This is a genomic window from Tenacibaculum sp. TB-56 (genome assembly GCF_059716275.2).
Genome location: NZ_CM201367.1, coordinates 372672 through 603357 on the forward strand (window position 1 = coordinate 372672; position 230686 = coordinate 603357).

Genomic DNA, 230686 nt, shown 5'->3' on the forward strand with positions numbered 1-230686 from the left:
TGTTGATAGGGATCAACTTTTCGCCATCTGCCATATATTTTCTTTTAAAATATTAGTATTTATTTTCGTTAAAAAAGTGAATTTTACACTCGATAAAACTCACTTTTAAAATGCAATTTTATTTGTCGCATTTTCTAAAACATTGCAAGATACTACAACCCTCAGTTTTACACAAAAAATATCCCTATTCTTTTAAGATACTTATTAACAATTTCACGAGGTTTTAAACATTAAAAACGCTTATTTTACTCGTCATAATGTCAGTTAAAAACTATTGGCACCTTTTTTGTAATTTTTAAGAAAAAAACTTACTAACTTTACAAAGACAGAAAATAAATTTATGGACGATAATTTTTCACCACAAGTAAGAGATGTAATCACTTTCAGTAAAGAAGAGGCCTTACGACTAGGTCATGACTTTATCGGAACAGAGCATCTATTGTTAGGTTTGATAAGGAAAGGTGACGGGAAAGCCATCGAAATATTAACTACTTTCGATGTAGACTTAGATTTAGTTCGCAATAAATTAGAGAAGTTAAACCCTACAACCCCATCTATAGCAAACTCACAAAGAAAGAGTTTACACCTTACAAGACAAGCAGAGAAAGCTATAAAAACAACGTTTTTAGAAGCTAAATTATATCAAAGCAATGCTATTGACACTGCTCATTTATTGTTATGTATTTTACGTAACGAAAATGACCCTACAACAAAACTACTTCAAAAGTATGATGTAGATTACGAGCAAGCAAAAAGCTTATACAAAGAGTTACATGTTGATGACGACACGTACATCTCTCCTATAAGTGAAACGCCTTCTGAAGATGATTTTGCTGATGACAAAACAAATCCTTATGGGCAACAACCTCAAAAAGGCAAGCAAGTAAAGAAATCTAAAACACCTGTTTTAGACAATTTCGGGCGTGATTTAACAGCTTTAGCCATTGCAGGTAAGCTAGACCCTGTAGTAGGTCGTTTAAAAGAAATAGAACGCGTTTCTCAAATTTTAAGTAGACGAAAAAAGAACAACCCAATGCTAATTGGTGAACCAGGAGTTGGTAAATCTGCCATTGCAGAAGGATTAGCGTTGCGTATTGTTGACAGAAAAGTATCTCGAATTTTATTCGACAAGCGTATCGTTTCTTTAGATTTAGCTAGCTTAGTTGCAGGAACGAAGTACCGTGGTCAGTTCGAAGAGCGTATGAAGGCGTTGATGAATGAGCTTGAAAAGAACGATGATATTATTCTTTTTATTGATGAAATCCACACCATTGTTGGTGCTGGTGGAGCTACAGGTTCATTAGATGCATCTAACATGTTAAAGCCCGCTTTAGCTAGAGGAGAAATTCAATGTATTGGTGCCACTACTCTAGATGAATACAGAACCAATATTGAAAAAGACGGAGCTTTAGAACGTCGTTTTCAAAAGGTAATTGTTGATCCTACTACAGTAGAAGAAACCATTCAAATTTTACACAACATCAAAGGAAAATATGAATCACATCATCATGTTACCTTTACTGATGAAGCTATTGAAGCTTGTGTGAAATTAACGAACCGTTATATGACCGATCGTTTTTTACCAGACAAGGCAATTGATGCGTTGGATGAAGCTGGATCGAGAATTCATATCACCAACATTGTAGTACCTCAGCAAATTTTAGAACTAGAATCTAAACTTGAAGAAATTCGTGATCGTAAAACCAAAGCGGTAAGCGGACAAAAATATGAGGAAGCTGCTAAGCTTCGTGATGATGAAAAAAATATTGAAACTGCTTTAGAGTCAGCACAACATCAATGGGAAGAAGATTCTAAAATGCACCGTGAAACGGTTACTGAAGATAATGTTGCAGAAGTAGTATCGATGATGACAGGTATTCCTGTAAATCGTGTTGCCGAAGCTGAAAGTAGTCGATTGGCAGAGTTACCTCAATTAATTAAAGGTAAGGTAATTGGTCAAGAAGAAGCGGTTACTAAGGTGATAAAAGCAATTCAAAGAAACCGTGTAGGATTAAAAGACCCGAACAAACCAATTGGTTCGTTTATTTTCTTAGGTTCTACGGGTGTTGGTAAAACGCAATTAGCAAAAGTATTAGCTCGTGAGTTATTTGACTCTGAAGATTCTCTTATTAGAATTGACATGAGTGAATACATGGAAAAATTTGCGATTTCTCGTTTAATTGGTGCGCCTCCAGGATATGTTGGTTACGAAGAAGGTGGACAATTAACCGAAAAAGTGCGTCGTAAGCCATACTCAGTAATCTTATTAGATGAGATTGAAAAAGCACATCCAGATGTATTTAACATGTTATTACAAGTGTTAGACGACGGACATATCACGGATAGTTTAGGTCGTAAAATCGATTTTAGAAACACGGTGATTATCATGACTTCTAACATCGGTGTTCGTAAGTTGAAAGACTTTGGTGGTGGTGTTGGTTTTGGTACTACCTCTAAAAAAGAACAAGAGGATGCCAATGCACGCAGCGTGATTGAAAACGCTTTAAAAAAGTCGTTTGCACCTGAATTCTTAAACCGTATTGATGATGTTATCATCTTCAACTCATTAGAGCGTGAAGACATTCATAAGATTATTGATATTGAATTAGATAAGTTATTAAAACGTATTGACGATTTAGGCTACAAGCTTACCTTAAGTGAAAAAGCTAAAGACTATATTGCCGATAAAGGTTTTGACAAACAATATGGAGCGCGTCCTTTAAAAAGAGCCATTCAAAAATATATTGAAGATGCTTTAGCTGAAGAGATTGTAAACTCCAAACTAAACGAAGGCGATACCATCTTCATGGATTTAGATGAGAAAGATCAAAAACTACTCATCAAAATAGAAAAAGGTGAAAAACCTAAAGAGTCTAGAACAGAAATAGACGAAGACAATTAAAAAATAAAAATCCCGAGCACTAAAGTACTTGGGATTTTTTTATTCCCTTGATTTTCCCTCATTCATAAAATAGTTTGATTAATCCCTAATAATTGAGCTTAACTTAATCCAAAGATTAATTATTAACCACAATAACCAAACTATGAACTCTACTACTGAAAATCAAATTACACCCTCAAGAATTATGGAAGTAGGTATGGGATTTTGGGCTTCCAAAACGTTACTTACTGCTGTTAAAATGGGGTTGTTTACACATTTAGCCAATGGTGAACTATCAGGAAAAGAAATTCAAGAGAAACTCAATCTTCATGACAGATCTCTTTTCGATTTTCTTGACACCTTGGTTGCCTTGGGTTTTTTAAATCGTTCTGGGTTAAAAGAAAATGCAACCTATAGTAACTCTGAAGACTCTAACTTATTTTTAGACAAAAACAAACCCAGTTACATCGGTGGTATTTTAGAAATGTCTAACAACCGATTGTATCCTTTTTGGAACAATTTAGAAGAAGCTTTACTAACCGGAAAACCACAAAATGAAACAAAAAATGGTGGTAAACCGCTCTTTGAAGCGATTTATGCCGATGAAAACAGGCTCCGAGAATTTATACATGGAATGTCTGGTGTTCAGATAGGAAATTTTATGAAGTTAGCTCGCGATATAGATTTTTCTAAATACAACACCAGAATGATGCATTTAACAGGACCTGCAAGCGCCATTATTGCCGTTAAATAATTTTAAAACTAAAAAATCTCATACTAGAACAAACCAAAACAGCATAAAAACACTGAGAATAAAAAACCTAAGTAACCGCTTAGTTTTTTTTTAGTATATTGAACTCTCAAAATTGAAAAAAGAATAAATTGCTAAAAATTCCGCATATACTTCTAGATAAGCCGTATAATAGTAATTTTATTACGTATATAAACTAGTTACCTAAAATAGCTCGGAATCGAAAGCGGAACGGAGAAATGATAAATCCGAGTGTTTGAAAATTTAACTGACTTAAAAAGAGAACAGCGGAATTGAAAAGCACAACGCGGAATGAAATAGCGCTACGCTGAAAAAAATGAATAAAACTATATCGTGCAAAAAAATAAAAAGCGAATTTAAAAATTAAGCGGAATTAAGGTCGAATCAAAAATTTGAAGTAAACGAAAAAAAGATTTTGAGATTTCCATATCCGAAACAAATTAAAAGGTAACTGAATAAAAAACACTAAGCGGAATAAAATCAGAGCGGAAAAAAAATCTGGACGGCAAAGCAGAACCTTCCAAGCAGAGCGTGTCGCTACTTTAGGTAACAACGGCTATAATTCATTGCGGCGGAATTTTCTACCGAAAATTCCACGCTTTGTTCTATCTTTGAGCTACAACGGAATAAATCCTGCGTATTTTTCCGCAACGAAATCATAGCCAAAACCGTTGCCCACAATTAAAAAAAACTCGAATGGTAATAAAGATTTTAGAAATATTGAGTATTATAATCTTACTTTTTGTAGTACTTGGTGTTCACGAATTAGGTCATTTAATTGCCGGTTTATTTCAAGGTTTTAGGTTTGAACTTTTTGTGGTAGTGACCTTTAGGAATTAAAAGGGAGGATAATAAAATTAAATTGTTCCTAAATAAAAATATAGCACATTACGGAGGTATTGCCTCGACATTACCAAAAGAAGATAACCCTGAAAATAGTAAAAAACTTGCAATAATATGCCTTGCAGGACCAATTGCATCCGTTATTCTTGCTATAATTTTAGGAATAATATATTACGCATTTGAATTTCAATCCTCACATATTATTTTAATTGGTGCACTTGCGTCAATAGGAATATTTTTGGCAACAACGATACCAAATAAATCAGGAACATTTTTTACTGATAGAAAGCGTTATCAAAGATTAACTTCTAATGGTAAAGAACGAGATGTAGAATTAGCAGTTTTACGGATTATAGGTAATTATGGAAAAGACAATTCTTATATCAACGTTAATCCAAACGATATTGAAACAATGATTTCAGATGAACATTATAAATATTTTGGACTTTTTACTAAATTGACATATCAATATGAGACCAATGGACGTTTTGAATTAGAAACTGAAAATGAATTTGAAAAAGCATCGAAGATAATGCCAAAATCTTTAGTAAAGGCAACGAAAATGCAATTGGACAAAATAACGAAATAACTGTGGGCAACAACGTGTCCTATGAAAAGCACTAGTCTAGTTTTTCAAAGTTACTATATTTATTTTTAATTCTTACATAATAATAATTTTAGGGTGTTGAATTGTTGATAATTCCGAAGGATTATCAATACTTCAATACCTTATAACTTGCTCCGCATCCTATATGTGATCAACTCTATTGGTCGTCACCAGCATCTGTATGATTATAAGTTATAATAAGTCCAGCCACTTGCTATAAAAATGTGATCTTCGGGTTAATTTTGAAGTCACCCACGTTGTTTTGTGATATGGACTCTAAATACTTCTTTTCTGAGCTTTGTTATTGATTTATATACTATTCTATAACTCCTATCTCATAAGGAGTCTCTGTTTTGATAACGGCCAAAGTTCTACTAAGTAACTTACGAGCTATCTTTATGATTATCTTCTTAGTATCCTTACCATAATGCTTTCGGTAATAATGCTGCATCACTGGGTCTGTTCGAATCGCCTGCCATGAGGCTTCTATAAAATATGATCGCATTAATCGATGTGCTCGTGGCGTTATACCTATCGTTTTATAATTATCACCACTCTGATAAATACCTGGAGCTAACCCTACATAACCTGCCAAGTGTTTTATGCTATTAAACCTGCGTAAATCTCCTAATTCACTAATAATTCCACAAGCTACAATTCCACCAATACCCGGTATGCTTCTAAGCAAATAATAATCTTTCTTAAAATGCTTACGACAATAAGCTCTTAACTGATTACTAACTAAACGTAAATCTTCATCTACAAATCGAAAATAACGCATCCTACTCTCTAAGCTTGCTTTTGCTATTGCATATTCAAATATTATATCATCTAACCACCCCCGAAAACCATGACTCCAATGGTCATTATCGTACTGTTCTGGAACTTTTATTCCAAAGTAGAGCAACTGCATTTTTATGTAACTCTTGATACGTCTAAAATCCTTTACCAAATCATTACGCCTACGAAATAAACTACGCAAAGCTTCACGATGCTCATCGGGCACATAAATACTACTTAATCGACCATCTTTCAATTCTCTACTAATCAACTGTGCATCTATACGATCGGTCTTTGTAAAACGCTCTTTCCCCTTACGATGGATATCGGCAGGATTAACTACTAAAGAGCGCCAGCCATAACTCTCAAAACAACGATGGGCATAATAGCCACAACATCCTGCCTCATAAGCTGTACTTACATCATATCCCGAAAAATGTCTATCAACATAAGCTTTCAATTGCAAAGGGTCTGGTGGCATACTAAAACTTTTGCCAGAAAATAGATCTGTTGAACAATGAACTTTCCAGCTGCGCTTGTGTATGTCAATTCCTATATATAATTTAGTGTCGGCAGTAATTTGAGTATTCATATCTTTATGTTTTTGTGAACTTTAAAGATACTCGTCTTACTGCTTTTTCATGGATGCTATAATTCATTGCTTCGGAATTTCATAACTGAAATTCCTCGCACTTTTGCTATCTTTGGTTCTATAGCGGAAAATCCTCGCGGATTTTCACGCAACAAACCATAGCCAAACCGTTGTGCAACATATGAAAATGAAATTTACGATTAACATATTATTCCTTTTCATCTTTACATTTTCGTTTTCACAGAATGAAATTACGTATGAAAAAACTCTTTCAGATATTAAAAGGTCTTCAAAGATTTTATGCACGAATTTGATAATTCCTAATAAGGACTTTTCAATCGGAATCTACACAGAGGAATGGGAAGTTGAAGATTTGACAATGGAACAGTGTGGAGATATAAAAACTGATTCAATAAAAAACACGAAAATTATTGAACTTCTGACTTCAAAAAAGCTGTTGAAAAAGCTATATCTGAATATGGAAAATAACGAATATGAAAGTATAAATTCATCTGACAAGTTTGAATGGAATAAAGCAAACCTGATTGTCGAACTGAATTTCACTCATAACTGGAATGGTGTCAATCAAGTTTATATTCCGATAAATGACAAAAAACAAGCGAAAGAATTAATTAAATCAATCTGTAATATATTTGACTCTGACTTTTGCTTTAAAAAACTAAAAAGGAATTTATGAAAATACGTTGCACAACAAAGAACTGAGGTAAAAAACAAGTAAATTTTATACTTTTTTAAACCAAAGTACTTTTATAATTTGCATCATAAGGCAAACCACTTTTTATTATTGCAAAAGCTTGTTTTAGTAGCTTATTACACACCGCTATTAAAGCAAGTTTTTTACTCTTACCCCTAGCTACAATTCGGTCATAAAGTTCTCTACATGCTTTGTTGTATTTACAAGCATTAAAACTACACATAAACAATAAATTTCTAAGCTTTGGATTACCCATTTTACTTATTCGAGGTCTTCCTTTTATACTACTGCCTGACTCTCTAATAACAGGAGTTATACCTGCGTAACTGCACAGCTCCTTTGCCGAAGTAAAGCGCTTAAATCCATCGGTAAAAACTAATAACATTAATGCTGTTTTACCTCCTATTCCTGGAATAGACTTTAATAAAGTCACTTCTTCTTGATAGCTCTTTTTTACATTCTCTAGCAACAAATCTTCTAATTTAACCATCTCTTTTTGTATATTTTTTAGTTGCCTTTTTAAGGAACTAACTACCAATTTCGATGGAGTTCCTAATACTGATTCGCCATGAAGCTTATTCTTTAATTGAGTAGATTGTTTCGTGTAAACACTCAACAAACGTACTATTTGTAAACATTCTTGTTGATCCTTGCTTTCTCCTTTCCATATAGAAGGAGCTTGACTTACGCCATAATTATATAACTGCTTTGCATCACTCTTATCCGTCTTTACTTTTGATAAACTCATTTGAATAAAACGTTTTATCTTCAACGGATTTTCTACTGATACCAAAACTCCTTTTTCTGTTAAAAAATAAGCTAATCGTACATGATAATACCCTGTGGCTTCCATTATACAATGAGTTAAATCACTTGTGATTAACAACAGCTCTTTAAAGCCTGATGCATCATTTTTAAACTGATACCAATTACCTTGATAATCATACACATCTAAAACATCTTTACTTACATCGATTCCTAAAAATTGTTTATTTTTACTCATAAGAAAAAAGGATTGGAAAGAAAAATAACTACTATCAATTCAACAACTTGAAATCGAGATCTTGGTCTCACAGAACTGAACGAATTTAAAGTAGTAAAGCGTAGGGATTATCAATGTTGACGAAATCTAGGTTTCAACGTATATCATAACCTTACTCTACGCTTTTTTCTTTCTGGTTTTTATTACTAAAGTTAAACAATTGCTAACTTAAGACGTATATAAAAAATAGCGGTTTAATCGCTTAATCGAAAGAAAATGAATAAATTTAAGGTCAGCACAAATACATAAAGTTAGTGACTAAAATCCGCTACTTTTCATATACAAAACCGTTAAAAACAAAAAACTCCAACTGGAAATTACAGCTGGAGTTTTTTTTATATGATTTTATTATTCCTTAAAACAACTCTTCTACTTCAATAGTTAAGTTATTAATAAAGCTTTCTGCATTTTTAATATCGTTATGCAATACTCTATCGTCATTTACCACAGGTACATCTTCTCTAAACATCTCTACAAAAGAAGCTAAAAACTCAGAAGTATTATGCTCTCTAAAAGATAATCCTTGTGAAGCATTCATCAACTCAATAGCCAATACCGAGCATACATTGTCAATTACTTTTTTAGCTTTTACAGCTGCATTTGCCCCCATACTCACATGATCTTCTTGTCCGTTACTCGACACAATAGAATCAATACTCGATGGTGTACAGAACTGCTTATTGGCACTTACAATACTTGCTGCTGTATACTGAGGAATCATAAATCCACTATTCAATCCTGGGTTAGAAACCAAGAACGCTGGCAATCCGCGTAAACCAGAAATTAACTGATAGGTTCTTCTTTCAGAAATATTTCCTAATTCAGCAATCGCAATTGCTAAATAATCTAAGGCTAACGCTAACGGTTGTCCGTGGAAATTTCCTCCAGAAACCACGATATCTTCATCCACAAACACATTTGGATTATCCGTTACCGAATTAATTTCTGTTACAAATGTTTTCTTTACAAACTCTAAAGTATCTTTCGTTGCTCCGTGAACTTGTGGCATACATCTAAACGAATACGGATCTTGTACGTGTTCTTTAGGTTGCGCGATCAACTCACTTCCTGCTAATAATTCAGAAATACGTTTTGCTGTAGCTAACTGTCCGTTGTGCGGACGCACTAAATGAATCAACTCATTAAAAGGCTCTATTCTTCCATCAAAAGCTTCTAACGAAGCAGCTCCAATAACATCTGATAAGTACGATAATTTATACGCTTTTAATAAATTATGCACTCCGTAAGCACTCATAAACTGAGTTCCGTTTAACAAGGCTAATCCTTCTTTAGATTGTAGGTTGATTTTCTCCCATCCAAACTTTACTAACAACGCTTCTCCTGAAATTCGCTCTCCATCAACATATACTTCTCCTAAACCAATTAACGGTAACGATAAGTGTGCTAACGGAGCTAAATCTCCTGATGCTCCTAATGATCCTTGCGCATAAATTACTGGAAGAATATCGTTGTTGTAAAAATCTATCAAACGATCAACTGTTGCTAATTGCACACCTGAATGTCCGTAGCTTAACGATTGAATTTTTAACAACAACATTAATTTTACAATCTCTTGTGGCACTTCATCACCTGTTCCGCAAGCATGACTCATTACTAAGTTTTCTTGTAATTGTTGTAAATTCTCTCCGCTAATCTTCACATTACATAACGAACCAAATCCTGTATTAATTCCATAAATAGGATCGCTATGTGTTTTCATTTTCTCATCAAGATACGTACGACACTTTTGTATCTTTTGTCTTGATTCTTCTGATAATGAAAGTTTTATATTTAGTAATACAATACTATGAATATCTTCTAAACCTATTGGTTGTGAACTTATTATATGTGTAGTATCCATTTTAATATTTTTTGAGGTGTACAAAGAACCTAAAAAAAGATAAATTTTCAAGATCTTTTCGTACAAAAAAGTAGGGGTATTTAAATAATATGTTAATTTCTTTGATAAAAACGTTAAAAAAACTAACTTCGACGCCTTGAACACCATATTTATTAAACGAGAAATAATGAAAAAACTAGTACTTTTAGCCCTCATAGGAGTTACCATAATTTCATGTAAAAAAGAGGAACAAGCACCTGTAAAAGACTATCTGATTTTATCTGGTAAAGTTGAAAACTTTAAACGAAGAGATATTACTTTATCTGGCTTTAAATTTGAGAAAAAAATAAAGTTTGATAGAGAAACTGGTTCTTTTGTTGATACCCTTAAAATTGATAGAGATGGTTACTATACTTTGTTTTTCAACAAAACACCTCTTAACCTATACCTAACTAAAACAGACGACGCAGGTCTTGTATTTGATTATAAAAATGCTGACGTTGTTAATTTTGAAGGTGCACACGCAAACATTAACAACTATTTTGTTGAGAAGCAAAAGACTTGGAGTGATATTATTGTTAGTGCTAACCAATTTTTTGCGTTGGAAGAAGAGGAATTTTTAGCTAAAACCGATGAATATAAAGAAGCCTTAACTGAACTTTCAATTTCTAAACAGTTACCTGCTGATTTCTTAAAACACGAAGTTAAAAATATTGATTACGAGTGCTTAAGAAACTTATATAATTACCAAGATTTTCATGCTACTTTAACAAGAAACAAGGATTTTAAAGTTTCTGAAAACTTTCCTGACCCTCTAGAGAATTTCAACTTTAGTAATGATAACGATTATGTACATTCTTACTTCTACAGAACTATGTTAGAAGATGAGCTTAACAAAATAGCTAAAGAAAAGAATAAAGAAGGTGAAGATTTATACTTAACTTATTTAGAGACTGTTCATACAGAAGTAACTGACACAATCGCAAAAAATGATTTACTATATAAAAGTGCCCAAAACAGTATTACGTACACCAGTGACTTGAAAGAGTTTTATAGAAAGTTTATGGCGTACTCTACTAATGAAGCACATAAAGAAGAAATTACTGAAGATTATGAATTATTAAAAACCACTGCAAAAGGGCAACCTGCTCCTAAATTTAAGGATTACGTTAATTATAATGGCGGTACAACCTCTATGGATGATTTATTAGGTAAAGGTAAGTACTTATACATTGATGTTTGGGCTACATGGTGTGGTTTTTGTAAAAGAGAAATTCCTTTATTAAAAAGATTAGAGCAAGAATACCACGGTAAAAACATTGAGTTTGTAAGTATTAATGTTGATGAAAAAGACAATGAGAAAAAATGGAGAGAGACTATTCAAGATAGAGAAATGACAGGAATACAATTAATGGCAGGTGATAGCCACTTACGCTTAGAATGGGCTCAAAACTTCTTAATAAAGGGATTACCTAGATTTATCATCGTTGATCCTGATGGGAATATTATAAGCCCTAATGCTCCTGCACCTTCTGAAGGAGAAAAATTAATCAACATGTTTGATGAATTAGGTATATAAATTTATCTACAACATAAAATAACAAAGACCGCTAATTTTTATTAGCGGTCTTTGTTTTAGTTTATATATTAATTTCAAAAACTCTAATACCTATTATCTCCATCTAAAAGATCTCCTAAACCACCTAACACACTTCCTTCTCCTTTATCTCCTTTTCCTGTTTGAGGTGCCATTGCCAATACTCTTCCAGCTAATCGACTAAACGGTAACGATTGAATATATACGGTACCTGGGCCTTTAAGAGTAGCAAAAAACAATCCTTCACCTCCAAATATGGTGTTTTTTATTCCGCCTACAAACTCAATATCATAATCAACATCTTGCGTAAAACCTACAATACAACCTGTATCTACTTTCAAAACTTCACCTGGTTGTAATACTTTCTTTGCCATCGTACCTCCAGCATGTACAAATCCGATACCATCACCTTCCATCTTTTGCATAATAAAACCTTCTCCACCAAACAACCCTCTACCTAAACGTTTTGAAAACTCAATTCCTATTGATACCCCTTTAGCTGCACATAAAAAAGCATCTTTTTGGCAGATAAACTTTCCACCAAACTCGGTTAAATCGATTGGAATAATCTTTCCTGGATATGGAGAAGCAAAAGAAACTTGTTTTTTTCCTTGACCTTCGTTCGTAAACACCGTCATAAACAAACTTTCTCCTGTTAAAATTCGTTTTCCTGCAGAAAAAATCTTTCCCAACAATCCTTTCTCTTGATTTGAGCCATCACCAAAAATGGTATTCATTCCTACACCAGAATCCATCATCATAAAGCTACCACTCTCGGCAACTACCCCTTCTTGCGGATCTAATTCTATTTCAACATACTGCATTTCTTCTCCAAAAATGCGATAATCTATTTCGTGTGCATTCATATTTTTTAGTTTTATCTATTAGACATCAAAAACTGTAATTTGTTACGATTTCACTTTCAAACTCCATTCGTACTCAAATTTCGATACCGAAATTCCTTCCTTATTAAAACCTTCTGCAGTAACAATTACTGTTTGTCCTTCACCTGTTTCAATCGCTTTTTGAATCGTTTCTCTTATTAATTGTCCTTGGTTGCATTCAAAACGAATTTTTCCTGTTGCTTTTTTTGTAAAAGTCCCATTCATGTTGGTTACTAACATCGAAATTTTTCTATTTGACGCTGCAATCTCTTTCATTACCAAAACTCCTGTGGCTAATTCAGACGCCATACCTTGCACTGCCCAAAACATCGATTTAAACGGATTTTGATTTACCCATTTGTAGGTAACTTTTACCTCAGCAGTGTCATCAGTAAGTGATTTTAAACGTACTCCAGTAAAAAAAGCTGCCGGTAATTTAAAAAATAAAAAAGCATTAACTTTTCTAGGTGTAAACTTCATTTTTTCAGTATTTACAGGCAATGTACGGCTTTTTATTCAATTAAATCACGAAACTCAAATGTTAAATTTTATTAATTTTTAGTACTATGTATTGCATAATACCTTTTAAAAGATATATATTTGCATTGTAAAGTATTATATATTTCATTTTATTATGCAACACAATAACCAAAATACCAATGCCTTTTTAATACATATATCTGCATTTGCAGGATATTTATTCCCACTAGGAAGTATCATTACTCCTTTAATCTTATGGCAAACTTTAAAAGAGAGAAGTGCATTTTTAGATGAACACGGTAAAGAAGCCGTAAACTTTAATATTAGTTTCGGATTGTACATTTTTATAGTTAGTGCTTCTTTTATACCGTTCTTATTTAGAAATATATTCCACGGATTTAATGGAATTGACATCGACTTTGGAGGACATCATGGTTATGGAGGGTTATTTGGCTTTTTAGGTTTTGCTTCGTTAGCAGGACTTATAGCACTGATAAAAATAGCATTGATAATTATCGCTGCTATGAATGCTAATAAAGGCGAACAATATCACTACCCTTTTACAATAAAATTTATAAAATAACCATAAACCGCATTACATGAAGATAGAAAACACAAAAGCACAAATGCGTAAGGGTGTTTTAGAATATTGCATCTTATCAATCTTACAAAAAGGAGATGCTTATACCTCTGAGATACTCTCTAACCTTAAAAGTGCAGAAATGATTGTGGTTGAAGGAACCATATATCCGTTACTTACCCGCTTAAAAAACGCAGGATTATTAAGTTACAGATGGGAAGAATCAACCTCTGGACCTCCAAGAAAATATTACGTACTCACAGAAAATGGCGGAATGTTTTTAAAAGAATTAGACAAAACATGGCATAATTTAGTAAACGCAGTAAACCAAGTAACAAGTACAAAATCAACTAAAGATGAATAAGACAATAAATATAAACCTGGGCGGATTTTTCTTCCACATAGATGAAACTGCCTATCAGAAATTAAAACGATACTTAGACGCTATCGCTCGTTCGTTAAGTGATGATCCGCAAGGAAAAAACGAAATCATTGCCGATATCGAAGCACGTATTAGTGAATTATTATCAGAAAGAATTACAGATGCTCGCCAAGTAGTAAATGAAAGCGATATTGAAGAAATCATCGCAATTATGGGACAACCTGAAGATTATGCTGAAGCTGAAGAAGCGTATAGCGAAAACACTTCTTACAACTATAAAAAAAACACTGCTAGCAAAAAAATGTTTAGAGATGGTGACGATAAGTTTTTAGGAGGAGTTTGTTCTGGACTTGGACACTATTTTAATATAGATGTTGTTTGGATTCGTTTAGCTTTCCTTATTTTAACCTTAGCTGGTTTCGGTTTTGGAATCATCGGATATATCATTTTATGGGTTATTCTACCTGAAGCTAAAACGACCTCTGAGAAATTACAAATGGAAGGTGAAGCCGTAAACATTGATAATATTGAAAAAAAAATTCGTAATGAGTTTGAAAACTTATCATCAAAGGTAAAGGAAGGCGCCCATGATTTATCGGATAAAATTTCGAATGCTGATTACCAAAAGCTACGTAACCAAACTAAATCAGGATTACAAGATTTTTTAGACACAATGGGTAAAATTTTACTAACGCTATTCAAAGTGTTCGGTAAATTCATGGGCGTTTTATTAATTTTCATTGCAGGTATTACTATCATTTCATTATTGTTAGGTTTATTCTCTGTAGGAAGCTTAGAAATTTTAAATTTCGATGGAGACATGGTTCAATACCCACCATTTTTCTACGACTCAGTAATGCCTAAATGGTTATTAATGACCTTCTTGTTTTTCTTAATCGGTATTCCTTTTGTAGTCTTATTTATTTTAGGGTTACGAATTTTATCTCCGAATATTAAAAAATTAAGCACTGCTACTATTTTAACCTTGTTCGGTTTATGGTTAATCTCATTATTAGCAATAGGCTTTACAGGAATAGAGTTTGCTACATCTCATGCGTATGATGGTACACATGTTACTAAACATAGTATTACCTACAATCAGCAAGAACCATTAAAGATTCGAGTTGTTAACGATGATAACATTCATTATCTACATAATTTACGAAATCGTGATAACGCTATGTTGGTAAATGTTGACGATAAAGAATTAAAGTATTCTAACAATATTAATATTGATGTTCGTAAAAGTGAAACTGATAGCGCATATATTGAAATTAAAAAAACATCTGAAGGAAAAAAACGTAATGATGCAAACAATAATGCAGAAGCTATTCAGTACAACTTTAAAACAGCAAACAACACGATTGTTTTTGACGCCTTCTTTTTAAGCTCTTTTAAAAACATTTGGAAAGATGAGGAGATAAACGCAGTAATATACATTCCTGAAGGAACAACTATTTATTTTGAAGGATCATCTCGTAATTTCTTAGATGATGTAAAAAACACACAAAATATATATGATCGAGATATGGCTAATCATCATTTTAAAATGACATCAAAAGGTTTCGAATGTATGGATTGTGATGAAGAGGACATCAACAATAATGAAGAGTCTGAAGATTGGAATTCTGACAATAATGATGAAGTAAGTTTCCTTTTTAACAGTACTATAAATGATATAAAAGCTGAATTTATCATTTCTAAAAAAACTACTGAAGATGAACTTAACAAATTAATTAATTGGTTCGAAGATCGTAAAAACATAAATATAAACGTTGTCAGCTCTAAATTCAATAAGAACAAAACAATTGATAAACTTGTTTTAGAAGTAGACTGTAACGATGGTCATGTAGGTACTATCACAATCGCTAATAATACACTAGATAATATCTCTAAAGGTTTCCGTAGATTGTATGATGAAGAGGGAGAATTAGCTTTTAAAACTTGGTAATCTCATAAACTGAAAAACTATGAATGATTTATTCGACTTCTTTTTTAAAGGTAACTTCTTCATGAAAATAGTTACCCTGTTATACACACTCTTACTATCATGGGTAATGAACGGATAAAAATTTATGATTACACCATATATTAACATATAGTTGACACTAACAACATTAGTTCATTGGTTAGCTAACTCCGATGACACTAATACTTGGTTTTATTAGTTAAGCCAAAGCTATATAGCTTTGGCTTTTTCTTTATATAAAACTTAATAATAAAAATACGAAAACCTATATATTTGTTTAAAACATTCCTTGCATGAATTTAACCATTGAAAATATTTTATTAATAGGGTCGGTTTTACTTTTAATAAGTATTATAGTTGGAAAAACATCGTATAAATTTGGAGTTCCTACTCTGCTACTATTTTTAACTATTGGAATGCTCGCTGGGTCTGATGGTATTGGTGGCATTATTTTTGACGACCCGAAAGCTGCACAATTTATAGGAATTGTTTCTTTAAATTTTATTCTATTTTCTGGAGGGTTAGATACAAACTGGAAGGCTGTTAAACCCATACTGAAAGAAGGATTGGTACTTTCTACTTTAGGCGTATTGCTTACCGCTGTTTCTTTGGGTCTCTTCGTATGGAATATTACCGATTTTACAATTTATGAAAGCTTACTACTAGGAGCTATTGTTTCTTCTACCGATGCTGCTGCAGTATTCTCTATTTTACGCTCTAAAAACTTAGCGTTAAGAGAAAATTTACGTCCTACTTTAGAGTTAGAAAGTGGTAGTAACGACCCCATGGCGTACGTACTAACTATTGCTTTTTTAACGTTGGTTACCCATCAAGATCAAAGTTTAGCCTCTATAATACCTTTATTTTTACAGCAAATGGGAGTTGGTGCTATTGCTGGTTTTTTATTTGGAATGCTTAGTAAAAAAATAATAAACTCAATAAAACTTGACTTTGAAGGGTTGTATCCTGTCTTGGTTATTGCTCTTATGTTTATTACTTTTTCTTTTACCGATTTTATAGGCGGTAATGGCTTTTTAGCTATTTACATTTGTGCTGTTTACTTAGGAAATCAAAACTTAATTCATAAAAAAACGATCTTAAAAATGTTTGATGGATTAGCTTGGTTAATGCAAATTGTACTATTCTTAACATTAGGATTACTTGTTTTTCCTTCACAAATTGTTCCCTACATTGGTATTGGACTTATCATTTCTCTCTTCTTAATTTTTATTGCTCGCCCTGTGGGAGTTTTTATTAGTTTACTCTTTTTTAAAATGAAGTTAAGAAGACGTTTTTATATTTCGTGGGTTGGTTTACGTGGCGCGGTTCCTATAGTATTTGCAACCTATCCTCTTTTAGCGGGTATAGATAAAGCTAATATTATTTTTAACATTGTATTTTTTATATCGGTTACTTCTATTTTAATACAAGGTACAACGCTTAGTATTGTTGCAAAATGGTTAAATGTTGCTTTACCTGAAGAAACAAAAAAACTCAGTGCTACAGATATGCTCTTAGAAGAAAATCCGAAAGCTTTAATGCAAGAAATTACAATTACAGAATCCTGCAAATCGGCAAACAAAAAAATTGTAGAATTAGATTTTCCTAAAAACGCCATTATAGCTTTGATAAAAAGAGATGGTAACTATATAACTCCTAACGGTTCAACGACAATAAATGCTGCTGACATTTTAATTGTTCTTGCTGATAAACCTACTATTTTTAAAGAAATTAATGAAAGCCTTAAAAATTAACTAATAATCGGTTTTAATTTTAATTATTAAAGTAATTTTGTAGTATGAATAAGATATTACGATTTTTAAGCGTCCTTTTTATTACAATGGTATATTTTTCTACCATTGGTTTTACGCAAAAAGATCAATCTTTTTCTAGTGAGTTTAGCAACACATACTCTTCACATAAAGAATACAAACCTGAAATTAGTGTATTAGCTAGTGGTGCTGCTCAATTTGATGTATTTAAAAATCTTATTATGAATGTAGACGATATCATCAAATTTGTTAAAAACTCACATGGCTTAGTTATGGCAAATCACATGGAATCAATAAATCACTGTCCTTTAACCCGAAAAAAGCTTAAAGAAATATTGATTCAAAACAATCTAGAAGAAAAAGTTGCTATTCCAGAAGATGGGGAGTCTGTATACTTTTAAATCTCTTCAAAATAAAGAACTCTACATTGAATAATGTGAGGTTTTAAATTACTCTTGGTTTGCTAAAAACTCTAAGACGTTTTACTAAAGCTTATACCCTAAAACAAAGTCAAATTGACTTTTAAAAAACACTTTTTTTATGAAAATTGTCTTTTTGATTTAAACAAACCTCCTTTAAAGAATTAAATTAACTCAAAAAAAACATCCATAAAACAAAATTCACTTTCAAAAACATTAAAAAAGATTAAATTCATTTAATTTGCAACAAATTTTAACAAACTATGTCCTCAAAAAATAAACTAGAATATACAGCTGAAGAATTTGTCTCTCCAGAATACATTCGTAACCGCTTTTCTAAAATTATGTCTGATACGTATAAAAAAGAGGTACCTCTTTATGGTGAACTTCTTGATTTGGTTCATGGCATAAATGAAAATGTTCTTTCAGAATCTAAAGAAATTGAAGAACAGTTAGCACATACTGGCGAATTAACTCGATTAAATATGGAACGCCACGGAGCAATTCGTTTGGGTAAGCCTTATGAGTTATTTACGATGAGACGTTTGTTTAAAGTAATGGGAATGTATCCTGTTGGTTATTATGATTTAGCTCCAGCCGGTGTTCCTGTTCATTCTACAGCGTTTAGAGCTATTGAAAGCACCGCTCTTAATCAAGCTCCATTCAGAGTTTTTACCTCTTTATTACGTATAGATTTAATTGATGATCCTCAGCTTCGTAACAATGTTGAAACTATTTTAGAAAAACGTCAAATTTTTACAGAAAAAGTTTTACAACTTATTGATAAATCTGAAAAAGAAGGAGGGTTAAATAAAGAAGATGCCGAAATCTTTGTACTAGAAGCATTGGAAACTTTTCGTTGGCACGATACTGCTACCGTAGATTATGAAATGTACGAAGCCTTACTAAATCAACACAGATTAATTGCTGATGTTGTTGCTTTCAAAGGACCTCACATCAACCACCTAACTCCTAGAACCTTAGACATAGACAAGGTGCAAGTAAGCATGGAGGCTCGTAATATTCCACCAAAAGACAATATCGAAGGACCTCCAGCAAGAAAATGCCCTATTTTATTACGTCAAACAAGTTTTAAAGCATTGACTGAAAAAGTAACTTTTAAAAATAATGTTGAGAAAGAAGAAATAGGCGAACACAAAGCTCGTTTTGGTGAGATTGAACAACGTGGTGTAGCGTTAACTCAAAAAGGACTTGATTTGTATCATGAACTGTTAGGTAAAACACGTAAAGCTATTGGTGGATCACCAACTGCCGAAAATGCCTCAGAATACAACGAATTATTAGCAGAAAATTTTAAAGTTTTCCCTGATAACTATGAAGAATTATATTCTGAAGATTTAGCTTATTTCCATTACTTTACTACTAATAAAGCAGCTACTTTATCTAAAGAAAAAGTATATACAAAAATAGATGTAAACCAGTTATTAGAAGATGGTTATTTAAGTATAGAACCTATGGTTTACGAAGATTTCTTACCTGTAAGTGCAGCAGGAATTTTTGCTTCAAACTTAGGTACAGATGATGCTAAACGTGAATACCAAGGTACTTCTAATCAAGATTTATTTGAAAAAGATTTAGGGGAACCTGTTTATACGTTAACAAAATGGTATGAAGATAAGCAAGATGAAAGCATACAAAACTGCTTGGCAGAAATAAATGCTTAATCATAAAATCAAATAGTAAAAAAAGTGTGTAGCCGTAAATGTAAATTTGTGGCTACGCTTTTTTCATTAAAGAGATTCTTTATCTTGTAGCTTACATTGGGTTTATTCTAACTAAACAATATTATTCTTTTGGAAAATCAATTTGATTATATAGACAAACAAATACTATCAAAACTTCGTTTAGATGCTCGTAAAGCCTATTCGCAAATTGCTGATGAGTTAAAAGTTTCTAACTCCTTAATTCATCAACGCATAAAAAAATTAACTGCGGAAGGTGTAATTAAAAATGCAGAGTTTGTTTTAGAAGAAAAAAGCTTAGGCTACAAAACTAAATCATACACAGGTATTCGTTTACGTGAAGCTCGTTTTGCGAAAGATGTAATGCGCGAATTAGAAAAAATTCCTGAGATAACAGAATGTAATTTCGTATCCGGAAACTACGCTATTTTCATCTTGATTTACGCAAAAGACAATCAACATTTACAAAAAATACTCTACGACAAAGTACATTTGATAAACGGAGTAGCGGGTACCGATACTTTTATATGTTTTGACACCTGTTTTAAAAGAAACATCCCCATAGAGTAAACATCAATTAAACTCTTTTACAAATTTTAATTATAGATATTTGTAACGATAAAGTAATACTTTACCCAATCAATACAATAGCCTTTTAGGTAATTTAGATAATGACACAAACAACACAACTACAAGCCTTAGAAAAATCGTTAACAGGAGAATTGTTTTTTGACGATTTACATAAAAACATTTACGCTACCGATGCATCGGTATATCGTAAAATACCTTTAGCTGTGGCATATCCTAAGGATATAAAAGATATTCAGCAATTAATCGATTTTGCTACTAAAAATAATACCACCTTAATTCCTCGTACAGCAGGAACTTCCTTAGCGGGACAATGTGTAGGAGACGGAATTGTAGTTGACGTATCTAAACACTTCACGAATATTTTAGCTTTTGATGAAATTAACAAAACGATTACAGTAGAGCCTGGAATTATTCGTGATGATTTAAATCGATTTTTAAAACCTTTCGGCTTGTTCTTTGGTCCGAATACCTCAACTTCTAACCGCTGTATGATTGGAGGAATGGTTGGTAACAATTCCTCTGGAAGTACTTCGATTCGTTATGGTGTTACCAGAGATAAAGTAATTGCTATTAAAGGATTGTTGAGTGATGGTAGTGAAGTAATGTTTTCTGAAGTTACTTCGGCAGAATTCAATCAGAAGAAAATAGAAAACACCTTAGAAGGAAATATCTATCGAGCAATTTACACTGAACTTATTTCAGAAGCTGCTCAACAAGAAATTAAAAAGGAGTTTCCAAAGGAAAGCATTCATAGAAGAAATACAGGGTATGCTGTTGATGAGTTTTTAACCTCTGATTTATTTGGAGGAACAGAACCTACAATCAATCCTGCAAAGTTCTTATCCGGTAGTGAAGGTACTTTAGTATTTTCTACTGCAATTACTATACAGTTAGACGACTTACCTCCTACACAAAGCATTATGGTTTGTCCGCATTTTAATAGTATTAATGAGAGTTTAAAAGCTACGGTAACTGCCATGAATCACAAATTATATGCTTGTGAATTGATGGATAAAGTAATTTTAGACTGTACCAAAAACAATAGAGAACAAACTAAAAACCGTTTCTTTTTACAAGGAGATCCAGAAGCAGTGTTGATGTTAGAAGTTTCTGCTGATACTATTGAAGAAGCTGAAGTATTGGCTAATAATTTAATTGAAGATTTAAAAGCAAATAACTTCGGATATCATTATCCGAAAGTATTAGGAAACGATATTGCCAAAGTACACGAGTTGCGTAAAGCAGGTTTAGGTTTGTTAGGTAATATTGTAGGTGATATGAAAGCGGTGGCGTGTATTGAAGATACAGCAGTAGCGCTTGAAGATTTACCAGAATATATTGAAGAGTTTACGCAAATTATGGATAAATATCAGCAAGATGCGGTGTATTATGCACATGCAGGAGCTGGTGAATTGCACTTACGTCCTATTTTAAACTTAAAGAAATCTGCAGATGTTACGTTGTTTAGAAAGATAACTACTGAAACTGCTGAATTGGTTAAGAAATACCAAGGTTCATTTAGTGGTGAACACGGTGATGGAATTGTACGTGCAGAATTTATCCCTTTAATGATTGGTGATAAAAACTATCAGTTATTACGAAGAATTAAAAAAGCCTTTGATCCGAATAACGTGTTCAACAAAGGAAAAATTACCGATGCTTTTCCTATGGATCAAAGCTTACGTTATGAAATTGATAGAAAAGAGCCTAATATTGAAACCATACAAGATTTTTCAGATAGTGAAGGTATTTTAAAATTGGCTGAAAAATGTAACGGTTCTGGTGATTGCCGTAAATCTCCTGAAGCTGGTGGAACCTTATGCCCTAGTTATCGAGCAACTCGAAACGAAAAAGAAACTACTCGTGCTAGAGCCAATACACTTCGTGAAGTTTTGACCAACAATACTGCTCAAAACAAATTCGATTCGAAAGAATTAAAAGAAATTCTTGACCTATGTTTGAGTTGTAAGGCTTGTGCTAGTGAATGTCCAAGTAACGTAGACATTGCTTCTATGAAAGCAGAATTCTTGTACCAATATCAAGAAACAAACGGATACTCTTTCCGCAGTAAACTATTTGCTAACAATGCAAAATACAACAAGCTAGGGAGCAAATTTCCTGCATCAACAAACTTCTTTACCAATACTACGTTAGCTAAAAAAGTAATGGGAGTTGCTACACAACGTTCGGTTCCTAAATTGGCTAAACAGCCTTTAAGTGCTTGGTTGAAAATTCATAATGTCACTTCGAGCGCAGTCGAGAAGTCTCAAAAAACAATCTACTTATTTAACGATGAGTTTACGAACTACTACGATGCTGAAATAGGTAAAGATGCAGTAGTTGTATTAGAAAAACTAGGATACGAAGTAAAAACCGTAAACCACGAAGAAAGCGGACGCAGCTATATTTCTAAAGGATTTTTAAAAGAAGCGAAAGACATAGCAAACAAAAATGTGGCTACTTTTAAAAACTTAATTACTGAAGAAACACCTCTTATCGGAATTGAGCCTTCAGCTATTTTAACCTTTAGAGATGAATACTTGCGAATCGCAAGTGATAAGGTAGCAGCGAAAAAACTTTCTGAAAACTGTTTTACTCTTGAAGAGTTTTTAGCTTCAGAACATTCAAAAGGAAACATTGACACGAATGCTTTTACCAATGAAACTAAAACATTGAAAATTCACGGACACTGTCATCAAAAAGCCTTATCGAGTACCCATGCATCCTTTTCAATTTTAAACATTCCTGAAAATTATAAGGTTACTATTATGAATACAGGTTGCTGTGGAATGGCGGGTTCTTTTGGATACGAAAAAGAGCATTATAAAGTAAGTATGCAAGTGGGTGAAGACACACTATTTCCTAAAGTTAGAAACTGCTCAAACGATACAGAGATAGTGGCTGCAGGTACTAGTTGTCGTCATCAAATTTATGATGGAACCAAACGCATTGCAAAACATCCTGTAACAATTTTAAGAGAAGCTTTGCTTTAATTAATTGATTTTCACTTGATTATTTTGTACTTTTAAGACTACTAAATCTTAAAAAGTATATTATGGCGAGCAATAGAATTATATTCAGCAATGCTTTGCTAATTTTTGCAGGCATTGCTGGTTACTTTTTAGTTATGAAAATTTTGGGGTTAGAACATGTTGCTGAACTACGTTTTTTAAACTTTGCTTTTGTTCTGTACGGTATTAACAGAGCTATTAAAACCAACATTATTAGAAATCATGAATCAGTATACTTCAGCAATTTTTTATTGGGAATAGGAACTTCTATTGTTGCTGTAGCATTAACTATTGTAAGTTTAATTATTTATGTAGACTTTATTGACCCAAGCTTTATGAATGTTCTTGAAAAATCTTCTTTTTGGGGACAAAAGTTAAGTTTACCTCTAGTTGTATTTGCACTGGCTATTGAAGGAATTGCCTCTTCGGTAATTTGTTCTTTTATCTTAATGCAATACTATAAAAACTATAAAGTTTCAAACTCAATGGCTACTTAGTTTTTTGGTAAAAACACCTCAGCCATCATACAGCGTGCGCTTCCGCCTCCACAGGTTTCAATAGTTTGTAACGAGCTATGGACTATTTTTGTGTGCTTTTCTAAGTTTTTCAACTGCTGATTTGTCAACGATTCGTATGCAGAGGTACTCATTACTAAATAACGTTCGTCATTATTCCCTCTAACTTGTAACATATTCCCCGCAAACTGAGTTACCTGTTCCTCAGAAATAGCAATCACCTCTTTTTTATCTGACTTCAAATGTTTTAAAAGGTTTTTCTTTTCTTTTTTATTATCTATTGAATCTAAACACACTACAGCAAAAGTTTCTGCAACACACATCATAACATTGGTATGATAAATTGCTTCTCTTTGTCCATCAACTGTTTGGTTCGCTTCAAAAATTACAGGAGTAAATTCAAAATCTTCGCAGAATTCAATAAATAATTCTTCATCCGCTCGGGGAGACAACGCACAATAAGCTTTTCTGTTTTGTCTATCTAAAATCATGCTTCCTGTACCTTCTAAAAAGATTCCTTCTTCTTCCGCTTCGGAATAATCAATTACATTTTCTATTGAGAAACCTTTTTCTTCCAAAACCTCTAATACATCTTCTCTTCGCTCTAAACGACGATTTTCTGCAAACATCGGATAAATAGCAATATCTCCATTTTCATGGAAAGAAATCCAATTATTAGGAAACAACGCGTCAGGGGTGTCAGGTTCTTTGGTATCTTCTATCACTACGACTTCTACTCCAACAGCTCTTAATTTTTCTACAAAAGCATCAAATTCTTCTTGTGCTTTCGCATTGATAGAAGCAGGTAGCATACCCGACAACTCTTGCTGATAATAATTATTTACTGCTGTTTGTTCATTCATCCTAAAGCTTACAGGACGAACCATTAAAATTGTATTCGTTGTTTGTTGCATACTGCGAAGGTAACAGATTTTAATATTATTTTATGTTATTTTCTTATATTCAAAAGTAATTTATGGCATAATAACTGCTAGTAAAAACTTCGATAAAACTGTTTAAAAATGACTAGAAAAACAATTAAAAAATCGGCTGCTATTTTAGCCATGACTTCGTTAGTATTTTTCTCTTGTAAAAACCAAGGCAATAGTACTACTGAAAACAAAGTTGAACAACAACCTAAACAAGAATTTGTTGATGAGCACAATGCTAAAAACTCTTTAGATTGGCCGGAATCTATGAAGGTACACTACCTTGTGCTAGCTGTCCTGGAATTAACACTACACTTAAATTAAACGCTGATTTAACGTTTGAATTGACTGAAGTATACTTAGATGAAGAACAAAACAATTTTGTTGAAAAAGGAAGTTTTACATGGGACAAAAAAGGAACAAACATTACTTTAAATATTCCTGATAGAAATCCTCAATATAAATGTATCGAAGGTTCTTTAATTTCATTAGATACTGAAGGAAAAGTAATTGAAGGAGAACTTTCTAAATTTTATATTCTTTCAAAAAAAGAGTAAGAATATTACTTTTTATACTACAACATCAGCCTTATAAATCATTAGGCTGATGTTGTGTTTATCCTAGCCCTCCATTTAGATTGATAAAAGTAACGGTGTCAAATTGTTGCTCTAAAAAATCAATTGCTCGTTGGCTACGTACTCCTGATTTACAATAAACTACCACAGGTTTTTCGATGTCTATTTCATCATATCGTTGAGTAAGTTCTCCTAACGGAATGTGTTGCCCTCCTATATGATGTTGTTCCCGTTCCCAATTTTCACGAACATCCAATAAATTATAAGCTGACGGATTATTTTGTAATTCCTCTAAAGTTATCTCATTAGCAGCAGTTTTAATTCCGCAGAAAAATTCATAGTCACTATCTAATTCAATAACCTCTGATTTGTCTGTCTTTTCAAACTTCAATATCATTTGACGCATGCTTAAGGTATCATACATCAACAATTTATTGGCTAGCACCTCTCCTATTCCACAAATAATCTTAATAGCTTCATTAGCTTGTAAACTTCCAATAATTCCTGGTAATACCCCTATTACCCCTATTTCTGAACAATTAGGTGACTCCTCTGGTTTTGGAGGAGTTGGATATAAACATCGATACGTAGCACTTCCTTGATAATTAAACACACTTACCTGTCCTTCAAACTTAAAAATAGCACCATACACCAACGGTTTTTGAGTGAGTACCGCTGCATCGTTGGTTAAATAACGAGTGGCAAAATTATCGCTACCATCTACAACTACATCATATTTCTCAAATAAAGAAACAGCATTCTGGTTAGTCAATTTTTCTTTATATACATGAAATTGAACAAAAGGGTTCAATTTAGATAAACGATTTGCTGCTGTTTCTGCTTTAGACTTTCCTATATCATCTATCGTATATAAAACTTGGCGCTGTAAATTACTTTGATCTACCACATCATCATCAATAATTCCAATCGTACCTACACCTGCTGCCGTTAAATATTGTAGTATAGGACAACCCAATCCGCCTGCCCCTATTACCAAAACCTTTGATTGTTTTAGTTTTAGTTGCCCTTCTTCTCCTATTTTATCGAGAATTAAATGACGGTCGTATTGTTTTTGTTCTTCTTGACTTAAGTTCATAATTGAATAAAATTCTGAATCAAGTTCAGAATGACGTTCATTTGGTTTGTAAAAGATAAGTTACCTTCAATCTTTATTCTTGATTCCAACAGCGAAGCGGTCTAACTTCTAAAATGCTCCCAATCTTTCCAAACTACTTCCAATCCCTGACCTTTTAGCATCTGTACAATTTCTTCCGTACTTCGTTCGTCTGAAATTTCAAATTGCTCTAACGATTGTGGTTCAACACTATATCCTCCAGGGTTTGTCTTAGATTCTGCACTGATTGAGGTAGCTCCTAAATTAACAATATTATTTCTAAAAACTTCACTTTCTCGGGTAGACATTGATAGCTCTACGTCTTCATCTAACATCCTAAATGCACAGATTAACTGTACCAAATCTGCATCCGTCATTTCTACTTTGGGTTCTAATCCTCCTGAATGAGGTCTTAAACGTGGGAATGAAATGGAATACTTTGTTTTCCAGTAGGTCTTCTGTAAATATTTTAAATGCAATGCAGTAAAAAAGCTATCAGCACGCCAATCTTCCAATCCAAATAAAGCTCCTAAACCTATTTTATGAATTCCTGCTTTTCCCAATCTATCAGGCGTTTCCAAACGATATTCAAAATTTGATTTTTTCCCTTTAGGATGATGCTTTTTATACTCTTGTTGATGATACGTTTCTTGATATACCAACACCGCGTATAATCCGCTTTCAATTAACAATTCATATTCATCTTGATCTAAAGGTTGCACTTCAATCGTAATATTTGAAAATTGAGAACGTATGAGTTGAATTGCATTTTTAATATAATCAACTCCAACTGTTTTATTAGCTTCTCCTGTTACTAACAAAATATGGTCGTAACCTTTTGCTTTTAAAAAAGCAACTTCTTTCAATATTTCATCATCGGTTAAGGTTCTTCTCGGAATTTTGTTTGTAAAACTAAATCCGCAATACGTACATATATTCTGACACTCGTTACTCAAATACATTGGAGCGTACATTTGAATCGTATTCCCGAATCGCTTTTTAGTCAGCATACGACTTCTTTGTGCCATTTGCTCTAAAAAAGGTTTTGCAGCAGGAGAAATAAGCGCTTTAAAATCTTCCAAATCGAGTTTATCCTTTGATAAAGCACTTTCAACATCAACGGATGTTTTATTAAATATGCTTTGTAAAGCTTCATCCCAATTGTATTGGTTGAATGTGTTTTTGAAACTACTCATAATATATTGTTCGTTTTATCTTTTTTTTCATTGATGAAAAAAGAAACAAAAAAATCTAGTCTTATTAACTCTTAGCTGATAAAAATCACATCCTCGAAACTAAATGAAAAGAACTCGCTTCGCTCAAACAGCTTTTCATTTTTAACGTTTCTTTCGGTGGATTTTATCACTAGATTTAATTATGACACTGCTTAATCTAACTTAAAAAACTCGTTAACGGACTACTTGCCTCTGCTTGTTTTTTTACAGGAGCTAGTTTTGCTTCATATGCCATTCTTCCTGCTTCAACTGCCATTTTAAAAGCTTGCGCCATGGCTACTGGGTTTTGTGATACTGCAATAGCTGTGTTTACCAAAACAGCATCAGCACCTAATTCCATAGCATATGCCGCATGAGAAGGTGCTCCAATACCAGCATCAACAACTACTGGAACATTAGACTGTTCGATAATAATTTCTAAAAACTCTAATGTTTTTAATCCTTTATTACTTCCAATAGGAGCTCCTAAAGGCATTACACATTGCGTTCCTACTTCTTCTAATCGCTTACATAAAACCGGATCTGCATGAATATAAGGCATCACTACAAATCCTTTTTTTACTAGCCCTTCAGCAGCTTTTAAGGTTTCAATTGGATCTGGTAATAAATATCTTGGATCTGGGTGTATTTCTAATTTTACCCAATTCGTTTCTAATGCTTCTCTGGACAATTCTGCTGCAAAAACAGCTTCTTTTGCTGTACGAACTCCTGAAGTATTCGGTAATAAATTGATTCTTGAATGACTTAAATGTGATAAAATATCATCTTCTTCGTTTTGAACATCTACTCTTTTTAAAGCTACTGTTATCAATTCACTTTCTGAAGCTAACAAAGCTTCTTTCATTAATTGTGAGGAACTGAATTTCCCAGTTCCTGTAAATAATCGTGAGGTAAATGTTTTATCGGCTATTGTTAAATTGGTATTCATTATTGCTAATTTATTGCGTTCCTATTTTGTACACTTGTTCATTGGTACTTGGAGCTTTTAAAATTTTATGAAATGTAGGAATCGAGTTGAAATTTTGTGTAATTGCTCCTGAAACAGCGACTCCATATACTCCTGTGTCAATAATTTCAGGTATATTTTCTGTGGTAATTCCACCGATAGCTATTATTGGAGTGGTTGTTTTCAACTCTTCTAAAAGCATCTGGTAACCAGTAGTTCCTAAAACTGGACTCAAATTCTTTTTAGTTTCAGTAAACTGATAAGGACCTAAACCAATATAATCTACTTTTTTCTCTAGTAGCATTTTACAATCTTCTAAAGTATTTGCTGTTCCTCCTACAATATATAAATCACCTAAATACTCTTTTGCTTTTAACGGACACGTATCTGTTTTTCCTAAATGAACTCCATCTGCTTTGATTTCTTTCGCTACTTTGTAATAATCGTTTATGATTAAACGAGTTTGAAAATGACTCGTAATTTCTCTCGCTTTTTGTGCTGTTTCTAAAATAGTTTTCGGATCTATATTCTTTAATCGAAGTTGCACCCATTCTGCCCCAGAAGCACAAGCTCTTTGAACATTTTCTAGATGCTCTTCTGGAGTTTTCCCTTGAGTTATATAGTGTAATTTACTTATCATGTATAGTTGTGCTCTCCTAAGAGCGTTTTATTAGAGTTTAAAAATTGTTCTGTATACCATTTGGCATTTGTACATGCATCTTCTAAAGGAAGTTGTTTGGCTATATTTGAAGCTAAAGCTGAAGACAATACACAACCGCTTCCATGCTTTTCAAAAACGGATGTAGCTTTAGGTGGAATATTCAACTGTACTATCTTACTGTGATATACTTCATCCCATCCTTTTTTAGCTTCTCTATGTCCACCTTTTAAATAGATATTAGTCTTCTCTGAAATAAATTCAATGGTTTCTTCTATCGATTTATTAGAAAACAAAGCTTTTATTTCATCATAATTTGGAGTGATAAAATCACAGTGTTGTAATACTTCTTCAAACACTTTTATATTCTCTTCGGAATGAAAATCAAATCCAGCGCTGGCTTTTAAAATAGGATCCAATACTATTTTTATGAATGGATTGCATTTTTTTAGTGTTTGAATAACCTCCAGTAATACATTCCAAGATTGGATGATTCCTATTTTTGCTACTGATATTTCAAAGCGTTCAAATAAGGTTTCAATTTGATTGATGATGGTTTCTTTATCAACCCAAACACAGTCTTTAAAATCAATATCATTTTGAACTGTAACTGCTGTACATACCGATAGTCCGTATAAACCATGTGCTTCAAATGTTTTAATATCAGAAGTTAATCCTGCTCCACTTGACGGATCAAATCCTGCAATCGTTAGTATGTAAGCTTGTTGTTTCATTTTTTATTAATATGCTTTCTTTTGATAAAAAGATTACTTCTTCATATACTTCTCGTAATGACGCTTGATATTTTTAAAGCTTTCAACTGAGCTTTCTGTATTCCAAACTCCTCCTAACACACCTATTCCTTGAAAACCTAACTCTAAGGTTTTTTGAATGGTATCAGTATTAATTCCTCCCATACCTATAATGGTTTTATCAATATTATTTACATCAAAACCTCTTCCTTCGTACCCTTTTTTTGAAATAGAAGAAAACACTGGACTCAATAAATGATAATCAAATTCGATGTCGCAATTCGCTAAGGCTGAAGGTTCATGAAAAGAACTACTCATTGTTTTTCCTATCATATCTAATCCAATAAAATATTCACTTCCATTCTCTAAAGCATCAATTCTTTTTTGCTCTTGAAAATGAATTCCTTTTAGGTTGAATTTATTAATGAGTTCATGAAAATAATGAGTAACTATTCTATCATGATACTTTTTATCTATTTGATTCAAATAAGCTACATGCTCTTCATAGTTTTTGTCAGGTTTTCTGAAATGATAATATTCCAATCCTTCTTCAAATAATTGTTGAAGGATTTCAATCTCATTTGGAATATCTTTTTCTGGAGCTATTAAAACAATCATGTATTAGGAATTAGGTTAAAAAGAGTTAGGAATTAGAAATAGTACTATTTTCTAATTCCTTCTCTTTTATTTTGTTATAGATATACTTCTGAACCTTTGTCTTTGAATTCTTTAGATTTTTCTTCCATTCCTTTAGCAAAGACTTCATCTCCTTCTACTTTATTTTCAGCTGCAAAGTCACGCACTTCCTGCGATATTTTCATAGAGCAGAATTTTGGACCACACATAGAGCAAAAATGTGCAATTTTAGCTCCTTCTGCAGGTAAGGTCTCATCATGATACTCTCTAGCCAGCTCTGGATCCAATCCTAAGTTAAACTGATCTTCCCAACGAAACTCAAAACGTGCTTTACTTAAAGCGTCATCTCTGTGCTGTGCTCCTGGGTGTCCTTTTGCTAAATCAGCTGCATGGGCTGCTAATTTATAGGTAACCACCCCTGTACGAACATCTTCTTTATTTGGTAAGCCTAAATGTTCTTTTGGAGTTACATAACACAACATAGCACAACCATACCAACCAATCATCGCTGCTCCTATTCCTGAAGTAATATGATCGTATCCTGGAGCAATATCCGTAGTTAAAGGCCCTAAAGTGTAGAACGGGGCTTCATCACAAGCTTCTAACTGCTTATCCATGTTCGCTTTAATCATGTGCATTGGTACATGACCCGGTCCTTCAATGAAACATTGTACTTCATGTTTACGTGCTATTTTAGTCAACTCTCCTAAAGTTTCTAATTCTGCAAACTGTGCTTCGTCATTCGCATCGGCAATACAACCAGGACGTAAACCATCTCCTAAGGAAAAGGCAACATCATAAGCTTTCATGATTTCACAAATCTCTTCAAAATGAGTATATAAAAAGCTTTCTTTATGATGTGCTAAACACCATTTTGCCATGATAGAACCTCCTCTAGATACAATCCCTGTAATACGTTTTGCCGTCATAGGTACATAACGTAAACGAACACCAGCGTGAATCGTAAAGTAATCTACTCCTTGCTCAGCTTGTTCAATTAAAGTATCTCTAAAAATTTCCCAAGTTAAATCTTCAGCAATTCCATTTACTTTTTCTAAAGCTTGATAAATAGGTACGGTTCCTACAGGTACAGGTGAATTACGAATAATCCACTCACGAGTTTCATGGATGTTTTTACCTGTAGATAAATCCATAATATTATCTGCTCCCCAACGACATGCCCAAACTGCTTTTTCTACTTCTTCTTCGATTGATGAGGTGGTAGCTGAGTTTCCAATATTTGCATTGATTTTAACCAAGAAATTACGTCCTAAAATCATCGGTTCTGCTTCTGGGTGATTGATATTTGAAGGAATAACTGCTCGACCTCTAGCAACTTCTTCTCGAACAAATTCAGGAGTAATTTTTGTAGGAATACTTGCTCCGAAATCTTGCCCTGGATGTTGCTTTGACAAACGTGTCATTTCATCTATTCGCTGGTTTTCACGAATGGCAATATATTCCATCTCGGGGGTAATAATTCCTTTTTTTGCGTAATGTAACTGTGTTACATTTTGTCCCTTTTTAGCCCGTTTAGGTTTATGTTTTAAGTTAAATCGAAGATCATCTAAGCTTTTATCATTCAATCGCTCATTACAATAATCAGAAGTAAATTCATTTAATTCATCCACATCTCCTCTATCTAAAATCCATTGCTCACGAATACGTTCTAATCCGCTATGGATATTAATCTCTTTGTTTGGGTCTGTATAAGGACCTGAAGTATCGTATACCGTAACTGGTTCGTTAGGAGTTCTTTTTTTAGTCATCGAATCCACAGTATCACTCAATTCAATTTCACGCATGGCTACTTTTATCTGTGGATGGATGTTTCCTTGAACATATATTTTTTTTGAATTCGGAAATGGTTGTCTTGTTACACCATCTTGTTTTGGAGCTGTATCTTTTTTCTTCATTTTAAGGTTGCTTGTTTATTGCTTTATACGTTTTGTTTTCTGAAAATATTATCCTCCTTGGGTAGATTTAATGATTAAAATAGCATCATTATTTTGGAGCAATTTTGAAGACCAATCTGATTTTTTTACCACACTGCTATTTACAGCAATGGCAATTCCATTGGTTTGAATTTGTAGCTTTTCTACTAATTCTTGCAATGTCACCTCGGTTAAAAATTCTTGTTGGTTATCGTTTACTTTTATTGTTATCATATTGATCTATTTAAAGTAAACTGTAGAAGAAATTCAGAATTGTTTTACAAAAAACAATGCCTAAATAAGATTTTATAACTTTTCCCTACGCTGGTGTTAACCATATCAGGTTCAAAGGATCTTTCTCAAACTAGTTTCCTAGCTACTCCTAAAGTTTACTCGATAATCGAGAGTAAGTATTAAAACTTTTCCTCGAAATAAATTAAATGTATAAATTCTTTATTTGTGTATACTAACAAGTAGAATCTATACTCGCAAATGTACTTGTTTATTTTCTTCTTAAAAAAAAAGCGAACTTAAATAAGTTCGCTTTTTAAAAAAATCTTTTAAAACTACAGACTTTTAACCTTCTTAGTTACTTCTTCAAGAACTTCAAAAGCAGTTTCTGCCATTTTGTTTCCTTTGAAATCTAGTAACGGATTTACTTCAACAAACTCTACACAAGCTACTTTTTCACTTGCTAATAATCCGTTAATTATATCAATAATTTCATGTTGATCAAATCCTTTTGGAACAGGTGTACCTGTTCCGTAAGAAATCATATCGCAATCCATTGCATCTACATCAAACGATACATAAATTACATCACAATTTGACAACTTTTCTAAAGCTTCATTTACACAAACATCCAATCCACGATAACGAACTTCAGCAACCATATAGTTTTTAATACCATATTTCTCCATTTGTTTATCTTCTGGTTCTTCAGTATCTCTAACACCAAAGAAAATGATATCTTCTGGTAATACTTTCTGCCCTGGAACTCCGATGTTTTTCATACGTTCCCACAACTCAGAGGTTTCTCTACTTACATCGTTAATTTGACAATCTAAATTATCGTCTGATATTGCTGCTGACAAAGGCATACCGTGAATGTTTCCTGAAGGAGAAGTATAAGGTGAATGTAAATCTCCGTGGGCATCAATCCAAACTACACCTACCCTTTGTGTTGGATAAGCTGCCTTCACTCCACTAATGGTTCCTAATGCTGAAGAATGATCTCCTGACAATACAATTGGAAATTTCCCTTCCTGTAAATTAACTTTTACATGGTTACTTAAACGCTTACACTGATTAAAAACACTGTCTATTCGCTTAGCAAATGAATTGTTTACTTTATTATAAATTGATTCATTTTCGGTAATAACGTCTTCAAAATCATGCGAATCAAAGTAATTACTTTTTTTATTTATCGCTGCTATTTCAATAGCATCAACTCCCATGTCAGAACCACGAGTTCCTGCTCCAATATCTGATCTATTTTTGATAATTTTAATTTCTTTCATCATCAATTATATTAAATAAAAAAATGTCATTTAAATTACTAAATGACACTTTCTTTCATGTTTTATCTTTTATCTATCTCTACGAATTCCCTTAAATTCTCTCCAACGTATACTTGACGTGGACGACCGATTGGTTCTTTACGTAAACGCATTTCTCTCCATTGAGCAATCCATCCTGGTAAACGTCCTAAAGCAAACATTACAGTAAACATTTCTACTGGAATACCCATTGCGCGGTAAATAATACCTGAGTAGAAATCTACGTTAGGATATAATTTTCTATCTACAAAGTATTGATCTTCTAAAGCTTCTCTTTCTAAACCTTTAGCTACATCTAAAATTGGATCTTCAACTCCTAAATCTCCTAATACTTCATCAGCTGCTTTCTTAATAATCTTTGCTCTTGGATCAAAGTTTTTATATACACGGTGTCCGAATCCCATTAAACGGAATGGATCTTCTTTATCTTTTGCTTTACCCATGTACTTTTTAGTGTCTCCACCATCTTCTTTAATAGCTTCTAACATTTCAAGTACAGCTTGGTTTGCTCCACCATGTAAAGGCCCCCATAATGCAGAGATACCTGCTGATAATGAAGCGAATAAACCTGCATGAGAAGAACCTACGATACGTACTGTTGATGTAGAACAGTTTTGCTCGTGATCTGCATGTAAGATTAATAATTTATCTAAAGCATTAATCATGATTGGATTTAACTCATACTCATCATTTGGCTTTTGGAACATCATTGTTAAGATATTTTCAACATATCCTAACTTACGAGAACCGTAGTGTAATGGTAATCCTTGCTTTTTACGTAACGTCCAAGCTACTAAAACTGGGAATTTACCCATAATTTTAACGATCGCCTTATACATATCTTCTTCTGAATCAACATTTACAGAAGACGGATTAAAAGCTGTTAAAGCTGATGTTAACGATGATAACACTCCCATTGGGTGTGCGTTCTTAGGAAAAGCATCGATAATTTTCTTAATATCATCATCTACAATAGCTTCATCTAATATATCTGCATAAAACTTATCTAACTGCTCTTTTGTTGGTAACTCACCAAAAATTAATAAATAAGCTACTTCTAAGAAATCTGCTTTTTCAGCTAATTCTTCAATAGAATATCCTCTATATCTTAAAATTCCTTTCTCACCATCTAAAAATGTTATAGCACTTTGGCATGAACCTGTATTTTTATACCCTGGATCAATGGTAATTACACCGTCCGTGGCCCTCTTAAGGCTTTAATATCAATTGCAGTTTCATTCTCTGTCCCCTTTACTAAAGGAAACTCATACGTTTTTTCGCCAATTTGTAATTTTGCTATATCTGACATTTTAAATTTCTTAAATTTTAATGATTGAAGTGAGTTGCGAATATACCATTTTTTGAATTATTTTGAAAGTGTCGATAGATAGATTTTTAATATAAAATCATAACTTTTTCTTATAAAAAAATACAAAAAAATAACCCTTATTAGAATTTCTAATAAGGGTTAAATAATATTCAAAAAAATCGTTTACTTTACTTTAAACGCTTTTTCTTGCGGATAATAAGCTACATCTGCTAATTGTTCTTCAATACGTAATAATTGATTGTATTTTGCCATACGATCTGAACGTGAAGCTGAACCCGTTTTAATTTGTCCACAATTTAACGCTACCGCTAAATCTGCAATAGTATTGTCTTCAGTTTCACCAGAACGGTGACTCATTACAGAAGTATACCCTGCATTATGCGCCATATTTACTGCTGCAATCGTTTCAGTAAGCGTACCAATTTGGTTTACTTTAATTAAGATTGAATTCGCAATACCGTTTTCAATTCCTCTTGATAAACGCTCAACATTCGTTACAAACAAATCGTCTCCAACTAATTGAACTTTATCACCTACTTTATCTGTAAGCATTTTCCATCCATCCCAGTCGTTTTCATCCATTCCATCTTCAATAGAAATAATAGGATATTTTTCACATAATTCTGCTAAATAAGCAGCTTGCTCTTCTGATGTTCTTACAGCTCCTTTATCTCCTTCAAACTTGGTGTAGTCATATTTTCCATCTACATAAAACTCAGCTGAAGCACAATCTAATGCAATCATTACTTCTTCTCCGAATTTATATCCAGCATTTTTTGTCGCTAAAGCGATAGTTTCAATAGCATCTTCAGTCCCATCTAAAGTAGGTGCAAATCCACCTTCATCACCTACTGCTGTAGATAAATTACGATCGTGTAATACCTTTTTTAAATGATGAAAAATTTCTGAACCAACCTGCATTGCTTCTGTAAAATTTTGAGCTTTTACAGGCATAACCATAAACTCTTGGAATGCAATTGGTGCATCTGAATGCGAACCTCCATTGATGATATTCATCATAGGAACTGGTAATGTATTTGCTGAAACACCACCTATATAACGGTATAATGGTAAACCTAATTCATTTGCTGCAGCTTTTGCTACCGCTAATGAAACACCTAAAATAGCATTCGCTCCTAATACTGATTTATTTGGAGTTCCATCTAAATCAATCATCATTTGATCGATCATATTTTGTTCAAAAACTGATACTCCTAATAACTCTTGAGCAATAACAGTGTTTACGTTTTCAACAGCTTTTAACACACCTTTACCCATGTAATCATTTCCTCCATCACGTAATTCAACAGCTTCGTGTTCTCCTGTAGAAGCTCCTGATGGTACTGCTGCTCTACCTACAACTCCATTTTCAGTAGTTACATCTACTTCTACGGTAGGGTTACCTCTTGAATCAAAAATTTGTCGTGCGTGAATGTTGATTATCATACTCATAGTTGTTTATTTTTAAGATACATTCCCGTAAGTTTATAACTCACGGGAATGTTGTATATTTTTATTTAAATTTTTATTATGCTTTTACTTTTTTGATATTTTCGATAAACTGATCAAATAAGTATTCTGCATCGTGTGGCCCTGGACTTGCTTCTGGGTGGTATTGTACAGAAAATACGTTTTTAGATTTCATTCTGATACCTGCAACCGTATTGTCATTTAAATGTACATGGGTGATTTCTACATCTGGATGCGCTTCTGTTTCTTCTCTATTGATAGCAAATCCGTGGTTTTGAGAAGTGATTTCACCTTTACCAGTCAATAAATTCTTTACTGGATGGTTAATTCCTCTGTGACCATTGTGCATCTTATAAGTAGAAATTCCATTTGCTAAAGCAATTACTTGGTGTCCTAAACAAATTCCAAATAATGGTAAATCTTTTTCGATGATTTGTTTTGCTGTATTTTGAGCTTCTTCTAAAGGCTCTGGATCTCCAGGTCCGTTTGAAATAAAATACCCATCTGGGTTAAAATCGCTCATTTGCTCAAAACTTGCATTGTAAGGATACACTTTAATATAAGCGCCTCTCTTTGCTAAGTTTCTTAAAATGTTTTTCTTGATTCCAATGTCTAAAGCTGAAATTTTAATCGGTGCGTTTTCATCTCCTACAAAATAAGGCTCTTTTGTAGATACTTTAGAAGCTAACTCTAGTCCTTCCATATTTGGAGTATCAGCTAATTGCTTCTTTAATTCTTCAATATTATCTACTTCTGTAGAAATAATAGCATTCATTGCTCCATTATCTCTAATATAAGATACTAACGCACGAGTATCAACATCAGAAATAGCTACTAGATTGTGTTCTTTAAACCAATCTAATAAATTCCCATCAGAATCTACACGAGAATGTGTAAAACTGAAATTACGACAAATTAATCCTGAAATTTTAATTCCTTCTGATTCTACTTCTTCGTTGTTAACTCCATAGTTACCAATATGCGCATTGGTAGCTACCATAAGTTGTCCATAGTAAGATGGATCAGTAAAAATTTCTTGGTACCCTGTCATACCTGTGTTAAAACAAATCTCTCCTGTAGCGGTTCCTTCTATTCCAATTGATTTTCCGTAGAAAATGGTTCCGTCTGCTAATAAGACTAATGCTTTTTTACGTGTTTGATATTTCATTTAGTGGTGTTGTGTAATTTGTTTGCAAAAATATATAAAAAAAGGGATAAACATTAAAATGTTTATCCCTTTGATTTAATTTATAAAAACTTTCATTTTTATTCTTCTTCTTGTGAAGTTTGAGTTTCAACAGCAGCTGCTTCAGTTTTCTTCGCTCCACCACGACGGCTACGACGAGTACTCTTTTTAGCTTTGTCTCCTTTTGGATTGTATAACTCGTTGTAATCAACTAATTCAACCATAGCCATAGGAGCATTATCTCCTTGACGATTTCCTAATTTGATGATACGTACATATCCTCCTGGTCTGTCTGCTACTTTTACAGAAATTTCTTTGAATAATTCTGTAACAGCCTCTTTGTTACGTAAGTAACTAAATACTACACGACGGTTGTGAGTTGTATCGTCTTTAGATTTTGTAATTAAAGGTTCAACAAACTTACGTAAAGCTTTCGCTTTTGCTTCTGTAGTATTGATTCGCTTGTGCTCGATTAAAGAACAAGCCATGTTAGATAACATCGCTTTTCTATGCGCTGTTTTTCTACCTAAATGATTAAATTTCTTTCCGTGTCTCATGACATTTGGTTTTAGCTCTCATCTTGCTACTACTCTAATTTAGAGGAGCAAAATATGAAAGGTTAATCTTTATCTAATTTGTATTTACTTAAATCCATTCCGAAATTTAAACCTTTGTTAGCCACTAACTCATCTAATTCAGTTAATGATTTTTTACCAAAGTTTCTGAACTTCATTAAATCGCTTTTGTTAAATGATACTAAGTCTCCTAAAGTATCAACTTCTGCAGCTTTTAAACAGTTTAAAGCACGAACTGATAAATCCATATCAACTAATTTCGTCTTTAATAACTGGCGCATGTGTAATGATTCCTCATCATATGTTTCAGTTTGTGCGATTTCATCAGCCTCTAAAGTGATACGCTCGTCAGAGAATAACATAAAGTGGTGGATTAAAATCTTAGCTGCTTCGGTTAAGGCGTCTTTAGGATTGATAGAACCGTCAGTATCGATATCGAAAACTAATTTTTCGTAATCGGTCTTTTGCTCTACACGGAAATTTTCAATTGAATATTTTACATTCTTAATTGGAGTGTAAATAGAATCTGTAAAAATTGTTCCTAAAGGTGCACCAGCTCTTTTGTTTTCTTCTGCTGGTACGAAACCTCTACCTTTTTCAATGGTAATTTCAGCATTTAACGTTACTGATTTATCCATGTTACAAAGTACTAACTCTGGGTTTAATACTTGGAAACCTGAGATAAATTTTTGTAAATCTCCAGCGGTTAATTGCTCTTGTCCTGATATTGCGATAGAAACTGTTTCTCTGTCAGATTCTTCAATCTGCTTCTTAAAACGAACTTGTTTTAAGTTTAAGATAATTTCAGTTACGTCTTCTACAACACCTTGAATAGTTGAGAACTCGTGATCTACTCCATCAATACGTAATGATGTAATAGCGAATCCTTCTAATGAAGATAATAACACTCTTCTTAAAGCATTCCCAACTGTTAATCCAAAACCTGGTTCAAGAGGTCTAAATTCGAATCTTCCTGAAAAATCAGTAGATTCAATCATGATTACTTTATCAGGTTTTTGAAAATTTAAAATTGCCATATTAATTTGTTTTCTTCGTTTTAATTGTTAGTCAGTTGCGCGGTTTATAAGTTTGAAGAAGTTCGAATAAACCCTTTGGCTGAATACCAATATAATTAATTTATTACTTAGAGTACAATTCTACGATTAATTGCTCTTTAATGTTCTCTGGAATTTGTAATCTTTCTGGAGCTTTTACAAAAGTTCCTGATTTCAAATCAGCATTCCAAGTTAACCACTCGTAAACTGCGCTGTTAGCTGCTAATGCATTTTCGATAGCTTCTAATGATTTAGATTTTTCTCTTACTGCAACAACATCTCCTGCTTGTAATCTGTAAGAAGGAATGTTTACGATTTCACCGTTTACTGTAATGTGACGGTGAGATACTAATTGACGAGCTGCTCTACGTGAAGTTGCGATACCTAAACGGTAAACAACGTTATCTAAACGAGACTCACATAATTGTAATAACACCTCACCAGTAATTCCTCCTGATGCTTGTGCTTTCTTAAATATGTTACGGAATTGACGCTCTAAAATACCATAGGTATATTTAGCTTTTTGCTTTTCCATTAACTGGATAGCATATTCCGATTTTTTACCTCTACGTTTAGAAATTCCGTGTTGCCCTGGAGGGTAATTTCTTTTTTCGAAGTTTTTGTCATCTCCGAAAATTGCCTCGCCAAACTTACGAGCAATCTTAGTTTTTGGTCCTGTATATCTTGCCATTTCTAATTAATTTAGTAGGGATTATGAATTAAGGCGTACTCCTTCGATAATCTTTTAATCCTACTGTTGTTAAAATACTTAATTTTTGTGTACAAAGGTACACTAAATAAAGTATAAGTTGAATTACTTCAACTTATACTCTTCTTCTTTTAGGTGGACGACATCCGTTGTGTGGAATTGGAGTAACATCGATGATTTCAGTTACTTCGATACCAGCATTGTGGATAGATCTGATTGCAGATTCTCTACCGTTACCTGGTCCTTTAACATACACTTTTACTTTGCGTAAACCAGCTTCTTTTGCAACTTCTGCACAATCTTCTGCTGCTAATTGAGCTGCGTAAGGAGTGTTCTTTTTAGAACCTCTGAAGCCCATTTTACCTGCAGATGACCAAGAAATTACATCACCTTTTTTGTTTGTTAAAGAAATAATAATATTGTTAAATGATGCAGTTACGTGAGCTTCACCAACTGATTCAATTATAACTTTACGTTTTTTTGTTACTTTAGACTTTGCCATAATTCTTTACTATTAGTAAAAAATAATCAATGATTATTTTTTCTTGTTAGCTACAGTTTTTCTCTTACCTTTTCTTGTACGAGAGTTATTCTTCGTTCTTTGTCCTCTTAATGGTAAACCAAGTCTGTGACGAATACCTCTTTGACATCCGATGTCCATTAAACGTTTAATGTTTAATTGAACTTCAGAACGTAACTCACCTTCAATAGTGTAAGTTCCTACTTGCTCACGAATTGCTGCAATTTGATCATCAGTCCAATCTTGAACTTTGATGCTTTCGTCTATGTTAGCAGCTGTTAAAATCTCTTTAGCTCTGCTTCTTCCTACACCAAAGATATATGTTAAAGCGATAACACCTCTTTTATTCTTTGGAATATCTATACCTGCGATTCTTGCCATATAATTTAGTTTTTAGCTGTTAGCTTTTAGTTGTTAGAATCCTAAACATTTCTATTTCAAGCAGATTCATCTAACTACTAATTACTAATGACTAGTGTCTTATTTATTATCCTTGTCTTTGTTTAAATCTAGGATTCTTTTTGTTAATTACGTATAAACGGCCTTTTCTGCGTACAATTTTGCAGTCAGCACTTCTTTTCTTTAATGATGCTCTTACTTTCATCAGTGTGTGTTTTTAATATCTGTAAGTAATTCTTGCCTTTGATAAATCATACGGGCTCATTTCTAATTTTACCTTGTCTCCTGGTAATAACTTTATATAATGCATACGCATTTTTCCTGAAATGTGCGCCGTAACAATATGTCCGTTTTCTAATTCTACACGGAACATAGCGTTTGATAAAGCTTCTGTAATAGTTCCGTCTTGTTGAATTGCTGATTGCTTAGCCATATTATTTTAATGATTTTCTGTTACTGTTTCCTGTTTTCATTAAACCGTCGTAACGACTATTTAATAAATACGAGTTTATTTGCTGAATGGTGTCTATTGCAACTCCTACCATAATGATTAATGAAGTTCCACCGTAAAACATTGCCCAGTTTTGAGTAACTCCAAACTTTACAATGATTGCTGGTAAAATAGATAAAGCTGCTAAGAAGATTGATCCTGGTAATGTAATTTTTGACAATACTGAATCTAAAAAGTTAGCTGTTTCTTCACCTGGTTTATACCCTGGAACAAAACCATTACTTCTCTTTAAGTCTTCTGCCATTTTATTCGTTGGAATAGTAATAGCTGTATAAAAGTAACTAAAGACAATAATTAATAAAGCAAATATAACGTTATACCATAAACCGTTAATATCAGTTAAACTGTTTAATGCTGGGTATTTTTGCCCTAATGCAATTGGTAAAAACATAATTGCTTGAGCAAAGATAATTGGCATTACACCAGCTGCATTCAATTTTAATGGAATGTACTGTCTTGCGCCATCAACATCTTTAATGTTTGTAACTGCTGTACGACGTGCATATTGAACTGCAACTTTGCGTACTGCGGTAACTAATAATACGGTTAACAAGATTACCACAAACCAAACTATTAATTCGATTAAAATCATCATAATTCCTCCTGCTCCAGCAGTTTGCTTAGAAACTAATTCTTGAATAAATGCTGCTGGGAAGTTTGCGATAATACCTACTGTAATTAATAATGATATACCATTACCAACTCCTTTATCAGTAATACGCTCTCCTAACCACATTGCAAAAATTGTTCCTGCACTTAAAAGAATAATAGATGATACCCAAAATGTTGCTCCTGTTACTAAAAATGCTTCAGCTGGTAATCCCATTTGATTTTGGATAACTCCAATATAAGTAGGTGCTTGAAACAAGGTTATAGCAATTGTAAGCCATCTTGTAATTTGCGTAATCTTCTTACGTCCACTTTCTCCATCTTTTTGTAGCTTTTGTAAATAAGGTACCGCGATACCCATTAACTGTACTACAATAGAAGCAGAAATATAAGGCATTATACCAAGTGCCATTACTGACGCTCTAGCAAATGCCCCACCTGTAAATGCGTTTAATAAACCTAAAAGTCCATCAGAAGTACTGTCTTTTAATGCTGTTAATTGAGTTGGATCAATTCCTGGTAATGGAACTGCTGCCATAAAACGGTAAACAGCAATTAAACCTAAGGTTAAAAGTAATTTTTCCTTTAACTCTTCTATCTTCCAAATGTCTTTTAAAGTATTTATAAAATTCATCATTTACAATTATTATAAAGTTACTGCTTCACCTCCTGCTGCTTCGATAGCTGCTTTTGCTGATGCTGTATACTTATGTACAGTTATATTTAATTTAGCTTTTAACTCTCCACCACCTAATATTTTTACTAAGTCGTTTTTACGAGCTAATCTGTTTTCAACTAAAACATCTAAATTAACTGTATCTGTTATCTTTCCGTTATCTACTAATGATTGTAACTTGTCTAAATTCACACCAACATACTCTTTACGGTTAATGTTAGTGAATCCAAATTTAGGCACACGTCTTTGAAGTGGCATTTGTCCTCCTTCAAATCCTACTTTACGAGAATAACCAGAACGAGATTTAGCTCCTTTGTGTCCTCTTCCTGCAGTAGTAGCTTTACCAGAACCTTCTCCACGTCCTACACGCTTCCCTTTGTTCTTAGTTGCTCCAGCTGCTGGTTTTAAGTTGTGTAAACTCATCTTTTATTATCTTATTTAATTTCTTCTACAGAAACTAAGTGTTGAACTTTATTTACCATACCCAAAATTGTAGCTGTTGCATCATGCTCTACAGTTTGGTTCATTTTACGTAAACCTAACGCCTCTAACGTTCTTTTTTGATTTTTAAGGCGACCGATTTGACTTTTTACTTGTGTAACTCTAATTTTACTCATCGTCTTAAATTTTAACCGTTAAAAACTTTCTCTAAAGAAATACCTCTTTGCTTAGCAATAGTTGCTGCGCTACGTAATTGTAATAAAGCGTCAAAAGTAGCTTTTACTACGTTATGAGGGTTTGATGATCCTTGAGACTTTGATAATACGTCTTTAATTCCAACAGATTCTAATACCAAACGTACAGCACCCCCGGCAATAACCCCGGTACCGTGTGAAGCTGGCTTGATGAATACTTTAGCTCCACCAAATTTACCTTTTTGCTCGTGTGGTAATGTTCCGTCTAAAATAGGAATACGCACTAAGTTTTTCTTTGCATCTTCTACTGCTTTTGCAATAGCAGAAGAAACATCTTTAGACTTCCCTAATCCGTGACCTACAACACCGTTACCATCACCAACTACTACGATAGCAGAGAAACCAAATGCTCTACCTCCTTTAGTTACTTTAGTAACACGTTGTACTCCTACTAATTTATCTACAAGCTCTAATCCGCTTGGTTTTACTCTTTCTACGTTTTTATATCCTAACATAATATAATTTCTTAAAATTTTAAACCAGCTTCTCTAGCAGCGTCTGCTAATACTTTAACTCTACCGTGGTATAAATACCCGTTACGATCGAAAGCAACAGTATCAACACCAGCTTTTACAGCTTTTTCAGCGATAGCTTTTCCTACTGCTGTAGCTGCTTCTGCTTTAGAACTAGATGTAATTTCTTTATCTCTTGAAGATGCAGATGCTAATGTTACACCAGCAACGTCATCAATTAACTGAGCATAGATTTCTTTGTTACTTCTAAAAACTGATAATCTTGGTTTTTCAGCGGTACCAGTAACTATTTTTCTAATTCTATGCTTAATTCGTTGTCTTCTTTCAAGCTTTGATAATGCCATAATAATTTCTCTTAATTTATTATGCAGATTTACCTGCTTTTCTTCTTAATACTTCTCCTACAAACTTAATTCCTTTTCCTTTGTAAGGCTCTGGCTTACGGAAAGAACGAATTTTTGCTGCAACTTGACCAACTAATTGCTTGTCATGTGAAGTTAATTTTACGATTGGATTCTTACCTTTTTCAGATACTGTTTCAACCTTAACTTCTGGAGCTAAATCTAAAATAATGTTATGTGAGAAACCTAAGGCTAAATCTAATTTTTGTCCTTGGTTAGATGCTCTATATCCAACACCTACTAACTCTAACTCTTTAGTAAATCCTTTGCTTACACCTTCAACCATATTATTGATTAAAGCACGGTATAAACCATGTGCAGCTCTATGATCTTTACTATCTGATGGTCTTTCTAAAGTGATTGTACCATCTTCTACTTTCACAGTAATATCAGAAGATAACTCTTGAGTTAACTCTCCTAATTTACCTTTTACTGTTACCACGTTTCCGTCTACTTTTACTTCAACACCTTGTGGCAATGCGATTGGATTTTTTCCTATTCTACTCATCTTACAAAATGTTTTTTAGTAAACGTAACATAATACCTCTCCACCAACGTTTTCTTGTCTTGCTTTTTTGTTTGTCATTACACCTTTAGATGTAGAAACAATAGCAATACCTAAACCGTTTAGTACTCTTGGCATTTCTTTAGCGCCAACGTACTTACGTAAACCTGGTGTTGAAATTCTTTGAATCTTTCTGATTACTGATTCTTTCGTATCACGATCGTATTTTAAAGCTATCTTGATAGTTCCTTGTACTTTATCGTCATTGAACTGATAACTTAAAATGTAACCTTGATCGAACAAAATTTTCGTCATTTCCTTCTTCAATTTAGAAGCAGGAACTTCAACTACTCTGTGGTTAGCTGCAATAGCATTTCTCACACGAGTAAGAAAATCCGCGATTGGATCTGTATACATAGTTAATTAAATTGCGGTTTTGGTTTTTAGTAACCTTACTCTACCGAGGTAAACTACTGATACTAAACCTGAAACCAGTTAATATTTATTTAGTTCGTTTTTGGGTAAAATCTCATAGGTATTATACTTGCTACAAGTATTTACTTACAAGGCACAATTTACCCTATAAAAACAGTGTGCAAATATACATAAACTTTTTAAAAATCAAACCATTTTAATAATTATCATTTTGAGTACTAATTTATTGCGGATTTTTCAGCCTTTAAAAACTAAATTTTATCCTTTAAAATAGAGTGATAATTCTCTAAAAAGCTACCTTTTTAAACACAAAAAGGTGCATAACGTTTTATCGTTATACACCTTTTACTTGTATAGTAAAGAGCTGTTACCAGCTTGCTTTTTTTACTCCTGGAATTAATCCTTGGTTAGCCATTTCACGGAAAGTAACACGTGAAATTCCGAACTGACGCATATATCCTTTAGGACGTCCAGTTAGCTTACAACGGTTGTGCATTCTAATTGGTGATGCGTTTTTTGGTAACTTTTGTAATGCTTCGTAGTCTCCAGCTTCTTTTAAAGCTTTTCTCTTTTCAGCATACTTAGCAACCATTTTAGCTCTTTTGCGCTCACGCGCTTTCATTGATTCTTTAGCCATCTTATTAATTCTTTTTAAATGGTAATCCTAATTCTCCTAATAATGATTTAGCTTCTTTATCAGTGTTAGCAGATGTTACAAAAGTAATATCCATACCACTAATTTTTTTCACTTGATCAATATTAATCTCTGGATAGATGATTTGTTCAGTAATACCTAAGTTGTAGTTACCTCTACCATCAAAACCGTTTGCTTTGATTCCGTTAAAGTCTCTTACACGTGGTAAAGAAGCTGTAACTAATCTATCTAAAAACTCGTACATTTTATCACCTCTTAACGTAACTTTTGCACCAATTGGCATTCCTTTACGTAATTTGAAGTTTGCAACGTCTTTCTTAGAAATTGTAGATACTGCTTTTTGACCTGTAATTGTAGTTAACTCATCAATAGCATATTCTATTAATTTCTTATCTGCTATAGCTGCACCAACACCTTTACTTACAACGATTTTTTGTAATTTAGGTACTTGCATTACATTGCTATAACCAAATTCATCAGTAAGAGTTTTGATAACTCTGCTCTTGTACTCTTCTTTTAATCTTGGTACGTAACTCATGGTTATATTGCTTTATCTGATTTTTTTGATACTCTTACTTTCTTATCTCCTTCTACTTTGTAACCAACTCTTACTGCTTCACCGTTTTCAACTAAAGCAACGTTTGATATATGTAATGGAGCTTCCTTTTTTACAATTCCTCCTTGTGGATTAGCTGCTGAAGGTTTAGTGTGTTTAGACACCATGTTTACACCTTCTACTACAACTCTATCCTTATCTTTGATGATTTGTAAAACTTTACCTTCAGATCCTTTGTGATCTCCTGCTATAACTTTAACAGTATCTCCTGATTTAATTTTAAATTTTTTCATTTTAAAATCTGATTTTATAACACCTCAGGTGCTAATGATACTATTTTCATAAATTGTTTCTCACGTAATTCACGAGCCACAGGACCGAATACACGTGTTCCTCTCATTTCCTCTGAAGGATTTAAAAGTACACAAGCATTATCGTCAAATCTGATGTATGATCCGTCTTTACGTCTAACTTCCTTCTTAGTACGAACAACAACTGCACGAGATACTTGACCTTTCTTTACAGTTCCGTTTGGAGTTGCAGATTTTACCGTAACAACGATTTTGTCTCCAACGCTAGCGTAACGCTTTTTTGTTCCTCCTAAAACTCTAATCACTAAAACTTCTTTTGCTCCAGTGTTATCTGCGACTTTTAATCTTGATTCTGTCTGTAACATATTATTTAGCTCTTTCTAGGATTTCTACTAATCTCCAACGCTTAGATTTACTCATAGGACGTGTTTCCATGATCCTTACAGTATCACCTTCGTTGCAATCGTTATTCTCGTCATGTGCAACGTACTTCTTAGTCTTTAATACGAACTTTCCGTACATTGGGTGCTTTACTCTTTTTACCTCGCTAACTACGATAGATTTCTCCATTTTGTTGCTAGATACTACACCGATTCTCTCTTTTCTAAGATTTCTTTTTTCCATCTTTAAAACTGACTAGAATTATTGTAATTCTCTTTTAGTTAACTCTGTAGCAATTCTTGCCACAGTTTTTCTTAAGCTACGTAACTCTAATGGGTTTTCCAATGGAGTTATGGCGTGAGCCATCTTAAGATCAGTATAATTTTTCTTCAACGCTCCAAGCTTTTCTTGTAAGTCAGCTGTTGATAATTCTTTAATTTCTGATTGTTTCATGATCTAAATAGAATTAAGCGTTATAATCAAAATCTCTTGCTATTACAAACTTCGTTTTTACAGGAAGTTTTTGAGCTGCTAAACGTAAAGCTTCTTTTGCTACTTCCATTGGTACTCCACCAACTTCAAACAAAATTCTACCTGGTTTAATAACAGCAACAAAATGATCAGGTGCACCTTTACCTTTACCCATACGTACCTCTAATGGTTTCTTAGTGATAGGTTTGTCTGGGAAAATTTTAATCCAAAGTTGCCCCTCTCTTTTCATATAACGAGTTGCCGCAATACGAGCTGCCTCAATTTGACGAGAGGTAAGTAAGTTCTGGTCTAATGATTTGATACCAAACATTCCGTTAGAAAGTTGAGTACCTCTACCAGAGTTACCTTTCATATTTCCTTTCGCCTTCTGTACCTTACGGTATTTTACTCTTTTTGGCTGTAACATTTTTAATTTCTTTTAAAAATTATTTTCTTCTGCGAGGTTGACGTTTTGCATTACCACCACCTTTGTTAGAGTTACCTTTTTGTTTAGATAATCCTACTAATGGAGATAATTCACGTTTTCCATAAACCTCACCTTTCATAATCCATACTTTCACACCGATTCTTCCGTATGTAGTATGTGCTTCAACAAGTGCATAATCGATGTCTGCTCTGAAGGTAGAAAGAGGAATTCTTCCTTCTTTGTAATGCTCAGAACGTGCCATTTCAGCTCCGTTTAAACGACCTGATAATTGCACTTTAATTCCTTCTGCATTCATTCTCATTGCAGCAGCAATCGCCATCTTTGTAGCTCGCTTGTAAGAAATTCTGTTTTCGATTTGACGTGCGATACTAGCTGCAACTAAGTTTGCATCTAATTCTGGACGCTTAATTTCGAAAATGTTAATTTGAACTTCTTTTCCTGTAATCTTCTTAAGTTCTTCTTTTAACTTGTCTACCTCTTGACCTCCTTTACCAATGATGATACCTGGACGTGCAGTAGTGATAGTAACGGTTACAAGTTTTAAAGTACGCTCAATAATAATACGAGAAACACTTGCTTTTGATAAACGAGCGTTGATATACTTTCTGATTTTATCATCTTCAGCAATCTTATCTCCGTAGTCATTTCCACCATACCAGTTAGATTCCCATCCTCTGATAATTCCTAAACGATTTCCTATTGGATTTGTCTTTTGTCCCATTTCTACTTTGATTAATTACTGTTATTTTTAGTTCCTAACTCTAAAGTTACGTGATTAGAACGCTTACGAATTCTGTGTGCACGCCCTTGTGGAGCTGGTCTTAACCTTTTTAACATACCTGCGCTATCAACACAAATTGATTTTACATATAATCCTGCATCTTCGATGCTAGCATCTTCGTTTTTAGCTTGCCAGTTAGCGATAGCTGATAACAATAACTTTTCTAAGTTACGTGATGCTTCTTTTGGACTGAATTTTAAGATTTGTAAAGCTTTTTCAACTTCTACTCCTCTTACTAAATCTGCTACCAAGCGCATTTTTCTTGGTGATGTAGGACAATTAGTTAATTTAGCAAAAGCTCTAGACTTTCTAGCTTCTTTTAACTGTGTTGCCATGTTATGTTTACGACTTCCCATAATTTCCTACTATTTTTTACCTTTATTTTTTGCACCAGCGTGCCCTCTAAAAGAACGTGTTGGTGAAAATTCGCCTAATTTATGACCTACCATGTTTTCAGTAACGTAAACTGGTACAAACTGACGTCCGTTGTGAACTGCAATTGTTTGCCCTACGAAATCTGGAGTAATCATACTTGCTCTAGACCAAGTTTTGATAACTGATTTACTTCCTGCTTCTACGTTAGCTAACACTTTTTTCTCTAACTTATAGTGAACGTAAGGTCCTTTTTTTAATGATCTTGCCATGGTTTATTATTTCTTTCTACGTTCTATAATATACTTGTTACTAGCTTTGGTCTTAGATCTTGTCTTGAATCCTTTAGCTGGGATACCGTTTCTAGATCTTGGATGTCCTCCAGAAGAACGTCCTTCACCACCACCCATTGGGTGATCAACTGGGTTCATACGAACAGCATTCGTTCTTGGTCTTCTACCTAACCATCTACTTCTACCTGCTTTACCAGATACTAATAATTGGTGGTCTGAGTTAGACACAACTCCGATAGTTGCCATACAAGTTAATAAGATTAATCTTGTTTCACCTGAAGGTAACTTTACTGTTGCATACTTACCATCTCTTGCCATTAATTGAGCAAATGAACCAGCTGAACGAGCCATAACAGCTCCTTGTCCTGGGTGTAACTCAATACAAGAAATTGTAGTACCTAATGGAATATCGCTTAAGAACATAGCGTTACCAACTTCTGGCGTAGCTTCTTTTCCTGATACGATTGTTTGACCTACTTTTAAACCGTTTTGTGCAATTACATAACGTTTTTCACCATCAGCATAACTAACTAATGCAATAAATGCAGTACGGTTTGGATCGTACTCGATAGTTTTTACTGTTGCAGGAACACCTTGCTTATCTCTTTTAAAATCGATAATACGGTATTTTTGTTTATGACCTCCACCGATGTTACGTGTAGTCATTCTACCCTGATTGTTTCGACCTCCAGATCGTTTTTTCGGAGCTAATAAAGATTTCTCCGGCTTATCAGTAGTAATGGTGTCGAACCCATTTACAACTCTAAAACGCTGACCTGGTGTTATTGGTTTTAATTTTCTAACTGACATTCTGTCTTTTCTTAAAGATTGTTATAAAAATCAATAGTTTCTCCTTCAGCTAACTGAACGATTGCTTTCTTGTATCCACTTGTTAATCCAGAAACTAAACCTTTCTTAGTGTATTTAGTTTTTCTTAATGCTGGATAGTTCATAGTTTTTACAGACTCTATCGCTACACCATAAGCAGCCTCAACAGCTCCTTTGATTTCTAATTTGTTAGCTTTTTTGTTTACAACAAATGTATAACGGTTGTTTAACTCGCTATCATTTGTAGCTTTTTCTGTAATAATAGGTTTAATTAAAATACTCATTTTCTTCCCTATTTACTTAAATTAGACTCAATTCCTTCTAGAGAGCTCTCAGCGATAACAACTTTGTTAGCATTTAAAACGCTATACGTGTTAATTCCTGAAGCATCTACTACTTTAGAACCTTTTAAGTTACGAGATGATAAGTAAACGTTTTTACTTTCTTCACCTAATACAAATAAAGACTTTTTAGCGTCTAATTCTAAAGCTTTTAATACATTGATAAACTCTTTAGTTTTTGGAGCTTCAAAATTGAAGTCTTCAATTACAACTAAATTGTTTTCTTTTGCTTGAATACTTAAAGCTGACTTACGTGCTAAACGCTTTAAGTTTTTATTCAATTTAAAAGAGTAGTTTCTTGGTCTTCAGCCAAAATACGCCCACCACCTCTAAAAACTGGAGACTTGATACTACCCGCACGAGCTGTACCTGTTCCTTTTTGTTTTTTAATCTTTCTTGTACTACCAGCAATCTCAGCTCTTTCTTTCGATTTATGAGTACCTTGTCTTTGATTAGCCAAATACTGCTTTACATCTAAATAAATTGCGTGATCATTTGGCTCAATTCCGAATACCTCGTTAGAAAGTTCAACTTTTCTACCAGTATCTTTTCCTGTAATATCTAATACTGCTACTTTCATTATTTCTCGATAGTTACATAAGAGTTTTTGTGACCAGGAATAGCTCCTTTTACTACGATAAGATTCTTATCTGCAACCACTTTTAAAACTCTTAAATTTTGAACTTTTACTTTGTCTCCACCCATACGACCTGCCATACGCATTCCTTTGAATACTCTTGCAGGGTATGATGCTGCACCAATTGAACCAGGAGCTCTTAAACGGTTATGTTGACCGTGAGTTGCTTGTCCAACTCCGCCAAAACCATGACGTTTAACAACACCTTGAAAACCTTTACCTTTAGAAATTCCTGATACATCAACGAATTCTCCTTCAGCAAATAATTCAACAGTAATTGAGTCACCTAATTTGTACTCACCTTCGAACTCTTGGAATTCAACAACTTTTTTCTTAGCAGATGTACCAGCTTTTTTAAAGTGACCATCTAAAGCTTTATTAGAGCTTTTTGCTTTTTTGTCATCGAAACCAAGTTGTAAAGCGTTATAGCCGTCAACCTCTTCGGTTCTGACTTGGGTAACAACGCAAGGACCTGCTTCGATTACAGTACAAGGAATATTCTTCCCGTTCTCGTCGAATAAGCTGGTCATTCCAATTTTTCTTCCTATTAACCCAGACATATTTGTTAATTTTCAGACGAATAGACATATTTTATCCAGCGCGTCTATTAATAAATGATTATTTGAAACTAATGTTTCTATTTTTTCCTTTGAATTTTTCAAAAAAAAAGAGCGAAAAACACCTTCACTCTGAATTTGTTTTTACCATTTTTCCTTCGCGAAACCCTCAGGACATGTCATTTCTGTATACTTTACAGAAATATTTACACGCCGAAACCTAAATTTCGGTGTGCAAAAGTATAAAAAACTTTCGGCTTAACAAAATTAAACCGAAAGTTATTGATTTACTTATACTTTAATCTCAACTTCAACTCCACTTGGTAACTCAAGTTTCATTAAAGCATCAATAGTTTTTGAAGAAGAACTATAGATGTCTAATAATCTTTTGTAAGCAGATAATTGAAATTGCTCTCTAGATTTTTTGTTTACGTGTGGTGAACGTAATACTGTAAAAATCTTTTTATTTGTTGGTAAAGGAATTGGTCCGTTTACTACAGCTCCAGTACTCTTTACTGTTTTTACGATTTTTTCAGCAGACTTGTCTACTAAATTATAATCGTAAGATTTTAACTTTATTCTAATTTTTTGACTCATCTTAATTAACCTTTAGCGTTAGCGATTACTTCTTCTGCAATGTTACTAGGAGTTTCTGCATAGTGAGAGAATTCCATAGTAGAAGTTGCTCTACCTGAAGATAATGTTCTTAATGAAGTAACATATCCAAACATTTCTGATAATGGAACGATAGCTTTTACTACTTTAGATCCAGCACGGTCGCTCATATCATTAACTTGTCCACGTCTTCTATTTAAATCTCCAACGATGTCACCCATGTTTTCTTCTGGAGTTAACACTTCTAACTTCATCATTGGCTCCATGATTACAGCTCTTGCAGCTTTTGCAGCAGCTTTGTAACCCATTTTAGCAGCTAATTCGAATGATAATTGATCAGAATCTACAGGGTGGAATGAACCGTCTATTAATGTAACTTTCAGTGCATCCATTTCGTATCCTGCCAACTGAACCATTCTTCATTGCTTCTTTGAATCCTTTTTCTACTGAAGGAACAAATTCTTTAGGAACGTTACCACCTTTAATGATAGATTCGAACTCTAAACCTTGCTTACCTTCTTCAGCTGGCTCCATTTTGAATACTATATCAGCAAACTTACCACGTCCACCAGATTGTTTCTTATAAACCTCTCTGTGTTCTGCAGATGCAGTAATAGCTTCTTTGTACTCTACTTGTGGTTGTCCTTGATTTACTTCAACCTTAAACTCACGTTTTAAACGGTCTACAATAATATCTAAGTGTAACTCACCCATTCCTGAAATTACAGTTTGCCCTGAAGCTTCATCTGTTTTTACAGTAAATGTTGGATCCTCTTCAGCTAATTTAGCTAAAGACATACCTAATTTATCTACATCAGCCTTAGTTTTAGGCTCAACAGCGATACCGATTACTGGATCTGGGAAATCCATAGATTCTAAAACGATTGGGTGTTTTTCGTCAGATAACGTATCCCCTGTTTTAATATCTTTAAACCCTACAGCAGCTCCAATATCTCCAGCTTCGATAAATTCGATTGCATTTTGCTTGTTAGAGTGCATTTGGTAAATACGAGAAATACGTTCTTTTTTACCTGAACGGTTATTTAACACATATGAACCTGCATCTAAATGACCAGAATATGCACGGAAGAATGCTAAACGACCTACGAAAGGATCGGTAGCAATTTTAAATGCTAAAGCTGAAAATGGTGCTTTTGCATCTGGCTTACGTGTTTCTTCTTCTCCTGTATCAGGGTTAGTACCGATGATATTTTCTCTATCTACTGGAGAAGGTAAATAACGACATACAGCATCTAATAAGAACTGAACACCTTTATTCTTGAATGAAGATCCACATACCATAGGAATGATAGACATATCCATTACAGCAGCTCTTAATGCAGCATGCACTTCTTCTTCTGTAATAGAATCTTCATCTTCCATGTATTTCTCTAATAAGTTTTCGTCATAAGCAGCAACCTCTTCGATTAACTTACCACGTAACTCACGAGCTTCTTCTTTTAAATCTTCTGGAATATCAACAACATCAAAAGTTGATCCGTGATTTTCATCATGCCATACAATAGCACGGTTCTTAACTAAATCAACAATTCCTTTAAAATCTGCTTCATCACCAATGTTTAATACGATTGGCACTGCGTTAGATTTTAACATGTCTTTTACTTGCTGACAAACTGCTAAAAAGTTTGCTCCTTGACGGTCCATTTTGTTAACGAAACCGATACGAGGTACTTTATAGTTATCAGCTAATCTCCAGTTAGTTTCAGATTGTGGCTCTACTCCGTCTACTGCAGAGAATAAGAACACTAAACCGTCTAATACACGTAATGAACGGTTTACCTCTACGGTAAAGTCAACGTGACCTGGAGTATCAATAATATTAAAATGGTATCCTTTAGCATCAGCGGTAGGCTTTCCATTTTCTGTTGGGAATTGCCATGTACAAGTTGTAGCTGCAGAAGTAATAGTAATACCTCTTTCAGCTTCTTGTTCCATCCAGTCCATTGTAGAAGCACCATCGTGAACTTCTCCAATTTTGTGAGACACCCCTGTATAGAAAAGGATACGCTCAGTTGTTGTTGTTTTACCAGCATCAATATGAGCAGCAATACCGATATTTCTTGTATATTTTAAATCTCTTGCCATTTCTTATTAAAATCTAAAGTGTGAGAATGCTTTATTAGCTTCAGCCATCTTATGAGTATCTACTCTTTTCTTAACAGCAGCACCTTCTTCTTTAGCTGCAGCTAAAATCTCAGCAGCTAAACGTTGTGCCATTGTTTTTTCATTACGCTTACGCGCATAAGAAATCATCCATTTAATCGCCATAGACACCTTACGGTCTGGACGAATTTGCATTGGAATTTGGAATGTAGCTCCACCTACACGGCGAGAACGCACTTCTACGTGAGGCATCACGTTAGATAAACCATCTTTCCACACTTCTAAAGCCGACTTTTCTTCGTCAGTTTTCTTTTCGTTTACGATATCCATTGCATCGTAAAACACTTTGAACGCTACAGATTTTTTACCGTCCCACATTAAGTTATTCACAAAACGTGTAACTAATTGATCGTTAAATCTTGGATCCGGTAACAAAACTCTTTTTTTAGCTCTTCTTTTCCTCATGTCTTTACATTAAAAAAGTTACTAATTATTTTTACTTTTTGTCTTTAGGGCGTTTTGCACCGTACTTAGATCTACGTTGGGTTCTACCCTCAACTCCTGCAGTATCTAATGCTCCACGTACCACGTGATATTTAACACCTGGTAAATCTTTTACCCTTCCACCTCTAACTAATACTATCGAGTGCTCTTGCAAGTTGTGCCCCTCACCTGGAATATACGCGTTGATTTCGTTACCATTTGTTAAACGAACCCTTGCTACCTTACGCATTGCTGAGTTAGGTTTCTTAGGTGTTGTGGTATACACACGCGTACAAACTCCACGTCTTTGTGGACATGCTTGTAAAGCAGCCGATTTACTCTTCTTAGTTATTTTGGCTCTTCCTTTACGAACTAATTGTTGAATAGTTGGCATACTAAATTATTACTTATTTTTAATTTGTACTTAAATTACTCTAATTTTAAGAGTGCGCAAATGTACGACTATTTTCTAATTAATCAAATATCAAGAAGTTATTTTTACCAAAACACACTCCTACACATTAAAACACCTACCCCATCCATCAAAACAATAACCAAAACCAACCAACACACTTAAAACATTACTAACAAAAAACATCATAAAAAAAGAAAATAGACCTTAGTTTTTAACATAAAAAAAAGTATTAACAATATTTTTTTTAGATTTCTTTAACAAATCCTTTGTTTTTTAAGTTTTATTTATGATTTTTGGCTCAATTAATTCAAATAATTACACAATGAAAACAAAGTTTAATGGAATTTTGACGCTACTACTAGCGTTGATTGTGCAAATATCCTTTGCACAAGAAAAAACAATTTCAGGAACGGTGTCTGACGAAGCAGGTCCACTTCCTGGGGTTACAATATTAAAAAAAGGTACAACACAAGGTACTGAGACTGATTTCGATGGAAATTACTCTATCGTAGCTAACACTGGAGATGTTCTTGTTTTTAGTTTTGTAGGTATGAAAACCGTTGAAAGAACAGTTGGTGAATCAAATCAAATTAACGTTACTATGGGTAGTGACAACGTTTTAGATGAAGTTGTTATTACTGGTGTAGCTGGTGCTACAAGCAGAAAGAAACTTTCTGTAACAGTAAACAAAGTTAGCGCTAAAGAACTTGAAGATATGCCTCAAACATCTGCTGCAAGTGCTTTACAAGGTAAAGTAGCTGGGGTAACTGTGACTAATTTTGGTCAGCCAGGTTCTGGAGCAACTATTCAACTTCGTGGTGCTACTAACTTATTTGGTGGTCAAGAACCTTTAGTTCTTGTTGATGGTGTTATAGTAGAAGGAGGTATTAATGATATCAACACAGATGATATTGCTTCTTTTGAAATTGTAAAAGGAGCTTCTGCTTCTGCACTTTATGGTTCTCGTGCTGGTAACGGGGTTATCGTTATTACAAGTAAAAGAGGTAGCTTTAGCCAAAGCCCTAAAATCACTCTTCGTAGTGACATAGGTTTTTCTTCATTACCTAATAAAATAGACTTAAACAAATCTCACTTTTACGAGTTAGCTAGTGATTGGCAATCTGCTCAAGGAACTTACACCAAGTATGATGGAGTTACTTATCCTGCTAACTATAGTGGAGTTGGTAAGGTTACTGGAGGAGCTCGTATCTTATCTGCAGACCATTACGCTGATAACCCTTATGGAGTTTATTATGATAACCAAGATAAGTTCTTCGGTACAGGTATGGATCAAACTTTATATGCTTCTGTTTCTCATGGTACTGAAAAAGCTAACTTATTCTTCTCTGCAGACAGAACAACCAACGAAGGTATTTTTGCCGAAACTGGAGGTTATAAGAGATATGGTGCTAGATTAAATGCTGATTTTAAAATTAATGATTGGTTAAAGTTTAGCGCAAGTAACAACTACATCAGAACTAATAACGAAACACCAGGTGGTACTACTGAAGGAGTTTTATTTGATTTATCTGTTACAGATCCTGACGTAAACCTAAGTGCTCCTAACCCTGATGGGCAACCTTACTACTACATCCCTAATCCATGGGCTGCTACTTCTACCAACCCTCTATATGACTTAGCTACAAATAGAGAAAAAGCTGTTAGAAATAGATTTTTAGGTTCTTATAACCTTAACCTAAAATTTTCTGATGCTCTTAACTTAGATTTAGAGTACGCAGTAGAAAGTACTAGTTGGAATAATGACGACTACACTCCTTATACTTCTTTCCAAACTGGAGGGCTTTTAAACGGAGAAGATGTTGGGTTTAGCTACTCTAAAGGAGGTTACTCTAAAGAAAATAGTACTACATTATCTCAAAAAGCACAAGCTACTTTAAACTATACTCAAACTTTTGGTGAATTAAAATTAGCTGGTAAATTAAGTTATTTATTAGAAGACAATAGCTATGAGTATTTTTACGGTCAAGGTATTGACTTTATATACCCTGGTCTTAAATCTTTAGATAATTTTGAAAGCGGTGACGTATTTATTGGATCTTCATTTCAAGATGAAAGAGCTCAAAACGTATTTGCTATTTTAGGCTTAGATTTTAAAGACCGTTACATTGTTGACGCTATGTACCGTAGAGACTGGTCTTCTTTATTTGGTGCTAATAATAGACAAAATGATTATTACAGAATTTCAGGAGCATACAGAATTTCAAAAGATTTAGAAATTCCTGGAATCCAAGAATTTAAAGTTCATGCTGCATTAGGAACAGCTGGTCAACGCCCTGGATTTAACTGGCAATATGATGTAATTGGACTTGCAAACGGTACGTTAGATAACGATAGAATAAAAGCTAACCCAGATTTAAAACCTTCAGAAACGACTGAATTTGAAATAGGTACAAACATCAGCTTCTTAGATAGATTTAATTTTGAAGGAGTATATGCTAAAGCAAAAACTGAAAACCAGTTTATGTTAGTTGATATTTTTGCTCCTGCAAATGGTGGTGCCAACAGACAATGGCAAAATGTAGGTACTGTTGATTTTAACACTTTAGAATTAAACTTAACAGCTGATGTTATAAAAACTGAAGATTTAAAATGGAATCTAGGTGTAAGATACAGTAGTACAGACAACGAAATCTCAAGCTTAAATGTTGACCCTATAGTTGTTGGTCCTGGAGGAACTAACACTCCTGGTGAAATATTTTATGTTAAAGAAGGAGAAGAGTTTGGTGCTATGTATGGTTACCAATTTGTAAGATCATTAGATCAAATGGCTAATCAACTACCAGCTGGTTCTACAATAGCTGATTATGAAATAAACTCAGAAGGTTATGTTATTCCTGCTGGAACTGAAGGAACTTCAGGAGAATTACCTCAAGTTTTACTTGGTCAAGACGGTAACAGACTGTATAGTAAAATTGGTTCTCAGAATGCTGATTTCCAAATGGGCTTTACTTCTAACTTAAACTATAAAGGATTCAACTTTTATATGTTATGGGATTGGAAAAAAGGAGGAGACATCTACAACCGTCAAGGTCAGTGGTTAACCAGAGACTATAGAAATGCAATTATTGATCAAGCTGGTAAAGCTGACGCAGATAAAAAGACTTTCGATTATTACCAAGGTCTTTATGACACTAACCAAGAAAACAAGTATTGGGTAGAAGATGGTTCTTATGTTAAGCTAAGAGAAGTTTCTTTATTCTATACTCTTGGTTCAAAACAACTATCTAACATTGCTGGAGGTTTCTTCGAATCTTTAAAAATCGGTGTAACTGGTAGAAACTTATTAACCTTTACTGACTATTCAGGATGGGACCCAGAAGTTCAGTTATATGATTCTAACACTCAGAATTATTATTCTGTAGACTATGGTGTGTACCCAGTTTCTAGATCTTACACCTTATCAGTTCAACTTAAATTTTAACAATTAGTGTATTATGAAAATATTTAAATTAATTTCTTTAGCATTTTTGGCTATTGGGTTAAACTCATGTGATGATTTTGACACAGACTTAGATGTTATAAACAGAGAAGAGCCTACCAGTCAACAGATTGGTATCGAATCAACTGCAGACAAGTTGTTTCAAGGTTGGTACAACGCTACCAACAATTATTATGGCCCTGGGTTAATGTTAGCTACTATGGCTGACCAAATGTCTTGTTCTTGGGGTAACGCTGCCATGAGAGACATGTCTAGCGAACCTAGAGTAGCTTGGAACAATAATGCTACTTATGGAAACAACAGAGCTACTGCTGATTTTTTCAACTCAATGCATTCAATATTATCAGATTCTAATTCGATTGTAGCTAATGTAATGTCAGGTGGTGCTTTCGACAATGCTCAAAAAGCTGAAACCCTAGCTAGATTTGGTCAAGCCGCTACTTTAGGTTACTTGGCTTTAGTTTTTGACAGAGTATATCCTTCAGATGAAACAGGAATTTTAAACGGAGGTGAACCTCTTACTTATAAGGAAGCTATTGAACTTGCTTTAGAAAAATTAGACCTTGCTATAGCAGCTGCTGAAGCTGGTACTTTTGAAATTGACACTCAAGTTTATGGTGTTACTTTATCTAAAGATCAATGGATTGAGTTTTTAAACTCATTTGGAGCTAGGTTATTAGTTAATTCTCCTAGAAACGCTACAGAAAAGGATGCTTTAGATTGGGATAGAGTATTAAATTATGCTCAAAATGGTTTATCGTATGATTTTGGTGTAGTAAGTGATGGTTGGACTAACTGGTATTCAGATTGGGTATTCTACGGAATCTACCCAGGATGGCTTCGTGTTGATATGAGAATAATCAATTTAATGGATAACAGTTACCCTGATTACTGGCCTGCTAACGAAACTGTACTACCTGAAGCTACAAGTGAAGACGCAAGATTAGCTACTGATTTTGGCTACTTATCTTCTCAAGATTTCCCTGCTGATCGTGGAACATACCACTGGACTACATACAGATACTCTCGTTATGATGAAATCACTGGATCTGGATGGACAACAATGGTTAACGAAATGCTTAAAGCTGAAAACGATTTATATTTAGCTGAGGCTTACTTAAGAACAGGTGATTTAACTAGTGCTGCTGCTACCATAAATAATGGATCTCGTAGCTTAAGAGGTGGTTTAGACGATATCGGAGAAACAGAACAAGAAATTAAAGACGCTATCTTTTACGAAAGAAACGTAGAATTAATCTGTACTGGTATGGGATTAGCTTTCTTTGAAATGAGAGGTAATGACTTATTACAAGAAGGTACACCTTTACACTTACCTATTCCTGGTGCTGCACTAAATGCTGCTAAGATTCCAATATATACTTTTGGAGGTTCTCAAGGAACACCTGGTACTGATGTTTCTAACGGAGGTTGGAGATAATACTTTTAAATTATATAAGAACAAAAGCCACCTTTAATAGGGTGGCTTTTTTTTACTAAAAAAAACAATCATTTACTTAATTTAACTCTTTTTATGTTAAAAAATTGCTTCTTTAATATATATTTATGATTTTAGCGGTTGATTAATTCAAATAATTACATAATGAGAACAAAGTTTAATGGAATTTTAACGCTATTCCTAGCGTTGATTGTGCAAATATCCTTTGCACAAGACAGAATAATTTCAGGTACTGTTTCTGACGAAACAGGTCCACTACCTGGGGTTACAATCTTTAAAAAAGGTACTACTCAGGGTACTGAAACTGATTTCGATGGAAACTACTCTATCAATGCTAAAACTGGTGATGTTTTAGTTTTCAGTTTTGTTGGTATGAAAACAGCTGAAAGAACTGTTGGAGGTTCTAATCAAATCTCAGTCGTTTTAGAAAGTGACAGTTTGCTTGAAGAAGTAGTTGTTACAGGTTACGCAGTTACTACTAAGCAAAAATCTAGTATAGCATCTACATCTTTGAGTGCTAAAACTATTGAAGACAGGCCTAATGCTAGTTTGGTTCAAACGCTTTCTGGTCAGGTTCCAGGTTTAGACATTTCAACAAACTCTGGTCAACCAGGTAGTAACTCTTTAGTTCAACTTCGTGGGGTTAACTCAATAAACGGTAATACAGAACCATTGTTTTTAATGGACGGAGTACCTATTAATGAAGATAACTTTAGAAGTTTAAACCCTAACGAAGTGGCTTCTATTACGATATTAAAAGATGCTGGAGCTACTGCAATTTATGGTAACAGAGGTGCTAATGGTGTTGTAATTATTAAAACTAAGAGAGGTGAAAAAGGAGCTAACCTTAAAGTTAATTATACTGGACTTTTAAGTTTTTCCTCTTTACAGGACCATAGATATAATCTAATGAATTCTCAACAATACCTTACGTTAGAAAGAATGCAAGGTGTTGGTAGAGGTGGTGGAGTAGGACACGCTCTTTTCCCTGATACTCAAACCGGTACACCTTTAACTGATACTGAAATAGCTCAAGCAAAGACTACTGACTGGATGGACTATTTCTTTAGAACCGGTATGACACAGAATCATACTATTGGGTTAACTAGTGGTAGTCAAAACTCTTCTCAATATACATCTTTGGGTTATTTTGATCAAGAAGGTATTTTAAAAGGAAGTAATTTAAAACGTTTTAATTTAAGAAATAATATTTCTGGAAACTCAAGTAATGAAAAATTTAATTACTCTACTTCTGTTTCTCTTAACTATTCTAAAAATGATGAGCCTACTTCAATTGGTACTACTGGTGTTAACCAAAACCCTCTATTTGGAGCCAATTCAGCTTTACCTTACTTTGTCCCTGAAGATTACCCAGGAGGTAGAGTATTAGCTCAAAGTTTTGTTTTAGCTTATGCTCCTTATTATATCATAGATAAACTTGCAACATATGTAGCTCTTGAAGAAGAATTAAAAATTATAGCTTCTGCTAATGGTAGCTATAAATTAACTGATGATATAACTGCTTCTATAAATGCTGGTATAGATTATGAAAGTGTTACTTACTTAGACTCTCAACACCCTATTTCAAGAAATCAACTACGTTTTAACCCTAATGTTGATGGATTTCAAAGTCAAAGTTCAGATCGTAGACTTACATTTAACTCTACATCTTCTTTAAGATGGGATAAAACATTTGGTAAACATACATTTGGTGTTGCTGCATACCTAGAGTATTTTAAAGCTCATTTAAGAAATTTCGGTTTTACACAAAATGGATTAAATCCTAAAACATTTTCACCTGGTGATGGTAGCGGATTCATTCCTGATTCACCAGATGATGACGATAAAGTAGATACTGTTTTTGCAAATAAATTAGATGCTGGTCTGCTATCTTACTTTGGTTCTTTTGATTATGATTTTGACACTAAATATGGTTTGAGCGCAACAGTAAGACGTGATGCATCTTATCGTTTTGCAACTACAAATAGATGGGGTACTTTCTGGTCTGTTTCTGGAAGATGGAACATTAGTAATGAAGACTTCATGCAAGGAAGCGCTTTTAACAACTTAAAATTAAGAGCTTCTTATGGTACAACAGGTAACCAAAGAATTACTGGTGACACGTATTTTTCTGGAGCTGATTTACCTTTCAGTTTTTATGGAACAGGTGTAGGTTATGCTGGTCAAGAACAAATTTTCTTAAGCCAAATTGGTAACAGTACTTTAAAATGGGAAACTGTAGCTCAATTTAACGTTGGTGTCGATTTTGGCGTTTTTAATAACAGATTAAGAGGTTCGTTAGATTATTATGCTAAAAAAACTACTGACTTATTCCAAGATTTACCTGTTTCTGCTATTAATGCTACTACACAAATTTCATCTAATACAGGAAGTTTAACAAATAAAGGGTTTGATGTACAATTGGAGTATGATATTGTTAAAAAAGAAGACTTAAGAGTTTCTGTTAATACAGTTGCTAACTACAACGAAAATAAACTAAGTGATATCCCTAGTGAAACAGGTGAGATCATAGGTATTGGCAGAAATGGTGGAAAAATAGGTGAATACTTTGCTGTTAGATACGCTGGTGTTAACCCTGCTAATGGTAACTTATTGTTCTTAGATAAAGATGGTAACCTTACTGAAAATCCTGATGCTGATAATGACAGAGTTTGGACAGGTAAAAACATTACTCCTGATGCTCAAGGTAGTTTTGGATTAAATGTTGACTATAAAGGATTTTTCCTTCAAACTCAATTCAACTATGTAATTGGTGTTGATCGTTTTGACTTTGATTATGCAGGTTACATTGACAGAGATGACATAGGTGATTTTAATTTATCTTCAGATATTTTAAGAGCATGGACTCCTGATAACAGAATAACGGATATTCCTAGTTTAGATGCTACTAACTTGGATGTCTCATCTGATAGGTTTTTAGTTCCTGCTGATTACTTAAGATTACGATTTGTTACTTTGGGATATTCTTTTCCTAATAAGTATTTAGAAAATACTGGTTTTAGCAAAGTAAGATTATTTGCTAATGCTGAAAACATGTTAACTTTTACTAAATTTAGAGGTTTTGATGCTTCAAGTAGAGCTGGTAGTAGGTCATACCCAACACCAAAAACAATTTCTTTTGGTATTGAATTAGGTTTATAAAAAAAATAATTTAAGATGAAAAAATATTTAAAAATATCATTTTTAATTGCTTTATCTATATCTTTTTATAGATGTGATAATGCGATAGACATTAACCAGCCAGGTAGATTAACTCCTGAGGTAACTTTTGAAACTGTGGATGATTTACAAGCTGGATTAATAGGAGTTTATACAAAGTATGACTTAACTCCTGAAATTGCTTTTAACGCAACTTACTCTGATGAAATTGCTGAAGGTTTTGCCGGAGGTGGTCAAGGGCAAGATTCAGGTTTTAGATATAATTTAAATGCCGGGTCAGACGCTCCTGCTGCATTTTGGTTAAATGGTTATGTAGAATTAAACTCTGTTAATAGAGTAATTGAAGGTTCTGAATTTGTGACTCCTGAAGCAACAGAGCAAGATCGTTATGATGACATCCTTGGTCAAGCTTATGCTTTAAGAGCTTTTTCTCACTTTCAGCTTTTATCTTATTTTTCAACAGACTACACTGATGATAATGCTTTAGCTGTTATAAAACTTGATTTTGTTCCTACAATTGATCAAAAATTACTTAGGAATACTAATGGCGAAATTTATGATTTAATTGAGTCTGATTTAACTAAGGCTGCAAGTTTATTAGATAGAGACTCTGATCCTATCTATGTATCTAAAGATTTTGTAAAGGCTCTTAGAGCAAGGGTTGCTGCATATAGAGGTGATTACACTACAGCTGCTCCTTTAGCTCAAGAACTTTTAAATAAATACCAAATAGCAGATCGTAATGATTATCAATTAATGTTTTTAGACCAGAGCAATGCTGAAATCATTTTTAAATTAGATAGATACTTAAATGGACCATATGACGGACAAGGTGCTACAGGTAGTGAATTTGCCGGTGGTTGGGCAGGTGCTAATTTTGCATTTGTAAATGCTACTGTTGGTGGTGGTGCTTACTATGAATTTGGAAGAAGTTTATTTAATTTATTCGACCCAGCTGATATCAGATATGATGTTTCAGTTGCTCCAACGTCTGTCGTTAGCCCTGATTATCAAAATGCGGTAGATTATTCACAAGAGGATAAATTAATAATTCAAAAATACCCTGGTTCAGATGGTCAATTTTTAATGAATGATTTAAAAGTATTTAGATCTTCTGAAATGTTATTAATCTTAGCTGAATCATATGCTGATAGTGGTAATTTAAATGGCTCTTCTAATTCTGTTGCTTCTTTAATTAAAGATCTAAGAGACAAAAGATTCGGAACAGCTCAACCTTTACCTAACTATGCATCTTCTCAGGAAGCATGGGCTGCTATTTTAAATGAAAGAAGAGTAGAATTCGCCTTTGAAGGACACAGATGGAAAGATATAAAAAGATTGGGTGAAAAAGCAAATCAAAATGCTTTAAGAGATCCGATGGATTGTTCAAGCTTCAATATGGTTTGTGAACTTCCGTATTCTGATTATAGATTTACTTTACCAATTCCATTAGTAGAGTTTAACGGTAACCCTGGTTTACGTGAACAACAAAACCCAGGTTATAATTAATATTTAATTATTAAAATTATGAGAAATAAATTTATAAATCTTATACTAATAATCACTACAGCTTTCTTTTTTAGTTGTAATGATCAAGAAAATGTAATTTTTGACAATAAAAATGGGCAAACAATGAGTCAGTTTGTTGGTTCTAGTGATACACAACCTGTTATTGTTGAAGGAACTGCTTTTACTGACATTAAAGTCCATGTTACTACCGTATCAAATTCTGAAAGAACAATTGAAGTTGCTGTGGGGCAAAACTCAACAGCTACAAGTAATCAATATATTATTTCAGACTTAGTTATTCCTGCTGGTGAATATGAAGGAACTGTAAGAGTAGCTGGTGTATATGACAATATCCCTGAAGGAGGACAATTTATTTTAGAATTAAAACTATTAGGAGTTTCTGGTAGTAATATAGTTTCTAACGACACTTTCAACCTTACCTTTTTTAGATTTTGTCCAGTTCAAATTGGAGAGTATACTATAGACATGCATGATGCTTACGGTGATGGATGGCAAACCGATGATGGTAATGGAGGCTCTGGTATGACAGCTACTCTTATAGATGGTAGTGGAAACGAAACTGTAATTGAATTTGGTATGTGTTCTCCTTATGGAGCTGGTTGGTTAGGTAGTAATAATGACTGTACCCCTGGTTCAGATGATGCGACTGCAACAATAAATGTTCCTGATGGAACTGTTAATATCATTTGGAATTTCCCTGGTGATCGATACGGAGAAATTAGCTTTGAAATCTATGCTCCTAACGGAAACCTTTTATACGCTTCAGGGGCAGCTGGTAACCAAGGAGCAGGAACATTACCTCCTTTTGTATACTGTTTATAATTTAAGTTAGATAATTTATTCTATAAAGAATAAATATTTTTATAACTCAAAACCACCTCTAACGAGGTGGTTTTTTTATACCATAAAATGAACTACATTTGCAGCATGGAACAAAACACAAACATTTTTGGTATAAGAGCCATTATTGAAGCTATAGAGAGTGGCGCTTCAATTAACAAAGTATATCTTCAAAAAGGCTTACGAGGAGATTTATTTTTTCAGTTAGACAAACTGTTGAAAAAAAATAAAATATCAACCAGTGTGGTTCCTACTGAAAAGCTAGACCGTTTATCAAAACATAACAATCATCAAGGAGCTGTTGCTAAAATTTCACCTATTGAATTTCACGATTTAGATAGTTTGATAGAAAATGTTTTAGATTCTGATAGCACTCCCCTATTCTTATTGTTAGATCAAGTGTCTGATGTGCGAAATTTCGGAGCTATTATCAGAACTGCTGAATGTACAGGTGTAAACGGAATTATCATTCAAAAAAGTGGTAGTGCTCCTGTAAATGCTGAAACTATTAAAACTTCTGCGGGTGCTGCGTTCAAAGTTCCTATTTGTAAAGTTGACCACATTAAAGATGCTATTTTTCAGTTAAAAGCTGCAGACATTAAATTAGTTGCTGCCACCGAAAAAACAGAAGATTCTGTTTTTGACATTAACTTTAATCAACCAATAGCTATCGTTATGGGATCTGAACACAAAGGAGTAAGTACTTCTGTATTAAAACTAGTAGATTACAAAGCTAAATTACCACTACTAGGTGAAATTGAATCACTAAATGTATCGGTTGCCTGTGGTGCCTTTTTATACGAAGCCGTAAGACAACGTTTATAAAAATATAATCCTGCTAAATGCAGGATTTTTTATTTTACTCTGGTTCGTTTTCTTTATAAATATACTTGTAGTTAATTTCTTTTAACTCTGTTTCTTCTTCTGGAACAGGCGGAACATAATTTCCATTTTCATCAAACATCGTATCAAATTCTGTTTTAGAAAACTCAAACTTTTCTTTTACAATTCCTCTTTTCCTATACAACAAAGCAAAGATAATTCCTGTTACCAATCCTGATAAGTGTCCTTCCCAAGACATTCCTTCTTTAATGGGTAAAACGTACCAAACCATACTTCCGTATAAAAAAATCGTGATAAACGAAACTGCTACTAATCGATAATTCTTTTTTATAATTCCACTGAAAAGCACAAAACTGAATAGTAAGTACACAATTCCACTTGCACCGATATGATATGACTCTCGAGCAATTATCCAAGTTAACAATCCAGTAATTATTCCTCCATAAATCAAAACTTTCACCGCTACTTCCTTATAAAAGTAAAAAAGGCACGTAGAAAGCACGAATAACGGAACAGAATTATTAAAAAGATGCTTTGTATCGCTATGAATAAAAGGAGAGCTAAAAATCCCTTTTAAACCACTAAAATTTCTTGGATACACTCCAAATTTGTTAAAATTCCATCCAAATTTAATTTCTAACCAATACACAAACCAAATAGCAAAAACAAACAGGAGAGGAATGGTAAATACCCTTGGAGAAAATTTTAAATGGTGTTCTGTTTTCATATGCTGAAAATAACAAAAATAAATCCAAAGTAGCATTTGTTAAGTTCTGTCATAAATCTTTGTTATTTTTACAAAATGAATCAACCTTTGGCAGAAAGAATACGTCCGCAAAGTTTAAGCGATTATATTAGTCAACAACATTTAGTGGGTGAAAACGGTATTTTAACCAATCATATCAAGCAGGGAATTATTCCTTCATTAATTTTATGGGGGCCTCCAGGAATTGGGAAAACCACCTTGGCAAATATTATTGCCAACGAATCTGGACGTCCATTTTACACCTTAAGTGCAATTAGTTCGGGTGTAAAAGATGTTCGTGAAGTCATTGAAAAAGCTAAAAAAAGTGGTGGATTGTTCACTCAGAAAAATCCGATTTTATTTATTGATGAGATTCATCGTTTTAGCAAATCGCAACAAGATTCGTTATTAGGCGCAGTTGAAAAAGGTTGGGTAACTTTAGTGGGTGCTACTACTGAAAATCCTAGCTTTGAGGTGATTCCTGCCCTACTCTCTCGTTGTCAAGTGTATATTTTGAATTCTTTTGACAAAGAGGATTTGATTGCGCTGTTACACAGAGCGATGGAAAAGGATGAAATTATTTCTCAGAAAAAAATCAATTTAAAAGAAACGGATGCTTTGCTACAAGTATCTGGTGGTGATGCTCGAAAACTCTTAAATATTTTTGAGTTATTGGTTGCTGCGGAGGATGAAATTGACATCACTAATAAGTTAGTCTTAGAAAAGATTCAAAAAAACACCGTTCGATACGATAAAACTGGTGAGCAACATTACGATATCATTTCTGCTTTTATCAAATCGATTAGAGGAAGCGATCCTAATGCTGCTGTTTATTGGTTAGCTCGTATGATTGAAGGTGGAGAGGATGTAAAGTTTATTGCACGAAGAATGCTTATTGCTGCTTCGGAAGATATTGGAAATGCAAATCCGACAGCGTTGATTTTAGCGAACAATACTTTTCAAGCGGTTTCAGTTATTGGCTATCCAGAATCGAGAATTATACTGAGTCAATGTGCAGTATATTTAGCTAATTCTGCAAAAAGTAACGCATCGTATATGGCGATTGGTGAAGCTCAAAATTTGGTTAGAACAACTGGCGATTTGTCTGTTCCGTTGCATTTACGAAATGCTCCTACTAAATTAATGAAGGATTTAGACTACGGAAAAGACTATCAATACTCGCACAATTACACAGGTAATTTTGTGAATCAAGAGTTTTTACCTGATGAAATTAAAAACACCAAACTATACGAACCAGGAAATAACGCTCGTGAAAATCAATTTAGAGAATTGTTAAAACAACGTTGGAAGGATAAATACAACTATTAAAAACTATGAATTTAACAAAGATTAAACCTGTTTATTTGTACTTATTATCTGGAACAATACTCCCTTCTTCAATAGTCTTTAAGGAAGAAAGGAGCTATTTATATTATACTTGTTTAGTTATTGGTTTTAGCCTTTTTCTCTTAGCAATTATTAAATATCTAAGAGAAAAATAATTAAAACTTCACTTGGTATTCTTCAATTACTTTACTATCATTCGTATAGTATTCAGCAAACCAAGAATTACCATTTTTGTATAAGATTCCGTTTTTATCTTTTATCACAAAAACATCTTTTACATTGGTTTTTAATACTTGAAAAACAACTTCTGGTTTCATGTTTACTAATTGAAAACCGTTAGGTATTGGTTGTGCAAATAATTGTTCTTTAGCATTGACTGGTTTTTCAACAACCTCCATTACTTTACTTTCTACTACCGTTGGTACAACAGCTACAGCTGGCACTTCTTTAGTTTTAGTTACAACATCTTCTTGTAACGGAATGTATTTATACTTTAAAGCTTCAATCGATTTAAAAGCATCACGGATTGCTTCTTGATATGCCTTTTTGTATTCTTTCTCTTTACTTCTTCCTTCTTTTGATGTAAACACAACTTTGTTGTAGCAATCAGTTAGTTCAATAACACTTTTAGTGGTGAACATACCTGATTCATCTTTTACAGTTCCTGTTAAAGCTAAACATCTGTTATTAGCTATTTCATCAGGTAAATTTTCATCATCTAAAAAAGCGGTAAATCCGTACTTGTTGAATAAAAACTTAGTTAGTGAACTTGTTTGGTATTTATCTTTTTCTTTAACAAAATCAAACTTGCTTGGTACGATTATATATTTATAATTGTTAATAGATTTTTGCGCAAAACTTGCTGTTGATATAAACAATGCTATTAAAAGTATTCTTTTCATTTTATGTCTTTTAGGTATAATATCTTTATTTCTTGATAAACTTATAAATAATTTTTTAATTCTATTAATGAAGCTACACGTTGTACTCCATTATTTTTAGCTTCTTCGGAAAAATGGATTGCCTTCATCCCCGAGTTTAGCGCTCCCATAACATCAGCTTCGTAGCTATCCCCTATCATAATCGATTCGTGAGCTTCAGCTTCAGCTTTGCTTAAAGCAAATTCAAAAACTTTAGGATTCGGTTTTTTAACTCCAACACATTCCGAAGTAATTACTTGCTTAAAGTATTTATCAATCCCTGATTTTTGAAGTTTTAAGTTCTGTACTTCTTCAAAACCATTGGTTATAATATGCAAATCATATTTATTTTCTAAATACTCTAAAACTTCTACAGCATCAGAAAACAGATAATTATAACTAGGTAGATAACGAATATAATCTTCAGAAATCACATCAATCATATCATCAGAAACCTTATAGTTTAAAGCATCAAAAGTTTCTTTTAATCTATGATATCTTAAATCTGATTTTTCAACTTTATCTTCTCTATACAATCGCCAATATTTTAAGTTTATCGGCATGTACACTTCTAAAAAATCATCAATAGGAATTGTAATGTTTTGCTCTTCGAAAATTTTCTGAAAAGTCAGTTTTGAATTTCTATCAAAATCCCAAAGTGTGTGGTCTAGATCAAAAAATAAATGCTTTATTTCCATATCTCTTTTATTGAATTGAATAGGTTTAGGGTTTAGGGTTTAGGGTTTAGGTAAACTAGTTTTTTACTCACACTATCGAAAGAAAAAACTTTTTACTTTTTACTTTTCACTTTTAATTTTACACTTTTCGTTTTTCACTTTATAAACTTCAGAACATCCGTAAATCTAAAAGTCTAACCATCTAATTATCTAAGTTTTTACAATTTTAAGCATTGAATTATACAATCTACCCCAACCTCTCCATCTCAAATAGTTACTTAAACTTTCGTTATGAAACACAGTAATAAAAGTACCATTAACTGCTTTTACTTCATTTTTTAAATCTCTAATTTTTCCTAACGATTGCTTTGGTGTAAACTTCATATAATCATTAAGCGTTGCATCCATAAGTGCAAATGAAAAGATTTTTAATGGTGTTTGAATTTCAAAATCTAAATCGTAAAAATAAAAAGGAGTGCATGTACTTGCTCTAAAACCTACATGACTTGCATAGCCCATTGAGTAATCTTCTTCTATTTCTAAATCGATTAATTGCTGATACGTTTCAGGCAACGAAACTCGTAAATAATGTTGTTTCGATCGTTTGATAGGAATATTTGTAATAGCTTCTAAACGCTCTTTCTCTTTCTTTAACAAAGAAACATCGTTCGTGGTGTAATATGACGGATGCAACCCTACTCGAGCATAATCTACCATATCTTTTATCAATAGCTTGAATTTTCTTTTTGAAGCAGAAACATTAGTGTCAAATGTTGTATAATCTCCTATTAAAAAGAAAAAAATGGTTCTTACATTATACGTTTTCTTTAATTCTATTAGCTTTTCAAAAGTATCAAACGGGTCTTTTTTTAGATTGAAAAGCACTGCGAACCTATCCCAAATTGTAAAAATTTTAAACTGTGATGCATCTTTTAAGAAACCTCCTATAGTTCTTATAAAACTCTTGTGTTTGTAGGCATAGGCATTATCAACATCTATTGTTGAAATATATTGATAGCTTCTTTCTTCATTTTCAAAATCGGGAAACTTATGTTTTAAGACCTCTAAAAACTTGTATGCCCAAATATCAACCAAAGGTTTTTCTAAAAATCCATTTTCATAAGCTACGCTTTGAGTTGCCGAAAAACGCCCGTGTTTGTCTTTAATATGCGGTAAATATTCTTCGTACCTAGAAATTAAATAAAAACTAGCAGCAAAAATATCAAACGGAATTTCTGAAGCTTCAATTGTAGAAAAAAAGCAAGGTACTCCTTCCCATTCTTGTATGTTGATTTCAACATCTTTTATACCTTGTTGAAATAACAACTCATTACTCTGAACAAAAAACTCTTTCCCTAAAGGTACGTTGGTATATGAAAACTTTGGCCCGTTAAAAGCTACAAACTCTTCAACTTTACCTGTAAAATCTATTTCAACCTGTAAAATACGTGTAAAAATTTGTTTGAAAATATAACGAACTCGAGGAGTAACTTTATGGGTGTAAATCAGTATCATACTCATTAAATATTAGTTGTAAAACCTACAACTATAAGATGCTTTCATCAGCAAAGCTAAAATACGCTTTTTCAGTAATAATTAAATGATCTAACAGTTTAATATCTAAAGTCTCTCCTGCTTTCTTTATCTTCTGAGTTAACTCTATATCACTTCTACTAGGTTCTAACTTTCCTGAAGGATGGTTGTGGCATACTATAATTCCGACAGATGATAATTCAAGTCCTCTTTTGTATAACAAACGTACATCAACCAAAGTAGCGGTAAATCCGCCTTTACTTAACTGGTGTTTTGCTAAAACTTTATTTGAATTATTTAAATACAACACCCAAAACTCTTCATGTTGTAAATCTCCAATGAGTGGTTGCATAATTTTAGCCACATCTTTAGAACTACTTATTTTTGGAGTTACTACTTTTTCTTCAAACTGTCTTCTTTTTCCAAACTCTAAAGCTGTAACTATTGATATTGCTTTTGCCTCCCCTATTCCTTTAAACTTCATTAATTCTTCTACAGATAGCTTTGCTAGCGAACTTAAATCATTGTTTACTGACAATAAAATTCTCTTAGCCAAACCTACAGCACTCTCTTCTCTATTGCCCGAACCTATTAAAATAGCTATTAACTCTGCATCCGACAAAGCTACTTTCCCTTTTAACAATAGCTTTTCTCTTGGTCTATCGTCTAATGCCCATGATTTAATTGAAATCTTTTTCATCCTTTTTTTCTTGGTAGATTTATAAATATAACATTTTTTGCACAAACAAAAGAAGCACAGTATCTTTGCAGTCAGTCTTTTTTTAAATTTTACTATGAAGATTATAATAGCCGGGGCTGGAGACGTCGGTTTTCATTTGGCTAAACTCCTTTCTTACGAAGCGCAAGACACCTATGTAATAGATTTTGACGGTGAAAAGTTAGAATACCTAAACAATCACTTAGATGTGATTACAAAAAAAGGTGATGCTACCTCAATTAAACTACTAAAAGAAATAGGAATTAGTTCGGCAGACCTTTTATTGGCAGTTACTGAGAGCCCTAATACAAATTTCACAATTTCAGTAATAGGAAAAGCATTAGGAGTAAAAAAAACCATTGCTAGAATTAGTAACCCTGAATTTTTAGATAATCCTTGTATTAATTTTAAAGATTACGGAGTTGATTTTATGATTTCTCCTGAAGAATTAGCTGCGGAGGAAATCAAATCTCTTCTACATCAATCTTCTTTTAACGATACAGTTGCCTTTGAAAATGGTGCTTTTAATATCATGGGAACTACCCTAGGCTATAAATCCCCTATTCTTGATCTTACAGTAAAAGAGACAAAAGAAAAATATTGTTTAGTAGATTTTATTACCATAGCTATAAAGCGTGAAGGAACATCGCAAACAATTATTCCAAGAGGTGATACCGAATATAAAATAAACGATCAGGTTTATTTTTCCGTTCCAAAATACAGTATTGATAAGCTTTACCCTATTATTGGTAAAAATCATATTGACATTACCAACGTAATGATTTTAGGAGGAAGTCGAGTTGGACGAAAAACAGCTAGAAAGCTTTGTAAAGACAACTTTAAGGTGAAACTTATTGAAAAAGACAAAGACAAAGCTTTACAATTAGCCGAAGATCTTCGAAACACACTAGTTATTTATGGAGATGGTAGAGATTTAGAGTTGTTAGAAGAAGAAAACATTAGAGAAATGGATGCCTTTGTAGCTGTAACTGGTGATTCTGAAACAAATATTATGTCTTGCCTTGTAGCAAAATCTAAAGGAGTTAAAAAAACGGTTGCCTTGGTTGAGAACATGGACTACATAAACATTTCTCAAACCATAGGTATTGACACTTTAATCAATAAAAAACTAATTGCAGCTAGTAATATTTTCCGTCATATTCGAAAAGGAGAAATTGTTGCCTTAGCCAACTTACATAATGTAGATGCTGAAGTTTTTGAATTTGAAGTAAAACCGAATGCAAAGGTCACTAAAAAAGTAATTCGAGAATTGCGTTTTCCTAGAGAAGCTATCATAGGAGGTGTAATTAGAAACGGTGAACCTTTAATGTCTTTCGGAGATTTTCAATTACAAAGCGAAGATAGAGCCATTGTTTTTTGTTTACCTGAAGCAATAACAATTGTAGAAGATTTATTTAACTAATGGGAAATCTTAATCTAAAATTAGTTTATCGTTTTTTAGGAGTTACAGCCATTTTAAACGGATTGTTTATGTGGTTAACAGTTCCTGTAAGTATTTATTATAATGAAGCTGCAAAACTAGGAATCTTAAATGCAGGAATCATTACAATTACTCTTGGTACATTACTCTATTTTTTTAACAAACCAGACAACAATAATATTTATAAAAAAGAAGGATACCTTATTGTAACCCTTGGATGGCTAACATTATCTTTTACAGGAATGCTACCTTACTTACTTACGGGAAGTATTCCAAGTGTTACCAATGCTTTTTTTGAAACCATCTCAGGATACTCAACAACAGGTTCTTCTATTTTAACAGATATTGAATCAATGCCAAAAGGAATTTTATTTTGGCGTAGTGCTACGCATTGGATTGGGGGTATGGGAATCATTGTTCTTACCATTGCTATTTTACCTTTATTAGGTATTGGTGGTATGCAGCTTTTTATGGCAGAAGCTCCTGAACCTTCAGCAGATAAACTACACCCAAGAATTACCGATACAGCTAAACGTTTATGGTTAATCTACGTTTTATTAACCGCTGTTGAATTCTTATTATTAAAAGTAGCGGGTATGACTTGGTTTGATGCCATAAACCATGCAATGGCTACGGTAAGCACCGGTGGATTTTCAACCAAAAATGCAAGTGTTGCCCATTGGAATGACACTCCTCTAATTCAATATATCATCATCTTTTTTATGTTTATAGCAGGTACCAACTTTGTACTTACCTATTTTGCATTAAAAGGAAAAGTTAGAAAAGTTATACAAAGCGAAGAGTTTAAATACTATTTCTTCGGAATTATAGGTATTTCGGCTATCGTAGCACTTATGATTATCTTTTTTCAAGATCCGAATTTACAAACAACCATAGCACACCCAAAAGTATGGGGTGAAGTAGAAAGTGCTATTCGCCACTCGTTATTCTCTGTAATTTCAGTAGTAACCACCACTGGTTTTGTTACTGCCGATTTTACTATGTGGAGCTTTTTTGTTACTGCTATATTTTTCTCTCTATTTTTCTTAGGAGGTTCAGCAGGATCTACCTCTGGAGGGGTGAAAATTGTTCGACACATTATCATGCTGAAAAACAGCTTTTTAGAGTTCAAAAAATCGCTACACCCTAATGCTATTATTCCTGTACGTTACGATGGTAAAGCAGTAAACCAAACGATTATATTTAATGTACTTTCATTTTTTATCCTGTACATGTTAATATTTATTATTGGTACAGTTGTTCTAGCTCTTTTAGGATTGGATATAAAATCTGCTTTAGGTGCTTGTGCTTCTTCTTTAGGAAATATTGGCCCTGCTATAGGGAGTGTTAGTCCGGTTGATAATTTTAACCACCTATCTATGGGAGCAAAATGGTTCTGTTCTTTCTTAATGCTAATTGGACGTCTAGAGCTATTTACTGTGTTAATTTTATTAACTCCATTTTTCTGGAGGAAGAATTAGTTAAACCACCTTTTACAACAGGAAAAACACCCAATAACAACTTAAAAACCAAAAAGTTAAGATAAAAACATTATTTTTAGTTGATTAACCAAATCTCTTATAGTTATGAAACTAAAAATTGCATTGCTTTTTTTTATTTGCTTATTAAACATCCCTGAAAGTAAAGCTCAAGAAGCTTTTTTGGGAGAAATTAGAATGTTTGCTGGTAATTTTGCTCCTAGAGGATGGGCATTTTGTGAAGGTCAATTAATGCCTATAGCACAAAATCAAGCCTTATTTTCTTTATTAGGAACCATATATGGAGGAGATGGCAGAACAACATTTGCCTTACCTGATTTAAGAGGAAGAGTAGCTATTAGTGCTGGTCGTGAACCTGGTTTACAAGACTACAGGCAAGGTTCCATTGGAGGAGCCGAATTCAGAACTCTATCTATAGCACAAATGCCTGCTCATAATCATACTGCTACTTTCACAAAAACAAATGGAAATGCGAACATAGCAATACCTACATATGCTGATGAAGCTAATGAAAGTGAACCATCTAACCTTTCTTCTTTTGCTATTGGTAATTTTCAAGGAGACGAAACTAAAATGTACTCTACTGAAGCACCAGATGGCAACTTAAGACCTTTCTCTACTTCTCTAACTGTTGAAGGAACTGTAACCGTTGAAAATCAAGGAGGAAATCAATCATTTGACAACAGACAACCATACACTACAGTAATATACATCATTTGTATACAAGGGATTTATCCTTCAAGAGGTTAATCAGATAATCATAAAATACGACAAACTAACCTTAATTACTATGAAACATTATTACAATTTGTTACTTACGGTCATGTTATCTATATTTTGTACACTACAGTCTTTAGCACAAAATACAGGAGATATCGCTTTTATTGCATTTAATACGGATGGAGATGATGATTTTGCTATTGTTGTTTTAAATGACATTCCTGCTAACACCACAATATTCTTTTCTGATGATGAATTAAATGGAGCTGGTGGATTTGTTGATTTTAATGAAGGAAACTTGGAATGGAATACCGGTGGGGCAGTAATTTCAGCTGGAACTGTAGTTACATTTACAGATACTGACAGCTCTATAAACCCTGGATTTGGTTCTTCTATAGGATCCTTATCATCAGCAGGTGCTGGAGGCACTTTAAATTTAGCTGCTAGTGGTGATGCTTTATTTGCTTATTTAGGTACTGTTGAAGCACCAACTACATTTTTAGCAGGTATTCAAAATGAAGCGGGTAACTACGGTGATTTAACTGGTAGTGGCTTAACTGAAGGAAGTACTTTTATTAACCTCTTTGAGACAGGAAATCCCGACGGGGGCAAATACATTGGGCCAAGAACAGGTTTAGGTGCTTATAGTGCCTATCTTACTGAAATAGCCAATATTACTAATTGGTTAATTGACATCGATAATGGCGAAAATCTTCTTCCACTTGATAATACAGCTTTTAAAGTTACACCTATTTGGACTGGCGCAACTAATAACGATTGGAATACAGCTTCAAACTGGGATTACAATGTTGTTCCTCCTAACAATGCAGATATAACTATTCCTTCTGGGTTAGAGAACTATCCAACTGCCTCGTCAGCGTTAACCTTTAATTCATTAACAATTAATAGTGGAGCTTCTTTTATACCACAAAGTACTGTTACTGGTACTGTAACTTATAAAAGAAGTTTACCAACTACATTATGGTACTTGGTATCACCTCCTGTTGCTGGTGAAACTTTAGAGGATATTATTGCTAACCATACCTTGGCTTCTGGTAATGGTGGCAATTTAGGGTTAGCTCCTTATAGCAATATTACTGGATCAGCGTGGTTATATGTGCAAAGTGGTAATACTGGAACAATAACTAATGGAACAGGTCTCTCTATTAAATTAGCTACTCCTGGAGAGGTTTCAATCAGTGGAACAGCTAATACTTCTAATATTGCTAAAGCTATTTCTACAGGTAGTAGAACTAATTACAATCTTGTAGGAAATCCATATACAGCCTATATTAACTCTGCTAGCTTTACAGCTTCAAACTCATCTATACTTACTAGTGAGACCATTTGGTTATGGAATGGTACGCAATACACTACCCGAAATGCAGTTAACCCAATTGAAATTGCTCCAGGGCAAGCATTCTTTGTAGAAGCCGCGGCAAGCAACAATGTTATCTTTGCTTTTTCAAACCAAAGTCATCAAAATTCAGATACATTCATGAAACAGGAACCTATTCCTTCAATTGAGTTATCTGTTAACAATAACGAAATCAAGAGATCTACACAAGTTTTTTATGTTTCTGGAAAAACTACTGGATATGATAGAAGTTATGACTCGAAAATGTTTGGAGAAGATACTTCTGGCTTAGCTGTATTTACTGAGCTACTCACCAATAATCAAGGAAAACAATTAGCTATTCAAACATTACCCAATAATGATTATGAAAAGATGATTATTCCCATTGGTTTAAGAGCTAATGCTGGTGAAGAAATAACTTTTTCTGTGAATTTTGAAAACTTACCAGATAACCTTAAAGTATATTTAGAAGATAAAAACAATAACACTTTCATTAATTTATCTGAAAAGAACTATACTACTACGCTTAGTAAAAATTCTAATAGTACAGGACAGTTCTACCTACACACAAGTGCTAAAAACTTAAATTTAAACCTACCTAATGAAACAAAAGGTATAGAATTATTTAAAGCTAAAAACAGTCAAGTCATTATTGTTAAAGGGCTTCAAAATCAAAAAGCTACTTTAAAAATGTTCTCTTTATCAGGTAAACAAGTTTTTAATACCACTTTTAACTCCAATGGTTATACTGAAATTTCAACACCAAAACTAGCTTCAGGTGTTTACCTTGTTGAGTTAGTTTCAGATTCTATAAAAACGAATGCTAAAATTATTTTAGACTAAAAAATTAAGAATTATGAAAAAACAAACTAAACATAACAATAAAGAAATAACTAGAAAAGAAGCTTTAAAGAAGATAGGAACCTACAGTAAATATACTGCTTTAACGGCTTTAGGAACCTATATGATTTTAAATCCGCAAAAAGCTCAGGCGTCAAGCCCTGAAAACCCAGGAGATGACTTTTAAGATTCAAAAAGAATTAAAAAAACCTCCAGAAGTTCTCGAGGTTTTTAATATTTTCATGAATATATGACCACAAAAAATCTCGAAAACAAACAGATTATTTGGTTTCAAGACAACAATGAATATCTTGTTGTAGCTCCTTTAGTTGCTGAAACCCTTTCTCTTTTAAACAAAAAAATTAACAAAGAAGAAATTGTTTCTAAAATAACTAAACAAGTTAATATTCCTAACAAAGAAGCCTTTAGTTTAGTTCAGGATATTGAAGTGCTACTTAACACTTCAAAAAAAACACCTGGAAATAATCAAACTCTTTTAGTACAGAAACCACAGGTATTTCATTCAATAAAATATTATAAAATAAACGGATTCTATTTTCAAGTAAAATTTGCTTCTGATATAGAAACCTCTTTAGTGCATCCAAAATTTGCTCACTTAGAAACTGAAAAAACGAATGGTATCGATTATCTTTTTGAAGTTTTTAGTGATTATAATGCTATTTCTTTTTCTATAGATGGTTTGCACATCGGTACTTGGAACTTGAATGAAGTACATTTTTTTCAAGGAAAATTTTCAATGGAGTTAGTACAGAAAATATATCAAAGAAATGAAGATGAATGGATAGGTACTTTTCACGCATCTGCAGTTAGCGATAACAATAATACTATTCTGTTTTTAGGAGATTCTGGCAATGGAAAAAGCACCTCTTTAGCATTATTACAAGCTAATGGTTTCAATTGTTTAGCGGATGATTTTGTTCCTATTGACACATCTTTATTGGCACACAGTTTTCCTGCTGCTATCTCAATAAAAAAAAATAGTTTGGAGACATTACTTCCAATTTATCCAGAATTGAAAACATCTGCTGAATATCATTTTAAAAAACTTAATAAAATTGTTCGGTACTTACCTACCAACAACAAAAATTACTCTTTAAAACTTCCTTGTAAAGCCTTGGTCTTTATCAAGTATCAAAAAAATAGTGATTTAATCATTAATAAAATTTCAAACATTACAGCTTTTGAACAATTAGTACCTGATTCGTGGTTATCTCCCCTCCCTGAAAATGCTAAACTTTTTTTAGATTGGTTTGAAAAGTTACCATGTTATCAGCTAACTTATTCGGATAATGAAAAAATGATTTCAACTGTTAAAAAAATATTTGCTGATGACTTATAAAGAGGCTTTATTATTTATTGGTAAGTGTCTAACTATTACTTACGAAAAAACGAATAGGGATTTAGTTGAAGAAAAAATTAAATCGGATTTGGTTGACTGGAACGCTGTAGTTAAAGTAAGTACAACCCACTATGTTTTCCCAGCATTATATTGCAATTTAAAACGAGCTGATTTTTTACACTACTTACCTACTGATTTAGTCGAATATATGAAACATATTACTGATTTAAACAGGGAGCGAAATCAGCAAATTATAAAAGAAGCTAAGGAAATTAATGAACTTTTACTATCAAACAATATCAATCCCATTTTTTTAAAAGGAACGAGTAATTTATTAGAAGGGCTTTATGAAGATACCGCTGAAAGAATGGTAGGCGATATTGATTTTTTAGTTGATAAAAACCATATTGAAACTACTCTTAATATCCTAAAAAAATATGGCTATACTGACAAAGTTTCTGAGCTTTTTGATGATCACAGGCATATACCTAGAATTACACATCCTGAAAAAATTGGAGCTATTGAAATTCATAAAAACATGTTACGAAAAGAAAAAGCTACATTTTTCAACTACAGAACTGTTAAAGACTCTCTGTTTACAACTAATAACATCACCCTTTTATCAATTGAAAATCAAATCAAACTAACTGTATTTTCTAAATTGATTAATGATAATGCTTACTTTCTTAAAAGCATCAACTTAAGAGGTGCTTATGATGTTTTCCTTCAAGGAAATAAACTAAAATCTGAAACTATAATTACAGACACAAACCTATCTAAAGAATTAAATGGTGGTTTAGATTTATACAGTTTTATTTTATCTAAACCACAGAACCTACAATACACTTCAGACAACAAAAGTCAGCAATACATTAAAGATTGTTTACAAAGCTTAACACCAAACAGCTATACCAAAATCAAGAAAAAGATGTTAAGCTTCTACTTAAAATTATTATCTAGAGTTCAAATTTTATTCAAAGCCCTATTTAATAAATCTTATTTTTTATTTGTTTACTCTAAAATAACAGATGTTAATTGGCTAAAAAGAAAGTTTGGTTTTAAACCAAGTTCTTAATCTCATCAAAATCTAAACCTCCATAATTACCAGAGCTCATCAATAACAAAGCTGTATTCTCTAGGTTTTGACTAAATAAAAACTCTTTAAATTCCTGCGGATTTGTATAGATAATCAAATCATCTCGCTCAAAAGCATTCGCTATTTGTGCTTCAGAAACTTCTTCTAGCTGTTTAATTTTTACTGCATGGGGAGAATAAAACACCACTGCTTTATCTGCTTTATCTAAAGCTCCTTTATATTCTGATAAAAACTCAGCATTTAAACTTGAATAGGTATGTAATTCTAAACATGCTAACAAAGTTCTACCTGAATATTGATTCTTAACCGCAGCTGTAGTTGCTGCAACTTTAGATGGTGAATGTGCAAAATCTTTAAACACAACTGACGAAGAATTTTCAGCAATCTTTTCTAAACGTTTGCTTGCTCCTTTAAAACTAGCAATTGCTTCATAAAACTCATCTTCATCTATTCCCATGTGTTGACAAATCCACTTTGCCCCAGCTAAGTTTTGTAAATTATGATCTCCAAAAATTTCTAACGGTAAATCTCCCTCAGACGTTTCTAAATAAGTAGTTCCATTATCTATAAAATAATCAGGAGTATCGTATGGATACTTCTTAATCGGATGAGTTGAACTTTCTACCACTTCTTTTAAAATGGCATCTTCCTCATTATATACCATGATTCCTCCATTTGTTAAAGAATCAGTAAAAATCTTGAACTGTTCTACATAGTTTTCAAATGTTGGAAACACATTGATATGATCCCACGCAATTCCACTTAACAATGCAATATTAGGTTTGTATAAATGAAACTTCGGACGCATATCTATCGGCGAACTCAAATATTCATCTCCTTCTAACACAATAAATTCATTTTCCTCTGTCAAATGCACCATGGTATCAAAGCCTTCTAATTGTGCACCAACCATATAATCTACTTCTCTTTCATGATAATTCAATACATGTAAAATCATAGAAGTTATGGTTGTTTTCCCATGTGAACCACCTATAACTACACGAGTTTTATCTTTAGATTGTTCATATAAAAATTCTGGATACGAATAAATTTTCACTCCTAATTCTTGCGCTTTCAACAACTCAGGATTGTCTTTTTTTGCATGCATTCCTAAAATTATAGCATCTAAATCGGTAGTAATTTTTTCTGGAAACCAACCAAATTCTTCTGGCAACAACCCTTTATTTGCTAAACGAGTTTTTGATGGATCGTGAATTGTATCATCACTTCCTGTTATTTGGTATCCTTTTTGTTGTAAAGCAATGGCTAAATTATGCATTGCACTACCACCTATGGCTATAAAATGAATTCTCATGTAGTAAATTATCTGTAATGTATAAAAACCCAAAAATACAAAACCAAGTAAGAATTTTAAGTATCTTTAAATATTAAACTCATTGAAAAGTTGCACACACTCACTCAAATACTATTATTACAAACTTTAACTTGTAATAAATTGACTTTTTTTAGTGTTTTGTATTTATAAATGAATAATCACGTTATGAAAAAATTGACCTCTATTTTGCTACTAATTTTATTTTCAACCATAGTAAACGCTCAAGAAAACTATAAAGATTTATGGGAAAAAGTCCATCAATTTGAGTTGGATAATCTACCTAAATCAGCTTTAAAAGTTGTTGAAAGTATTTATGAAAAGGCAGAAAAAAGTAACAACTCACCTCAAATTATAAAATCGCTCTTTTATAAAAGTAAATATTCATTGACTTTAGAGGAAGACGCACAATTGAAAATTATCAATCAATTCAAACAACAAATTGATAAAAGTAATTTTCCTACCAAGAATGTACTCGAAAATATTTTAGCTAACTTGTATTGGCAATACTTCAATCAAAACAGATGGAAGTTTTACAATCGAACACAAACGGAGCAAAAAGTTGATGGAAACGATTTTAGAACATGGGATTTAGACACGCTTTTTGCTGAAATTCACTGTCATTATCAAAATTCTTTACAAAATGAAACACTACTCCAAAAAGTAGATATATATGAGTTTGGAGAAATTATCCACGCTGTTAAAGATTCTAAAAAATTTCGTCCTACTCTATTCGATTTTTTAGCGCATAATGCTTTAGAGTTTTATAAAACTACAGAAACCAGCATTACAAAACCTGCCTATCAATTTAAAATTAATGAAGCAAAATATATTAGTGATGTTAAAACATTTTCAAACCTAAAACTCACTACAAAAGATGATTCATCACTACAATTCAATGCTTTAAAAATTTATCAAAGCCTACTTTCTTTTCATTTAAAAAACAATAATCTAGATGCTTTGGTTGATGCTGATATAGAACGACTTCATTTTGTAAATCAGCATGCTACTTTTAGCAACAAACAAGAGTTGTTACTACAAACCTTAAAAACATCAGCTAACAACTATAAAAACAACGAATTAACTGGTTTGTATCAATATGAAATTGCTAGGATTTACACTCTACAAGCCAATTCATATCAAGCTAATAAAAACGAAGATATTCGTTTTAAAAATCGAGAAGCTTTAGCTATTTGTAATAAAGTAATTGAACAATTTCCTGAAAGTATTGCTGCTAAAAAATGTAAAACTTTACAGCAACAAATCAAATTAGAATCATTAACTCTTCTTTCAGAAAAATTTGTTCCAATAAACAAGCCTTCAAGAATATTAGTTACTTACAACAACATTGATAAACTATATTTTAGTGCTTATAAAATTACCCCAAAGCAGCTAGAAGAGCTTCAAAAAATTTATAAAGACGAAGAGAAAATTAACTTTATAAAAAAACTACAAAAAACTACTTCTTGGAAAAGTACTTTACGAAACGAAAAAGATTATTTACAGCACACGACTGAAGCTGTTGTTCCAAAATTAACTCAAGGAAATTATTTAATCGTAGCGCATAAAAATGCTACTTTTAATACTTCTGACCTATACGCTACCGCCAACTTACAAGTAACCAATCTAGTATTAGTTGAAAACAACAATAACGGTATCAGAACCTACCAAGTGGTAGATAGAAATACTGGAAAACCAATTAAAAACGCTGAATTATTATTACAAAACAAGCAACGTAGATACGGAAAATCAATTCATAAAAAATTAACAACCGATAAAAATGGTTTTGCTAGTTATAAAAGTAATGACAACTTTAGCAATGTATATATTACGGTAACTACAAAAGATGATTCTGTTATTTTTGGAAATTACTACCTATACAAATACCACGAAACATCTGATGTTGAAGAAGAGGAGAAAGATATAAATATTAAACCTTTTATTTTTACGGATAGAAGCATTTATCGCCCAGGTCAAACGGTATATTTTAAAGCTATTTTTATTCAGCAAAAAGGAGAAACTTCAAAACCTTTCTCTAATGAATATGTACAAATCACACTAAACGATGTGAATGGTCAAGAAGTAAAAACATTGAATCTAAAGCTGAACGAATATGGTTCAGTTTCTGGAGAGTTTATACTCCCTAACAACGGATTAACTGGCGAATATTCATTTTCTATTGATGAAAGTGAAAAACGAGAAAGTAAATTTTATAACAATGCATATTTTTCTTTTACCCAAGAAGAATACATTACTCCTATTTCAGTTGAAGAATACAAACGACCAAAGTTTAAAACTGAGTTTAAACCTATTACTAAAACTTATAAGGTAAACGACAGCATTACTGTACACGGATTCGCCAAAGCATTTTCTGGAACAAACATTACCGATGCTAAAGTAGTATATCGAGTGCATCGTAAAGTGCAATATCCTAATTGGTGGTATTGGCGTAGACCTCAACTTATTTCAGAAGCACAAGAAATTACGCATGGAGAATTGACAACCGATGCCCAAGGAAACTTTTCAATCACTTTCAAAGCCTTACCCGATGAAAGTGTAGACAAAGAAAGTCTTCCTGTTTTTGAATATGAAATCACTGCTGATATTACCGATATTAATGGTGAAACTCGTTCTGCCACTTCTATCGTAAAAGTTGGATATCATTCATTACTTGCTTCAATAGTAGCTCCTTCAACAATAGACAAATCAGACAAGGAAACTACCATTGAAATCTCAAGTAAAAATTTGAATGGAGAATTTGTTTCTGCGGAAGGAAGTATTAAAATATTCAAACTACAAGCTCCTAAAAGTCCATTACGTAGCAGACCTTGGAATATCCCTGATTATCAAGATATTTCAGAAGCTGATTTTAGAAAGTTGTTTCCACACGATGCTTATACCAAAGAAGAAGAAAATCCTGAAACTTGGAAACAAGGAACATTGGTTTTTGAACAAGCTTTTGATACGCAAAAATCAAAAGAAATTATTTTAAAAAATTATTCGAAATGGACTTCTGGAAAGTATGTTATCATATTAAACTCTAAAGATAAATTTGGACAAAATGTTACCGATAAAACTCGTTTTACATTAACAAAAAGAGCTGAGAAAAGTGTAATCGATAATCAATTATTTGTTTACAATACTGATAAACCAAGCTACAAACTAGGTGATAATGTGGAATTACAAATTGGTTCTGCTTCAAAAGATGTAACTGTGGTTATTCAAACAGAAAAGAACCATAAAATTGTAAAAACAACACTTGTTCATTTAAATAATGATTTAAAAACAATCAAAATTCCAGTTACGAAAGAAGATATTGGTGGGTTTGCCATCAAATACCACTTTGTGAATTACAACAGTTTTTTAAGCGGAACGATTCCTATTTCTGTACCAAACAAACAAGAAACAATTACCATTGAAACCAATACGTTTAGAGACAAATTACAACCTGGAGCTGAAGAAACTTGGAATTTTACCATAAAAAATGATAAAAACAACAAAGTAGCTGCAGAAGTTTTAGCGAGCATGTACGATACTTCTTTAGATGAATTCAAAGCACATAATTGGCAATTTAATCCTATTACAACTTCAACTTATTATTCTTACGGCAGCAATACAAATGCTTACCAAAGTTTTGGCAATGAACATTTCAGGATTTTTAATATAAATTACCCTAACAGGTATTATTCAACGCAACAATACGATCGCTTAAATTGGTTTGGATTTAGCTTCGGAAGAAACAGAAATATTCTTTTAAGAGGAGCTTCTAAGAGGTTAAAAAATGGAATTTCGGAACCAGAAGCTATTATGGAAGAAGCTGAAGTGGAAGATAGTAGCGTTCCTTTTCTTTCTAAAGATGCTTCTTTTAGTCCACCTCCTAAAAAAGTTCTAGAAAAAGTTTCGTTAGAAGGAATTCAAATTCGTAAAAACCTTCAAGAAACAGCTTTTTTCTATCCACATTTAACTACTGATAAAAATGGAGATGTAACCTTTAGCTTTACCACTCCTGAATCGTTAACACGATGGAAATTACAATTACTAGCACATACTAAGGAATTACATTCTGCTACAAAAACATTAACTACCGTTACCCAAAAAGAGTTAATGGTGATACCGAATGCACCGAGATTTTTAAGAGAAGGCGATCAAATTACTTTTAGTACTAAAATTACTAATATCTCTGATAAAAACTTAAAAGGTACAGCACAACTTATATTAACCGATGCAATTACTGGAAAGGAAATCAACTTGTTAAATAACTCTTCTAAAAATCAGTCTTTCAGTATTGATTCTAACGGAAACACACAAGTTTCTTGGAATTTGGCTATTCCTGATACTTATCAAGCAATTCAATATAAAGTAATTGCAAAAGCAGGAAATTTTTCTGATGGAGAACAAAGTGTATTACCTGTATTATCAAACCGAATGTTAGTAACTGAAACGTTGCCTATGTGGATTCGTTCTAATGAAACTAAAACATTCACGTTAGATAAATTGGCTTCGACTACGCTCAGCCAACCAAGTAGTACTTTAAAACATCACAAACTTACTTTAGAAGTTACCTCTAACCCTGCTTGGTATGCTGTGCAAGCTTTACCTTATTTAATGGAATATCCATACGAATGCAGTGAACAAACTTTTGCTCGTTATTATGCAAATACCTTGGCGAGTCATATTGCAAATTCAAATCCGAGGATTCAAGAAGTATTCAACGCGTGGAAATCTTCTGATGCTTTGCTGAGTAACCTTGAAAAAAACCAAGAATTAAAATCGTTAATTATTCAAGAAACTCCTTGGTTACGAGATGCGCAATCAGAAACAGAACAAAAGAAACGCATTGCCTTGTTGTTCGATTTAAATAAAATGAAAAACGAACAACAAAAAGCGATTAACAAGCTTACAGAAATACAGCTAAACAATGGCGGATTCCCTTGGTTTAAAGGAAGTGATAATCCTAATGTTTATATCACAAATCATATTGCTACCGGTTTTGGACATTTACAAAAATTAGGCGTTACCAAAATAGATAACTCTACAAAAAAGATGCTTGTGGATGCTATCCACTTTTTAGATCTAGAAATTGAAGAAGTTTACAAAAAGCTATTAGAAAATGCTGAACGTATTAAAGCTGAAAAAGGGCAAAAAAAATACGAAGAGTACTTAGAAAAAAACCACCTGAGTTATTTTATCATTCAATATTTATACATGCGTTCTTTTTATAAAGACATTAACATGAGTGATAAAACCAAAGTTGCTGTTGAATACTATAAAAATCAAACAAAAAACTATTGGAAAGAATTCAATTTATACGGAAAAGGACAAATCGCATTACTTCAATTTAGAAGCGGAAATACTTCCGTAGCTAATAAAATTATAGCTTCGTTAAAAGAAAACAGTATTACTTCAGAAGAATTAGGAATGTATTGGAAAGAAAACAAACCTAGTTGGTATTGGTATCAAGCCCCTATTGAAACACAAGCTCTATTAATCGAAGCTTTTTCAGAAATTGAAAACAACACAGAAACCATTGATAACCTAAAAATCTGGTTATTAAAAAACAAGCAAACAAATCGTTGGCAAACCACTAAAGCAACTACCGAAGCTGTATATGCTTTACTATTACAAGGAAGCGATTGGATTTCAGTAACCGAAATGGTTGATATAACAATTGGAGAGAAAACAATCAATCCTTCTAAATTAGAAAACACAAAAGTTGAAGCGGGTACTGGTTATTTTAAAACCTCTTGGAATGGTTCTGAAATTACTCCTGATATGAGTACTGTTAGTATTAGTAAAAAAGGAAAAGGTATTGCTTGGGGTGGCTTATATTGGCAGTATTTTGAAGATTTAGATAAAATTACCTCTGTTAAAAATCCGTTAAACTTGAATAAGAAATTATTCAAAAAAATTAACACTAACACAGGAAAAAAACTACAAGAAATCACCAAAGAAACCCAGCTAGAAATTGGAGACTTAATAACTGTTAGAATAGAGCTTCGTTCAGACAGAGATATGGAATTTGTACACATGAAAGATATGAGAGCTAGTGGTGTTGAGCCTATTAATGTATTATCACAATACAAATGGCAGGATGGTTTAGGGTATTATGAAAGTACAAAAGATGCTTCAACAAATTTCTTTTTTGAACGTTTACCTAAAGGAGTATATGTGTTTGAGTATGATGTACGTGTAAATAATGCAGGAAACTTTAGTAACGGAATCACCACTATTCAGAGTATGTATGCCCCTGAATTTACTAGTCATTCAAAAGGAGAAAGATTACTAATTAAATAAAATAACTATCTTAGCAACACATAACACAAAATTAAAAATTATGAAAAAATTATTTTTATTCATTGGTTTTTTAACCCTTTCGTTTTTTACAGCAAATGCCCAAGAAATTGCTGATAATGCTATCGGTCTTCGTTTGGGAGACAACGATGGTTTTGGTGCTGAAGTTTCATACCAAAGAGCTTTAGGAGGTAATAACAGATTAGAAGTTGACTTAGGACTTAGAAACGGCAAGAACTACGATGGTTTTAAAGCTACAGGTTTATACCAATGGGTATGGCAATTAGAAAACAACTTTAACTGGTACGCCGGTGTTGGTGGTGGTTTAGGTGTTTGGAGTTATGATGCTCCTGGACCTGGTAATGATGACTCTGATACTTTTATATTTGCTTCAGGGGTTATTGGTATTGAATATAATTTTGATATTCCTCTAATGCTTTCACTAGACTTTAGACCTGAGGTTGGTTTTAATGATGCATATGACGGATTCAATTCTGACTTTGGTTTAGGTATCCGTTACCAATTCTAAACCATTATTGAACAATAATAAAAAAACCTCCAAAAATTTGTTTTGGAGGTTTTCTTTTTTAGTTATTTCTCATTTTGAGGCGGATAGTTATTGATTACTTTACCAACTACTTTTTGAAAATGTAATTTCTTTTGTTCTGGAGTCGCTTTTTCTCTTATTTCACTAGTAACAATTCCTTGCCATATTAGTTGATTTTTTTCACTTTCAACAAAATCTATCGTTACTTGCTGATTGATTTTTCTGCTTTCAATAGGTATTCCTCCTGAAATTCCAAACCCTACGTTTCTACCTCCACTACCAATTCCAATTCCTATTCTGTTTCTATTTGCTGATACTTGTTCATTAGACATTATGTTTATGTACAAATCTGGAGTTTCTGCCAATCGCATTCCTTTGGCTTCCAAAGCAGTCGTTATTTCATAAGTGACTCTTTTTACATCTAATTCATTCAAACCTTTTCCTGCATCTTCAAAAAAATTGAAGGTCTTATACTGACTAAAATCTGTTTGGCTATCGTAATCATATACCACTTTAGAAGAGGCACAACCAATAATAATTAACAGAAAAAAATATTTGTAATACTTCATATATAAATTCTTTACAGTTTACTTAATCAAAAACTATACCTCATAAAAATACAAAAAAGCCTCGTTTGTACGAGGCTTTTCATAGGTTAGCTAGTTGATTTTTATTGAACTGCTTTTAAAGCGTCAATATTTCCATATCCAAACTCTGAATGTTTATTTGGATAAAAATCAGCGGATTCTTTCATTTTTTGTAAAACTTGTTCTCGTGACCAAGAAGGATTTTTAGCCCATACCAATGCGGCAATACCTGCTGTAGTAGCAGTTGCTACAGATGAACCTCCTACATAATTTGCTTGTCCATCATAATAACTTAATACAGGAATTTTATTATCCGTTCCGTTAGTTCGTTGCATTTGTACCGTAAAATCTATTTGTGATCCCGTATGACATACATCACACTTACTATATTGTCCTTCTTTAACACCTGTTACCGCAACAGTTTCAAGCATACTTGCAGGAAAAATTACTCCATACCAAGTAGTAAACGAAGTAGACGTTCCTCCTGCAGCTAAAATCATCTTTCCTTTGCTATGTGCATACTTTACTGCATCAGATACATTACCTATACTAAACGGAGAACCTAATGACATAGAAATAACTTTTACATCACTTCTATTTGCCAATGCTGTTAATGCTTCAACAACACCTCTTTTTTCATGGTAATCGTCAATTACTACATTTTCAACAGCTCTATACGTTACTAAGTTTGCGTTATAAGCAACACCTACAGGTAAATTATCATTATTTCTTGGAGCTGTAGCTACTGCTGCCATTTTTGTTCCATGACCACACTTGTCATTTACTCCGTCATAATTATTAGACCAAGCCCACCAAGAATCTACAAAGGTTCCATATTTCTGAACTGTTCTTCCTGATGAATATCCATCGTTAAAATATTGATTCATCCATTTTTGCTCTGGTGATAAACCAGAATCAACCACCGCTACAGTTACACCAGAACCTGTACTGTAATTCCAAGCTTGTGAAATATTGTGCGCATCAAAAGACCATGGTAATCTAGCTCCTGGTGCTACTGTACGATAATCACTCGTATTTAAATTTGCAGTACCATAACCACATCCTGAAGAACCTGATGAGTCGGATTTTGCTTGTGCAGTAGCCTCTAAAAAACTATACGCGGCTGGCTCAACATAACGTACTCTGCTATCTTTTAACAAAATACTAATAGTTTCTTTATTCGTTACTTTAATATCGATATAATTAATGTTTTCATCTACATACAATTCAGAACTACCTTTTGCTGAAGTTGGTTCATTACTTTTTACGAATGCAATTAAATCATCTTTAATATTCTCTGTTGCTTCACTTTTTGCAAAATTATTTTTGGATGTACCATACCCAATGGTCAAAATATTTTCACCATGACTTACTGCACTCCAAATTGTATGTGCATCTTGCGACATCCAATTAAAATCTCCTGTTTCTTGTAAAGAAGTATTAATAATTGCGTTAATTTCTTTTTTGGTAAGTATGTCTTGTTCTTTTTCTGTTTCTAATGTTTCATCATTTTTAGTACACGAAATCATAGTCAAAACAACTGTTAGACTCAATATAAGTTTTTTCATTTTTTAAAGGGACTAAATTAAACCTTACCAAAATAGCAATTTTTTAACACTTATTTGAATCAAAACATAAAAAACTTATATTAAATCTAACAACAAACAAAAAAGGAGCTTTTAAAGCTCCTTTTTTGTTTATTTAACTAAAATTCTTTTACTCCATAACTACCCTAGTTGGCGTATCTTTTCCTTCTATAATACTTTGCGTTCCTCTAGCCACTGCTTTAACTGTTTCTGTTAATACAGTCATGTTTAATGTTTCTGCTTCATCAGTTACCTTATGGTAATCAGCATCTACATCTATAGGTGTTGTTGAGAATGTATGAGACGGCACACCTAAACGAGCTAATGATGCGTTATCTGACCTTAAAAATAATTGAAATTTTGGATAAGGATCTGGAAACAACTGATAACCTGAACCTTCTAAATTCTTTTGAATAATTCTTCCGAAATCTGACTTATCAAAACCGGTTAACCATGCTGTTTTTGGTCCTGTTTTTGGTTCTTTTCCTATTAATTCTAAATTAATTCCAGCTATAAACTTATCGGCATCAATTCCTTTCCCGAAGTACTCAGAACCCACTAGGCCCATTTCCTCAGCAGTAAAACATACAAATAAAATACTACGTTCATTTATTTCATTTTTTGCAAAATATTCTGCCAATGCTAACACGCCGGTTACTCCTGAAGCATCATCGTTTGCTCCGTTAAAAATACGATCACCTTCTCCATCTTCTTTCATTCCTAAATGATCGTGATGTGCAGATACTATAACAAACTCATCTTTTTTAGATTTACCTTCTAATAAACCTATAATGTTACTCATTTTAATACCCTTGTATTCAAAATTTTGACGATATGCAGTTAGTGTATCGAAAGTTTTTAAACCAATTCTTTTGTATTCATTTTCTATATACTGAGTTGCTTTTTCCATTCCCTCAGTTCCTGGTTTTCTTCCTTCCATTTCATCTGACGCAAGTGTATATAAGTGTTTTCTTACTAAAACAGAATCAATTATCTCTTCTTTGTTCTCTTTTTTCGGAGCCACCTCAACAGTATTGACAGCTAGTTCGTTACTAGTTTTTTTAGTTTGCTTGCACGATACTAAAACTGCTACACTTACAAATGCTAATGGATATAAAAATTTTTTCATTCTTTATTTATTTAAAAGTCTAAATATAGCTAATTTAATTTCGTGTTTTTAAATTGTTAATTTTACAGGCACAATTTTTGTACAGTACCTTTGTTTATCTGATATATGAAGCGACTTTTTTTTCTTTTCTTTTTATTGAATTGGGCTGTAAACGCCCAAGATTTTTCTTTGATAGAAGAAAAAGTAATTGACTACCCTAAATTAACAACTGCCGAAAATTTAGCGAAAAGAATAGCTAAAGATTTTCATTCTAAAGAATTACAAGTGCAAGCTGCATTTTATTGGCTTTCTTACAATATCAAATATGATTTAGAAGGGTATTACAATCCGAGGCAAAAAAGAATTTCTTTCAAATATAAAAACGAACAAGAAAAATTAGAAAAGCTTCAAGCCATAAAAGATGAAATTGTAAACGAAACCTTGTCAAATCGAAAAGCACTTTGCGAAGGTTATGCGCAAACTCTAGCTAAAATCTGTTCCTTATTACAAATAGAAAATGAAGTTATTAAAGGGTATGTTAGAAACTCATCAAACGATATAGCCAATCCTAAAAGCAATTCTAATCACGCTTGGAACGCTGTTAAATTGAATAATAATTGGATTTATATTGATGCTACTTGGGCTGCAGGTATGGTTAACAATGGTAGCTGGCAACAACTATTTAACTCGTATTACTACAATATACCTAAAGAACAGTATTTTAAAACACATTACCCTGAAAACAAACTTTGGCAATTAAGAGTTGGTAGAATGGAAAAGGATGATTTTTACAATCAACCAATTTATAGTTCAGCTTTTTTGCAATCTGATCTACAATTGATTTCTCCTAAAAAGGGAATCTTAAATGGTTCTACTCCCATAGAAATTAAACTTAAAAATTTAAGAGAAAATCAAACTATATTTTTAGGTTATAGTGGATATCGTTATGCTGTAACGCCAGATAAAGTAGTAACTAAGAATAACATTACTACCATAACAACATTACCACCAAAAAATAGCAAACAGGTATATTTAATTATTGATAAAGAGGTGATGCTTGAGTTTTTGATTCAATAATTATTTCTTCCAAAAGCCTTTATGATTGTACTTAGCTACTTCTTCAACTACTTGAAGAAAAATTTCTTCATCAATATCTTCAACAGAAGTATAACGAAGTGATTTCACAACAGTTCTACCTTCAGATACTAAATACTCATCAAAATCTTGTAAAATACCTTTCGCCCAAAAACCTACATCTACAAACCCTTTTTTATGAGAGGCATTTAAATAACAAAGTTGATGTCCGCTTACATAATACACAGGCATTTTCCACTTGTATTTTAGCTCTACATCAGTACAATTATTCTCTATCAACAGTTGTAAATGCAATAAAATAGACTTGAAAGGTTCTGGTTGTTTGAGTATATGTTCTTCTGCTGGTTTCATGTTCTAAATTTAAGAAACTCGACGGATTTTCCTCAAAATATCTTCCAATCCATTTAATTTAAGCTCGTAAACTAATTCTAACATAGTACCAAGCTTTCCTTGAGGGAATCCCTTGTTTTTATACCAAACAATATAATATTCAGGAATATCTATTAAGTAGGTTCCTTTGTACTTTCCAAAAGGCATTTTCATATTGGCCGTATCAATTAAAAATTGTTTATCTGGTATCATCTTAAATAAAAAATCCCGCCGAAGCGGGAGTTATTAAGTGTTATTCTTTTCCGTCTACGTAATCCTGCAAATATGCATAACGTTCGGTTAATTTACCAGTATTTGTTGTCATTTTTGATCGAGCTAAAATTCCGTCTTTGTCATTGTTATAAAATGCTGGAATTACATGTGCTAAAAACATATTTCCAAAACCTTCACTTGCATCTTTAGGCAACTCACATGGCAAATTATCTACGGCCATTACTGTGATAGCTTTTTCGTCTTTAAAATCAATTTCTGATTCTGTTTCTGGGTTATATCCGTAAATAGGGTCAGCAATTGTTGACGCACGAAGTGTTGTCGCTACTGGTCCATCAATATCGCAAGAAACATCCGCTACATACTTTATTCTAAACTCAGAATTTTTAGCATCTTCACGAGTAAATAAATACGGTGCTCCATCACCATAAAAATGACCCGCTATAAAGAAATCAGTTTGTTTTGCATAGGGCATAAAGTTACTTTCATAACCAGACGGATCTTTGTAAAACTCAAACTTATCTCCTACTTTACCATCTTTTCGTTTTGCATACTCCATAACATCTGCTATACAATATACTGGTTCGGTAAACTCTGAAGTTAAATACAGCGCATCACTTACTTGTTTAATTTGCAAGTGATCAAGAATTTCTTGAGCTCCATGAGCCACTTTTCCTGTTCCTGTTAATAAAATTTTAATGTTTGGTAAGGTAATTTTGTCTAACTCCGATTTTACAGCATCTAAATCTGGTAAGGTTTCAACTTTAGGTAAATTAAACAATCCTTCACGCAAACCTAATGCTCTAAATCCGTTGTAAGCTCCTACCAAACCAGCATAACGCCCAAAACCAATTAGACGTGCTCCGTTTTCTTGCACAATGGTTTCATGATCAAACATTTCGATATTCTTTTCTAGTATCGCTTTTAACAACTTACGGTTGTATGGTTGCTTTTTAATAGTATGACTAAAGAAAAAGTATTTTTTATTCGGAATCAACTCGTCTACCGGAACCTCTTTTACGCCTAATAACACATCACAATCAGAAACATCATTAGTTACTTCGAACCCTGCATTTTTGTAGGCTTCATCAGAAAAAACTCGAATATCAGAACTTTCTACCACTATTTCAGCTTGTGGAAACTGTTTTTTAAACTCTTGTAATTTTTCAGGAGAAAATACGACTCTTCTATCTGGTGGGTTTTTGCGTTCTTTTATGATTCCGAATTTCATTCTTTACCTGTGTTAAAATTAAACAATTTCTAGCATAATGTTATATCTTATAACAATTACGGCGAAAATACTCGTTTTTAAATGATTGTACAAATCATATTTTTTTATATTTGCGTCCGCTTATGATGCGTTAGGGATTGAACGGCATGTTTGAGCTCTCCCGATTTTTCGGGAAGCGAGTAGTGAAAGCCCGCCCGAACACCCTAAAAATTGGTATATTTTTTGCGCTAGATAAGTACATTCTTTGACATATTGGGGACGACTGGTTTTGACAGCAAGACGAGTGAAAATGTAAGCATACCGAGGAGTGAAATGATAACTCGCTAAACTTATTTCAAACATTTAAACGGCGAAGATAACTACGCTTTAGCTGCTTAATCTGAATTTATAGTAAGATAAAGCCTCGGCGCACTAGGTGCGCAAGCTGAATGTCCACGAAAAGCCTTGGTTTACGGCGTTTCATTTATGGGCATCGTAAAAGTAGACATAGAAAACTTAGTGCTTCGATGGGTTTTCGAAATTAAAGAAGCTAAGTTAAAATTGGGCTGTTTTTGGTCAGGTTTTAATCGAAAATTAATCAAAAACTAAGTATGTAGAAAGCCTTTGAGCTGCTTGTTTGGACCCGAGTTCGATTCTCGGCGTCTCCACTACTAACCCTTATAAACCTAGTGTTTATAAGGGTTTTTATTTTTAATTCAAAAAAGCTCATCTCTAGCTATCAATACTGTTAAAATTATTCTAAAATAACTTAGATATTCCTTCATTTTTTAACGTTTCCCCTTCTTACCCTAAATGAATTATTGAGTATTTTTACAAGCTGATTGTTTAATTAGTGAAGCTCTGAAATAGACGCCTTAATCTTATTAAGTTTTTAAAAGACGATATTCTAACTAAAAAAAAATCAACCTAATTTTTTATTATTCAAATTATATTATGAAAAAAACAAGCCTTTTTTTAATTGCTTTTTTAATCTTACTACCTACTTCATTGTTTGCCAATGAAGGGATGTGGTTTTTAATGCATATTAAACGTTTAAACGAACGTGATATGCAAAAAATGGGACTTCAGTTAACTGCCGAAGAAATTTACAGCATTAACAACCAAAGCCTTAAAGATGCTATCGTTCAATTTAACGGTGGTTGTACTGCTAGTATTATTTCTGATAACGGATTAGTACTTACAAACCATCACTGTGGTTATGATGCTATTGCTGAATTATCTTCAGAAGAACAAAATCACCTTAAAAACGGATATTGGGCTAAAACATTAAAAGATGAGCTTAAACCCGAAAGTCTTTTTGTAAGATTCTTTGTAAGAATGGATGACGTTTCAGAACGTATTTTATCTAAAGTAAACGATTCTATGACAGAAAAAGAACGTGAAGCTACTATTAACAGAGAAATTGCAAAAATAGAACAAGAAAACAACGAAGGTGGTAAATACACTGTTTCTGTACGTTCTTTTTTCCAAGGAAATGAATATTACTATTTTGTATACGAAGATTATAAAGACGTACGATTAGTCGGTACACCTTCTGATAAAGTTGGTAAATATGGTGGAGATACTGATAACTGGGAATGGCCACGTCACACAGGAGATTTTTCTTTATTTAGAGTATATGCTGATGCAGAAGGAAATCCTGCTGAGTACTCTGAAAACAACGTACCATTGAAAGCAAAATATCACTTACCTGTTAACATTAAAGGGGTAAAAGAGAATGATTTTGCTATGATTTTAGGATATCCTGGTAGAACAAACCGTTGGATGCCTGCAGAAGGAATCGAGCAAAACGTAAACTACGCATATCCTGCTTGGGTGGAAGGTTCTAAACTTAGTATGGATGTGATGAAGAAATACATGGATGAAGATGCATCTATCAACTTAATGTATGCTTCTCAATATGCTAGAATTGCCAACTACTGGAAAAACAGACAAGGTATGATTGACGCTTTAACAGCTCATAAAACTGCCGAAACTAAACGTAAAGTTGAAAAGAAATTTGACAAATGGGCTAACAACAAATCAAATAAAACTACTTACGGAGATGTTGTTACTAACATCAACAATTACTACAGCTTAACCAACAATAAAGCAAAGCACGACAACTACTTAATGTTATTATTGCGTTCTAGTAAATTTGCTGTTTTACCATATCAAATTGGTAAAGGATTTGAGTCTTATATCGATGCTAACGAAGCTGCTCGTAAGAATTTAATGCCTCGATTGAATGCTTTTATTGAAAGTAGCTACACAAACTACCACTTACCTTTAGAAAAAGAAATTTTAGCAGAACAACTAAAGCTATATTCAGCTAAAGCAAATTACGAATTACCAGAGATTGTAGCTAAAATTGCAAAGGGTGGTGATATTAATGATTACATCAATTCTATTTTCGAATTAAGTATTTTTACGTCTAAAGAACGTGCAACAGCTTTCTTAAAATACCCAAATAAAGAATTATTAGCTAACGATCCGTTATATATTTTATCATCTCAATTATTAGGTAAATATAGAGAACAACCTGAAAACTTAGTACAACCATTAAACGATTACCAAAAATCATTTAGATTATTAGTAGATGGTTTACGTAAGTCTGGTTTAAGCAACATTAAATATCCAGATGCGAACTCTACTTTACGTTTATCTTACGGAAAAGTAAGAGCTTTACCTAAAGATCCTAGAAACGATGCTAGTATTAACAACTACACAACGTTAAAAGGAATGGTTAAAAAATACAAGCCAAACGATAGTGAGTTTGATTTATCTAAAGACATGTTAAATATCTATGAGAAAAAAGACTACGGAAGATATGCTAACAGTAAAGGCGAATTACCTGTAAACTTTTTATCTGACAACGATATTACAGGAGGAAATTCTGGTTCACCAGTTTTAAACGGAAAAGGTGAATTAATCGGTTTAGCATTTGATGGTAACATCGAAGCGATGGCTGGTGATGTTATTTTCGACTCTAACTTACAACGTACAATCAACGTAGATATCAGATACGTACTTTGGTTAATCGATAAGTATGCTGGTGCTAAACGTATCGTAGACGAATTAACTATTGTAGAATAATCTAAATCATTAGTAAACAATACCAAAAAACGCAACCAATTTGGTTGCGTTTTTTATTTTCTATATAATTTTCAGAACTATTCTTCTTTAAACAATTGCTCTTTGTAAGCTGCTTTTTGAATTTGTGCTCTTCTAGTAACTGATGGTTTTACATATTGTTTTCTTTCTCTCAACTCTTGTAAAACTTTTACATTTCTAAACTTACGTTTGTAACGTTTTAAGGCTCTATCAATATTTTCACCCTCTTTTACAACTATTCTTAACATATGACATGGTTTTAATTATTAGACATTTTACATCATACAAATTATCTCATAGCCCACATATACAATGCAGTCCATGATTTTATATGATATTATTTTAGATTAAAAATTCTAATGAAAATGCTTTGTAAAGCAACTGAAGACTAAAAAACTGAAGTATAAGACAGAAAAATAGTATAAAGACTTGTCGATTTTCTCCCGAAATAGGAATAGAACATTAATACGCGCCAAAGGTAGGGTTTCTTTATCGGCTCTACAAGAATTCTAGGTTCTAATTCTTTTTGATAAAAAAAACGCTACCATTTGGTAGCGTCTTCATATTTAAATTGTTTCTCCTAATTCTTTTAACTTAGAAGTATTTTCTGCGAGCATTAACTCGTCTATAATTTTTTGAATATCTCCGTTTACAATATTTGATAAATCGTATAAGGTCAATCCAATTCTGTGATCGGTTACACGTCCTTGCGGGTAGTTATACGTTCTAATTTTAGCAGAACGGTCTCCTGAGGTTACCATCGAACCACGTTTTGCTGCATCTGCTTCTTGCTTCTTCGCCAACTCCATATCATATAAACGAGAACGTAATACCTTAAACGCTTTCTCTTTGTTTTTATGCTGCGATTTTTGATCTTGACATTGTGCCACTAATCCTGTAGGAATGTGTGTTAAACGTACTGCTGAATAGGTAGTGTTTACCGACTGTCCTCCTGGTCCTGATGAACAGAAGAAATCGATACGCACATCTTTTGGGTTGATTTCTACATCAAACTCTTCAGCTTCTGGGAACACCATACAGGTTGCTGCTGATGTATGTACACGTCCTTGAGTTTCTGTTTGTGGCACACGTTGTACACGGTGTACACCCGCTTCAAACTTTAACGTTCCGTACACATCTTCTCCAGTAACCTCAAACTGAATTTCTTTAAATCCACCGTTGGTACCTTCAGAAAAATCTACTGTAGAAACTTTCCACCCTTTGCTTTCACAATATTTAGTGTACATTCTAAATAAATCACCTGCAAAAAGACTCGCTTCATCTCCACCAGTACCCGCACGTAATTCTACTACAGCATTTTTAGCATCTTCTGGATCTTTCGGAATTAGTAAAAACTTAATCTCTTCTTCCAATTCTGGAATTCGATTTTTTGCTTCATCCATTTCCATTTTAGCCATTTCTACCATTTCTGCATCCGATCCGTCAGCAATAATTTCTTTGGCTTCTTCTATATTATTTAATAAAGTTTCATACTCTGTTGCCTTTTTTACAACCTTTCCTAAATCTTTATATTCCTTATTTAATTGCACATAACGTTTTTGATCAGAGATAACATCTGGCTGGATGATTAAATCTGATACCTCATCATAACGTTGCTTAACTATCTGTAATTTATCTAGCATAGTATCTTTTCTTGGGGTGCGAATTTACGATTTTTTATCGAATTTTATTCATTATCTTTATTCCTTTAAGTATTTTATAATGCGTTTTTTACTCTTATTTATTAGCGGATTACTACTTTTTTCTTGTCAAAATACTGTAGAAATCAAAAAACCTACTTGGTTATTCGGAAAATGGAAACGTATAAATAATCAAGCAGACAAACTTACCTATGAGTTTTGGAGTGAGGATTTTTCTGGAATTGGCTTCACCTTAAAAGAGAAAGATACTGTTTTTAAAGAGGTATTACATATCATTACCAAGAACGATTCTTTGTTTTTACAAATTACAGGCGTCAATGAAAACCCGACACTATTTGCTTTTACACAACAAACCGACACTTCTTTTACTGCAGAAAATCAACTAAACGAATTTCCTAAAACGATACAATATTGGAAGGAGAACAATCAACTGAAAGCGAAAGTTAGTAACGATGAATTTTCGATTGATTTTGTGTTTGAAAAAATGAAATAAAAAATCCTCAGATTTCTCTGAGGATTTTACTTTTTATCTTATTGTATTAATATTCAAAAGTTCCGTATTCACTTTTGATAGTTAATTGCTTTTTATCAGAAGCTTCTACTCTACCAACAATCTGTGCGTTTACGTTGAATGATTTTGAAATTGCAATAATATCTTCTGCAACTTCAGGAGACACATATAATTCCATTCTGTGTCCACAGTTAAATACTTGATACATTTCTTTCCAATCTGTTTTTGATTGTTCTTGTATCAATTTGAACAATGGTGGAATTGGGAACATATTATCTTTTACAATGTGTAAATTATCTACAAAGTGTAAAATCTTAGTTTGTGCTCCTCCTGAACAATGAATCATTCCGTGCACTTCTTCCGAAGAGAATTTTGATAAAATTTCTTTAATAATTGGTGCATAGGTTCTTGTTGGAGACAATACTAATTTACCAGCGTCAATCGGAGAGTTTTCTACTTCATCTGTTAATTTTGTATTTCCTGAATACACTAAATCAGAAGGTACTGAAGCATCAAAACTTTCTGGATATTTTTCTGCTAAATAGTTATGGAACACATCGTGACGTGCAGAAGTTAATCCGTTACTTCCCATACCTCCGTTGTATTCTTTCTCGTAAGTAGCTTGTCCGAATGATTCTAAACCTACAATTACATCTCCTTCTTTGATGTTCGCATTATCAATCACATCAGCTCTTTTCATACGAGCGGTTACTGTAGAATCTACAATAATGGTACGTACTAAATCTCCAACATCAGCCGTTTCACCTCCTGTTGAATGAATCGTTACTCCGAATTCTTTCAATTCAGCGATTAATTCTTCTGTTCCATTAATAATAGCCGATAAAACTTCTCCTGGAATATTGTTTTTGTTACGTCCAATTGTAGACGACAACATAATGTTATCAGTAGCTCCTACACACAATAAATCATCAATATTCATGATTAAAGCATCTTGCGCTATACCTTTCCATACTGAAATATCTCCTGTTTCTTTCCAGTACATATATGCTAAAGAGGATTTTGTTCCTGCTCCATCAGCATGCATGATTAAACAATAGTCTTCATCATTCGTTAAGTAATCTGGAACAATTTTACAGAAAGCTTTTGGAAATAATCCTTTATCAATATTTTTGATAGCGTTGTGCACATCTTCTTTAGATGCCGATACTCCGCGTTGTGCGTAGCGTTTAGATACTTCGTTACTCATTTGTTGTGTTGTTGTTGCCTGCAAATTTAGGTTTTATTACGCTTTTATCAAGAAAAAAGCGAACGTTTTTTACACGCTCGCTTTATCAGTAATTGTTCGTTTTCTTTTACTCCCAATCTGGCATTGTCGCATTTTCAAACAATGCTGTTCTTGTTGTAGATCCATCACTAAAAGGTACTTTATAAATTGTTTTTGTAGAAATACCATCATTAGACGTATTCACAAAGATAATTTCAGCCTCATTAGGTGATAAACGCGGATCTAAATCATTTGTTCCATCAGGTTTTCCTTCTGATAAATCAGTAACTTCTGCCGTTGCAAATTCATATAAAAACATATGATTGTTTAATTGCCTATAATTACTTGATTCATATCCAGAAATATCTCTAGTGTACAACAGCGAGCTTCCATCTATTGTAAAATTAATTCCACCTGCAGCTCCTTGCATTCCTGTTAAAACAGTGTCAATAGTATTTCCTGCCATATCAATTGTGTAAATCTGAACATTATATCCACTAGTATTGTTCGTCTTTAAGGCTATTGTAGATTCATCATTACTCCAATCACATTCTGTAATATAATTACCATCGGTAGTTTGGTATATTTGTTGTAGCCCGCTTCCGTCTTTATTAATCAAAAATAATTTATCGTAATGTGGGTATATTATTCGATCACCGTTAGACGACCAAGCGAAATCTACTTCATTTAAATCAAATGCAACTACAGGAACATTAGAGGTTACTTTTTTAACATCTGAACCATCTGTTTTCATTGTATAAATATGTGTTTCATTGTTATCTGTTCGTAAAAAGGCAACTAAATTTGCTGCTGAATTCTTTCTTGGTCTCCAAGAATTTGTGGTTGGGGAGGTTAACAGAAGTTCATTAACTGGGGCTTCGTTGATATAATCTCCTGAGTAAATAACATTATTTCCTTCTTCCTGTCTTGTATAAAAGTATCTATTATCAGGTGTTGATGTTACTTTAAATGTACTTACAGTACTTAGTACTTCTGCATTAATATTATCTGAAGCAGCTACTTGCCAAAAATATTTTACTCCAAATTTTAAATCAGTTACCGTATACAAAGTGTCTTTTACATTTTCAAAAGATATAACATCATTATTTAAGTCGTTTTTAATTTCTATTCTGTATGTTATTTCATCTTCATCAGGATCAATTGATTTAAAACTTAATTCTACCGTGTTATTTACATCTTCTATGCCATTAGCTGGAGCTCTAAGCTCTGGTGCTGTTGGTGGGTCATTTAAAGCTGTTTCGATATCTAATTCAAAAACCACATTAATTTCTGTTTCTGCTCCTAAACCTACAGGTTCAAAAGCTGTTAAAAATCCTTCTTTAGTTGCGCTTACAGAGTAGTCTTGTGCTGGTACATCTTCCATTAAAAAGTAACCATCTTCATCTGTAAAAGTTGTATTATTGGTTGGAGACAATGTTATTTTAGCATTAGCTATTGGCTCAAAACTTCTCTTTTTAACTACACGTCCTTTAATAGTACCAAATTCAACAAAATCTACAGTGTCTTCACTACAGTTAAGTAAGGTTACACACATTAAAAGTATTGTTATTTTTATTATATTTTTCATTGCTTTCTTTCTTAAAAATAAACATTTATCCCCGCTCCTATTCTCCAAATAAAATCGTTTCTTTTCCCTCTAACTAACTTATCTAAATTATCTGAACCTAAAAGATAGTTTTCTCCATAAAGAGTTAAACCTATTTTATTTGTTATTAAATATTCTAATCCTAGACCGTACTGAAACTTAAACATTGGATTGTCTAGATTTTTTTCTAAAACCGACCCAACCCCTACATACACATAAGGTGTTAATCTATCATAAGGTAACATATTGTACTCTAAAAATAGGCTTGACGTTAAAAATGTGTTTTTAAAAGATCTTTCATTTTCTAACGAAAACCTCCCTACACTTCCCCCAAAACTAAATCTAGGATCCTTAAAAAAGTATCTATATTTTAAATCGAACCCAAATCTTGCTACTGGATTTGAGTAATCTCCAGAAACTATTGAAGCTCCTCCCATTACACTCATTGAATTGGTAGCTCTTCTTTTCTCTTGTTTTCTATTAAACAATAAAGTGTTATCTGCTTCATTTTTTTCTTTTAAATATTCATTTTTAAAGAGGTTAACAACTGTATCACCTCCTTGGGGTGTCCATAAACCATCAACCACTCCTTCTATAATTAACTGTTCTACTGCTTTATCTATAGCCTCTTTTACAGCTAATTGCATAGGCTCGTTTTTTGTTACTCCTGTTTCTGCCTCTAACAATCTTCTTAATGAAACATACCTGTATAAATTAGCTGAAATACCCTGAGAGAGTATTGTTTTAGATACGTAAATGTTTTTTAAAATTTGCCCATTTGATGTAGATACCGCTCGTAAATACACTGTTATCCTGTCTTGTCGGTATTGGTTAGACGCTCCTGCACCAAAGTACCGAAGTCCTGAACCTCCTGTAATAATATTTGAATCGTATGAAACAACACCGCCTTCAAGTATAATTCCTGCAAAAAGCAATGGTGGCATTTTTTGAGAATCCCCCCCTTGATACTCCTGCCTAGTAGATCTTATTATTTGTCGTTCATTTAATAGGTTAGCAATATTTTCTCTTTCTATTGGGGTAAACCATTTTGACTCTTCTAAAGACTTTAATAAAATTGATGTTCCTCCTTGGGTAACTGCTGTACTAAATGTAGATCCATTTTCAGTAGGCTTGTACTGTCCTGTTTGATCTCTAAACTTATAAACTCCTACGATTATTTTCTCGACAGGTTGAATTTTTTTAATTAAGTCGTTTTGTAAAGAGGTATTCTCTCCTATTCTAGCATTTGTAGTATCAAATGGTTGGTTTAGATATGCTCCACAACTAGAGAACAAAATAAAACTTAAAGAGAATAATAGTTTAAATAATAGTTTTCTCATAAAACTTAAGTTATAGTTAGTCGTTTGGTTATTAATTATTTGGTATTATAATCTGTGTTTGTTCTCCTGTTTGAGTATTTAAAATATTTACAGACAACCCACCGCTTGTAGGTGTTACTTCTACCACTAAAGACCCAAACACATAGGTTCCTACAGTTAATCCTTGATCCCCAAACTGTTCTTGAAACAGATCTTGCGACAAGGAATTTAATAATTGTCTATTTAAGCTGTTTGTAAAGTTCTCTAAATCTGAAGGCTGCTGAAAAGGGTCTTGTCCTTCCTCTTGAAAGTCATTTTGTGCATTAGCTGATGCTAAAATTTGCTGATACCCGAATGGATTATTTCCTCCGAAAAAAGGATTTATAGGTTTATAAACCAATTCTTGTGAAAAAGAACAGTAGCTTGCTAAAAACAAAGCAATTACCATTATATTGACTTCTGTTTTCATAACTCATTTTGTTTAAATTTTATAACTTAGTAATTTATTTCGTTGTTTTGAGTAGGTACTTAACCTTGCCATAGTTGCTTTTACAGCTTGTTTTAGAAAATCTTCTCCTGGCATAGTCATAAACTCAAAAACTTTATTATCATCAGCCTCTATTATTAAAACTGTAGTCCTTCTTAATCCTGGCTTTTCTTTTATTTTTATAATGAAAGGATACTTTAATCCTGAGAGTAAATATTCTTGATAAAAAAAATCATAAAAATCCTTTCCTACCTTTGTTTTTGCTTCTTCAATAACTAAACCCTTTAATATAAACTCTGATTCATCAATTACTTCCTTTTTTGTTACTCCAACCTTTTGAGGTAAAATAACTAAAGTGTCTTTATCTATTAATTTCTCTCTGTGTTTTATAAATAAATACACTCTTAATTCTTCATATGGGTTTAAGCTAAGTCGTATTAAAGATAGTTCTTTTTTTTCATTAGGCTTCAAAGAAAACTGTCCTGATTGTTTATTACTAGAATAACTTTCTTCTTTACTCTTTTTCAACACAACTAAATTGTAGTTAAGCTCATCTTTAAATAACACGCTTTCATTTTCTGCTTGAGCTTTTACATCTAAAAAATTATCTTTCTTAAGAACAATAACTTTAGCATTCACATCTGTTTTTTCTTGAGTAAAGCTTCCCACATAGAATAATAAAAAAACACATCTTATAATATTTTGAAAAAAATGAAAACTTGACATTTGCTTAATAGTTTCTTATTGTAATTGCTTTGTAATTAGCCTTCTGAATAATTTTCACATGTTCCATTAAAGAATTCGTCCCATAAATATGTAATGAATTTGCGTTACCTTCTTGAAGAATATTCATCTTTGTTGGTGAATTATTATAATAATCTATAAAATTATAATAGTTATCTCTACCCTTTTGCCCTATTAACTGTATATCACTAACTCCGTTTTTCAGTTCTACAACATTATTAACTCCCAACTGATTTATTGATAAATTATAATTATCTATCGATCTATCAAAATCTTGTAAATTATTTAATGAGTTGATATTTTTTTCTAAAACTAGAAAAGAAGCATCACTTCCTATTTGAGGTACAGACACAAAGTAGGTAGATGTATTTTGTTGTGCCGTAGCTTTTAAACTAAATATTAAAAGTACCATACACAGTATTATTTTCATCCTTCTCATCATTATCTTAGTTCTTTATAAACAAGGAGAAAGAAGAAGAGAATGCAATCCCTTCTCACTCTCCCTTATTTTTGTTGCTTAATTTACTACTAATTAATAAACCCTACAGTCCTGTTTGCTCAACGCAAGCCTTGTTCATGTATCCTGCTTGACCAATAAAACTAGCATTTCCAGAACCTTGTGCATCTTGTATAACAGAAGCATGATTATCTACACCAAACTGACTAATTAAACTTAAGTTAATACCAGCATCAGCCTTTTGATCAACGCAAGCTTCATTACCCCAACCTGTTTGCGCAATACCTGAAATATTTAGACCTCCATTTGACGATTGGTTTGTAGAAGCTACATTTCCGTTACCAAATTGAGCAATACCATCTATATTAAAGCTACCTCTTTGAACTTGCTTAGCTTTATTATAATCACCAATTTGTAAAATACCCGCTACACTTCCTGGTGCACCATTAGTTCCCGTGCTTTGATCTTGATGAGCAAAGTTTCTTCTACCTGATTGTGCCACTATAGCCACGTTATTATCAAAACGTTGTTTTTGAATTGAAGTGTTCTGACGACCTGTTTGATAAGCATATGCTCTGTTATTTTCTGCCCAGCCTACACCCACATCTTGTTGCGCATAATTTTTAAACCCAACTTGGTTAACAAACCCTGAGTTATAATCACCATGTTGCTTAATGTCAGTTTCATTCTTTCTTCCTCTTTGATATACTGTAGCTTCATTTCCTAAGCCTCCAGAAAATCCTTGATTTTGACCATCTTGATCAATATTAGATAAGTTCCCCACTCCAGTTTGAACCACACTTGCATCATTCATATGCCCTGTTTGATCTACATAACTCGTGTTAATTGCTGCTCCTCTATCCCAATAAGAAGGTGCCTACTTGAGGAACTGAACATCCAATACAATTCGCTTTAGGTGTTGGTAATGGATTGGCAAATTGCGCAAATACTGTTCCTGAAGCTAAAAAAATTGCTGCTAATAAAAAATTTTTCATAATTGATAATTTTAAAATACGTTGGTTAATTTTTAGTATAATCTATCTACAACAAGCTTAGAAATATTAAAATACTTGTAATACAGAAGAGAATACTAAATAATAAGGGTAAAATAAAATTACGGGGTAAAATGTACTGTAGTTTTTATAACCACAACTACATCCATCAGTTTAAAATAAAAACTGTAAAAAACCTATATATAGTTTGCGTGTTTAAACATAGCTAAAGTAGGTATTTTTTTGCCTCAAAAAACACGTTTAAAATCTCCCTCCTACCCAAAAAAAAAAAAAAGCCGAAAAACACAGTATTAGTAATGTCTCGGCTTTAATAAGTCAAAAAAAAAAATACTGTTAAAAGGGGAAAAAACCTTTTTCTTAAACAGATTTCCTTTTACATAAATAAGGATTTACCTCGTAAATAACAATTCTCTATACTTTGTTAAAGGCCAAAGATTATCGTCAACCATTAATTCTAATTTATCGCAGTGGTAACGAATTTCATCAAAATACGGTTTTACCTTATTGCAATACGCATCTGCATTTTTTTGTCCTTCTAGCTTATTCGCTTTTTTACGCTCTTGAATCATTTGTTCTACTTTAGAATTGATTTCAGCTATGTGAAGCGATATTTTTTGAATTAAATCGATTTGCTCATTGGCATACTTTTCAAAATTATTTCCGAAGATCTCTTTTAATCCTCGTACATTTTCTATCAATGTATTTTGATATTGAATCGCTGTAGGTATAATGTGATTTCTTGCAATATCACCCAATACTCTACTTTCAATTTGAATCTTTTTTGAATATTCTTCCAACTCAATTTCATGACGAGCTTCAACCTCTACTTTATTCATCACACCCATTTCTTCAAAAAGTGAAATGGCTTTTTTAGAAATTCGTGCTTTTAATGCTTCCGGAGTAGTTTTATTGTTTGATAAACCTCTTTTTTTCGCTTCTTTCTCCCAAGCATCTCCATACCCATCTCCTTCAAATCGAATGTTTTTCGAAGCTTTAATATACTCTCTTAAAACATTAAATATTGCTTCATCTTTTTTAAGCTTCTTAGTATCAATTAATTTATCAACCTCTTCTTTAAACTCGTTTAACTGTCTTGCCATAATGGTATTTAACACCGTCATAGGACCCGCACAGTTAGACCACGATCCTACCGCACGTAATTCAAATTTATTTCCAGTAAAAGCAAAAGGTGACGTTCTGTTTCTATCTGTATTATCTAATAAGATTTCAGGAATCTTACCTACGATATTTAATTTTAAATCCGTTTTCTCCTCTGGTGATAATTTTCCTTTAGTTACATTTTCTAACTCATCTAACACCTCAGATAATTGTGTTCCGATGAACACTGAAATAATCGCAGGCGGCGCTTCATTAGCTCCTAAACGATGATCATTACTTGCACTTGCGATAGATGCTCTGATTAACTCTTCGTAATCATGAACTGCCTTAATTGAGTTCACAAAAAAGGTTAAAAACTGTAAGTTTTTCATCGGAGTTTTACCCGGACTCAATAAATTAACTCCTGTATTGGTAGATAAACTCCAGTTATTATGCTTTCCTGAACCATTGATTCCTGCAAATGGCTTTTCGTGAAATAGCACTTTGAATTTATGGCGTTGCGATACTTTTTCCATCACATCCATTAATAATGAATTGTGATCTACCGCTAAATTCGCTTCTTCAAAAATTGGTGCTAACTCAAACTGATTCGGTGCAACCTCATTATGACGTGTTTTTACTGGTATTCCTAACAACATACATTCATGCTCTAAATCGCGCATAAAATTCAACACACGTGTTGGTATTGACCCGAAATAATGATCATCTAATTGTTGTCCTTTTGCTGGAGCATGCCCTAACAACGCTCTACCCGTCATCATAATATCAGGACGCGCTGCTGCCAAAGCCGTATCAATTAAAAAATATTCTTGCTCCCAACCTAAGGTTGCATTTACTTTTGTTACATTCTTATCAAAATACTTACAAACTGATGTTGCTGCAGTATCTACTGCTTGTAGCGCTCTTAATAGCGGTGCTTTGTTATCTAAAGCTTCCCCTGTATACGCAACAAAAACTGTAGGAATACACAAAGTCGTACCATAAATAAATGCTGGAGATGTTGGATCCCAAGCAGTGTATCCACGTGCTTCAAATGTATTTCGGATTCCTCCATTAGGAAAACTAGAAGCATCTGGCTCTTGCTGTACTAACTGACCTCCATCAAACTTTTCCATGGCACCACCATCTATAGTTTCAAAAAAGGCATCGTGCTTTTCTGCAGTTGACCCCGTTAAAGGTTGAAACCAATGTGTGTAATGCGTTGCTCCTTTAGATAAGGCCCAATCTTTCATACTTACCGCAATTTGATCTGCAGTTGCTCTATCTATCTTCGTTCCAAACTCAATTGCATCCATCACACTTTGGTATGCTTCTTTTGTCATATGTTGACGCATCGCCTGCTCGTTAAAAACGTTTTTGCCAAACAATTCCGAACGGCGTTCTTTTTCTTCTACAACGATAGGTTTTCTGTGTAAAACCTCTTGTAATGCATTGAATCTTAAAACTGACATATATAATAAGGTATAAAAGTTAAACATTTCAAAAGTACATAATTTTCACCTTAAAAAGAAACACCCCTAAAAAAATAGGGGCTAAATTAACTTAAAGTTAATTTTAAATAAAAACACCCCATAAAATTTTGACAAAAAACAAAAAAACCTCACTTTTGTACCGATTTTAATTCCATAACAACACAAAAACAAAAATCATGAGTAAATCAAAATTAGAATACATTTGGTTAGATGGTCATGAACCAACTCAAAACATGCGTAGCAAAACTAAAATTGAAGAAAATTTTAGCGGTAAATTAGAAGACTGCTCTATGTGGTCTTTCGACGGAAGTTCTACTGAGCAAGCATCTGGTGGTGCCTCTGATTGTTTATTAAAACCTGTTGCTATTTATCCAGATCCTGCTAGAGAAAATGGATATTTAGTAATGTCTGAAGTTTTAAATGCTGATGGTACTCCGCACGAATCAAATGCTCGTGCTGCTATTGACGATGACAATAATGATTTTTGGTTCGGATTTGAACAAGAGTATTTCTTAATGGATACTAAAACTGATTTACCTTTAGGCTTCCCTCGTGGTGGGTTTCCTGGACCTCAAGGAAAATATTACTGTTCTGTAGGTGGTCGTTACACTTGGGGAAGAGATTTTGTTGAAGAACATGCTGATTTATGTATTAAAGCTGGATTAAACTTCGAAGGAATTAATCAAGAGGTTGCTCCAGGACAATGGGAATTCCAATTATTCGCAAAAGGAGCTAAGAAAGCTGGTGACGAAATTTGGGTAGCTCGTTATTTATTAGATCGTTTAACTGAAAAATACGGTTACTACATCGAATACCACCCTAAACCAATTAAAGGAGACTGGAATGGTTCTGGTATGCACGCTAACTTCTCTAACACTACTTTAAGAACTTGTGGTTCTAAAGAAACTTTTGAAGCTATTTGTGAAGCATTCAGACCTGTTACCGAAAAACACATTGATGTTTATGGAGCTTATAATGATGAGCGTTTAACAGGATTGCACGAAACTGCTCACGTATCTGACTTTAGTTATGGTGTATCAGATAGAGGAGCTTCAATCCGTATTCCTATCATCGCTGTTGAAAAAGGATGGAAAGGTTGGTTAGAAGACCGTCGTCCTGCTTCAAACGCTGATCCATACAAAGTAGCTGGAAGAATTATCAAGACCGTAAAAGGCGCTAAGATATAATTAAACACACACCTACAACACAACTAACAAAAAAAGCCGCTTTTAAGCGGCTTTTTTATAGATTTCTTTATTTCTAAGAGATTGTTAAGTATACAAAAACAGCGTAAGACGCTAGCAATAAAACTCCATCTCTCCATCCTAAACGCAATCCTTTAGGAATAAACACTAAAGGTAATATTGCAAACGAAATACCTAACATCCAATAAATATCATTGTTAATTAAACTATAAGCATCTGGCTTTACTTCTACTGGAGTAATCATTGCGGTGATTCCTAATACAGCTAAAATATTAAACACATTAGATCCTACTAAGTTACCCAACGATATCGCTTTCTCCTTCTTTAATACTGCAATAATTGATGCTGCCAACTCAGGAACACTTGTTCCTACAGAAACAACTGTAACTCCAATAATCGCATCACTCACTCCAAAATGTTGTGCCATAGCTACCGAACCATTAATCAACAATTCTGAACCACCCCATAAACCTAAACCTCCAATAGCTAAAAACAATGCTATTTTATACAATGGTAACTCCTCATCATCCTCTGGCATTTCATCAACAACTGCTTGTTTTTGAAAACGTAAAAGGTAAATTAAAAAAACGACAAGTGTTGAGAACAAAATTACTCCTTCATAAAATTGAATCGTTTTATCATTTACAATAAAAAAATACAACATTGCCGAAGCAATCATCATTACTGGCCAATCAGTTTTATAAAAACTCTTTTCTACATCTATTGACGATAGCATTACCGTAATTGCCAATACCAAACCTAAGTTTGCAATATTCGACCCAATTACATTTCCTACAGCTAACCCTGTGGCACCATCTAATGCTGATTTTATACTTACTATTAATTCTGGTGCTGAAGTAGCAAACGAAACTACTGTCATACCTATTACAATTTTTGGTATATGCAGTTTAAGTGACAAACCTACTGCTGCTTTCAACAGCCAATTTCCTCCTAAAACCAACAATGTTAAACCAATAAAAATGTATAAAATGCTCATAAAATATTTTTTGGCGAAGATACTCTTTTGTAACGAAGTTTTGAAACATTAACACCGAGATAAAACCCTCTCTTACCTTCTTATTTTTTTCACTTCTAAACCTGAACAAAAAATCAAACCTCTAAAAATGAGGCAAAAAAAGACCTAATTCCCTTTGCTTTTTAAAAAGTCGCAAAAAACAGCCTTTAAAAAATTACTAATTAAAACAATAAATACAATTTTAAATTACATTTAAAAACAACAATAAAGAGTTAATAGCTACATATTAAAACCATACTAACTTTTTTAACTTCAATTGTATATTCAAATTAATTAAATCTTATCTGAAAATTTGGCAAGCATCTTCTACTTGCTATATATTCATAAAACAATTCCGGAATTGATAAAGAATTATCAACTAAAAAACATTAAAATTCAAATGATTACAATTGCATTAAAACTAATTCTCTTAACCATTAAAATTGCTGAATTACTATTAGACTTGATTTTTTAATCTTTCTTATTATTTACAAAACGATGTCATTTTGAGCGAAGTAAAGTGAGCTTCGCTCATCATAACTCATTATTTTTCGTTATTTTTGATATAGAATCAACAACTAATGAAAAAAGCATTTTTAAATTATTAGCTAAGCTAAACAAAGCGCTACTACCCTCTTTTACCAAAAAAGAGTTGGATGTTACTAAAGCTTCAAAATTTCAATTAGCAATTATTGGATGGCGAGCTTATGTTACTATAAATTCTTTGGACTAAAACTTATATATTATGAACAAGCATGTAAAAGTTTTTTCGGGAACTCAAATCTTTGTTGGCCGATTAAGTCAACTACTTGATGAAATTAATGTTCCATATTTAATTAAAGATAATAAAGAATCTGGGAGATTGGCTGGTTTCGGTACTTTAGGTAATTCAGTTGATGTATTTATCTATGAATCAGACGTTGAAAAATCTCAGAGCACTATTGATAGCTTTAAAGAAGAAATAGCAGAAGACAAATAAATTAAAAAAGGTAAAAAAAATATTTTTTTGCTTTACAATTTAAAAAACATTCTTATATTTGCACCCGCAAAACGGCCTCGTAGCATAACTGAATAGTGCACTTGATTACGGCTCAAGAGGTTGCAGGTTTGAATCCTGCCGAGGTCACAAAAAAACCAGTAATTCGATAATTGAATTACTGGTTTTTATCTTTTATAAACTTTATAAAAACAAAAAAAGTGTAACGATTTTAAAATTTCGTTACACTTTTTTTTTGAATTAGTGATTAGACGTTTCGTCTGCTTTTACCTCACCTTTTAAGCTCATTTCCATACCGTGATCGTATTGACAACATCCTGGTAAGTTTCCATAAGCTTCTTCATTTCCTGCCACTTTATCAGTATCATATCCTGAAGCTGCAATAGCATTATGAATAGCATCTACATTTGTTTTTGAACCATCAAACGATACATTAACTTGCTTTCTTAACTTATCCCATTCTGCCGATGCTACTCCATCTACACCATTAACAGCTTTTTCGATAGTACTTTTACACATTCCGCAGTTACCTCTTACTCCAAAAGTTGTTGTAGTCATCGCTACTTCTTGAGTTGTTGTTTGCTCTGTTTGAACTTCTTTTGTTTCTGTTTCTTTTTTAGCTTCGTTTTTACAACTTACTAAACCAATTGTAGCTAACATAGCCACTCCTAAGATTACTTTTTTCATTTTGAATTGATATTTAATTATTATTTATTGTTTCTTTTACCTCACCACATTTCAGCATCATATCGCCAAAATACGGATTTAATACTTGTTTTTCTCTACTTAACCAATAGGCTCCTTTATCACTATCTGCCATAGGACAATATTGCTTATAGGTCACCTCATTAATTCCGAAAGACTGAACTGCCTTAATAAAATGCTCTGACACTGTTTTAAAAGACTTTCTCTGCACATCTACGTCTGTTGTTTTAGCCATATCTGCACTTCCTTCTTTTAATACAGGAACCAATTGCATCCATTGTTTATGTGCTGCTTCATTGGTTAGCAACTTCATATCTATTAGCTCAATACTTTTATTTAACTCTGCAGCGCTTTCTTTTGCCTTATTCGCATCGGTCTTCACCAAAGCATTTTTTAAATTTATATAATCTTCATACGCTTTTTGCAATTGCTCTTTAAAGGCTTTAGGAGTACTAAAAGACTCTATAATCTCTTTCGTATGATTCATCATTGATTTCTTTCCTTGCAATTGAGCAGAAGCATCTATTGTAAACACACCGTTCGTTACAATTTCTTCTCCTGGATTCAATCCTTTTTCTACTTGATAATTCTCTCCTACTCTTCCACCTAATACTACTTCGCGCATTTCAAAAACAGGCTTATCTGCTTCCGGCTTCACATATACAACTGAACGTTTTCCTGTCCATAAAACTGATGTCGCTGGAATACTCAATTGTTGTTCAGAATGTTTTTCTGTAGCTTGTACCTTCCCTGTAACAAACATTGCTGGTTTAAACTTTCCTTTATTGTTATTTAACACAGCTCGCATAGTTATAGTTCTGGTTTCTGGATTCATAACAGGATCTATAAATGAAACTTTAGCATTAAAAACTTCATTTGGATAGGCATTCGTAGTAATCGATATATTTTGACCTACTTTAAAACTACTAATTTGATTTTCATAGACGTCAAAATTTGCCCAAACAGTACTCAAGTTAGCAAGTTTTAACAACGCTTGCCCCTGACTTACATAATCACCTTGTTCAACTAGCTTTTCAGATACCGTACCCGTTACCGTTGCATACACAGGAAAGTTTTCCTTTACAACTCCTGTTTTCTCTATCTGGTTGATTTGATTTTCTGACAGCTTCCATAACTTCAACTTATTTCTAACTGCTTTGTACAATTCTGGTTGACTTTCTTTTAAAGAAGCTGCTGTTAGTAACTCTTGTTGTGCTTTTACTAATTCTGGAGAATAAATTGTTGCAAGTAATTGTCCTTTATTTATTTTCTCTCCAGTAAAATTCACATTCAAACGCTCAATTCTTCCTGCAAAATAACTCACTTGTACTGCATTCGACTTTTCGTTTTCTGCTATTTTTCCTGATAACGTAATTGTATTATCAACACTCATAGCATTACCTATTACAGTAGTTTGAACGTTTGCTAAGGCCAATGCATTTTTAGTCAACTTAAACTGATTTGCAGCTAATCCTTCTGCTCCAGCTTCCGCAGGAATTAAATCCATCCCACAAATAGGACAACCTCCTAGTTCAGGTTGCATAATTTGTGGATGCATAGAACACGTCCACATTTTATTCCCTTCAGCAGTTTCATTTGCATGATCATGACTTCCTCCTTCAGAAGAACCTCCAAAGAGCAACCATCCTAAGGTTACCCCTACAATTAAAATCACTATATAAACTATATATTTTTTCATCTGTTTATTTTATTAAATAATTAATAATGGTACTTTGAGTATAATAAGTTACTTCTGATGTAATCATGTTTGTTTGAAACTTTAATTGTAACTCCTGAATATCTAACACATCATTAAAGTCGATTGTACCTGTCTCATAACTTTTTACCAAAATTTGTTCAGCATTTTTTGCTTGCTCTAAATTTTTGAGTTGTGTTTTATGACTTATCATCGCTGCATTTCTATCTGATACAGCTCTATACAATACAGTTTCTAACGTATTGTATCGTTGTTGTTTTTGGGAAATAATTTCTTCTTGCTGCAACTTGTTTTGTTTAGTTACAGATGTATTCTTCTTATTAAAAATTGGGATTGATAATGATATCATTGGCATTACAATGTCTTTTCCATTCTCAGCCATATCCATATCTGTACGTTTAGCCACATTTACATAATCAAGACCGAAACCAATCATTGGTTGTTTTTCTTTTTGATTCAATAATTCTGATTTTTCTACAGAAGTATACATTTTATCAAACTTCACCAACTCAGGGTGCAATTGTAAATTACTCGGCTGTATTTTAGCGGCCTCTGCCGGAATGGGTAAACTATCTACAACACTAATAGAAGTCATAATATCTTGGTTTAATAATTTATTAAATGCTTTTTCTATCCCTGAAAAAGTTTCCACCAACACTTCTTTTTGCTGATTCAACTCATTCTGCCTTATCTGTAATCTTAACACATCTACTGCTGATGCCTTACCCACTCCTACCGAAGTTAACGCTAACTTTTCATACGTTTTAAGCAATTCTATATTTTCATCCAATATGTTTTGCTTTGCTTTAAGTTCGTAGAGTTTATAATACAATTGCGCTACCGACGCCATTAACTTACGTTTAACAACCATCATGTCTTGATAGCTAGCATCAGCTAATGATGACACATAATTTTCTCTTGCAGATATAGTTCCAAAAAAAGGAATCATTTGTTTTACAGAAAGCTTAAACTTCTGCGGACCTGTACGTGTTTCTGGTTCACTCACAAAATACCCTGCTCCAAACTCTGTATTAGGCAAAGTATTTACCTCTTCCTTTTTTCCTGAAATACGTCTGTAATGCGCATCAAACTGTTGTACTTCTGGACTATTTTCTAAAGCTATATTTATGTATTCTTGTAAATCTTGCGCATTTGAAAAATGAAAAACTAAAAGTGAAAAACTAAAAGTCAACATTCTTTTTAAATGAAAAGTGAAAAACGAAAAATGAAAAACGAAAACTACCCAGTTTTTTATTTCACGAAATATGAAAGCTATAAATTGTTTCATGATATTGACTTTTTTGATGTTTTTATTGAACTTACCAACATTGCCACAAGCTCTTTACAAACCGAATGTAACGACTGATGTTTATCTTCAACTAAATAGCTAGTATCCTTTAAAATATCTAACCAATACAAAGTTTCATTGGCTTCTTTTAAAGCAATGCTCATTTTATGAATGAAATCTTTCTTGCTTTGCGCAAATTCTGCTTCTCTTATTAAAGCTCCCACTGCCGTGCCACTTCTCAAAAGTTGCTTACTTAAAACATACTCCTTTTTATCAGCAACTAAATATTGTGAAAGCCTCACTATCTCAAGTGCAAACCCATAACTTTTATCTTTTAAAATACTCATATTTAAAAATTTTACACTTTACACTATTCATTTTTAACTTTCCTTTTTAATAAAAATTCTTCACGCCAACTATATAATACAGGTACTATAAAATATGAAGTTACATCTATAATCATTCCTCCAAAAGCTGGTATTGCCATCGGAATCATAATATCACTACCTCTTCCTGTTGAAGTTAACACTGGCAACAAAGCTAAAATGGTTGTTGCCGTTGTCATTACACATGCTCTAATACGTTTGTTTCCTCCGTGTAATGCCGATGCACGAATGGTTTCAATTGTTTTAGGTTTATCTTTATCAAATGTTTGCTTTAAGTACGTTGCCATTACTACACCGTCATCGGTTGCGATTCCAAACAATGCAATGAATCCTACCCAAACAGCGACACTCAAATTAATTGGATGCATTTGAAACAATTCTCGCAAGTTCTCTCCAAATACGCTAAAATTTAAGAACCATTCTTGACCATATAACCACATCATAATAAATCCACCAGCAAAAGCTATCGTGATTGCCGTAAATACCATTAACGAAGTGGCTAATGAACGGAACTGAAAATACAAGATTAAAAAGATAATCATCAAGGCTAAAGGAACCACTATCGATAACGTTTTTTCCGCTCTTAACTGATTTTCATAAGTCCCTGTAAATTGATAAGATATTCCCTTTGGAACAACTAATTCTCCTGAATCTATTTTTTGTTGAATCGCTTTTTGGGCATCCTCTACGACGTTTACTTCAGCAAAACCATCTAACTTATCAAACAACACATACCCGATTAAAAAAGTATCTTCACTTTTAATCATTTGTGGCCCTTGCTCATAACGAATCGTTGCCAATTCACTTAATGGAATTGGAGCTCCTTTAGCAACCGGCACATAAATATTTTCTAAATCAGTCGGACTAGAACGTAACTCTCTAGGATAACGAACACGAATACCGTAACGCTCTCTTCCTTCTACTGTTTGTGATAACTGCATACCTCCAACCGCTACTTTCAACACATCTTGTACCGTTTGAATCGCAATTCCGTAGCGCGCTAATTTTTCTCTATCAATATCAATTAACAAATAAGGCTTCCCTACAATTCTATCAGCAAAAACAGCTTCTTTTTTAACTCCCTCTACTTCCTTTAAAACACCTTCTAACTCTACTCCAAAAGCTTCAATTTGTTTTAAGTCTTGTCCTTTTACTTTAATTCCCATCGGTGCACGCATTCCTGTTTGCAACATAACCAATCGAGTTTCAATAGGTTGTAATTTAGGTGCGGAAGTCACCCCTGGAAGCTTGGTTACTTTTACGATTTCATTCCAGATATCATTCGGGGACTTGATATTTGGTCTCCAATTACGATAGAACTCACCGTCTTCATCTTCTATTAATTCATTTGAAGAAACTTCTGAAAAAATAACTTCCGAGATTTTATCTGTCTTATTTGGATTTGCTACCGTTTTACCATTTTTCAACAAAAACAAGCCTTCTTCATTCACTCGATAACGTTGACGCTCTCCATCAGAATTTAATGCATATTCCGGCTTGTAGTTAATCACATTTTCATACATCGATAAAGGTGCTGGATCTAAGGCTGAATCCGTTCTTCCTGCTTTACCTACTACAGTTGAAATCTCTGGAATATTAGCAACCGCCATGTCTAACTGTTGTAATACGCGTTTGTTTTCTTCTACTCCAGAATGCGGCATAGAAGTCGGCATCAATAAAAACGACCCTTCATTTAATGAAGGCATAAATTCTTTTCCTGTACTCTTAAAAATCAAGAATCCACAAGTTAATACCGTTAATGGAATGGTTAAAAACAACAATTTGTTGTTCAATGCCCATTGTAATATCTGGTTGTAATATTTTTGAAGCAAACTGAAAAAACCTAGCAACCCAAAACAAATAAGCGCAACAAATAAAAGGTTAGTAAAAATGCTTTTATCCACTCCTAAAGGCCTCCAATATTCTGCCAATAAGCCAATAATTACTAATGCTGATATGACAATATTAATCGTGTTTACAGAAAATGTAAAATTATAGCTAGAAAACGAAAAATGAGTTATCGTTTTGCCTGAGTAATTACTCCAAAGTCCTACAGCTCCATAAGCCACTAAAGCGATACCTAGCCAATATCCATAAAAAATAGCAGTGATACCTAACACTAATAAAAGACCATTCAAAACATACTTAAAGTTTTTTGTTAGATCTCTTTTTCTGAATAGAACAGCCGCAAACGGAGGTATTAAAAACAATGCGACTATAATAGCAGCGATTAACGCAAAGGTTTTTGTAAACGCCAATGGACGGAATAATTTACCTTCTGCACCAATCATCGTAAATACTGGTAAAAAACTGATAATAGTTGTCATTACCGCAGTTACAATTGCTCCTGAAACTTCAGCTGTTGCATTGTAAACCAATGTATTTATTGGCAACTTATTTTCATCTTTCTCTAAATGACTGATAATATTTTCGGAGAGTATGACCCCAACATCTACCATGGTACCAATAGCAATAGCAATTCCTGAGAGCGCTACAATATTTGCATCTACACCGAAGGCTTTCATTGCAATAAAAACCATTAATACTGCCACTGGCAATAGTCCAGATATTAATACAGAAGCTCGTAAATTGAATACCATTATCACAATTACCAGAATTGTAATTAGTATTTCCAACGTAAGCGCTTCATTTAATGTATCTAATGTCTCATGAATTAATTCTGTACGATCGTAAAAAGGAACTATCGTCAATTGAGAGGTTCTACCATCTTTCAACTCTTTACTTGGTAATCCTGCGCTTAACTCTTTAATTTTAGCTTTAACATTAGTAATTACTTCTAAAGGATTCGCTCCATAACGAGACACAACAACCCCTCCAACGACTTCTGCTCCTTCTTTATCTAAAATTCCTCTACGTGGTTCTGCTCCAAGTTTTACGTTAGCAACGTCTTTTACTCGAATCGATGTATAATTCTCTGACTTTACAACTGTATTTTCAATATCAGCAATCGATTTTATATAACCCAAACCACGCACTAAATATTCTGCTTGATTTATTTCTATCGTTTGTACTCCAATATCCTGATTACTTTGTTTTACAGCTGCTACAATTTGCTGTAAACTGATGTTGTACTGACGTATCAACTCTGGCTTTACGTCAATTTGATATTCCTGTACATAACCTCCAATAGAACTTACTTCAGACACTCCATTAGCCGATGAAAGCGCATATTTTACATAGTAATCTTGTACACTACGCAATTCATTCAAATCCCAACCGCCAGTAACATTCCCTTCTTCATCGCGTCCTTCTAATGTATACCAAAAAATTTGACCTAAACCTGTTGCATCGGGTCCTAATGAAGGACTTACGCCTTCTGGTAATAAGTTACTTGGTAGTGAGTTTAGTTTTTCTAGAATTCTTGAGCGACTCCAGTAAAAATCAACATCTTCGTCGAAAATGACATAAATACTAGATAATCCAAACATAGAAGAACTTCGGATGGTTTTTACTCCTGAAATTCCCAACAACGAAGTGGTTAAAGGATAGGTTATTTGATCTTCTATATCTTGCGGAGACTGTCCCTCCCACTTTGTGAAAACAATTTGTTGATTTTCTCCAATATCAGGTATGGCATCAACAGCTACAGGATCATTTGGTAAAAAACCTGTATCTATATTAAAAGGTGCATTTACAGTTCCCCATCCTACAAATAAAACGAGTAATATAACTGCTACCAGCTTGTTTTCTATTAAAAATTTGATGCTTTTATTCAGCATAAAAAATGATTTTAAACAATTAAACATTGATGTTTTAAAAAAACATCGAATACGACAAATCATCCTAATGAATCTTTCAAAAGGACAACTAGTTATTGTTTAAAAATCAGATTAAATATACCTCATCAAGTACATGAATATCCTTGACGACGAGTGGAGGTGAGTAATTTTTAAAAGGAATTACTTTATCGTGAATTCCTTCAAACAAATTAATGTAACTATAGTAAAATGAAGCTATAAATACTTGTTGATCGAAAGACAATTGATCAAAAGAAGTAATTTTTAATGTGTCTTGTCCTTCAACTACCGATGCCACATCTTGACAACAGTTTTTCTTTATAACTGAGCATTCATCAGGATTTTTTTCTTGCTGCATATCCATACCACAAGATTCAGCCTTCACAAAATAACTTGTATCCACTAACATATCACCACAAAAGTGACTGTTAATAGTAAATGACATTGTAGATAATAACACTACAAAAGCCATTAAAATGGATGCTATTTTATGAAATACTTTTTTCATCTCACTAAGTGAGTTTATTAAAATTAGACTTAATGATTATTTATTTCTTTTTGCTTATTTTCCTGAAACTTGAAATTATAACCAAAATCATTTTATGACACAAAAGTACAAAAAATTAATTTTCAAAAACTTAAACAATCCTTAAAACCATTTCTTGTGCTTAAAATAACCCAACATTGTTAAAACGATTAACAGAATAACGCCTAACATGGTAAAATATCCATAGCGATATTTTAGCTCTGGAATGTATTCAAAATTAGTTCCGTAAATACCCGCTACAAATGTTATTGGTATAAAAACAACCGAAAAAATAGTGAGTATTTTCATTATGTCATTTAAGCGATTGTTCACATTGGTTGAATACACTGTAAGTTGTTCGCTTAACATATTCTTGTAGTTTTCAACCAAATCATAACTTCGTTGAATTAAATCTTGTAAATCATTAAAAAAAGGCTGCTCTTTTTTTGAGATTAGATCCGTTTTAAAGTCTTTGAAATTACTTATTGCTTCACGAGCTGGTCGTATTGCTTTTCTAAAATAGTTAAGTTCTATCTTGTTTTTATTAATCTCTACTAAGATATCTTTATTAGGTTCTAGTAAAATTTTATCTTCTAAATCTTCTACTTTTTCACCAAAAGTTTCCATTAAAAAATTGTAATTATCTACTATCAAATCCAATAAACAATATTTTAAATAAGTAATATTATAATTACGAACTCTTCCTTTTTTATTGCGTAATCTTTCTCTTATTGGTTCAAAAACATCTCCTTGCTTTTCCTGAAATGTAATCAATATATTTTTTGTTAAGTACATGGAAATTTGCTCTGCTTCTAGTCGATGTATTTTTTCATCTAAAAACATCATTTTAATGCTCGTGAAAATGTAATCTTCACCAATATCTACCTTTGGTCTCTGGCCTGTATTTGCAATATCTTCAAGAACAAGTGTATGAATGGCAAAAAGCTTTCCTACTTCTCCAAGCAACTTAACATCATGCAGCCCATCAATATTAATCCATATTTTTTCATACTTATTTAAATAACCTGAAAGTTCGCTTACAGTTTGTAGTTCTACTTCGACTATTGTATCTACATCATAACCTATTAATCGTATTCGTGTATTTTCTTCCTTTTTATTTCCAACAAAAATTGGGTTTCCAGGAATTACGTGCTTTGTGTGTTTTTGTTTGGTTATAAATCGCGTCATCCTCTTTTTTTAAGCAAGCTTAAATAGCTTATATAATTTAGCAAGAATAATAAGTTCTGATTTATTTTTACCTGCTGTAGAGTTAGAAATTTCGTGTGCAGCCATCAATAAATTGTGAATTACATCTTTAGAAAACTCTTCTTGGTGTGTTAAATAGTAGTTTTTAAAATTCTCATAGGCTTCATCTGAACTTAACTTATCTTTTACTAGGCTTCTTAAAGTTTCATAAACCTGTTCGCTAGCAGAGTTATCGGAATTAGACCAGTTCTTTTCAACTCGTTTAACAATACTCTTTTTTTCTTCTACGGTCATGTTTTTATCTGCCATTGAAACGGCATAAAACAAATTGGCTAAACCTTCATAAAATTCTTCTGTAAAATTCATAATTAAACTATTTCTGGTAATATTAGTATCGGTATTTTACTGTGAAATGCCGATTTTTTAATTACGTTTTCTTCTAATAAACGATTAAAAAAATTGTATTTATGATTTAACAATACCAGCAATTCGCTTTGGGTTTCATCTATATGTTTTTCTATAGTTTGCGTTTCTGAACCTTCCCAATCTATCTTTTTATAGGTAACGTTTAAATCTTGCAATAACTCTCTTAGTTTTACTTTATTGCTTTGTTGATTTTCTGTTAAAAAAGTTTCCTCAGATAAATTCACAACTTCTAATCCACACTCTTTTATAAGACTTAAGTTAATTAAAAACTGTAATTCATTTTTTACATATTGTCTTTTATAATTTGTTGAAAAAACTATCTGATGTACTGGTTTGTATTTATAGTTCATTGGAACTACAATTAAAGGACAATTAACAGCATTAATCATTTTCATTGTGTTGGTTCCAATAAAAGTTTCTGCTAAACTCTTCGCTCCTTTAGTTCCTGTTACAACTACATCAATATTCTTTTCTTCTATTGTTTTAGTTACCGCTTTAGTTAATGAATTTGATGTAACTAAACTTTTGTAAGTAAACGAACCCTCTTCTCTATTTAAAACTTCCAATAAATATTTTAACTCATCTTCAATTTCATCATCCATTTCGTTAAACCATTTATCGTTTTTTTCATCACTTAACAGTTCTGAAGGTTGACTTATATACACATCTAACAAATAAATAGTTGCTTCAACTCCTTTAAACAACTGCTTTGTGTAATTCAGTGCATTGATAGCTGCTTCTGAAAAATTATATGGAATTAAGATGTTTTTCATAATGAAGTAGAATTATGATTACCTATCAAATATAATTTTTTATTTCCATATTATATTTACAAAACCAGAAGTATATTTGTATTAAAAAAACATAATCATGAAAAATCGCTTTTTAGAATTGTCTTTCTACAATCCTTTTATACAGTTCTTGCTTTTAGTAGCAACGCTATTTTTTTTGATTTATATTACTAAAAAACTGACTAGGTCTTATATCGTAAAAAATGCTATTGAACCTCACAGAAGAAAACTCATATTAAACCTAAGCTATTTTTTATATTACACGTTAGCGCTCTTTATTTCATTAATTATTTTTGGAATTAACTTTAAAGAAGTAATTTTATTCGCCTCTTCTGTACTTGCGGTACTTGGCGTTGGTTTCTTTGCTCAGTGGTCTATTTTATCAAACCTAACAGCTAGTATTATCTTATTTTTTTACCACCCAATGCGTATTGGCGACACCATAAAAATTATTGATAAAGACTTCGATTTACAAGGTGTGGTAAAAAATATTACAGGCTTTTACGTTCTTTTATACATGCCAGAAGAAAAAAGAGAAATAACTGTACCTAATACTATTATTTTATACAAAGGAATTGAGCTAATAAAGAAACAAAACAACAGCTAATTCACTGTAAATTAATTTTTTAAAAAAAATAAAAAAAAGTTTGTTGTATTAAAAAATAGTTTACATTTACGACATCTTATTATATAAGTCGAATGTTACGTTTTACTTATTTCGGTAATAACTTTTACGGGAAGATTAAGAGTTATTTAGTGTTTTGGAAACACAACGAAAAAATTAAGGATTCTTCCACTCCTCAATACTCTCTACCACTGAATTTTTATAAACAGTGCGGTAATTGCTTAGCTTTAAGAGTCTAACTATTCATATTATTTTAGTCTAACAATCTTGTTACAAAACAACAATGATACCTGTTATACAATTTATTTAAAAAAGTTTTGGTGCATGCCTTAACTGCTTTTTGAATTACCTTTCTGTACTCAAAAAACAGATACAACTAAAAATAATAATGAATACTAAATATAAAGACTTAATAGAACAAACGTTTGATTTTCCTCAAGAGGAGTTTCACACAGAAAACAACAATTTATTTTTTCACGACATTGATTTAATGCAATTAGTGAAGCAATACGGTGCACCTTTAAAGTTCACGTATTTGCCAAAAATATCTGAAAATATAAACAAAGCTAAAACTTGGTTTCATAATGCTATTGAAAAGCACAATTACAAAGGAAACTACAATTACAGCTACTGTACTAAAAGCTCTCACTTTAAATATGTGTTAGATGAAGCTTTAAAAAACGATATTCACATCGAAACATCATCAGCTTTTGATATTGACATTGTAAAGTCATTAAAAAAAGAAGGAAAATTAAGTGATGATGCTTTTGTATTGTGTAATGGTTTTAAGCGCGATCAATACATTGCTAATATTGTTAGTTTAATTGACGGAGGACACACAAACTGTATTCCGATTATAGATAACTATGAAGAGCTTGATTTAATTTTAGAAGAAACCAAAAGTAAATTTAAGGTAGGTATTCGCATAGCTTCGGAAGAAGAGCCTAAGTTTGAATTTTACACTAGCCGCTTAGGAATTGGATACAAAAACATCGTATCTTTTTACGAGCGTGAAATCGCTAACAATCCTCAAGTTGAATTAAAGATGTTGCACTTCTTTATCAATACAGGAATTAGAGACAACGCTTACTATTGGAACGAATTATTAAAGTGTTTAAGTGTATACATCAAACTTAAAAAAGTTTGTCCAACTTTAGACAGTTTAAATATCGGTGGAGGTTTTCCTATCAAAAACTCATTAGCTTTTGATTTTGACTATGAGTACATGGTAGATGAAATTATCAATCAAATTAACGAAGCATGTAAACAAGCAGATGTAGACGTTCCAAACATTTTTACAGAATTTGGAAGTTTTACCGTGGGAGAAGCTGGAGGTGCTATTTACGAAGTTTTATATCAAAAAAGACAAAACGATCGTGAAAAATGGAATATGATTAACTCATCTTTTATTACCACTTTACCAGATTCTTGGGCTATTAACAAGCGTTTTATCATGCTTCCTGTTAACAAATGGAACCACAGATACGAACGTGTATTATTAGGTGGATTAACTTGTGATAGCGATGATTATTACAACTCAGAGCAACACGTAAATGCAATATATTTACCTGTGTACGAAAAAGAATCTCCACTATATGTAGGATTTTTTAACACAGGTGCTTATCAAGAAACCATTGGTGGTTTTGGCGGATTACAACATTGTTTAATTCCAACACCAAAACACGTGTTAATTGATAAAAACGAAAATGGTGATTTCACCACTAAACTATTTAAAGAACAACAAAAAAGCGAAGAACTATTATCAATCCTAGGATACTAGTTTACTATTAATAAAAATGGAAAAAAGAAATTACGCAGGTATTCCTGATCAATACGCAAAGTTAGAAACTGCTAAAGTAGTATTAATCCCTGTTCCTTATGATGGAACTAGCACTTGGCAAAAAGGAGCTGACAAAGGTTCAGAGGCGTTTTTAAACGCTTCTGAGAACATGGAATTATATGATATAGAAACTGACAGCGAAGTATACAAAGAAGGTGTTTATTTAGCTCCTGCTGTTACTGAAAACGCTTCTCCAGAAGCTATGGTTGATGCAGTGCACGAAACAACTAAAAAGTACATCAATAAAAATAAATTTGTTACTCTTTTTGGTGGTGAGCATTCAATTTCTATCGGAACAATTCGTGCATTTAACGAGTGTTTTAACAACTTAACTGTATTACACATCGATGCACATGCTGATTTACGTAAAGAATACGAAGGAACTAAGTGTAACCATGCTTGTGCTGTTTATGAAGCAAGTCAAACTACCAACTTAGTACAAGTAGGAATTCGTAGTATGGATGTTACAGAAAAGTCATCAATGAATATGGAAAAAGTATTCTTTGCGCATGACATGGCTGTAAATGAATACTGGATGGATGATGTGATTGATCAATTAACAGGAAATGTTTTTATCACGTTCGATTTAGATGCTATTGATCCTTCTTTATTACCAAGTACAGGAACACCAGAACCAGGAGGATTATTCTATTACGAAACACTAGAGTTCTTAAAGAAAGTATTTACTGAAAGAAACGTAGTAGGTTTTGATATCGTAGAATTATGCCCTAACGAAAACGAAAAGTCTTCAGACTTTTTAGCTGCAAAATTATATTATAAAATGTTGAGTTATAAATTCACTTCTAACATGGAAGATGAAGAAGATTATAGCGATGATGATAGCTCACCATTTAATAAATTATCAAAGTTTAAAAGTAACGACGACGATTATTAAAATGCGCTTAGAAACAATTGCGTATCATTTAGAAAAACGGATTTTACTCAGTACAGTCCGTAAACAATTTAAATCGTTCAACTTAGTAAAAAGAGAGCATTCCTTTTTGCTATATAAAACTGAAAACAACTCGTATATTTACGTAAAAGACTACGGAAGTGTTGTTTTCATTAATTGTGAAGAAGTTATAATAAATGAAGTTGTTAATTTTTTAGCAGGAAAAGAAACAGCAACGCTCAGTCAATTACCATCAGAAAAATATAGCATTTCTTTTTCTGATACGATTGAAGTTGATTTTGGAAGTATCCAAATTAAAGAATTAAACGACGATGTTGCACATACTATCATGCTCAATTTAGCACAATCGGTAGCATTGATGAATTATGTAAACAAAACATCTGATTTGCACGATAAAACATTAGTGTACTCGAAGCAATTAGAAAGAACAGGAAATTTTAAACTTTCTAAAGTTCAAATGAGAAAATTTATTGGTAAAACCTTAAATTTAAAAAATAACATTGCCGAGAACCTGTTTGTTTTTGATTCGCCAGATGTAGCATGGAATAACAAAGATTTATCTGATTTAGATTACAAATTAAAAGACGAGTTAGATATCATAAAACGTCATCAAGGAATAGAAAATAGTTTAAACGTAATTAAAGAAAATTTAGATTTATTCAACGATATACTACAACACAGATATAGCAGTATGCTAGAATGGATTATCATTATTTTAATCCTTTTTGAAGTAGTGCAAGTAATTATTGAAAAACTAATTTAAAACACCAGAGTTTATGAAATCATCCCTTCTAACATAGCAGAAGCAATTTCATAAACTCACAAAAAAATAATAAAATGGACAAACCTATAACCAATTTTATAGAAAAATACTTCTTACACTTTAACGCTGCTGCATTAGTTGATGCCGCTAAAGGGTACGAAGCACAATTAGAGCAAGGATCTAAAATGTTAGTATCTCTAGCAGGAGCTATGAGTACTGCAGAATTAGGAAAGATTTTTGCAGAAATGATTCGTCAAGGTAAAGTTGATATCATTTCTTGTACAGGTGCAAACCTTGAAGAAGATATCATGAATTTAGTAGCGCACTCTCACTACAAAAGAGTACCTAACTATCGTGATTTAACACCGCAAGACGAATGGGATTTATTATTAAAAGGATTAAACCGTGTTACCGATACTTGTATTCCTGAAGAAGAAGCTTTCCGTCGTTTACAAAAACATATTTTCAAAATTTGGAAAGATGCAGAAGAAGCTGGTGAGCGTTATTTTCCACATGAATACATGTACAAGTTATTATTATCTGGAGTTTTAGAAGAGTATTACGAAATCGATTTAAAAGACTCTTGGATGTACGCTGCTGCAGAGAAAAACTTACCAATCGTAGTTCCAGGATGGGAAGATAGTACAATGGGTAACATTTTTGCTTCGTATGTGGTAAAAGGAGAATTAAAAGCATCAACTATGAAGTCTGGAATTGAATACATGACTTTCTTAGCTGATTGGTACACTGACAACTCAGAAAAAGGAATCGGATTCTTCCAAATTGGTGGTGGAATTGCAGGTGATTTCCCTATTTGTGTAGTACCAATGTTATACCAAGATTTAGAAAGAGAAGATACTCCTTTCTGGAGCTATTTCTGTCAAATTTCTGACTCAACAACCAGTTATGGTTCGTACTCTGGTGCAGTACCAAATGAGAAAATTACTTGGGGGAAACTAGACATTGACACTCCAAAATATATTATAGAAAGTGATGCAACGATTGTTGCTCCGTTAATTTTTGCGTACCTTTTAAACATGTAAAGCATGAAGCGAGTTATTGTAGACTATTCAAAGTTAACTACCGATATCTTGGATTTATTGGTAGAAAAGTATCCTGATGGATATGATCATTCAGACATTATCTCTTTTAAAAACAGTAAAGGAGAAACCGTAAAAGCTGTAGAAGTTCGTACTGATGATACCTTGTTTTTGGTAAAAATCAGTTCTCAATTACAGCAAACTATGGAAGATTATGATTCTGATGACGACGACGATGATGATAGAGATGATGAGTTTGATGAAATTGAAGTGTCTGATAATTTCGACAATGATTAATTAACCAATTATGAACCCAACATTTCACATGTCACTTCCTTGTTTAAGTATTGAGGAAACGGTAAAATTTTACACTGACGAATTAGGTTTTAGTGTTGGGAGAGCAACAAATGAATGGGTAGATATTAATCTTTTTAATAATCAACTAACTTTTGTATTAGTTGATCAATTTAAATTTGATTATCCTGAATACCAGTTTGAAAACCATGCGCTACCTACTTTTCATTTTGGTGTAATTGTAAATAGTGATGTATGGGAAGAAATGTACGACAGAGTTAATTATTGGTTATCAGATCACAGCGTAAAAAAAACGTTTTTAAAAGATAAACACGGAGAACATATATCCTTCTTTATAAAAGACCCTAACGGATATACTTTAGAACTTAAAACCTTTATAGAAGACGACGAAATGTTTATGATGTAAACGCTAATAGTAATGGCATATTACAACTCACAACAAACAGTTACCTTAGTCGGCGTGTATCAAGGATATACAAACGGCTATTACGTTTTTGAATTGGAAAATGGTGATGTTATCGATTTTGAACAAATTAATAAAAAGAATCTTGAGCATTTTGATTTAAAATCATCAGCCTTTAAAAACAAAAAGTTTGAAATAACTTATAAAGAAATTTTCGATGATGTAGATGATGAAGATTTAGTTATTTTTAAATTACACGATCTACAATTACTTTAAAAACAAATCCCATTCTTTTTAGAATGGGATTTTTAGTTTCTTATAAAATTTTTAGTATCGATTTATACTGATCAAGATCTATTTTACCACTAAATATCTTAGTAGTTTTTAAAATGATTTCTTCAGCAGTTTCTTGAGAAAATCCTAACTGAATAGCATACTTTAACACTAATTTTAACTCAGGCTCATCTATTTCGTGATCTGAATAAATTATTTTAAACAAATCTAGCAATCGCTCAAGCCTATCGTCTGTTTTTGCTTGTGGTTGTACTGGATATTTCTTAGAATTTTCTACTATATCCTCATATTCTGCTTCAGTAATATCTAATTTCCTTGCAAAACGATTTACTAATTTTTCTTCGTCTTCATTTAAATCACCATCTACCATAGCTAAATTAACTATCGCGCTAAAATGTGCTACATTGTTTCTGTGCTTGCTTGATTCGTATAAATCTACTATACTCATAAATTATTCTATTAATTTTATTGTTTGTAATACAGGAACTTCAATTTCATCATCACTATCTGTAATTTGATAATCGTAGGTAATCTCAAACTCCTGATCTATAAATTTGTTATCGTTTAAATTATAAGCACTTAATATCTTTTCTGATACGGTTTCAAAAGTAATTGCTTCTTCATAATCATCTTCATTCAAAAAAGAAAAGGTATACCCATTTTCATCGTACCCGTTAAAAGTTGCCACTACCTTTTTTGGCTCTGTTAAGTGCTCTTTGTTTATTGTTAATGCTAAGTTTACACCTATGAATAATATAAAAAATGCTTTTAATATTCCTTGTTTCATTTTCTTTATAAATTATAATTGATACTTTTTAAATTAACTTGGTTATTAACCACAACAAGCCCAAGTTGCTTTTAGCATAAAACCTCTATGGTTATGCTCGTGGATATAAAGAAAATGATGTTACATAGGCTTTTATTTTAGCTTACTAAATATACGTTATTTTTCATTGATTTAATAGATATCTTTAACCTTTTTAGAAAAAATAACATTTAATTAAAAAAGACCAAGAACTAGTGTTCAAGGCCTTTTTCGTCTAACCAAACTTAGTATAAAAACTAACTACTACTATTTTTAAAGTCTTTTACTTTTTCTATTCTTGTGCTTACATTATATATGACACTTTTTTTCTTATCTGGTCACATAAGAGTATAAAAAAACTCAAAAAAAGTTTTTTTGAGTTTTTATACTATACATTTAATACAAATATTTTCTTAACACTATTCTATGCTCGGGAATAGATTTGTCGTAATTGTCAACCAACAGCTCAAGTATTTCTGGTGGCTTTTGCCCTATTTCTTTTTTTGAGCTGAATTTAGACACGTATAAATTATAAGTTAACTCAGTATCTTTAGTTTGTTTTTCAAAAATTAAAAAATGCTGCTCATTTAATTCTGAAAAACAAATATCATTTTCTTGAAATGTTCCAGAATTATCTATAAAAAAATCTGAAAATTCGTAATACCTAAAAACGTTCTCCATTCTTACACAATCTCTGCTGATAAGCCTAATTCTAACAACTTAGAGCATCTTGGTTCTAAATCTTTGTATTCACCTGTTTTAACAGCACATTTCCCTTTGTAATGCACTAAAATAGTACACTGCTCTGCTTGTTCTAATGTATGATCACATACGGTAACCAAACTATCAATTACAAAATCAAAGGTATTTACATCATCATTGTACAAAACAATTTCATGCTCTATTGTTCCTTGCAATAAGACATCTAGCTCTTCTTGAATTTTTTCTATCGTACTCATTGGTTTTATTTTTGATACTGCAAAGCTACCCAATTATTTCTTTTTATGGTATTTTTTAATGTTAAACCATACTTAGAAACCTCATTATCAATCACTGGGATATCTTCACTGTAAAATCCGCTTAATAATAAAACTCCTTCTTCATTTAAACAATCAGTATACGTTTTCATGTCGTTTAATAAAATATTACGATTGATATTTGCAATAATTACATCGTAATTTCTACCTTCTAACAACGAAGCTTCTCCTTCATAAACTGAAATATGTTTACAATTATTTCTTTCTACATTCTCTAACGAATTTTCGTAGCACCAAGGATCTATATCAATAGCATCAATAGGTTTTGCTCCTTTCATTTCAGCAAAAATTGCTAAAATTCCTGTTCCACAGCCCATGTCTAACACTTTTTTACCTTCAACATCTAAATTAATCAAATGTTGTACCATCATGTGTGTAGTTTCATGATGTCCTGTACCAAAACTCATTTTTGGCTCGATAACAATATCGTATGGCAAATTCGGATTTTCATGAAATGGCGCTCTAATACTTACCAGATCATCTACCTGAATAGGATTGAAATTCTTTTCCCATTCTTCATTCCAATTGGTTTGTTCTATTTCTTTGAAATCATATTGAATTGAAAACTCTTCAGAATTTAAAACAAATACGTTATCTAAAACCTCTGAATTCCATTCTTCTTTTTGAATATACGCTACTACTCCATTATCATTTTCAACAAAACTCTCAAATCCAAGTTCTCCTAACTCAGCTATTAAAATTTCAGTAGCTGGTTCTTTTGGCGTTACTTCAAAAGTATATTCTATATAAATATTATCCATTAAATTGATTTAATTATTGAAACAAAATCTTCAGCTTTCAAAGCAGCTCCACCAATTAGACCTCCGTCTACATCTGGTTTAGAAAAAATCTCTTCTGCATTTGATGGTTTTACACTACCACCATATAAAATTGAAATAGCTTCAGCTGTTTTATTTCCGTATTCTTTTACAAAAAGCTCTCTTACAAAAGCATGCATTTCCTGTGCTTGCTCTGGGGTAGCAGTTTCTCCTGTACCAATAGCCCAAACTGGCTCATACGCTAAAATGATATTCTTAAAAGCCTCCTCTTTTAAGTGAAATAAAGCCTTTTTTACTTGGCTTTCTACCACTGTAAAATGATTTCCTGATTTTCTGTCTTCTAACAATTCACCGAAACAAAAAATTACTTCTAATCCGTTTGCTAAAGCTGCATCTACTTTTTCTGCTAATAATTCGTCGGTTTCACCAAAATATTCTCTACGTTCAGAATGTCCAAGAATTACAATATTTACACCAATATTTGTTAACATATCTGCAGATACCTCACCTGTAAAAGCACCGCTTGTTGCTTGATGCATATTTTGAGCAGCAACTTCGATAGACGATTTTTTTGTCTTTTTAGCTGCATAGTGCAGGTTTACAAAACTAGGGGCTATAACCACTCTCTTGTCTTCTCTCAAACCATCTTTTAATTCTTTCTTAAGCTCCTTGATTAATACTTTAGCTTCATCAAGGTTTTTATTCATCTTCCAGTTACCTGCAACTATTTTTTGCCTCACGTTTATTCTTTTTTTCTGGTTATTGATTTTCTGTTTGCAAAATTACATTATTTCTAGGCTTTAACGAATTAATTTATCCGACACCTTCGATGACTTAAATACCTTAATATTTCTATCTTCATCAATTACTAAAAATCTCGGAATCGTTTTTAATTTTAAAAACTTCCCAAGCTCTCCTTTACCTTTCTCTTGAATATAGTAATGCTGCCCTTTAACAGGAATGCTTTCTAAACCTCTCTTCCAATCATGGTATGAATGATCTACGGATAAAAAAACATACTCAAATTCTGGATTTTGCTTCTGAAATAAAAGCACATCTTTAAAGCTACGTTGACTGTAAGGACAATATGTGGCGAAGGTTTGTACAAAGAGTTTCTTTCCTTGATTTTGATCTAAAATCTCTTGAAATGAAATTGACTCACGTTCTAAGGTCAATAATTCTTCTTTTAAGGCTTCGGTGGTAAAATGCTTTGGCTGAAAAGCAGCACAACTTGATAAAAAAATTATGCTAATTAATAAATAGAATATTCTCATTTTATTGCAATCTTATTCTTGGATCTAACCAGCTATATAAAATATCTACTAAAATATTTATGATAATAAATAACGTAGCTACTACTAAAACAGCTCCCATAATTACTGGTAAATCGAGAGTGTTTAGCGAGTTTACTATTTCTTTTCCTAATCCATTCCAGTTAAAAATATACTCTACAAAAACCGCTCCAGCCAACATAGATGCAAACCAACCTGAAATCGCTGTGATTACCGGGTTTAACGAATTTTTCAACGCATGCTTTTTAATTACTTGATACATGGTTAATCCTTTCGCTTTTGCGGTTCGTATGTAATCTTGACTTAAGGTTTCTAACAATGAATTTCGCATCAACTGAATTACTACTGCTAACGGACGAATACCTAATACTATTGCGGGCAATAGCAAATTCTTCCACTGAATATGCATTCCTTCACCAAAATCATCAACTTCATACAAACTTCCCGTCATTTCTAAATGGGTGTATTTATGTAATACAAAACCAAATAACCAAGCAAATAAAATTGCTGAAAAGAATGAGGGAACACTCATTCCTAAAGTACTTATGATTGCTATGAGTTTATCAAAAAAAGTATCTTTAAATAAGGCGGAAAAGATTCCTAAAACAATCCCTAAAAACAGTGCGATAGTTATGGCTACCACCGCTAAAATTGCTGTATTCGGTAAAGTTTCTTTAATCACTTCGGAAACATTTTTTCCATTTTTTTGAAATGATTGACGTAAATATGGTGTTTTTATAACCACCTCTGTGTTTCCAATAGAAAACAACGATATAGCATTGTATTTACCTTCTGATAAGAAGGTATAATTATCAGCATTTTTACTATGAAAAGACAACGGAGAAACATCATTCAAATAATACAAATACTGCGTAAATACAGGTTTATCAAATCCGTATTTTTTTCGAATATTTTGTAGTTGTTCGGTGTCTTCTCTCTGATCTAACATCATACGAGCTGGATCTCCAGGTAAAATGTTAAACAGTAAAAAAATTACCGTAACCACCCCGAACAGTGTTAAGAATCCGTAAAAAATTTTGTTAACGATATATTGAAACATATATAACAAAGATAACAGAAACTGCTAAATTTATGTACTTTTGCCTAACTTTTACTACAACACATGACAACACAACAACTTGTATCTGAAATTAAAAAAAAGAAATCGTTTTTATGTATTGGACTGGATGTTGATTTAGACAAAATTCCAGCTCATTTGCTTCAAGAAGAAGATCCTATTTTTGCCTTTAACAAAGCTATTATTGATGCTACGCATCATCTTTGTGTAGCTTATAAACCGAATACTGCTTTTTATGAAGCTTATGGAATTAAAGGCTGGAAATCTCTTGAAAAAACAATCAATTACTTAAACGAAAAACATCCTGAAATTTTCACCATTGCTGATGCTAAACGTGGTGATATTGGTAATACTAGTACTATGTACGCAAAAGCTTTTTTTGAAGATTTAGCTTTTGACTCGGTAACGGTTGCTCCATACATGGGAAAAGATTCTGTTGAACCTTTTTTAGCTTTTGAAGATAAACATACTATTATGCTTGCTTTAACTTCTAACCAAGGCGCTTTTGACTTCCAAACAAAAACTGTTGATGGTAAAGAGTTATACAAACAAGTAATTGAAACTTCTAAATCTTGGAAAAACTCACAGAATTTAATGTACGTAGTTGGCGCTACGAAGGCTGAATATTTAGCTGATATCAGAAAAATTATTCCTGAAAGCTTTTTATTAGTTCCTGGGGTTGGTGCCCAAGGAGGTAGTTTAGAAGAAGTTTGTAAATACGGGATGACTAAGGACACTGTAGGCTTATTAATTAATTCTTCTCGTGGAGTTATTTATGCTTCTAACGAGAGTGATTTTGCTGAGGCTGCTGCTGCTAAAGCTAAAGAGTTACAACAACAAATGGAAAATATTTTAAAATAAAAGAAAGCCAAGGTTAATGACTCCTTGGCTTTATAACTAATTCAAATAATTACATCAATGAAAACAAAGTTTGATGTAAAGTGGCGCAAAAGTATTAAGCTTAATACTTTGTTCTTACAACTTTGATTTGAATGACCTTTTTTTTGAATTAAATGAATTAAAAAAAGGGTTGCTTTTTAACAACCCTTTTAAATAATTAGTTCTGATCTGCTTCAGAAATATTTGGATTTTTATCTAATTCTGCTTGAGGAATTTTAAAGTTCCATCTTGCATTTCCAGCTTCAAACTCAACAGGCCATCTGTGAGCTTCTCCTTTTCTAGAAATAGGTTGGTTTCTTCTCTTTAAATCAAACCATGACACTCCTAACTCTCCATATAACTCTTTTCTTCTTTCTATTAAGATTTCATCTACTAGCGCTTCTTTAGTTGCTGCTGTAGATAAAGTAGCTGCAGTATCTCTTGCTTTTAAAAGATCCAATAAAACATCTTTAGCTCCACCTAAATCTCCCATTTCTGCTTTTGCTTCAGCTTCTATTAAGAACATCTCTGATGATCTCATAAACACTAAATCACCTGATCTATCAGCAAAGTCTCTAAACTTTTCTGTAGTGAAAGAAGTAGTTGGGTTAGTTGAACCTGTTGATTTTATTAATGATTTTCTTACGTCAGTATCAGATGTGAATAAAGCTTGAAAATCTTTACTTACATAAATATCATTGTACCCAGGACTTGTATGATCAATAAATGAATAAAATCTAGCATATCCAAATTGTTGGTCAGCATTAAATGGTAATCCCCACATCCACTCATTATTATTGATTGTGTTAAATCCTTCAGCATAAGTAGCTTCATTCATTAAAGGATATGCTACTCTAGCTTTTGCCGCATATTCAGCCGCTTTTGCCCAATTACCAACTTCTAAATACACACGTGCTAATACACCTTCTGCAACTGATTTATTAAATCTGTATTTAGCATTTCCATCAACCATGTTTGGAATAGCTTCTTCTAATTGAGCTATAATTCTATCATACGTTTCTTTTACAGTACCTCTTCCTGTAGGAGCAACTCCTGAACTTAATGAAGCACTGTATAATGGTATACCTGGTTTATCTCCTCCTAATAAATAAGACCCTGAATAGTATCTTGCTAAGTTAAAATAACAATATGCTTCTACTGCTTTTAATTCACTTATATACTTTTTTCTTGTTTCTTCAGGTAATGGAGAAGTTGAAAGACCTTCAACATGTGTTCTTGAAATATTAGCTACAGAATAGAAAAGTTCCCAAGCCCAGTTAGTTCTTCTTCCATTTGAATTTTCTGTTACATCCCATCTATGTTCAAATACATACCAGTTGAAAATCGGAACAGTTAAATCTGTTCCCATTACATCTGCCCCTAAGTAGTATGCTTTTGCTCCGTATGTATCGTGAGAAGCATAATAACCTCTTAAAACAGAATACATTCCTGTTAATGCAGCATCAACCCCAGATTCTGAAGTGTATACAACTTCATCAGTCACAGAACCCGTTGGTTTAGGTTCTTCTAAAAAATCATCACTACATGACACAAAGCCTATTAAAAAAGCTCCTATTAATGTATATTTTAATATATTTTTCATTGTAAAATTTTTTATAGTGAAATATTAACTCCTAAAGACAATGTCTTTAATACAGTAGATCTATTATTAGTTATACCGTTAAAAGCTTGCTCTGGATCATCTAAATTATCTTCTTTTTTCCAAGTCCAATAATTATCTGCAGATAAGTAAACTCTTAATTTTCTTATTTTAAGTTTATCTAACATTTCTTGATCTAAGTTATACCCTAAAGAGATATTTTTTAAACGAATAAAATCTCCTTTCTGTAACCATCTTGTAGATCTAGAATTGAAATTATCAGCTTCAGTAGTTAATCTTGGTACATCTGTAATATCTCCTTCTTTTTGCCATGCATTTAATGCTTCTGAACTTAATTGTTCTCCTAAATTTCTAGCTTTCATTAAAGAAGAAAAGTCTGTATTGTAGATATAATTTCCGAACTTATAGTTAAAGTTTAATGTTAAATCAATACCATTATATTCAAACTTAGTTCCTAATCTACCTTCAAAATCTGGTAAAGCTGATTTACCTGTGTAGTATCTTGTAGCTTCATCATATTTAGATGTTCTTTCTTTCACTACTTTTCCTTCAGCATTTACTACATCTTTGTACCATTCAGGAGCTCCAGTTGTAGAGTTAACTCCAGCCCACTCTCTCATATAGAATTCGTAACGATCTCTACCTGCTTCCCAACGGAAAGAACCTTGGTTTTCGATTTGCTTAATATCTTCTATTTTGTTTTGGTTTGTAGAAATAGCAAATGAACTTGTCCATCTAAACTTATCATTCTCTATGTTTACAGAATTTACGTTAAATTCGAAACCTTTGTTACTCATTTCTCCAAAGTTTCTCCATTTTCCTAATTCTCTAGGATTTCCGTCAGCGTCCGGACCTGCTCCTCCTGACCCAATAGATGAAGCATCTACATCAAAATATAATAAATCAGTTACTCTGTTATCATAATACTCTAAGCTACCGTAAATCTTACTATTAAAGAAGGCGAAATCTAAACCTACGTTCAATTTGTTGTGAGTTTCCCATTTTAAGTCTGGGTTACCAATAGCCGTAGGAGCTAAACCTGGATTAGCTAATATATTGAAGCCTAAACCATATTCATCTATATAAGTAAACTGCTGATTGATATTTTGGTTACCAACTGTACCGTAACTAGCTCTTAATTTTAACGAGTTTACAACCTCGTTATTTTTGAAGAATTCATCATAAATACTCCAACCTGCTGCAACCGACCAGAAAGTTCCCCAACGGTTGTCTTTGTAGAAAATTGAAGATGCATCTTTACGAACACCTGCTCCAAAATAATATTTCTCATCATAATTATAATCTAATCTTCCGAAGAAACTGTATAATCTATTTTTTTCTGTAATAGATCCTGCCCCTGTAGGTGTAGCTCCATTATTTAACTCTGTCAAGTTATCAAATACAAAACCTGAAGACGATGTTAATACTCTATTGTATGTATTGTCATACATTTCTTGACCTAATAAAGCTGTGAATGTATGTTTTTCATTAAATGTATTATTATACGATAATGTACTAATGATGTTCCAAGTTTTTGTAGTATTTCTTTCTCTACTACTACTTCTATTGTCTACTTGTTCTTGAGGAGTTCCTACAAAGTGGTTATTAAATCCGTTTATCTCATACAAATAGTTGGTATAGTTAAATTGAGACTTTAAGTTTATCTTATCTGAAAACTTAACAGTTACGTAAGGAGAGAAATTAAATGTATTTCTCTCGTATAAATTTACACTTTTGTAAGTTTCTGCCAATGGGTTATAATTCCCAAAGAAACCTCTGCCTTCTGCAAAATCATATTGCTTGTCTCCATTACCATCTAAGATAAAACTACCATTAGCATTTCTTTTATATAACGGATATATAGAAGAAACTGATCTTACAAACTGTATATTGTTTGCAAAAGTACTACCACTCTGAGTAGGCACATTAGATTCACTTATAGTTACAAAAGCATTAGCTCCTACAGACAGCCAAGGTTTAACATCAGAAGAAAGGTTAACTCTTCCATTATATCTTCTAAATTTAGAATTTAAACTAAATCCTTCACTATCTAAAAATGCACCTGAAACAAAATATCTTGTTTTTTCATTTCCTCCTCTTAACACTAAAGAAACATCTTGTCTTGTTGCTTTTTGAGTTAAGGCATCATAATAGTTTGTTTCATAAAGTAATTTTGCATTACTCTTAATTTTACCATTAACATCTACTGGTTCATTAATACTATATGGATTTACCGTTAAGTCTGTCATTACATTAGAAGAAGCGAAAGCAGCCGCTGCTGCTGGAGTATCTCCTCCATCAAGTCTTGCATTTCTAATAGCCTGCCAAGAAGTAGTTACGATTTGCTCCGCATTTAAATAACTATAATCATCTGTAGCCTTATCAGAGAAACCATAACTTGTATTGATTTCGATGATACCTTCACCATTAGTATTTACACCTGATTTTGTCTTAATAATAATAACTCCGTTTGCTCCTCTGTTACCATATAAAGAAACTGCATCAGCATCTTTTAATACAGAATAAGACTCAACATCATTAAAGTTAATAGAGTTTAAGTTACCTGCAAACTGTGCCCCATCAACTATAATTAACGGATCTACATTACCTTGTAAAGAACCTACCCCTCTAATTCTAATGGTTGGGCTAGATCCTGGTTGTCCTGAAGTATTTACTAAAGATAAACCAGAAGTTCCTTGTAGAGCTTCAGTAACTGTTGTTACTTTTAAATCACCTAGCTCTTTTGCTGAAACAACGCTTACAGCACCAATAATGTCTTTTTTCCTTTTTGATGCATATGCTACAGATACAACTACTTCATCTAATATGTTAGCGTCTTCTTTCATAGCTACATTAATTGTAGAAGAGTCTCCAACTACTTTTTCTACAGCTGTATATCCTAAAAACATATAAACAAGTACGTCTCCTGCTTTAGCATCAATAGTATAATTACCATCAAAATCAGTTTCAGTACCCTTTACTGTACCTTTAATCACAATACTTACACCTGGTAAAGGGCCTGCACTATCGGACACCACCCCTGTGATTCTCTTTTCCTGTGCACTCACATTCAGTATAAAACTGAAAAAGAATAATGCACAGATCACATTTCTTAAATGTAGATTCATAAATTATTAAATTTTTATTAATTAACATTTGTAAAACTAAAGGCTATAAGTTTCTGTCTGCACCTATTTGAAGTAGACATCTTTTTATTTGATGTGAAAAAACATTTTTAAGAAGTAAGCAGTAAAAACCACTTAAACACCACTTGTTAATTATTGTTAATTTTTTCAAAACCTCTTTATTTATCAACCTCTGAAGAGATTTTCTACATTGTTTTATTGAATAAATTCTCCTAAATAATCAATAAATAAGGTGCCCCTCAAGCATTTTTAACAATTAACATCTTGACTTTTAACAAACAACTCTGGCTTTAATAAAATTTTAACTATAATCAACGGTATTTAAGTTAGGGAACTCTTTGATTTGATTGTTATAGTATCTCAGAAAACAGAATGTAATGAAGATATCGATTTTAATCGTTGATGATGAAAAGACCGCTAGAGCTAGATTTAAAAAATTAGTAAGTGAATATAGTTTTATAGAAATTGTAGGTGAGTGTTCTAATGGTGTAGATGCTATAGAAAAAATCAACACCTTATCACCTGATGTAGTTTATCTTGATACAAAAATCAATGATATGACTGGTTTTGATATTATTGAAAAAATCACTTTGCCTCAAAAACCTATATTTATTTTCACGGCTTCATCAAACGAACATGCTGTAAAAGCTTTCGATTATTTTGCTTTCGACTATCTTTTAAAACCCTTAGACGAGGATCGCTTTTATTCTTCTATCAAAAAGGTAATTAATTATAAAAAAATAGTAGAACTATCTAATTTCAACAATAACCTCGACAACATAATAGGACTTGTAAAAGAAAGTACTCCTATTGAAACACCTGTAAAAGGAACCAAGATTAATATTAAATCTGGTAATAAAATAATCTTTTTAGAACGTAATACGATCAAGTACATATCTGCTTCTGGGTATTATGTAGAAATTTTTACTACCGACAATAAAAAATACCTTTTAAGAGAGTCCTTATCCAGTATTATCAAAAGATTAAATTCAAGCCTTTTTGTTAGAATTCATAGATCAACAATTATCAACTCTAATTTTATTGACGAAATTATCACTTCAAACTACGGTGAAACCGACGTAAAAATCAACGATAATAAAACCTTTAGAGTTAGCAAAAGCTACAAAAAAGATTTTCAAGAGTTAATGGGAGTTAAATAGTAGCTTCGAATCATTACTTTTGTGTAATGAATAATCAAAAAAAATATACTCGTATTATTTCTTTAGTCCCTAGCCAAACAGAACTTCTAGTTGACTTGGGACTTGAAGATAGTATAGTGGGAGTAACTAAATTCTGTATTCACCCAAAACATCTTTTAAAAACAAAAACAGTAGTTGGTGGTACAAAAAACATAAAAATAGATAAAATCAAGGAACTTCAGCCTGATATTATTTTATGTAATAAGGAAGAAAACACCAAAGAAATAGTTGAGGCTTGCCAACAAATAGCATACACTCACGTTTCTGATATCTTTACACTTGCTAACGCTATTGATATTATTTCTTTATACGGAAGTTTTTTTGACAAAAAAAAAGAAGCTGATAAAATGATTCATGAATTAGAATCAAAAATAATCGATTTTAAAAATTTTATTCACGATAAAAAAAGTAAAAAAGTAGCTTATTTTATTTGGAAAAATCCTTGGATGGTTGCCGCAAATAACACGTTTATAAATCACTTATTAGAACTCAACAAATTTGAAAATATTTACAGTGATTTAGAGCGTTATCCTGAAGTTACTCTCGAAACCACAAAACAAAGAAAAGCAGAACTCGTTTTACTTTCTTCAGAACCTTTTCCTTTTAAAGAAAAACATACTGCTGAAATAAAAGAGCACGCAAGCAACAGCACACCCATTTTGGTAGATGGCGAGTACTTTTCTTGGTACGGTAGTAGGTTATTAAAGGCTTTTGATTATTTTAAACAATTACACGACAGTATTTGACGGCATATCTTCATCTAAATATTTAATTCTATTTAGTTTTTCCAATATTTTCATTGCTTTAAATGCTGATCGATCGCTTTTGCACTCATCAACATATTTATAATCATTAGCCGTCTCAACCAACCTGATATATCTATCTTCCAAGTGCTTTCGATATCTTCGTAATTGATTAATTCTTGACATTATATTAAAATTTAAGCGGATTATAAATATACGTAAATATTTGACTTACAGAAATATAAAATCCAACCGAGATTTAAAATGGGGAAAATCCCTATTTTAATTATTACCAACAACAAAAAAGCTCTTGATTTCTCAAGAGCTTTCTAATTTTATTTATTATCCTGCAACGCAAATACCTGACGTAGTAAAGGAGTATCACGTAATCCTACTTTTTCACGGATTCCTTTTTCTTCAACAGCAATCATGGTAAAAACACCTTCTAAAGCTTCCGTAGTTACATAATCTGTTAAATCTGGATTCACTTTTTTAACAAACGGAATACTATTGTATTTCGTTATTAAGTTTGACCAAATTTTATCAGCACCTACTTTCGAAAATGAGTTTTTAATCACTGGATTAAACTCAGCATATAATGCAGACGTTGTTTTTCCTTCTAAATAAGAAGTTGCAGCATTATCTGCTCCTAATAATATATTCTTTGCGTCATTAAATGTAATTTCCTTCACCGCATTTACAAAAATTGGAGTCGCTGTTTTTACAGCATCTTCAGCAGTTCTATTAATTGCTTTTAAACCTTCATCAGCTAAATTACCCAAACCAATACTGCGTAATCCCTTATCAACCGCTTGTAATTCTTCTGGCAACAAGATTTTTACCAAGTCATTCTTATAAAAACCATCAGTAGCTGTTAATTTACTTACCTGATGTTGAATACCATTATCTAAAGCTTGACGTAAACCGTTACCTATCTGCTCTTGCGTTAACACTCCTCCTTGTGGTAATTGATTTACTACTTTTTGTAACTCTGCACACCCCATAAAAGTTAGTGCAATAAAGAATACTGTAATTTTTTTCATGTTTACTTGTTTGATTTTATCTATAAGAAACAATAAACTAATTATTGTCACATTTATTTGAAGCTGTCGGTATTTTTATCATATCCATACGGACAGTGTTTACAACCGCTCTTACAACAATACCCGCGTCGTAAATGGTACGCTTCTTTAAAAACTCTATACCCCTGTTCGTTTATATAATACTCATCAGGAGTAGGTTTTAATATCTCTTTTCTCATACTACAAATATCATAAAAAAATACGTTAAACAGATTTTATATTCCTGCTTAACGTATTTATATATACCTTAAAATAAAATTTTACTTCTTAGCATTTGGAGGATATTCCGACATTATCTCTGCTACAAATTCTTTAATACGAGCTTCCTTACGTTCAACACTACTTGTACTTAAAGCTCCCGTTCCTATTCCTTGCCATACTAACTCTTTTTTATCAGCATCTAACAAATCAATAAACAACGTTCCTTCTGTGTATTGAGAAACCGTTACAGGACTTGGTCCATAATACCAAGGATAATAAAATCCTCCATAATAATTATCGTTTACATTAATACGCTCACGAGATTTTGTAAATAAACTTACCAACACATCAGGTGACGCAGATTTGGTCATTCCTTTTGCCATCAATTCTGCTTCAATAGCACGCATAATACGTTTCTTATCTAAATCAGAAATTGAAGCTTTGTCTATTCCTGTTTTATAAAACGCAAATGTTTTGTACTGATTAAAATCAGTTTGTGTATCATAATCAGTTGTTACTCTTACTGAGCTACATGAAGTTACCAATAATGCGATAATTGGTAATACTAGTAATTTTATTTTTTTCATTTTCTTCGGATTTACATATTCTCTAATAATGCATCATCCACCATATTTGGAAGCGTAACTTTTAGTTTCTTTTCAACCTCCATTGCACGTTTAATAGCAAAAACAGCTTCTTCATTTCTTGCCCAACTACGTCTCGCTATTCCGTTATTCACATCCCAGAAAAGCATTGATTTTAAGCGTCTTGATGCATCTTTAGAACCATCAAGAAGCATGCCAAATCCACCATTAATCACTTCTCCCCATCCTACTCCACCTCCGTTGTGGATAGAAACCCAAGTAGCTCCTCTAAAACTATCTCCAATTACATTGTGAATTGCCATATCTGCTGTAAAACGAGAACCGTCATAAATATTTGAAGTTTCACGGTAAGGTGAATCTGTTCCAGAAACATCGTGGTGATCACGGCCTAGAACTACTGGACCTATTTTTCCTTTCTTAATTGCTTTATTGAAAGCTTCCGCTATTTTCATACGTCCTTCAGCGTCTGCATATAAAATACGTGCTTGTGAACCTACAACTAACTTATTTTCTTGCGCTCCTTTAATCCACTGAATATTATCTGCCATTTGCTGTTGGATTTCTTCAGGAGATTTTTTCATGATTTTCTCCAACACCTTACAAGCAATCGCATCTGTTTTTGCTAAATCTTCTGGTTTTCCTGAAGTACATACCCAACGGAAAGGACCAAATCCATAATCAAAACACATAGGCCCCATAATATCTTGTACATAACTAGGATACTTAAACTCTCTCCCTAATGTCGGATTCGGATTCATTACATCCGCACCTGCTCTACTTGCTTCTAACAAAAAGGCATTTCCGTAATCAAAGAAATACGTTCCTTTTTCTGTGTGCTTATTAATCGCTTTTGCGTGACGACGTAAGGTTTCTTGTACTTTTTCTTTGAATGACTCCGGATTATTCGCCATCATTTCGTTTGATTCTTCAAATGACATATCTACAGGATAATATCCTCCTGCCCATGGGTTGTGTAACGACGTTTGATCAGAACCTAAGTCAATATACACATCTTCTTCAGCAAACTTCTCCCAAACATCCACTACGTTTCCTAAATATGCTAACGAAACAACTTCTTCGTTTTCTTTTGCTTTACGAACACGTGCTACTAATTCATCTAAATCGGTGATTTTTTCATCAATCCAACCTTGATCTAAACGAACCTGCGTTATTTTCGGGTTTACTTCAGCACAAACTGTGATACAACCTGCAATGTTCCCTGCTTTTGGTTGTGCTCCACTCATTCCTCCTAAACCAGCAGTAACAAATAAGTTTCCTTTTGGTGATTTCCCAATTTTTCTAAATCCGTTTAACACAGTAATAGTGGTACCATGTACAATTCCTTGTGGACCAATATACATGTAACTTCCCGCCGTCATTTGACCATATTGTGTTACTCCTAAGGCGTTGAATTTTTCCCAATCATCTGGCTTTGAATAATTCGGGATCATCATACCATTTGTAACTACCACTCTTGGAGCATCTTTATGTGATGGAAATAATCCCATTGGGTGTCCTGAATACATTACCAAGGTTTGTTTATCGGTCATTTCTGATAAGTACTTCATGGTTAATAAGTACTGCGCCCAGTTAGAAAACACCGCACCGTTACCACCATAAGTAATTAATTCGTGAGGATGTTGTGCTACTGCATAATCCAAATTATTTTGAATCATTACCATAATAGCTTTTGCCTGCTCAGATTTCCCTGGATATTCATCAATAGGGCGAGCATACATTTTATAATCTGGACGGAAACGATACATATAAATTCGTCCGTACTTTTCTAATTCTTCAGCAAACTCAGGTAATAATGCTGAGTGATGTTCTTTATCGAAATAACGCAATGCATTACGTAAAGCCAATTTCTTCTCTTCGTCAGTTAAAATTTCTTTACGTTTTGGCGCGTGATTTATGGTAGTATCATACTCTTGCTTTGGAGGTAATGTTGTTGGTATTCCTTGTTTTATTTGTTCTTTAAAAGTCATTTTATACGGTTTTTTAGTTTTCAATAAAAAGTTGAAAACTTGTTAAGTTTAAATCTGTTGATAATCGTAAAAATGAAAAAAACTATGGATAACGGATATCTGCTCGGTGATACTGAGCTTCAATCCTCTTCTTATATTTTAATGTTAAAATATCCATCTTCTTTGAAGTTTGCACAAATATAAGTTTATACCCTTAAAAATTAGATTTTAAAAGGTATAAATTTTCAGTCCTCATTTTATTTACTCTTGTATCCTAACAATAAATTGTACCTTTGACTAGTTATTGCATAAACAGATTTATGATTTTTATATCAAAACATATTATTCCGAAAGGTTTTGCTGGAATGACATTATATCCTTTTATCTTTTTAAAACGAGAAGATTTAAAAGGGAATCCTGTTTTGATAAATCATGAGAAAATTCACTTAAAACAACAGCGAGAACTCTTAATTGTATTTTTTTATATTCTTTATTTTTTAGAGTGGTTTATTCGATTATTGATGTATCGAAAAACATCTTTAGCATATAAAAACCTAAGTTTTGAGCGAGAAGCTTATCAAAACGAACATAATTTAGATTATATATCTACTCGAAAAAGATGGGCTTTTCTTAATTATTTATAGTTTTCAAAACATCCTGCTATTTTTTTATAATTCCGTAAATTGCGTACCCGAAAATTAAGACAATTTACGAATGGAACAAATAACTCCCTATAAACCTAAACACAAAGTACGAATTGTAACCGCAGCTTCTCTATTTGATGGGCACGATGCCGCTATTAATATTATGCGTCGAATTATTCAATCTACAGGGGTTGAAGTAATTCACTTAGGGCATGATAGAAGCGTTGAAGAAGTAGTAAACTGTGCTATTCAAGAAGACGCAAATGCAATTGCTATGACTTCGTACCAAGGTGGACACAACGAGTACTTTAAGTACATGTACGATTTATTGCAAGAAAAAGGAGCTGGACATATTAAAATATTTGGTGGTGGTGGTGGAGTAATTCTACCAGAGGAAATCAAGGAATTGATGGACTATGGAATTACTCGTATTTACTCTCCTGATGATGGTCGTGAATTGGGATTACAAGGAATGATTAACGATTTAGTTCAACAATCAGACACAAGCCCATCCCTAACCCTTCCCGAAGGGAAGGAAATTAATGATGAACTCAAAGAAAAAAACATTAATACAATTGCACGGTTAATTACCATTGCCGAAAACGAACCTGAAAAGTTCACTAAACTTCAACAAAATAATACTAAAAGCTTTTCCCCTTCGGGGAAAACGGGAAAAGGGGCTGTACTAGGGATTACTGGTACTGGTGGGGCTGGTAAATCGAGTTTAGTTGACGAATTAGTTCGTCGTTTTTTAATTGATTTTCCAAACAAAACGATTGGATTAATTTCTGTAGATCCATCAAAAAGAAAAACAGGAGGTGCTTTATTAGGTGACCGTATTCGTATGAATGCTATTAACAACGAACGAGTATACATGCGTTCGTTAGCTACACGTCAATCCAACTTAGCTTTATCTAAATACGTAAACGAAGCAGTAGAAGTTTTAAAAGCTGCTGAATTTGATTTAATTATTTTAGAAACTTCAGGTATCGGACAATCAGACACAGAGATTATCGAACATTCTGATACTTCTTTGTATGTAATGACTCCTGAATTTGGTGCTGCAACTCAGCTAGAAAAAATCGACATGCTTGATTTTGCTGATTTAGTAGCTATTAACAAGTTTGATAAAAGAGGAGCTTTAGATGCTTTACGCGATGTAAAAAAGCAATACATGCGTAACAACAATTTATGGGATGTCCACATGGATGACATGCCTGTTTTTGGTACAATTGCATCTCAATTCAACGACCCAGGAATGAACTCGCTGTACAAAGCGATTATGGATAAATTAGTTGAAAAAACGGGTGCTGATTTACAATCTACTTTTGAAATCACAAAAGAAATGTCTGAAAAGATATTTGTAATTCCACCAAGTAGAACACGTTATTTATCTGAGATTTCAGAAAACAACCGCGCCTATGATAAAACGGTTAATGAGCAAGAAAAAGTAGCTCAGAAACTTTACGGAGTTTATCAAACTATCTTATCTGTCATTCCGAACGAAGTGACGGAATCTTTCCTTACAAAAAACGGAATTGATCAAGATGAGATTTTGAAACAAGTTCAAAATGACGAGCAACCTTTTGCAAAATTGTTATTTGCTCAATTTGATAAAATAAAGCTGAATCTTGACCCACATAACTGGGAAATCATTTTAAACTGGCAAGAGAAAGTAAAAAAATACAAAGATCCTATCTACTCGTTTAAAGTACGTGATAAGGAAATTAAAATAGAGACGCATACAGAGTCGCTTTCACATACACAAATTCCAAAAGTTGCTTTACCTAAATACCAAGCTTGGGGTGATTTATTACGTTGGAATTTACAAGAGAATGTTCCTGGTGAATTTCCATATGCATCAGGATTATATCCTTTTAAACGTACCGGAGAAGATCCAACGCGTATGTTTGCTGGTGAAGGTGAACCTGAGCGTACCAACCGTCGTTTCCACTATGTAAGTTTAGGTATGCCTGCTAAGCGTTTATCTACTGCATTTGACTCGGTTACGTTATATGGTAACGATCCTGGACACAGACCAGATATTTATGGTAAAATTGGTAATGCAGGGGTATCTATTTGTTGTTTAGACGATGCTAAAAAATTATACTCTGGTTTCGATTTAAGTCATGCTATGACTTCTGTTTCTATGACCATTAATGGTTAGTGCTCCGATGTTATTAGGATTCTTTATGAATGCAGCAATCGATCAGAATTGTGAAAAATACATCAAAGAACACAAATTAGAAAAAAAGGTTGAAGCTAAACTTAAAGAATTATACGACGATAAAGGTTTAGAACGCCCTAGATATAATGGAGAGCTACCTGAAGGTAATGACGGATTAGGGTTATTATTGTTAGGTGTTACCGGTGATCAAATTTTACCTGCCGATGTATATGCTGAAATTAAAGCGAATACCTTAGCACAAGTACGTGGTACTGTTCAAGCGGATATCTTAAAAGAAGATCAAGCACAAAATACGTGTATTTTCTCTACGGAATTTGCTTTACGTTTAATGGGAGATGTTCAGGAGTATTTTATTGAGAAAAATGTTCGTAATTTCTATTCAGTTTCAATCTCTGGATATCATATTGCAGAAGCTGGTGCGAATCCAATTACACAGTTAGCCTTAACATTAGCAAACGGATTTACCTACGTAGAATACTACTTATCAAGAGGAATGGATATCAATAAGTTTGGACCAAACTTATCATTCTTCTTCTCAAATGGTATTGATCCTGAATATGCGGTGATTGGTCGTGTAGCTCGTAAAATTTGGGCAAAAGCTTTAAAGTATAAGTACGCAGCAAACCCTAGAGCTCAAATGTTAAAATATCATATTCAAACTTCTGGACGTTCATTACACGCTCAAGAAATTGACTTTAATGACATTCGTACAACTCTACAGGCTTTATATGCGATTTACGACAACTGCAACTCGTTACATACGAATGCGTATGATGAAGCGATTACTACGCCTACGGAAGAATCTGTACGTCGTGCAATGGCAATTCAGTTAATCATCAATAAAGAATTAGGATTGGCTAAAAACGAAAACCCAATTCAAGGTTCATTTATCATCGAAGAATTGACAGATTTAGTAGAAGAAGCTGTATTAGCTGAATTTGACAGAATTACCGAACGTGGTGGTGTATTAGGTGCGATGGAAACAATGTATCAACGTTCTAAAATTCAAGAAGAGAGTTTATACTACGAAACCTTAAAACACACTGGTGAATTCCCTATTATTGGTGTAAATACATTCTTAAGTTCTAAAGGCTCTCCAACGGTAACTCCGCAAGAAGTAATTCGTGCTACAGAGGAGGAAAAACAATTCCAAATCAAAACGAAAGAGAACTTAAACAAAGCACATGAAGATAAAATAGAACAACTTTTATCTGAAATGCAATCGGCTGCCATTAACAATCAAAATCTTTTTGAAAAATTAATGGATGCTACTAAAGTTTGTTCGTTAGGTCAAATTACTGCAGCCTTATTTGAAGTAGGTGGTCAATACAGACGAAATATGTAGCAAACAATGTTTGCAGATAAGTATAATAAACCTCTTAGAAATTTCTAAGAGGTTTTATATATGCTTTTTAATGATTCTTGCCTACTGCTTATCTTTAGAAAAACTCTTAAACATCTATGGTAAAATCATCATCATTAAAGTCTTTTTTAATCTGATTATCCAAATGTTTTTTTAAATCTGTCATTGGATTATGATTTGCCACATTTGTCATTGCATTTAATCCTTCTCTAATTTTTTCTATATCATCAGATAATAATCCTGCATCTACCACATCACTAGCTTTGTCCATTTGTTGTTTCTGTTTCTTATATTCAGTATCAATATGCTTATTTATTGTCTGATGATTTTGTTTGATCTTTTCTAACCCAAGTATTGTATCAGATTTAATCTTTTGAGTCTCTAAATAAGTCTTTTGGAATTCTTGTACACCCCCTATTAGCTCTTTAGCTTTATCTATTGTTCCTCCTAAATTATTAGCAGTAGAGTTAACATTATCAACAAAAGACTTTCCTTTTTCTACAATTTGCTCTGTTTTGTTAATCGTTTTATTAATTTCCTCAGGTAAGTTACTGTGTTTATTTTCTTTAGACTCCATACTTTTTTAATTTGTAATATTTGTTTTTACTTGTTTTAACACCCCAGCAAACCCTATAACATACTTAACATTTTCTGAAATTACTGGAATGGTTTTTAATGTTCTGCGATTAATTTTTTCAAATTCTTGAAATTCTATAGTTTTTTGAGTTTCAAAATCTTTAAAATCACTTAATGTTTTATGTTGCTTTATATTAAGCATATTGGTAATTTCATTGTATCTATCAATTTTGCCATTTTTTTTAATTCTTTTTTTCCAATTAGATAAATAATTTTGGCTTTTATTCTTTATTAAACAGCTCCAAAAAGGAACTTTAATTTTAGTAGTTAACAATTCATTATCTATTTTAATAATCTCTTGTTGATTATCAAATGGCTTTCTTGCTTTTTTATACTCTATATAAGTTGGGTCTGCATTTAACTCTTCAACAATTGGTTTGAGGGTTTTATTATAACAAGTATCAAGAATTACATCACTCTTATCGTAAAGCCTTTTTTGTTTTTCTATTTCATTTTCTTCAATTGAAAGAGAATTGATAACATTACTTATTTGTTCAAGTTGTTCATTAAGCTCTTCGTCTGCCTCCCTTACAGCTTTAATTGCTTTACTATTCTGACCAATCATATTACTAATACCAGCTATTAACTGTCCTGCTACTGCAACACCTACTTCTGTCTTTACTGTTTGTATATCAGACTTAGACCATTCTGTCTTTTTTGACAATTCTTTAAAAGAGCCTTCTGTTAAAGTACTGCCTACAGACTTTATAATATCATTCCCAATTGTGCCAAAATTAACAGTTTGAATATCTGAGAAATTTAGATTGCTTTCAATTATTGTTTCCGATAATTGATATTTTCCAAAATCTTTATATTCCTCAAATACTTGTAAACTATTATTTTCTTTAACTGTAAATCGAACCAAAAAATTCTTTTAAAACAAAATCTGTAATTGCAATAATTCTACCATAAACTTCTACTTTATCTTTAGCTAAAATCTTTTCTGCTTTTTGAATAGACTCTCTCCAGTTATTAACCTTTGGAATTAAATCTAATTTTAAGAAATTTACTTTTCTTTCATAATCCTCTTTTGCACTACTTCCAATAAAGTACGTACCACTTAACATATAATTATCAAATAATTCTTGATTACTTTTTTCTGTTATTTTTTTTAAATTATCATCAACTAAAATATTATTATTTATTTTAGTTAATTTGTTACTAATTTCTTTCTTTTCTAATTGTGTCATAGAAAAACCACACTCACAATTACTCTTATTATATTCCAATTGATTTCCACAATTTGAACAAAAAATTATATTAGACATATTTTAAAAGTTTGGGATTGAATTAGTATAAGATAGTATAAAAAAAGCAAGGACAAGAACTATTGGTAAAATCCAAATTACGGGATCTTTTGATATTTCAAGTTCTCCTCCTATTTGACTAACAGCCTTTTTCTCTACTAAAGGTTTAAGAATTAAATGTGATATTGTAACATAGATTACATAGAAACAAAGTAAGATTATAATAAAAATATTTCTATTACTTTTTTCATTTACTAGAAATAAAATTTCATTTTTCTTTTTATCTGCTTGTTTATTTTCAGGATTTAATCTCAAGAGATGATCATAATCTTTAATAGATTTTTCATAATCACCATTTTTAAAATATAATTCAGCTCTTTTACTTAATAGAAGAGTATCATTTTTATTTTTTTCAATCGCAATACTATACTCATTTATAGCTTGTTCAAATTCTTCTCTCCTCTCTAAATATTCTCTCTTTAAAATTAAAGCTTCTTTATCATTAGGATTATTTTTTATATATATTTCAATATCATCTATAAAATCATTATCATCATTTTTGAAATATACTTTAGCTCTGTCTTTATATGCTTCCGAAGCTAAACCTTCTATCTCTATTACTTTTGTAAAGCTATCTTCAGCCTCATCTAACAAGTTTAACTTATACGAAGCTAACCCTTTTAGGTAAATAGCTATCGGAAGAGTATCTGTTATCTCTATTGCGGCATTACTGTAACTAATTGCTTTTTCATATTTTTCTATTTTCATTAATGAATCAGATTTATTTACATACATAGTATAATTTTTAACTTGCTCCTCATAGCTTATACTAGAACCACAACTAAAAAATAATGATATAAATAATATAAATAGGTATTTAAACATTTTCATAGAATATACTTTGCTTTTAATAAATCTTTAAATATGCGTCATTCAAAAAACCATTAGCTTTTAGATTTGTTATACCATGAACTCTTCTAAATGCATTTTCTATTTTTTCGTATTCATTATACGGAGAATCGAATAAGGTTGACACTTGAACAGATAACCCTGATTCAAAAATCTCTCCATTAATTGCTATTCTTTGTTTTAATTCTACTGTAAATGTTGCCATAGTTATTTTAATTAAGTTTAATTTTTGCTGAATATAGCAAACCCTACCCATTAAAAAAAATGAGTATGTAATTTCCTTATTCGCTTTTCAATGTTTTTATCATTATTAGGTTTTGATTATACGACAAAATAAAACCATCATTTTCCACGAAAATGGGAACACAATATATTTTCCCGTTTTTTTGGAAAATATGTTATTACTTTTGTTAAAAAAACTAAGCGATGAACAGTAATAAAAACACTATTAGTAAAAAAATACAACGCCAAATAACTATTCTTAACTTTTTAAAATTAGGTACTCAAAAAAGTTCTGATTTATTAAATCATTTAAAGCTTAAAGGACACAGTAACAGTACTAGTACTTTAAGTAACGATGTAAAAAGTTTAAAAGACAGCGGTTTTAAAATTGACGATACTACAAAAGGATATTATACTTTATTATTAGACGGATGTAATGCATTATATTCTCATTTCATAAAATATCAATCTATGGCAATTGCATATCAAAAAGCACTTAACATGCCCAAAAAATATATGCAGTACATATTATTTGAACCAAATGCATTAGAATTTAATGTTGATGTTTTTAATAATATGTTTGAAGCTATTCAATTAAAACGTGAAGTTCGTTTTGATCACATTCGTTTTCAAAAAAATAACACAATCAAAGAATATGTTTTTAAACCTTACATCTTAAAAGAGTATCAAAATAGATGGTATGTTATTGGGGAAACTAAAAAGGGATACAGAACATTTTCACTAGATAGAGTTTCCAACCTAAAATTAACCGGTAATAACATAAATATAAAACTAGATAGCATAGAAGAAAAGTTGCGTTATGTGGTAGGGGTAAGTTTTAACGAAAAAACTATAAAACCACAAATTATAAAGCTAAAAATTGACAATAGCCAAAAAGAATACATCAAGACTACTCCTATATTTGTTAATCAAGAAATAATAGAAGAAAAAGAAAGCTATTTTATACTAAAAATGTTTGTAGGTAATACAATCGAATTGCGACAACAAATTCTTAAATATGGTAGTAGAATTGAAGTTTTAGAACCAGAAAACTTACGAAATCAAATCATTGAGGAAATCAACAGTTTATCTCGTTTGTACAAAAAATAGTTATAATTTATTTTTTGTTCTAGTTCGTTTACGGAGTTTAAAAATCCTATCATCATAATAAGCTTTCAGTTCATCAACAAATGACAGCGGGTTTTTATAGGTTGTTAAAACTTTATAGGTATAACTATATAACAAATCGGTTAGTTGTTTTTCTAAACGCTCAATCTCCTTTTTTAAATACGTAGCATTGCTAGTTGTTTTCTTAACTAACGAAATGTCTTTACTAAAATTCATTGTGGTATTACCTCCAAAAATGTGTGCATGAAAAGCCTCTAACTCTTCTAAGCTTCCATTTTGATATATTTCAATCAACTTTGTTGTTGTTTCTAATGCTTTTTGTTGCTCATTTTCTTGCATTGAGAATTTATCAGGATGCACATACAACATCGCTTCTTTATATAATCTTTTCTTCTCTTTTTGATTTGTTTTTTCTACTACTTCTTTTTTTGAAATGGGTACAATACCAGTAGGTTCTTTGTAGTTTTTACCTTTCCGCTTTTGTGCTAAGCTTTTCTCTTTTTTAGCTTTCTTTTGCTCTTTATATAAAATGGTTAGCTCTCGTTCTTCTACTAACAAATCAGCAATTGCATTTCGTAACGATTGTTCAAAAGGAAATAGCTTGGTTTCAATTGCTTCAATCTTGCCTTTTAACGCTTCAATCTTCTCTTGTAAGTTTAAAATAGCGTCTGAATCAGCATCAATAGGAAAAAGGTTCTCATTCATAATACACTATCTTTTCCTTTGTAAAATGGTCAATCCTACTCGTATTTTTTCATACGGAACTTTTTCTCCTAAAAACTCAAAATAGGGTTTTAAAGCCGTCTCATTTTTCAAAACTTTTTTAGCATTAGCCACTAGCGCTAAAACATCAGCTTCTATGAATTCATCCAAACTCACATCTTTCCCTTCTAAATACAATTTGGATAAATGAGAAAAAATAGTCGTTGCTTTTAATCCGCGACTTTCAGCGATTTCATCAACGGTTAATCCTTCTTTATACAACTTAAAGGTTTCTAAAGTAGTATCCTTTTTAGTTCGTTTCTTTTCGTTTAAAAACGTTTTAATCTCTTCCATAAACTCACCCCCATAAACTTCTAATTTTCGTTGTCCAACTCCACTTATTGCCAAAAATTCTTCGTCAGATTGTGGCCTTTCTCTTTCTATTTCTTTAAGTGTAGCATCATTAAACACCAAATAGGCAGCTATATCTTCTTCTTGAGCAATTCGATAACGAAGTTTTCGTAAACGCTCAAACAAGGTATCTTTAACAGCTTTCTTTCTTTTCTCTTTTACTGCTTCTTTTGCCTCCTTTTGAAACTCTACAGGAGTGGTTAACTGTACTTTTTCCCCATCAAAAAGTACTTTATTTGAAAAATCAGTAAGTTGCAAACTATTATTCAAATGAAAAGCAATTTGACAATACCCTTGATTCGTTAACTGAATTAAATAATGTTGCCAATCTCTCCAAGAAACGTCATTACCTACCCCATAGGTTTTCAGCTTATCATAATTCTTATCTAAAACTGCTGCGTTTTTGGCTCCTCTTAACACATCAATCACAGTTCCCATTGCTTCTTTTCCTTGTAATCGATAAATAGCTGATAGTCCTTTTTGCGCGATAACTGTTCCATCAAAAAATTGTGGCGGGTTCTTACACACATCACAGTTACCACAGTTCTCTTCTATTAATTCTCCAAAATAACTCAGTAATATTTTTCTTCGGCAAACGGTGGCTTCAGCAAATTGCTTCATGCGTTCTAATTTTGCCTCTTGCACCTCCTTATTCCCTGTATTTTCAATAAACTGACGCAACTGAATAACATCTGCATAACTATGAAACAGTAAGGCTTTCGCCGGTAATCCATCACGACCTGAACGTCCTATTTCTTGATAATATCCTTCAATATTTTTAGGCATATTATAGTGAATTACCCAACGAACATTCGATTTGTCAATTCCCATTCCAAAAGCAATGGTGGCGCAAATTACCTCGCAATCGTCTTTTATAAAGTCCTCTTGAGTTTTAGCTCTTTCTTCAAACGATAATCCTGCATGATACGCTTTAGCATCAATATTGTTTTGTTGTAATTTACTAGCTAATTGTTCTGTAGCTTTTCTACTCAAACAATAAATTATCCCTGCTTCATTAGGTCTTTTCTTAATAAATTGAATGATTTGCTGTACTCTATCGTTTGCAGGACGAACTTCTAAAGCAATATTTTTTCTATTGAAAGAACTTATAAATTGTGTAGCATTGGGGATTGCTAATTGCTCTAAAATATCTTGTTGAGTCGCTTTATCAGCAGTTGCTGTTAAGGCAACAGTCGGAACTTCAGGTAATGACTTTTTTAAAAATGCTAATTGTTTATAAGAAGGACGAAAATCGTGCCCCCAAGCAGAAATACAATGTGCTTCATCAACAGCAATACAGCTTATGTACGTTTGATTTAACACATTTTGAAGTAATGATAAACTTTCGGGAGCAACGTATAGTAGTTTTATACTTTTTGACGCTATTGCTTCAAATACTTGTTGTTGCTCTTCTGTTGATTGACTACTATTGAAAAAAGTTGCAGAAATCCCGTTTGCTTTTAAGCTATCTACTTGATCTTTCATCAAAGCTATTAATGGAGAAATTACCAAAGTAACGCCTTCAAAAAATAATGCTGGTAATTGGTAACAAATAGATTTTCCTCCACCTGTTGGCATAATAACCAAGGTATCTTTTTTTGCTAAAATATTTTCAATAATAGCCTGTTGCTCTAAACGAAAACTATCGTATCCAAAATTTACTTTTAATTTTTCTAACAATTCTTGTTCTGTAATCTGCATCATTTTGCAAAAATAGGAATAAAAAAAGCGCAGAGTTTAAACTCTGCGCTTGATCTTATTTTTTGTTCTTATTACTTAATGTCTTGTAACAATACCTCAACAGCTTTTTTTAATTGAGCATCTTCACCTCTATCTTTCCATCCTGGTGCGTTTTTCACTAAATAATCAGGAGTTGCTGGTGCTTCATTTTCCATGTTTCCTCCTGTTTTCTTTACAAACCATGCTCTAAAAGGCATACGAACGCTTCCGTTAGCTAATCGCTTACTTCCTGTAGATACAACAGCTCCAAAAGTTGGTTGACCAACTAATTTCCCTAATCCTAAACTTTTGAATGCATGCGAGAAAATTTCAGCATTCGAATAACTGTTTTCGTTACATAACGCCACAACTGGCTTTGTGTTTACTGATAAAACAGCACGTTCGTTAAATGGGTAATGGCTAGCAAATTTCTTGTGATTCTTTAAGCTATTTACCGCTCCTCTTGGAATTGTGTACGCATGTTGATCTACATTTAGCACAGCCATCAATCTATCAGTAGTCCATCCACCACCATTGTAACGCACATCGATTACGATTCCTTTTTTACCATAACCACTTGCTTTTAGTTCACGTTCAAAACGCTCAAAACTTGGCATGTTCATTCCTTGAATATGGATGTATCCTAATTGACCGTTAGAGTATTCATCTACTAACTTCTTTCTTGAATTTACCCATTCTTCATATTGTAAATTTCTAAGAGATCTTTCTGGACGCAATACAACTTCTTTTCCTCCAGCTAAGCTTAACAATATCTCTTTTGATTGCGTGTTTTTTAATAAGCTGTAAAAATTAGTATTCTTTCCAATCTCCTGACCATTAACAGCAGTAATAACATCACCTACTTTTAATTTACTATTAGATTTATCGGCTACTGAATTTGGTAATACGTATAAAATTTTTACTCCTTTTTTAGTGTTTTCTACCTCTAGTCCTAATACTCCTACTTTATCACTTTCATTTCTTGGAGCACTTCCTCTATACCCCATGTGACTTGCGTTTAACTGCCCTAAAAGTAAGTTAAACATATAGGTGTAATCTTCATGGGTAGTTGCTGATAATACCCAAGGCTTGTACTTTTTCACTAAAGCATTCCAATTATATCCGTGGAATTCAGGATCGTAAAAACCAGCTGTTAAAGCACGTATTCCTTCTTCAAAAACTTGTTGATTTAGCTTTTCAATATCAACAGTATATGTTGCACTGTGAGGAAGACTAGTGATCTTGTCTGATTTAGTATCTAACTGGGCTAATTTTCCTCTTGAAGTAAAGTAAACTTTCCCATTATTGTCTGAGAAGTTACCTGCATTAATTACTCCTTTTACTAGTTGAGGCTTGCTTCCATCCCATTTTACCTTATACGTACTTCTCTTTTGTGTTGCAGGATCAGTAGCTGAGAAATAAATAAATTCACTATCTGCACTAAACACTGGACTATACTCATTATCTTGTAAAGAAGTAACTTGAACTAAACGATCATAAATTTTGTCTTCGTCTATTTTTACTTCTACTTTTTTCTTGGCTTTTTTATCCTTTTTATCTTTTGAATCTTCTTCATTTTTCTCAGGATAATACGCTCCTTCTTCACGATCTAACTTTGTTTTTTCCCAGTCAGATTTTTCCAACCAAACCATCCATACATCATAGTTGATTCCGCTTCTGTTTGATAAGAACGCTAATTTTTTACCATCTGCACTCCAAATAGGATTACGATCACTTCTTGGATGCATTGATACATTCATTTTTATTGCTGGATTTGCTACCGACTGAATAAAAATTTCACTATCAAAATTCAAATCTTCTTGAGAATATGCTATATACTTACTATCCGGACTCCACGAAACTCCTTCAGTTTCTGCCCAAGAATTAGAGTACTCTTTTGCATTCGTAATTTTTCCTTTTTTAATGTCTCCAATCATTAAAATACCTCTTCCTATTTGATAAGCGATCTTCTTTCCATCAGGAGAAACTAATGAATATTCAACATCTTCTTTGCTATTTGTTAGTTTTGCTACTTTGGTTTTTAAACTACGGTGTAATCCGACTAAAGTATCTGTTGATACAGCGCTATACAACTCAAAATGTCCGTCTCTATCCGAAGAAAACACTACCGTTTTGTTATCTAACCACTGTGGATTGACATCTCTATACGGATGCTTACTTACATTGTTTGAGTACTTTTTTTCTTTGTTGTTTTCTTTTACGAAAATCTCTCCGTTAATCTCTAAAGCAATACTTTTCCCATCAGGAGAAATAGCATAATTACTTATTTCATTAGAAACTGTTTTTGTTTCTTCTTCTGCAAAACGATTATCTGAAACAATTTTTAAATCAATTTTTTCAGCTTTTCCATTCTCTAATTTGTAGGCATCAACTCCACTTAAGTATACAATAGTTCCGTTATTACTTACCGAAAAAGTACGAACACCATCTTTAGTTTGTTTTGTTAATTGTGTGGCCGTTCCGTTTGCTGTTCCATTTGCAGAAACTGACTGTTTGTAAACATTATAACGCCCACTTTCAGCTCCTATATAATATAAATTACCTGAAGCATCCCAAGCTGGTGAATGATCATTTTTATTACTTGTAGTTATTTGATTGTATTGGTTTGTCTCCGTGTTGTAAATCCAAATATCACGTTGAGCTGACCCCGTATAATCTTCACGAGAAATACGACATGCTCCTTTAGTAAAAGCGATTAATTTCCCGTTAGGAGATACTCTCGCCATTTCTCCATAGGCTGTTAACAAACGACGAGGCGTTTCTCCTTTTTCATTTACCACATACATTTGTTTATCCCACTCCTGGACCTCTTAACACACGCCCTGTAGTAAAAACAACATCTCCTTCTTTTGTCCAATCCGTTGGTATGTTGGCTGTTGGATAATATGTTAATTGCTTTGGAACTCCTCCATTTACAGAAGTTATAAACACATTATCATTTCCTTTTCTATTAGAAGAAAATGCAATTTCTGTTCCTTTTTCATTCCATACAGGATCACTTTCATATCCTTTATGAATTGTTAGCCTCTTTGTTTGTTGGTTAGTAAAATTGTACAGCCAAATATCACCATAATAACTAAACGCCATTTGAGAAGCATCTGGGCTAATCGCTGGTTTACGTATTAATGTAGTTTGAGCTGACAAGAAATTCCCTGCTAAAAGTGCAAGTCCTAAAAATACTTTTTTTGTCATGTTGTTCGTTTTAAAAAGACCAAATTACTTGTTTAGAACTATAACTACATAAAAATTAGCAATTTCTTAACAAGTTTTAATAATTGATATAAAATTTACAACTCCATTAACTCCTTTTTTATCTAACTCTTTAATGAATGCGGATCCAATTATAGCTCCATTCATATAATTACAAGCTGTTGTAAAAGTTTTATTATCTGAAATACCAAAACCAACAATCAATTTACTCTGCAAATTCATTGCTTGAATTCTTTTAAAATAAGCTATTTGTTCTTCTGAAACTTCTCCTTTCGCACCTGTAATAGACGCCGAAGCAACTACATAAATAAATGCTTTAGTTAAGTTATCAATTTTACGAATACGCTCTTCGGAAGTATGTGGCGTGATTAAAAATACATTTGTAATTCCGTATTTTTCAAACAACTGCTGATAGTGATTTTCATATTCTACCATTGGTAAATCTGGAATAATTACCGTATCAATTCCGCAATCTTTTACTTTTTGACAAAACTGATCTTCACCATATTTTATAATTTGATTTACATATCCCATTAACACCAAAGGAGTGTTGTTTGTACTTTTAATAGAAGATAGCTGTTTAAAAACTACATCGAGATTCATACCTTTTTTCAGCGCTATATCGCTACTATGCTGAATGGTTGGTCCATCAGCTAACGGATCAGAATACGGCAAACCTACTTCAATAAAATCTACTCCATTATTACTTAATTCGGCAATGATTTTTGTAGTATCTTCTAATTTTGGAAAACCTGCGGTAAAGAAAATAGACAACAAATTATTTTCTTTTTGATTGAATATATGTTGAATTGAGTTCATTTTTTATTTTTTGTCAGTTCGAGTGATTTTCTTTTTTTCTATTAGCTTAAATGTTTAATATACGTTTCTAAATCTTTATCACCTCTACCTGATAAATTCACTACAACTACTTGATTATTTTGTAAATCCATTTTTGGTAATACCGCCAAGGCATGTGCACTTTCTAAAGCAGGAATAATTCCTTCTATTTTTGTCAATTGATAAGCAGCATCTAGTGCTTCTTTATCCGTAGCATTCATAAATTTTGCTCGTTTCGTTTCATGCAAATAGGCATGTAAAGGTCCCACTCCTGGGTAATCCAATCCTGCGGAAATTGAATAAGGTTCTACGATTTGCCCGTATTCATCTTGCATTAAAATCGTTTTACTTCCGTGGATTACCCCTACTTCTCCTAATTGAGAAGTTGCCGCGCTTTCACCTGAATCTACTCCTAATCCTGCTGCTTCAACCGCAATCAATTCAACTTCCTCTTCATCTAAATAATGATAAAAAGCACCTGCAGCATTACTTCCTCCACCTACACAGGCTATAATAGTATCAGGATTTTCTTTGCCTGTTTGTTCTTTCAACTGCACTTTCATTTCTTCTGAAATAACCGCTTGTAAACGTGCTACCATATCTGGATATGGATGTGGCCCTACCACAGAACCAATTAAATAATAGGTGTCTGGATGCTGAATCCAATAACGAATTGCTTCATTCGTAGCATCCTTTAGTGTTTTACTACCACTAGTAGCAGGCACTACTTTTGCACCTAACATTTTCATACGAGCTACATTTGGTGCTTGACGTTTAATATCGGTCTCTCCCATAAAAACAATACACTCTAAATCCATTAAAGCACAAACCGTTGCTGTGGCCACACCATGCTGTCCTGCACCTGTTTCAGCAATAATTTTGGTTTTCCCTAAATGTTTTGCTATCAAAATCTGACCAATTGTATTATTTACCTTATGCGCTCCTGTGTGATTTAAATCCTCTCGTTTTAAATAAATAGTAGCCCCGTATTTCTCTGACAATCTCTTTGCTAAATACAATGGACTTGGACGCCCTACATAATGCTTCAACAAGTCTTTGTATGCTGTTTGAAACTCTTCAGATTCTATAATTTGTATATAATTATCTTCTAATTCTTTTACGTTTGGGTACAATAATTCAGGAATAAATGCTCCTCCAAATTGCCCATAATAACCGTTATTGTCTGGTTGAAATTTCATATGATTAGCTTTTAGCTGTAAGTTCTTGGTAAAATGCCTTAAACTTCTGTAATTTTTCTACTGATTTTACTCCTGGTTTTGTCTCAAACTTGCTATTTACATCAATGGCGTAACAATATTGAGAGGCTTCTCTTTTAAAAAACGATTGTAATTCGTCTATTTCTTCTAAACCTATTCCTCCACTTAAAAAGTAAGGTTTTGTTGAATTATAATCTTCCAAAATTTGCCAATTGAATGTTATTCCATTCCCACCTCGTTCTTTCCCTTTGGTATCAAACAAAAAGTAATCAACCACTTCCTCATAAGGTTTTAAGGTTTCAAAATTGAACTCATCTTTGACACCAAACACCTTAATAATTTCTACATCATTCCTAACTTGTCTCGGATTCTTCTTATGAGAAGCTGAATCAAGATCAGCTTGACGTAGCCCTTCTTTTAGTTGCTTGATATACTCAACAGTTTCATCTCCATGTAGCTGAATTGCATCCAGTTTATATTCTTCTATCAATGAAACTACTATTTCTACATACTCATTAACAAAAACACCAACTTTCTTAATTCCTTTAGGTAAATCAGGAATAATTCCTTCAAAATTTCTTGGTGATTTTTCATAGAAAATAAACCCTAAATAATCAGGTTGTAATTCAGCTACTTGCTGAATATTTTCTATGAACTTCATTCCACAAACTTTAAGCCCCCGAGCCCCCGAAGGGGGACACTGTAGATTCTTATGCTTATCTCCTAACTTAGTTTTCATTATATCTTGTTTTTCTTTATACTCCCTCCCTTTGGGAGGGTTGGGGTGGGCTTTTATCGTATTTGATTAATAAACTCTTGACATGCTTGACCTGGATTTTCTGTTTTCATAAAGTTTTCTCCTATTAAAAAACCTTGAAAATCGTATTCTTTTAACCCTGTAATTATTCTTGGATTAGAAATTCCACTTTCAGAAACTTTTATCGCACTTGTAGGAATTTGACTTGCTAATGCTATCGAATTTTCTAAGTCAACCTCAAATGTTTTTAGGTTACGATTATTGATTCCTATAATCTTGTTATCTAAACTCCCTATCTTATCCAAATCCTCTTGGGTATGCACTTCATACAATACCTCTAAACCTAAATCATGAGCTAATTGTCCGTAGTTTTTTAACTCTTGTGCTGTTAAGCAAGTAGCTATTAGTAAAATTACATCAGCACCAATAGCTTTGGCTTCTACTATTTGAAATCCATCAACAATAAAATCTTTTCTTAAAATAGGTTTCTGCTCATTAATCGTTCTTGCTTCCATCAAATCTGCCATGGTACCTCCAAAAAATGAGGTATCTGTTAAAATTGATAATGCTGCAACGTTAGCATCTAAATATCCTTCAACAACTTCAGAAACCGTAGCTTTATCGTTGATAATTCCCTTAGAAGGTGATTGACGTTTAAATTCTGCTATAATTCCTGTTGAATACGGATCCAACAATGATTTTTTTAGTGAAATTGGCTGTCTTTTAAAATTCGGACTTTCCACTAATTTTTTAACTGGAACCTCAGCTTTTATTTTTGCTACTTCCCTTTTTTTAAATTCAGTGATTTTATCTAGTATTGTCATCTCAATTATAAATTATGATTTTTTAATTATGAATTAGTTATTCGTAATTAAAGAATGTAAACATTCTTTTGCTTTTAATCCTAACAACGAATCTTTTGCCTCTTCAAAAGCAACTTCAAAACTCTTATGTTTATCAATAGTTTTTAAGGCAAAGGCAGCATTTGTCAACACAACATTATTCTGTGCTTCTGTTCCTTTTCCATTTATAATATTTACAAATATTTCGGCAGCTTCTTTAACTGTATTGCCCCCAAAAATATCGGATGGAGCAATTTGCTTTTGTCCTAAATCAAATGGAGAAACTTGTTGCTCTGCTTCTTTAGTAAACAATTTAAAATCTCCTGTTAATGAAATTTCATCATATCCGTCTAATGCATGTACTACTCCATAATTTGTATTGGATTGTTGCAACATATAATTATACACTCTAGCCACTTCTAAATTAAACACACCTACCAATTGATTTTGAGGTTGACTCGGATTTACCAAAGGACCTAGCATGTTAAAAAATGTTTTTACTCCTAATTCTCTACGGATTGGGGCTACTACCTTCATCGCTGGGTGAAATAACGGAGCGTGTAAAAAACAAATGTTTGCTTCGTCTAACTGACGCTTTAAAGTTGACTCATCGTTTGTAAAGTTGTACCCTAAAAACTCCAACATATTGGATGATCCTGAAGCTGAAGAAACTCCATAATTTCCATGTTTTGCAACTTTATTCCCTGTTCCTGCAACAATAAATGAAGTTAATGTTGAAATGTTGAAGGTGTTTTTTCCATCACCTCCTGTTCCACACAAATCAATGGTATTAAAATCAGATAAATCTACTTTAATCGCTAACTCCAACAAAGCTTCTCTAAATCCTGATAATTCATCTACTGAAACCGGACGCATTAAAAACACGGTAATAAATGCAGCTATTTGTGAAGCATTGTATTTTTCTTGTGCGATGTTTATCAATACTTCTTTCGATTGTTCTTTAGTCAATCGTTTTTGTTCAAATAGGGTGTTTAGTATTTTTTTCATGTCAATGGCTTTAAGCTTTTGGCTTTTGGCTTTCGGCAAAAGCAATAAAATTCTGAAGCATCTTTTTTCCATCTGGAGTTAAAATGCTTTCTGGATGAAACTGTACTGCTTCAATGGCAAACTCTTTATGACGTAATGCCATAATTCCTCCATCTTCATCAATTGCTGTCACCTCTAATTCCTCTGGAAAATTAGTATGAGAAGCAATCCACGAATGGTAACGAGCTGCTTCAAATGTTTCTGGAATATCTTTAAAAGTGACTGTATCGCTTTTAGTTACTTTCATTTCTGTAGCAACTCCGTGAAAAACCTCATTTAAATTTTCTAGCTCGCCTCCAAAAACTTCAGTAATTGCTTGCAAACCTAAACAGACTCCAAAAATTGGAATTTTACCTGCATACGTTTTTATGGTTTCTTTTAAAATACCTGCTTCATCAGGAATTCCTGGTCCTGGCGAAAGAATAATAGCATCATAATTTTTAATTTCTTCAACAGAAATTTCATCATTACGATATACATCAGGTAACTTTCCTGTGATATCTTCTACATAATGTACCAGATTGTAGGTAAATGAGTCGTAATTATCTAAAATTAGTATGTTCATGTTGTTAGTTTTTAAAGTTTGAATGTTGAAAGTTTATCAAGTTTTATATAATTACAACTTTTTACTTTATAAACATTCAACTTTTATACTTATATGTTTTCTGCTAACACTAATGCTTTTTTTAATGCTGCTAATTTGTTATTTACTTCTTGTAGTTCGTTTTCTTCTTTTGAATTAATTACAATTCCTGCTCCTGCTTGATAAAACAAAGTATTATTTTTACTCACAAAAGAACGAATCGCAATGGCTTGATTTACATTTCCGTTTAAACCGATAAACCCTACACATCCACCATAAAATCCACGAGTTTGATTTTCATAGGTATCAATTAATTCCATGGCTTTGTATTTTGGAGCTCCACTTAATGTTCCTGCAGGAAACGTATCTCCTACAATTTCTATCGGATTTCCTGTAATCTTTCCTGTCACTGTTGACACCAAATGAATTACATGACTAAAATACTGTACTTCTTTATAGGTTTCCACAGTTACGTTAGTGGCGTGTTTACTTAAATCGTTTCGTGCTAAATCAACCAGCATTACATGTTCTGCATTTTCCTTTGGATCATTCGCCAACTCTTTCGCTAACTTTCTATCTTTCTCATCATCTCCTGTCCTTCTGAAAGTTCCTGCAATTGGATTGATTACTGCCTGACCTTCATCAATTTTAATTTGTGCTTCTGGTGAAGACCCCATCAACTTAAAACTTCCGTAATCAAAATAGAATAAATAAGGTGACGGATTAATGGAACGCAAAGCTCTATACACATTAAATTCATCCCCTCTAAACTGTTGTTGAAATTGACGTGATAACACCAACTGAAAAACATCTCCTCTCTTGCAGTGTTCTTTTGCTTTTACTACATTCTGCTTAAATTCTTCATCTGTAATGTTAGAAGTTTCTTCTCCTTGAAAAGTAAAATCATATTGAGCAAACGATTGAGAATTTACCAAGTTTTCAATTTCTGATAATCGAGACTCTTCTCCTTCTGGTATGTTTTCTATCAAAATCATTTCATTTTTAAAATGATTGATAGCCACAATAAATCGGAAAAAACTGTATTGTAATAATGGGATATTAGAAGGCGATTTTTTTGAGTTAAACTTTATGGTTTCAAAATATTGAACCGCATCAAAAGTGGTGTACCCATACAGTCCGTTGAATGATTTGATTTCTTCTGAACAATCTACTTCAATCAAATTACTGTATACATCAAACTTTTCATAAAAATCTCTTTGTATAGATTCTCTTTTCTTTTCTTCTTTTTTATAAAACAATAACAGTTCATCATTTTCTGCCTTAATTGTCACCAAAGGTTCTATACATAAAAATGAATAGCTATTTTCTTTACTGTGATAATCAGAACTTTCTAACAGCAAACTATTTGCATACTTATCTCTTGTTCTTAAGTACAAACTTACTGGCGTAACCATATCTGCCAATTGTTTTTTTGCTATCGTTTTAAATTTTATTTTTTTCATTTTAGTTTTTGATGTATAAAAACAAAAAAGGCTTATCATGAGATAAGCCTTTTCGTTGTATTATAGATATAACAAGATGGTCTCACTAACGTAAGTTATGAGTTTTCCACCACCAGTTATTTAATTGTTGATTCATCATTATGGCACAAATGTATAAAGTGATTTTGAATTGACAAATTTTTTTAGATTAAAAAAATTAGCTCGTAACAAAAAGCAAATTAGTTAATTGAAAAATCTTCTTTAGAAAAGAATATATCTATAGGTGAATTCCCTACTCCTTTTACCGTTTTAAAAACAGAAGTATCATCGTTATAAATTACTAACATACTTTTATCTGTATCAAAAAAATCTTCTGCTCCTAAAACATATATTTTTCCTGTTGTAGGATGCTCTCTTACGATGGTAGTAAGCATCACTCCATCCATCATCGGGTTTACAAACTCTGTTGCTTCTTTACTCTCTGTATTAAACCGATGAATTGAACCTGTATTCACCTCAACCCAATAAATAGTATTACTTGAAGAGTTCATTGTAAGCATGCTTGTTTTATACAAATTAACCCCATCTAGAGTAACTGTTTCTGCTACAGAATAATCATTAGCAAGACTTACAAATTGTGCTTTTTCTCCTACTCTTTTTTCAGTTCCAACCCAAATTTGGTTGTTCTTATCTTTTAAAATTCCTGAAATAACATCTTCAAATGTTACTGCTGTTTTTAATGACCTATCTTTAAGGTTTAATACTTTCAACTCTTTATCGTCAGCAATTAACATATTTTCACCATCTACTAAAAGTCCCGACTTAGAAAACAATACCTTATCTGAAATTCCTTCTATTTTATCTTTTATGCCTTCATTTATATTGAAAAATGACAAACTGTATGTTTTGCTTCTTCCACTTCCAGCAGTTGAAATCATTAACCCTTCAGTTTCAGAAAACATTGTTAAATACGAAGGATCAGTAACTGCGGAAGTTGTTACTACTTTTTCTACAGCTAAATTTTGCAAATCAAATTTTGTAACAAAATCAGGACCTGATTGTGATACTGTAAATAGTTTGCTTTCATATTCTGAAAAAGAAATTGTGTTTTTATTTAACGATTCATACACATTAGGTGTATAAATCTGATCTTCATCTAAGTGCCCAATTACTGTTCCTTCACCTTCATAACCTACAATAAAAGAATTATCATAAATTGGAGTTGGTTCATGTTCTGTTGAATCACTTGAACAAGAAAAAAATGTCATAAATAGACATAACAATGCAATACTGTATATACGTATCATCTTTATAATTAATTTAAAATTTCAGAAAATAAAAACACTTCCAAACATTAAACTTTTTAAATGCTTGTGTGTATTATTGTTCATCCTCTTAATCCCGAAAGGACAACAACAAATAAAATTTTGGCAGGTCTCCTGACTAACATCTTATTACTACCTTCCCGTAAAAAAACAGTGGTGTAAGAAATAATAAGTATCTACTTAAAATAGACGTAGCTTACAGTTGCGGGTACAGTTTAGGATTTTCACCTAATTCCCTTTTAATTTTCTTTTCTTCAAAGAAAAACCGCGGCAAATATATTTTAGTCTAGCTAAAGAATCATAAACTTTAACAATAATAATCTGTATCTGTCTTACTTCTTCAACCTAACTTTATACACATCAACCTTTTGCTAAAAAAATCAAACAACAATAACTTTTATCTTAAAAAACAATTACAAATAACCCTTATTTTTTAGTTTTAAGTTTAAAATTAAAACTGAAAATAAAAATATCATTTACACAAAACAACATGATTAGTTTATTTGCATTGCAATAATTAATTAAAAACAGAAATTATGTGTGGAATTGTATGTGCGTTTGATTTAAAACAACCTTCAGATATATTAAGACCTCAAATTTTAGAAATGGCTAAAAAAGTTCGTCATAGAGGTCCAGATTGGAGTGGTATTTATAGTGATGAAAAAGCAATAATGGCTCACGAGCGACTAGCTATTGTTGATCCTGCTTCAGGACAACAACCTCTATTTAGTTACGACCGTAGATTTGTGTTAGCTGCTAATGGAGAAATATACAACCACAAAGAGATTAGAAAACAGTTAAAACAACAACACGAATTCTTAACACAATCTGATTGCGAAGTTATCTTAGCTTTATACAAAGAAAAAGGTGTTGAGTTTTTAGACGACCTAAACGGAATTTTCGGTTTTGCAGTATACGACTCTATGACCGACGAATATTTAGTAGCTCGTGACCATATGGGAATCATTCCTTTATATATGGGATGGGATAAACACGGAACTTTTTATGTTGCTTCTGAGCTTAAAGCTTTAGAGGGAGTTTGTAACAAAATTGAAGTTTTTCCTCCTGGACATTATTACACTCGTGAAGATGGATTACAAAGATGGTATTCTCGTGATTGGATGGAGTATGAAGCTGTTAAAGATAACCAAACATCTATTGATGAAGTACGTGATGCTTTAGAAGCCGCAGTTCACCGTCAATTAATGAGTGATGTACCTTACGGAGTTTTATTATCTGGAGGACTAGATTCTTCTATCACCTCAGCTATTGCTAAAAAATATGCTGCTAAACGTATAGAATCAGATGATAAAGATGCTGCATGGTATCCGCAACTACATTCATTTTCTGTGGGATTAGACGGATCTCCTGATTTGGCTGCTGCAAAAAAGGTATCAGAACATATAGGCACTATTCATCATGAAATTACCTTTACCATTCAAGAAGGGTTGGATGCTATAAAAGATGTAATCTACAACTTAGAAACTTATGACATCACTACTGTTCGCGCTTCTACGCCTATGTATTTAATGGCTCGTGTAATTAAATCAATGGGAATAAAAATGGTCTTATCTGGTGAAGGCGCTGACGAACTTTTTGGAGGTTATTTATACTTCCACAAAGCACCAGATGCTGAAGAATTCCATAAAGAAACAGTACGAAAATTAGATAAGTTATATCAGTACGATTGTTTACGTGCCAACAAAAGTTTAATGGCTTGGGGAATTGAAGGACGTGTTCCGTTCTTAGATAAAGAATTTATGGATGTTGCAATGCGTATTAACCCTGAAGACAAAATGATCAACGGAGAACGTATGGAAAAATGGGTATTACGTAAAGCCTTTGAAAGTTATTTACCAAAAGAAGTAGCTTGGAGACAAAAAGAACAATTCTCTGACGGAGTTGGCTATAACTGGATTGATACTTTAAAACAAGTAGTTGAAACCGCCGTTACCGATGAAATGATGGAAAACGCTGCACACCGTTTCCCTACTCAAACACCTAGAGCAAAAGAAGAATATTACTACCGTTCAATTTTCGAAGAGCATTTCCCTAGCGAGGCTGCTGCTTTAACGGTACCTTCAGTACCATCTATTGCATGTAGCACCCCTACAGCACTAGCTTGGGATGAAAGCTTTCAAAACCAAAACGAACCTTCAGGTAGAGCTATTAAAGCTGTACACGAAGACGCTTACTAAGAAATATCTTAGTTTAAATTTTAGTTGTGTAAAAATCTCGCTTAGGCGAGATTTTTCTTTTTTACCAATCTTAATACTTTGTTAAACCTTATTTTAAAACTTCCTCTTTAATCATTTTTAATAGTAAAATGAACAATTTTAATATTCCTATCTAAGCCTAGTCCTTAATTTTGTTACACCCTTAAATTAACCATTGCTCACACTCCTTAATTAATTATTTAACCATAAAACTTAGCACCATGAAAAAATTAGTATTTGGTTTACTTTTTCTAGGTCTTACCAGCCTAGTTTATTCCCAAAATGATGTTCAAAAGAACATTATTTTAGAACCCGTTACCATTAAACCTTTAAATTTAAGTTATCTTAAAGAAGTTCAACATGAAGACACACCTGAATTAGTTGTAAACTTACAAAACGAAGCAGCTAGGTATGACATTACAGAGTTACCTATATTCGACAGAGAGTTTGAGGCTTATGAAGTTATTTTTAAGACCAAAAAAGAAGGAGGAACCTCAGGGTTAATTACTGCTACTTATGATTCTAACGGAAAAATCATGAGTTCTATAGAGCGTTATAAAAACATTCTACTTCCAAAAACAGTTAGAGACGCTATTAACAACAAATATCCTGGATGGATTATACATAAAGACATATTTCTTGTTACCTACAGAGATGACAGGAAAGCTAAACAAGTCTTTAAAGTTCAAATAAGAAAAGATGGGGATAAGAAAAACTTAAAGCTAGACTACGACGGAAACATCCACTAAACTAACAACTACTTAAACTTGACTTTACAAGGTAAAATTAAAAAAGCATTTGGTAGCATTACCATATGTTTTTTTAATTTAAAGGTTTCTCCTTATTAAAAACAAGCTTTTACCTCTTTAACAGCAAGTTAACAAAAAGAACACTAAGCATTTGTTAACTTTACATATGTCTGTTTATTTAATTCAACATATAACTAAGAATAAAACAGCAGTTGACTTAGCTATTGCTTTTTATTCTAAACTTCAACTAACACTTTTCAAAAAATGCATTAATTGTTGGGTTGATTACAAAAAAAACAGTGTGTTTTTTCTAATAAAAGCTACCGATAAAAAGTCTATAAAAAGCTTGTATTACAAATCTATAAACATACAACCCTATAAAATTACTTCGGTTAATAGACATTTAGCTTATGCGCTTTTAAAAAGAGAACAACAACTTAAAACAATACAGTCTGAAACTCATTACAATTCAAATAAACATTCTATTCTATTTTTAGCAAAAACATTTAATAAGAAAACACTAATATGTAAACTTCAAGAAAGTAACGCTAAAAATGTTTTATTATATAAAAAAACAATTATTGAAAACTTAATTAACTCTTACGAAGGCTATCAAATTAAAACCAAAGAAGAAGGTTTTTTAGCCTCTTTTACTTCTTATAAAAAAGCAATTGACTGCTCTATTGCTATTCAAAAAAAGCTCTATAAAAGAATCGATTGTTTTCCTATTAAAATTATACTTTTTCCTAACAAAAACAACCAAGTAAGCATTGCTTCTACTGCAAATATTAATAGACTAATTGAATTTCTTTATTTTCTAAAAACAAAAAAACAACTTATTATTTCATCACAAATAGAAAATTTAAACACTTATTCAGAACATATAGATTGTAAGCAAAACAATGCCTACTTAAAACTAAACCCCGAAACTGAAAACTTTTTACATTCTTTACTAGATGTAATCTCAAAAAATTATCAAAACCCTCATTTTAATATCCCTAACATTGCTTCATTAATGATGATGTGTAAAACCAAACTATATAGAAATTGTAAAGCAATTACAGGAAAATCTATCAATCAAATATTAAAAGAATTCAGACTTATAAAATCTGTCAATTCAATTACAGATGGCATATCAGACATTAATCAAACCTCTATAGATGTTGGCTTTAGCAGCTCTTCTTATTTTTCAAATTGTTTTAAAAAGGAATATGGAATTTCTCCTACAACTTTATTAAAACAACAACAAGAGTTTAGTATACCGTTTTACATCTAAAACGCAACCTTTTTTACTCTTTTACTACTAAATTCATTTTCAACCCAACTCATTAAATGACTTTTAAGCCACTTTTCTAAAGTCTACTTTCTGCATCAAGTACAAAAACATAAAACACACTGTTTAAACTCATTTTTAAGCGTTTTAACACGTTTTTAGCTTTTTAACAAATGTTAATAATTCTAACTCAAAAACGCTTAAAAACTTTATTTTGAGGTTAAAAAATCGTAAATTTGTAAGACTACAAAAGTCGCTTTCGGGCGATTTTTTCATGAAAGAACTTTAATTTAATTCACTTGATAATGAGCGAAGAAAAAAAACATAATTATTCTGCCGATAGTATTCAAGCGCTAGAGGGAATGGAGCACGTACGTATGCGTCCGTCCATGTATATTGGTGATGTTGGTGTACGTGGTTTACACCACTTAGTATACGAGGTAGTAGATAACTCTATTGATGAAGCTTTAGCAGGGCATTGTGATACGATTTCGGTAGATATTAACGAAGATAACTCTATTACTGTTCGCGATAACGGTCGTGGTATTCCTGTTGGTTTACATAAAAAAGAAGGTGTCTCTGCTCTTGAAGTTGTAATGACCAAAATTGGTGCTGGTGGTAAGTTTGACAAAGATTCATATAAAGTATCTGGAGGTTTACACGGGGTTGGAGTATCGTGTGTTAACGCACTTTCTGATCACTTAAAAGCAACCGTATACAGAGAAGGAAAAGTTTGGCAACAAGAATACGAACGCGGTAAATCGTTATACCCTGTAAAAACTATTGGTGAAACTGATATTACGGGTACTGAAGTTACCTTTTTACCTGACAGATCTATCTTTCAGCAAACCATCGTGTACAATTATGATACCTTAGCTACTCGTATGCGCGAATTAGCATACTTAAACAAAGGTATTACCATTACACTTACCGATAAACGTGAACAAGATGATGAAGGAAATGACATTTCAGAAGTTTTCCATTCTACAGAAGGTTTATCAGAATTTGTAAAGTTCTTAGACGGAACAAGAACACAAATTATTCAAGATGTAATTGCTATGGAAGGAGAGAAAAACGGAATTCCTGTTGAAGTAGCAATGGTATACAACGATTCGTATGCTGAAAATCTACACTCTTATGTAAACAACATCAACACACACGAAGGAGGTACCCACTTATCTGGTTTCCGTCGTGGATTAACAAATACTTTAAAAAAGTATGCGGATGATTCTGGTTTGCTTAAAAATGTAAAATTTGAGATTTCAGGAGATGATTTCCGTGAAGGATTAACTGCCATAGTATCGGTAAAAGTTGCTGAACCTCAGTTCGAAGGACAAACTAAAACCAAATTAGGTAACCGTGAAGTAACTTCAGCTGTATCACAAGCAGTATCTGAAATGTTAACAGATTACTTAGAGGAAAATCCGAATGATGCTAAAACCATTGTACAAAAAGTAATTTTAGCAGCACAAGCACGTCACGCAGCTCGTAAAGCTCGCGAAATGGTGCAACGTAAAACTGTGATGAGTATTGGTGGTTTACCTGGTAAATTATCTGACTGTTCAGAAACAGATCCTGCAGAATGCGAAATCTTCTTAGTAGAGGGTGATTCGGCAGGTGGTACTGCAAAACAAGGTCGTGATCGTAATTTCCAAGCTATTCTTCCATTAAGAGGTAAAATCTTAAACGTAGAAAAAGCAATGCAGCACAAAGTTTTTGAAAATGAAGAAATCAAAAATATGTTTACAGCACTTGGTGTTTCTATCGGTACAGAAGACGACCCGCGTGAGTTAAACTTATCAAAATTACGTTATCATAAAGTAGTTATTATGTGTGATGCCGATGTTGATGGATCTCACATTGCTACTTTAATTCTAACATTCTTCTTCCGTTACATGCGTGAAATGGTTGAACAAGGATATATTTATATTGCTACTCCTCCTTTATATTTAGTTAAAAAAGGACAAAAGCGTGAGTACGCTTGGGATGATAACCAACGTGACTTAATCGCTCAAAAAATGGGTGGTGGAGTTTCTATTCAACGTTATAAAGGTCTTGGAGAGATGAACGCTGAACAATTATGGGATACAACTATGAATCCTGAATTCAGAACCTTACGACAAGTAACTATTGATAATTTAACTGAAGCTGATAGAATTTTCTCTATGTTAATGGGAGATGAAGTTCCGCCTCGTAGAGATTTCATTGAAAAAAATGCTAAATATGCAAATATTGATGCTTAAACCAATTTCTTAACTATAAAAAAGCCCAATAAAATTATTGGGCTTTTTTTTATTTTATATTTTTACCCCGTTAAAAAAACCTACAATTATGAAAAAAATTCTTTTACCACTTTTAACTTTAATGGTAAGCTTTAGTGTTAAAGCTCAGGAATTAGAAACTCTCTTACTAGCCAAAGATGACGCTAGCAAATTAACAAACGCTTATTTAGATCCTGCTATGAAAGGATTCATTTACAGCATGAATAATGGTTGGTATCACACGGCTAAAGTTCACAAAAAATTTGGTTTCGATATTACAATTGGCGCAAACCTTTCTTTTATCCCTGAAAAGGATGAAATTTTTAATTTAACCAAACTAGGTTTATCGAGCAACACAACTTACAACCAAAACACTACAGCTACAGTTGCTGGTAGCAATTCAATGGCTCCTGCTGAATTAACTTACACAACCACCATTGAGGGAGAAACTGTTGAAGCTAACTTTACCATGCCAGAAGGTATTAAAGAAGACCTACCTGCAAACGCTGTTCCTGCACCATCTATTCAAGTAGGTGTTGGACTTCCTTTTAAACTTGAAGCAATGGTTAGATACGTACCTCAAGTAGGTTCTGACGATGTAAAAGGAGGTTTATTTGGTATTGGTGTAAAGAAAGAAATTACCGATTGGTTTGGTCCAATGGATAAAACTCCTTTGCATGTTTCTTTATTAGCTGGTTATACAAATATGAATGTAGATTATACTATTGGTAATGTTGATGGAGAAGTTTCTACCAGAGATGCATCAGCTGAGTTCAAATTAAACTCGTACACCGTTCAGGCAATCGCTTCGTTAAACTTTCCTGTAATTAACATCTATGGAGGTGTAGGTTACAATGGTGGTAGTACAAAGTTAAATATGTTAGGAGACTACACATTAACATACGAAACTGGTAACCCTCTTCAACCAACAGTTCAAGAGACTATAACTGATCCTCTAAAACTTAAAAATAATGCTGGTGGTTTTAACACGACCTTAGGTGCTCGTTTAAGCTTAGGTTTCTTTAAAATCTTCGGAAGTTATACCCTACAAGAATACAACTCTGTAAATGCAGGTATTGCGTTTAGTTTTAGATAAAATATTTCTTAAAATATATACTACATAAAAACCCGTTGAAATATCAACGGGTTTTTCTTTTATATCCATAGCCAAATACCTATTTTTGTGCATCTTGTGCGTAATACGCACTTATAAACATATTAATTACAAAAAAATACATATAAAATGAAAGTAACAGTTGTAGGAGCAGGTGCTGTAGGTGCAAGTTGTGCTGAGTACATTGCTATTAAAAATTTCGCTTCTGAAGTTGTTTTAGTTGATATTAAAGAAGGTTTTGCTGAAGGTAAAGCAATGGACTTAATGCAAACTGCTTCTTTAAATGGTTTTGACACTAAAATTACTGGAACTACAGGAGATTATAGCAAAACTGCTGGTTCTGATATCTGTGTAATTACTTCAGGAATTGCTCGTAAACCGGGAATGTCTCGTGATGAGTTATTAGGAATCAATGCTGGTATCGTAAAAACAGTAGCTGCTAGTTTAGTAGAGCAATCTCCAAACACAATTATCATCGTTGTATCTAATCCAATGGATACTATGACTTATTTAGTACACAAAGCAACTGGATTACCTAAAAACAGAATTATCGGTATGGGTGGTGCTTTAGATTCTGCTCGTTTCAAATATCGTTTAGCTGAAGCTTTAGAAGCTCCTATTTCTGATGTTGACGGAATGGTTATCGGTGGTCACTCTGACAAAGGAATGGTGCCTTTAACTCGTTTAGCTACTCGTAACTCTGTTCCTGTATCTGAATTCTTATCAGAAGAAAGATTAGAACAAGTAAAACAAGATACTAAAGTTGGTGGTGCTACTTTAACAGGTTTATTAGGTACTTCTGCTTGGTATGCTCCTGGTGCTGCTGTATCTGGAATGGTACAAGCAATTGCTTGTGATACAAAAAAGATTTTCCCTTGTTCAGCTTTATTAGAAGGAGAATACGGTTTATCTGGTTTATGTATTGGTGTACCAGCTGTATTAGGTAAAAACGGAATTGAAAAAATCGTTGAAATCAACTTAAGTACTGAAGAAAAAGAAGCTTTAACTTCTTCAGCTGAAGCGGTTAAAAACAACAACGCTGCATTAACTTTCTAAGAAGTTAAAAGCACATAATTTTAAAAGTCCTGAGCAGTTTTTGTTCAGGATTTTTTTATAAAAAAATGTTAAAGTTATTACGCTAATGTAAGATTTTCAGAATCTAAACGTCTTTATAGTAGAGAAACATTAGTAGTGTTTCTTTTCATAGTTTTTCATAGCAATTTTCCCACTTCATTCTTTTGAAGTGGGTTTGTTTTTTTACACTATACCGCTTGCTGAACTACTTCAAACAACTCTCCGCCTTCACACTTAATCACTTTCTGTTTAAACTTTACAATTAATTGATAATCGTGAGTTGCCATCAAAATCGTTTTTCCACTTTGATGAATCTCATTCAACAACTCCATTACCTCTAATGAAGTTTTCGGATCTAAGTTTCCAGTAGGCTCATCTGCTAATATTAATTCAGGATCATTTAATAACGCTCTTGCTATTGCTACACGTTGCTGTTCTCCACCTGAAAGTTCGAAGGTTTGTTTGTAGTATTTTTCCTTCATCCCTACTTTGTCTAAAACCTCATTAATTTTGTTTTTCATCTCGGTTTTATCTTTCCAACCTGTAGCTTTTAAAACAAACTCTAAGTTTTCAAAAACACTTCTGTCATTCAACAATTTAAAATCTTGGAAAACGATTCCTAGTTTTCTTCTTAAAAACGGAATGTCTTTTTCCTTTATCTTCTTTAAGTCAAAATCAACAATATTACCTAAACCACGTTGCAAACGTAAATCTCCGTACAAGGTTTTTAACAAACTACTTTTACCACTTCCTGTTTTTCCAATTAAGTAATAAAAATCACCTTTATTCAACGTAAAATTTACTTTTGACAGCACTAAATTGTCTTGTTGATAAATATCAGCATTTTCAAGGTGTAAAACAGGATTTTCCATGGAGTATATGTTTTTTTACAAATCTAAAATTTTATAACGTAATTCTGTAACATTTCTTACTTTTGATAAAATGTCTCCCAACAAAAATAAAAAACTAACGTTATAGTTTCTAGATAACTAAAAAATATGAGAGTTAATTGTTTCAAAAAAAGCTGCTTTTTATTTCTTTTTTTAACCTTTACAACGATAATAACGGCGCAAGAATCGGCTATAAATAGTCATTCAAATGCCGATTTTCATAAAGCAATGCGTTTGTATAATAATAAAGCATACGCTGCATCTCAAGAAATTTTCAGAAAGATTTCACATAATTCAGAAGAACATCATAACCTAAAGGCAGATGCTGATTATTATGATGCGATGTGCGCTATAAAACTACAACAAGATGATGCCGACAATAGAGTTATTCAATTTGTTGAAAATTATCCTTACAATAACAAAAAAGAAAAAGCTTACTTAAATGTAGGTAACTATTATTTTGCTAACAGAAAGGCAGCGCATTCTTTAAAATGGTATCAAAAAGTAAATGAAAAGTTACTGAGTCCAGAAGAAAGAGACGAGTTGAACTATAAAATGGGATATGCACTTTTAGTTTCTAATTATTTAAAAGATGCTAAATCTCGTTTTCAAACGTTATTAGGGAATCCTATTTACGGTAATGACGCTCGTTATTACTACGGTTTTATTGCTTACAAACAAGAAAACTTTGGAGAAGCTGAAGACAATTTAAGTCAATTAGCCAACGACGCTACCTACCAAGCTAAAGCAAATTATTACATTTTAGATATTAGTTTTAAAGCTGGAAGGTTTGATAAATCAATTCAAATTGGAGAAAAATTATTAGAAACTACTCAAGATAAAAAAGAGGTTTCTGAAATTTCTAAAATAGTAGGTGAAAGTTATTTCAACCTTAAAAAATATGACAAAGCAATTCCTTACTTAACAGAATACAAAGGTAAAAATGGTCGTTGGACGAATACGGACTATTATTACTTAGGATATGCTTATTATCAACAAAAAGATTACGAAACTGCTATTAGCAACTTCAACAAAATTATTGGAGGAAACAACAAAGTAGCGCAAAATGCTTACTATCATTTAGCGGAATGTTATTTAGAGTTAGATAAAAAGCTAGAAGCTTTAAATGCATTTAAAAATGCTAGTGAAATGGATTTTGATGCTAAAATAACAGAAAGCGCTTCGTTAAACTATGCTAAATTGAGTTATGAAGAAGGTAACCCTTACGAAAGTGTTCCTGATGTTTTAAAAGGATTTTTAACTAAATATCCTACGTCACCCAATACAGCTGAAATTAGTAATTTATTAGTTACTTCATACTTACACCAACAAGACTATCAAGGTGCTTTAGACTTTTTAAGCACTTCTGAAACTCCTGAAAGTAAAAGTATTATTAATGAAGTGTCGTTATACAGAGGTATTCAGTTATTTAATGAAAATAAAATTGCCGAGGCTAAATCGTATTTTACTAGTGCTACACAATCAGAAAACCCAACTGTAAGTAACAAAGGGGCTTATTGGTTAGCTGAAACTGAATACTCTTTGGGCAACTATCAAAAAGCTTTAGAAAGCTTCCTTTCTGTTACCAATAAAGACATAGAAGAAGCTAAAATGCTTAATTATCAAATTGGATACACGAACTTCAAGTTAAAAAGTTATCCAAATGCAGCGAAATACTTTCAGCAATTTCTAGATCAAAATGTAGATGATAACGATTTGAATGATGATGCTTCTAACCGTTTAGGAGATTCATTTTATGCTTCAAAAAGTTATTCAAATGCTATAAAAGCGTATAACAAAGTAATTCAAGAAGGTGGTGTTGGTGCCGATTATGCACAATATCAAACAGCAATGAGTAATGGTTTCTTAGGTAAAAACGATGTTAAAATTCAAGATCTAGAAACACTGATTAATGAGTATAGCGAATCTCAGCTTAAAGATGATGCTTTATTCCAATTAGCTACTACATATACTACTACAAACAATACCTCAAAAGCTCAAAAAACCTATGAGCGTTTATTAGCGAATTATCCTACAAGTAATTACGTTCCTAATGTATTATTACGTCAAGGTCTGTTATACTACGGTAGTAATAACAATAGAAAAGCTATTGAAAAATATAAGGAAGTAGTTGCAAAACATCCAACCTCTAACGAAGCAAGACAAGCGGTTATGAACATCAAAAATGTATATATCGATTTAGGAAAAGTTGATGAATATGCTGCTTGGGTTAAAAACATACCTTTTGCTAATGTTACCAACGCCGAATTAGACAATGCTACTTACCAATCTGCTGAGAACAAATTCTTAGAAAACAACAATCCAAAAGCTATTGAAGGATTCAACAAGTATTTACAATCATTCCCTAACGGAATAAATGTGTTGAAAGCTCATTTTTATTTGGCACAAGCCTATAACAATACTAAGCAATTTGATGAAGCAATTCCTCATTACTCTTATGTTTCAAAACAAAACAAGAATGAATTTACAGAGGAATCATTAACAAAACTTGCTAATATCTATTTAGAAAAACAAGATTGGAATAATGGTATTTTAGTACTTCAACAATTAGAGAAAGACGCAAACTATCCGCAAAACATCATTTTTGCCCAAAGTAATTTAATGAAAGGGTATTACAACAAAAATGATTATGCTAACGCAATCGTCTATGCTGAAAAAGTATTAACTACAGGTAAGGTTGACACTAATATTGCTGAAGACGCAAAAATAATTTTAGCACGCTCTTCTTTTAAAAAGAATGACTTTTTAACTGCCGAAGAATACTTTAATGAAGCTAGTAAAAAAGCTACAGGTGAGCTAAAAGCTGAGTGTTTATATTACAATGCTTTCTTTTTACATGAGAACAAAGAATACGAAGCTTCTACCAAAGCTGTTCAAGACTTAATTGCTAATTATTCTTCTTACAAATATTGGGGAGTAAAAAGCTATATAATCATGGCGAAGAACTATTATGCTTTAAAAGATGCGTACCAAGCAACTTACATCTTAGAGAATATTATTAAAAACTTTACTCAGTATAAAGATGTAATTGAAGAGGCTAAAAATGAACTTCGTACCATTAAAAACAAAGAAGCCAAAACAAACGAATCAGTAACTACCCAAAACTAAAATTTGTTAATAACAAACGAAAGTTAAATGATTAGATCGATGAAAAAGCACCTAAGTTTACTTGCTTTATTTGTGATAGCCTATGCAAATGCACAAGAAAAAAATACCACAAACAAAGCAAAAGACACTATTATAAAAACAGAAGTTGTAAACGTAGTAACTTCGTATGTTCCTAAAATTACTGATGCCTTTAAAATAAAGCAAAAACCAGTAATTGAACACACTAAAGAAACTCAGAAAAAAGCGTTAGAATATCAAATATTTTCAGTTCCTGTAGCCTCTACTTTTATTCCTAAAAGTGGTACTATGAAAAAGGTAGATCTTGGAAAAAGAGAAAAGTTATACGATAACTACGTGTCTGTTGGTTTTGGAAACGTATTGTCTCCTTTCTTGGAAGCTTATATGAGACGTAGCCAAAGTTACAACAGTGAATTAGGAGCTCATGTGAAATTTTTACTATCCTCTAATCCAGTTGCAGATACTGAGCTAAGTAGTACTTTTTTCAACATCGATTTAAACTTAAATTACACACAACAAGAACGCTATTTTCAATGGTCTGCAGGTTTAGATGCTGAAAAAGACAAATATAACTGGTATGGTTTACCAACCAATATTACGTTTACCGAGTTTACCTTAAGTACTATTGAAGAATCACAAAGCTATAATCACTTTAAAATCTTCGGACAAATAAAGCCAGATGATTCTTATTTAGATGAAGCTAACGGAGCTATTTCTTATTTTTCTGATTCTTTTGAAAGCTCTGAATTTTTGATAGATGGAAATGCTCAGTTTCGTTTTCCTTTAGATAATTTTCATCGTCAACTAAATGACTTATACGTAAATACTACTGCTAGTTATTTAGGAGGAAGTTACGCTTATGCTTACAATGCTGTTACCGCTATCGATTATAGTTTTATTACTTTAGGAGTACACCCAACATACAAGTTTAACCTACAAGATTTAGCTATTAAACTAGGTGCTAAAAGTTATTTTTCAATGGATACGGAAAATAGTGAATCTAACTTTTTCATTTATCCTGATGTCGAAATCTCATATCCTATCGTAAAAGATTTTGCAAATGTATTTGTTGGCGCATCAGGTGATTTAACCACGAACATGTTCCAATCTTACACAGATGATAACCCTTACGTATCTCCTACCCTTGATATGCGTCAAACAAACAAAAAATTTGATGCTTTTGGAGGAATTAGAGGAAAGCTAAATCATCAATTTAGCTATAACACAAAAGTAAGTTATGCTGATATTGAAAATAATCCGTTTTTTGCTTTGAACCAATCAAAGTCTGATGGCGACAACATTGCTGGAACTAACGGATTTACTTTCTACGGATATGAATATGGAAACTCTTTTAAAGTAGTTTATGACGATATTAAACTGTTATCTTTCTTTGGTGAAATCGCTTTTGATGGTATCAAAAACCTTACTATTGGAGCTAATGCACAGTTTAATAAATTCACGTTAACCAACGAAACAGAAGCTTGGAACGCTCCTAAAATAAAAGGAGAGATTTTCGGAACTTATAAGACCGATAAATGGTATGCAGGCGCAAACCTATACTTTGTAGGAAACAGAAAAGGTCGTGTGTATGACACTTTACCTGCCGATACTTTTACATCAACAGATTTAAAAAGCTATTTTGATGTAAACTTTAACGGAGGATATCATTTTGACGATTCATTTTCTGTGTTTTTAAACCTTAACAATGTACTTAACAACAGTTATCAACGATTTAATAATTTTAACGTACAAGGTTTTCAAGCAATGGGAGGATTAACCTGGAAGTTTGACACGTTGTTCTAGCATTTAAAATATAAAACTTACATTTAGGGTGTTAAAACTAATACCCTAAATGAAAAAACTAACCTTTTTACTTCTTACAAACATGGTTTTCTTTGCTTGTAAAACAGAACAAAAGCAAGACACACAAACTACAACCTATAGTGAAACAGCGTACAAACAAGACTCTGTTCAAATAAAACAATTATTTAGTTCTGCATTAACTGAAGGAAAATCTTATGAGTGGTTACGTGATCTAACTCAAAATATTGGAAGCCGTTTATCTGGTTCAGAAGGAGCCGCTAAATCGGTAATTTGGGGAGAAAAATTGATGAAAGAAGTTGGTTTAGATTCTGTTTGGTTACAACCTATTATGGTACCACATTGGGTGCGCGGAGAAAAAGAAGTAGCTAATTATGAATTTAATGGAGAAAAAATAAATGTCCCTATTTGTGCTTTAGGAGGTTCTATTGCAACACCAACTAACGGAATTACCGCACAAGTTATAGAAGTTAAAAACATTGACGAAGCCAAAAATTTAGGAGATAAAGCTAACGGAAAGATTGTATTCTTTAACGGTGCTTTTGACAACACACTCATCAATACCTTTCAAGCTTATGGAGGTTGCGTAGGTCAACGCTACGGAGGAGCTTCTATAGTTGGAAAATTTGGAGCAAAAGCAGTTATTGTCCGTTCTATGACCAACGGAATTGACGATTATCCACACACAGGTTCTATGGGATATGGTGATATTCCGAAGGAACAATATATTCCTGCTGCAGCTATTAGTTCACGTGCTGCTGAAAACTTAAGCAAGCATTTAAAAGAAAACCCAAACTTACAATTTTACTTTAAACAAAGTTGTGAAAATCTCCCAGATGCTCCTTCTCACAATGTAGTAGGAGAAATTAAAGGAAGCGAATATCCTGATAAAATTATGGTGGTTGGCGGGCATTTAGATTCTTGGGATTTAGGGGAAGGCGCACACGATGACGGAACTGGAATTGTACAATCGTTAGAAGTTGCTTATTTATTCAAAAAGAACAACATCAAACCTAAAAACACCATCCGAATTGTCTTTTTCATGAATGAAGAAAACGGTTTACGTGGCGCTACTGAATATGCTCGTTTAGCAAAGGAAAATGGTGAATTACACATTGGTGCTTTAGAATCTGATGCAGGCGGACACACACCAAGAGGTTTTTCTATTGATGCAAATAAAAGAAACTTACAACTTGTACAAAGCTGGAAAAAACTCTTAGCTCCTTACGGATTACATGATATTATTGCTGGTGGTGGTGGTGCAGATATTGGCCCTTTAAAAGATGATCATGTTACCTTGGTAGGTTACCGACCAGATTCGCAACGCTATTTCGATTATCATCATGCGGCTACAGATACATTTGATAAAGTAAACAAACGTGAGCTTGAGTTAGGAAGCGCTTCTATGGCTAGTATTGTGTATTTAATGGATAAATATTTATACAACGAAGAAGCTTTAAAGCCTTAAAAAGTATAAGATGAGTACTAGATTAAACAAAGAATACTTTGAAACTAAAAGAAAACACAAAGAAGGTTATAGAAATAAGAACCTTACTTTAAAAAAAGTCATTTTTAATTTAATTATCACCCTTGTTATAATTGTCTTATATAATATTTTTAACAACTATTTATCAAAGAAGGCTGAACAGAATAAAAAAGAAAGCTCTTCATCTTATATATTAATCCAGTAATAAACTCAGTTAATGAATATATTAATATTAGTACTTAAAATTATTTTCGGAATATTTTTCGCCTTTGCAGGTATTATGCACATTGTAAAACCTAAAATTTTCAATCGCTTTATTCCTAATTTCCTTCCTAAATTAATTATAAACTATATAGCTGGTTTATTAGAGTTGGCTATTGGTATCGGATTACTAATTAATCAAACTACCAAACAAGCAGCTTTAGCAATGTTTGTTTTAATGTTGCTTTTTTTGCCTATTCATATTTGGGATGTTTTTAGAGAAAAACCTGCAATTGGATCTAAGAAAATAGCCATTATACGAGTTCCTCTTCAGTTTTTGTTATTATATATCGCCTATTTAATTTACACACACTAATGAAAAAAGTATTATTTCCACTACTAACATTTAGCCTTCTATTTTCTTGTAAACCAAAAGAAAAAGTAGACACGTTAGTCATTAACGCAAATGCTTATACCGTAAATACTAATTTTGATAAAGCAGAAAGCTTTGCTATTAGAGATGGAAAGTTTTTAGCCATCGGAAACAATAAAGAAATTCAAGAAAAATACACTTCTTTAAACATTATCGATGCTAAAAACAAACCTGTTTACCCCGGGTTTATCGATGCACATTGTCATTTTTACGGATTAGGTTTACAACAACAGAAAGTAGACTTAGTTGGAACAGAAAGTTACGACGAAGTACTACAACGTTTAATTGATTTTCAAAAAGAGAAAAACACAACTTATATCACAGGTCGTGGCTGGGATCAAAATGATTGGGAAATAAAAGAATTTCCTACCAAAGAAAAATTAGACAGTATTTTCCCTAATACTCCAGTTGCTATTCGCAGGATTGATGGTCATGCAATGTTAGTAAATCAAGCTGCTATTGATTTAGCTGGAATAACTCTTGACTCAAAAATTAACGGAGGAGAATTCATAAAAAAAGATGGTAAGCTAACAGGAGTACTGATTGACAATGCAATGAATTTTATCAATAATCCAAAACCATCAAAAAAGGAGCAAATTCAAGCTTTAAAAGATGCTGAAAAAATCTGTTTTGATTTAGGATTAACTACCGTTGACGATGCTGGTTTAGATAAAGAAGTTATTGAATTAATTGACAGCTTACAACAATCGGGTGATTTAAAGATGCGTGTATATGCAATGATTTCTAACAATCAAAAAAACCTTAATTACTTCCTCAACAAAGGAGTTATAAAAACTGACAGATTAAATGTTCGTTCTGTAAAAGTCTATGCCGATGGTGCTTTAGGATCACGAGGAGCTGCCCTTAAAGATGAATATTCTGATAAAAAAGGGCATTTTGGAGCTTTGGTAAATTCCTATGAGGACTTACAAAAAGTGGCGAAGAGAATTGCAGATTCAGACTATCAAATGAACACCCATGCTATTGGAGACTCTGCCAATTACGTAATGTTAAAAACCTACAACGAAGTATTAAAAAATAAAACTGATAGACGTTGGCGTATTGAACACGCCCAAATAATAGACGCAAAAGATTTTAATCTATTCAAAAATGTACTTCCATCTATACAACCAACACATGCAACTTCTGATATGTATTGGGCAGAAGACCGTATAGGATCAGATAGAGTTAAAGGTGCTTATGCCTATAATGACTTATTAAAAGAATACGGAAAAGTTGCTTTAGGAACCGATTTCCCTATTGAGCATGTAAGTCCGTTATATACTTTTTACGCAGCTACTATAAGAAAAGATTTAAAAGGTTATCCTGAAAAAGGCTATCAAATGGAAAATGCATTATCAAGAGAAAATACCTTAAAAGGAATGACTATTTGGAATGCCTATGCTAATTTTGAGGAAAACGAAAAGGGAAGCATCGAAATAGGTAAAGTCGCTGATTTTATCATTCTTGATAAGGATATAATGACTATTGACGGAAAAGAAATTCCGAACACAAAAGTGATAGCAACCTATGTAAATGGTGAAAAAGTGAATTAAAAACAAGATTTTACTAAACAAAAGCGTCTTAGAAAATATTCTCTAAGGCGCTTTTATTTAATACAGTAATTTATTCTATATAAAATGTTCTATTTTGCGGGACATACACTATTTTATTTTGACAAATAGTAGCACAGCCTCCAGCCTGCAAACATTCATAAATTAGCTTACCACAAGATACGTTTCCTTCACAACTTTCGGTAAATTCACCTGTTGCTCCTTTACAAGTTACTTCGTATGTACCTTTGTCAATTCTTTTTTGTATCTCCTCTTCACTATCTAAAACAAAAAAATCTGCTTCAGCTTCAACAGAACCAAGGTACTTAATCGTATTATTCTTTTTATCATACTCAACATCTATGTATATGACATTTTCATCATTTGATGTTTGTATATCCATAGCAGCTAATTTAGAAAAAAACTCATCTGGGCTAAGTTTTGAATCTGCTAACAATTTCAAAGGTTGATTTTTATTGCATGCCACCAAACCAAATACCACAATTAAAAACCCTAAAACAATCTTTCTTTTTTTCATAATGAACAAAATTTAAAATTACCTACATCGCTAATATACAATGTTTTAAATTACAAGTAAAAAAATGCATCTTTTTGCGCTATTTTCAGTCTACTATACGAACCTAAAATATATATCATGAAAAATAACAATCAATGTACCTGTAATTGTGAGGGATGCAAAACAGGTGACTGCTCAAATTGCACATGCGAAAACTGTACCTGCAGCAATTGCAACTGTTAATTAAATCAACTTTTTAATATTTTGTCATTCTGAATAAAATGAAAATAACAACTATCATTTTACACAGAGTGACTTTTTTCGTAAATTTATATAATGACTACACAACAAGTTTGGACAAAATATGCTGATGATGTAAAACGCTTTATTTTAAGTAAAGTGAAGGATACTACTGTGACCGATGATCTCTTACAAGAAACCTTTGTAAAAGTTCATACCAAGCTTTATACTCTTAAAGATATTACCAAACTAAAACCGTGGATTTTCTCTATTGCTCGTAATACGATGATGGATTACTTTAAAAGCACCAATCAAACAGTTGATTTTGATATTTTTGAGGCGCAAACAGATGCAAAAGAGCATGAACATACCGAAAAAGATTGTCTTCGTGCAATCATACAAGATTTACCTAAAAAATATAGAGATCCTCTATTTTTATCAGACATTAAAGGTTTAAAACAACAAGAAGTTGCTGATACTTTGAAACAAAATTTACCTACTACAAAATCTCAAATTCAACGTGCTCGTAAATTAATTGCTCAAGGTTTTATGGATTGCTGCGGATTATCTCTTAATGAAGACGGAAAACTGGTGGGAGAAATTCAAGATAAAGAAGATTGTAAAGTTTGTAAGTAAATTACACCCCTAAATTTTAATCTAAAACTCCGTTTAAAAAACAGTACTATTCATCATAATTCCCCATGTTTATTTCAAAACATCACACTAAAAACCAACACCTTACAAAACAGTCAATTTGTTTAACTCTTGATTTTTTCATATATTAAGAGAAATCAAAAATTAAAATTATGACAGATCAAGAACAAAAAAGACTAGATACGATGAACGCCGTTTTGATAAAAATGGAAGACATTAAAAACACACAAAAAAGTTTAATCGAAAAAATCGGTGTGGTAGAAGTTCAATTATTTGACATCCAATCTAAAGATCTTGATAAGGAACTAGAAAAAGTTATGGTAAGAGCTTCTGATACCTTAACTATTATAAAACAAGCCTCTGAAGCTTTTGAAATGAAACGAAACCGTTTAGAAAACGAAGCATAAAAAAATCCGCTTTATAGCGGATTTTTCTTTTATCGTCTCTTCTTTTTAAAACCTTTGTTTATTCTTCTTGAAGGTTTATCACTCTTCTTATATGTTACCGTATCGTCAAACGTATTTTTGGCTTTTCCTGCCTTGTTTTTACGCCAAGAGGTGTCTTCTGGCAATAACTTCTTCAATAAATCGGTACGTCCAACCTTAGTTAAGGTGTTCTTAATCCAGTCTTTATTCTCCTTTTTATACCAAAAGAAAAACTTGTGTTGATCTTCCTTCTCCTTTCTAGTTTTCGGAGTTTTTACTTCTTTTAATGTATATGGATGATATCCACTATAATAAATTACCGTAGCAACCGTCATAGGCGTTGGCGTAAATCCTTGTACTTGCTCTAACTGGAAGCCCATATCTTTCGTTTCTGCCGCCAAATTTGCCATATCTTCCGCTTCACAAGCTGGGTGACTCGAAATAAAATACGGTATTAACTGAAGCTTTAATTTCTTTTTTACATTGATGCGGTCAAAACGTTCTTTAAATAAGTGAAAATATTTAAATGACGGTTTACGCATTAACTTTAATACAGGATCTGACGTATGCTCTGGTGCAACTTTTAATCGACCAGAAACGTGTTTAGTCATCACCTCTTCCGTATAAGCATCCAATTCTTTAGGATCTGCATTTTTATTGAATTCAGGAACTAACATATCATGTCGAATTCCACTTCCAATAAATGATTTTTTCACCTTCGGATGCGCATCAACTGCCTGATACAATTTTGTTAAAGGCTTATGTGAAGTATCTAGATTACTACAAATCACAGGTGAAATACATGATGGAGCAACACACTTATCACAAATCTCCTGAACCTTCCCTTTCATCTTGTACATATTTGCAGAAGGTCCTCCGATATCTGATAAGTAGCCTTTAAAATCATCCATCTGAGCAACTTGATCCACCTCTCTTAATATAGATTCTTGACTTCGACTAGCAATAAACTTCCCTTGATGTGCAGAAATAGTACAGAAACTGCATCCTCCAAAACATCCACGGTGAATATTGATAGAAAACTTAATCATTTCAAACGCAGGAATAGGTTCACGCTTGTTATATTTTGGATGCGGTAATCGTGTATAAGGTAAATCAAACGAAGCGTCAATCTCTTCTTCCGTCATGGTAGGGAATGGCGGATTGATCATCAACTTTTTATTGCCAACTTGTTGAAAAATACGACGTGCATATAATTTGTTCGACTCCTGCTCTATCACTTTAAAGTTAGATGCATAGGCTTTTTTATCCTTCAAACAAGTTTCATGTGAACTGATTTCTACATCATCCCAGTTCTTATTCTTCGGAACTTTTTCAGCTTCATCTAACAAAATAGCTGTTTGCTTAATGGTTTTTAAACTCGAAAACGGAACACCTTTTTGTAATAGTTCAACAATTTCTCGTAACGGTTGCTCTCCCATTCCGTATACCAACATATCGGCTTTAGAAGTTTCTAAAATCGTTGGTAATAATTTATCAGACCAATAATCGTAGTGTGTAACACGACGTAACGAAGCTTCAATTCCTCCAATCAATACAGGAACATCCGGAAACTTTTCTTTTAATATTTTAGAATATACTGAAGTTGCATAATCAGGTCTGAATCCTTTATCTCCATTAGGCGTATAAGCATCTTTATCACGACGACGTTTACTTGCCGTGTAATTACTAACCATCGGATCCATACAACCACCTGTTACCGCAAAAAATAACCTTGGTGTACCTAACTTCTCAAAATCTTGCAAATTATCATGTACACTTGGTTGTGGAACAATCGCCACACGCAAGCCGTAACTCTCTAAAATACGTCCAATTACTGCAGGTCCCAAATGATGGATGATCTACATATGCATCTCCACTGAATAGAATTACATCCAATTCATCCCATCCACGTAACTTAACCTCCTTATTTGTAGTAGGTAACCAATCTGAAACTCGTCTTATTCTCATGCCGTTGCAAAGGTACGTTAATTATCAATTACTTTTATATTTCATCTACAAACTCATCACAAGAAAATACCTATTATAGTTAATTCTATAAGGTCCTTTACACCTCACTTTTATCCTTTAACATTTAATTATGATTCATTAGAGAGCAATTTCACTAAATTTCGCTCTTTATCAATCAAATAACACACAATGACAAACAGATTACTCTCAACCTTATTAGTAGTCTTTTTCGCTTTTGGAATTTCTTTAAATACTGAAGCTCAAAGAAAAAAGAAAAAAGACACTAAAAAAGAGGCTCCTAAAAAAGCAGAACCTAAAAAAGGAGGTATTCAACCTTACGGAAAAGTAGTTACCAAAGAACACAAAACCGACGAAGGGTTATTCAAAGTACACTCAAAAGACACTAACTTTTTATTTGAAATTCCTGATTCGTTATTAAATCGTGAAATGTTAATGGTTACCAGAATCGCCAAAACCGCTAGCGGAATTGGATTTGGTGGTGGTAAACAAAACACACAAGTATTACGTTGGGTAAAAAACAAAAAACAAGTTTTATTAAAAGTCGTATCACACAATGTTGTTGCTGATACTATTTTACCTGTTCACGAAGCTGTTGTAAACTCTAATTTTGAGCCTATTTTATTTGCTTTCCCTATTAAAGCATTTAGTAAAGATTCTACAGCTACTGTAATTGATGCTAGTTCTCTTTTTGAAGGTGATGTACAAGCAATCGGTTTTCCTCAAAGAAGTAGAAAGCAGTACAAAATTTCTAAAATGGATAAGACTAGGTCTTACATCGATAGAATTAGCAGCTACCCTCAAAACATAGAAATTAGAAATGTTAAAACATATATTTCTGCAGCTCCTCCTTCAAATTCAAGTGTAGGTTCTGTTACTATGGAGTTAAGTAACTCTATGATTTTACTTCCTAAAACACCTATGAAAAGACGTTATTTTGATGAGCGTGTTGGATGGTTTACCAGTTCTCAAACTGACTACGGATTAGATGTTCAAAAAAGTAAATCAGTTACCTATTTAGACAGATGGCGTTTAGAAGTAAAGGATGAAGATCTTGAAAAGTTTAAAAGAGGTGAATTAGTAGAACCTAAAAAACAAATCGTTTATTACATCGATAGAGCTACTCCTCAAAAATGGCGTAAATACATCAAGCAAGGTATTGAAGATTGGCAAATTGCTTTTGAAGCTGCAGGATTTAAAAATGCCATCATCGCTAAAGATGCCCCAACGAAAGAAGAAGACCCTGATTGGAGCCCTGAAGACGTACGTTATTCTGTAGTTCGCTACTTAGCTTCTCCTATTCCTAACGCGAACGGACCTCACGTTAGTGATCCTCGTTCAGGAGAAATTTTAGAATCTGACATTAACTGGTATCATAATGTAATGACTTTATTACACAACTGGTTTTTTGTACAAACAGCAGCTATCAATCCAGATGCGAGAAGTACTCAATTTAAAGATGAAGTTATGGGACGTTTAATTCGTTTTGTTTCTTCTCACGAAGTTGGGCACACTATCGGATTACCTCACAACATGGGAAGTTCTGTTGCGTATCCTGTAGATTCTTTACGTTCTGCTGAATTCACTAAAAAGAACGGAACTGCTCCTTCTATCATGGATTATGCTCGTTTTAACTATATAGCACAACCAGAAGATAAGGGTGTTGCATTAATGCCTAATATTGGACCTTACGATAAATATGCTATCAACTGGGGATACAGACCAATCTTAGATAAATCAGCTGAAGATGAAAAAGCAATCTTAAATCAATGGATTAAAGAAAAAGCTGGAGACCCTGTGTATAGATTCGGACATCAACAAGTCCAAAACATTATTGATCCTAGTTCTCAAACTGAAGATTTAGGTGACGATGCCATGAAAGCAAGTGCTTATGGTATTAAAAACTTACAACGTATTTTACCTCGTTTAGAAGAGTGGACTACTGAAGATGGTGAAACTTACGAAGAGTTAAAAACTATGTACGGACAAGTAGTTGGACAGTTTAACAGATATATGGGACACGTAAGTTCAAATATTGGTGGTGTATATGAATACTTTAAAACTGCCGATCAAGACGGTGCTGTATATATTCACGTTCCAAAAGAGCATCAAAAAAGAGCGTTACAATTTGTAAATAACGAATTGTTTAAAACTCCTACTTGGTTAATTGATGAAAACATCATCAGTAAAACACAACACTCAGGAATTATTGAGCGTATTAGAGGTTTACAAGTACAAACCTTAAATAGGGTTTTAAAAACTGGAAGGTTAACTCGTATGATTGAGAATGAAACTTTAAACGGAACTAAAGCGTATTCTCTTATTGAAATGATGGGCGATTTACGTAAAGGTATTTGGAGCGAAGTATACGCTAACAAAACTATAGACCCTTACCGCAGAAACTTACAACGTGCGCATTTAGATCAATTAGACTTTTTATTAAATAAAGCGAAAGATCAAAAAGCACCAAGAAGTGATCGTGGTTACTTTAAACAAACCGCTGTTACGATTAATCAATCAGATATTAAACCTGTAGTTAGAGGAGAATTAAAACGTTTACAAAGAGATATTAAACGAAGTATTCCTTCTGCTCGTAACACGATAACTCGTTATCATTTACAAGATGCTGCTGATAGAATAGACAATATTCTAGAGCCTAACAAATAACATCTTCTTAATAACAGCAATCTACATCCTAGGTTGCTGTTATTTTTTATACTTTCATTCGCTACATAATCAACTACCTACGACAATGAAAAAAGCCTTAGCCTTATTATTACTTCTTGTTGTTTCCTTTTCAAGTTGCCAAAAAACAACAGTTAACAAAACAGAAACGACTGAAGACACCTACGTTAAAGATAATTACAACAAAAAAGAAGTAAAAATTACGATGAGAGATGGTGTTAAGCTACACGCTACCATTTACTCTCCAAAAGACACCAGTAAAACCTACCCTATTTTACTACAACGTACTCCGTATAGCTGTCAACCTTATGGAGAAGATGAATTCAGAAAAAAAATTGGGCCAAACCCAATTTTAATGAAAGAAGGAAACATTATTGTTTACCAAGATGTTCGCGGACGTTGGATGAGTGAAGGCGTGTATGACAACATGCGTGCTTACATTCCGAATAAAACAGAAAAACAAACCGATGAAACTAGTGATACTTATGATACTATTGATTGGTTAGTAAACAATGTGCCTAACAATAACGGAAATGTAGGTACTTGGGGAATTTCATACCCAGGACATTACGCTACTGTTTCTGCAATTGATGCGCACCCTGCTTTAAAAGCTGCTTCTCCGCAAGCGTGTATTGGTGATTTCTTTTTTGATGATTTTCACCATAACGGAGCTTTTTTATTAAGTTATTTTAGAGCGGTTTCTCTCTTCGGAACCTATAAAGATCAACCTACCGATTCTGCATGGTACTCATTCCCTGATATGAAAACTCAAGATCAATATCAGTTTTTCTTAGATAAAGGACCATTAAAAAACTTAAACGAATATTTTCAATACGATAAGTTAGACACTAAGGTTGCTGAAAACAAAGAACGTATTGATGATTTCTTTTGGAAGGAAATCGTAGAACACCCTAACTACGATTCTGTATGGCAAAGTAAAGGAATCATTCAACATTTAGATAAAGTACCTTCTACCGTAGCAACAATGATTGTAGGTGGTTGGTTTGATGCTGAAGACCTATACGGACCTTTAGAAACCTATAAAAACATTGAAAAAAATCAACCAAATAACTACAACACTGTTGTTTTTGGGCCTTGGGATCACGGCGGATGGTCTAGAAATAAAGTAGCTAACAAAGTTGGTAACTACTACTTTGGAGATTCTATTTCTTTAAAATTTCAAAAAGAAGTAGAAACAAAATTCTTTAATCACTTCTTAAAAGGAGATGGCACTAAAAATTCTGGTTTGCCAGAAGCTTATGTATTTGACACAGGTAAAAAAGCTTGGAAATCATACGATGTATGGCCTCCTGAAAATGCTCAAAAACAAACCTTTTTCTTATCTGATGACCAAGAATTAACAACAGAGCAAAAAGGAAACAATAAAATTAGTTTTATCAGTGATATTAAACGTCCTGTTCCTTATTCTGAAGATATTAAAACAGTATTTACCCCTCGTAAATATATGACAGACGATCAGCGTTTTGCTGCTCGCAGACCTGATGTATTGGTTTTTGAAACTGATGTATTAACCGAAGACTTTACGCTTGCTGGTGATATTTTAGCCAAACTACAAGTAGCAACTACGGGTTCAGCAGCCGATTGGATTGTGAAGGTTGTTGATGTGCATCCTGCTGATTTAAAAAACGACAATAAAGAAATGCAAACGCACTTAAAACTAAGCAACTACCATTTAATGGTACGTAGTGAAGTGATGCGTGGTCGCTTTAGAAATAGTTTTTCAAATCCAGAACCTTTTACACCAAATAAGAAAACAGCCGTAAATATTAAACTACAAGATGTTTTCCATACGTTTAAAAAAGGACATAAAGTGCAAATACAAGTACAAAGTACTTGGTTTCCTTTAATTGATTTGAATCCGCAAACCTATGTAGACAATATTTACAAGGCAGACGAAAAAGATTTTAAAACACAAACGCATTCGGTATTTACCGATTCTAGTATAGAATTTACTGTGTTAAAATAACAACAAACTTTTTTCTATTTAAAAACTCACAACACTTAAGTATTGTGAGTTTTTTTTATTTTAGAATTTATAACTCTAAATAACAATACGTACCTTTATCTTTAAGTAATAATGTATTTTATGAACTGGATTTATTTAATTATAGCTGGTATTTTTGAAATAGGATGGCCTTAGGCTTAAAGCTTTCTCAAAACGTTCAATATAAATTCTTAGGTATTTGTATTGCTATTATTTGTATGGCTACCAGTGGATATTTTTTATGGTTAGCTCAAAAAACAATTCCTATGGGAACAGCTTATGCTGTTTGGACAGGTATAGGCGCTGTAGGCACTTTACTTGTTGGTATTATATTTTTAGGAGACTCAGCCAACATTTGGCGTCTTATTTCTGCATCATTAATTGTATTTGGAATAGTAGGACTAAAACTAGCCAATTAAATTATTATTTTATTCTCAAAAAAAACTAACTGTGCCTAAAAAATATTTTTTCCTTCTTTTTTTAAACTTTCATTTTATAACATACGGACAAGAGAATTACCCTGTTCCTCCTAAAAACTCTAATAGCCTTTTTTACATACAACACAGCAATAATTTTAACACATATGTATACGATGTTAATCTTAAAAACTCTAAGTTAAACACCAAAAAGCCTATCAAAGAATACAGAATACTATATACCAAAAATGCTGAAGTTAAGCCTCTAACTCCAACACAAAAAAGGCTTGCTTATGGTATGGTATTGCTTAATGCAGATGATAATTCTTTTAAATTTAGACTAGCTGCTTCTTCAAAACTTGTTTTTAATTTAGAGAAAAAAAACAATCGTTACAAAATTTTTGTAAACCATAATACAACAAAAATATACCTAGACAGAATGTTCTTAAATATTAATGGAACTGGTTTAAATACTGAAATAAAATCGGTTATTCTTTACGGAAAAGACTACAATACCAATAAAAAAATTGAAATTAAAGTTGAAGACTTTTAAACGATAAAACAATCTTATATAAATCTAGACACAAAAATTGATCTTTGAGTTTAATTTAAAATACTAGGTGATAATCCCTCCTGTTAGAATTTTTTAACGCTACTACAAGAGAGGTGATTCACACCATCCATTCGGGTAGTATACAAATGTTGACTGATGTATAACTGGAACCTACCTCAAACGGTGATGGAAGCAAAACCTGACCCTGCCTATTCTACTTGGGGTGGTGGCTCTGGGGTCGTAGTGGTTTACGGAATAGCCAAACCTGCTCAAACTCCGCTTACAGGTTCAGTGAGTGGGTTTAAAATCTATAATACTAAATAAGCGTCTGTTTTAAGGACGCTTATTTAACTAACCCTATTAAATTAAACTCTTAGTACTCTTTTTATTTTTTATATTTGGATGAAAAAGGACTATTATACCTCCATATCGTTAGTATAAAAACACTAAAAGTACTTATATAAACAAGTTGTATGCAAGCTAAAAAAACGAATGCCAATTAATGGATTTGACCATAAAAGAAACCTATAATCGACCATTTATTTTTATTCCCAAAACAATTTTGTGGATAATCAAACAACGAGATTTAGAGAAAGATAATGATAATTTAATTGGAATAAATTCTTCTATCATTCTTAATTTAACATCGTTGATTGAATCGTTTAATAAAGAACTTATGATCAGTTGGATTAAGAACCATCTATCTAAATCTCAACCTGAACTAAAAAATGATGAAATGCCAAATTGGGATATAACAATGGGAGATTTCTTATTAGAACGATTAACAGACGAATTAATTCTCGAAATTGAATCTTCTGAATGGAACAAGCAACTAAAATTATTCACTAAAATAACAAACGACGAAATAAATCATATAATTGAGAAAGAAACACTTAACGGAATGAATCAATTATTTAAATATAGAAACATTCTAACACACGGCAACAAATTAAGTTTAATAGAATGGAATTATGATAACAAGGCGTCCGAAAGGTTAGAACCTAATAAGTTTGAAGGAATATTTACTTTCTTAAAACAACAAAACCTTGTTTCTGGCAAATTAAAAGACGTAAAATCAGATATTTTTGAATTGACCTTTTCAAATGAAGTGATTGACTATTTTATTTCCATCATAAATAAATATTTGGACGAAGTAAAAAAATCATTTGGAATATCCGTCGAAATCAACAAAACACTATTTGAACTGAAAATATAAAAAAGCCAGCATACAACAAAGGCTCCTATGAAAAGCACTAGTCTAGTTTTTCAAAGTTACTATATTTATTTTTAATTCTTACATAATAATAATTTTAGGGTGTTGAATTGTTGATAATTCCGAAGGATTATCAATACTTCAATACCTTATAACTTGCTCCGCATCCTATATGTGATCAACTCTATTGGTCGTCACCAGCATCTGTATGATTATAAGTTATAATAAGTCCAGCCACTTGCTATAAAAATGTGATCTTCGGGTTAATTTTGAAGTCACCCACGTTGTTTTGTGATATGGACTCTAAATACTTCTTTTCTGAGCTTTGTTATTGATTTATATACTATTCTATAACTCCTATCTCATAAGGAGTCTCTGTTTTGATAACGGCCAAAGTTCTACTAAGTAACTTACGAGCTATCTTTATGATTATCTTCTTAGTATCCTTACCATAATGCTTTCGGTAATAATGCTGCATCACTGGGTCTGTTCGAATCGCCTGCCATGAGGCTTCTATAAAATATGATCGCATTAATCGATGTGCTCGTGGCGTTATACCTATCGTTTTATAATTATCACCACTCTGATAAATACCTGGAGCTAACCCTACATAACCTGCCAAGTGTTTTATGCTATTAAACCTGCGTAAATCTCCTAATTCACTAATAATTCCACAAGCTACAATTCCACCAATACCCGGTATGCTTCTAAGCAAATAATAATCTTTCTTAAAATGCTTACGACAATAAGCTCTTAACTGATTACTAACTAAACGTAAATCTTCATCTACAAATCGAAAATAACGCATCCTACTCTCTAAGCTTGCTTTTGCTATTGCATATTCAAATATTATATCATCTAACCACCCCCGAAAACCATGACTCCAATGGTCATTATCGTACTGTTCTGGAACTTTTATTCCAAAGTAGAGCAACTGCATTTTTATGTAACTCTTGATACGTCTAAAATCCTTTACCAAATCATTACGCCTACGAAATAAACTACGCAAAGCTTCACGATGCTCATCGGGCACATAAATACTACTTAATCGACCATCTTTCAATTCTCTACTAATCAACTGTGCATCTATACGATCGGTCTTTGTAAAACGCTCTTTCCCCTTACGATGGATATCGGCAGGATTAACTACTAAAGAGCGCCAGCCATAACTCTCAAAACAACGATGGGCATAATAGCCACAACATCCTGCCTCATAAGCTGTACTTACATCATATCCCGAAAAATGTCTATCAACATAAGCTTTCAATTGCAAAGGGTCTGGTGGCATACTAAAACTTTTGCCAGAAAATAGATCTGTTGAACAATGAACTTTCCAGCTGCGCTTGTGTATGTCAATTCCTATATATAATTTAGTGTCGGCAGTAATTTGAGTATTCATATCTTTATGTTTTTGTGAACTTTAAAGATACTCGTCTTACTGCTTTTTCATGGATGCTATAAGCAATGGCTACTACTCGCCTACTTCTAAAACCTTACACTTTATCAATACAGTACTATTTCACAACCACTTCAAAAATTCCTCTCTAGGAATTTCTCTCGCACCTAAACTTGCCAAATGGTCGTTATATACTTGACAATCGATAAGTCTATAACCTCCTTTTTGTGCTAAATGGATAAATGCAACTTTGCTCATATTACTTACTCTGCTAAACATACTCTCGCCACAAAACACCCCGTTTCCTAAATCTACTCCGTACAAACCTGCAACTAATTTATCGTCCATCCATACCTCAATAGATTTTGCATAACCTTTATCGTGCAAATTGATGTAAGCATCTTCCATGTCATCGGTAATCCAAGTTCCTAATTGATCAAAACGATTGATGTGTCGGCAATTAAAAATAACATCGTCAAAAGCTTTGTTTTCTGTTATCGTAAAACCACCTTTTCGCAATACCTGTTTCATCGATTTGGAAATCTTTACCTCTTCAGGAAATAATACCATACGCTCCCAAGGAGAATACCAAACAATTGGTTCACCTTCGTTAAACCACGGAAAAATTCCATGTTGGTAGGCATACACCAATCGTTCAACCGATAAATCACCGCCCAAAGCCAGTAAACCATCTTCGGTGGCCAATTCATAAGGCGGAAATTCTATTTTTTCAGAAAGCCAAATCATTATTTTAGATAGTTAGATTATTGGATTATTAGAATAGTAATAACCCCAACAAATATATGGTACTTCCTACTACCATTGCAATAAGCGTATATGGTAAAATTTCTTTTGCCTTTAATTTGGTGATTCCTAATAAAGGTAATGCCCAAAAAGGCTGTAACATATTGGTTATTTGATCTCCATAAGCCAATGCCATAATTGCTTTAGGTAACGGAACACCTAATTGTAAAGCACTTTCTACCACAATAGGTCCTTGTACTACCCACTGTCCTCCTCCACTCGGTACAAAAATGTTTACCAAACCTGCACTAAAAAAAGTAAATATTGGTAAGGTGGTTGCGGTTGAAATCGACACGAAAAAATCAGAAATTAAAGTAACCATACCGGTACTTTTCATCACCCCCATAATACCAAAATACAATGGAAACTGAATTAAAATTCCAGATACATCACTAATCGATTCTCCCACAGCATTGGTAAACTTTTTAAAACTTCCGTGAAGGATAATTCCCAACCCTAACATAAAAAAGTTTATGAGATTCGGTGTAATTTTTAACTGTTGAATATCTGCCCAATAACGGTAGCTAAACGCTACTAAAATCAACACACCAAAAACAATTGCTAACCATTTAGAACTATCTAGCTTTTCTGCTTGGGTACTAACCTTTTCATCAGTATGCATTTGATATTCTGGTAGATTAATCGCTGTAGAATTGGCTTTTTTCCCTAAAAAATAAAAGGTTGCCGATACCGTCGCTACTACCACGAAAAAAATCAGCAAATTCCACCAACTAAAAATGGTTTGAGAATAATCAATCACATTAGGTATTTGAGCTAAAACTTCTTCCGAAGAAACCGATTGCATGATACTTTTTATATGTCCGCTCTCATTAATTTTTATAGGTGCAGAACCTGAAATTCCACCGTGCCAAACCATCAATCCCATATAACCCGCCGCTCCAATAATCGGATAATTTAGTTTTATATTATTTTTTTGCGCATGTTCTGCTACTTTACGCGCTAACAACGCACCAAAAATGAGTCCTAATCCCCAATTAAAGAAAGCCACCAACATCGTTGTACAACTTACAATGGCCGCACTATTTGCGGTATTAGTACAATATTTAGTAACTTTTAAAATTAAATTACTTACAGGTTTACTCAACACCAATACATGTCCTAACACCAAAATCAACATCATTTGATAGGCAAAAACGAGTAATCCGTTAGACCAAATTCCGTTTTCCCAAAATTGTAACACCTCTAAAGAATAATTAATTACTGAAGTTTCTTCTGGTTTGGTAAAAAACAGCGCTAATAAAAGTGTTACGAACGTTAATAAAATAGCGATGGTAAAAGGTGAGGGTAAATTTTTTTTGAAAATATTTTCTATAACCTGCGTAATCTTCATTGTTTAAAGTTTGATTTGCTAAAAATAATCAAATAGAATAAATAGTTTTTTACCTAGTTTTGCAATATGGTAAAAGAACTTCAATTACGTGTTAATCTAGTAGAAGAACGTAAAGACAATATATTACAGTTAAAAGCTGCTAAAAAACTAGGTATTAGTACTGCTGATATTAATAGTGTAAAAGTGTTACGTAAATCGATTGATGCACGTAAAAAAGAGGTTGTTTTTAACTACAAAGTAGCGGTTTATATAAACGAACCTCAACCTGATACGCCTGATTATGTTTTTGAATATCAAGATGTATCAAATGCGAAAGAAATTCATATTGTAGGTTTTGGCCTGCGGGAATGTATGCAGCGCTTCGTTGTATTGAGTTAGGATACAAACCTATTGTGTTAGAGCGTGGTAAAAATGTACAAGATCGTCGTAGAGATTTACGTGCTATTAACCAATTTCATGAAGTAAACCCAGATTCTAACTATTGTTTTGGTGAAGGTGGAGCAGGAACCTATTCTGACGGAAAGTTATATACCCGTAGTTTAAAACGTGGTGATGTTCGTAAAATATTTGAAAACCTAGTATATCATGGTGCTACTGATCAAATTTTGGTAGATGCGCATCCGCATATAGGAACGAATAAACTTCCGAAAATCATTCAAAATATTCGTGAAACGATTTTAAAACACGGTGGCGAAATTCATTTTGAAACCCGTGTGACCGATTTTATCGTTAAAAACAACAAACTACAAGCTATACAGTTACAAAACGGGACTGAAATGGCTATAAATGCTGTTGTTTTGGCTACTGGGCATTCGGCAAGAGATATATACGAACTATTGCATAAAAAAGACATTTTGCTAAAAGCCAAGTCTTTTGCTATGGGAGTTCGTGTAGAGCATCCGCAAGAAATTATTGATCAAATTCAGTATAGTTGTTCGGGTCAACGTGATGAGTTATTACCCGCTGCTGCGTATAGCTTAGTACACCAAGTTGGAAACCGTGGAGTGTATTCATTCTGTATGTGTCCTGGTGGATTCATTGTTCCTGCTGCAACTGCCAATGGAGAAGTGGTGGTAAACGGAATGTCGCCTTCGCGCCGTAATAACAAGTTTGCCAACTCGGGTATTGTTGTTGAAATTAATGTAGACAAAGACTTACCTAAGTATGAAAAATACGGGGTCTTAAAAGGCTTACAATATCAAAAAGATTTAGAAAAAATGGCATTCAATGCTGGCGGGAGAAGTCAAGTTGCCCCAGCACAACGTTTAACTGATTTTGTTGAAGGTAGATTATCTTCTTCTTTAAATGATTGCTCGTACCAACCTGGATTGAATTCTTCTCCGCTGCATTCCTTACTTCCAAAGTTAATTGGAAGTAGATTACGCAAAGGTTTTGCGGCTTTCGGACAAAAAATGCACGGGTATTATACTGCGGAAGCAAACATTGTTGGGGTAGAATCTAGAACCTCATCTCCTGTTAATATTCCACGAAAAGAAAACTTAGAACATCCACAAATTGAAGGTTTGTTCCCTTGTGGTGAAGGTGGTGGTTATGCTGGAGGAATTATTTCGGCTGCTATGGACGGTGAGCGCTGTGCAGAAGCTGCCATTGCAAACCTGTAAATTAACAAATATTTGTTGGCGTAATTTCTAATTACCTCGTACTTTTGCAGTTCCTTATAAGATAGGCTTTTTAGCAATGAGTAAAGAAAACCAAGAAAATAAACCAAAAGAAGAGTTACATTATAAGCGAACTCGCTTTTTCTTCTCTATGGAGGGAGGTTTTTCTTCCGTAGGTAAAAAAAACAAAAAGAATCTCTCAGAAAAAAACAAGAATAAAAAAAGAATAGACAAGCCGCATTATAAACGTTTACACAACTATTATAATCGCACTGGATTTTACATGTTTATTTGGGTAAGCTTAAAAAAAGCTTTTTGGCCAATTGTAGGGGTAGTTATTGGTTTATTATTATTTAATAAATACGTTTACAACATCAATGATGGTTTACAAACCATGACCGAAACCTTTTCTAGAACAGGAGTATTAATTACTTTTTTTATATCTGAAACGATTTTAGGATTAATTCCGCCAGAAATTTTCATCGCTTGGTCTAAAAAAACAGAAGATCCTATTGTAAATATTTCTTTGTTAGCAACCCTTTCTTATTTAGGAGGTTTATGCGCTTATTTTATAGGAAGAACCTCTTTAAAAATTGATTCTGTAAGAAATTACTTAGAAGTTAAAATGGCTAAAAACCTTAAAAACACAAGTAAGTGGGGAGGTTTTTTAATTTTAGTAGGAGCGTTATTACCACTTCCTTTTGCTATTAGCTGTTTAACTGCTGGTATGATTAAATATCCATTTAAAAATGTAGTTTTTGTTGGCTTATTTCGTTTTGCACGTTTTGCCATTTATGCTTGGGCTATATTTTCTGTAGTAAACTAATATAATATGGCACTCAACAACAACGACATTTTTAAAAAGCTACGAGTAGCGCACAAATTAAGAGACACTGATATTATTGATATCTGTGCTTTGGTTGATTTTAAAGTTTCTAAATCGGAAATCAACGCTATTTTTAGAAAAGAAGATCACCCAAAGTATATGGAATGTGGCGATCAGTTTTTACGAAATTTTTTAAACGGGCTTATTATTCACCTACGAGGTCCAATGCCTGAAAAGAAATAATAAAAAAAACCTTCTGAACTCAATCAGAAGGTTTTTATTTTCCCCTTAAATTCCTCACTCAATATCTTTTCATTGAATGATTATGTTACAAATATACAGTTGTCTTTTGACTGGGTAAAAGGCATATCCGTAAATAAAAGTGTAATTTTCCGCAAAACAAAAAAGAGCGCAATTTGCGCTCTTTTTATTTGTATTCTTTTTTCTAAGTTTTCTTAGAAAGGTAAATCGTCTGGTTCGTTAGCAGATAAATCTGGAGCTGGCTCGAATTGATCTGCTGGTGGAATGTTTTGAGGTGCAGCTTGTGCTAAGTTTTCAATTCTCCAACCTTGTACAGAGTTAAAGTACTTTGCTTCACCTTGAGGGTTAATCCACTCTCTTCCTCTTAAATTAATAGAAACCTTAACATCTTGTCCTACTTGATAATTGTTTAATAAATCACATTTATCTTGAACAAATTCAATTAAAATCATTTGAGGATATTGCTCATCGGTAGTAACTACCATTTCACGCTTTCTAAATCCGTTAGATCCAAATGTTTGTGTCTCGTTAATTAATTTGATTTTCCCTATTACTTCCATTTCTTATCTATTTAATTAAAAGTACCTTCCAAGCACTTTCTACATCATTATTTTGTAAATACTCTTGTGCAAAAGTATGTTTTTTTTCAGTTGAAATACCCACAAACTGTGTATGTTCTTTAGCAAAGTTATTAACATCTTCATCACTAGGTAGCTGTTCTACATTACCCAACATTCCTAGATTATTACCTGTTAATACATTACTATTTCTTATTTCTTCAGGAATTTGATCTACTCCAATTCCTAATGTTGTTAAAGGCTTCGGAATTTCAAAAAAGCCATCTCTAGCTCTACTGTAATAACTTCCTCCAGCTCTTGCTACTAAATCTATTTTATACTGATCTATACTTCCATCTTCTGCTAAGACATCTTCATTTATATGAAGTTTTACCACTTCACACACAATTAAATTTCCTGCTCCGCCTTCTTCTCCTGTATAGATTATATCTTTTACTTTACATTCAAATTGTACTGGTGATTCAGCTACTCTAAATGGCTTTACTTCATCTGAAGGTAACATTGTAAATCCTGCTTTTACAAACTCATTTACTCCCTTTGGATACATCGTACTACTTAACGACATTTGTTGTACAATATCGTAATTTACGATATTAATAACAACTTCTTTAGTAGCTTCAGCATTATCCAATGTATGCTTGGTTGTATTATCTCGTACACTTCGTGCTGGAGAAAAAATCATAATCGGTGGGTTTGCACCAAACACATTAAAAAAACTAAAGGGTGATAAATTAGGGTTTCCTTCTTCATCAATGGTACTTGCAAAAGCAATAGGTCTCGGAGCCACGGCTCCTAATAAATATCCATGGAGTTTTGAAGTTGGTATATCTTTAGGGTTTATTGATAACATTCTCTATTATTTTAGTGTAAATATACTACCAATTTATAAATTTAGTTATTCTACAGAATAGTTTATATTTGATTGATGGCATTTTTTAAAAACACTTATTGGGTAAAACGTATTGCTATTAGCATTTCTTTACTTATCGTTTTATTTATTTTGTGGAATACCTATGTGTTCTTTCAAAAGTTTAAAAAAGACGAGCGCTCTAAAATGGAGATTTATGCTACTGCCATTAAAGAAGCAGCAGCTAATTCTGATTCTAATGGTAGTTTTAATTTAGTAACAAAAGTTTACCAAACGATAGAAAATATTCCTACCATTTCAGTTCATGAAAATGGTGATATTAAAGAATTTAATAATCTAGACTCTATCAAGTCTAAAGATCCTAAATACCTTCAACAGCAATTGTACATTATGAAAAATCAAAATGAGCCAATTGTAATCGAGTATTTAGGGGTAAAAGAATACATTTATTATAGAAACTCCGATCTTTTATACCGACTAAAATATTATCCACTCGCACTAGTACTAATTTTAGGACTTTTTTTAACCATTATTTACATGGTTTATAAATCAAATAAAGTTGCCGAACAAAATAAGTTATGGACAGGTATGGCCAAAGAAACAGCGCATCAAATAGGAACGCCTCTTTCTTCTTTATTAGGATGGATTGCTATTTTACGTACTGAAAATGTAAGTAGTGATTATGTTGATGAAATTGAAAAAGATGTTCGCCGTTTAAACACCATCGCAAATCGTTTTTCTAAAATAGGATCGTTACCAGAACTAAAGCAACATAATATTGTTACCATTACAAAAACTGCTTTCGATTACTTAGAAAACAGAAGTTCAAAACAAATTTCTTTTTCTTTTATTACTGAAAAAGACGAGCTCTTTTGTAACTTAAACACTGAACTATACGGTTGGGTAATTGAAAACCTTATTAAAAATGCTATTGATGCTATGCAGGGCAAAGGTAAAGTTGCTGTAACTATCGCTGAAACATCAAAAAACATTAAAGTATTCGTTTCTGATACTGGAAAAGGAATTCCTAAATCTCAGTTTACACAAATATTTAATCCTGGTTTTACCACTAAAAAACGTGGTTGGGGACTCGGATTATCGCTCTCTAAACGAATTATTGAAGATTACCACAACGGAAAAATACATGTATTAAAATCAGAATTAGGAAAAGGAACTACGTTTGAGATTTTATTAAACAAGGTTTAGTTTTTTTCTTTTTCTTCTAACCTACTTTTCATTGAAAGTCCAAAAAGAAGACCTCCAATTCCCCATAAAATTATTCCTACTACAACACTTTTAACGGTTATTTCTTTACCTTGAAACCAAGGAAAAACAACAACTATTATTAAAAACATTGTAAATCCCCAACTTAAACCAGTTTTAACCCACTTTTTCATAGCTCTTTTTTTATTGTCGTTACTCAAAATTCTTAGCAATTCCTTCTGCAACTGCTACAAACTCTTCATTCGTTAATTTCTCTTTCTTTGTAAATCGAATATCTTCCATCGTATGTAACGGAATTAAATGTACATGTACATGTGGCACTTCTAAACCAATTACACTCATTCCTATACGTTCGCAAGAAATTGTTTTTTCTATCGCTTTTGCTACTCTATATGAAAATGACATTAATCCGTCATACTCTTCTTTTGATAAATCGAACAACTTATCTTCTTCTCGTTTCGGAATTACCAAGGTATGCCCTTTAGCATTAGGATTGATATCTAAAAAAGCAAAATAGTTATCGTCTTCTGCTATTTTATATGATGGAATTTCTCCGTTGATTATTTTTGTAAAAATACTTGCCATTCTATGCTGTTTTTTTGTGTTTAGTAAAAATAAAAAAAGCGCTGCATAAGCAACGCTTTAACTATAATTATTTTAAAAAATCTATCTAGAAATTTCAACAATTTCAAATTTCATTATTCCATTAGGAACTTGAATTTCAGCTACCTCACCTACTTTTTTACCTAACAAACCTTTACCTATTGGTGAGTTTACAGATAATTTTCCGTTTCTTACATCGCTCTCACTATCAGCTACTAAAGTATAGATAAACTCCATACCGTTAGTGGTATTTTTAATTTTAACAATTGAATGAATTAAAATCTTAGACGTATCTAACTGACTCTCGTCTACAACACGAGCGTTTGCTACCACATTTTTTAGTTTTGCAATTTTTGTTTCTAACAGCGATTGCTCTTCTTTTGCTGCATGGTATTCAGCATTCTCACTTAAATCTCCTTTATCGCGAGCATCAGCAATTTCTTGAGAAACTCTTGGTCTTTCAACTTGTTCTAATTGCGCTAATTCTTCCTTAAGCTTTTTTAATCCTTCCTCCGTATAATATGATACATTACTCATCTTTTCTCCTTTTTTTAAATTATAAACAAAATCCTATATGCTTTACTCAACATTTAGCCAAGAAGCATATAACCTTTCTTCCTAAAACCCTGTGGGTTAAATTTAAAAATCCCACGCCCAAAGGAATGAGATTGTTACACAAATGTACAAAATATTTGTAACTTCGTCACGTTATGATATCAACTCTGTACTAAAACAATGAAAAAATTCTTTTACTTATTTTTTGTTATAATTTGTTTCAGCTGTAGCGAGAACACTCGCACAAGCAACTGCTTTTTAGGCTTACAAGTAAATACTATTGTCGATTTAACATTACCTGAATACCAAAGTCTACTAACAGCTGGCGGTACAGTTGAAACAGTTCTTCAAGGAAGGAATGTATATGTTTTTAGAATTGGAAATAACTTTAGAGCTTTTGACCAACAGTGTCCTGAAAGAAATTGTAATTCTTTAATGACATTTAACGGGGTAGAAATTATATGTCCTTGTGATGACAAAAAATATAGCTATATTTCTGATGGAGCTCCTTTAGATGGTGAAGGTTGTCATGCATTTATGTATTTTGTTACTCAAATTAGTAATTCTCAACTAAGAATATCTAGTTAATACCATTTGTACTAAGAATTAGATTCTTATTTTTGCAGCTACAACACAACTAACACATTTATCGTGAAAAATTATTTTTCTTCAAACTTTAAATTGGGCGTTCTAGGAGGCGGTCAGTTAGGAAGAATGTTACTTGCCGAAACGCAAAAATTTGACATCTATACTGTTATTTTAGATAGTAATACCGATGCACCTTGTGCTCAAATTTGCAATGAATTTCATCAAGGAGATTTATTAGACTATGATACTGTTTACAACTTCGGAAAAAAAGTAGATGTACTTACTATAGAAATTGAAAATGTAAATATTGACGCCTTAGATGCTTTAGAAGCTGAAGGATTAACTATTTTTCCTAAGCCGAAGAATCTAAGAACTATTCAAAACAAAGCACATCAAAAAGTGTTTTACCACGACAAAGGAATTCCAACAGCGGCTTTTTCTCGCTTTACTTCCTTAGAAGAATTAAAACATTCTATCAGTAACGAAGCTATTACCTTTCCTTTCGTATGGAAATCTGCAAGGTTTGGCTACGATGGAAATGGTGTAAAAATAGTTCGTTCAATTAACGATTTAGAAGGATTACCTACAGGAGAGTGTATTTCTGAAAAACTAATTCCTTTTAAAAATGAATTGGCAGTTATTGTTGCCAGAAATGCTAACGGAGAAACCAAAACCTATCCTGTAGTAGAAATGGAATTTCATCCAGAAGCAAACCAAGTAGAATATGTAATTTGTCCTGCAAGAATTGAAGATACTATTGCTCAAAAAGCACGTGAAATAGCATTAAAAGTAGCGGATGCTTTTGGGTTTGTTGGTTTACTTGCGGTAGAAATGTTTCAAACTGAAGATGATCAAATCTTAGTAAATGAAGTAGCTCCAAGAACTCATAATTCAGGGCACTATTCAATCGAAGCGAGTTACACCAATCAATTTGAACAACATTTACGTAGTATTTTAAATCTTCCTTTAGGTAATACCGAAAGCAAAGTAGCTGGAATTATGGTGAATTTAGTAGGTGCTGAAGGATATACTGGTGATGTTGTGTATGAAAACATTGAAGAAATTTTAAAGATTGACGGAGTTACCCCTCATATCTACGGAAAAAAGACGACAAAACCTTTCCGTAAAATGGGACATGTAACTATTGTTAATGAAGATATAAATGAAGCGAGAAAAGTCGCTCAACAAGTAAAAGAAACGATTAAGGTAATAGCAAAATAACCTCTCGACTACGCTCGAGATGACAAAAACATAAATTTATGGTAGGAATTATCATGGGAAGCGATTCAGATCTTCCAATCATGCAAGAAGCAATTGATATTTTAGAAAGTTTTGATATTCAAGTAGAAGTCGATATTGTATCTGCTCACAGAACTCCTGAAAAATTATTCGATTACGCTAACAATGCGCACAAACGCGGAGTACAAGTTATAGTTGCTGGTGCTGGAGGTGCTGCACATTTACCAGGAATGGTAGCTAGTATGAGTCCGTTACCAGTAATTGGAGTTCCTGTAAAAAGTAGAAACTCTATTGATGGTTGGGATTCTGTTTTATCTATCCTTCAAATGCCAGGTGGTGTTCCTGTTGCAACTGTAGCTTTAGACGGAGCTAAAAATGCAGGAATCTTAGCTGCGCAAATTATTGGTGCTTCTGACAAATGTGTCTTAGACAAAATTATCGCTTACAAAGAAGGACTTAAACTGAAAGTTGAACAGGCTTCAGAAAGAGTAAAAAAATAATAGTATTTTAGTACTATAAAAAGTAAACCTCACAGAATACCTTTGTGAGGTTTCTTCAATTTTAAACCTAATTTTTTATGACTAAGAACCCACTTTTACAAGATTTTAATACGCCTCCTTTTTCTCAAATTAAAGAAGAAAATTATAAGCCTGCTATAAAAGAAGCTATACAAATAGCTAAAAATGAAATTGATGCTATTGTTAAAAATTCTGAAACTCCAACTTTTGAAAACACACTAGTTGCATTAGACAATGCTGGTAGCAAATTAGATAGAGCTACCTCTATTTTCTTTAATTTAAACTCAGCAGAAACCAACAAAGAAATTCAAGAAATAGCAAAAGATATTTCACCTTGGTTAAGTGAGTTTAGAAACGATATGATTTTAAATGAGGAGTTGTTCAAACGTGTAAAAGCTGTGTACGATCAATTACCTGATTTAAACTTGACTCCTGAACAAGAAATGTTGCTAGATAAGCAGTACAAAAGCTTTACACGTAATGGAGCCAATTTAAATGAAATCGAGAAGGTTGAACTTCGTAAAATTGATACTGAGTTAGCAAAATTATCGTTACAGTTTGGAGAGCATGTATTAGCTGAAACCAATACTTTTGAATTATTAATTACTAATGAAGATGATTTAGCAGGATTACCAGAAAGTGCAAAAGAAGCTGCTAAAGAACTTGCAAATTCGAAAGATCAAGAAGGTTGGATGATTACCTTAGACTATCCTAGCTATATTCCTTTTATGACTTATGCTGATAATAGAGAATTGAGAAAAAAATTAGCAATCGCTTTTGGTAAAAAAGGATTTCAACAAAATGAATACAATAATGAGCAAATTGTAAAAGATATTGTAACCTTACGCCACAAACGTGCAAACCTATTAGGTTATAAAACCCACGCTCATTTTGTATTAGAAGAGCGTATGGCAGAAACGCCTGAAAAAGTTATGGAGTTTTTACATGAGTTATTAGAGAAAGCCAAACCTGCTGCACAACGTGAGTTTCAAAATTTAGCAGAATTTGCAAAAGAACTTGACGGAATAGATCAATTACAAAAATGGGATGGTGCTTATTACTCTGAAAAACTAAAGAAAAAATTATTCAATTTAGATCAAGAGCTATTGAAGCCATATTTTAAGTTGGAAAATGTAATTGACGGGGTTTTTACTGTGTCTAACAAGCTTTTTGGTTTACAATTTGAAGAAATTAACACTATTGATAAGTATCATGAAGATGTTAAAACCTACGCTGTAAAAGATACGGACGGAAATTTTGTTTCTTACTTATATGCTGATTTTCATCCGAGACCAGGAAAACGTAATGGTGCATGGATGACTTCATACAAATCACAATATATTAGTAATGGAGTTAACGAAAGACCTCAAGTCTCTATCGTTTGTAACTTTACCAAACCTACGCAAACTAAGCCTTCTTTATTAACTTTTAACGAAGTTACTACCCTATTCCACGAATTTGGCCATGCTTTACACGGAATGCTTGCTAACACTACTTACAAAAGCTTATCAGGAACTTCAGTTTCTTGGGATTTTGTTGAACTACCTAGTCAAGTTTTAGAAAACTGGTGTTACGAAAAAGAAGCGCTGGAATTATTTGCAAAACATTATAAAACAGGAGAGGTTATTCCTATGGAATATGTTGAAAAAATTAAAGAATCTGCGAGTTTCCATGAAGGAATGCAAACCTTGCGTCAATTAAGTTTCGGATTATTAGATATGTCTTGGCACTCTGGGAATTCTCCTGAAACTATTGCTGATGTAAAAGAGTTTGAAACGAATGCTTTTGAAAGCACTCAATTATATCCTGATGTAGCTGAAAACTGCATGAGCACTTCTTTCTCTCATATTTTTCAAGGTGGATACTCAGCTGGATATTATTCTTATAAATGGGCAGAAGTGTTAGATGCCGATGCTTTTGAATATTTTAAAGAAGAAGGTATTTTTAATAAGGAGATTGCGGATAAATTCAAAAACAATGTATTATCTAAAGGCGGAACCGAAGAGCCTATGGAATTATACAAACGTTTTAGAGGAAGAGAACCAAAACCAGATGCTTTATTAAAACGTGCTGGATTGATTTAATATTTGTTATCTTTGAAATAAAAATGAGAAGAAACGCCCTTTTACCTATACTATTTTTTTTCACAAACATCCTCTATGCTCAAATAAAACTTAAAGGAGTCATAATGTCTAATAACACTCCTATCCCTTATGCTATAGTTTATATTAATGGTAGTTTATCTGCCACTACAACTAATGAAAAAGGAGAGTTTAGTATAATATCTCCAAAAGGGGGTGAAAAATTAGTTGTTAATCATAAGAGCTATAAAACTACGGCAGTAACCATAAAAAGCATAGAATCACACTCATATATAAACATTAATTTAACAAAAAAATTCAACACAAACGGAAAGTATTTTAACCCTAAAAACATTTTATATAAAGATTATGATTTTAATAGGTTCAAAAGAGCTCTACTGGGACGAATTCACTACTCTAAACATTTATTAATTGAAAACCCAGAAGTAATAAATATTATATACAACGAAAAAGAGAACAAGCTCTTGGCTACTGCTAAGGAAACTATTATTATTTCCAATAACATACTAGGTTACAAAATTTATTATGATTTAATTGATTTTAGGTTAACTAATGAATCTTCTAATATAAAAGGATTTTATTTTTTTGAAACTATTAATAACCCTAAAAAGGAAAATTCATGGAAAGAAAATCGAAATAATATTTACAAAAGCACATTAAATCACTTTTTAGAAAGTATTACAACCAATAATATTTTCTCCTATTATAAGATAGACGAAGTAAAAATAGCACCAAACAAAAAAAGTTCTTCGGATGGACGACTTCCTCAATACACCAAAATAAAAATTAGAGATATTAAAAAAATAGAAGATATTTTTAACCCTTCTGAGAGTGAAAAATCACTTAAATTTAATTATTTCTTAGATATAAAACCTATTAAAAGTGCTTTTGATTTAAAAATAAATAACACTGAAAAAATTGCTGAACATAAAAATTTACTCCTTTATTTACCTAAAGGAAAAGTAACTATAAAACCTTATAAAAAATTCTATTCAGAATCAGAAATAATTAATTTGATTAAATTAGATAATATTTTCTATCTTTTCCCTGTAGAATATAACTTTTCAGAAAAGAACAAAAACTAACTTTTATTCTTCTCTTCAATCCACTTGCTCATAAACTTTGTGGCTTGTAAGGTTTGATGCTGTAACAAACTTCCAAGAAAATTTTGTGTACGATGTATGCTAAGGTTTTCTTGGATTTTTTTTACGCTCTTCATAAAAGAAATCTCTAACACGTCTTTATCGTACAGTGAATTAATAATCTCTACACCTTTTTGTTGAGACTTTTCCCAAAGGATATCATAAGTATATAACTCTATAGCTTTGTTAGCAAACTTCTCATAATCATCTTCTATAAATCCGTTCCAAGGTAAATTTGCATGCATTCCTTCTGCACCTATCGAAGTAGTTACACTTGGCGTTCCACATTCCATAGCTTCGGTTAACTTTCCTTTAATCCCTGCCCCAAAACGGATGGGTGCTAAAACAACCTTGGCATTCTTAACCACTTCTAAAACATCAACAGCAAAACCTTTAACGATAAATCCTTCTTTAGGTTTATGCAATTGTTGAATTTGTTGCGTAACATAAGCACCGTAAATATGCAATTCAGCATTGGGTAATTTTTTTCTGATGTATTTCCATATTGTTTTTAACTGTAATACAGCATCAACATTTGGCGCATGAAAAAAATTACCTACAAATACAAAATGCGCTCGTTCTTCAAAAGGCTTCCAACTTATAATAACTTTATCATCAATCTTATTTAATAAAAAAGGTAAATGATATAACAGGGCTTCGTCAATCTTAAAAACTTCTTTTAACAATTGAACTTCATAAGTTGAGATAATCAAACTCATATCACAACGTAAAATAGCGGCTATTTCTCTTTTCGCTTCATCAGATTTCAATAAAGCTTCGTTAGAAAACTCTGCTCCTTTTTTCAATTGCTGATGACGTACTTTTCGTAAAAAATGCAAATCTTCTGTATCTAAAATTCGTAACGCTTTTGGGCAATATTCTGCAACACGCCAACCAAATTGCTCTTCCATCATAAAACGATCGAACAACACAACATCGGGTTGAAGTTCCTTAATAAAATGATCAAAAGAACTTGAATTCAATTCAATAGATTTCTCTTCTATACCTAATTCAACTAAATTTAAAGAGTTTTCGGTTTTTTGAGCTGGTGTAGCAAAAGTAATGGTATAATTATGGTTTTTAAAAACATTGATTAGCTGTAGCATTCGGTTACCAGCTCCTGTTGTTTTTTCTACCCAAACATACCCAATAATTAAAAGTTGTTGCATTAATTTAGTCCGCTAATTGCGTTTGGTAGTTATTTTGAACACTTTTTGCCCACTCAGTGATTTGTTGCACCTCTTCTTTAGACAAACGAGCATCGGCATGCGCCCATGTGTATGAATCTAACGGCATTTTTCCTTTTTCTACTTCTTCCCAAACCTCTTTCATTTTGTGTTCCTTTCTTTTTAAAGAATAAGTAGCCCATTCAGAAAAATTCAATTCTTCTTTTCCGTGATTTACATGATCTGCCAACCAATAATTCACAGGCGTAATACTACTATACCAAGGATAACGTGTTGAATTACTATGACAATCAAAACACGCAGTTTTTAAAATTTTATGCACTGCATCGTTTGGCTTGGTTTCTTCTATAAAAGACTGAACAGAAGTAATTTCCCCTTCATTTTTTTCTGGTTGAAAAAATTGTGCGATTACTAACAGTAGTAATAAAACTCCGATGATTTTTTTAAAAATTTTCATACAATGCGTTTAAGTTTTAAAGATATGAAAACTAATTTTATCGACAAATAATTGTACTTTTGTACTTCATTTTTACGAAAGCCCAAAATGGGCAATTGCAAACAATGTTCAACATCAGCATAAATAGTTAAACTATTGGTAGTAGACATTGTGCAATATAAATAGATGAAATAATAAAACACAACTCATGAAATACGATTTAATCGTTATTGGTTCTGGTCCAGGAGGATATATCGCTGCTATCAGAGCCGCTCAATTAGGTTCTAAAGTTGCTATCATTGAAAAATACTCGACTTTAGGTGGAACTTGTTTAAATGTTGGATGTATTCCTTCAAAAGCTTTATTAGATTCTTCGCACCATTACTATGATGCGGTAAATCATTTCGAAGAGCACGGTATCTCTGTAGAGAAACCTTCTTTTGACTTCGGAAAAATGGTAGCTCGTAAAGCAAATGTAGTAGAAACTACTACTGGAGGTATCAAATATTTAATGGATAAAAATAATATTGAAGTTTACGAAGGTTTAGGATCTTTTGAAGATGCTACGCACGTAAAAATCACTAAAAATGATGGTACTGAAGAAGTAATTGAAGGTACTAATATTATTATAGCTACTGGTTCTAAGCCATCTTCTTTACCTTTTATTACTATTGATAAAGAGCGTGTAATTACTTCTACAGAAGCGTTAAAACTTCCTGAAGTTCCTAAGCACTTATTAGTAATTGGTGGTGGTGTTATTGGTTTAGAGTTAGGTTCAGTTTACAAGCGTTTAGGTGCTGAGGTAACTGTTATCGAGTATGCTCCTACGATTACTCCAACCATGGATAAAGATGTTTCTAAAGAATTGACTAAAGTTTTAAAGAAACAAGGAATGAAAATTAATGCTAGCCACGGAGTTACTTCTGTTGAAAGAAATGGTGACGAAGTTGTGGTAAAAGCTACCAATAAAAAAGGTGAAGAAGTTACTTTTACTGGTGATTACTGTTTAGTTTCAGTAGGTCGTCGTCCGTATACTGATGGATTAGCCTTAGAAAAAGCAGGTGTAAAAGTTACTGAAAGAGGTATGGTTGAGGTTAACGATCATTTACAAACTAACGTTTCTAACATTTATGCAATTGGTGATGTAGTTCGTGGAGCTATGTTAGCGCATAAAGCGGAAGAAGAAGGTGTAGTAGTTGCTGAATATTTAGCAGGACAAAAACCTCATATCGACTATAACTTAATTCCTGGAATTGTTTATACATGGCCAGAAGTTGCGGCTGTTGGTAAAACAGAAGATGAATTAAAAGAAGCTAAAGTAGATTACAAAGTTGGAAAATTCTCTATGCGTGCATTAGGACGTTCTCGTGCAAGTGGAGACTTAGACGGATTTGTAAAAGTTTTAGCGGATAAAAATACTGATGAAGTATTAGGAGTTCACATGGTAGGTGCTCGTGTTGCTGACTTAATTATGGAAGCTGCCGTTGCAATGGAATACAGAGCTTCTGCGGAAGATTTAGCTCGTATTTGTCATGGACACCCAACGTATTCTGAAGCTATTAAAGAAGCAGCGAAAGCAGCTTGGGATGGACAACCATTAAACGCTTAATAAAAAGCTTTAAAACATATTTAAAAAGCAATCTCGTTTGAGGTTGCTTTTTTGTTTTACTTCAATTAACTTCGTTAATATAAAAACAAAAATCACTCTTTAAAAGATATAATAAATTTGACATTAGAAACTATTCATAAATATTTAAAATATATTTCTAACGAATGTGATAGACATTTAAGAGATAAAGAGGTTAGTTATGATGAAATCAATCAATTGAGTATTGAGCTAGAAAGGTTTATTGATATGGTTAACGAAAGTGAACTTTCAAAAGAAACTAAATCTCTAATCAATAAACTATCATTTAAGACTGACAATAAAGATATTCGAAAAAGCTGGATTAAAAATTTAATAAATAGTTTGTTATTGAACGATGAATCTCCTACAAATATATCATACTATAACACCCAAAAAAGTAGAACAGAAGATCTCAAAAAGTTGAAAAATGATGTTTCTAATTTAAGTTTAAAATTAAAGATAAAATACCAATAAAAAATCCCGAACTAATTTAGTTCGGGATTTTTTTATTGGTATGACGTTATTTCTTATTGAATTCCGTAGAAAGAACTCATGTTATCTTCGATATCAGACGCTTTTTTAACCGCCTCATACATTTGGAATCCTTTGTTCTGTCTTTCAGCAGCGATACGCTTTCTAAAAGTATCGTAGTTAGGTAATGCTGTTGGCTCTTCTCTCTTTTCAACTACAAAAGCAAAAACCCCTTTATCTCCTGCTACGTTTTTAACAACTTCGTTTTCTTTAGCGTTAATCATTGCTCCTACTACTTTAGGCTCAAATCCTACACCAGAAATAGTTGGTGATTGTAAGTTTACATCGGTTGCAACTCTTACTGATTGACTTGCAGATTTAGCGATTTCTTCTAAAGTAGCTCCGCTCATCTTATCTTCAATCATCTTAGCTTTTCTTTCGTTTGTTAAAATAGGACGAACAGTAGCAATTGCCTTATCAACTGGCATTAAACCTTTAGCTGTTTTAGCTGTTAATACCGCTACGATATATCCTCCTTCAACATCAAAACGCTTGTAGCTTCCTTCTTCAGTTTCTGGTTCAAAAGCCCAAGTAATAATTTGTCTTTCATTACCTACACCTGGTACGTTTTCATCTAACGACTTTAATCCTACCGCTGGTAATGAAGTTAAGTTTTTCTCTTTTACTGCTTCTTCAAAAGTTTTACCGTTTGCTAATTCTAATGCAAATGTTTCAGCATTTTGGAATACAGCATCTTCAGTTTCTTCTGAAGCTTCAATCTTACGTCCGTAAGTAGCTAATTTCACAACTGGTTGGAAGTTCTTTTGTCCGTCAATTTTAATTACGTGGTATCCGAATTGAGACTTTACTACTCCCATATCTCCTGTTTTTCCTTCAAAAACGAAATCTCTGAAAGAAGGCACCATTCTGTTGTAAGCAAACCAATCGTAGAATCCACCTTTTTCAGCTGAACCTTGATCAGATGACATTTCTTTAGCTAAATCAGCAAACTTAGATTTATTTGCTTTAACCACTGCTAATAAACTATCTGCTGTTTGCTTAGCTTCTTCTTCTGTTTGAACCACTGTTTCATCAGCCGCTGCAGCACCTATAAAAGGAATTAAAATATGACTTGCTTGAGCAGAATCTGGTAATTGTTTTACTTCAGTAATTTTAGATAACTTGAAGAATCCAGCATCTTTGTATGGTCCGAATACATCTCCTTCTTTTCCGTTAAAAATATCCTCTGCTATTACTTGAGGAACCTGAACTTTAAATTTGTAGTTTGTATCTAAACCTAAATCTGAATTATTTTCTTCTAAAAATTCGTGGTAATTAGTAGTGTTTTTTAATCCTTTTACTGGAGTATTATTTACTTCTGAATCTTCAATTAAATTTGCTACTTCTGTTTTGATAGCTTCTTCATCTTCCGCCGTAGGCGCAATAGCAAACTTCACAAAGTTAATATCTCTTGAAGCTTCTACTTGAAAAGCATCTTGATGTTTGTTGATATAGTTTTGAACATCACTTTTCTTTAATGTGATTAAACTATCAGCTATTGTTGTGTATGGTACGTAAACATACTTTCCTGTAACCTTAGTATTTTCTATTAGGTATTGTGCTTCTCCTTCTTTTAAAGAAGCTCCTAAACCAGCAGCTACTAATTTATCGTACGTGTTTTTTTCAATGTTGCTTTTTAACGAAGCCATATAGCTTTGCCATGCAGCCCACTCTTGACCATTTTCTTCTTTAATAGTAGCTAAATGTTCTTTTAACTTGTTTTTATCGAAAATACCCGAAGTTGCAAATCTTGGATCACCTTGTACAACAGGAGTTTCGTATAAAGCATTCATAATATCAGCTTCTCCTACTGTGATTCCTGCTTCTTCTAATTGCTTTTCGTAAATTTTTTGACGAATTAAGTTATTCCAAACCACTTTAGCCGCTTGCATTTCAGAAACGCTGTTACCCGTTTGTGCTTTATAAGCATCTAAAGCTTCAGCAAACTCTTGACGAGAAATGGCTTCGCCATTAACTTCACCTATTTCGTTTACTTTACTTGCGCTAAAAAAGTCTGAGATTGTAGAAGGGTCTAATACAAAAGCAAAAAGTGCTAAACCAATTACAAGAATTAAGAACATTGAGCGTTCTCTAATTTTCGATAAAATTGCCATACGTCGTTTATTTTATTAACAGTGTGCGAAAATACAATTTCAAAGTATATAATGCAATGTTTTTTTATGCTGTTTTTGAGGGACTTCTCTAGAGAAACAAGGATTTGTTAATCTCTTTTATTGTTTACCTTAAAGTAAATGTCGTTAATTTTTGTAGCACTTACTTTTAAAATTTTAATTTGAAAGTTTTCGATATGTAAAACTTCATCTTGCTGCGGAATCGTTTCGGTATAATTTAAAATAAAACCTCCTAAAGTTTCATAGGCTTCTTCTTTAGGAATATTTAAACCGTACTCTTCGTTTAGATAATCTACTTCTAAACGTGCTGAAAAGTTGTATTCGTTTTCGCTAATTTTTTCTTCTAACAGTTGCTGGGTATCGTGCTCATCTTCTATTTCTCCAAACAGTTCTTCAACAATATCTTCAACCGTAATAATTCCTGAAGTTCCTCCATATTCATCAACAACTACTGCGATACTTTTTCGTTTTTTAATCAACCCGTTTAGTACATCATTTATAATCATAGATTCTGGCACGAACTCTACTGGCAACAAAATAGATTTGATAGAATTTGGCTTTTTAAACAATTCAAAAGCATTTACATAGCCTAAAATATCATCTAGTGAATTTTTATAGACAAGTATTTTTGACAAACCAGACTCAATAAACATTTTTTTAAGATTGCTTACAGATTCATGTAAATCTACAGCTACAATTTCTGTTCTTGGCACCATTATTTCTCGTGCTTTTACCTTATGAAATTCTAAGGCATTTTGAAAGATTTGTATTTCAGAGTCTACTTCTTCTTCGTCATTACCTGCATCTAATTGCTCAGAAATGTAATTTCCTAATTCCTCTTTACTAAATTCTGTTTGAATTTCATCTTCTTTTGTTCGGAAGAAAACACGCAAGCAGAAATCTGAAATTTTAGTAATTACCCAAGTAACTCCGTAAAAAAACACGTAAAAAATATAGGCTGGTACAGCAAAGAATTTTAAAATTTCATTCGCATAAATTCTAAAAATAGCTTTAGGCAAAAACTCTGCTGTAACTAATATAATTATTGTTGAAATAAGTGTTTGAGTAAGTAAACTAACATCAGACAATACATAATTTACTATAGTATAATCAGATGGTAAAAATGATTGAAACCATCCCATTAATAACTCTCCCATAAAGTAACTATACACTACTAAAGCTACATTATTCCCCACGAGCATAGTGGTAATAAATTTGGAAGATTTTTCAGTTAGTTTTGATAAAATTCGAGGTACAATTCCTTCTCTTTTCTTTTCTAACTCTATATGAAGTTTATTTGCAGATATAAAAGCTATTTCCATGCCTGAAAAAAAGGCAGAAAACAGTATAGACACAAAAATAATGACGAGCTCGGGTTGCATTAACGTTGTTTATTTCTTTCTTGTACTTTTCTTCTAAAGTGTCGTTTAAAGAAGAAAATTAATATGATAAAGATAGCAAAACCAAACATAATAAATGCTTGCTCTTTATCTGAATTCCATTTTAAAATTCCTTCAACAAAAAAGATGATTCCTACAACAAGGTATCCGTATTGTAAATATTTCCAAAGTGTGTTCATTATATATCTTTTTGTGTTGTTTCTATATCTCCCGTAATATCCTTAGCCATCCATTTGGTTAAACTTTCGTTTGATTCAAATCCGTAGCCATTAATAACACTTTCTGGTGTTGTAAAACGAAAACCATCTTCTGTAAAGAAATAATGCTCTTCTTGATCCCAAAACAACTGATTGGTTTCTAGTTTTGTTTGTTTTGAATGATTAGTGATTACCACATTTCCTCTAATTTCAGACACCTTAGTTTTGTCGTACGTTAATGCATAATTTCCTGAAATAGTAGTAGAATCGGTTCCTGTTTTGTCTATTGTGGTTATTTCTATTCCTTTAGGAAATTCTTTATACGGATGCTCTTTTCTATTTGAAAAATCATAAAAAACAGGAGCCTTTGTTTTAGAGGTTATTCTTCCTGAATCTTTATGCACATGATAAATATCTATTGCAGAACCTACTGGTAGATTTTTATCAGCTAAAAAATCTCGCACTTCCTTTTTAGAGTTGGTACAAGAAAAAAACATTGCCACCAAACAAATGGTAGCAATGCTATTATATATATGTTTTGCTTTTTTAAGCATTACAGTTTATTAAGGTACACGAACAGTTTCTCCAATCCAACATCCTACTCTATAGCTTGCTCCTGAAGCTAAACCTTTTTGGAAAACTAATTTTTTAGATGGTACATTCTTTTTATAACTTGAAATATATCTTCCTGCACCACATCCTGGATCTACTTGATCAGCTTTAATCGCTTTGTTTAAAGCAGCTACATATACCATTCTTTTTTCGAACTCATCACTACCACAAGAGTTTGCACTTCTTTGATATAAACTTGCAATGAATAAATAAGCTTTACCCATGTTTGGATTGTACTTTAAAGCTTCGTAAGCTAAAGCTCTTGCTCTACTTCCGCTAGCACTTTGTGCTTCTCTTAACTTGTACTTAGCCTTTTTAAACGGATCTGTTTCTAAATCGAAAGCTTTCTTTCTCATTTCAGCAGCTCCACTATTATCTCCATGTTTAGCTAATACACCTGCTAAGAAGTTATAAGCATCAGCAGATTGCGTTACTTTAGCGTACTCGTTAGCTAATTTTTCAAATAACGGATCTGCAGTACACTCTTTGTTATACATTCTTGATACCGCTCTTTTTAACCAAATTCCATCAGTTTTCTTAGATTCAAAATCTCTTGTATAGATTGGAATTAATCTTTCACAAGTAGCTATTTTAGAAATTTTAGCATCTAAACCACCTTCTACTTGACCTAAAGAAGATGAGTTAATTGTATAAGCTCTTAAGTTTTTCTTTTCTCTAGAAGTAATAGTTCCTAAAGAATCTTTCTCTTGTAACTTTGCTATCTTCTTACTGTAATCTTCTAATTTTTCACCTACAGACTCCATTACGTCATCATACGTGTCAAATACTTTTTGAGGCTCAGTATCTTGATACTTCTCTGCTATAGCTTCAAAATATCTGAAGATATTTTTAACACCCATATCTTTAGGAGAAATGTCATACGCTTTTTTCAAGATTTCAAAAACCTCTTCGTCTGATGCTAATTTGTTATCTATTAAGAATTCTGCATAGTCACTATGTGCTTTAGCAGGATCTGCATCTGGAAAGTTTGCTAATCTTGTTTCATATACTTTTTTAGCTAATACAGGATCTTTTAAATTCTCTGCTACTTTAACTCCGTACTTATATATGTTAATAGATAAACCAGCACAGTTATCTAACAAATACTCTAAATTAGGTTTTGATTGTTCATATTTTTTTGTTGTTACATCTCCTTTAAAAAGGTTGTATTTAATATGACACTCTTGACTTGCTTGTGCTTTTGCTCCATTTACGGCTACAAACAAAAATAATCCTGTTAGTAAATACGTAATTTTTTTCATCATTATCGGTTTTTGTTAATCTATTCGTGTTTTGTGGAACCATTTAATACTGTTCAAAGATAAACTTAATCTTACGTTAAAGTAGTTCTCTTTTATTAAGTTATTGTTAGTTGTTCCTCTTTGCCCATACTCAAATCCTACGTTTAAGTTTGATAATTGTCTTGGCAATGGCAATCCTAATCCAACATTTATGCCAAAGTCTTTTACTGGCTCAAAATTATCTGTTGTTTTTACTAACAATCCTGTATCTTCAAAACGTAAACCTGCTCTATAAGTTACTCTATCCCAATAACTAGTAATCGAATTTACTTTTGGAATAAAATATCCTCCTATAGCAAATTTACTTGAGTCGTCGTATTTGTGAGATTGACCATCAGTAATAAATATACTATTACTTCCTAGAGCACTTTGGTATTGTTGATTTACTTCTACATACCATTTATTCTCTTTTCCTATACCAAAACCATACACACTTTTCAATGGTACATTAATATTTCCATTTAAAGGTCTATCAAATAATACATCTTTAATTTCCCCATCATCTTCTGAAATAGAATACATTCTTTCGTTTCCTTTTACTGATAAATCAGAAGATAAGGTAAACGATGCTCCGGTAGATAATTGTAACTTATTTTTTAGTTCTGTTTTATATTGAGCTCCTAATTTAAACTGTCCTCCTCTTACATTAAAAGATTCTTCGTGCGAGGTAGCTAACACTACATCTGTTCTTTTATTAAAAACATTATTCTCTATGTTTCCGAAAACAAAACCTGCTTCAACACCTAACGACAAACCTTTGTATGCGTAAATACCATAGCTCGCATAGATTTTATTAGCTCCTCCTTCACCAGAAAACACAGTAATATCTTCTGTATTTTCTTTATCTACCAGTGAATATCCTACTGAAGAAAAAGGTTGTAAACCAACCGAAAAACCTGCTTTTTTTCCAACAGGAAAACCAAGAGAAATATATCTCAAATTCGTAGAATTTCCTGTTTGAGATTCGTTTCCTTCTTTTACGGTTAAAAATGTTAAGCTACCACCAATTGCATAAGTTGCTGCTCTTAAATCGGCATTTGCTGCTGGGTTTATAAAATTTAAGTGATGATTATTTTTCGTTGCAACACCAATTCCTCCCATAGAAGCTTGCTCTACTGTTACTGCTTCAAAATTTTCTCCTATACCAAAGTAAGAGTATGGTGAAGCGCTGTTTCTTTGCGCTAATATTGCTGATGTAGTAAATACAAAAACTCCTAATATAAATCTCTTAATCATTCGCTAAGTTGTGTATCAAAATAGTATGTAATCCTTCCAAAACAAAATTTGGATGGGCAAATATGACACTTTTTAATTGTTTTGACAAAAAATATGTATCCCCTCCTGTTAAAACTACTGTTAATTCTTGATACTTTTTTTGATATTGTTTAATTATTCCGTCTATTTCATTAGAAACTCCATTAATAACGCCCGAATGTATTGAAGTATTGGTATCAACTCCAATAAAATTTTCAAGTTTGCTTGGTTCTAACAAAGGCAATTTAGCCGTAAATTTGTGTAACGCTTTATACCTCATTTGAATACCTGGAGAGATCGCCCCTCCTAAATACTCACTTTCTTTCGTTATAAAATCATAAGTAATACAAGTTCCTGCATCAATCACCAATACGTTTTTGTTAGGATACTTGTTAGCCGCGGCAGAAGCTAATGCTATTCTATCTACTCCTAATGTCTTAGGGGTTTTATAATTGTTTTTAAACGGAACGTTTGTAGTAGAATCTAAAAAAATCGGATTTAAAAGTTCTGCTATTTCTTGCCTTTCTTCTTCTGTAAAATGAGCTACGGATGACACAATACTACTAGTAATTGAAAAATTTGAAATTATTTTTTTCACTTCTGAAAGTATTTCTGCTTTATCAAAAACAAAAATTTCATTAATAGTATCTAATTCAAAAACAGCTACTTTAACTCTTGTATTGCCTACATCAATAATTAGGTTCATATTTCATTTCTTAGAGCTTGTAAATTTACGGCACATTTTTTTAAAGTTTTTACTTTGTATAATTAAAAAACGATTGTATATTTGCATCCGCTTAACGAAAGTAGCAACTGGTGCCTTAGCTCAGTTGGTAGAGCAAAGGACTGAAAATCCTTGTGTCCCTGGTTCGATTCCTGGAGGCACCACAATAAAACTCGTAGCGCAAGTTGCGAGTTTTATTTTAAAGATGTTACTTTTTCAAAGCAAACTGGTGCCTTAGCTCAGTTGGTAGAGCAAAGGACTGAAAATCCTTGTGTCCCTGGTTCGATTCCTGGAGGCACCACCACAAAAACCCGAACAAATTTGTTCGGGTTTTTTAGTTAACTTCGGTTTATGCATTTTCTATACATATTACATAGCCAAACTATTAATAGATATTACGTAGGTGAAAGTATAAATCCTGAAAACAGATTACTACAACACAATACACATCATTATAAATCTAACTACACCAAGGCTACTAGTGACTGGAAAATTGTTTTAACTCACTCTTGTCAAAACAAACAAGATGCGCTTTATTTAGAACGATTTATTAAAAGAATGAAAAGTAAAAAGTTTATAGAAAAGATTATTGCTAACCCTTCCATCTTAAATGACATCTTATTAAGAAAGTAATCTCCTGGTTCCCCCGACGCTTCGGGGCTGGAGGCACCACCACAAAAACCCGAACAAATTTGTTCGGGTTTTTTAGTTAACTTCGGTTTATGCATTTTCTATACATATTACATAGCCAAACTATTAATAGATATTACGTAGGTGAAAGTATAAATCCTGAAAACAGATTACTACAACACAATACACATCATTATAAATCTAACTACACCAAGGCTACTAGTGACTGGAAAATTGTTTTAACTCACTCTTGTCAAAACAAACAAGATGCGCTTTATTTAGAACGATTTATTAAAAGAATGAAAAGTAAAAAGTTTATAGAAAAGATTATTGCTAACCCTTCCATCTTAAATGACATCTTATTAAGAAAGTAATCTCCTGGTTCCCCCGACGCTTCGGGGCTGGAGGTACCACCACAAAAACCCGAACAAATTTGTTCGGGTTTTTTAGTTAACTTCGGTTTATGCATTTTCTATACATATTACATAGCCAAACTATTAATAGATATTACGTAGGTGAAAGTATAAATCCTGAAAACAGATTACTACAACACAATACACATCATTATAAATCTAACTACACCAAGGCTACTAGTGACTGGAAAATTGTTTTAACTCACTCTTGTCAAAACAAACAAGATGCGCTTTATTTAGAACGATTTATTAAAAGAATGAAAAGTAAAAAGTTTATAGAAAAGATTATTGCTAACCCTTCCATCTTAAATGACATCTTATTAAGAAAGTAATCTCCTAGTTCCCCCGACGCTTCGGGGCTGGAGGCACCACCACAAATCCCGACTTTTCGGGACAAACAAATTTGTTTGCCCCGAAAAGTCGGGATTTTTAGTTTTAAGCTAAAAAACAACTCAATAAATGACCGAGTTGTTTTTTATTTATTTTAATCTGAACCTCATCTCTATTGGATAATGGTCTGATGCTTCGCTAAATTCATTTAATACTTTCCCTTCAATATATTCAATCGTATTTTCTGTATAAAAAATATAATCAATACGTTCTACGGGATCTTTAGTATCAAATGTGTTTTCAGGGTTTTCAGAAGAAAATGCTGCGTTCCCAACTCCATCCATCGAAAACATTTTTTGAATAATAGCTTCGCTATCTCTTGCTTTTGAGTTAAAATCACCCAATAAAATAGTTGGGTACGTTGTTTTATAACTATTGAAAAGATTCAATACGTATTCAAACTGACGTACTCGTGTTGCTTTGTCAAATGCTTCTAAATGTAAGTTTATCACCACAACTTCTTTTCCTTCTATAATCACTTTAACCACTTGCATCAACCTATCTAAATACAATGCATCTCTATAAAACGGATTATCTGCCACACGCTCTAACACAATTCGTTGGTAATCTTTTAACTCATATTTACTTAAAATGGATTGTCCTGACACAATTTTACCAAAGTGCATGCTTGGTGGCCAAGAAGGAAAAGGGACGTAATGTTCATCCCAATTTACCCCTCTTGCTACATAGTTATATCCTAATTTAGCAATCTCTTCTTCCTGATTTACTTCATACGATCTCGCTGCTTTGTAATCAATTTCTTGAAAAGCCAATATATCTGGATTTACTTTTTGAATTTCAGTAAGCACCTTTTTCATATTAGAATCGAATAATTCTTTAGGTTTTGCGATTGCTCGGTTATTTGTCATTCCGCTTAAATATCCAATATTATAAGTTACAATACTGTAAACAGAATCAGTATCTAAAGTGGTATCATACTCGTGTGTAATTATTTTTGCGTATTCAGCTTCATCCATGGTTGGTGAAGACGCCCAAAAAAAGAAGATTGCAAACGCTGCTATAACTACCAATAAAAATCTTACAGCAATTCTGAAAATAGACTTCATAAAAAACTAAAAAAATGTTAAAAATACTTTCAAATTTAAACTTTTTTAATCTCGTTTGGTCTTAAAAGCGTAAATAATTACAAAACCTTAAATTTTTATAAACATGAAAAAATTATTAACAGTATTGGTTTTAGCGGTTGGATTTACCGTTACTACTCAAGCACAAAAAGGAGATAAAGGTAAACGTGAGCAATTAACGGTAGAACAACAAACAGAGTTAGAAGTTAAAAAAATGACGTTGAAGTTGGATTTAACTGAAGCGCAACAAAACCAAATTAAACCTTTAATAGCTAAAAAAGTAGCTGAAAGAAAAGAAATGTGGGCTAAGAGAAAAGCGATGAAAGAGAGCGACAGTAAACCTACTTCGGATGAGCGTTACGCAATGAAAACCAAAATGCTAGACAAGCAAATTGCATACAAAACTGAAATGAAACGCATTTTAAACGAGCAGCAATACGAACGCTTTGAAAAAATGGCTGCAAGAAAAATGAATAGACATAAAAAGAAAGGTGATCGTAAAATGCATGAAAAAAAGAAAGCATCAAAAAGAAAATAAAAGCGATAAGTAATATCGATTTATAGTAGATTAGTTTTGATTGAAAAAGCCCTGTTTTAGTTTTAAAACAGGGCTTTTACTTTTTATTTATTCCTCTTTAAACCAACTTGAATATTTCACATAATTGTTGGCTATTCTATCAATCTCTCCAGAAATTAGCTCTTGAGAAATATCTTTTACTTTTTTAGCTGGAACTCCTGCATATACACTTCCACTTTCAATATGTGTATTTTTAGTAACTACAGCACCTGCTGCGATAATAGAATTCGATTCTACCACGCAATCATCCATAATAATACTCCCCATACCTACTAACACATTATCGTGAATTGTACATCCATGCACCAAAGCATTATGACCGATAGACACATTATTTCCGATCGTAGTTGGTGATTTTTGATAGGTAGCATGTATAACCGCCCCATCCTGTACATTTACTTTGTCTCCCATTTTTATATAATGTACATCACCTCGAATTACAGCATTAAACCATACACTACATTCTTTTCCCATTTGTACATCTCCAACAATAGTAGCATTTTCTGCCACATAACAATCTTTTGGTATTTGCGGATGTTTTCCGTTTACAGGTTTTATAATTGGCATATATAATCTATTGCTATTTTTTATTTTACAAGTAAGTCTTGACCAATACTAATGTTGTTATCCGTCAATCCATTTACTTCTTTTAATCGTTGTACCGAAATATTATACCTTCTCGATATTGAATACAACGTATCTCCTTTTTGCACTTTGTGAGACTCTTCTTTGTAGCTCGATATTTTAGCAGCTAATGATCCATCAGGTTTTACCCTATCGTATTGAGATAAATCGTATTTATTAATGATAGAAATTAACTTTTGCGGGTATCGTTTATCCGTTGCATACCCAGCTTTTTTCAAGCCATACGCCCAACCTTTATAATCGGTATGTCTTAATTTAAACAAACTTGCATAACGACTACGCGTTAACAAAAACTGTGAATGATCTTCGTATGATGTTTCTGGATATTTATATTTTCTAAAACATTCTCCTTTTTCGTCGTCATCATGAGTTACACTATGTCCTTGCCAACCTCTATGACACTTAATTCCGAAGTGATTGTTAGAACGAAGCGCTAATGCACTTCTACCACTTCCTGACTCTAACACTCCTTGCGCTAAGGTAATACTTGCAGGAATTCCGTGTTCATGCATTTTCTTTACCGCAATTGGTGCAAACTTTTGAATATAGGTTTCGGTATGATTTACAGTTGTTGTCGCTGGACGCTTCACTTGCTCTAATTGTGGCAACTCTGGAGCTTTTTCTTCTTTAGTGTCCAACACAACCTCATTAGGCGTAGATCTTACCACATTTTTACCTGAACCACAACTTGCCAATATCACAGCACATGCTGCTAATAAAACTACTTTTATCTTCATTAAACCTTTATTAACTCTTGATTTTTATTCTTTAATTTTTGATTTACTCCGTCAATTCCTTGCAAACCACCTGTATGAATTACTAAAATTTTGCTGTTTACAGGAAACATATCTTTCGAAACCAAATCGATAATTCCGTATAACAACTTTCCTGTATAAATTGGATCTAACGGAATATTGGTTTGCTCTTTAAACTCATTTATAAAACGAATTAATTCCGGAGTATATTTTCCGTATCCTCCAAAATGATAGTTAGTTTGCAAACTCCAATTTGTATTTCCTTTCACATAAGGTTGTATTTCATCTATTAAAAAATCACCTTTCAACGCAGGAAAACCAATTACTTTT

219 protein-coding genes, 3 tRNA genes, 1 other RNA gene, 6 pseudogenes and 2 riboswitches (2 of these 231 only partly in view) are annotated in these 230686 nt (G+C 32.8%); of the genes and pseudogenes, 90 read left to right on the plus strand and 139 right to left on the minus strand.

What is annotated here, in order from left to right:
• Positions 1-34: the beginning of a DNA gyrase subunit A gene (gene gyrA / locus AC3VI6_RS01770; RefSeq protein WP_497704949.1), read on the minus strand. 2468 nt of this gene lie to the left of the window's left edge; the window shows 34 of its 2502 coding nt (coding positions 1-34); it begins with the start codon at positions 32-34; its stop codon lies off the left edge, out of view.
• Positions 35-340: 306 nt separating this feature from the next.
• On the opposite strand from gyrA, the gene AC3VI6_RS01775 reads away from it, so the two are divergent.
• From AC3VI6_RS01775 to AC3VI6_RS01785, 3 genes are all read left to right on the plus strand, one after another.
• Positions 341-2902, plus strand: coding sequence for an ATP-dependent Clp protease ATP-binding subunit (locus AC3VI6_RS01775; RefSeq protein ID WP_497704950.1), 2562 nt, complete (start codon positions 341-343; stop codon positions 2900-2902).
• A 142-nt stretch (positions 2903-3044) separates the two neighbouring features.
• On the plus strand, positions 3045-3635 hold the full coding sequence (locus AC3VI6_RS01780; RefSeq protein ID WP_497704951.1) for a methyltransferase family protein: 591 nt from the start codon (positions 3045-3047) through the stop codon (positions 3633-3635).
• 880 nt (positions 3636-4515) lie between these two features.
• Positions 4516-5085: a hypothetical protein gene (locus tag AC3VI6_RS01785; RefSeq protein WP_497704952.1), complete on the plus strand. Its 570-nt coding sequence runs from the start codon at positions 4516-4518 to the stop codon at positions 5083-5085.
• A gap of 334 nt (positions 5086-5419) precedes the next feature.
• Here AC3VI6_RS01785 and AC3VI6_RS01790 read toward each other — a convergent pair whose 3' ends face one another.
• Complete coding sequence (locus AC3VI6_RS01790) at positions 5420-6475, minus strand: IS110 family RNA-guided transposase (protein WP_497704953.1); 1056 nt, start codon at positions 6473-6475, stop codon at positions 5420-5422.
• 187 nt (positions 6476-6662) lie between these two features.
• On the opposite strand from AC3VI6_RS01790, the gene AC3VI6_RS01795 reads away from it, so the two are divergent.
• Positions 6663-7172 (plus strand): hypothetical protein, encoded by a 510-nt coding sequence (locus AC3VI6_RS01795; protein ID WP_520436365.1) that lies wholly within the window; start codon positions 6663-6665, stop codon positions 7170-7172.
• 55 nt (positions 7173-7227) lie between these two features.
• Here the strand turns inward: AC3VI6_RS01795 and AC3VI6_RS01800 are convergent, their stop codons facing one another.
• Positions 7228-8193: an IS110 family RNA-guided transposase gene (locus AC3VI6_RS01800; RefSeq protein ID WP_497704955.1), complete on the minus strand. Its 966-nt coding sequence runs from the start codon at positions 8191-8193 to the stop codon at positions 7228-7230.
• A 394-nt stretch (positions 8194-8587) separates the two neighbouring features.
• Positions 8588-10093 carry a histidine ammonia-lyase gene (hutH, locus tag AC3VI6_RS01805; RefSeq protein ID WP_497704956.1) on the minus strand — a complete coding sequence of 502 codons (1506 nt, stop codon included), beginning with the start codon at positions 10091-10093 and terminating at the stop codon, positions 8588-8590.
• A 166-nt stretch (positions 10094-10259) separates the two neighbouring features.
• On the opposite strand from hutH, the gene AC3VI6_RS01810 reads away from it, so the two are divergent.
• Positions 10260-11651: a TlpA family protein disulfide reductase gene (locus AC3VI6_RS01810; protein ID WP_497704957.1), complete on the plus strand. Its 1392-nt coding sequence runs from the start codon at positions 10260-10262 to the stop codon at positions 11649-11651.
• Positions 11652-11734: 83 nt separating this feature from the next.
• On the opposite strand, the gene AC3VI6_RS01815 is transcribed toward AC3VI6_RS01810, so the two are convergent.
• Entirely contained in the window at positions 11735-12535 is an 801-nt protein-coding gene (locus AC3VI6_RS01815) for a TIGR00266 family protein (protein WP_497704958.1), read from the minus strand.
• Between the two features lie 42 nt (positions 12536-12577).
• A complete protein-coding gene (locus AC3VI6_RS01820) occupies positions 12578-13033 on the minus strand; it encodes a DUF4442 domain-containing protein (RefSeq protein WP_497704959.1) in 456 nt (151 codons plus the stop codon).
• A gap of 154 nt (positions 13034-13187) precedes the next feature.
• Here AC3VI6_RS01820 and AC3VI6_RS01825 point away from each other — a divergent pair, with 154 nt between their 5' ends.
• From AC3VI6_RS01825 to AC3VI6_RS01865, 9 genes are all read left to right on the plus strand, one after another.
• Entirely contained in the window at positions 13188-13616 is a 429-nt protein-coding gene (locus tag AC3VI6_RS01825; RefSeq protein WP_497704960.1) for a DUF4870 domain-containing protein, read from the plus strand.
• A gap of 16 nt (positions 13617-13632) precedes the next feature.
• On the plus strand, positions 13633-13977 hold the full coding sequence (locus AC3VI6_RS01830; RefSeq protein ID WP_047789417.1) for a PadR family transcriptional regulator: 345 nt from the start codon (positions 13633-13635) through the stop codon (positions 13975-13977).
• Positions 13970-15946 carry a PspC domain-containing protein gene (locus tag AC3VI6_RS01835; protein ID WP_497704961.1) on the plus strand — a complete coding sequence of 659 codons (1977 nt, stop codon included), beginning with the start codon at positions 13970-13972 and terminating at the stop codon, positions 15944-15946. Before AC3VI6_RS01830 ends, AC3VI6_RS01835 begins: the two co-directional genes overlap by 8 nt.
• A 311-nt stretch (positions 15947-16257) precedes the next feature.
• The gene (locus tag AC3VI6_RS01840; protein WP_497704962.1) at positions 16258-17718 is read left to right on the plus strand and encodes a potassium/proton antiporter; all 1461 of its coding nucleotides are present in this window, start codon (positions 16258-16260) and stop codon (positions 17716-17718) included.
• A 44-nt stretch (positions 17719-17762) separates the two neighbouring features.
• Entirely contained in the window at positions 17763-18137 is a 375-nt protein-coding gene (locus tag AC3VI6_RS01845; RefSeq protein WP_497704963.1) for a hypothetical protein, read from the plus strand.
• 281 nt (positions 18138-18418) lie between these two features.
• Positions 18419-19840, plus strand: a complete 1422-nt coding sequence (gene hglS, locus AC3VI6_RS01850; RefSeq protein ID WP_497704964.1) for a 2-oxoadipate dioxygenase/decarboxylase HglS — start codon at positions 18419-18421, stop codon at positions 19838-19840.
• A gap of 129 nt (positions 19841-19969) precedes the next feature.
• A complete protein-coding gene (locus AC3VI6_RS01855) occupies positions 19970-20428 on the plus strand; it encodes an Lrp/AsnC family transcriptional regulator (protein WP_274634258.1) in 459 nt (152 codons plus the stop codon).
• 101 nt (positions 20429-20529) lie between these two features.
• Positions 20530-23442: an FAD-binding and (Fe-S)-binding domain-containing protein gene (locus tag AC3VI6_RS01860; RefSeq protein ID WP_497704965.1), complete on the plus strand. Its 2913-nt coding sequence runs from the start codon at positions 20530-20532 to the stop codon at positions 23440-23442.
• Positions 23443-23504: 62 nt separating this feature from the next.
• Positions 23505-23957 (plus strand): hypothetical protein, encoded by a 453-nt coding sequence (locus AC3VI6_RS01865; protein WP_497704966.1) that lies wholly within the window; start codon positions 23505-23507, stop codon positions 23955-23957.
• Here AC3VI6_RS01865 and ctlX read toward each other — a convergent pair.
• On the minus strand, positions 23954-24889 hold the full coding sequence (gene ctlX / locus AC3VI6_RS01870; protein WP_497704967.1) for a citrulline utilization hydrolase CtlX: 936 nt from the start codon (positions 24887-24889) through the stop codon (positions 23954-23956). The genes AC3VI6_RS01865 and ctlX overlap by 4 nt on opposite strands.
• Positions 24890-24997: 108 nt before the next feature.
• On the opposite strand from ctlX, the gene AC3VI6_RS01875 reads away from it, so the two are divergent.
• Entirely contained in the window at positions 24998-25228 is a 231-nt protein-coding gene (locus AC3VI6_RS01875; RefSeq protein WP_497704968.1) for a hypothetical protein, read from the plus strand.
• Positions 25159-25461, plus strand: a complete 303-nt coding sequence (locus AC3VI6_RS01880) for a copper resistance protein NlpE (protein ID WP_497704969.1) — start codon at positions 25159-25161, stop codon at positions 25459-25461. The genes AC3VI6_RS01875 and AC3VI6_RS01880 overlap by 70 nt, the downstream gene beginning before the upstream one ends.
• Positions 25462-25519: 58 nt before the next feature.
• On the opposite strand, the gene moeB is transcribed toward AC3VI6_RS01880, so the two are convergent.
• The 44 genes and pseudogenes from moeB to rpsL form a co-directional block, all read right to left on the minus strand.
• Entirely contained in the window at positions 25520-26575 is a 1056-nt protein-coding gene (gene moeB / locus AC3VI6_RS01885; protein ID WP_497704970.1) for a molybdopterin-synthase adenylyltransferase MoeB, read from the minus strand.
• Positions 26576-26676: 101 nt separating this feature from the next.
• Complete coding sequence (gene thiH, locus AC3VI6_RS01890) at positions 26677-27789, minus strand: 2-iminoacetate synthase ThiH (protein WP_497704971.1); 1113 nt, start codon at positions 27787-27789, stop codon at positions 26677-26679.
• Positions 27790-27985: 196 nt separating this feature from the next.
• On the minus strand, positions 27986-28756 hold the full coding sequence (locus tag AC3VI6_RS01895) for a thiazole synthase (protein WP_497704972.1): 771 nt from the start codon (positions 28754-28756) through the stop codon (positions 27986-27988).
• Positions 28757-28766: 10 nt separating this feature from the next.
• A complete protein-coding gene (thiE, locus tag AC3VI6_RS01900; RefSeq protein ID WP_435255312.1) occupies positions 28767-29414 on the minus strand; it encodes a thiamine phosphate synthase in 648 nt (215 codons plus the stop codon).
• Positions 29411-30166: a hydroxymethylpyrimidine/phosphomethylpyrimidine kinase gene (locus AC3VI6_RS01905; RefSeq protein WP_497704973.1), complete on the minus strand. Its 756-nt coding sequence runs from the start codon at positions 30164-30166 to the stop codon at positions 29411-29413. The genes thiE and AC3VI6_RS01905 overlap by 4 nt, the downstream gene beginning before the upstream one ends.
• 33 nt (positions 30167-30199) lie before the next feature.
• Positions 30200-30802, minus strand: coding sequence for a thiamine phosphate synthase (locus AC3VI6_RS01910; protein WP_497704974.1), 603 nt, complete (start codon positions 30800-30802; stop codon positions 30200-30202).
• 74 nt (positions 30803-30876) lie between these two features.
• Positions 30877-32736, minus strand: coding sequence for a phosphomethylpyrimidine synthase ThiC (gene thiC / locus AC3VI6_RS01915; RefSeq protein ID WP_497704975.1), 1860 nt, complete (start codon positions 32734-32736; stop codon positions 30877-30879).
• 48 nt (positions 32737-32784) lie between these two features.
• On the minus strand, positions 32785-32988 hold the full coding sequence (gene thiS / locus AC3VI6_RS01920; protein WP_497704976.1) for a sulfur carrier protein ThiS: 204 nt from the start codon (positions 32986-32988) through the stop codon (positions 32785-32787).
• 65 nt (positions 32989-33053) lie between these two features.
• Positions 33054-33148, minus strand: a riboswitch (TPP riboswitch).
• Between the two features lie 172 nt (positions 33149-33320).
• Positions 33321-34277, minus strand: coding sequence for an arginase (locus AC3VI6_RS01925; RefSeq protein ID WP_520436366.1), 957 nt, complete (start codon positions 34275-34277; stop codon positions 33321-33323).
• Between the two features lie 59 nt (positions 34278-34336).
• Positions 34337-35622, minus strand: a pseudogene (locus AC3VI6_RS01930) (citrate synthase).
• 183 nt (positions 35623-35805) lie between these two features.
• Positions 35806-37095 carry a phosphopyruvate hydratase gene (eno, locus tag AC3VI6_RS01935; protein WP_497704977.1) on the minus strand — a complete coding sequence of 430 codons (1290 nt, stop codon included), beginning with the start codon at positions 37093-37095 and terminating at the stop codon, positions 35806-35808.
• A 76-nt stretch (positions 37096-37171) separates the two neighbouring features.
• Entirely contained in the window at positions 37172-38281 is a 1110-nt protein-coding gene (gene carA, locus AC3VI6_RS01940; protein WP_497704978.1) for a glutamine-hydrolyzing carbamoyl-phosphate synthase small subunit, read from the minus strand.
• A 98-nt stretch (positions 38282-38379) separates the two neighbouring features.
• On the minus strand, positions 38380-38856 hold the full coding sequence (gene rplQ / locus AC3VI6_RS01945; RefSeq protein WP_408036332.1) for a 50S ribosomal protein L17: 477 nt from the start codon (positions 38854-38856) through the stop codon (positions 38380-38382).
• Between the two features lie 62 nt (positions 38857-38918).
• Positions 38919-39911, minus strand: coding sequence for a DNA-directed RNA polymerase subunit alpha (locus tag AC3VI6_RS01950; RefSeq protein ID WP_497704979.1), 993 nt, complete (start codon positions 39909-39911; stop codon positions 38919-38921).
• A 103-nt stretch (positions 39912-40014) separates the two neighbouring features.
• Positions 40015-40620: a 30S ribosomal protein S4 gene (rpsD, locus tag AC3VI6_RS01955; RefSeq protein WP_435255322.1), complete on the minus strand. Its 606-nt coding sequence runs from the start codon at positions 40618-40620 to the stop codon at positions 40015-40017.
• 133 nt (positions 40621-40753) lie between these two features.
• On the minus strand, positions 40754-41140 hold the full coding sequence (gene rpsK, locus AC3VI6_RS01960) for a 30S ribosomal protein S11 (protein ID WP_028890747.1): 387 nt from the start codon (positions 41138-41140) through the stop codon (positions 40754-40756).
• A 33-nt stretch (positions 41141-41173) separates the two neighbouring features.
• Positions 41174-41539 (minus strand): 30S ribosomal protein S13, encoded by a 366-nt coding sequence (rpsM, locus tag AC3VI6_RS01965; RefSeq protein ID WP_497704980.1) that lies wholly within the window; start codon positions 41537-41539, stop codon positions 41174-41176.
• A gap of 106 nt (positions 41540-41645) precedes the next feature.
• Positions 41646-41762: a type B 50S ribosomal protein L36 gene (gene ykgO / locus AC3VI6_RS01970; protein ID WP_010181906.1), complete on the minus strand. Its 117-nt coding sequence runs from the start codon at positions 41760-41762 to the stop codon at positions 41646-41648.
• A 12-nt stretch (positions 41763-41774) separates the two neighbouring features.
• A complete protein-coding gene (gene infA, locus AC3VI6_RS01975; protein WP_004568721.1) occupies positions 41775-41990 on the minus strand; it encodes a translation initiation factor IF-1 in 216 nt (71 codons plus the stop codon).
• A 1-nt stretch (position 41991) separates the two neighbouring features.
• Positions 41992-43311, minus strand: a complete 1320-nt coding sequence (gene secY, locus AC3VI6_RS01980; RefSeq protein WP_028890745.1) for a preprotein translocase subunit SecY — start codon at positions 43309-43311, stop codon at positions 41992-41994.
• Positions 43312-43323: 12 nt separating this feature from the next.
• On the minus strand, positions 43324-43776 hold the full coding sequence (gene rplO / locus AC3VI6_RS01985; RefSeq protein ID WP_028890744.1) for a 50S ribosomal protein L15: 453 nt from the start codon (positions 43774-43776) through the stop codon (positions 43324-43326).
• Between the two features lie 11 nt (positions 43777-43787).
• Positions 43788-43970 carry a 50S ribosomal protein L30 gene (gene rpmD, locus AC3VI6_RS01990; protein ID WP_274635086.1) on the minus strand — a complete coding sequence of 61 codons (183 nt, stop codon included), beginning with the start codon at positions 43968-43970 and terminating at the stop codon, positions 43788-43790.
• A gap of 11 nt (positions 43971-43981) precedes the next feature.
• Complete coding sequence (rpsE, locus tag AC3VI6_RS01995; protein ID WP_028890742.1) at positions 43982-44503, minus strand: 30S ribosomal protein S5; 522 nt, start codon at positions 44501-44503, stop codon at positions 43982-43984.
• An 11-nt stretch (positions 44504-44514) separates the two neighbouring features.
• The gene (gene rplR / locus AC3VI6_RS02000) at positions 44515-44865 is read right to left on the minus strand and encodes a 50S ribosomal protein L18 (protein ID WP_047789824.1); all 351 of its coding nucleotides are present in this window, start codon (positions 44863-44865) and stop codon (positions 44515-44517) included.
• 19 nt (positions 44866-44884) lie between these two features.
• On the minus strand, positions 44885-45430 hold the full coding sequence (gene rplF / locus AC3VI6_RS02005; RefSeq protein WP_274635084.1) for a 50S ribosomal protein L6: 546 nt from the start codon (positions 45428-45430) through the stop codon (positions 44885-44887).
• A 15-nt stretch (positions 45431-45445) separates the two neighbouring features.
• Positions 45446-45844: a 30S ribosomal protein S8 gene (gene rpsH, locus AC3VI6_RS02010; protein ID WP_028890739.1), complete on the minus strand. Its 399-nt coding sequence runs from the start codon at positions 45842-45844 to the stop codon at positions 45446-45448.
• Between the two features lie 385 nt (positions 45845-46229).
• The gene (gene rpsN / locus AC3VI6_RS02015; protein WP_028890738.1) at positions 46230-46499 is read right to left on the minus strand and encodes a 30S ribosomal protein S14; all 270 of its coding nucleotides are present in this window, start codon (positions 46497-46499) and stop codon (positions 46230-46232) included.
• Between the two features lie 4 nt (positions 46500-46503).
• On the minus strand, positions 46504-47055 hold the full coding sequence (gene rplE, locus AC3VI6_RS02020; RefSeq protein WP_497704981.1) for a 50S ribosomal protein L5: 552 nt from the start codon (positions 47053-47055) through the stop codon (positions 46504-46506).
• A 2-nt stretch (positions 47056-47057) separates the two neighbouring features.
• The gene (gene rplX, locus AC3VI6_RS02025; protein WP_028890736.1) at positions 47058-47366 is read right to left on the minus strand and encodes a 50S ribosomal protein L24; all 309 of its coding nucleotides are present in this window, start codon (positions 47364-47366) and stop codon (positions 47058-47060) included.
• Positions 47367-47380: 14 nt separating this feature from the next.
• Positions 47381-47749, minus strand: coding sequence for a 50S ribosomal protein L14 (gene rplN / locus AC3VI6_RS02030; protein ID WP_028890735.1), 369 nt, complete (start codon positions 47747-47749; stop codon positions 47381-47383).
• A gap of 1 nt (position 47750) precedes the next feature.
• On the minus strand, positions 47751-48008 hold the full coding sequence (gene rpsQ, locus AC3VI6_RS02035; RefSeq protein WP_028890734.1) for a 30S ribosomal protein S17: 258 nt from the start codon (positions 48006-48008) through the stop codon (positions 47751-47753).
• Between the two features lie 18 nt (positions 48009-48026).
• Positions 48027-48218 (minus strand): 50S ribosomal protein L29, encoded by a 192-nt coding sequence (gene rpmC, locus AC3VI6_RS02040; protein ID WP_028890733.1) that lies wholly within the window; start codon positions 48216-48218, stop codon positions 48027-48029.
• 13 nt (positions 48219-48231) lie between these two features.
• Positions 48232-48663 carry a 50S ribosomal protein L16 gene (gene rplP / locus AC3VI6_RS02045; RefSeq protein WP_028890732.1) on the minus strand — a complete coding sequence of 144 codons (432 nt, stop codon included), beginning with the start codon at positions 48661-48663 and terminating at the stop codon, positions 48232-48234.
• A 19-nt stretch (positions 48664-48682) separates the two neighbouring features.
• Positions 48683-49405 (minus strand): 30S ribosomal protein S3, encoded by a 723-nt coding sequence (gene rpsC / locus AC3VI6_RS02050; protein ID WP_028890731.1) that lies wholly within the window; start codon positions 49403-49405, stop codon positions 48683-48685.
• Positions 49406-49416: 11 nt separating this feature from the next.
• The gene (gene rplV, locus AC3VI6_RS02055; RefSeq protein ID WP_028890730.1) at positions 49417-49821 is read right to left on the minus strand and encodes a 50S ribosomal protein L22; all 405 of its coding nucleotides are present in this window, start codon (positions 49819-49821) and stop codon (positions 49417-49419) included.
• A gap of 9 nt (positions 49822-49830) precedes the next feature.
• A complete protein-coding gene (gene rpsS, locus AC3VI6_RS02060; protein WP_028890729.1) occupies positions 49831-50109 on the minus strand; it encodes a 30S ribosomal protein S19 in 279 nt (92 codons plus the stop codon).
• A 6-nt stretch (positions 50110-50115) separates the two neighbouring features.
• Positions 50116-50940 (minus strand): 50S ribosomal protein L2, encoded by an 825-nt coding sequence (gene rplB / locus AC3VI6_RS02065; RefSeq protein ID WP_028890728.1) that lies wholly within the window; start codon positions 50938-50940, stop codon positions 50116-50118.
• A gap of 11 nt (positions 50941-50951) precedes the next feature.
• Positions 50952-51242 (minus strand): 50S ribosomal protein L23, encoded by a 291-nt coding sequence (gene rplW, locus AC3VI6_RS02070; protein ID WP_274635083.1) that lies wholly within the window; start codon positions 51240-51242, stop codon positions 50952-50954.
• An 8-nt stretch (positions 51243-51250) separates the two neighbouring features.
• Positions 51251-51879: pseudogene (gene rplD / locus AC3VI6_RS02075) on the minus strand (50S ribosomal protein L4).
• Positions 51879-52496 carry a 50S ribosomal protein L3 gene (gene rplC, locus AC3VI6_RS02080; RefSeq protein WP_497704982.1) on the minus strand — a complete coding sequence of 206 codons (618 nt, stop codon included), beginning with the start codon at positions 52494-52496 and terminating at the stop codon, positions 51879-51881. Before rplC ends, rplD begins: the two are co-directional and overlap by 1 nt.
• A 288-nt stretch (positions 52497-52784) precedes the next feature.
• Complete coding sequence (rpsJ, locus tag AC3VI6_RS02085; protein WP_024740605.1) at positions 52785-53090, minus strand: 30S ribosomal protein S10; 306 nt, start codon at positions 53088-53090, stop codon at positions 52785-52787.
• A gap of 5 nt (positions 53091-53095) precedes the next feature.
• Positions 53096-55214 (minus strand): annotated as a pseudogene (gene fusA, locus AC3VI6_RS02090) (elongation factor G).
• 6 nt (positions 55215-55220) lie between these two features.
• Positions 55221-55697: a 30S ribosomal protein S7 gene (gene rpsG, locus AC3VI6_RS02095; RefSeq protein ID WP_028890723.1), complete on the minus strand. Its 477-nt coding sequence runs from the start codon at positions 55695-55697 to the stop codon at positions 55221-55223.
• A 31-nt stretch (positions 55698-55728) separates the two neighbouring features.
• A complete protein-coding gene (rpsL, locus tag AC3VI6_RS02100; RefSeq protein WP_028890722.1) occupies positions 55729-56109 on the minus strand; it encodes a 30S ribosomal protein S12 in 381 nt (126 codons plus the stop codon).
• Positions 56110-56452: 343 nt separating this feature from the next.
• Between rpsL and AC3VI6_RS02105 the strand changes: the two genes are divergently transcribed.
• The 6 genes from AC3VI6_RS02105 (at position 56453) to rlmB (ending at position 67421) form a co-directional block, all read left to right on the plus strand.
• Positions 56453-59572, plus strand: a complete 3120-nt coding sequence (locus AC3VI6_RS02105; protein WP_497704983.1) for a SusC/RagA family TonB-linked outer membrane protein — start codon at positions 56453-56455, stop codon at positions 59570-59572.
• A 13-nt stretch (positions 59573-59585) separates the two neighbouring features.
• Complete coding sequence (locus AC3VI6_RS02110) at positions 59586-61028, plus strand: RagB/SusD family nutrient uptake outer membrane protein (protein ID WP_497704984.1); 1443 nt, start codon at positions 59586-59588, stop codon at positions 61026-61028.
• A gap of 162 nt (positions 61029-61190) precedes the next feature.
• A complete protein-coding gene (locus tag AC3VI6_RS02115; protein ID WP_497704985.1) occupies positions 61191-64208 on the plus strand; it encodes a SusC/RagA family TonB-linked outer membrane protein in 3018 nt (1005 codons plus the stop codon).
• Positions 64209-64223: 15 nt separating this feature from the next.
• Positions 64224-65735, plus strand: coding sequence for a RagB/SusD family nutrient uptake outer membrane protein (locus tag AC3VI6_RS02120; protein ID WP_497704986.1), 1512 nt, complete (start codon positions 64224-64226; stop codon positions 65733-65735).
• Between the two features lie 18 nt (positions 65736-65753).
• Complete coding sequence (locus AC3VI6_RS02125; protein WP_497704987.1) at positions 65754-66578, plus strand: hypothetical protein; 825 nt, start codon at positions 65754-65756, stop codon at positions 66576-66578.
• Positions 66579-66683: 105 nt separating this feature from the next.
• A complete protein-coding gene (gene rlmB, locus AC3VI6_RS02130) occupies positions 66684-67421 on the plus strand; it encodes a 23S rRNA (guanosine(2251)-2'-O)-methyltransferase RlmB (protein WP_497704988.1) in 738 nt (245 codons plus the stop codon).
• 34 nt (positions 67422-67455) lie between these two features.
• On the opposite strand, the gene AC3VI6_RS02135 is transcribed toward rlmB, so the two are convergent.
• Positions 67456-68166 carry a rhomboid family intramembrane serine protease gene (locus AC3VI6_RS02135; protein ID WP_497704989.1) on the minus strand — a complete coding sequence of 237 codons (711 nt, stop codon included), beginning with the start codon at positions 68164-68166 and terminating at the stop codon, positions 67456-67458.
• Between the two features lie 75 nt (positions 68167-68241).
• On the opposite strand from AC3VI6_RS02135, the gene AC3VI6_RS02140 reads away from it, so the two are divergent.
• On the plus strand, positions 68242-69513 hold the full coding sequence (locus AC3VI6_RS02140) for a replication-associated recombination protein A (protein ID WP_497704990.1): 1272 nt from the start codon (positions 68242-68244) through the stop codon (positions 69511-69513).
• Between the two features lie 173 nt (positions 69514-69686).
• Here AC3VI6_RS02140 and AC3VI6_RS02145 read toward each other — a convergent pair whose 3' ends face one another.
• The 4 genes from AC3VI6_RS02145 to radC all read right to left on the minus strand — a co-directional run bounded on the left by AC3VI6_RS02145 (position 69687) and on the right by radC (position 73361).
• The gene (locus AC3VI6_RS02145; RefSeq protein ID WP_497704991.1) at positions 69687-70433 is read right to left on the minus strand and encodes a hypothetical protein; all 747 of its coding nucleotides are present in this window, start codon (positions 70431-70433) and stop codon (positions 69687-69689) included.
• A 41-nt stretch (positions 70434-70474) separates the two neighbouring features.
• Positions 70475-71149: a YjjG family noncanonical pyrimidine nucleotidase gene (locus AC3VI6_RS02150; RefSeq protein WP_497704992.1), complete on the minus strand. Its 675-nt coding sequence runs from the start codon at positions 71147-71149 to the stop codon at positions 70475-70477.
• A gap of 189 nt (positions 71150-71338) precedes the next feature.
• On the minus strand, positions 71339-72643 hold the full coding sequence (locus AC3VI6_RS02155) for a polysaccharide deacetylase family protein (protein ID WP_497706563.1): 1305 nt from the start codon (positions 72641-72643) through the stop codon (positions 71339-71341).
• Between the two features lie 31 nt (positions 72644-72674).
• Positions 72675-73361: a RadC family protein gene (gene radC / locus AC3VI6_RS02160; protein WP_274635161.1), complete on the minus strand. Its 687-nt coding sequence runs from the start codon at positions 73359-73361 to the stop codon at positions 72675-72677.
• 94 nt (positions 73362-73455) lie between these two features.
• Between radC and trkA the strand changes: the two genes are divergently transcribed.
• From trkA to AC3VI6_RS02195, 7 genes are all read left to right on the plus strand, one after another.
• Positions 73456-74802 (plus strand): Trk system potassium transporter TrkA, encoded by a 1347-nt coding sequence (gene trkA, locus AC3VI6_RS02165; RefSeq protein WP_497704993.1) that lies wholly within the window; start codon positions 73456-73458, stop codon positions 74800-74802.
• Positions 74802-76301, plus strand: coding sequence for a TrkH family potassium uptake protein (locus AC3VI6_RS02170; RefSeq protein WP_497704994.1), 1500 nt, complete (start codon positions 74802-74804; stop codon positions 76299-76301). Before trkA ends, AC3VI6_RS02170 begins: the two co-directional genes overlap by 1 nt.
• A gap of 105 nt (positions 76302-76406) precedes the next feature.
• Positions 76407-77069, plus strand: coding sequence for a phage tail protein (locus AC3VI6_RS02175; protein WP_497704995.1), 663 nt, complete (start codon positions 76407-76409; stop codon positions 77067-77069).
• A 40-nt stretch (positions 77070-77109) separates the two neighbouring features.
• The gene (locus AC3VI6_RS02180; protein WP_497704996.1) at positions 77110-79239 is read left to right on the plus strand and encodes a DUF8693 domain-containing protein; all 2130 of its coding nucleotides are present in this window, start codon (positions 77110-77112) and stop codon (positions 79237-79239) included.
• A 13-nt stretch (positions 79240-79252) separates the two neighbouring features.
• A complete protein-coding gene (locus AC3VI6_RS02185; RefSeq protein WP_435255336.1) occupies positions 79253-79423 on the plus strand; it encodes a hypothetical protein in 171 nt (56 codons plus the stop codon).
• 63 nt (positions 79424-79486) lie between these two features.
• Positions 79487-80596, plus strand: coding sequence for a hypothetical protein (locus AC3VI6_RS02190; protein ID WP_435255337.1), 1110 nt, complete (start codon positions 79487-79489; stop codon positions 80594-80596).
• Positions 80586-81671, plus strand: a complete 1086-nt coding sequence (locus AC3VI6_RS02195) for a nucleotidyltransferase family protein (RefSeq protein ID WP_497704997.1) — start codon at positions 80586-80588, stop codon at positions 81669-81671. Before AC3VI6_RS02190 ends, AC3VI6_RS02195 begins: the two co-directional genes overlap by 11 nt.
• Here the strand turns inward: AC3VI6_RS02195 and AC3VI6_RS02200 are convergent.
• Positions 81655-83007: a UDP-N-acetylmuramate--L-alanine ligase gene (locus AC3VI6_RS02200; protein WP_497704998.1), complete on the minus strand. Its 1353-nt coding sequence runs from the start codon at positions 83005-83007 to the stop codon at positions 81655-81657. The genes AC3VI6_RS02195 and AC3VI6_RS02200 overlap by 17 nt on opposite strands.
• Before the next feature lie 186 nt (positions 83008-83193).
• Here AC3VI6_RS02200 and AC3VI6_RS02205 point away from each other — a divergent pair, with 186 nt between their 5' ends.
• Both AC3VI6_RS02205 and AC3VI6_RS02210 read left to right on the plus strand, forming a co-directional pair.
• Positions 83194-89319, plus strand: a complete 6126-nt coding sequence (locus tag AC3VI6_RS02205; RefSeq protein WP_497704999.1) for an alpha-2-macroglobulin family protein — start codon at positions 83194-83196, stop codon at positions 89317-89319.
• Between the two features lie 40 nt (positions 89320-89359).
• Positions 89360-89845 carry a hypothetical protein gene (locus AC3VI6_RS02210; RefSeq protein WP_497705000.1) on the plus strand — a complete coding sequence of 162 codons (486 nt, stop codon included), beginning with the start codon at positions 89360-89362 and terminating at the stop codon, positions 89843-89845.
• Positions 89846-89907: 62 nt separating this feature from the next.
• Here AC3VI6_RS02210 and AC3VI6_RS02215 read toward each other — a convergent pair whose 3' ends face one another.
• The 3 genes from AC3VI6_RS02215 to AC3VI6_RS02225 all read right to left on the minus strand — a co-directional run bounded on the left by AC3VI6_RS02215 (position 89908) and on the right by AC3VI6_RS02225 (position 93165).
• The gene (locus AC3VI6_RS02215) at positions 89908-90432 is read right to left on the minus strand and encodes a DUF4136 domain-containing protein (RefSeq protein WP_497705001.1); all 525 of its coding nucleotides are present in this window, start codon (positions 90430-90432) and stop codon (positions 89908-89910) included.
• Between the two features lie 101 nt (positions 90433-90533).
• Complete coding sequence (locus AC3VI6_RS02220; RefSeq protein WP_497705002.1) at positions 90534-92018, minus strand: S8 family peptidase; 1485 nt, start codon at positions 92016-92018, stop codon at positions 90534-90536.
• Positions 92019-92166: 148 nt separating this feature from the next.
• Positions 92167-93165, minus strand: a complete 999-nt coding sequence (locus AC3VI6_RS02225; protein ID WP_497705003.1) for a M28 family peptidase — start codon at positions 93163-93165, stop codon at positions 92167-92169.
• 105 nt (positions 93166-93270) lie between these two features.
• Here AC3VI6_RS02225 and AC3VI6_RS02230 point away from each other — a divergent pair, with 105 nt between their 5' ends.
• Positions 93271-94221 (plus strand): transglutaminase domain-containing protein, encoded by a 951-nt coding sequence (locus AC3VI6_RS02230; RefSeq protein WP_497705004.1) that lies wholly within the window; start codon positions 93271-93273, stop codon positions 94219-94221.
• On the opposite strand, the gene AC3VI6_RS02235 is transcribed toward AC3VI6_RS02230, so the two are convergent.
• From AC3VI6_RS02235 to AC3VI6_RS02245, 3 genes are read right to left on the minus strand one after another with little or no spacing between them, the layout of a single operon-like run.
• Complete coding sequence (locus AC3VI6_RS02235) at positions 94222-94590, minus strand: DUF1801 domain-containing protein (protein WP_497705005.1); 369 nt, start codon at positions 94588-94590, stop codon at positions 94222-94224.
• A 9-nt stretch (positions 94591-94599) separates the two neighbouring features.
• On the minus strand, positions 94600-94821 hold the full coding sequence (locus AC3VI6_RS02240) for a DUF3820 family protein (RefSeq protein ID WP_274635044.1): 222 nt from the start codon (positions 94819-94821) through the stop codon (positions 94600-94602).
• Between the two features lie 40 nt (positions 94822-94861).
• A complete protein-coding gene (locus AC3VI6_RS02245; RefSeq protein ID WP_274635043.1) occupies positions 94862-96070 on the minus strand; it encodes an NAD(P)-dependent oxidoreductase in 1209 nt (402 codons plus the stop codon).
• Between the two features lie 254 nt (positions 96071-96324).
• Here AC3VI6_RS02245 and ssrA point away from each other — a divergent pair.
• Together ssrA and AC3VI6_RS02255 are read left to right on the plus strand one after the other, a co-directional pair.
• Positions 96325-96720: a transfer-messenger RNA gene (ssrA, locus tag AC3VI6_RS02250) on the plus strand.
• Positions 96721-97003: 283 nt separating this feature from the next.
• Positions 97004-99145, plus strand: a complete 2142-nt coding sequence (locus tag AC3VI6_RS02255) for a S46 family peptidase (protein ID WP_497705006.1) — start codon at positions 97004-97006, stop codon at positions 99143-99145.
• Between the two features lie 77 nt (positions 99146-99222).
• On the opposite strand, the gene rpsU is transcribed toward AC3VI6_RS02255, so the two are convergent.
• Together rpsU and prfA are read right to left on the minus strand one after the other, a co-directional pair.
• On the minus strand, positions 99223-99411 hold the full coding sequence (gene rpsU, locus AC3VI6_RS02260) for a 30S ribosomal protein S21 (RefSeq protein WP_133534602.1): 189 nt from the start codon (positions 99409-99411) through the stop codon (positions 99223-99225).
• Positions 99412-99729: 318 nt separating this feature from the next.
• A complete protein-coding gene (gene prfA / locus AC3VI6_RS02265) occupies positions 99730-100806 on the minus strand; it encodes a peptide chain release factor 1 (protein WP_497705007.1) in 1077 nt (358 codons plus the stop codon).
• 79 nt (positions 100807-100885) lie between these two features.
• Here prfA and AC3VI6_RS02270 point away from each other — a divergent pair, with 79 nt between their 5' ends.
• Positions 100886-101317: a DUF6265 family protein gene (locus tag AC3VI6_RS02270; RefSeq protein ID WP_497705008.1), complete on the plus strand. Its 432-nt coding sequence runs from the start codon at positions 100886-100888 to the stop codon at positions 101315-101317.
• A 46-nt stretch (positions 101318-101363) separates the two neighbouring features.
• Here the strand turns inward: AC3VI6_RS02270 and AC3VI6_RS02275 are convergent, their stop codons facing one another.
• The 9 genes from AC3VI6_RS02275 to AC3VI6_RS02315 all read right to left on the minus strand — a co-directional run bounded on the left by AC3VI6_RS02275 (position 101364) and on the right by AC3VI6_RS02315 (position 110756).
• Positions 101364-102542 carry an AIR synthase related protein gene (locus AC3VI6_RS02275; protein ID WP_497705009.1) on the minus strand — a complete coding sequence of 393 codons (1179 nt, stop codon included), beginning with the start codon at positions 102540-102542 and terminating at the stop codon, positions 101364-101366.
• A gap of 106 nt (positions 102543-102648) precedes the next feature.
• Positions 102649-104148: a carboxypeptidase regulatory-like domain-containing protein gene (locus AC3VI6_RS02280; RefSeq protein WP_497705010.1), complete on the minus strand. Its 1500-nt coding sequence runs from the start codon at positions 104146-104148 to the stop codon at positions 102649-102651.
• Positions 104149-104159: 11 nt separating this feature from the next.
• On the minus strand, positions 104160-105506 hold the full coding sequence (locus AC3VI6_RS02285; RefSeq protein WP_274633902.1) for a CsgG/HfaB family protein: 1347 nt from the start codon (positions 105504-105506) through the stop codon (positions 104160-104162).
• 31 nt (positions 105507-105537) lie between these two features.
• The gene (locus AC3VI6_RS02290; RefSeq protein WP_274633903.1) at positions 105538-105954 is read right to left on the minus strand and encodes a curli assembly protein CsgF; all 417 of its coding nucleotides are present in this window, start codon (positions 105952-105954) and stop codon (positions 105538-105540) included.
• A 12-nt stretch (positions 105955-105966) separates the two neighbouring features.
• The gene (locus AC3VI6_RS02295) at positions 105967-106698 is read right to left on the minus strand and encodes a CsgE family curli-type amyloid fiber assembly protein (protein ID WP_497705011.1); all 732 of its coding nucleotides are present in this window, start codon (positions 106696-106698) and stop codon (positions 105967-105969) included.
• Positions 106699-106702: 4 nt separating this feature from the next.
• Complete coding sequence (locus AC3VI6_RS02300; protein WP_497705012.1) at positions 106703-107128, minus strand: hypothetical protein; 426 nt, start codon at positions 107126-107128, stop codon at positions 106703-106705.
• A gap of 130 nt (positions 107129-107258) precedes the next feature.
• Positions 107259-107987, minus strand: a complete 729-nt coding sequence (locus tag AC3VI6_RS02305) for a hypothetical protein (protein WP_497705013.1) — start codon at positions 107985-107987, stop codon at positions 107259-107261.
• A 43-nt stretch (positions 107988-108030) separates the two neighbouring features.
• A complete protein-coding gene (locus AC3VI6_RS02310) occupies positions 108031-108168 on the minus strand; it encodes a hypothetical protein (RefSeq protein WP_497705014.1) in 138 nt (45 codons plus the stop codon).
• Positions 108169-108575: 407 nt separating this feature from the next.
• Complete coding sequence (locus tag AC3VI6_RS02315; RefSeq protein WP_497705015.1) at positions 108576-110756, minus strand: glutamine synthetase III family protein; 2181 nt, start codon at positions 110754-110756, stop codon at positions 108576-108578.
• A 197-nt stretch (positions 110757-110953) separates the two neighbouring features.
• Here AC3VI6_RS02315 and AC3VI6_RS02320 point away from each other — a divergent pair, with 197 nt between their 5' ends.
• Positions 110954-111964, plus strand: a complete 1011-nt coding sequence (locus tag AC3VI6_RS02320; protein ID WP_435255372.1) for a glutamine synthetase beta-grasp domain-containing protein — start codon at positions 110954-110956, stop codon at positions 111962-111964.
• Between the two features lie 73 nt (positions 111965-112037).
• Here AC3VI6_RS02320 and AC3VI6_RS02325 read toward each other — a convergent pair whose 3' ends face one another.
• Complete coding sequence (locus tag AC3VI6_RS02325; RefSeq protein WP_497705016.1) at positions 112038-112979, minus strand: calcium/sodium antiporter; 942 nt, start codon at positions 112977-112979, stop codon at positions 112038-112040.
• A gap of 583 nt (positions 112980-113562) precedes the next feature.
• Between AC3VI6_RS02325 and AC3VI6_RS02330 the strand changes: the two genes are divergently transcribed.
• From AC3VI6_RS02330 to AC3VI6_RS02340, 3 genes are all read left to right on the plus strand, one after another.
• The gene (locus AC3VI6_RS02330; RefSeq protein WP_497706564.1) at positions 113563-113730 is read left to right on the plus strand and encodes an SsrA-binding protein; all 168 of its coding nucleotides are present in this window, start codon (positions 113563-113565) and stop codon (positions 113728-113730) included.
• 12 nt (positions 113731-113742) lie between these two features.
• On the plus strand, positions 113743-113976 hold the full coding sequence (locus AC3VI6_RS02335; RefSeq protein WP_274633915.1) for a putative signal transducing protein: 234 nt from the start codon (positions 113743-113745) through the stop codon (positions 113974-113976).
• A gap of 73 nt (positions 113977-114049) precedes the next feature.
• Positions 114050-114123, plus strand: a tRNA-Arg gene (locus AC3VI6_RS02340).
• 111 nt (positions 114124-114234) lie between these two features.
• On the opposite strand, the gene AC3VI6_RS02345 is transcribed toward AC3VI6_RS02340, so the two are convergent.
• The 9 genes from AC3VI6_RS02345 to AC3VI6_RS02385 form a co-directional block, all read right to left on the minus strand.
• On the minus strand, positions 114235-114681 hold the full coding sequence (locus tag AC3VI6_RS02345) for a heavy-metal-associated domain-containing protein (protein ID WP_298997969.1): 447 nt from the start codon (positions 114679-114681) through the stop codon (positions 114235-114237).
• Between the two features lie 13 nt (positions 114682-114694).
• The gene (locus tag AC3VI6_RS02350; protein ID WP_497705017.1) at positions 114695-116398 is read right to left on the minus strand and encodes an efflux RND transporter periplasmic adaptor subunit; all 1704 of its coding nucleotides are present in this window, start codon (positions 116396-116398) and stop codon (positions 114695-114697) included.
• 4 nt (positions 116399-116402) lie between these two features.
• Entirely contained in the window at positions 116403-117611 is a 1209-nt protein-coding gene (locus AC3VI6_RS02355) for a TolC family protein (protein WP_497706565.1), read from the minus strand.
• Positions 117612-117700: 89 nt separating this feature from the next.
• Positions 117701-118051, minus strand: a complete 351-nt coding sequence (locus tag AC3VI6_RS02360; protein ID WP_497705018.1) for a four helix bundle protein — start codon at positions 118049-118051, stop codon at positions 117701-117703.
• A gap of 23 nt (positions 118052-118074) precedes the next feature.
• A complete protein-coding gene (locus AC3VI6_RS02365) occupies positions 118075-121830 on the minus strand; it encodes an efflux RND transporter permease subunit (RefSeq protein ID WP_497705019.1) in 3756 nt (1251 codons plus the stop codon).
• A gap of 106 nt (positions 121831-121936) precedes the next feature.
• Entirely contained in the window at positions 121937-122356 is a 420-nt protein-coding gene (locus AC3VI6_RS02370) for an HYC_CC_PP family protein (protein ID WP_497705020.1), read from the minus strand.
• 141 nt (positions 122357-122497) lie between these two features.
• A complete protein-coding gene (gene corA, locus AC3VI6_RS02375) occupies positions 122498-123562 on the minus strand; it encodes a magnesium/cobalt transporter CorA (protein WP_497705021.1) in 1065 nt (354 codons plus the stop codon).
• 9 nt (positions 123563-123571) lie between these two features.
• The gene (locus AC3VI6_RS02380) at positions 123572-123946 is read right to left on the minus strand and encodes a hypothetical protein (RefSeq protein ID WP_497705022.1); all 375 of its coding nucleotides are present in this window, start codon (positions 123944-123946) and stop codon (positions 123572-123574) included.
• 2 nt (positions 123947-123948) lie between these two features.
• A complete protein-coding gene (locus AC3VI6_RS02385) occupies positions 123949-124779 on the minus strand; it encodes a universal stress protein (protein WP_497705023.1) in 831 nt (276 codons plus the stop codon).
• Positions 124780-124876: 97 nt separating this feature from the next.
• Between AC3VI6_RS02385 and AC3VI6_RS02390 the strand changes: the two genes are divergently transcribed.
• The 8 genes from AC3VI6_RS02390 to AC3VI6_RS02425 all read left to right on the plus strand — a co-directional run bounded on the left by AC3VI6_RS02390 (position 124877) and on the right by AC3VI6_RS02425 (position 130972).
• On the plus strand, positions 124877-125404 hold the full coding sequence (locus AC3VI6_RS02390) for a mechanosensitive ion channel domain-containing protein (protein ID WP_497705024.1): 528 nt from the start codon (positions 124877-124879) through the stop codon (positions 125402-125404).
• Between the two features lie 406 nt (positions 125405-125810).
• The gene (locus AC3VI6_RS02395; RefSeq protein WP_497705025.1) at positions 125811-127202 is read left to right on the plus strand and encodes an arginine decarboxylase; all 1392 of its coding nucleotides are present in this window, start codon (positions 125811-125813) and stop codon (positions 127200-127202) included.
• Positions 127203-127218: 16 nt separating this feature from the next.
• Positions 127219-128157 carry an agmatinase gene (gene speB / locus AC3VI6_RS02400; protein ID WP_497705026.1) on the plus strand — a complete coding sequence of 313 codons (939 nt, stop codon included), beginning with the start codon at positions 127219-127221 and terminating at the stop codon, positions 128155-128157.
• Positions 128078-128938 carry an RMD1 family protein gene (locus AC3VI6_RS02405; RefSeq protein WP_497705027.1) on the plus strand — a complete coding sequence of 287 codons (861 nt, stop codon included), beginning with the start codon at positions 128078-128080 and terminating at the stop codon, positions 128936-128938. Before speB ends, AC3VI6_RS02405 begins: the two co-directional genes overlap by 80 nt.
• Positions 128939-129012: 74 nt before the next feature.
• Positions 129013-129981: a deoxyhypusine synthase family protein gene (locus AC3VI6_RS02410; RefSeq protein ID WP_274633928.1), complete on the plus strand. Its 969-nt coding sequence runs from the start codon at positions 129013-129015 to the stop codon at positions 129979-129981.
• Between the two features lie 3 nt (positions 129982-129984).
• Entirely contained in the window at positions 129985-130275 is a 291-nt protein-coding gene (locus tag AC3VI6_RS02415; protein WP_274633929.1) for a hypothetical protein, read from the plus strand.
• A gap of 10 nt (positions 130276-130285) precedes the next feature.
• A complete protein-coding gene (locus tag AC3VI6_RS02420; protein ID WP_497705028.1) occupies positions 130286-130699 on the plus strand; it encodes a VOC family protein in 414 nt (137 codons plus the stop codon).
• Positions 130700-130711: 12 nt separating this feature from the next.
• Positions 130712-130972, plus strand: coding sequence for a hypothetical protein (locus AC3VI6_RS02425; RefSeq protein WP_497705029.1), 261 nt, complete (start codon positions 130712-130714; stop codon positions 130970-130972).
• 40 nt (positions 130973-131012) lie between these two features.
• Here AC3VI6_RS02425 and AC3VI6_RS02430 read toward each other — a convergent pair whose 3' ends face one another.
• The 8 genes from AC3VI6_RS02430 to AC3VI6_RS02465 all read right to left on the minus strand — a co-directional run bounded on the left by AC3VI6_RS02430 (position 131013) and on the right by AC3VI6_RS02465 (position 135963).
• Complete coding sequence (locus AC3VI6_RS02430) at positions 131013-131438, minus strand: tellurite resistance TerB family protein (RefSeq protein WP_497705030.1); 426 nt, start codon at positions 131436-131438, stop codon at positions 131013-131015.
• Positions 131439-131441: 3 nt separating this feature from the next.
• On the minus strand, positions 131442-131777 hold the full coding sequence (locus AC3VI6_RS02435) for a hypothetical protein (RefSeq protein WP_497705031.1): 336 nt from the start codon (positions 131775-131777) through the stop codon (positions 131442-131444).
• A gap of 414 nt (positions 131778-132191) precedes the next feature.
• Positions 132192-132476, minus strand: a complete 285-nt coding sequence (locus AC3VI6_RS02440; RefSeq protein WP_497705032.1) for a hypothetical protein — start codon at positions 132474-132476, stop codon at positions 132192-132194.
• A gap of 2 nt (positions 132477-132478) precedes the next feature.
• Complete coding sequence (locus AC3VI6_RS02445; RefSeq protein WP_497705033.1) at positions 132479-132754, minus strand: ATP-dependent Clp protease adaptor ClpS; 276 nt, start codon at positions 132752-132754, stop codon at positions 132479-132481.
• Between the two features lie 5 nt (positions 132755-132759).
• Entirely contained in the window at positions 132760-133593 is an 834-nt protein-coding gene (gene prmA, locus AC3VI6_RS02450; protein WP_497705034.1) for a 50S ribosomal protein L11 methyltransferase, read from the minus strand.
• Positions 133593-134351, minus strand: a complete 759-nt coding sequence (gene tpiA, locus AC3VI6_RS02455; RefSeq protein WP_497705035.1) for a triose-phosphate isomerase — start codon at positions 134349-134351, stop codon at positions 133593-133595. The genes prmA and tpiA overlap by 1 nt, the downstream gene beginning before the upstream one ends.
• A 60-nt stretch (positions 134352-134411) precedes the next feature.
• A complete protein-coding gene (locus AC3VI6_RS02460) occupies positions 134412-134885 on the minus strand; it encodes a TlpA family protein disulfide reductase (RefSeq protein ID WP_497705036.1) in 474 nt (157 codons plus the stop codon).
• A 1-nt stretch (position 134886) separates the two neighbouring features.
• Positions 134887-135963 carry an ABC transporter permease gene (locus tag AC3VI6_RS02465; protein WP_497705037.1) on the minus strand — a complete coding sequence of 359 codons (1077 nt, stop codon included), beginning with the start codon at positions 135961-135963 and terminating at the stop codon, positions 134887-134889.
• Positions 135964-136026: 63 nt separating this feature from the next.
• Between AC3VI6_RS02465 and pyrF the strand changes: the two genes are divergently transcribed.
• Entirely contained in the window at positions 136027-136842 is an 816-nt protein-coding gene (gene pyrF, locus AC3VI6_RS02470) for an orotidine-5'-phosphate decarboxylase (protein ID WP_497705038.1), read from the plus strand.
• Positions 136843-137038: 196 nt separating this feature from the next.
• On the opposite strand, the gene AC3VI6_RS02475 is transcribed toward pyrF, so the two are convergent.
• Together AC3VI6_RS02475 and AC3VI6_RS02480 are read right to left on the minus strand one after the other, a co-directional pair.
• The gene (locus AC3VI6_RS02475) at positions 137039-138463 is read right to left on the minus strand and encodes a RagB/SusD family nutrient uptake outer membrane protein (protein WP_497705039.1); all 1425 of its coding nucleotides are present in this window, start codon (positions 138461-138463) and stop codon (positions 137039-137041) included.
• An 11-nt stretch (positions 138464-138474) separates the two neighbouring features.
• Positions 138475-141609 (minus strand): SusC/RagA family TonB-linked outer membrane protein, encoded by a 3135-nt coding sequence (locus tag AC3VI6_RS02480; RefSeq protein ID WP_497705040.1) that lies wholly within the window; start codon positions 141607-141609, stop codon positions 138475-138477.
• A gap of 395 nt (positions 141610-142004) precedes the next feature.
• Here AC3VI6_RS02480 and AC3VI6_RS02485 point away from each other — a divergent pair, with 395 nt between their 5' ends.
• Positions 142005-142787, plus strand: coding sequence for a LytR/AlgR family response regulator transcription factor (locus AC3VI6_RS02485; RefSeq protein ID WP_497705041.1), 783 nt, complete (start codon positions 142005-142007; stop codon positions 142785-142787).
• A gap of 26 nt (positions 142788-142813) precedes the next feature.
• Positions 142814-143572: an ABC transporter substrate-binding protein gene (locus tag AC3VI6_RS02490; RefSeq protein WP_497705042.1), complete on the plus strand. Its 759-nt coding sequence runs from the start codon at positions 142814-142816 to the stop codon at positions 143570-143572.
• 332 nt (positions 143573-143904) lie between these two features.
• On the opposite strand, the gene AC3VI6_RS02495 is transcribed toward AC3VI6_RS02490, so the two are convergent.
• From AC3VI6_RS02495 to hutU, 4 genes are all read right to left on the minus strand, one after another.
• Positions 143905-144612 (minus strand): DUF4197 domain-containing protein, encoded by a 708-nt coding sequence (locus AC3VI6_RS02495; RefSeq protein WP_497705043.1) that lies wholly within the window; start codon positions 144610-144612, stop codon positions 143905-143907.
• 53 nt (positions 144613-144665) lie between these two features.
• Positions 144666-144830, minus strand: a complete 165-nt coding sequence (locus tag AC3VI6_RS02500; protein WP_166627704.1) for a C1orf53 family protein — start codon at positions 144828-144830, stop codon at positions 144666-144668.
• Positions 144831-144911: 81 nt separating this feature from the next.
• Complete coding sequence (locus AC3VI6_RS02505) at positions 144912-145439, minus strand: DUF4136 domain-containing protein (RefSeq protein ID WP_497705044.1); 528 nt, start codon at positions 145437-145439, stop codon at positions 144912-144914.
• Between the two features lie 11 nt (positions 145440-145450).
• On the minus strand, positions 145451-147445 hold the full coding sequence (gene hutU, locus AC3VI6_RS02510; RefSeq protein ID WP_497705045.1) for a urocanate hydratase: 1995 nt from the start codon (positions 147443-147445) through the stop codon (positions 145451-145453).
• A 299-nt stretch (positions 147446-147744) separates the two neighbouring features.
• Here hutU and AC3VI6_RS02515 point away from each other — a divergent pair, with 299 nt between their 5' ends.
• Together AC3VI6_RS02515 and AC3VI6_RS02520 are read left to right on the plus strand one after the other, a co-directional pair.
• Complete coding sequence (locus tag AC3VI6_RS02515; protein ID WP_497705046.1) at positions 147745-148068, plus strand: hypothetical protein; 324 nt, start codon at positions 147745-147747, stop codon at positions 148066-148068.
• Positions 148069-148138: 70 nt separating this feature from the next.
• Positions 148139-151601 (plus strand): annotated as a pseudogene (locus AC3VI6_RS02520) (methylmalonyl-CoA mutase family protein).
• A 106-nt stretch (positions 151602-151707) separates the two neighbouring features.
• On the opposite strand, the gene AC3VI6_RS02525 reads toward AC3VI6_RS02520, so the two are convergent.
• Genes AC3VI6_RS02525 through AC3VI6_RS02545 form a run of 5 tightly spaced genes read right to left on the minus strand, consistent with a single transcriptional unit; the run spans position 151708 to position 154616 of the window.
• Positions 151708-152196, minus strand: coding sequence for a hypothetical protein (locus AC3VI6_RS02525; RefSeq protein ID WP_497705047.1), 489 nt, complete (start codon positions 152194-152196; stop codon positions 151708-151710).
• 6 nt (positions 152197-152202) lie between these two features.
• Entirely contained in the window at positions 152203-153120 is a 918-nt protein-coding gene (locus tag AC3VI6_RS02530; protein WP_497705048.1) for a hypothetical protein, read from the minus strand.
• Positions 153101-153523: a hypothetical protein gene (locus tag AC3VI6_RS02535; RefSeq protein WP_497705049.1), complete on the minus strand. Its 423-nt coding sequence runs from the start codon at positions 153521-153523 to the stop codon at positions 153101-153103. The genes AC3VI6_RS02530 and AC3VI6_RS02535 overlap by 20 nt, the downstream gene beginning before the upstream one ends.
• Positions 153524-153526: 3 nt before the next feature.
• The gene (locus tag AC3VI6_RS02540; protein WP_497705050.1) at positions 153527-154393 is read right to left on the minus strand and encodes a tetratricopeptide repeat protein; all 867 of its coding nucleotides are present in this window, start codon (positions 154391-154393) and stop codon (positions 153527-153529) included.
• A 16-nt stretch (positions 154394-154409) separates the two neighbouring features.
• Positions 154410-154616 (minus strand): DUF6140 family protein, encoded by a 207-nt coding sequence (locus AC3VI6_RS02545; protein ID WP_298998322.1) that lies wholly within the window; start codon positions 154614-154616, stop codon positions 154410-154412.
• Positions 154617-154837: 221 nt separating this feature from the next.
• Between AC3VI6_RS02545 and AC3VI6_RS02550 the strand changes: the two genes are divergently transcribed.
• Entirely contained in the window at positions 154838-155743 is a 906-nt protein-coding gene (locus tag AC3VI6_RS02550; protein WP_497705051.1) for a helix-turn-helix transcriptional regulator, read from the plus strand.
• Here AC3VI6_RS02550 and AC3VI6_RS02555 read toward each other — a convergent pair whose 3' ends face one another.
• The 12 genes from AC3VI6_RS02555 to AC3VI6_RS02610 all read right to left on the minus strand — a co-directional run bounded on the left by AC3VI6_RS02555 (position 155744) and on the right by AC3VI6_RS02610 (position 169817).
• A complete protein-coding gene (locus AC3VI6_RS02555) occupies positions 155744-156466 on the minus strand; it encodes a hypothetical protein (RefSeq protein WP_497705052.1) in 723 nt (240 codons plus the stop codon).
• Positions 156467-156472: 6 nt separating this feature from the next.
• Positions 156473-158578 carry a DNA helicase RecQ gene (recQ, locus tag AC3VI6_RS02560; protein WP_497705053.1) on the minus strand — a complete coding sequence of 702 codons (2106 nt, stop codon included), beginning with the start codon at positions 158576-158578 and terminating at the stop codon, positions 156473-156475.
• 68 nt (positions 158579-158646) lie between these two features.
• Positions 158647-161400 carry a S41 family peptidase gene (locus AC3VI6_RS02565; protein WP_497705054.1) on the minus strand — a complete coding sequence of 918 codons (2754 nt, stop codon included), beginning with the start codon at positions 161398-161400 and terminating at the stop codon, positions 158647-158649.
• A gap of 4 nt (positions 161401-161404) precedes the next feature.
• On the minus strand, positions 161405-161806 hold the full coding sequence (locus AC3VI6_RS02570; RefSeq protein WP_497705055.1) for a hypothetical protein: 402 nt from the start codon (positions 161804-161806) through the stop codon (positions 161405-161407).
• Between the two features lie 66 nt (positions 161807-161872).
• Positions 161873-162643: a tryptophan synthase subunit alpha gene (gene trpA, locus AC3VI6_RS02575; RefSeq protein WP_497705056.1), complete on the minus strand. Its 771-nt coding sequence runs from the start codon at positions 162641-162643 to the stop codon at positions 161873-161875.
• A gap of 41 nt (positions 162644-162684) precedes the next feature.
• The gene (gene trpB / locus AC3VI6_RS02580) at positions 162685-163860 is read right to left on the minus strand and encodes a tryptophan synthase subunit beta (RefSeq protein ID WP_497705057.1); all 1176 of its coding nucleotides are present in this window, start codon (positions 163858-163860) and stop codon (positions 162685-162687) included.
• 4 nt (positions 163861-163864) lie between these two features.
• Positions 163865-164539: a phosphoribosylanthranilate isomerase gene (locus AC3VI6_RS02585; protein ID WP_497705058.1), complete on the minus strand. Its 675-nt coding sequence runs from the start codon at positions 164537-164539 to the stop codon at positions 163865-163867.
• Positions 164540-164670: 131 nt separating this feature from the next.
• Entirely contained in the window at positions 164671-165459 is a 789-nt protein-coding gene (gene trpC, locus AC3VI6_RS02590; protein ID WP_497705059.1) for an indole-3-glycerol phosphate synthase TrpC, read from the minus strand.
• 33 nt (positions 165460-165492) lie between these two features.
• Positions 165493-166485 carry an anthranilate phosphoribosyltransferase gene (gene trpD, locus AC3VI6_RS02595; protein WP_497705060.1) on the minus strand — a complete coding sequence of 331 codons (993 nt, stop codon included), beginning with the start codon at positions 166483-166485 and terminating at the stop codon, positions 165493-165495.
• A gap of 10 nt (positions 166486-166495) precedes the next feature.
• On the minus strand, positions 166496-167089 hold the full coding sequence (locus AC3VI6_RS02600; RefSeq protein ID WP_497705061.1) for an anthranilate synthase component II: 594 nt from the start codon (positions 167087-167089) through the stop codon (positions 166496-166498).
• Positions 167090-167178: 89 nt separating this feature from the next.
• Positions 167179-168570: an anthranilate synthase component I family protein gene (locus tag AC3VI6_RS02605; protein WP_497705062.1), complete on the minus strand. Its 1392-nt coding sequence runs from the start codon at positions 168568-168570 to the stop codon at positions 167179-167181.
• A gap of 218 nt (positions 168571-168788) precedes the next feature.
• Complete coding sequence (locus AC3VI6_RS02610; RefSeq protein ID WP_497705063.1) at positions 168789-169817, minus strand: hypothetical protein; 1029 nt, start codon at positions 169815-169817, stop codon at positions 168789-168791.
• A gap of 144 nt (positions 169818-169961) precedes the next feature.
• A riboswitch (cobalamin riboswitch) is annotated at positions 169962-170159 on the minus strand.
• A 251-nt stretch (positions 170160-170410) separates the two neighbouring features.
• On the opposite strand from AC3VI6_RS02610, the gene asnB reads away from it, so the two are divergent.
• The 6 genes from asnB (at position 170411) to mdh (ending at position 178543) form a co-directional block, all read left to right on the plus strand.
• On the plus strand, positions 170411-172072 hold the full coding sequence (gene asnB / locus AC3VI6_RS02615) for an asparagine synthase B (protein ID WP_497705064.1): 1662 nt from the start codon (positions 170411-170413) through the stop codon (positions 172070-172072).
• Positions 172073-172311: 239 nt separating this feature from the next.
• Positions 172312-172839 (plus strand): hypothetical protein, encoded by a 528-nt coding sequence (locus tag AC3VI6_RS02620; protein WP_274634743.1) that lies wholly within the window; start codon positions 172312-172314, stop codon positions 172837-172839.
• Between the two features lie 166 nt (positions 172840-173005).
• Positions 173006-174115, plus strand: a complete 1110-nt coding sequence (locus tag AC3VI6_RS02625; RefSeq protein ID WP_497705065.1) for a helix-turn-helix domain-containing protein — start codon at positions 173006-173008, stop codon at positions 174113-174115.
• Positions 174116-174417: 302 nt separating this feature from the next.
• Entirely contained in the window at positions 174418-176355 is a 1938-nt protein-coding gene (gene gyrB, locus AC3VI6_RS02630) for a DNA topoisomerase (ATP-hydrolyzing) subunit B (RefSeq protein WP_497705066.1), read from the plus strand.
• An 88-nt stretch (positions 176356-176443) separates the two neighbouring features.
• Positions 176444-177469, plus strand: coding sequence for a DUF6588 family protein (locus tag AC3VI6_RS02635; RefSeq protein ID WP_497705067.1), 1026 nt, complete (start codon positions 176444-176446; stop codon positions 177467-177469).
• Between the two features lie 147 nt (positions 177470-177616).
• Positions 177617-178543: a malate dehydrogenase gene (gene mdh / locus AC3VI6_RS02640; protein WP_497705068.1), complete on the plus strand. Its 927-nt coding sequence runs from the start codon at positions 177617-177619 to the stop codon at positions 178541-178543.
• A gap of 206 nt (positions 178544-178749) precedes the next feature.
• Here mdh and AC3VI6_RS02645 read toward each other — a convergent pair whose 3' ends face one another.
• Positions 178750-179433 carry a cell division ATP-binding protein FtsE gene (locus AC3VI6_RS02645; protein WP_298998546.1) on the minus strand — a complete coding sequence of 228 codons (684 nt, stop codon included), beginning with the start codon at positions 179431-179433 and terminating at the stop codon, positions 178750-178752.
• Positions 179434-179679: 246 nt separating this feature from the next.
• Here AC3VI6_RS02645 and AC3VI6_RS02650 point away from each other — a divergent pair, with 246 nt between their 5' ends.
• From AC3VI6_RS02650 to AC3VI6_RS02670, 5 genes are all read left to right on the plus strand, one after another.
• A complete protein-coding gene (locus tag AC3VI6_RS02650; RefSeq protein ID WP_497705069.1) occupies positions 179680-182580 on the plus strand; it encodes a tetratricopeptide repeat protein in 2901 nt (966 codons plus the stop codon).
• A gap of 39 nt (positions 182581-182619) precedes the next feature.
• A complete protein-coding gene (locus tag AC3VI6_RS02655; RefSeq protein ID WP_497705070.1) occupies positions 182620-184401 on the plus strand; it encodes a TonB-dependent receptor in 1782 nt (593 codons plus the stop codon).
• 49 nt (positions 184402-184450) lie between these two features.
• Complete coding sequence (locus AC3VI6_RS02660) at positions 184451-185887, plus strand: M20/M25/M40 family metallo-hydrolase (protein ID WP_497705071.1); 1437 nt, start codon at positions 184451-184453, stop codon at positions 185885-185887.
• A gap of 235 nt (positions 185888-186122) precedes the next feature.
• Positions 186123-186482, plus strand: coding sequence for a DoxX family protein (locus AC3VI6_RS02665; RefSeq protein ID WP_497705072.1), 360 nt, complete (start codon positions 186123-186125; stop codon positions 186480-186482).
• Positions 186482-188095, plus strand: coding sequence for an amidohydrolase (locus AC3VI6_RS02670; protein WP_497705073.1), 1614 nt, complete (start codon positions 186482-186484; stop codon positions 188093-188095). The genes AC3VI6_RS02665 and AC3VI6_RS02670 overlap by 1 nt, the downstream gene beginning before the upstream one ends.
• Positions 188096-188165: 70 nt before the next feature.
• On the opposite strand, the gene AC3VI6_RS02675 is transcribed toward AC3VI6_RS02670, so the two are convergent.
• The gene (locus AC3VI6_RS02675) at positions 188166-188630 is read right to left on the minus strand and encodes a hypothetical protein (RefSeq protein WP_497705074.1); all 465 of its coding nucleotides are present in this window, start codon (positions 188628-188630) and stop codon (positions 188166-188168) included.
• Positions 188631-188945: 315 nt separating this feature from the next.
• Between AC3VI6_RS02675 and AC3VI6_RS02680 the strand changes: the two genes are divergently transcribed.
• A complete protein-coding gene (locus AC3VI6_RS02680; RefSeq protein WP_497705075.1) occupies positions 188946-189485 on the plus strand; it encodes a sigma-70 family RNA polymerase sigma factor in 540 nt (179 codons plus the stop codon).
• A 170-nt stretch (positions 189486-189655) separates the two neighbouring features.
• Complete coding sequence (locus AC3VI6_RS02685) at positions 189656-189910, plus strand: hypothetical protein (RefSeq protein WP_274634808.1); 255 nt, start codon at positions 189656-189658, stop codon at positions 189908-189910.
• 29 nt (positions 189911-189939) lie between these two features.
• Here AC3VI6_RS02685 and AC3VI6_RS02690 read toward each other — a convergent pair.
• A pseudogene (locus tag AC3VI6_RS02690) lies at positions 189940-191896 on the minus strand (YgiQ family radical SAM protein).
• Between the two features lie 189 nt (positions 191897-192085).
• On the opposite strand from AC3VI6_RS02690, the gene AC3VI6_RS02695 reads away from it, so the two are divergent.
• From AC3VI6_RS02695 to AC3VI6_RS02720, 6 genes are all read left to right on the plus strand, one after another.
• Positions 192086-194581: a zinc-dependent metalloprotease gene (locus tag AC3VI6_RS02695; protein WP_497705076.1), complete on the plus strand. Its 2496-nt coding sequence runs from the start codon at positions 192086-192088 to the stop codon at positions 194579-194581.
• Between the two features lie 85 nt (positions 194582-194666).
• On the plus strand, positions 194667-196586 hold the full coding sequence (locus AC3VI6_RS02700) for a CocE/NonD family hydrolase (RefSeq protein ID WP_497705077.1): 1920 nt from the start codon (positions 194667-194669) through the stop codon (positions 196584-196586).
• Positions 196587-196750: 164 nt separating this feature from the next.
• The gene (locus AC3VI6_RS02705) at positions 196751-197023 is read left to right on the plus strand and encodes a DMT family transporter (protein ID WP_298998760.1); all 273 of its coding nucleotides are present in this window, start codon (positions 196751-196753) and stop codon (positions 197021-197023) included.
• 31 nt (positions 197024-197054) lie between these two features.
• Positions 197055-197573, plus strand: coding sequence for a DUF4833 domain-containing protein (locus AC3VI6_RS02710; RefSeq protein ID WP_497705078.1), 519 nt, complete (start codon positions 197055-197057; stop codon positions 197571-197573).
• A gap of 156 nt (positions 197574-197729) precedes the next feature.
• A complete protein-coding gene (locus AC3VI6_RS02715) occupies positions 197730-197897 on the plus strand; it encodes a hypothetical protein (RefSeq protein ID WP_497705079.1) in 168 nt (55 codons plus the stop codon).
• A 178-nt stretch (positions 197898-198075) separates the two neighbouring features.
• On the plus strand, positions 198076-198789 hold the full coding sequence (locus AC3VI6_RS02720) for an alkaline phosphatase family protein (protein ID WP_497705080.1): 714 nt from the start codon (positions 198076-198078) through the stop codon (positions 198787-198789).
• Positions 198790-199129: 340 nt separating this feature from the next.
• Here AC3VI6_RS02720 and AC3VI6_RS02725 read toward each other — a convergent pair whose 3' ends face one another.
• The 3 genes from AC3VI6_RS02725 to AC3VI6_RS02735 form a co-directional block, all read right to left on the minus strand.
• A complete protein-coding gene (locus tag AC3VI6_RS02725; RefSeq protein ID WP_497704953.1) occupies positions 199130-200185 on the minus strand; it encodes an IS110 family RNA-guided transposase in 1056 nt (351 codons plus the stop codon).
• A 120-nt stretch (positions 200186-200305) separates the two neighbouring features.
• On the minus strand, positions 200306-200929 hold the full coding sequence (gene aat / locus AC3VI6_RS02730) for a leucyl/phenylalanyl-tRNA--protein transferase (protein ID WP_497705081.1): 624 nt from the start codon (positions 200927-200929) through the stop codon (positions 200306-200308).
• 28 nt (positions 200930-200957) lie between these two features.
• Entirely contained in the window at positions 200958-202337 is a 1380-nt protein-coding gene (locus AC3VI6_RS02735) for a short-chain fatty acid transporter (protein ID WP_497705082.1), read from the minus strand.
• Positions 202338-202403: 66 nt separating this feature from the next.
• Between AC3VI6_RS02735 and AC3VI6_RS02740 the strand changes: the two are divergent.
• The 3 genes and pseudogenes from AC3VI6_RS02740 to AC3VI6_RS02750 all read left to right on the plus strand — a co-directional run bounded on the left by AC3VI6_RS02740 (position 202404) and on the right by AC3VI6_RS02750 (position 205025).
• A pseudogene (locus tag AC3VI6_RS02740) lies at positions 202404-203959 on the plus strand (NAD(P)/FAD-dependent oxidoreductase).
• Positions 203960-204035: 76 nt separating this feature from the next.
• Positions 204036-204782 carry a YqaA family protein gene (locus tag AC3VI6_RS02745; RefSeq protein WP_497705083.1) on the plus strand — a complete coding sequence of 249 codons (747 nt, stop codon included), beginning with the start codon at positions 204036-204038 and terminating at the stop codon, positions 204780-204782.
• Between the two features lie 6 nt (positions 204783-204788).
• Positions 204789-205025 carry a DUF1456 family protein gene (locus tag AC3VI6_RS02750; protein WP_274634676.1) on the plus strand — a complete coding sequence of 79 codons (237 nt, stop codon included), beginning with the start codon at positions 204789-204791 and terminating at the stop codon, positions 205023-205025.
• A 212-nt stretch (positions 205026-205237) separates the two neighbouring features.
• On the opposite strand, the gene AC3VI6_RS02755 is transcribed toward AC3VI6_RS02750, so the two are convergent.
• On the minus strand, positions 205238-205603 hold the full coding sequence (locus tag AC3VI6_RS02755; protein WP_274634675.1) for a DUF3127 domain-containing protein: 366 nt from the start codon (positions 205601-205603) through the stop codon (positions 205238-205240).
• A 7-nt stretch (positions 205604-205610) separates the two neighbouring features.
• Entirely contained in the window at positions 205611-206471 is an 861-nt protein-coding gene (locus AC3VI6_RS02760) for a flavin reductase family protein (RefSeq protein WP_497705084.1), read from the minus strand.
• 75 nt (positions 206472-206546) lie between these two features.
• On the opposite strand from AC3VI6_RS02760, the gene AC3VI6_RS02765 reads away from it, so the two are divergent.
• Positions 206547-207695 (plus strand): sensor histidine kinase, encoded by a 1149-nt coding sequence (locus AC3VI6_RS02765; RefSeq protein ID WP_497705085.1) that lies wholly within the window; start codon positions 206547-206549, stop codon positions 207693-207695.
• Here AC3VI6_RS02765 and AC3VI6_RS02770 read toward each other — a convergent pair.
• From AC3VI6_RS02770 to greA, 3 genes are all read right to left on the minus strand, one after another.
• Entirely contained in the window at positions 207692-207886 is a 195-nt protein-coding gene (locus tag AC3VI6_RS02770) for a hypothetical protein (RefSeq protein WP_497705086.1), read from the minus strand. The genes AC3VI6_RS02765 and AC3VI6_RS02770 overlap by 4 nt on opposite strands.
• A gap of 19 nt (positions 207887-207905) precedes the next feature.
• A complete protein-coding gene (locus tag AC3VI6_RS02775; RefSeq protein ID WP_497705087.1) occupies positions 207906-208298 on the minus strand; it encodes an HIT family protein in 393 nt (130 codons plus the stop codon).
• A gap of 81 nt (positions 208299-208379) precedes the next feature.
• Positions 208380-208853, minus strand: a complete 474-nt coding sequence (gene greA, locus AC3VI6_RS02780; protein WP_497705088.1) for a transcription elongation factor GreA — start codon at positions 208851-208853, stop codon at positions 208380-208382.
• Between the two features lie 198 nt (positions 208854-209051).
• Here greA and AC3VI6_RS02785 point away from each other — a divergent pair, with 198 nt between their 5' ends.
• The 5 genes from AC3VI6_RS02785 (at position 209052) to AC3VI6_RS02805 (ending at position 214403) form a co-directional block, all read left to right on the plus strand.
• Complete coding sequence (locus AC3VI6_RS02785; protein WP_497705089.1) at positions 209052-209459, plus strand: Rieske (2Fe-2S) protein; 408 nt, start codon at positions 209052-209054, stop codon at positions 209457-209459.
• A 63-nt stretch (positions 209460-209522) separates the two neighbouring features.
• Entirely contained in the window at positions 209523-210680 is a 1158-nt protein-coding gene (locus AC3VI6_RS02790) for a 5-(carboxyamino)imidazole ribonucleotide synthase (protein ID WP_497705090.1), read from the plus strand.
• A 38-nt stretch (positions 210681-210718) separates the two neighbouring features.
• Positions 210719-211198: a 5-(carboxyamino)imidazole ribonucleotide mutase gene (gene purE / locus AC3VI6_RS02795; protein ID WP_028890550.1), complete on the plus strand. Its 480-nt coding sequence runs from the start codon at positions 210719-210721 to the stop codon at positions 211196-211198.
• 77 nt (positions 211199-211275) lie between these two features.
• Entirely contained in the window at positions 211276-213300 is a 2025-nt protein-coding gene (locus AC3VI6_RS02800) for a M3 family metallopeptidase (RefSeq protein ID WP_497705091.1), read from the plus strand.
• Positions 213301-213323: 23 nt separating this feature from the next.
• Positions 213324-214403: a carboxypeptidase-like regulatory domain-containing protein gene (locus tag AC3VI6_RS02805; RefSeq protein ID WP_497705092.1), complete on the plus strand. Its 1080-nt coding sequence runs from the start codon at positions 213324-213326 to the stop codon at positions 214401-214403.
• Here the strand turns inward: AC3VI6_RS02805 and AC3VI6_RS02810 are convergent.
• Together AC3VI6_RS02810 and AC3VI6_RS02815 are read right to left on the minus strand one after the other, a co-directional pair.
• Positions 214400-215629, minus strand: coding sequence for a glycosyltransferase (locus AC3VI6_RS02810; protein WP_497705093.1), 1230 nt, complete (start codon positions 215627-215629; stop codon positions 214400-214402). The genes AC3VI6_RS02805 and AC3VI6_RS02810 overlap by 4 nt on opposite strands.
• Positions 215630-215633: 4 nt before the next feature.
• On the minus strand, positions 215634-216104 hold the full coding sequence (locus tag AC3VI6_RS02815) for a heme-binding domain-containing protein (protein WP_497705094.1): 471 nt from the start codon (positions 216102-216104) through the stop codon (positions 215634-215636).
• Positions 216105-216291: 187 nt separating this feature from the next.
• Between AC3VI6_RS02815 and lpdA the strand changes: the two genes are divergently transcribed.
• Positions 216292-217692 (plus strand): dihydrolipoyl dehydrogenase, encoded by a 1401-nt coding sequence (gene lpdA, locus AC3VI6_RS02820; protein ID WP_497705095.1) that lies wholly within the window; start codon positions 216292-216294, stop codon positions 217690-217692.
• A gap of 117 nt (positions 217693-217809) precedes the next feature.
• The gene (locus AC3VI6_RS02825) at positions 217810-218184 is read left to right on the plus strand and encodes a hypothetical protein (RefSeq protein ID WP_274634663.1); all 375 of its coding nucleotides are present in this window, start codon (positions 217810-217812) and stop codon (positions 218182-218184) included.
• Between the two features lie 53 nt (positions 218185-218237).
• Here AC3VI6_RS02825 and AC3VI6_RS02830 read toward each other — a convergent pair whose 3' ends face one another.
• From AC3VI6_RS02830 to AC3VI6_RS02860, 7 genes are all read right to left on the minus strand, one after another.
• On the minus strand, positions 218238-220355 hold the full coding sequence (locus AC3VI6_RS02830) for a peptidylprolyl isomerase (RefSeq protein WP_497705096.1): 2118 nt from the start codon (positions 220353-220355) through the stop codon (positions 218238-218240).
• 107 nt (positions 220356-220462) lie between these two features.
• A complete protein-coding gene (locus tag AC3VI6_RS02835) occupies positions 220463-221755 on the minus strand; it encodes a hemolysin family protein (protein ID WP_520436367.1) in 1293 nt (430 codons plus the stop codon).
• Positions 221755-221952, minus strand: coding sequence for a hypothetical protein (locus AC3VI6_RS02840; protein WP_028890542.1), 198 nt, complete (start codon positions 221950-221952; stop codon positions 221755-221757). The genes AC3VI6_RS02835 and AC3VI6_RS02840 overlap by 1 nt, the downstream gene beginning before the upstream one ends.
• Complete coding sequence (gene lptC, locus AC3VI6_RS02845) at positions 221952-222524, minus strand: LPS export ABC transporter periplasmic protein LptC (RefSeq protein WP_435255451.1); 573 nt, start codon at positions 222522-222524, stop codon at positions 221952-221954. Before lptC ends, AC3VI6_RS02840 begins: the two co-directional genes overlap by 1 nt.
• Positions 222525-222533: 9 nt before the next feature.
• On the minus strand, positions 222534-223847 hold the full coding sequence (locus tag AC3VI6_RS02850; protein ID WP_520436368.1) for a tetratricopeptide repeat protein: 1314 nt from the start codon (positions 223845-223847) through the stop codon (positions 222534-222536).
• 12 nt (positions 223848-223859) lie between these two features.
• Positions 223860-225119 carry a BamG family beta-barrel-assembly machinery protein gene (bamG, locus tag AC3VI6_RS02855; protein WP_497705099.1) on the minus strand — a complete coding sequence of 420 codons (1260 nt, stop codon included), beginning with the start codon at positions 225117-225119 and terminating at the stop codon, positions 223860-223862.
• Positions 225112-225843, minus strand: a complete 732-nt coding sequence (locus AC3VI6_RS02860) for a type III pantothenate kinase (RefSeq protein ID WP_497705100.1) — start codon at positions 225841-225843, stop codon at positions 225112-225114. The genes bamG and AC3VI6_RS02860 overlap by 8 nt, the downstream gene beginning before the upstream one ends.
• Before the next feature lie 109 nt (positions 225844-225952).
• On the opposite strand from AC3VI6_RS02860, the gene AC3VI6_RS02865 reads away from it, so the two are divergent.
• From AC3VI6_RS02865 to AC3VI6_RS02885, 5 genes are all read left to right on the plus strand, one after another.
• Positions 225953-226025 (plus strand) — tRNA-Phe (locus AC3VI6_RS02865).
• Between the two features lie 64 nt (positions 226026-226089).
• A tRNA-Phe gene (locus AC3VI6_RS02870) sits at positions 226090-226165 on the plus strand.
• A 47-nt stretch (positions 226166-226212) separates the two neighbouring features.
• On the plus strand, positions 226213-226494 hold the full coding sequence (locus tag AC3VI6_RS02875) for a GIY-YIG nuclease family protein (RefSeq protein ID WP_497705101.1): 282 nt from the start codon (positions 226213-226215) through the stop codon (positions 226492-226494).
• 89 nt (positions 226495-226583) lie between these two features.
• A complete protein-coding gene (locus AC3VI6_RS02880) occupies positions 226584-226865 on the plus strand; it encodes a GIY-YIG nuclease family protein (RefSeq protein ID WP_497705101.1) in 282 nt (93 codons plus the stop codon).
• A gap of 89 nt (positions 226866-226954) precedes the next feature.
• Positions 226955-227236 carry a GIY-YIG nuclease family protein gene (locus AC3VI6_RS02885; RefSeq protein WP_497705101.1) on the plus strand — a complete coding sequence of 94 codons (282 nt, stop codon included), beginning with the start codon at positions 226955-226957 and terminating at the stop codon, positions 227234-227236.
• 147 nt (positions 227237-227383) lie between these two features.
• Here the strand turns inward: AC3VI6_RS02885 and AC3VI6_RS02890 are convergent, their stop codons facing one another.
• A complete protein-coding gene (locus tag AC3VI6_RS02890; protein ID WP_497705102.1) occupies positions 227384-228361 on the minus strand; it encodes an endonuclease/exonuclease/phosphatase family protein in 978 nt (325 codons plus the stop codon).
• 103 nt (positions 228362-228464) lie between these two features.
• Between AC3VI6_RS02890 and AC3VI6_RS02895 the strand changes: the two genes are divergently transcribed.
• Positions 228465-228917, plus strand: coding sequence for a DUF4890 domain-containing protein (locus tag AC3VI6_RS02895; protein WP_497705103.1), 453 nt, complete (start codon positions 228465-228467; stop codon positions 228915-228917).
• Positions 228918-229004: 87 nt separating this feature from the next.
• On the opposite strand, the gene AC3VI6_RS02900 is transcribed toward AC3VI6_RS02895, so the two are convergent.
• The 3 genes in view from AC3VI6_RS02900 to AC3VI6_RS02910 are tightly spaced (at most 20 nt apart) and all read right to left on the minus strand, a layout consistent with a single transcriptional unit that may run on beyond the window.
• Complete coding sequence (locus AC3VI6_RS02900) at positions 229005-229523, minus strand: gamma carbonic anhydrase family protein (protein ID WP_435255465.1); 519 nt, start codon at positions 229521-229523, stop codon at positions 229005-229007.
• 20 nt (positions 229524-229543) lie between these two features.
• Positions 229544-230338: a glucosaminidase domain-containing protein gene (locus AC3VI6_RS02905; protein ID WP_497705104.1), complete on the minus strand. Its 795-nt coding sequence runs from the start codon at positions 230336-230338 to the stop codon at positions 229544-229546.
• Positions 230338-230686 carry the 3' portion of a 1-aminocyclopropane-1-carboxylate deaminase/D-cysteine desulfhydrase gene (locus tag AC3VI6_RS02910; RefSeq protein WP_497705105.1) on the minus strand. It continues 593 nt past the right edge of the window, so the window shows 349 of its 942 coding nt (coding positions 594-942); its start codon lies beyond the right edge, outside the window; the stop codon is at positions 230338-230340. The genes AC3VI6_RS02905 and AC3VI6_RS02910 overlap by 1 nt, the downstream gene beginning before the upstream one ends.

Coding starts and splice junctions, on each gene's coding strand:
- AC3VI6_RS01775 (WP_497704950.1), top strand. CDS start 341: ATGGACGATAATTTTTCACCACAAGTAAGAGATGTAATCACTTTCAGT.
- AC3VI6_RS01780 (WP_497704951.1), top strand. CDS start 3,045: ATGAACTCTACTACTGAAAATCAAATTACACCCTCAAGAATTATGGAA.
- AC3VI6_RS01790 (WP_497704953.1), bottom strand. CDS start 6,475: ATGAATACTCAAATTACTGCCGACACTAAATTATATATAGGAATTGAC.
- AC3VI6_RS01795 (WP_520436365.1), top strand. CDS start 6,663: ATGAAATTTACGATTAACATATTATTCCTTTTCATCTTTACATTTTCG.
- AC3VI6_RS01800 (WP_497704955.1), bottom strand. CDS start 8,193: ATGAGTAAAAATAAACAATTTTTAGGAATCGATGTAAGTAAAGATGTT.
- hutH (WP_497704956.1), bottom strand. CDS start 10,093: ATGGATACTACACATATAATAAGTTCACAACCAATAGGTTTAGAAGAT.
- AC3VI6_RS01810 (WP_497704957.1), top strand. CDS start 10,260: ATGAAAAAACTAGTACTTTTAGCCCTCATAGGAGTTACCATAATTTCA.
- AC3VI6_RS01815 (WP_497704958.1), bottom strand. CDS start 12,535: ATGAATGCACACGAAATAGATTATCGCATTTTTGGAGAAGAAATGCAG.
- AC3VI6_RS01820 (WP_497704959.1), bottom strand. CDS start 13,033: ATGAAGTTTACACCTAGAAAAGTTAATGCTTTTTTATTTTTTAAATTA.
- AC3VI6_RS01825 (WP_497704960.1), top strand. CDS start 13,188: ATGCAACACAATAACCAAAATACCAATGCCTTTTTAATACATATATCT.
- AC3VI6_RS01830 (WP_047789417.1), top strand. CDS start 13,633: ATGAAGATAGAAAACACAAAAGCACAAATGCGTAAGGGTGTTTTAGAA.
- AC3VI6_RS01835 (WP_497704961.1), top strand. CDS start 13,970: ATGAATAAGACAATAAATATAAACCTGGGCGGATTTTTCTTCCACATA.
- AC3VI6_RS01840 (WP_497704962.1), top strand. CDS start 16,258: ATGAATTTAACCATTGAAAATATTTTATTAATAGGGTCGGTTTTACTT.
- AC3VI6_RS01845 (WP_497704963.1), top strand. CDS start 17,763: ATGAATAAGATATTACGATTTTTAAGCGTCCTTTTTATTACAATGGTA.
- hglS (WP_497704964.1), top strand. CDS start 18,419: ATGTCCTCAAAAAATAAACTAGAATATACAGCTGAAGAATTTGTCTCT.
- AC3VI6_RS01860 (WP_497704965.1), top strand. CDS start 20,530: ATGACACAAACAACACAACTACAAGCCTTAGAAAAATCGTTAACAGGA.
- AC3VI6_RS01865 (WP_497704966.1), top strand. CDS start 23,505: ATGGCGAGCAATAGAATTATATTCAGCAATGCTTTGCTAATTTTTGCA.
- ctlX (WP_497704967.1), bottom strand. CDS start 24,889: ATGCAACAAACAACGAATACAATTTTAATGGTTCGTCCTGTAAGCTTT.
- AC3VI6_RS01875 (WP_497704968.1), top strand. CDS start 24,998: ATGACTAGAAAAACAATTAAAAAATCGGCTGCTATTTTAGCCATGACT.
- moeB (WP_497704970.1), bottom strand. CDS start 26,575: ATGAACTTAAGTCAAGAAGAACAAAAACAATACGACCGTCATTTAATT.
- thiH (WP_497704971.1), bottom strand. CDS start 27,789: ATGAGTAGTTTCAAAAACACATTCAACCAATACAATTGGGATGAAGCT.
- AC3VI6_RS01895 (WP_497704972.1), bottom strand. CDS start 28,756: ATGAATACCAATTTAACAATAGCCGATAAAACATTTACCTCACGATTA.
- thiE (WP_435255312.1), bottom strand. CDS start 29,414: ATGATAAGTAAATTACACTATATAACTCAAGGGAAAACTCCAGAAGAG.
- AC3VI6_RS01905 (WP_497704973.1), bottom strand. CDS start 30,166: ATGAAACAACAAGCTTACATACTAACGATTGCAGGATTTGATCCGTCA.
- AC3VI6_RS01910 (WP_497704974.1), bottom strand. CDS start 30,802: ATGATTGTTTTAATAGCTCCAGAAAAAGATATTCCAAATGAGATTGAA.
- thiC (WP_497704975.1), bottom strand. CDS start 32,736: ATGAAGAAAAAAGATACAGCTCCAAAACAAGATGGTGTAACAAGACAA.
- thiS (WP_497704976.1), bottom strand. CDS start 32,988: ATGATAACAATAAAAGTAAACGATAACCAACAAGAATTTTTAACCGAG.
- AC3VI6_RS01925 (WP_520436366.1), bottom strand. CDS start 34,277: ATGATGAAAGAAATTAAAATTATCAAAAATAGATCAGATATTGGAGCA.
- eno (WP_497704977.1), bottom strand. CDS start 37,095: ATGAGTATGATAATCAACATTCACGCACGACAAATTTTTGATTCAAGA.
- carA (WP_497704978.1), bottom strand. CDS start 38,281: ATGAAATATCAAACACGTAAAAAAGCATTAGTCTTATTAGCAGACGGA.
- rplQ (WP_408036332.1), bottom strand. CDS start 38,856: ATGAGACACGGAAAGAAATTTAATCATTTAGGTAGAAAAACAGCGCAT.
- AC3VI6_RS01950 (WP_497704979.1), bottom strand. CDS start 39,911: ATGGCAATTTTAAATTTTCAAAAACCTGATAAAGTAATCATGATTGAA.
- rpsD (WP_435255322.1), bottom strand. CDS start 40,620: ATGGCAAGATATACAGGACCAAAAACTAAGATTGCTCGTAAGTTTGGC.
- rpsK (WP_028890747.1), bottom strand. CDS start 41,140: ATGGCAAAGTCTAAAGTAACAAAAAAACGTAAAGTTATAATTGAATCA.
- rpsM (WP_497704980.1), bottom strand. CDS start 41,539: ATGGCAAGAATCGCAGGTATAGATATTCCAAAGAATAAAAGAGGTGTT.
- ykgO (WP_010181906.1), bottom strand. CDS start 41,762: ATGAAAGTAAGAGCATCATTAAAGAAAAGAAGTGCTGACTGCAAAATT.
- infA (WP_004568721.1), bottom strand. CDS start 41,990: ATGGCTAAGCAATCAGCAATTCAACAAGACGGAACTATTACAGAAGCT.
- secY (WP_028890745.1), bottom strand. CDS start 43,311: ATGAATTTTATAAATACTTTAAAAGACATTTGGAAGATAGAAGAGTTA.
- rplO (WP_028890744.1), bottom strand. CDS start 43,776: ATGAGTTTACACAACTTAAAACCAGCAGCTGGAGCAACTAAGAACAAA.
- rpmD (WP_274635086.1), bottom strand. CDS start 43,970: ATGAGTAAAATTAGAGTTACACAAGTAAAAAGTCAAATCGGTCGCCTT.
- rpsE (WP_028890742.1), bottom strand. CDS start 44,503: ATGTTAGGATATAAAAACGTAGAAAGAGTAAAACCAAGCGGATTAGAG.
- rplR (WP_047789824.1), bottom strand. CDS start 44,865: ATGGCATTATCAAAGCTTGAAAGAAGACAACGAATTAAGCATAGAATT.
- rplF (WP_274635084.1), bottom strand. CDS start 45,430: ATGAGTAGAATAGGAAAAAATCCAATCGCATTGCCACAAGGTGTTGAA.
- rpsH (WP_028890739.1), bottom strand. CDS start 45,844: ATGTATACAGATCCAATCGCGGATTTTCTTACTCGTGTGAGAAATGCT.
- rpsN (WP_028890738.1), bottom strand. CDS start 46,499: ATGGCTAAAGAATCAATGAAAGCGCGTGAGCGCAAAAGAGCTAAAATG.
- rplE (WP_497704981.1), bottom strand. CDS start 47,055: ATGAGTTACGTACCAAGATTAAAAGAAGAGTACAAGAGCAGAGTTATC.
- rplX (WP_028890736.1), bottom strand. CDS start 47,366: ATGAAAAAATTTAAAATTAAATCAGGAGATACTGTTAAAGTTATAGCA.
- rplN (WP_028890735.1), bottom strand. CDS start 47,749: ATGTTACAGACAGAATCAAGATTAAAAGTCGCAGATAACACTGGAGCA.
- rpsQ (WP_028890734.1), bottom strand. CDS start 48,008: ATGGAAAAAAGAAATCTTAGAAAAGAGAGAATCGGTGTAGTATCTAGC.
- rpmC (WP_028890733.1), bottom strand. CDS start 48,218: ATGAAACAATCAGAAATTAAAGAATTATCAACAGCTGACTTACAAGAA.
- rplP (WP_028890732.1), bottom strand. CDS start 48,663: ATGTTACAGCCAAAAAGAGTAAAATACCGTAAGGTACAGAAGGCGAAA.
- rpsC (WP_028890731.1), bottom strand. CDS start 49,405: ATGGGACAAAAGACAAATCCAATAGGAAATCGTTTAGGAATTATCAGA.
- rplV (WP_028890730.1), bottom strand. CDS start 49,821: ATGGGAAGTCGTAAACATAACATGGCAACACAGTTAAAAGAAGCTAGA.
- rpsS (WP_028890729.1), bottom strand. CDS start 50,109: ATGGCAAGATCATTAAAAAAAGGACCTTACGTTCACTATAAGTTAGAG.
- rplB (WP_028890728.1), bottom strand. CDS start 50,940: ATGTCAGTTAGAAAATTAAAACCAATAACACCAGGTCAGCGTTTTAGA.
- rplW (WP_274635083.1), bottom strand. CDS start 51,242: ATGAGTATTTTAATTAAACCTATTATTACAGAAAAAGCTACAAATGAT.
- rplC (WP_497704982.1), bottom strand. CDS start 52,496: ATGTCTGGGTTAATAGGAAGAAAAATTGGAATGACCAGCTTATTCGAC.
- rpsJ (WP_024740605.1), bottom strand. CDS start 53,090: ATGAGTCAAAAAATTAGAATAAAGTTAAAATCTTACGATTATAATTTA.
- rpsG (WP_028890723.1), bottom strand. CDS start 55,697: ATGAGGAAAAGAAGAGCTAAAAAAAGAGTTTTGTTACCGGATCCAAGA.
- rpsL (WP_028890722.1), bottom strand. CDS start 56,109: ATGCCAACTATTCAACAATTAGTTCGTAAAGGAAGAGCCAAAATAACT.
- AC3VI6_RS02105 (WP_497704983.1), top strand. CDS start 56,453: ATGAAAACAAAGTTTAATGGAATTTTGACGCTACTACTAGCGTTGATT.
- AC3VI6_RS02110 (WP_497704984.1), top strand. CDS start 59,586: ATGAAAATATTTAAATTAATTTCTTTAGCATTTTTGGCTATTGGGTTA.
- AC3VI6_RS02115 (WP_497704985.1), top strand. CDS start 61,191: ATGAGAACAAAGTTTAATGGAATTTTAACGCTATTCCTAGCGTTGATT.
- AC3VI6_RS02120 (WP_497704986.1), top strand. CDS start 64,224: ATGAAAAAATATTTAAAAATATCATTTTTAATTGCTTTATCTATATCT.
- AC3VI6_RS02125 (WP_497704987.1), top strand. CDS start 65,754: ATGAGAAATAAATTTATAAATCTTATACTAATAATCACTACAGCTTTC.
- rlmB (WP_497704988.1), top strand. CDS start 66,684: ATGGAACAAAACACAAACATTTTTGGTATAAGAGCCATTATTGAAGCT.
- AC3VI6_RS02135 (WP_497704989.1), bottom strand. CDS start 68,166: ATGAAAACAGAACACCATTTAAAATTTTCTCCAAGGGTATTTACCATT.
- AC3VI6_RS02140 (WP_497704990.1), top strand. CDS start 68,242: ATGAATCAACCTTTGGCAGAAAGAATACGTCCGCAAAGTTTAAGCGAT.
- AC3VI6_RS02145 (WP_497704991.1), bottom strand. CDS start 70,433: ATGAAAAGAATACTTTTAATAGCATTGTTTATATCAACAGCAAGTTTT.
- AC3VI6_RS02150 (WP_497704992.1), bottom strand. CDS start 71,149: ATGGAAATAAAGCATTTATTTTTTGATCTAGACCACACACTTTGGGAT.
- AC3VI6_RS02155 (WP_497706563.1), bottom strand. CDS start 72,643: ATGATACTGATTTACACCCATAAAGTTACTCCTCGAGTTCGTTATATT.
- radC (WP_274635161.1), bottom strand. CDS start 73,361: ATGAAAAAGATTTCAATTAAATCATGGGCATTAGACGATAGACCAAGA.
- trkA (WP_497704993.1), top strand. CDS start 73,456: ATGAAGATTATAATAGCCGGGGCTGGAGACGTCGGTTTTCATTTGGCT.
- AC3VI6_RS02170 (WP_497704994.1), top strand. CDS start 74,802: ATGGGAAATCTTAATCTAAAATTAGTTTATCGTTTTTTAGGAGTTACA.
- AC3VI6_RS02175 (WP_497704995.1), top strand. CDS start 76,407: ATGAAACTAAAAATTGCATTGCTTTTTTTTATTTGCTTATTAAACATC.
- AC3VI6_RS02180 (WP_497704996.1), top strand. CDS start 77,110: ATGAAACATTATTACAATTTGTTACTTACGGTCATGTTATCTATATTT.
- AC3VI6_RS02185 (WP_435255336.1), top strand. CDS start 79,253: ATGAAAAAACAAACTAAACATAACAATAAAGAAATAACTAGAAAAGAA.
- AC3VI6_RS02190 (WP_435255337.1), top strand. CDS start 79,487: ATGACCACAAAAAATCTCGAAAACAAACAGATTATTTGGTTTCAAGAC.
- AC3VI6_RS02195 (WP_497704997.1), top strand. CDS start 80,586: ATGACTTATAAAGAGGCTTTATTATTTATTGGTAAGTGTCTAACTATT.
- AC3VI6_RS02200 (WP_497704998.1), bottom strand. CDS start 83,007: ATGAGAATTCATTTTATAGCCATAGGTGGTAGTGCAATGCATAATTTA.
- AC3VI6_RS02205 (WP_497704999.1), top strand. CDS start 83,194: ATGAAAAAATTGACCTCTATTTTGCTACTAATTTTATTTTCAACCATA.
- AC3VI6_RS02210 (WP_497705000.1), top strand. CDS start 89,360: ATGAAAAAATTATTTTTATTCATTGGTTTTTTAACCCTTTCGTTTTTT.
- AC3VI6_RS02215 (WP_497705001.1), bottom strand. CDS start 90,432: ATGAAGTATTACAAATATTTTTTTCTGTTAATTATTATTGGTTGTGCC.
- AC3VI6_RS02220 (WP_497705002.1), bottom strand. CDS start 92,018: ATGAAAAAACTTATATTGAGTCTAACAGTTGTTTTGACTATGATTTCG.
- AC3VI6_RS02225 (WP_497705003.1), bottom strand. CDS start 93,165: ATGAAAAAATTTTTATATCCATTAGCATTTGTAAGTGTAGCAGTTTTA.
- AC3VI6_RS02230 (WP_497705004.1), top strand. CDS start 93,271: ATGAAGCGACTTTTTTTTCTTTTCTTTTTATTGAATTGGGCTGTAAAC.
- AC3VI6_RS02235 (WP_497705005.1), bottom strand. CDS start 94,590: ATGAAACCAGCAGAAGAACATATACTCAAACAACCAGAACCTTTCAAG.
- AC3VI6_RS02240 (WP_274635044.1), bottom strand. CDS start 94,821: ATGATACCAGATAAACAATTTTTAATTGATACGGCCAATATGAAAATG.
- AC3VI6_RS02245 (WP_274635043.1), bottom strand. CDS start 96,070: ATGAAATTCGGAATCATAAAAGAACGCAAAAACCCACCAGATAGAAGA.
- AC3VI6_RS02255 (WP_497705006.1), top strand. CDS start 97,004: ATGAAAAAAACAAGCCTTTTTTTAATTGCTTTTTTAATCTTACTACCT.
- rpsU (WP_133534602.1), bottom strand. CDS start 99,411: ATGTTAAGAATAGTTGTAAAAGAGGGTGAAAATATTGATAGAGCCTTA.
- prfA (WP_497705007.1), bottom strand. CDS start 100,806: ATGCTAGATAAATTACAGATAGTTAAGCAACGTTATGATGAGGTATCA.
- AC3VI6_RS02270 (WP_497705008.1), top strand. CDS start 100,886: ATGCGTTTTTTACTCTTATTTATTAGCGGATTACTACTTTTTTCTTGT.
- AC3VI6_RS02275 (WP_497705009.1), bottom strand. CDS start 102,542: ATGAGTAACGAAGTATCTAAACGCTACGCACAACGCGGAGTATCGGCA.
- AC3VI6_RS02280 (WP_497705010.1), bottom strand. CDS start 104,148: ATGAAAAATATAATAAAAATAACAATACTTTTAATGTGTGTAACCTTA.
- AC3VI6_RS02285 (WP_274633902.1), bottom strand. CDS start 105,506: ATGAGAAAACTATTATTTAAACTATTATTCTCTTTAAGTTTTATTTTG.
- AC3VI6_RS02290 (WP_274633903.1), bottom strand. CDS start 105,954: ATGAAAACAGAAGTCAATATAATGGTAATTGCTTTGTTTTTAGCAAGC.
- AC3VI6_RS02295 (WP_497705011.1), bottom strand. CDS start 106,698: ATGTCAAGTTTTCATTTTTTTCAAAATATTATAAGATGTGTTTTTTTA.
- AC3VI6_RS02300 (WP_497705012.1), bottom strand. CDS start 107,128: ATGGTACTTTTAATATTTAGTTTAAAAGCTACGGCACAACAAAATACA.
- AC3VI6_RS02305 (WP_497705013.1), bottom strand. CDS start 107,987: ATGAATGATGCAAGTGTGGTTCAAACTGGAGTGGGGAACTTATCTAAT.
- AC3VI6_RS02310 (WP_497705014.1), bottom strand. CDS start 108,168: ATGAAAAATTTTTTATTAGCAGCAATTTTTTTAGCTTCAGGAACAGTA.
- AC3VI6_RS02315 (WP_497705015.1), bottom strand. CDS start 110,756: ATGTCAGTTTTAAGATTCAATGCATTACAAGAGGTTTTACACAGAAAA.
- AC3VI6_RS02320 (WP_435255372.1), top strand. CDS start 110,954: ATGAGTAAATCAAAATTAGAATACATTTGGTTAGATGGTCATGAACCA.
- AC3VI6_RS02325 (WP_497705016.1), bottom strand. CDS start 112,979: ATGAGCATTTTATACATTTTTATTGGTTTAACATTGTTGGTTTTAGGA.
- AC3VI6_RS02335 (WP_274633915.1), top strand. CDS start 113,743: ATGAACAAGCATGTAAAAGTTTTTTCGGGAACTCAAATCTTTGTTGGC.
- AC3VI6_RS02345 (WP_298997969.1), bottom strand. CDS start 114,681: ATGAAAAAAGTAATCTTAGGAGTGGCTATGTTAGCTACAATTGGTTTA.
- AC3VI6_RS02350 (WP_497705017.1), bottom strand. CDS start 116,398: ATGAAAAAATATATAGTTTATATAGTGATTTTAATTGTAGGGGTAACC.
- AC3VI6_RS02355 (WP_497706565.1), bottom strand. CDS start 117,611: ATGTTGACTTTTAGTTTTTCACTTTTAGTTTTTCATTTTTCAAATGCG.
- AC3VI6_RS02360 (WP_497705018.1), bottom strand. CDS start 118,051: ATGAGTATTTTAAAAGATAAAAGTTATGGGTTTGCACTTGAGATAGTG.
- AC3VI6_RS02365 (WP_497705019.1), bottom strand. CDS start 121,830: ATGCTGAATAAAAGCATCAAATTTTTAATAGAAAACAAGCTGGTAGCA.
- AC3VI6_RS02370 (WP_497705020.1), bottom strand. CDS start 122,356: ATGAAAAAAGTATTTCATAAAATAGCATCCATTTTAATGGCTTTTGTA.
- corA (WP_497705021.1), bottom strand. CDS start 123,562: ATGACGCGATTTATAACCAAACAAAAACACACAAAGCACGTAATTCCT.
- AC3VI6_RS02380 (WP_497705022.1), bottom strand. CDS start 123,946: ATGAATTTTACAGAAGAATTTTATGAAGGTTTAGCCAATTTGTTTTAT.
- AC3VI6_RS02385 (WP_497705023.1), bottom strand. CDS start 124,779: ATGAAAAACATCTTAATTCCATATAATTTTTCAGAAGCAGCTATCAAT.
- AC3VI6_RS02390 (WP_497705024.1), top strand. CDS start 124,877: ATGAAAAATCGCTTTTTAGAATTGTCTTTCTACAATCCTTTTATACAG.
- AC3VI6_RS02395 (WP_497705025.1), top strand. CDS start 125,811: ATGAATACTAAATATAAAGACTTAATAGAACAAACGTTTGATTTTCCT.
- speB (WP_497705026.1), top strand. CDS start 127,219: ATGGAAAAAAGAAATTACGCAGGTATTCCTGATCAATACGCAAAGTTA.
- AC3VI6_RS02405 (WP_497705027.1), top strand. CDS start 128,078: ATGAAGAAGATTATAGCGATGATGATAGCTCACCATTTAATAAATTAT.
- AC3VI6_RS02410 (WP_274633928.1), top strand. CDS start 129,013: ATGGACAAACCTATAACCAATTTTATAGAAAAATACTTCTTACACTTT.
- AC3VI6_RS02415 (WP_274633929.1), top strand. CDS start 129,985: ATGAAGCGAGTTATTGTAGACTATTCAAAGTTAACTACCGATATCTTG.
- AC3VI6_RS02420 (WP_497705028.1), top strand. CDS start 130,286: ATGAACCCAACATTTCACATGTCACTTCCTTGTTTAAGTATTGAGGAA.
- AC3VI6_RS02425 (WP_497705029.1), top strand. CDS start 130,712: ATGGCATATTACAACTCACAACAAACAGTTACCTTAGTCGGCGTGTAT.
- AC3VI6_RS02430 (WP_497705030.1), bottom strand. CDS start 131,438: ATGAGTATAGTAGATTTATACGAATCAAGCAAGCACAGAAACAATGTA.
- AC3VI6_RS02435 (WP_497705031.1), bottom strand. CDS start 131,777: ATGAAACAAGGAATATTAAAAGCATTTTTTATATTATTCATAGGTGTA.
- AC3VI6_RS02440 (WP_497705032.1), bottom strand. CDS start 132,476: ATGGAGAACGTTTTTAGGTATTACGAATTTTCAGATTTTTTTATAGAT.
- AC3VI6_RS02445 (WP_497705033.1), bottom strand. CDS start 132,754: ATGAGTACGATAGAAAAAATTCAAGAAGAGCTAGATGTCTTATTGCAA.
- prmA (WP_497705034.1), bottom strand. CDS start 133,593: ATGGATAATATTTATATAGAATATACTTTTGAAGTAACGCCAAAAGAA.
- AC3VI6_RS02460 (WP_497705036.1), bottom strand. CDS start 134,885: ATGAGAATATTCTATTTATTAATTAGCATAATTTTTTTATCAAGTTGT.
- AC3VI6_RS02465 (WP_497705037.1), bottom strand. CDS start 135,963: ATGTTTCAATATATCGTTAACAAAATTTTTTACGGATTCTTAACACTG.
- pyrF (WP_497705038.1), top strand. CDS start 136,027: ATGACAACACAACAACTTGTATCTGAAATTAAAAAAAAGAAATCGTTT.
- AC3VI6_RS02475 (WP_497705039.1), bottom strand. CDS start 138,463: ATGAAAAATATATTAAAATATACATTAATAGGAGCTTTTTTAATAGGC.
- AC3VI6_RS02480 (WP_497705040.1), bottom strand. CDS start 141,609: ATGAATCTACATTTAAGAAATGTGATCTGTGCATTATTCTTTTTCAGT.
- AC3VI6_RS02485 (WP_497705041.1), top strand. CDS start 142,005: ATGAAGATATCGATTTTAATCGTTGATGATGAAAAGACCGCTAGAGCT.
- AC3VI6_RS02490 (WP_497705042.1), top strand. CDS start 142,814: ATGAATAATCAAAAAAAATATACTCGTATTATTTCTTTAGTCCCTAGC.
- AC3VI6_RS02495 (WP_497705043.1), bottom strand. CDS start 144,612: ATGAAAAAAATTACAGTATTCTTTATTGCACTAACTTTTATGGGGTGT.
- AC3VI6_RS02500 (WP_166627704.1), bottom strand. CDS start 144,830: ATGAGAAAAGAGATATTAAAACCTACTCCTGATGAGTATTATATAAAC.
- AC3VI6_RS02505 (WP_497705044.1), bottom strand. CDS start 145,439: ATGAAAAAAATAAAATTACTAGTATTACCAATTATCGCATTATTGGTA.
- hutU (WP_497705045.1), bottom strand. CDS start 147,445: ATGACTTTTAAAGAACAAATAAAACAAGGAATACCAACAACATTACCT.
- AC3VI6_RS02515 (WP_497705046.1), top strand. CDS start 147,745: ATGATTTTTATATCAAAACATATTATTCCGAAAGGTTTTGCTGGAATG.
- AC3VI6_RS02525 (WP_497705047.1), bottom strand. CDS start 152,196: ATGGAGTCTAAAGAAAATAAACACAGTAACTTACCTGAGGAAATTAAT.
- AC3VI6_RS02535 (WP_497705049.1), bottom strand. CDS start 153,523: ATGTCTAATATAATTTTTTGTTCAAATTGTGGAAATCAATTGGAATAT.
- AC3VI6_RS02540 (WP_497705050.1), bottom strand. CDS start 154,393: ATGAAAATGTTTAAATACCTATTTATATTATTTATATCATTATTTTTT.
- AC3VI6_RS02545 (WP_298998322.1), bottom strand. CDS start 154,616: ATGGCAACATTTACAGTAGAATTAAAACAAAGAATAGCAATTAATGGA.
- AC3VI6_RS02550 (WP_497705051.1), top strand. CDS start 154,838: ATGAACAGTAATAAAAACACTATTAGTAAAAAAATACAACGCCAAATA.
- AC3VI6_RS02555 (WP_497705052.1), bottom strand. CDS start 156,466: ATGAATGAGAACCTTTTTCCTATTGATGCTGATTCAGACGCTATTTTA.
- recQ (WP_497705053.1), bottom strand. CDS start 158,578: ATGATGCAGATTACAGAACAAGAATTGTTAGAAAAATTAAAAGTAAAT.
- AC3VI6_RS02565 (WP_497705054.1), bottom strand. CDS start 161,400: ATGTATGTGGTAAATGAAAAAGGAGAAACGCCTCGTCGTTTGTTAACA.
- AC3VI6_RS02570 (WP_497705055.1), bottom strand. CDS start 161,806: ATGACAAAAAAAGTATTTTTAGGACTTGCACTTTTAGCAGGGAATTTC.
- trpA (WP_497705056.1), bottom strand. CDS start 162,643: ATGAACTCAATTCAACATATATTCAATCAAAAAGAAAATAATTTGTTG.
- trpB (WP_497705057.1), bottom strand. CDS start 163,860: ATGAAATTTCAACCAGACAATAACGGTTATTATGGGCAATTTGGAGGA.
- AC3VI6_RS02585 (WP_497705058.1), bottom strand. CDS start 164,539: ATGAAGTTCATAGAAAATATTCAGCAAGTAGCTGAATTACAACCTGAT.
- trpC (WP_497705059.1), bottom strand. CDS start 165,459: ATGACAATACTAGATAAAATCACTGAATTTAAAAAAAGGGAAGTAGCA.
- trpD (WP_497705060.1), bottom strand. CDS start 166,485: ATGAAAAAAATACTAAACACCCTATTTGAACAAAAACGATTGACTAAA.
- AC3VI6_RS02600 (WP_497705061.1), bottom strand. CDS start 167,089: ATGAACATACTAATTTTAGATAATTACGACTCATTTACCTACAATCTG.
- AC3VI6_RS02605 (WP_497705062.1), bottom strand. CDS start 168,570: ATGAAAAAAATAAAATTTAAAACGATAGCAAAAAAACAATTGGCAGAT.
- AC3VI6_RS02610 (WP_497705063.1), bottom strand. CDS start 169,817: ATGACATTTTTTTCTTGTTCAAGTGATTCAACAGAACATGAACCAACT.
- asnB (WP_497705064.1), top strand. CDS start 170,411: ATGTGTGGAATTGTATGTGCGTTTGATTTAAAACAACCTTCAGATATA.
- AC3VI6_RS02620 (WP_274634743.1), top strand. CDS start 172,312: ATGAAAAAATTAGTATTTGGTTTACTTTTTCTAGGTCTTACCAGCCTA.
- AC3VI6_RS02625 (WP_497705065.1), top strand. CDS start 173,006: ATGTCTGTTTATTTAATTCAACATATAACTAAGAATAAAACAGCAGTT.
- gyrB (WP_497705066.1), top strand. CDS start 174,418: ATGAGCGAAGAAAAAAAACATAATTATTCTGCCGATAGTATTCAAGCG.
- AC3VI6_RS02635 (WP_497705067.1), top strand. CDS start 176,444: ATGAAAAAAATTCTTTTACCACTTTTAACTTTAATGGTAAGCTTTAGT.
- mdh (WP_497705068.1), top strand. CDS start 177,617: ATGAAAGTAACAGTTGTAGGAGCAGGTGCTGTAGGTGCAAGTTGTGCT.
- AC3VI6_RS02645 (WP_298998546.1), bottom strand. CDS start 179,433: ATGGAAAATCCTGTTTTACACCTTGAAAATGCTGATATTTATCAACAA.
- AC3VI6_RS02650 (WP_497705069.1), top strand. CDS start 179,680: ATGCGTTTGTATAATAATAAAGCATACGCTGCATCTCAAGAAATTTTC.
- AC3VI6_RS02655 (WP_497705070.1), top strand. CDS start 182,620: ATGAAAAAGCACCTAAGTTTACTTGCTTTATTTGTGATAGCCTATGCA.
- AC3VI6_RS02660 (WP_497705071.1), top strand. CDS start 184,451: ATGAAAAAACTAACCTTTTTACTTCTTACAAACATGGTTTTCTTTGCT.
- AC3VI6_RS02665 (WP_497705072.1), top strand. CDS start 186,123: ATGAATATATTAATATTAGTACTTAAAATTATTTTCGGAATATTTTTC.
- AC3VI6_RS02670 (WP_497705073.1), top strand. CDS start 186,482: ATGAAAAAAGTATTATTTCCACTACTAACATTTAGCCTTCTATTTTCT.
- AC3VI6_RS02675 (WP_497705074.1), bottom strand. CDS start 188,630: ATGAAAAAAAGAAAGATTGTTTTAGGGTTTTTAATTGTGGTATTTGGT.
- AC3VI6_RS02680 (WP_497705075.1), top strand. CDS start 188,946: ATGACTACACAACAAGTTTGGACAAAATATGCTGATGATGTAAAACGC.
- AC3VI6_RS02685 (WP_274634808.1), top strand. CDS start 189,656: ATGACAGATCAAGAACAAAAAAGACTAGATACGATGAACGCCGTTTTG.
- AC3VI6_RS02695 (WP_497705076.1), top strand. CDS start 192,086: ATGACAAACAGATTACTCTCAACCTTATTAGTAGTCTTTTTCGCTTTT.
- AC3VI6_RS02700 (WP_497705077.1), top strand. CDS start 194,667: ATGAAAAAAGCCTTAGCCTTATTATTACTTCTTGTTGTTTCCTTTTCA.
- AC3VI6_RS02705 (WP_298998760.1), top strand. CDS start 196,751: ATGGCCTTAGGCTTAAAGCTTTCTCAAAACGTTCAATATAAATTCTTA.
- AC3VI6_RS02715 (WP_497705079.1), top strand. CDS start 197,730: ATGTATAACTGGAACCTACCTCAAACGGTGATGGAAGCAAAACCTGAC.
- AC3VI6_RS02720 (WP_497705080.1), top strand. CDS start 198,076: ATGGATTTGACCATAAAAGAAACCTATAATCGACCATTTATTTTTATT.
- AC3VI6_RS02725 (WP_497704953.1), bottom strand. CDS start 200,185: ATGAATACTCAAATTACTGCCGACACTAAATTATATATAGGAATTGAC.
- aat (WP_497705081.1), bottom strand. CDS start 200,929: ATGATTTGGCTTTCTGAAAAAATAGAATTTCCGCCTTATGAATTGGCC.
- AC3VI6_RS02735 (WP_497705082.1), bottom strand. CDS start 202,337: ATGAAGATTACGCAGGTTATAGAAAATATTTTCAAAAAAAATTTACCC.
- AC3VI6_RS02745 (WP_497705083.1), top strand. CDS start 204,036: ATGAGTAAAGAAAACCAAGAAAATAAACCAAAAGAAGAGTTACATTAT.
- AC3VI6_RS02750 (WP_274634676.1), top strand. CDS start 204,789: ATGGCACTCAACAACAACGACATTTTTAAAAAGCTACGAGTAGCGCAC.
- AC3VI6_RS02755 (WP_274634675.1), bottom strand. CDS start 205,603: ATGGAAGTAATAGGGAAAATCAAATTAATTAACGAGACACAAACATTT.
- AC3VI6_RS02760 (WP_497705084.1), bottom strand. CDS start 206,471: ATGTTATCAATAAACCCTAAAGATATACCAACTTCAAAACTCCATGGA.
- AC3VI6_RS02765 (WP_497705085.1), top strand. CDS start 206,547: ATGGCATTTTTTAAAAACACTTATTGGGTAAAACGTATTGCTATTAGC.
- AC3VI6_RS02770 (WP_497705086.1), bottom strand. CDS start 207,886: ATGAAAAAGTGGGTTAAAACTGGTTTAAGTTGGGGATTTACAATGTTT.
- AC3VI6_RS02775 (WP_497705087.1), bottom strand. CDS start 208,298: ATGGCAAGTATTTTTACAAAAATAATCAACGGAGAAATTCCATCATAT.
- greA (WP_497705088.1), bottom strand. CDS start 208,853: ATGAGTAATGTATCATATTATACGGAGGAAGGATTAAAAAAGCTTAAG.
- AC3VI6_RS02785 (WP_497705089.1), top strand. CDS start 209,052: ATGAAAAAATTCTTTTACTTATTTTTTGTTATAATTTGTTTCAGCTGT.
- purE (WP_028890550.1), top strand. CDS start 210,719: ATGGTAGGAATTATCATGGGAAGCGATTCAGATCTTCCAATCATGCAA.
- AC3VI6_RS02800 (WP_497705091.1), top strand. CDS start 211,276: ATGACTAAGAACCCACTTTTACAAGATTTTAATACGCCTCCTTTTTCT.
- AC3VI6_RS02805 (WP_497705092.1), top strand. CDS start 213,324: ATGAGAAGAAACGCCCTTTTACCTATACTATTTTTTTTCACAAACATC.
- AC3VI6_RS02810 (WP_497705093.1), bottom strand. CDS start 215,629: ATGCAACAACTTTTAATTATTGGGTATGTTTGGGTAGAAAAAACAACA.
- AC3VI6_RS02815 (WP_497705094.1), bottom strand. CDS start 216,104: ATGAAAATTTTTAAAAAAATCATCGGAGTTTTATTACTACTGTTAGTA.
- lpdA (WP_497705095.1), top strand. CDS start 216,292: ATGAAATACGATTTAATCGTTATTGGTTCTGGTCCAGGAGGATATATC.
- AC3VI6_RS02830 (WP_497705096.1), bottom strand. CDS start 220,355: ATGGCAATTTTATCGAAAATTAGAGAACGCTCAATGTTCTTAATTCTT.
- AC3VI6_RS02835 (WP_520436367.1), bottom strand. CDS start 221,755: ATGCAACCCGAGCTCGTCATTATTTTTGTGTCTATACTGTTTTCTGCC.
- AC3VI6_RS02840 (WP_028890542.1), bottom strand. CDS start 221,952: ATGAACACACTTTGGAAATATTTACAATACGGATACCTTGTTGTAGGA.
- lptC (WP_435255451.1), bottom strand. CDS start 222,524: ATGCTTAAAAAAGCAAAACATATATATAATAGCATTGCTACCATTTGT.
- AC3VI6_RS02850 (WP_520436368.1), bottom strand. CDS start 223,847: ATGATGAAAAAAATTACGTATTTACTAACAGGATTATTTTTGTTTGTA.
- bamG (WP_497705099.1), bottom strand. CDS start 225,119: ATGATTAAGAGATTTATATTAGGAGTTTTTGTATTTACTACATCAGCA.
- AC3VI6_RS02860 (WP_497705100.1), bottom strand. CDS start 225,843: ATGAACCTAATTATTGATGTAGGCAATACAAGAGTTAAAGTAGCTGTT.
- AC3VI6_RS02875 (WP_497705101.1), top strand. CDS start 226,213: ATGCATTTTCTATACATATTACATAGCCAAACTATTAATAGATATTAC.
- AC3VI6_RS02880 (WP_497705101.1), top strand. CDS start 226,584: ATGCATTTTCTATACATATTACATAGCCAAACTATTAATAGATATTAC.
- AC3VI6_RS02885 (WP_497705101.1), top strand. CDS start 226,955: ATGCATTTTCTATACATATTACATAGCCAAACTATTAATAGATATTAC.
- AC3VI6_RS02890 (WP_497705102.1), bottom strand. CDS start 228,361: ATGAAGTCTATTTTCAGAATTGCTGTAAGATTTTTATTGGTAGTTATA.
- AC3VI6_RS02895 (WP_497705103.1), top strand. CDS start 228,465: ATGAAAAAATTATTAACAGTATTGGTTTTAGCGGTTGGATTTACCGTT.
- AC3VI6_RS02900 (WP_435255465.1), bottom strand. CDS start 229,523: ATGCCAATTATAAAACCTGTAAACGGAAAACATCCGCAAATACCAAAA.
- AC3VI6_RS02905 (WP_497705104.1), bottom strand. CDS start 230,338: ATGAAGATAAAAGTAGTTTTATTAGCAGCATGTGCTGTGATATTGGCA.